Here is a 226,841-nt window from a genome sequence, read left to right on the forward strand (position 1 = left end):
ACTGCGCTCCGTCATAGGCGACCAGCAGCAGATCGACGCCGGCATTGATCGCCTCGACCACGGCCTTGCAGACGTCGTTCTGGTAGATCGCGCCCATGATGAGATCGTCGGTCATCACCACGCCCTGGTAACCCCACGTCCCACGAATGATCCCATCGACGACGCGCTTCGAATGCGAGGCGGCGCGATCGGGATCGACGGCTGTGAGCGTGACGTGGCCGACCATGAGGGCGCTGCGCGAATGCGACAGCACCTCGCGGAACGGGAGCCAGTCGGTTGCCTCCAGCTCCTTCACCGGCGTGTCGAGATTGGCGCTGAAGTGATGCGTGTCGGCGCGCACGCGGCCGATGCCGGGAAAATGCTTGAGCGTGGCGCCGACGCCCGTCTCTTCCAGCCCGCGCACATAGGCGCTCGCGATGGTGCTGACGACGGCGGGATCGCTCGCAATCGCGCGCTGGCCGATCAGCGTGTGAAAATCGAGGCGGTTGCGCCGCGCCGGCGGCTTGAGGTCGAGCACCGGCGCAAGATTGAGGTTGACGCCGACGTGGGCGAGCTCGCGGCCGTGGATGCGGCCGAACTCCTCGGCCTTGGCCTGCTGCTCATCGGAAGCCAGTCCCGTGAGCGTCGCCAGCGCCGGCACTTTCGTCAGCGGCGGCGCAAGATGCCCGACGATGCCGCCCTCCTGATCGGCGGCGACGATCAGCGGCGGCAGGCCGGCTGCGCGCCTGAGATCCTGCAGCGCCGCGATCTCGGCCCGCAGCGTCTCGATGGCACGGCCGCGGATGTTGTGCCGGGTGACATAGACGCCGCCGATCAGGCCCTGCCTGGCGAGACGCGCGACCTCGGGAAAGGAGGAATAGCCGACCATGAAGTGCGGCCCGAGCTGCCGCGCTTCGGCGGCGCCGGCGCCGAGAACGTCATGCTTGCGCAGCTCGAACTTCAGATGCGCGGCGGACATCAAGACAGGCGGCACGCACCAGAGCACGACGAGCGCCTTGCCGGCGAAGGTGCGCCAGTGACCTCCGCGCAGCAGAAGAGCGACGATTGCGATGCTTGCGACGACAAGGGAGATGTTTCCGGCGCCACGCAGCACGAGCAGATAGGGATCGTTCTTGTTCGCGGCGACAAATGCAGCGAGCGGCGCGGCGAGCCAGAGCAGGGCGAGACCGATGCGGTTGAGCAATTGCATGATGCACCAGGTGCGATGGGCGATGAATGTTTCGCACCTAGCAAAGCGAATCGCGCTGCGCGAGAGGCAAAAGCGCGCCTGCACGAAAACTGCAAGAAACTCCTGAAGCCGTGCAGACGATGATCCCGCCGTCTGCACAAGTGCCGTTCAGAATTCGTGATGCCACCATTCACGGAGACTTTCTGGACATGACGAGCCTGGCTTCGACGACGGATATCCAACCGATCAGGCCTTCTGCACTGTCGGCCAAGCTCGCAATGGCGCTGCTGCTGGCCGGGCTCGCCGACTGGCTGTTCTACGGTCAGCGGATCGGGCTGTCGCTGACGCTGTTTGCGGTCGCGACCGCCTGCGTGTCGGTGCTGTTCAATCACGCGGCCGTGGACTGGCGGCGCGCGGCGATCAGCGGCGCGATCCTCGTGCTCGGCCTTGTGCCGGCCATGGAAGAGCTCAACACGCTATCGTTCCTGATCCTCGTCGCGTCGCTGACGATTGCGCTGTTGCTTGCAACCAATCCCGATACGACCGGGCTCACCGACCGCGCCCGCGCGCTGTGCAATTTCCTCCTGCTCGGTCCCTTCAGGTTCTTCCTCGATGCGCCCCAAGCCTTCAACATGTCGGCCTTCACCCGCGGCATCGCGCTCTGGCTGATGCCCGCGGCGCTCAGCACCGTCTTCATCGCATTGTTCGCCGCCGCAAATCCGGTGATCGAGCAATGGGTGTCGCTGCTCAATCCCAAGGTCATGCTCGACTATGTCAACATGTGGCGCGTCCTGTTCTGGACCTTGATGCTGGCTCTGGTCTGGCCGTTCATCCATGTGCGCTGGCGGCGCAGGGCGGTCGTCGCCGCCGCCGTGGCCGAGGGCCCCGTGCCACCGCCGCTGCCGCCCATGGTCTCGGCGGAATTTCTCGGCCCCTCCACCATCCTGCGCTCGCTGATCCTGTTCAACCTGCTGTTCGCGGCACAGTCCATTCTCGACGGCATCTATCTCTGGGGTCACGTGGCGCTGCCCGACAACATGACTTATGCGACCTACGCCCATCGCGGCGCCTATCCGCTGATCGCGACCGCCCTCCTCGCCGCTGCCTTCGTGCTGGTGGCGATGCGTCCGGGCGGGCCGGCCGAGAAATCGAAGGTGATCCGGCCGCTGGTCTATCTCTGGGTCGGACAGAACGTGCTGCTGGTCGTCTCCTCCATCCGCCGGCTCGATCTCTATGTCGACATCTACATGCTGACCTATTGGCGGATTGCAGCGTTCGTCTGGATGGGACTGGTAGCGATCGGCCTGATCCTGATCGTCGCGCGCATCGTGCTCGACAGGTCCAATCAATGGCTGATCGGCGCCAATCTCGCCGCATTGGCGATCGTGCTCTATGGCTGCTCGCTCGTGAACTTCGACGCCTTCATCGCCGACTACAATGTCGTCCACAGCCGGGAAGTTTCGGGAAAAGGCGTGCAGATCGACATCGACTATCTCCTGACGCTCGGGCCGCAGGCGGTGCCAGCCATCGACAAGGCGATCGCGCTACGGCCCGCCGTCAAAGAGGGCTGCCTTGTGTCACGCCGCGACCGCCTTGTAGAACAGCAGCGTCAGGACCTGGCTTGGCGAAGCTGGGGCTTTCGCAACTGGCGACTCCAGCGCAGGCTGGACGCCGAGGCGAAAGCTCAGGCCGGCAGCCAGCCGGCGAGTTGACGAGGACACGGAGAGTTTCTTGGCGCATCGCATTCTCATCGTCGACGACGAAGGCCACATCCGCGAGGTCATCCGCGTCGCCCTGAAGAAGGCCGGCATGGACGTGATCGAGGCCCGCGACGGCAAGGAGGCGCTTCTCCGCTTTGCCGCCGACAGGCCCGATCTCATCGTGCTGGACATCGGCATGCCCGAGTTCGACGGCCTCGACGTCTGCCGCGAGATTCGCAAAGGCTCCGACGTGCCGATCCTGTTCCTGTCGGCGCGCGACGAGGAGATCGACCGTATCCTGGGCCTCGAGATCGGCGGCGACGACTACGTCACGAAGCCGTTCAGCCCGCGCGAGCTGGTGGCGCGGGTCAATGTCATCCTGCGCCGCCTCAGCCCGCGCAACGGCGAGGCCAAGGCCGGGCCCACCGCGCTGACGCAAGGCGGGCTGTTGATCGATCCCGAGCAGCACGTCGCGTCCTTTGCCGGCACGCCGCTGAAGCTGACCGCGATCGAGTTCGGCATCCTGCGCGCATTCCTGACCCGGCCGACGTCGGTATTCAACCGCGAGCAGCTGATGCGGGCCGCCTACCAGCTCAACATCCAGGTTTCCGACCGCACCATCGACAGCCATATCCGCAACATCCGCGCCAAGCTGGCGGCGCTTTCCTGCGACAACGTGATCGAGACCATCCACGGCGTCGGCTTCAAGCTCGGCCGCTGCGAGAAAGAGGCATGAGCGCTGCGCCCGACAAATGGCGTCCGTCGCTCACGCTCGTGATCTTCACGGTGCTGGCGACGGTCGGCATATTGCCGCTGGTCGGCCTGTTCTTCTTCCGACTCTACGACAACCAGCTGATCCGCCAGACCCAGGCCGAGCTGATCGCACAGAGCCGCGTGCTGGCGACGATCTATGCGCAGGAGGTCGCGGCCCGGCTCGACAGCGGCCTCGTGCTCGGCGCCGAGGTGCCGCCGGGCGTGCTGCCCGATCCCGGTGACCAGGTCACGCCGATCCGCCCCGCGCTCGACCTCACCGCGAACGATCTGTTGCGGCGGCGGCCCGACGCATTGCCCGCGCCCGGGCAGGCGCAAGCAGCCTATGTCGAGATCGGGGCCAGGCTGACGCCGATCATCCGCGAGACCCAGAAGGTGACATTGGCCGGCTTTCGCATCCTCGATCCGCAAGGCGTGGTGATTGCCGGGCGGCAGGAGGTCGGGCAGTCGCTCGCCCATATCGAGGAGGTCGCGGACGCCCTGCACGGGCAATACCGCGCGACTTTACGCAACCGCGTGCCGGACAAGCCGCCGCCGCCGATCTATTCCTTCAGCCGCGGCCTCGGCGTGCACGTGTTTTCGGCGATGCCCGTCATCGTCAACAACCGCGTCGCCGGCGTGATCTACACGACGCGCACGCCGAGCAACATTTTCGACCATCTCTATCAGGAGCGGGCCAAGTTCGTGCTGGCCGGCCTTGCCGTCATCCTCGGCACCATCGCGATCGGCCTCGTGTTCTCACGCACCATCACGCTGCCGATGCGCGAGCTGATCGACCGCGCCGCCCGAATCGGCCGCGGCGACCGGGAGGCGTTCCAACCGCTGAAGCATTACGGCACGCGCGAGTTCGCCCAGCTCTCGCACAGCTTCCTCGGCATGGCCGAGCAGCTGGCGCGGCGCTCCGACTATATCGCGACCTTTTCGGCCCATCTCACCCACGAGCTGAAATCGCCGCTGACCTCGATCAAGGGCGCGGCCGAGCTGCTGCAGGATTCGGTTCAGGGCAAGGCCGAGGGCCTGACGCCGGCCGAGCAGAACACCTTCATCGCCAACATCCTGTCGGATACCCAGCGGCTGGAGGCGATGGCGCAGCGGCTGCGGGAGCTCGCCCGCGCCGAGAGCCTGCCGCAGAACGAGCGCACCGAGCTGGCACCCGTGATCGCCGATCTCAGAAGCCGGTTTCCGGCAAGCGCGATCGAGGCCAGCGGCAGCCTCGACCGGGCGATCGGAATGTCCTCGGAGAAGGCGCTGATCGTGCTGTCGCACATCGCCGACAATGCGGTGCGGCACAAGGCCGGCACGATCAGGCTGGAGGCGGTCGACGCACGGACGACCGTGCTTGTGACGGTCAGCAATGACGGCGAGCCGATCTCGGCGCCGAACCGCGACAGGATCTTCGATGCGTTCTTCACCACCCGCCGCGACCAGGGCGGCACCGGGATGGGGCTGGCGATCGCGCGCGCGGTGATGGCGAGCCATGGCGGCTCGATCAGGCTTAAGCCGACCGACGAGGGCGCAGCCTTCGAGCTCCAGTTTCCGGTTGCCTAGATCGCAAAGACCCAGACGGCGACGATGGTGCCGATGGTGGCGAGACCGGCGATAGTCCAGCCGGCGGCGTATTCCAACTCAGGATGACCGGTCGCCCGCATGATCTCAACCGGATCGACGGTATGCTTCTCTGCCATGACAGCCTCGCACGTTTCTTCCCGCGTCATAGATAAGTCGCATCAGACGCCAACAGGTTCCATCACGGAAATGCGAGGCATGACGCAGCTAAGTTTGTTCGCCGACCCGCAGGAAGGCCCGACCGGCCTTCACTACACGGACGATTTTATCGATCATGCCGCCGAGCAGGATCTGATCGGCCGCATCGCAGCATTGCCGCTCCAGCGCTTTCAGTTCGGCGCGTTCGAGGGCAACCGCCGGGTGGCGTCGTTCGGCTATCGCTATGACTACACGCTGCAGCGTCTCGCCGAGGCCGATCCGATCCCGGACTGGGTGCGGCCGGTCGCGCGCCAGGTCGAGGCCTGGGCCGGGCTGCCGGAGGCCGGCGTCCGGCAGGTGCTGTGCACCGAATACGAGGTCGGCGTCGGCATCGGCTGGCATCGCGACAAGCCGCATTTCGACAAGGTGCTCGGCCTGTCGCTGGGCTCGCCGTGCGCTTTCCGTTTCCGCCGCCGCAACGGCGCCAAGTGGGAGCGCCATACGCTCACTGCCCTGCCGCGCTCGCTCTACATGATGGACGGCGAGGCGCGGTCGCAGTGGGAGCACAGCATCCCCCCGGTCGCGGCGCGGCGCTATTCCATCACCTTCCGGACGATGAAGCGGGCCTGACGGACCAGGCCAAAACAAAAGGTGCGAAAACAACCCCATGCAAAGTAGAAAGCCGTTTCAGGCGCGAGCCTCGGCGGCGCTGGACAACGGCCTGACGGATCGGGATAAACGGCGGCTGCGCATCCAAGGTGCCGCGAATTCGCCTCAAGGCCGGCTGACTAATGAGATGAATTGAAAAGACGGGCCAGATCAGCGAGCCGATATGGAGCCCCGCAAGGCCGCCACATCCATGAAGAATTATCTGACATTTTTCCTGTTTCTGACCATGACCACGGCCTTCGCGCACGGACCCGTGCCGGGCCGGCTCCGGCCGCCCTCGGGTCTCGTGCAGGCGGGCCTCACCGATTCCGACACCACCGCAGGCGGCACCGCACGGCTATGCGAGCAGGTCACCTTCTCGCGCGGCCTGCGCTATGGCGAGAGCGAGGCCAATGTGCTCGATGTCGCGACCAGCGCAACCAAGGCCGACACGCCGCGGCCGGTGCTGCTGTTCGTGACGGGAGATACCTTCACCGGCGACCGCGGAGCGCCGGAGCTGTCGCGCCAGATCCAGGACCAGGCGATGTGCTTTGCCGCGCGCAACGGCATGATCGGGGTCCGCGTCGATTATCGCCTGGCGCCCGCGGCGACCTGGCCGGCCGGCGCGACCGATGTGGCCGCGGCGCTGTCCTGGGTTCATGGCAATATCGACCTCTTCAACGGCGATGCCCGCGAGATCGTCGCGGTCGGCTACGGCGCCGGCGCCTTCCACGTCGCGACCATGCTGGCGCATCCCGAGCTGCAGACCGCCGGCGCCGACGTCGCGGGCGTGGTGCTGGTGTCCGGGATCTACCGCGTCGGCAAGGACGCGAGCGACAGCGAGAAGGCCTATCTCGGCGGTGACGCCACCCAGTACGACAAGCGCTCGGTATTCCCCGGCATCCTCAATGTCGACGTGCCGATCGTGCTGGCCTGGGCCGCGGATGATTCCGCCGGCCTCGTGGCGCAGGGCGAGACGCTAAAGAAGACGCTGTGCGGCGCCGGCCATTGCCCGCGCAGCACGCTGCTGCGCAGCCGCGACGGCATCGCGAACGCCTTCGGCCTCGATGGTTCCGGCGACAGCCTCGCGGAGCCGACGCTGCTGCTGGTGCGTCAGCTGGAAGCGCGAGGGTTGCCGTAACGCGTTGCGGCAGCACGCCTGCCGCATTCATCGAAGCGCGACAGCCACACGATTGCCAAACGCTTGACCTAGATCAAGCGGCCTTGGTGGGGATTGAGCCGACCTCGTTGGGGGCCAACCACAAGGCATCGAACATGCGCGTCATCGGCAGGATGCTGTTCGTTTCCGTGATTGCCATCGCATCGCTGGGCGCGATGTCGCGGCAGCAGCACTCGGATCAACCCGCAAGCGATGAGGAAATCCGCATCGGCAATGTTATGCCGTATTCGGGGCCGCTCTCGGAATTCGGCGCGATCGGCCAGGCGGAAGCGGCCTATTTCGACATGGTCAACGCGCGCGGCGGCATCAATGGCCGCAAGATCCGCTTCATCACCCGCGACGACAATTCCGATCCGGCGACCGCGCTGGAGCTGACGCGCAAGCTGGTCGAGAAGGACGGCGTGCACCTGATGTTCGGCTCGTTCGGCACGCCCGGCAATCTCGCCACGCGCTGGTACCTGAACGAGAAGAAGATCCCGCAACTGTTCGTCGCCTCCGGCGACGAAGAGCTGAGCCAGCCGAGCGCGTATCCCTGGACCATGGGCTGGCAGCCGTCGTTCCGGTCGGAGGGGCGCATCTATGCCAACTACATCCAGGCCTCTTACCCGAGGAAGAAGATCGTCGTGCTCTGGCAGAACGACCAGTTCGGGCGCATGCTCTACAAGGGTATCCAGGAAGGCCTCGGCGATCTCAATCGTCACGTCCTGGTCGACATCGCCTTCGACCTTGCCGACGAGCATCTCGACGGGCACGTCTCGATCCTCAAGCGCGCCGGCGCCGACATCTTCGTCTTCCTCGGCGTGCCCTCGACCGCATCCAAGGTGATCAAGCTGGCAGCGTCCCTGAATTGGCGTCCCGTCTTCATCGTCAACGATGCCTCCGCCTCGATCGCCAACGCGATGGCGCCCGCGGGGCTGGAAAACTCTGCCGGCGTGATTTCGGCGGCCTTTTTGAAGGATCCGAGCGATCCCGCCTGGAAGGACGATCCCGGCATGAAGGACTGGTTCGCCTTCATGGACAAATACCATCGGGTCGAAAGCACCAACAACAGTGCGGCCGTCTATGGCTACGCCGCGGCCGAGGCGCTGACGCAGGTGCTGAAGCAATGCGGCGACGATTTTTCACGCGACAACATCATGCGCCAGGCGGCCTCGCTCAGGGACTATCAGCCTTCGGTCGCATTGCCCAACATCAGGATGAACACCTCGCCCAACCGCTACCTGCCGATCAGGCAGATGCGGCTGGTGCAGTTCGACGGGCGGTCGTGGCAGCCGTTTGGGGATGTGATCGAGACGGCGTTCACGGAAGGGGCGGCAAGGTGAGGTCACTTACCCTCCCCTGGAGGGGTCCGGGACGAGCGTAGCTCGCCCGTAGGTCGCTACGCATGTAGCGAAGCGGAATGCGTAGCGGGGTGGGGTGACGGTCTCTCCACATCCGACACCGCCCGAGGGGAGAGATCACCCCACCCCGCTCGCGCTACGCGCGATCGACCCTCCCCTTCCAGGGAGGGTAAGAAGCTCCCCTCACGCCGGCTTGAGCGAGGCCAGCGCGTTCTCCAGCAGCGAGCGCACGCGTGCGGCGTCGCCTGATTTCACCACGGCGGGATCGAGATAGAGCTCGAGGCCCGGCGCGCGTTCGGTGATGATGCCGCTGTTCTCCGCAGCTTTGTCACTCAGTGCATCCACCGAATAGGGGATCACCTCGCGGCTGATGCCCTTCATCGTGATCGCCGGCAGCGCATGCGCGCGGACGATGTCGCTGACGAGGGCGAAGGTCTCGTAGCTCAAGACGATGCCGCCGGGCTCAGCGATCGATTGCAGGCGCGCGGCGAGGTTCGCCTCCGCACCGATGATGGTGTAGTCCATACGGTCGGCGCTCCCGAAATTGCCGACATTGCAATAGCCCGAGTTGATGCCCATGCGCGAGCGGAACGGCTGCTCGATGCCGGACGCCCGCCATTTCGCATTGAGCTCGGCAAGGCGCTGCTGCATGCGCCAGGCCATCTGCAGACAGGCCTGTGCATCGGCGCGATCGCCCTTGGTCTCGGGGTCGCCGAAGAAGATCAGCATGGCATCGCCAATGAACTTGTCGATGGTGCCGCCATATTCGTGGGCGATCGCCGACATTTCCGTGAAATATTCGTTGAGGAGCTGGGTCAGCTGCTCCGGCTGCAGCCGCTCGGCGGTGGCGGTGAAGTTCTGGATGTCGGAGAAGAAGATGGTGAGCTTCTTGCGCTCGGTGTGGATGGTGACGTCCTTCTGGCCCGAGAAGATGCTCTTGTAGACCTGCGGCGGGATGTAGCGCGAGATCTTCATCGACAGCGAGGCCAGGAAGTCGTTGGCGGATTCGAGCTCCTTGTTCATGTTCTTGATGCGGCGCGCCTGACGTCGCTGCAATGACAGGAACGCCAGTCCGCTCCCGGCGGCGATCACGAAATAGGCCAGCAGGAACTTGAACGAGAAGATGTTGGCGGCGATCGGCTGGGCGATGATCACCTCCTGGATGCCGCGGACATCCCCCACCTTCCAGTCCTTCTTCGGGCTCTCGGGGTGGCTGTTGTGGCAGCTGACGCAGGCCGGACCCATCGTGACGGGCGCAACCAGGCGGACCTTGTCGTTGAACAGCGAGGTCTCGGTCTCCACGATCTTCTGCTCGGGATCCCGGCGCAGCGCATCGAGCGCGTCCTTCTCGAACTTGTCGAGCTGGTGCGGAGCGCGGTTCTGGAACGGGAAGTCCGAGACGAAGCGATAGGTGATGTTCTCCTGCTGGGCGCCGATCACCCGGCCGAGCTCCAGCGACAGCGTCGCCGGGATCGGGATCGCGCCGGGCACGGATTCGTAGTTGTGAACGACCTTGGTGCTGCCGTTCGGATTGGCCAGCACGCGGCCGACCACGTTGGAGGCGTAGTAGCTGCGCACGCTCGTGATCACCGAGTTGAGATCGATCGCCTGCCGGCGCAGCGCCGTCTTGCTGAGCTCGGTCAGGTCCAGCCACACCGCGACCGGCAGGGCGAGCAGGAGGAAGACGATCACGGCGCCGGTGAGAATGCCACTCTTGCGCTGTTGTTCGGAGATCTCTTGTTTCACCCTGTGGCTCCGTTCTGTGCGATTTTGTCGCAAATCCTTCCAGAATCCGAGACAATGCATGCGGCGGCACAGAGCCAAGAATTGCCGGCCGGCGCAACCCCATTTTATGGTGGTCGCAGCAAGCGCCTTTTCGTTTGATCACGGATGCTTAAGATCGGCGCCGACCTGCATCCGCTCCGCCGGGAGAGAGCCATGACCGAGACCGTCCGCATCAAGCGCTTCCAGGCACGTCCCGTGATCGTGCCGATGAACCTGCCGCTCCAGACCGCGACCGGGGCGGTCGCCAAGGCACCGCTGGTGCTGATCGACTGCGAGACCGACCACGGCGCGGTGGGTCATTCCTATCTGTTCTCGCTCACGCCCTCGGCCTTGAAGCCGCTGGCGGCGATGGTCACGGAAATGTCGGACCTCGTCGCCGGCGACGAGCTGCTGCCGTTCGAGATCGAGCGCAAGCTGAGCCAGCGCTTCACGCTGCTGGGCCTCGCCGGCCTGCAGCGGCTGGCGCAATCCGGCATCGACATGGCGGCATGGGACGCGCTGGCGCGCTCGCGCGGCCTGCCGCTCGCCCGCCTGCTCGGCGGCACGCCGAAGCCGGTGCGCGCCTACAACTCGAAGGGGCTCGGCATCATGCCGGCAGGCGCCGCGGTGGAGGAAGCCCACAAGCTGCTGGCCGAGGGGTTTCACGCCGCAAAGATCCGCGTCGGCCGACGCGATGCGCGGGAGGATCTCGCCGTCGTGCGCGCGGTGCGCAAGGCCGTCGGCGACGAGGTCACGCTGATGTGCGACTACAACCAGGCGCTGACGGTCACCGAAGCGATCCGCCGCGGTGAGATGCTCGACGACGAGGGCCTCAGCTGGATCGAGGAGCCGATCCGCCACGACGATCATGCCGGCTGCGCCCGCATTGCCGACGCGCTGCAGACGCCGGTCCAGATCGGCGAGAATTTTGACAGCGCGTTTTCCATGCAAGCCGCGCTCTCGGCAGAGGCCTGCGACTACGTGATGCCTGATGTCCAGCGCATCGGCGGCGTCACCGGCTGGCTCCGCGCCGCTTCGCTTGCCCATGCTGCCGGCATCGAGATGTCGTCGCACCTGTTCTCTGAAGTCAGCGCGCATCTGCTCTGCGTGACGCCGACCGCGCATTGGCTGGAATATGTCGACTGGGCCGACGCGGTGCTGGCAACGCGGCTGCAGATCAAGGACGGCTTTGCGCTGCCGAGCGAGGAGCCGGGCAACGGGATCGCGTGGGACGAAGCGGCGGTGAAGAAGTATCTGGTGGAGTGACGGGTCTCTCATCTCGCCATCGCAAGCACACGATCTCGTCCCTCGTTGCGAAAGCATGCGACACGGATTAACGATCCGCCATGACCACTTGGCGCCCACATCCCGGTATCCGCGTCGTCGCGATCGGCCTGCATTGGCGCGGCGGGCGGCTGCTGGCGGCCGAGGTGCGCGACGATGCGGGGCGGATCAAGGGGGTGCGCCCGCTCGGCGGCGAGATCGAGTTCGGCGAGAGCTGGCGCGCGGCCTTGGTGCGGGAATTCAACGAAGAGCTCGGCATCGACGTCGGCATCGTGGGTGAGCCCTTGATGCTGGAGAACATCTTTGTGCACGAGGGATCGACCGGGCACGAGGTGATGTACATCGCAGAGGTCGCGTTTCCGGATGGCGCATTCGCCGGCCGGGAGCGCATCGACTTCCGCGAGGACAATGGAGAGCAGATCGTCGCGCGGTGGTTCGACCTTGCCGATCTCGACCTGGACGGCGGGCCGAAGCTCTATCCGACCGGACTGAAGGACTTGCTGCTGCAGCCTGCGCGTCGTGCATCAACGGAAGAGTGATGCGTGATCCTTGTCGAGACGCCGACGACGTCGGTTGACAAGCATGGCGCTCTCAAGCAAAATTTCGAAAGGTTGATACCGCCGGCCGCTTGCGCCCTTCGGGGTATGGTGAAGTGTATCGGACCGCCGCCCGCTTCCTTTGCTCACGCGAACGGGTCAGTAACGCAAGCCCTGACATTCTCCGTTCATGTTGCAAAGGAACAGAGTATGCGCGATTTCCGCGACGCCAAAGCCATGGCGCAGACGCTCCGAGAATCCCTTAACGCCCGATCGGTCTCCCTCACCGTCAGCGAGAGCCTCGAGCTCATCGCGAGGTTATTCGGGCTGGCCGATTGGAATGTCCTGGCGGCCCGAATCCGTTCTGCGGAGCAGGCCGGCTCGGGCCGCAGCAACGAGGAAAGCACCAAGACCGATGCTGCGGATCAGCTCCGCTCGAGAGCCAAAGAAACTCAGTTGCCGCAGGCGGTGCTGGATCGTTATGCCGGAACATACCAATTCCATAGCGCCGTCTTCACCGTGACGCGTGAACAGGATCATCTGTCCGGACGGCTGAGCGGTCAAAGCTCGGCGCAATATTACGCGGTGGGCGAAACGGAATTCGCCGCGCGGGAGATCGATGTCGAGCTACGGTTTACCCTCGGGCCGGATGGGGTGCCTACCGCCGTGATCCTGCGCCAGCACGGCAACGATCACACCATGCCACGCATCGACATGAGCACGGCGCAAGAGCTCCAACGCGCGATCGAGTCTCGTATGAGCAGCCGGTCCGCCAATCCCGGGACCGCGGCCGCGCTTCGCCGTCTGATCGAGAGCGTCGCATCGGGCCAGCCCAATTACGGCGAGATGAGCGCCGACTTGGCCGAGGCGACACGCAAGCAATTGCCGCGCCTGCAGCCGGGCCTTGCCGAAATGGGTCCGATCACCTCGATCGAATTCCTCGGTGTGAACGCACAAGGACAGGACGTCTATTCCGTCTGGCATCAGGGTGGCGCAGCCTCGCACTGGCACATCGCGCTCGGCAACGACGGCACGATCATCTCGGCCTTCGTCACGCCGGGGCCATGAGCTCGGTCAGGCTACCACACCTCCGCGCCGGGAATTCTCTTCCGCACCGCCATCCGCTGGATCCAGATGCAGCGGCGGACGGACCTGCTGGAGCGGCCGACGGCGGAGATCCCCTCGCCGGCCTGAAGCAGCGGCGCCACGTTCTGGCGCAAGCTGCGGCAGCGCTGGAGCTCGGCTTGCCAGTCGACGATCGCGGCGTCGGCGCGCGGCGCCATCAGCGCCAGCATCGCCATGGCGAGACAGATCGTCCGCATCGCTCCTCTCACTGTGATCCGCCTCCATCCCGGCGGTAGCGGAAATCGCAATGAGAGGCGCCCTGCATGATGGTCTGCGTGCGCGTGAGCCTGACGTCGGGACCGAACCCCTCCGCGGTCGCAAAGTCCGCGGTGCAGATCAGCAGGAAGCCGAGTTCGGGCTCGCCCAGGGCCTTGTAGAACTCGGCATAGGCGCAGCGCGTCACGTCGAACGCGAAGGCGTCCGCCGTCTGTTCGATCACGTCATAAGCGAGCGCATCGTCGCGGGCATAAGTTTTGAAGGCCGACGACACGGCCTTGCCGAGATTGCTCTCGTTCTTGGCCTTCCAGAACGCCTCGCCGAAGCCGCGATAGAGATCGCCGAGCGCCTTGCGCACCAGCGCATTGGCGCGGGCTTCGCCGAGCTCGGCCTGCAACGTCTTGATCAGCGGCACCAGCACCTGCGCCTGGATCTTCGCTTGCTCGATGACGGACACGGTCATGGGCGGCCTCGTGTCGGAGATGTCATTGTAGCCCGGATAGAGTGCAGGGTCATCCGGGACAGCGGCCGGGAAACTGCGGCCGAGATTGCGCGTCGCTGCAACGGGCTAGAAGCTTTCGAGCAAGCCGCACCAGTCCGTCTTCGCTCTTCGAGCTGCGCCGGACACGCTTCGCCGCAATCTTCCAGGCTGTGCCACGCGAAGCCGAAGGCGAAGCGTGGTGGGCACGACAGGGATCGAACCTGTGACCCCTACCATGTCAAGGTAGTGCTCTCCCGCTGAGCTACGTGCCCTAAAGTCCACTTGTGTCGGGTGGGGTCCCTATAACGGCTCAGGGGAGCCGGCGCAAGGACGGAAGGAGGCCGATTCAGGCCGCCAGCATCTTGTTCACTTCGCTGACCAATTCGCGCAGATGCACCGGCTTGGACAGCACCTTGGCGTTCTTGGGGGCGTCCGAATCCGAGTTCAGGGCGACCGCCGCAAAGCCAGTGATGAACATGATCTTGATGTCGGGGTCGAGTTCCGAGGCTCGGCGGGCGAGCTCGATGCCGTCCATTTCCGGCATCACGATATCGGTCAACAGCATCTCGAACGGCTCTTCCCGCAGCCGCTGATAGGCGGCCATGCCGTTGTCGTGGGACGAGACCTGAAAACCGGCGTTTTCCAGCGCCTTGACCAGGAAACGGCGCATGTCGTTGTCGTCTTCGGCGAGCAGGATCTTTGGCATGGCAGGAAACGTCGAATCCCCAGAGGATATCAGCAGAGGTCACTAAGCCCGACAGAGGGTAAATTTGGGGTGAAAATCTTAACCCTGCGCCGGCCCCGCTGCCGGCTCTTTGTGGACCGGAACGAGGTCCAGATCAATCGAGCCGGACCGGCGCGTCCCCATCCCGATGCCTGCACGGTTAAGACGTGTTCCAAGGGGCCATGACATCTTTTCGCTTGGCAGAATGGTTGCGATTCCGGACAATGACGACACATAAGAGCCGCGAGATCGGCCGAATCATTGGACCCGGAGCTTGTCCGGATCGTGCGGCACGAAGGGACGAAGCCTGAGAAGATGACCCGCTTTGACGGCGACATGTCGCCAGCCTTCGAGATCTTCGAGCCTGCCGAATGGCGCGCGCCCGTCATCTTCAACTCGCCGCATTCCGGCTCGACCTATCCTGAAGAATTCCTGGCGGCGTCGCGGATCGACCTGCCCACGCTGCGACGGTCGGAAGATTCGTTCATGGATGAGCTGATCGGCCATCTGAGCGCGCGCGGCTTTCCGACGGTGCGGGTCAACTTTCCCCGCTCCTATGTCGACGTCAACCGCGAGCCCTATGAGCTCGACCCGCGCATGTTCACCGGCCGGCTGCCGAGCTTCGCCAACACCCGTTCGATGCGGGTCGCCGGCGGCCTCGGCACCATTCCCCGCGTGGTCGGCGACGGCCAGGAGATCTACCGCGACCGCCTCCTGGTCGACGATGCGCTGGGGCGGATCGAGACGTTGTACAAGCCCTACCATCGCGCGCTGCGCCGGCTGATCAACAAGGTGCACCAGATGTTCGGCACGGTGGTGCTGGTCGACTGCCACTCGATGCCGTCGGTCGGCGTCAGCAGGGACGAGCCGCGCCGGCCCGACGTCGTGATCGGCGATCGCTACGGCACCAGCTGCACGCCGCTCTTGCCCGATCGCGTCGAGGAGACCATGAGCGGGCTCGGCTATTCGATCGGCCGCAACAAGCCCTATGCCGGCGGCTTCATCACCGAGCATTACGGCAATCCCGCGAGCGGCCTGCACGCCGTGCAGCTCGAGCTCAACCGCGCGATCTACATGGACGAGCGGCGGCGCGAGCGCAGCGCTCGCTTTGCGCAAGTGGCCTCCGACTTCGGCGTTCTCGCCGACGTGCTGGCGACCACGATTCCGTTCGCCGATCTCGGCCCGTTCCAGGCCGCGGCGGAATAGGACGCAGCTTCTTCTCTGAAACGACGAGGCCTTGCGCGCGACTGCGTTTTCGCTTCGCAAGCTTGCGCGCCCCAAATGAAAACGGCGGGGCTCAGAAAAAAGGGCCGCTCGCGAATGACGCAAGCGGCCCAAGTCTAGGGAGGAAACGCCCAAGGAGGGCAGCGGTAACGCGAGGCGCTACCGCACCGCAACAATATGCGACCGCGCCGCACAAAGTGCAAGGGCTTTTGCGCGGTTTCCCATGCAAATCGCACATGGCTCAGTTGCTTCTATGGAAACCCAGATTCAGTTTCTTTGATAAGAGAATTCAATGGGTTGATAGTCATTTGCATACGAACAAGGCAAGGTCGGAACTAAGATTTCAACTCCATGATCGATATTTGGCCAGCAGATGACTGGAATGGGGCAGCCCGCCCCGGCATCCAAAATACCAGGGAGCAACATCAAGACAGCGCTGCACGCGGCAGTCGAATTGAGCTAGGCAGGAGGCAAGCTCTCCAACTTCGCTTCGAGGATTTCGCCTGTGACGGTGATCGACTTCTCCGCCTTCATCGGTCGGCTCGCCACCGCCTCCGGCGAAACCATCCTGCCGTTCTTCCGCACCTCGCTGTCGATCGACGACAAGAGCAAGACCAAGGATTTCGACCCCGTGACGGAGGCCGACCGCGCCGCGGAGGCGGTGATGCGGCGGCTGATCAAGGCCAACTTCCCCCAGCACGGCATCGTCGGCGAGGAATTCGGCAACGAGCGCGAGGACGCCGACTATGTCTGGGTGCTCGACCCCATCGACGGCACCAAATCCTTCATCGGCGGCTTTCCGATTTGGGGCACGCTGATCGCGCTGTTGCACAAGGGCACGCCGGTGTTCGGCATGATGCACCAGCCCTTCATCGGCGAGCGCTTTTCCGGCGACAACGGTTCGGCCAATTATAAAGGGCCGTCGGGCGAGCGCCGGCTCCAGGTCCGCCGCTGCGCCTCGCTGTCGGAGGCCACGACCTACACCACCAGCCCGCTGCTGATGAACGAGAGCGACCGCGCCATCTTCGGCCACATCGAGAAGAGCGCGCGGCTGTCGCGCTATGGCGGCGACTGCTACTCCTATTGCATGCTTGCCGCGGGCCACGTCGACCTCGTGGTCGAGACCGAGCTGAAGCCCTATGACATCGCGGCACTGATTCCGATCGTGACCGGCGCCGGCGGCGTCGTCACCACCTGGGAAGGCAAGCCGGCCCAAGGCGGCGGCCGCATCATCGCCGCCGGCGACGCACGGGTGCACGAGGCAGCGTTGAAGCTTTTGAACCAGTAGCGCGCGGGCGGAGGGCTTGCATCACCGACGCGGGAGCGGAGATGGCGAGGTAGGTGTCTTACCCTCCCCTGGAGGGCAGGGCTATCGCATATGAGATGCCGCTATGGCAGCGTCATGGCCGGGCTTGTCCCGGCCATCCAAGCCTTTCCACGCGGCACAAAGAACGTGGATGCCCGGGACAAGCCCGGGCATGACGACCTCTGCAAAATTCAATTGCGATTGTCCTGACCCTCCAGGGGAGGGTAACAGGTCCTCACACCGCCTCGGCTCGCAAATGCTCCACCAGCAGCTTGGCCGGCCTTGGCAGCGCCTTGAAGCTGCGCGCGCAGATCACGAGACGGCGGTTGGCGAAGGCATCGCGCAGGCGGATCATGGCGAGCGGCATGGTCCTGGCGCAGCGGCGGGCGGCGGCTTCGGGCACCAGCGCCACGCCGACATCGGCCGCGACCATCTGGCAGATCGCGTCGAAGTCGCGCAGGCGCGCGCGGAAATGCGGCCGCATGCCGAGCCGCGCGGCGTGCTTCGAGATGTGCATCTGGAGCGCGGTGGCGCTGGTCAGCCCGACGAAGTCGCAAGCCCCTGCCTCCTGAAAGTCGATCTGGCGGCGGCCGGCGAACGGGCCGCGTTTCGACGTCACCAGCGTCAGGCGATCCTCGCTGAAGGGAAAGCGTTCGATATGGTCGGGCAGCGCGTGCTCGGCGGCGAAGCCGAGATCGGCGGCGCCTGCGGTGATCGCCGCCGCGATATCGGTGCTCTCGCGCTCCTCGATGTCGACGGCGACGTCGCGATGCTGGCGCAGGAAACCGGCGAGCGCTTTCGGCAGATGCTCCGACAGGCCCGACGTGTTGGCGAGGAAATGCACGCTGGCGCGCACGCCGCTGGCAAAGCCGGCGAGATCGCCGCGCATGGCGTCGATCTGATGGATCACGAGCCTGGCATGATCGAGCAGGCTCTCGCCGGCCGCGGTCAACTCGACGCCGCGGCGGCCGCGCTTGAGCAGCGCGACGCCGAGCGCATCCTCGAGCCCTTTGATGCGCGCGCTGGCCGAGGCCAGCGCGAGGTGCGAGCGCTCCGCGCCGCGGGTGATGCTGCGCTGGTCGGCGACCGCGATGAAGAGCTGGAGATCGACCAGGTCGAAGCGCATGCGATGTCTCCTTGAGCCTTCGTTGAAGCCGAAGGCTCTCTCCGTAACCTCCAGATTGTGCGCCGGCGCGGCTTCGGTCAATGTGCTGGCATGATCGACCCGCTGCTCATCCTCATCGCCGCCGTGTTCCTGCTCGCCGGATTCGTCAAGGGCGTGGTCGGGCTCGGCCTGCCGACGGTGTCGATGGGCCTGCTCGCCGTGAGCATGGCGCCGAGCCGCGCCATCGCCATCGTCATCGTTCCCGCCATCGTCACCAACATCTGGCAGACCTTCGTCGGCCCGCATTTGCGCGACATCCTGCGGCGGCTGTGGCCGCTGATGATCGGCACCGTGGTCGGCTGCTGGCTCAATGCCGGCGCGCTGACCGGGCCGCATGCGCGCTACGGCACGATCGTGCTGGGCGCCCTGCTCGTCGTCTACGCCGTGATCGGACTGAACAAGTTCCACTTCCGCGTCGCGCCCGAGAACGAGAAATGGGTCGGCGGCGTGGTCGGCGTCATCACCGGGGTGATTTCGGCCTCAACAGGCGTGCAGGTGATCCCGTCGATGCCGTTCATGCAGGCGATCGGCATGGAGAAGGACGAGCTGGTGCAGGCGCTCGGGGTGTTTTTCACCACCGCGACGCTGGCGCTCGCCTTCAACCTGACCGCGGTCGGATTGCTCACGCCCGCCAATGTCGTGCCGGGCGCGATCGGACTCGCCATGGCCTTTGCCGGCATGTTCATCGGCCAATCGGTGCGGGCGCGGATGCCGGCGGAGGCGTTTCGCCGCTGGTTCCTGATCGCGATGATCCTGCTCGGCCTTTACCTCGCCGGCAGCGCGCTGGCGAAGGAATTCGCTTAAGCGCCTTACGATTTCGGCCCGTAGCCCGGCACCCATTTTTCGTGCTGGGGCAGGTCGTCCTGGATTGTCCACCACGACGCGCGCGACGAGGTGAAAACGTGGAGGCGAGGCCGGACTTCCGGGTCGTCATCGAGCAGGCCAGCGGGAATGCTGACGGTCGGGAGATAGCTCGCCTTGCCCGGCGTCGGGCAGCCGCAGGTCCTGCAACGATAGCGGATACTGCCCGGCGAGGATTCGTAAGATGCCGTCATGTCCTCGCCCGCCACGAAGCGAAACTTGTCGGCATCGACATGCGCGTAGGTGGCGAAGGCCGCGCCGCTCAGCTTGCGGCAATTGACGCAATGGCAGTGCGTCAGCGCGCGCACCTTCTCGATCTCGAACCGCACGGTGCCACACAGACAGCTTCCACGGATCATCGAAACCTCCCGAGCGCAGCCTCGATCGGACCGCTTCTCATTCACTAGAAGGAGCTACCGTGTCTCCAGCATGGCGACGCGGATGCCGAGATAGATGAAGAGGCCGCCGAGCGCGCGGTTGACCCAGGCGATCGCGCCCTTGGACTTGCGCAGCCGGTAGGCGGCTCTGGCGGCGAACGCCGCCAGCACCAGGCACCACAGTGTCCCCGTAAAGATGAAGATCAGGCCGAGCGTCAGGAAGGCGAGCGGCTTGTGCGGGGCATCGGCTGCGACGAATTGCGGCAGAAAGGCGAGGAAGAACAGCGCGACCTTGGGATTGAGCGCGTTGGTGAAGACACCCTGGAGGAAGACCCGCTGCAATGAGCTCCGCGCCGGCTCGTCGATGCTTGCAGCCAGCGCCGGGCGCGACCACAGCATCTGGAGACCGGTCACGACCAGATAGGCTGCGCCGACCAGCTTCAGGATCGAAAAGGCCGTGGACGAGGCCATCAGCAGAGCCGAAAGCCCGATCGCCGCGCCCGCGACATGGACGAAGCAGCCGCAACTGATGCCCAGGGCGGCAGCGGCGCCGCCCCGCCAGCCCATCTGCATGCTGCGGCCGATCACATAGACCGAATCCGGCCCCGGCGTGATGTTGAGCACCACGCCCGAGAGGATGAAAAGCCCGATCTCGTGAATGCCCAGCATGAAGGTCCTCCGCTGCCGTCCTGGCGGTTCTGGTTCCGCTTAGTCGGTTCGCCCGTTCCCGTCCACCGCCGGGATTGCGCAGGATTTACCTCGAATTTGCAATGCGGATCATGCTTCCGCTGCGGCGCATCTGCTCTATAAAGGTGGGGTTCTTGAAATGCGGGATTCGCGGCAACCGCCACGCTGTGGCCGGTCATCTGGTCCCTTGGAGCTTTGAGGATATGGAAAGACGTCTGGCCGCCATCGTCTGCGCCGATGTCGCCGGCTATTCGCGCATGATGGGCAGCGACGAGGCCGGCACCCATGCCGCCTTCAAGGCCCATCGTGCCGCGATCCATCCGATCATCCTCAATCACGGCGGCCGCGTCGTGAAGAACACCGGCGACGGCTTCCTGCTGGAATTCGCCTCGATCGTCGGCGCCGCCGAGGCGGCGATCGCGATGCAGACGCTGATGGCCGAACGCAACCGCCATCTGCCGGCCGACCGCGCCATGCAGTTCCGGCTCGGCATCCACATGGGCGACGTCATCGCCGACGAGGACGAAGTCTTCGGCGACGATGTCAACATCGCCGTCCGCCTGGAATCGGTGGCGAGCCCCGGCGGCTTCGCGATCTCGGCCAAGGCCTACCGGGAGGCGGGCAAGCATCTCGCCGTGCCGCTGACCGATGCCGGCAACCATCGCTTCAAGAACATCAAGGATGCGATCGGGGTCTTTACCTGGACGCCCGAGGGCGCGCCGGCGCTTGCCCCCGAGCTCCGTGAGGCCTCGGCGCTGTCGCAGCAGTACCGCACGGCCATCGTCGGCGTGCTGCCCTTCGCCAATCTCAGCGACGCCCAGGACGAATATTTCTCCGACGGCCTCACCGAGGACCTGATCCACGCGCTGTCGCTGCAATCCTTCTATCGGGTGCTGAGCCGCAACTCGACATTCGCCTTCAAGGGCAAGAACGTGGGCACCCGGCTGATCGCGCGCGAGATCGACGCCACCTATCTGATCCAGGGCTCGGTGCGGCGCGCCGGCGCCAAGATCCGCGTCACCGCCGAGCTGATCGCGCCGGAGACCGGCGAGCAGCTCTGGACCGGCCGCTACGACCGCGACATCGGCGATTTGTTCGCGATGCAGGACGAGATCACCACCAATTTGTCCGCCGCCATCGCCACCGAGATCGTCCGTGCCGAGGCCTCGGCGCCGGCGCGGCTCTCGACCGACGTCACCGCCTGGGACCGCTTCCTCAAGGGGCTGTCGCATTACTATCGGCAAACCAAGGAAGATCTGGCCGTCGCGGTCGACCTATTCCGCGAGGCCATCGGGCTCGATCCCAAGCTGTCGATCGCGCATGCCTATCTCGCCACGATCCAGATCCAGAGCATTCAGTTCGGCTGGGTCAAGGGCACGCGCGAGATGTGGGCCGAGGCGATGAGCCTCGCCGAAACCAGCGTCCGGCTGGATCCGCGCTCCTCCTTTGCGTTCTCGATCCTGACTTGGGCGCACGCGTTGGAGGGTCATCACGAGGCAGCAATGGACGCCGCCAAGCGCGCAGTCGCGCTCAACCCTTACGACAATGGCGCGCGCGGCGTGCTCGGCATCTGCCATTTCATGATCGGCGAGCACCGCGAGGCGATCGAGCTGTTCTCGATGGCCGCGCAACGCGACAACAGCGACCCGCGCTATCAATGGGCGGCGCTGAACGCGTTCAGTCATTACCTTCTGCGCCAATATGACGCGACGCTGTCATGGGCGCGAGAGCAGCTCTACATCAACCCGAATCACATGCAGGCGCTGGCGATCCGCGCTGCGGCGTTGGCGCAGCTCGGGCGAAGCGACGAGGCCAGCGAAGCTGCCCGCGTGCTGATGGCAAATTATCCAACGCTGAATGTCGACAGGCACTTGCGCAACTTCCACTGGAAGCGGCCCGAGGACATCGCTCATTATCGCGAGGGGCTGCTGAAGGCCGGCGTGCCGCTCGGCAAGCTGACGCTGGTGCAGAGCGACGTGAAACGGGCCGCAGAATCCTAAGCGAAAGGGCCGCAGGCCCGACGTGGTTCCGGTGCGACCGCCTGCTCGTTGTTGACACGACAGTGAAATGGGCCACACTCGTCACACGCTGAAGTAGTATATCGTGCTGTCGGTTTGTTGGGACTTTCCGCGCTCTAACAGCGCGCCTGCTTTTTCAAGATTCGCTGCTTTCAGGATTTGGGCCATGCATCACCCCGCTTCGAAGCCGCCCCTCGATCCCTCGATTCCAGTCTCGCCGAACAATCCCTGCCCGTTCCTGCGCGGCCTCGTCGGCGAAGGCTTCGTCGAGGGCGGCACCGTCCCGCTCAACACGCTGTCGCAGACCATCGCCAATGCGACCGGTGAGACGGGGCTGAAGAAGGTCTCGGCCCGCATCCAGGTCCGCGGCGTCGCGATGATCGCCAACGGCGTCAAGCACATTCTGAAGAGCATCTTTTCGGGCGCGCAGCTCGACGCGCTGCGCGGCGGCCCGCTGGACAAGCGCGGCGCCGGCTCGCGCATCCTCGGCGTCGACGGCAAGATCGACGAGGACGAGATCGCGCGGCTCGCGAGCTTCGGCCGGAACTACACCGACCCGAACACCGGCAGCAGCGAGCCCGGCCTCAACGCCGCGGAAATCAAGACCTTCATGCGTGACAACCTCGAGCGCGCCGGCAGCGCCGCTCGCTGGTACTACCCGCTGCTGATGAAGTTCGAATGGCCCATCCTTTTGAAGATCATCGGCAAGGGCAAGCAGGGTGAAGAGCGCTATCTCAGCGTGGCCGACGTGCGCACGCTGTTCGAACAGCGCCAATTCCCCGACCGCATCAATCAGCGGATCGTATCGCAGCCGCTGCTGTCGTCCTGCCAGCTCCGCTTTCGCTGGGCGGTCGCGCTCACGGCGTTCGTCATCGGCCTCGGCCTCGTCGCCCTGGTCGCGGTCGCCGAATTCCCCAACCAGGTTCGTGCCATGCTGCCGCAGAAGGGCGTGCTGGTGAATCTCCTGCCGCCGCCCCTGCCGGCGATGCCCGAAACCAAGGCTGCCTATTGGCTCGAGCAAAACTGGTCGCTCAAGGACCGACATTGGTTCCACCACGCCAGCCAGGGCACCGCGACGTTCCCGGTGCCCTATGAGTGGTTCGTGGCGCTGGAGCAGCCGCAGCTCCACCTGTTCTCCAAACCGGGCCTGATCAAGGACAGCGCCTATCTCGAACGCTTCGGCTTCATCCCGAGCCCGCAGACGATCCAGACCGACACGGCGACGCTGCGCCGCTTCGGCTACGCCAATGTCTACGAGACCACGCAAGCGTCGGACTGGTCGACGCGCTGGACGCCGGCGGAGAACGTTGACGGCCTGCCGGTCGGCTTCGCGCGCATGACCGGCGTGGTCGATCCCGCGACGAGCCGCCGCGAGGACGACATGATCGGACTGACCTGCGCCGCCTGTCATACCGGCCAGATCCATTACCAGGGCATCGACGTCCGTTTCGACGGCGGCCCGGCGATGACCGACCTGAAGAAGCTCGAGCTCGCGACCGGCCTGTCGATCGCCTACACGCTGTACGTCCCGTTCCGCTTCCAGCGTTTCGCCGATCGCGTGCTCGGCCCCGACGCCAGCAAGGCGGACCGCGCCGCGCTCAAGCAGAAGCTGAGCACGATCGGCAGCTTCCTGATCGACTGGGCCAAGACCTACGAGAAAACGATCGAAGGCAAGACGACTTGGGACGGCAAGCAGCAGCAGGACACCGAGGAAGGGTTCGGCCGGCTCGATGCCCTCAACCGCATCGGCAACCAGGTGTTTTCGCAGGACCTCGCAATGAGCGGGGTCAAGGGATTCGAGAAGAACCTGCACGCTCAGGACGCGCCGGTCAGCTATCCCGCGATCTGGACGGTGCCCTGGTTCAAGTTCGCCCAATACGACGCCTCGATCGAGCAGCCGCTGATCCGCAACGCCGGCGAAGCCCTCGGCGTGACGGCGCTGCTCAATTTGTCCGATGCCTATCCGCAGGACAGGCTGTGGCGCTCCTCGGTGAACATCAGGACGCTCGGCTGGATCGAGGACATGCTGAGAGGCCCCGATCCATTCAAGGCGGCTGATGGTCCGAAGTTCGGCGGTCTGCTCGCACCGAAATGGCCCTCGCACATCCTCGGCGATGCTTGGAAGCTGAAGCCCGATCGGGTCGAACGCGGCCGCGCCATCTACGCGGAGATGTGCTCCGGATGCCATCTGCCTGACATCAACACCCCGGCCTTCTGGTCGTCGAAGCGCTGGGAGCCGAGCGGCGACAGCAAGGTGCTGAATGCGGTGACGATCCCGCTCGACGAGATCAAGACCGATCCCGAGCAGTCCCTCGTTCTCAGCAAGCGGACCGTCGACGTGCCCGGCTTTCTGAAAGTCAACACGGCTGACCTGCAGACGTGGTGGCAGTGCGAGATCCCGACCGCCAGCAAATCGCCCAACGAGATGGTCTATGCACTCGGGCTCATGACGGTGGTCGATCTCGTCGCCCGCAAATGGATGGACGACGAGAAGATCCCGGAGGCCGAACGGGCGCAAATGTGGAATATGGCGCGCAAGAACTGTCTCAATCCGGCGCCCGATCCGCGCTATCGCGCGCGGCCCTTGAACGGCATCTGGGCCACTGCGCCTTACCTGCACAACGGCTCGGTGCCTTCGCTGTACTGGCTGCTGAAGCCGCAGAACGAGCGTCCGCAAAAATTCTGCATGGGCCGCCGCGACTACGACCCCGACACCGTCGGTTTCGCAGTCGCCGCCGACGAGCGCTGCAAGACCGGTGAAACGGAGTTCTCCGCGACCGGCTCCGACGGCAAGCCGATCCAGGGCAACAGCGTGCTCGGCCATTCCTTCGAGCGCAAGGACGGTGAGTCGAAGCGCCCCGGCGTCATCGGCCGCATGTTCAAGGACGACGCCGAACGCTACGACCTGATCGAGTATCTGAAGACGCTGTAAAGAATCTTGCTTCGTCATTGCGAGCGCAGCGAAGCAATCCAGGCTGTCGCCGCGGAGATAGCCTGGATTGCTTCGTCGCAAGAGCTCCTCGCAATGACGGAGAATGAGGACGCTCCTCGACTCCGATTCTCATCGTCCTCGTGGAGGCTCCCGATCTCTTCTCACTTGAACAGCGGCGTGCCCGGCACGAAGGCGTCGAAGGCGGCCCAGAACTGCGCGCGGTAGCGGTCCTGCTCCTGGAGGATCTCGTGCTTGGCACCGGCGATCACGAGATGGGAGCCGGCGCGCAAATGATAGGCGAATTCCTCGATCGCCGCGGTCGAGACCACGGTATCGTTGGAGGCCGCCAGCATCAGGATCGGCTGGCGGATCTGGGAGGGGTAGTTCACGCGCTTGAAGGTGTGCATCGCGCGGAAGGCGGTATCGGCCCAGGCGACCGTCGGCGAGGCTAGGCCAAGCGTCGGGTCTTCCTCCAGGATCGCGGCGTTGCGCGCATAGCGGACGGGATCGCTGGTCAAGGGATTGTTGATGAAGGGTTCGAGCCCGGTGAGGCGGTCGCTGCCGCCGGGAACGTAGCGGCCGCCCTGCCCGAGCAGGCGCATCGTCTTGAGCAGCGCACGCACCGGCAGCGAGGTGGTGCGCCCGGGCAGGTCGATCATCGGCGCAGACAGCACCATGCGGTCGAACCAGCGCTTGCCGGCATGGGCCACCCGCAGCAGCACCGTGCCGCCCATGGAATGGGCGAGCGCGAAGAATGGCGGCGGGCAATCCGGCAGCACCACCTGCTGCACGAAGGTCTCGACGTCGATTTCGAAATCGGCGAAGTCGCGCACATAGCCCTTGCGCGGATCGCGCAGGCGGCGCGACGAATGGCCCTGCCCGCGCCAGTCGATCATCGCCACCGCAAAGCCGCGGTCGCGCAGGTCGCGCACGGTCTCGAAATATTTCTCGATCTGCTCGCTGCGCCCGGTGAAGACGCAGACCGTGCCCTTACGGTTCGCCGGCGGCGCCCAGCGCGCAAAGCGCAGCTCGACGCCATCAGGGGTCTTGATGGTGCCGCTGACGACGTTTTCGGGGACCGGATTGGCGGGAATCGAGACCAGCGTCATTGAGCGTGCTTGGGCGGGAAGTGCTGCAAATCAAGGGGCCAAAGCGCCGAAAAGGCGCCTGTCCCGCCCTCTTGAACGCCGTCTCGTTCCACCCATATCACCTTCGTGCAGGCCGCTACCAGTGTTTCGGAACCGGAACATCAGGCTGCACACAGACTAAAGCCCGGCCCGATTGGCGGGCGGGTTACCAACAGTCGCTCAATGGAGGACTTGACCATGCGTAGCTACGATCTCACTCCGTTCTATCGTTCCACCGTCGGCTTCGACCGTCTCTTCAACCTGCTCGACCAGGCCAGCTCCGACGGCAGCCCCGGTTATCCCCCCTACAACATCGAGCGCACCGGCGAGAACGCCTACCGCATCACCGTTGCGGTCTCGGGCTTTGCCAAGGATGAGCTCTCCATCGTCGCCAAGGAAAACACGCTGACGATCAAGGGCGAGAAAGTCGCGAACGAGAACTCGAAATCCGAAGTGCTCTACCGCGGCATCGCCGCGCGTGCCTTCGAGCGCGCCTTCCAGCTTGCCGACTTCGTGCAGGTGAAGGACGCCTCGCTCGAGAACGGGCTGCTTCACGTCGACCTCGTCCGCGAGATTCCCGAGGCCAAGAAGCCGCGCCAGATCGCGATCAACGCCGGCGCCAAGGCGCAGGTGATCGAGAACTCCGCCGCGCAGGCCGCCTGAGCCAGGCGACCAAACCCAGCGACGTCCAGGTTGCGAAAACGCCCCGGTGCCCCGGGGCGTTTTTTTCGTTGCAATGCATCACAGAGCAGTGATGGCGTAACACCGTTGCCTCGCTCTCCGTCCTTTGGGCATCGAACCAAAAACACGGAGAAGATCATGTCACTCTGGCGCAGCCTTTTCGTCGCCGCGAGCCTTTTGGCCGCTCCTCTCAACCTCGCTCATGCCCAGACACCGCAGACGGTCAAAGCGAAGAACGTCGTGTTGGTGCACGGCGCCTGGGCCGACGGCTCGAGCTGGTCGGAGGTGATCCCGATCCTGCAGGCTGCAGGCCTGCATGTGACCGCCGTGCAGAATCCGCTGTCCTCGCTCAGCGACTCCGTCGAGGCGACCAAGCGGGCGCTGGCCGAGCAGGACGGGCCGACGGTGCTGGTCGCGCATTCCTGGGGCGGCACCGTGATCAGCCAGGTCGGCACCGACCCGAAGGTCACCGGCCTCGTCTACGTCGCCGCACGCGCGCCCGATGCGAACGAGGATTTCGTGGCGCTGTCGAAGCAGTTTCCGGCCGGGCCGGCGCGCGCCGGCATCGTCGAGCGCGACGGCTACACCAAGCTCTCGGAAGAGGCCTTCCTGAAGTACTTCGCCAACGGCGTGAAGCCGGCGCAGGCCAAGGAGCTCTACGCCGTGCAATGGCCGACGGCGGCCTCGATCTTCGCCGGCCGCACCACGGAGGCGGCCTGGCGCTCCAAGCCGAGCTGGTACGCGGTGTCGAAGAACGACTACACCATCAACCCCGATTTCGAGCGCTTCCTCGCCAAGCGCATGAACGCCACCACGATCGAGCTCGATGCCGGCCACCTCTCGCTGGTGTCGCATCCGAAGGAGGTGGCGAATCTGATCCTGGATGCGGCGGGGTATCCGCGGAGCTGACACGCGGTCAGTTCACGCAAAAGCGCCCGAGAGATTCTCGGGCGCTTTCCGTTCGCTGACGCTTAGTCCAGCCCCTGCGCAGCCGGCATGTCCTGCGTCGGCAGGATGGTCGGAGCCGGCCGGGCCTGACCGACGGTTGGTGCGATTGCTTGCGGGGCGGCCTCGGCCGGCTTGGCTTGCACCACGGCGGCCTGCTGCGCCGGCTGGGCCTGCACTGCCTGAGCCTGCTGCGCGGTGGGCGCGGCCGGCTTCGCGGCGACCGGCGTCTCAGCGCGCCGCGGGGCGGCCTTCGGCAGCGGCACGGCGCGGCTTGCCACATGCGGGATCGACGCCGGCGGGCGCGGCGGGCCGCCGCGGACCACGGTCGGCGGCAGTGCGGTTTGCGGCCCGTAGGGCGCGACCGCGCGCTCGTCATAGGCGGGCGCCATGCCATAGGCGTCAGGGGCGGGCATGAAGCGGATGATCCGCCCGTCGCGGGCGTCGATCACCAGCCGGCCATCGTCGCCGTTTCTGTCGATCACCGCGATGGTGTAGACGCCGCCGCGCAGGCGCGGAATGCCGAGCGGCGAGAAGCCGTTTTCGCGCAGCACGGCGTAAACCTCGGTCGGCGGCAACAAGGCCAGCGCAGGGCCGCGCTCCTCGTAGCCATAACCGTAGCGCGGCGGCGGGGCGGCTTCCGGCGGCGCATAGGGCCCGTCGAAATCCGAGACCGCGATGACGGCCCCTCTGGCGATACCGCTCGCGGGAACCTGGGCCTGCCCCGCACTGGCACCCAGCGCCAGCACGGCGGCGGCCACACATCCTGTGAAAAACTTCATGATCCAGACGCTCCTGTCAGGCCCTCCGGTGGCCGCCCTCTTTCGCTTCTCGCGGCGTGGCGCGCCTTCCGAAGGGTTGATCCGAAGCTTCATTTGGGATTTCGGCGCCGCCGGGGCCGGATCAGGGCGTGTTTGCCTCAAAACCGGGGCTGCGCAACTTTTGGAAAGCGATCGATTGACTTCTGCGGAATCGGGACTTCCGCGCGCTTGTGTGCTAGACAAAAATTTGGCAAGGTGATGGTTAGGACAGGAAGACTGTCTCATTTTGCTTGCGGTTCCGGCATAGGGATTGCAGCGAGAACTGGTGCTCTCGAGCGCCGGCAAGGTACCAGGCAAAGCCGTTCTCGGGGACGAAGAACGCCTAGGCCTGAATTTAAGAAAATGCGGCTCGCAGAGGACGAGCGGTGGCCCAGGAGCGGGTGCCGCGGGACGCCCAAGGTGCGCCGAAGATGGCGGTGAGGCAGCTTGCCGCATGGAGAGGACAGGAACAATGAACGGGTCGCAATTCGAGCGCGCAAACATCGTGGCAGAAGAGCTGTCGGCGACGGTCGCCTCGAAAACGACCGATCCGATCACCTCACCGATTCAAGAGCACAATTCGCGCCCCGAAGCCGAAGGCCTGTACGATCCCAGCCTGGAAAAGGACTCTTGCGGCGTCGGCTTCATCGCCAACATCAAGGGCAAGAAGTCGCACGAGATCGTCTCGGACGCGCTGAGCATCCTCTGCAACCTCGAGCATCGCGGTGCCGTCGGCGCCGACCCGCGCGCCGGCGACGGCGCCGGCATTCTGGTGCAGATCCCGCACGCCTTCTTCAGCCGTAAGGCCTCCGAACTCGGCTTCAAGTTGCCGGCGCCCGGCGAATACGCCATCGGCGCGTTGTTCATGCCGCGCGACACCGCCTGGCGCAACGTCATCAAGAGCATCGTCGCCGACCAGATCAAGGAAGAGGGCCTGACCCTGCTCGGCTGGCGCGACGTGCCGACCGACAATTCCTCGCTGGGCGTCACCGTGAAGCCGACCGAGCCCGCCTGCATGCAGGTGTTCATCGGCCGCAACGGCACCGCCAAGACCGAGGACGAGTTCGAGCGCCGGCTCTACATCCTGCGCAAGTCGATCTCGCAGGCGATCTACCAGCGCCGCGACCGCGGCCTTGCCGGCTATTACCCGTGCTCGATGTCCTGCCGCACCGTGATCTACAAGGGCATGTTCCTCGCCGACCAGCTCGGCAAGTACTATCCCGATCTGCACGAGGCTGACTTCGAGAGCGCGCTCGCGCTCGTGCACCAGCGCTTCTCGACCAACACCTTCCCGGCCTGGTCGCTGGCGCATCCCTACCGCATGATCGCGCATAACGGCGAGATCAACACGCTGCGCGGCAACGTCAACTGGATGGCGGCACGTCAGGCCTCGGTCAGCTCCGAGCTCTACGGCAAGGACATCAACCGGCTCTGGCCGATCTCCTATGAGGGACAGTCGGACACCGCCTGCTTCGACAACGCGCTCGAATTCCTGGTGCAGGGCGGCTACTCGCTGCCGCACGCCGTGATGATGATGATTCCGGAGGCGTGGGCCGGCAATCCCCTGATGGATGAGAAGCGCCGCGCCTTCTACGAATATCATGCCGCGCTGATGGAGCCGTGGGACGGCCCCGCCGCGATCGCCTTCACCGACGGCCGCCAGATCGGCGCCACGCTCGACCGCAACGGCCTCCGGCCCGCGCGCTATCTCGTCACCAAGGACGACCGCATCGTCATGGCGTCCGAGATGGGTGTGCTGACGATCCCCGAGGACCAGATCATCACCAAGTGGCGGCTGCAGCCGGGCAAGATGCTGCTGGTCGACCTCGAGCAAGGCCGCCTGATCCCGGACGACGAGATCAAGGCTTCGCTCGCCGCCAGCCATCCCTACAAGGAGTGGCTCGAGCGGACCCAGATCGTGCTCGAAGACCTGCCGAAGGTGCCGACGACAGGCGTGCGCTCAAACCTGTCGCTGCTCGACCGCCAGCAGGCGTTCGGCTACAGCCAGGAAGACATCACCATCCTGATGACGCCGATGGCGGCCACGGGCGAAGAAGCCGCAGGCTCGATGGGCAACGACACGCCGATCTCGGCGCTGTCGGACAAGGCCAAGCCGCTGTTCACCTACTTCAAGCAGAACTTCGCGCAGGTCACCAACCCGCCGATCGACCCGATCCGCGAGGAGCTGGTGATGAGCCTGGTCTCGATCATCGGGCCGCGGCCGAACCTGTTCGACCTGCAGGGCATGGCCACGACCAAGCGCCTCGAAGTGCGCCAGCCGATCCTGACCGACGCGGACCTGGAAAAGATCCGCTCGATCTCGGAGGTGGCGGAGTCGCACTTCAAGTCGCGCACGCTGGACACCACCTTCCACGCCGGTCTCGGCGCGGCGGGCATGGACCAGGTGCTCGACGAGCTCTGCGCGCGCGCCGAAAGCGCGGTGCGCGAGGGCGTCAACATCATCATCCTGTCCGACCGCATGGTCGGCACCGACCGCGTGCCGATCCCATCGCTGCTCGCCTGCGCCGCCGTGCATCATCACCTGATCCGCACCGGCCTGCGCACCTCGGTCGGCCTCGTCGTCGAATCCGGCGAGCCGCGCGAAGTGCATCACTTCGCCTGCCTTGCCGGCTACGGCGCCGAAGCGATCAATCCGTACCTCGCGTTCGAGACCATCACCGCGATGAAGGACCGCCTGCCCGGCTCGCTCGACGACTATGAGATCGTCAAGCGCTACATCAAGTCGATCGGCAAGGGCCTGCTCAAGGTGATGTCCAAGATGGGCATCTCGACCTACCAGTCCTATTGCGGCGCGCAGATCTTCGACGCGGTCGGCCTCAAGGCCGACTTCGTCGCCAAGTTCTTCGCCGGCACGCACACCCGCGTCGAGGGCGTCGGCCTTGGGGAGATCGCGGAAGAAGCCGTGCGCCGCCATGCCGACGCGTTCGGCGAGGCGCAGGTCTACAAGACCGCGCTCGATGTCGGCGGCGAATATGCCTATCGCAGCCGCGGCGAGGACCATGCGTGGACCGCGGAGTCTGTGTCGCTGCTGCAGCACGCCGCGCGCGGCAATTCGCAGGAGCGCTACCGCGCCTTCGCCAAGATCCTCAACGAGCAGTCGGAGCGCCTGTTGACGCTGCGCGGCCTGTTCCGGATCAAGAACGCGGAGGAAGAAAAGCGCAAGGCGATCCCGCTCGACCAGGTCGAGCCGGCCAAGGAGATCGTCAAGCGTTTCGCCACCGGTGCGATGAGCTTCGGCTCGATCTCGCGCGAGGCGCACACCACGCTCGCGATCGCCATGAACCGGATCGGCGGCAAGTCGAACACCGGCGAAGGCGGCGAGGAAGCCGACCGCTTCAAGCCGATGCCGAACGGCGATTCCATGCGTTCGGCGATCAAGCAGGTCGCCTCGGGCCGCTTCGGCGTCACCACGGAGTATCTCGTCAACTCCGACATGATGCAGATCAAGATGGCACAGGGCGCCAAGCCCGGCGAAGGCGGCCAGCTGCCCGGCCACAAGGTCGACGCGACCATCGCAAGAGTCCGGCACTCGACGCCGGGCGTCGGCCTGATCTCGCCGCCGCCGCACCACGACATCTACTCGATCGAGGACCTGGCGCAGCTCATCTACGACCTCAAGAACGTCAACCCGACGGGCGACGTCTCGGTCAAGCTCGTCTCGGAGATCGGCGTCGGCACTGTGGCCGCGGGCGTTGCCAAGGCGCGCGCCGACCATGTCACCATCGCGGGCTTCGAGGGCGGCACGGGTGCTTCGCCGCTGACCTCGATCAAGCATGCGGGATCGCCGTGGGAAATCGGGCTCGCCGAAACCCACCAGACCCTGGTGCGCGAGCGGCTGCGCAGCCGCATCGTGGTCCAGGTCGACGGCGGCTTCCGCACCGGCCGTGACGTCGTGATCGGCGCGCTGCTGGGCGCCGACGAGTTCGGCTTCGCCACCGCTCCCTTGATTGCGGCCGGCTGCATCATGATGCGCAAGTGCCACCTCAACACCTGCCCGGTCGGCGTCGCGACCCAGGACCCCGTCCTGCGCAAGCGCTTCACCGGCCAGCCCGAGCACGTGATCAACTACTTCTTCTTCGTCGCCGAGGAAGTCCGCGAGATCATGGCTTCGCTCGGCTTCCGCACCTTCAACGAGATGGTCGGCCAGGTGCAGCTGCTCGACCAGACCAAGCTGGTCGCGCATTGGAAGGCCAAGGGGCTCGACTTCTCCAAGCTCTTCGTCAAGCAGAAGGAAGAGAAGGGCCAGAAGATCTATCACTCCGAGCGCCAGAACCATCATCTGGAGGCGGTGCTCGACCGTACGCTGATCGAGAAGGCGCAAGCAGCGCTCGACCGCGGCGCGCCGGTGAAAATCGAGGCCGCCATCAACAGCACCAACCGCTCCGCAGGCGCGATGCTGTCCGGCGCGGTCGCCAAGATCTACGGCCATGCCGGCCTGCCGCACGACACGATCCATGTCAGCCTCACGGGCACCGCAGGCCAGGCCTTCGGCGCCTGGCTCGCCCACGGCGTCACCTTCGAGCTCGAAGGTGAAGGTAACGACTATGTCGGCAAGGGCCTCTCGGGCGGCAAGATCATCGTCAAGCCGCCGAGGAACTCGGCCATCGTGCCGGAAGAGAGCATCATCGTCGGCAACACCGTGATGTACGGCGCGATCGAGGGCGAGTGCTACTTCCGCGGCATCGCCGGCGAGCGTTTTGCCGTGCGTAACTCGGGCGCGGTCGCCGTGGTCGAGGGCGCGGGCGATCATTGCTGCGAATACATGACCGGCGGCATCGTGGTCGTGCTCGGCAAGACCGGGCGCAACTTCGCGGCCGGCATGTCCGGCGGTATCGCCTACGTGCTCGACGAGGCCGGCGACTTCGACAAGCTGTGCAACCTCAGCATGGTCGAGCTCGAGCCGGTGCTGTCGGAGGAGCTGATCAACGCCGGCACCTATCACCATGCCGGCGACCTCGAGGCGCATGGCCGGGTCGACGTGTTCAGGAACCTGCTCGCCTCCGACGTCGAGCGGCTGCACGTCCTGATCTCGCGCCACGCCAAAGCCACCGGCTCCAAGCGCGCCGCCGACATCCTTGCCAATTGGAAGGACTGGCTGCCCAAATTCCGCAAGGTGATGCCGGTCGAGTACCGGCGCGCGCTGCGCGAGATGGCGGCCAACGCGGACGCCGAGCCGAAAATCGCGATCGGGGCGTAAGGCATTACACCTCGTCATTGCGAGCGAAGCGAAGCAATCCAGAATCTCTCCGCGGAAAAAAGACTGGATTGCTTCGTCGCTTCGCTCCTCGCAATGACGGTGAGGAAACAACAAGACGAATTTAAGCGGCAGGGACTTCGGGTTTAATGGGCAAGATCACGGGTTTTCTGGAAATCGAACGGCACGACCGCAAGTACACCCCGGTCGCCGAGCGCGTGAAGCATTACAAGGAATTCGTCGTTCCGCTCTCCGAGAAGGAGGTGCGCGACCAGGCCGCGCGCTGCATGAATTGCGGCATTCCCTATTGCCACGGCACCGGCTCGGTCGCGCCGGGCACGCCGGGCTGTCCGGTCAACAACCAGATTCCCGACTGGAACGACCTCGTCTACCAGGGCAATTGGGAAGAAGCCTCGCGCAACCTGCATTCGACCAACAATTTCCCGGAGTTCACGGGGCGCATTTGCCCGGCGCCGTGCGAGGCGTCCTGCACGCTCAACATCGACGACAACCCCGTCACCATCAAGACCATCGAATGCGCGATCGTCGATCGCGCCTGGGACAATGGCTGGCTCCAGCCGGAAGTCGCGACTGTGAAGACCGGCAAGAAAGTCGCGGTGATCGGCTCGGGTCCGGCCGGCATGGCCTGTGCGCAGCAGCTGGCGCGCGCCGGCCACGACGTCCACCTCTACGAGAAGTACGCCAAGGCCGGCGGCCTGCTGCGCTACGGCATCCCCGACTTCAAGATGGAGAAGGGCGTCATTGACCGCCGCGTGGCGCAGATGGAAGCCGAAGGCGTCACCTTCCACTACAACAGCCATGTCGGCGCTGAGGGCAACGTCGATCCGCGCGAGATGCTCAACGAGTACGACGCCGTGGCGCTGACCGGCGGTGCGGAAGCCCCGCGCGACCTGCCGATCCCCGGCCGCGAGCTCGCCGGCATCCACTACGCCATGGACTTCCTGCCGCAGCAGAACCGCCGCGTCTCCGAGGAGCCGCTCGGCGGCGTCCAGGAAATCCTGGCCGGCGGCAAACATGTCGTCGTCATCGGCGGCGGCGACACCGGTTCGGACTGCATCGGCACCTCGCTGCGCCAGGGCGCGCTGTCGGTGACCCAACTCGAGATCATGCCCGCTCCCCCTGAGCGCGAGAACAAGGGCCTGACCTGGCCGAACTGGCCGCTGAAGATGCGGACCTCCTCGAGCCAGGCCGAAGGCGCGGTGCGCGAATACGCCGTGCTGACCCAGAAGTTCTCGGGCGAGAACGGCCAGGTCAAGAAGCTGCACTGCGTCCGCGTCGACGACAAGTTCAAGCCGATTGCCGGCACCGAGTTCGAGCTCGATGCCGAGCTGGTCCTGCTCGCGATGGGCTTCGTCCATCCCGTGCACGAGGGCCTGCTCAAGCTGCTCGCGGTCGAGCTCGACCCGCGCGGCAACGTCAAGGCCAACACGTTGGACTACCAGACCTCGCGCCCCAACGTGTTCACCGCCGGCGACATGCGGCGTGGGCAATCGCTCGTCGTGTGGGCGATCCGCGAGGGCCGGCTGTGCGCGCGGTCGATCGATACGTTCCTTATGGGGAAGACGGATTTGCCGCGCTGAGATGTCATTCCGGGGCGCGCGAAGCGCGAGCTATGGTGCGCAATTGCGCACCTGAGAATCCATTCATCACCAACCCAGACGCCCGATGGATTCCGGGCTCGCGCCAAGTGGCGCGCCCCGGAATGACAATTGGAGAGAGCCGTGCCTTTCGGCTTCGTCTCGTGCGACGCGCTAACAAGCGCCTCAATTCTGCAGCCTCACCCCGAGCAGCACCACCGTGCCCTGCGAGCTCGAGCCCGGCTGGCTCGAATTCAGGATGTCGTGGCGCAGCGTGCCCTTGACCCAGATGTTGCGGTTGAGCTTGTAGATCAAATTGCTTTCGAACGAGTAGGTCTTGTCGTTGCGGTTCTGGCCCTGGTAGTCGAGCGTGCCGTAGGTGAACTTGCCGACCGCGGTGAGCCAGCGGCGGAAGTCGTGGTCGACTTGGGCGGAGTAAGTGCGCACCAGGACGCCGGATGAGCCGGGGACCGTGGTCTCCGATATCTGCGTGTCGGTGAAGAACTTTACCGTGGTGAGGCCGCTGGCGCTCCAGATCAGCGAGCCCGTGGTCAGAAACCCTGCGAGCTGGCTGAGGCGCGGATCGGTGTAGCTGCGCGCGGAATAGCCGACCGAGATCTCGCCGGTGAGGATGCGCGAGAACTCGAAGGACGAGCCGACCTTGGCATAGCCGCCGTTGGAATCGCGGAAATAGCCGTTGCGGTCGGAAGCCTGGTCGTGGACGCGGGTATCGCCCTGGATCTCGACGAAGGGTTTTAGGCCGGGCTTGAGGTCGTAGGAGAAGCGGCCGACGCCGCCATATTGGTTGAAGTTGCGGTCGTCGTTGCTGAAGGTCGAGCCGTCGGTGAGCTTGGAATCGGTGTAGGCGGTGCGATCGATGGTGGCGCCGGCCGCGACCTGGAAGCGGTTGAAGGTCTGGTCGAAGCCGAGCGTCGTGCCATAGGCGGCGTAGACCGGATATCTCTGCAGGCCGGCCTGCACGTTGGGGCTGCCGGGATTGTCGGTGGCGAGCCGCAGGCGCAGCTGCGAGGTCAGCTTGAAATCGCGGGTGACGTCGAGCCGGCCATCGACATGGCCGTTGAAATCGGGACGGTTGGCCTCGACCGGCGACGGCGAGGCCAAGCCGTTGATCGTCGCCGGCATGTCGTTGGTGTAGCCCGAGAACGAGCCGCGTAGATCGGCGACCAGCGCGTGGCGCTCCCAATCCGACACCACGAGCAGATCGGGCGCGATGACATAGGCGGGCGAACCGACCGGTCTGTTGAGGCGCGTCGGATTGCTGTCGTAGCCGGCGGAGAGCTCGAGCCCGCCCTTGATCAGGAAGCTGCCGGCGTAATCGCCGACCGCACCGAACGGATCCTCGTCGAGCTTGAGACGACGGCGCAGCGGCTGGCCGGGCACGTTGCCCGCCATCGCCGCCGGCACCGGGACCTTGTGCGCCGTCTCGGACGGCGGGGGCGCGATGCGCGGCGGGCCCAGCGTCGTGGCCGGCGTTGCCGGCGGCGGTGGCGAGCCGGGACCGGCGGCGCGCTTCGGCTTCGGCTGGCCCGGATAGAGCTTGGGCTGCTGGCGCTTGCGGTTGAGCGAGTCGTAGCCGGAGCCGCTCGCGCCGGTGGCGGCCGGCAGGCCGTAGGTCGGGACCTGACCGACACGCGAGCTCGCCGGCGCCTGCTGGCGCTGGCGCGGGTCGGCGTTGGGATCAGGCAGTTTCGGCAAGGCATCGGAGGGCGCCTGGGGTACGCCGGCGGTGCGGCGGGTCGGCAGCGTCTCAGGCGAGGCGAAGGCGCCGCGGTTGGGATTGAACAGGTCGGGCGTGAGCCCCTGGGCCGCCGCCGGGCCGCTTGCGAGGGTGGTCAGCGCGAGGCACGGCAAAGAGGCGCGCAGGAAATGCGCGACCTTGCTCCGGCCCCTGCCTGGAGACGACCCCACGATGGAATTACCCCAACGAAATCAAACACTTTCTCGATCATCCCCGCCGGCTGGCGAGAACCATCGTTAATGGAGTTAAAACAATTATGGTTAATGACCGGTTGAGGGCATCCGGCCGCGCGTCGCCTCGCTGATCGGGGCGTGCTAAGCAGGCGCCAATGGGGAACGCCCCTCCTCCCTGGACCCGACCATGCCGAGCTCGAAACCGCTGATGACCCAATCATCCGGCTCCATTCCCGATAGCGTCGAATCCGCGCTCCGCACGCTGGAGACGGAGAGCGGCGGCATCAATGCGCTCGCTAGCGCGCTGCGCGGCCCGCTGGGCGAGCCGTTCGCCAAGGCGGTCGAGCTGATCCGCAATGCCAAGGGCCGCGTCATCGTCACCGGGCTCGGCAAGTCAGGCCATATGGGCCGCAAGATCGCCGCGACGCTGGCCTCGACCGGCACGCCTTCCTTCTTCGTGCACGCCGCCGAAGCCGGTCATGGCGACCTCGGCATGATCACGCCCGACGACGTCATCCTGGCGCTGTCCTGGTCCGGCGAGCAGCCGGAGATGAAGAACCTCGTGAACTATTCGGCGCGCTTTGCGATCCCGATGATCGCGGTGACCTCGAGCGCGTCGTCCTCGCTCGGCCAGGCCGCCGACCTCGTGATCGAGCTGCCCAAGGCGCGCGAGGCCTGCCCGCACAATCTGGCGCCGACCACCTCGACGCTGATGCAGGCCGCGATCGGCGACGCGCTCGCGATCGCGCTGCTGGAGGGACGCGGCTTCACCGCGCTGGAGTTCGCGCATTTCCACCCCGGCGGCAAGCTGGGCGCGATGCTGAAATTCGTCCGCGACTACATGCGCACGGGCGCTGAGATTCCGCTCAAGCCGCTCGGCACCGAGATGTCGGAAGCCGTGGTCGAGATGTCGGCGAAGGGGCTCGGCTGCGTCTGCATCGTCAACGATGCGGGCGAGGCCGTCGGCATCATCACCGACGGCGATCTGCGCCGCCACATGCGGCCCGATCTGCTGACGGTGACCGTCGACGAGATCATGACGAAGCAACCCAAGACCGTGCCGCCCTCGATGCTCGCGACCGAGATGATCGAGGTGCTGAACACCCGCAAGATCACCTCGCTGCTGGTGACGGAAGCGGGCAAGGTGGTCGGGATCGTGCACCTGCACGATCTGCTGCGCGCGGGCGTGGCGTAGGGCGCCCAGCCCGCTTCACCCGTCATTCCGGGGCGCGCCACTTGGCGCGAACCCGGAATCCATTTCACCCCGAGGTCGCTGCCCGATGGATTCCGGGCTCGCGCTTCGCGCGCCCCGGAATGACGGTGAGGATGAGACGCTCCTCGCAATGACGGCCGCTAGAGCGGCGCCGGAAACCGCGCCGCGTTCTCCTCCAGCGGCAAGCGCAGCCCGTTCGCCAGATACGACACCGTGCGATAGAAGCCGCACAGCAGCATGATCTCCAGGATCTGCGCCTCGTCGTAATGCGTCGACAGCGCGGCGAACTCCTCGTCCGCGAGTGTCGCGCGATGATGCAGCGCGTCGACGGCTGCGATCAGCGCCTGCTCGGCCGGCGACCAAAGGGCCGAATTCGTATCACCCAGCACCGTCGCACGCACCTCCTCCGCGGTGAGCTTCGCCGGCCCGGCGAAGATCGCGACATGCACGCCCCATTCGTATTCGCATCCGTTCAGCGCACAGGTGCGGTCGATGACGATCTCACGCTGGCGCAGCGAGAGCGGCCCCGGATCAAGCAGCCCGCCCGCGCGAAACTTGTCCCAGGCGCGGTCATGGCCCGCCATCACCCGGAACAGCACCAGCGGCGGCGCACCGCGCATGATGCGGTCGAACTGCGCCTGGATGTCCAGGGGATAAGGCGGCGAGAGCGGGGCGATGCGCGGTGAGGCCTGGGACATGAGCGATTTCCATTGCTACATTTACCGTAGCACTACGCTACATTATCCGTAGCATGACGCAAGAGGTGACCATGGCGAAACGGGCGACAACAGCAGAACGCCGCGTCCGCGGCTCGCGCACCGGACGGCCGATCATGGCTTTGCTCGACCTGCTCGGCCGGCGCTGGGCCTTGCGGATCTTGTGGGAGTTGCGCGGAGAGCCCCTCACCTCGCGCGCCCTGCGCAGCGCCTGCGACGAGGCCTCGCCCACGGTGCTGCAGGCCCGGCTGACCGAGCTGCGCGAGGCGGGCTTCGTGGAGCTGGGCGACGGCGGAGGTTACGGACTGACACCGCTGGGCCGGGAATTGTGCGAGACCTTCATGCCACTGCACAGGTTTGCGGAGCGATGGAGAAGGTGAGCATCACTCGTTGCCACGCGCTGGTGTTCCTTCTCCCCTTGTGGGAGAAGGTGGCGCGAAGCGCCGGATGAGGGGTCTCTCTCCACGAACTCAGCTTAGCTATCGCGGAGAGACACCCCTCACCCGTCTCGCCGCTTTGCGGCGAGCCACCCTCTCCCGCAAGGGGAGAGGGGAAAAGTCCTCACGCCGCGGCGACCGTCAGGTTGGCGCCGTCGACCTGTACCACCTTCACCCGCGTGCCGGCCGGCGTATCGGGCCCAGCCACGCGCCATACCGTGTCGCCGATGCGCACGGTGCCGGTGCCGTCGATGATCGGCTTCTCCAGCGTGAACTCGCGGCCGAGCAGGGCTTCGCTGCGCTTGTTGAGGAACGGACTGGCGCTGGCGTCCGGCTTCGGCTTGGCGAGGCGGCGCCAGACCGGCACGGCAGCGGCGGCAAAGATCGCGAACATCACGAGCTGGACCTGCCAGGAGATCGCCGCCGCGAACGAGATCAGGCCGACCAGCAGCGCAGCGAGCCCGAGCCAGAACAGGAAGATGCCGGGCGCCAGCACCTCCAACGCCATCAGGATGAAGCCGAGGATCAGCCAGTTCCAGTTGCCGAGCGATACGAACATGTCGGTCATGACACGACCTCTGTGAATAGTCCCGTTACTGCTGCGGCACGAACGGCGGTGTCGGGCCCGACGACGGTACCGAGCCGCCGCGGCGGGCCGCGGCCACCGCGCTCTCCCCGAACGTGGCCTTCGCAATTTCGCCGATGCCGGCGAGCGAGCCCAGCATGCTCATCGCTTCGACCGGAAGCATGATGACCTTCTGGTTCGGCGAGTCGGCCAGTTGCCCGAATGCCTTGATATACTTGTCGGCGATAAAATAGTTTAGCGCAGCGACATCGCCCTTGGCGATGGCCTCGCTGACCATTTGCGTGGCCTTGGCCTCGGCTTCCGCCGACCGCTCGCGCGCCTCGGCATCGCGGAAGGCGGCCTCGCGGCGGCCTTCCGCCTGGAGGATCTGGCCCTGCTTGGCGCCCTCGGCGCGCAGGATCTCGGACTGGCGTTGGCCTTCGGCCGCGAGAATGTCGGCGCGCTTGACCCGCTCGGCCTTCATCTGCCGCCCCATGGCTTCGACCAGGTCGGCGGGCGGCACGATGTCCTTGATCTCGATGCGGTTGACCTTGACGCCCCAGGGCGAGACCGCGGCGTCGACCACGCGGAGCAGGCGCTCGTTGATTTCGTCGCGGTGCGACAGCACCTGGTCGAGGTCCATCGAGCCCATCACCGAGCGGATGTTGGTCATGGTCAGCACCGTGATCCCCTGGTTCAGGTTGGCGACCTCGTAGCTCGCCTTGGCGGCATCGAACACCTGATAGAAGGCGACGCCGTCCACCGTCACCGTGGCGTTGTCCTTGGTGATCACCTCCTGCTCGGGAATGTCGATCACCTGCTCCATCATGTTGATCTTGCGCCCGACGCGATCGAAATAGGGCACGATCAAATTGAGCCCGGGGCTCAGCGTCTGGGTGTATTTGCCGAACCGCTCGATGGTCCAGTCATAGCCCTGCGGCACCGTCTTCACGCCGGCGACCAGCGTGACGATGACGAGCAAAACCAGAACAATCGCGAAAATGTCGAAGCCGCTCATATCTCCTCCAAGCCGGGACAAGACGTCAGGAAAAAGCCCTTTCCGGCGCTGTCATTGGTCGGGATCACGATCCTACCGGTTCAGCGGTCGCAATTCACGTCGGTATCGGAGCAATTCCACACAAGACACACAGCAAGAGAACGGTCGCGATATGTATTTGCGACAGGCTCTTGAAAGCGCGCGGGCGCAGGCCTAAAGCGCGATGCGATCAGGATGAATCGTCATCGCACTTTAGGTTATTGTTTGAGCATGATCTTTTCGGAAAACCGCTTCACACTTTTCCGGATCATGCTCTAGCAGCGGAAATTAGCGAATTCGGGCGAGGCGTCCGTCACGGACGGGTTCATTCGATCACGTCATTCGCAATTGCAAGCAGGCCCGGGGAAAGCGTGATGCCGAGCGCTCTCGCCGCCTTCAGGTTGATCACCAGCTCGAACTTGGTGGGATTCTGCACCGGCAGGTCGGCCGGCCGTGCGCCCTTCAGGATCCGATCGATATAGTCCGCGGCGCGGCGAAGCTGCTCGACGCTGTCGGTGCTGTAGGACATCAGCCCACCCTCATCGACGAACGTCCGGCTCCAGAATACCGCGGGTACACGCGCCTGTGCGATCGCCGAGAGCAGTTGCGCGCGGTTGGCCATGGTGAAGAAGTCCGGCAGGACCAGGATGGCGCCGTCTTGCCTGGAAGCCAGCGCCCCGATCGAGACGGCGTCATGGACGGGCGCGGGCTCGACCGTCAGGCGCAGCGTCCGTGCGGCGTCCTCGATGGCGCGCAACATCAGTGGCGCGAACGGCGCGGTGGCGGGATTGAAGACGACCGCAGCGCGGGACACCTTCGGCGTGACCTGCGTCAGCATCTCCAGCCATTTGCCGGCGAGCGGACCGTCGTAATCGGTAAAGCCGGTGAGGTTGCCGCCGGGATGCGCGAGGTTTTCGACAAAACCCTGGCTGACGGGATCGGTGACGACGGCGAACACGATCGGGATCGTCGTGGTGCGCCGGCGCAGCTCTTCGACCGAGGGTGTGCCGACCGCAAGCAGGATGTCGGGCTTGAGCGCGATCAGCTCGTCGGCGAACTGCGCGATGCGGGCGCGCTCGCCGCCGCCGTTGCGCCAATCGATCTTGAGATTGTCGCGCTCCTTCCAGCCTTGGCCGGCGAGCGCTTCGACCAGGGCCATGCTGCGCGTCTGGCCGATCGCATCATCAGCAGCCGTGACCGAGAGCACGCCGAGCCGCCGTGTCGCGTTCGGCTGCTGCGCCAGGGCCGGGGCCGGCAGCGCCGCGAGCATCCCAAGAAGCGCCAGGCACCGGCGGCGGTTCATGGGATGCCCATCAGATCCAGCCCTGGAGCTCGCGCAGCACCAGGGTGCGGATCACGTTCATGCCCGGTCCGCTGTCGTTGAGGCAGGGGATCGCGGAAAACTGCTCGCCGCCATTGTGCTTGAAGATCTCCGCGTTCTCCTGCGCGATCTCCTCCAGCGTCTCCAGGCAGTCGGCGGAAAAGCCCGGCGTCACCACTGCGATGCGGCGCACGCCCTCTTTGGCAAGCCGCTCCATGGTCTTGTCGGTATAGGGCTGCAGCCACTCGTCGTTGCCGAAGCGCGACTGGAAGGTCAGCAGCAGCTTGGTCTCGTCCATGCCGAGCCGGCGGCGCAGCGCCTCGGTCGTCGCGATGCAGTGCTGCTGATAGGGATCGCCCTTGTCGACATAGGCTTTCGGCATGCCGTGGAAGGATGCCACGATCAGCTCCGGCTTGAAGGACAGCGTCGCCAGATGGCCCTCGATCGAGGCGGCGAGCGCCTCGATATAGGCTTTGTCGTCATAGTAGGGCGGCGTCACCCGCAGAGTCGGCTGGTTCCGCAGCTGCGCGAGCACGCGGAAGATTTCGTCGCAGACGGTCGCCGAGGTCGAGGCCGAATATTGCGGATAGAGCGGCACGGCCAGGATACGCTCGCAGCCCTTCGCGATCAGCGCGTCGATGCCCGACTTGATCGACGGATTGCCGTAGCGCATCGCCCAATCCACGACGACGTTGTCGCGGTCCGACAAGGCGGCCGCGAGCTTGTCGCTTTGCGAGCGCGTGATGGTTTTCAGCGGCGACTCGTTCCGCTCATTGTTCCAGATCTTCTGGTAGTCGAGCGCCTTGGTGCGCGGACGGCTGCGCAGAATGATCCCGTTCAGCACCAGTTTCCAGATCAGGCCCTGGTCCTCGATGACGCGGGCGTCGCTGAGGAACTCCTTGAGGTAGATCCGCACGCCCGAAGCATCGGCCGTATCGGGCGTTCCGAGATTGATCAGGAGCACGCCGACGCGCGGTAGGGCGGATCGGGTGGCCGGTTTCGCGGTCTCGAGGGGGAGGACGCTGTTCATGACTGGTTGGGTCGCGCGTTGGTCCGAACTTGTCAAGATGAGCCGGGGTTCGCTAGGGTCGCACCCAAGCGGGGGGAGGCAGGATGACACTCGCGGAATGGTGCGTCTTCGGGGCGCTGCTGCTCTATCTGTCGACGATCGTCACGGTCAAATGGATCAGGTTTCGCCGCTTCGACAATTCCCGGCCGCGCGACCCCGCCTTCTATGAGGACGCCCTGTCGCAACGCGCGCTCGGCGCGCACCAGAACGGCATCGAGACGTTTCCGTTCTTTGCGTTCGCGGTGCTGCTCGCCGAATACAGGGAAGCGCCGCAGCGGCTGATCGACGAGCTCGCGGCGCTGTTCCTGATCGTGCGGATTGCCTATGTGCTGACGTATCTCGGCAACCGCCCGACGCTGCGCTCGATCCTCTGGAGCATCGGCTTTGCGATCAATCTCGGCATCTTCTTCATGCCGGCATTGAAGCGGTTTCTGCCGGTGTGAGCGGCTTCACGCCGAAAGATGGCGTTCTCGCGTCGCGATCAGTGCCCGCATTGATGCCGGGATCGTGACCGGACGATGGGTGTTCTGGTCCGTGTAGACCCAGACGATCTCGCCGGTTACCAGCGCCTCAGTGCCGCCCTTCCGGAAGATGGCGAGCTCGAACAGGAGGCTCGAATTGCCGATCCGCGCCACGCGCGCGCCGACGTCGAGCTCCCAGTCGAACCTAACAGGCGCCTTGTACTCGATCAGCGATTTGACGACGTGGAAATCGATGCCGCTCGCCTTTGCATCCGCATATTGGTCGAAGCCGAGCGCGCGGAAATATTCGGTGATGGTAGTGTCGAAATAGGTCAAATAATGCGCGTTGAAGACGACGCCCTGGCCGTCGATCTCGGAATAGCGCACCCGGAACGGATGGAAGAACCAGAAGTGTTCGCGCGACATCTATCGCCTCAAAAACACGTGGTCCGTTCGGCGGCAATGTAGCCGAACAGGAGGCCGACGCCGAACAGCAGGACCAGACTCGCGGCGCCGAACTCGATGCCGCGCATAAACAGCGCGCCACCGCCGTCGCGTCCGGCGCTGAGGCGGGCGGCAATGTCCTTGGCGGAGACGGCAACGACAGCAATGGCCGCCACCGTGATCGCGGTGCCCAACCCCATCAGGAAGGTCGCGGCGATCCCTGCCCAGAACAGGCCCTGCGCCAGCGCGAACACCAGGACCAGGATTGCGCCCGAGCAGGGGCGGATGCCGACGGTCAGGATCGCAGCGAAGCCGCGCCGCCAGCCGCCGGGGCCGGCGAGTTCGCTTGGCGTGGGTCCGTGGGAATGGCCGCAATGCTCGTCGTGGACGTGGTCGTGCCCGTGGTGATGGTGAGCGTGGCCGTGGCCATGGTGTTGATCATGGCCGTGATCGTGGTGATGATGATCATGCGCATCATGATGGTGGTGATCATGGTCGTGCGGCACGCCCGCCATCGCCGGCACCGGCTGGATGGCCTGAAATGCGCGGATGAAGGTGCGGCCCTTGACCCAGACCAGGCGCAGGCCGAACAGCGCGATCAGGGCGTAGCTCGCAATCTCGATCACGCCTTCCGCCTTGCACATCGTCTTGGCCGTCGCATTCAGCAGCCAGGCCGAGATGCCGACGATGAGGATCGCGACCAGCGACTGCATCAGGGCCGAGGCAAAGGACAGCGCGATGCCGCGCCGCGCCGTCTCGCGGTTGGCGACCAGATAGGAGGCGATCACCGCCTTGCCGTGGCCGGGACCGGCGGCGTGGAAGATGCCGTAGGCGAACGAGATGAACAGCAGCGTCCACACCGCCGAGCCATCGGACTTCGCGGCGCGGATCGTCGCCGACATCTGGCGATAGAATTCCGACTGCTTGGCGAGCAGCCAGCCGATGAGGCCGCTTGCTTCAGGCTGGGCCGCCTGCGCCGGTCGCGGCGCACCGAACGGGTTTTGCGCGAGAAGATCATGAAGGGCGGCATCAGTCACGGCCACGACCAGCAGCACAGCGGCAGTGGCGAGCAGCCCACGCGCAAGCGAAGAGAGTTGCGGCTTCAAGGGCAATCCACCGTGATCTTGTTGGCGAACATCATGCCGAAATTCGAGTTCTCACCGTTCAGGAAGGTCTGCTCGTTCAGCTTCTGCGCGCTCGCGGTGCCGTCGTTCGGCCGCTCCAGCTTCATCTGGCACCCCGCGGGCGCACCGACCAGCTTGACCGGACTGTCCTTGGCCATCTGGAAGTCGATGAAGAAGGAGCGGTCGAACACTTCGAGCACCAGCTGCCTGGGCTTGACCGGATTCTTCAGCGGCAAGGTGAAGTGCAGGGTCAGCACCGTGTCCTTGTAGTCGAGGAAATAGTCGACCGGCTCCTGGAACCGCTCCTTCTTCCCGTCGGCCTTGGCGAAGGTGAAGTAGGCGTATTCCTTCAAGGACTCGACGTTGGTCTGCGCCAGGGGCTTCAGCTCCTCGCTTGTGTATGCGCCCTTGGTCTTGCTCTCGAGCCCCTGCACCGCATAGGCCGAGAACATGTCGTCGAAGGTCCAGGCGTGGCGCACGCCGGTGACGCTGCCGTCGGCAGCATAGAGCAATTCGCTGGTGGCGGTGATCCAGACATGCGGATGTGCATTCGCTGCCCCGGCCGCGAGCGTCATCGCGGCGGCGAGCAGGTATCCGAACAGGGCGCGCATGCTCATCAGGCTGCCCTGGCGTCTTCGAGCAGGCCGCGGCGGCGGAGCAGCGCATCCGGCTCCGGCGGGCGGCCGCGGAACGCCTCGTAGGCGGCTTCCGGATCGACCGATCCGCCCGACGAATAGATGTCGTCGTGCAGGCGCTTGGCCACGGCGGGATCGAAGATGTCGCCGGCCTCCTCGAACGCGCCGAAGGCGTCGGCGTCCATCACCTCCGACCACATGTAGCTGTAATAGCCGGCGGCGTAATGGTCGCCGGTGAAGATGTGGCCGAACTGCGTCGGCCGGTGACGCAGCGCGATCTCCTCGGGCATGCCGATCTTCTCCAGCTCGCGTTTCTCGAAGGCGCGGACATCCTGCGCGGCGGCGGCCGGCTGGGTGTGGAATTCCAGGTCGACCAGCGCCGAGGAGACGAACTCGACCGTGGCAAAGCCCTGGTTGAATTTTCGCGCGGCGAGGAAGCGTTGCAGCAGGTCGTCCGGCAGCGGCTCGCCGGTCTGGTAGTGGCGGGCGAACTTCTGCAGCACCTCGGGCCGCTCCTGCCAGTGCTCGTAGAGCTGTGACGGCAGCTCGACGAAGTCGGTGAACACGGAGGTGCCCGACAGCGAGGGATAGGTCACGTTGGAGAGCATGCCGTGCAGGCCGTGGCCGAACTCGTGGAACAGGGTGCGGGCATCGTCGGGCGACAGCAGCGACGGCTCGCCGCCGGCGCCCTTGGCGAAATTGCAGATGTTGAGAACCAGCGGCGCGACGTCGCCGTCGAGCTTCTGCTGGTCGCGCAGCGAGGTCATCCAGGCGCCGGAGCGCTTGGACGGCCGGGCGAAGTAGTCGCCATAGAACAGCGCCTTGTGCTTCCCATCCGGCCCCTTCATCTCCCAGACCCGGACGTCGGGGTGCCAGACCGGAACGTCCCTGCGCTCCTCGAAGGTGACGCCGAACAGGCGCGTGGCGCAGTCGAAGGCGGCGGCGATCATGTTGTCGAGACCGAGATACGGCTTGATCGCGGAATCGTCGAAATTGGCGCGCTGCAGACGCAGCTTCTCGGCGTAGAAGCGCCAGTCCCAAGGGGCGAGCTTGAAATTGCCGCCCTCCTCCGTGATCAGCGCCTGCATCTCGTCGCGGTCGGCAAGCGCGCGGGCGCGGGCCGGCTTCCAGACCCGCTCCAACAGGCCGCGCACCGCGTCCGGCGTCTTGGCCATGGAGTCCTCGAGCCGGTAGGCGGCGTAGGTCGGATAGCCCAGGAGCCCGGCGCTCTCCTCGCGCAGCTTCAGGATCTCGACAATGGTCGCATTGTTGTCATTGGCGTTGCCGTTGTCGCCGCGCGCGATGAAGGCCTTGTAGACCTTCTCGCGGAGGTCACGCCGGGCGGAGCTCTTCAGGAACGTTTCGACCGAGGAGCGCGACAGCGTGACGATGGCCTTGCCTGCCATGCCGCGCTCTTCCGCCGCAGCCTTGGCGCTGGCGACGAAGCTCTCCGGCAGGCCCTGGCGGTCGGACTCCCCGAGCTCCAGGAACCAGTCCTGCTCGTCGCCGAGCAGATGGTGGCTGAAGCCGGTGCCGAGCTGGGCCAGCCGCTCGTTGATCTCGGCCATCCGCACCTTGGCTTCTTCGGAGAGGCCGGCGCCGGCGCGGTGGAAGCGGGTGTAGGTGCGCTCCAAGAGGCGGAGCTGCTCGGGCGTGAGACCGAGACCCGCGCGGTTCTCGTGCAGATGGGCGATGCGGCCGAACAGCACGGCGTTCATCATGATCGGATTCCAGTGCCGCGCCATCCGCAAGGAGACCTCCTTGTCGATCTCCAGGATGGCCGGGTTGGAATGCGCCGAGACGAGGTCGTAGAAGACCGCCGCGACCTTGCTCAGGAGCTTGCCCGAGCGCTCCAGCGCCGTGATGGTATTGGCGAAGTCGGGCGCCGCGGGATCGTTGGTGATCGCCGCGATCTCGGCGGCGTGGTCGGCGAAGGCCTGCTCGAAGGCCGGCAGGAAATGCTCCGGCTTGATCTCGTCGAAGGGCGGGGTCGCGAACGGCGTCACCCAGGCCTTCAGCAGCGGATTGGTCTCGGCGTCCGTAGTTTGGCGGGTTTCTGACATCGCAAGTCCCGGATTTCGTGGCTCGATTGTTGCGGCCAGCTATAGCACGCGTGGGGCTTTTTTGGGCCGTTTGCCCTTGCCCCCGGCCGCCTTTTCGGGGAGATTGCGGCCCTCGAAGCCAGGATCCCCTGAAGCCATGAACGCGCCTTCCTCATCGTCCCGCCAGATCGTCTGGTCCAGCGTCATCACCGTCATCAGCGCCGCCATCCTGATCGGCGCCGAGGTGTTCGGCGCGGCCTTTGCCGGTGGCTGGGCGCTCGCGATCCTGTTCGGGCTCGGCGACCAGGGCGCCCATATCCTGCAGGCCGTGCTGTTCGCACTCGGCGTGCTCGTGATGACCGCCTTCATCCGCGGCGCTCAGCGCATCGAGCCCTTCACCAAGCGCGGCTGACGCGTCTCGCGCGTGGGCAGCACGCGCTGCGCGGCGAAAACTTAACGCGCGTTCATCTTCCGCGTCGCTCGCGCAAAGGTGCGCAAGCAGATGTTAGGCAATCCTGTCCGCAGCCTAAAAAAATTCTTGCGAACCAGAGTCAAAACGCTTATGTGCGGACTTGCCCAATTTCGCACGTGCCTGTGGTCGTGTGTCAGTCGGTAGGTATCCGGACAAGAGGCCGGACAGCCGCCAAGGGGTGAAGAAGCCGAGGGGCTCTTCGGAAGTGCGGAAGTCGAGACTGAAACGTCGAGCGACCGAAGCAAACCCGGAGCGCCCAGCATCTCTCTCAAAGAGATGCCATGTCGAAGGTGACTTCGCTCTTTGCAACCGTGACTGGCAGCCGGAGGCGAACCGGCGCACCCCGCTCTCAACGGGGGACGCGACTTAAAGCAACGACGGATCGGGCTTTTTTGGTCTCTACCGGCAGTCCAACGCCGGCGCGGGCTACTGAAAAGGCTTGTCCTTCATTGCCAGGTGAGCGGGCGGGAAACTCTCCCAACCAATCCACGGCAGCACAGTCTGGTTTGAGTTTTTTGGCCCCAGCGCGCCTCCATCGCGCGATGCGGCCGAAGCACTCTCATCAGACGTCACGTTGATACGGCTCCCGTCGCTGGGACCGTTGGAGAGTGCCATGACCGAACGTATCCAGGAATTCCTGCGCAACCGCCGCAACGAAGGCCTCGACACCGAGCCGTGCCTCGTCGTCGACCTCGAGGTCGTGCGCGACAATTACCAGAGCTTCGCCAAGGCGCTGCCCGACAGCCGCGTGTTCTATGCCGTCAAGGCGAACCCGGCGCCGGAAGTGCTGGCCTTGCTGGCGTCCATGGGCTCCTGCTTCGACACCGCCACGGTCGCCGAGATCGAGATGGCGCTGGCTGCGGGTGCGACGCCCGACCGCATCTCCTTCGGCAACACGATCAAGAAGGAGCGCGACATCGCTCGCGCCTTCGCGCTCGGCATTCGCCTGTTCGCGGTCGATTGCGCCGCCGAGGTCGAGAAGATCGCCCGCGCCGCTCCCGGTGCGAAGGTGTTCTGCCGCATCCTCTATGACTGCGCCGGCGCCGAGTGGCCGCTGTCGCGCAAGTTCGGCTGCGACCCGGAGATGGCGGTCGAGGTGCTCGACCTCGCCAAGCGCCTGGGCCTGGAGCCGTGCGGCATCTCCTTCCATGTCGGCTCGCAGCAGCGCAAGGTGAAGGCGTGGGACCGTGCACTGGCGATGGCCTCGCAGGTGTTCCGCGACTGCGCCGAGCGCGGCATCAACCTGTCCATGGTCAACATGGGCGGCGGCTTCCCGACCAAGTACCTGAAGGACGTGCCGCCGGTCGTCACCTACGGCCGCTCGATCTTCCGCGCGCTGCGCAAGCACTTCGGCAACCAGATTCCGGAGACCATCATCGAGCCGGGCCGCGGCATGGTGGGTAACGCCGGCATCATCGAATCCGAGGTCGTGCTCATCTCGAAGAAGAGCGATGAGGACGAGGTGCGCTGGGTGTACCTGGACATCGGCAAGTTCGGCGGTCTCGCCGAGACCATGGACGAGTCGATTCGCTACGCCATCCGCACCCGTCACGACGGCGCGGACATGACCCCGTGCGTGCTCGCAGGTCCGACCTGCGACAGCGCCGATGTGCTGTACGAGAAGACCCCGTATCCGCTTCCGGTGACGCTCGAGATCGGCGACAAGGTGCTGATCGAAGGCACCGGGGCTTATACGTCGACCTACTCGTCGGTGGCGTTCAACGGCATTCCGCCGCTGCGGACGTACCACATCTGATCCGCCTCTCTTTTCCAGAGGCCTGACGAACCCGGGAGCCGGTCCGCCGGCTCCTCATCCAACATCTCGATTTCTGACGACGTCTTGGACAGGCGTGCTGTGCGCACGCCGGTTCAAGCGGGGACTGACGTGCCATGACTGCTCCTCGGAAGCCGCAAGTTGCCCTCACCTCGAAAGCCGCTCCGTTCGTGATCCGTGCGGAACGTGCTGGAGACGTCGCGACGCGTGAAGCGCTGCTCGATGCTTGCTTTGGCGAGAACCGCCATGGCCGCACCTGCCAGCGCCTGCGCGACGGACGCGCGCCCGCTGCAGGCCTTGCCCTGTCGGCGATGCGCGAGGGCAAGCTCGTGGGAACCGTGCGGCTGTGGCATGTCAGCGCCGGAGGCAGGCCCGCTCTGGTCCTCGGACCGCTGGCGGTCGACCCTGCCTGCCGCGAGCTCGGGATCGGCGCCGCGCTGATGCAACAAGCGCTGGCTGCCGCCCGGGCGCGCGGGCATGGCGCCGTGATCCTGCTCGGCGATGCCCCCTATTACGCCCGCTTCGGCTTCACAGCCGAGAAGACCGCCGAGCTGTCGCTGCCCGGCCCGTTCGAGCGCAACCGCCTGCTGGCGATCGAGTTCACTGATGGCGCGCTCGATGGCGCCGCCGGGATGATCGTCCCGACCGGCGCGGCCCTGCCCAAACGGAGGTCGGTTCGCGCGCCTGAGGCGCACGCGGCCTGAGGGATCGCTCGTGTAGCGACGACCGCAGCCGCATTGAGCGGCAACGCCCTGCCGCGCCTGCGCGAGGCCCGTTCCTTTGGGGTTGCGCAGGCGCCGGAAACGCCCTTTAACCCCGCGAAATACCCCTTCAGTCGAGGCCCATGACCATGTCCCGTCGCCTGATCTCCACCGGCTCCCCGCTCGAGAAGTCCGTCGGCTACAGCCGTGCCGTGATCGACGGCGAGTTCGCCTTCGTCGCGGGAACCACCGGCTATGACTACACCACGATGACGATGCCATCAGATGTCACGAGCCAGTCACGCAACTGCTTCAAGACCATCGCAGCCGCCCTGCAGGAGGGCGGATTCGAGATGGCCGATATCGTCCGTGCGACCTATTACGTGACGGACGCCAGCTATATCGATGCCCACTTCGCCGTCTGCGGCGAGGTCCTCGGCGACACCAGGCCGGCGGCGACCTTGCTGGTCGTCTCTGGTCTGGCGAGGCCCGAGATGAAGGTCGAGATCGAAGTCACCGCCAAGCGCCGCAGCATCTGACAAGCGCCGCAGCGCCTGATCCATCCCTCACTGCCAGCACGTTCCGGAGAACCCATCCCATGAGCCCTCCCTCGCAGATCTACGCGAAGATCACCGGCCCCATCGTCATGGTCGGCTTCGGCTCCATCGGCAAAGGCACGCTGCCCCTGATCGAGCGGCATCTCGACTACGACAAGTCGCGCATCACCGTGCTCGATCCCAAGGACGAGGGCCGCAAGGCGCTTTGCGAGAAGCACAATGTCCGCTTCATCCAGAAAGGGCTGACCAAGGACAATTACCGCGAGGTGCTGACCCCGCTGCTCACCGAGGGCGGCGGCCAGGGGTTCTGCGTCAATCTGTCGGTCGATACCGGCTCGACCGACATCATGGAGCTCTGCAACGAGCTCGGCGCGCTCTACATCGACACCGTCAACGAGCCCTGGCTTGGCTTCTATTTCGATTCCTCGAAGGGTCCGGAAGCGCGCTCCAATTACGCGCTGCGCGAAACGACGCTGGCCGCCAAGAAGGCGCGCCCCGCCGGCTCGACCACAGCCATCTCCTGCTGCGGCGCCAATCCCGGCATGGTCTCCTTCTTCGTCAAGCAGGCGCTGCTCAATGTCGCGGCCGATCTGAAGCTCAATGCGCCCAGGCCGAAGACCAAGGGCGAATGGGCGGATTTGATGCGGCAGGCCGGCATCAAGGGCATCCACATCGCCGAGCGCGACACCCAGCGTTCGAAGAAGCCGAAGGAGCCGGACGTCTTCGTCAACACCTGGTCGGTGGAAGGCTTCCTGTCGGAAGGCATGCAGCCATCCGAGCTCGGCTGGGGCACCCACGAGAAATGGATGCCCGAGAATGCGCACACCCATGAAGCCGGCTGCGGCGCTGCCATCTATCTGATGCAGCCCGGCGCCAACACGCGCGTGCGCACCTGGTGCCCGACCCGCGGCGCCCAGTATGGCTTCCTCGTCACCCACAACGAGTCGATCTCGATCGCCGATTACTTCACCGTGCGCGATGCGTCGGGCAAGGCGATTTACCGGCCGACCTGCCACTATGCCTACCATCCGGCCGACGATGCCGTGCTGTCGCTGCATGAAATGTTCGGCCGCGCCGGGAAGATGCAGGAGAAGCACCACATCCTCGACGAGAACGAGATCGTCGACGGCATCGACGAGCTCGGCGTGCTGCTGTTCGGCCATGACAAGAACGCCTATTGGTTCGGCTCGCAGCTCTCCATCGAAGAGACCCGCGAGCTCGCACCCTACCAGAACGCCACCGGCCTGCAGGTGACCTCCGCCGTGCTCGGCGGCATGGTCTGGGCGCTGGAGAACCCGAACGAAGGCATCGTCGAGGCCGACGAGATGGATTTCGAGCGCCTGCTCGAAATTCAGCTGCCCTATCTCGGCCCGGTGAAGGGTTTTTATACCGACTGGACGCCGCTGACGGATCGTCCGGGACTGTTCCCGGAGGACATCGACACCAGCGATCCCTGGCAGTTCCGGAATATTCTGGTGCGGTGAGGCGGGCTCTCTCCGCCCGTATTCCGGGGCGCGCCACTTGGCGCGAGCCCGGAATCCATCGGGCGGCAGACTCTGGCGCAATTGCGCACTGTAGTTCGCGCTTCGCGCGCCCCGGAATGACCGGAAAAACTACTTCTTCTCCATCGGCGGCGCGATCTTCTCGGCCGGGGCCGGCGGCAGCGCCGGTTTGGCCGCACCAGCCGCGCCCTGAGTCTGCGGCTCCGGCCGTGCGGGCTCGGGGGCCGGCGTCGTCGGCCGATCGCCGCCGGGCTTCGCCTCCGCGGGCACCTTGCTCTGTTCGTCGGACGGGGTGCCCTGGAGCGGGGGCGTCGCCTGCGCCAGCTGCATGCGGCTTTCGGCGCGGATTTGCGCCAGGGACATCACCGACACCGCAACGCCTGCTGCGAACAGCGCACCGGCGATTGTCAGGTTGAGCTTCAGTGTACGTTTGTCATCTCGGCCGGGCATGTCGATCACCGCCTTTGTTCGCGGAATCAACGAAACTGGGGCGCGCCGGTTCCGGAACCTGAAAACGCGCGGAACCCACCCGCACGCGCCAAAACGCCGCGCTACTCCGTCGTGCTGACTTCCCAGGTTGCATGCCGCACGCCCGGCAGATGCTGCAGATCGGTCGCGACCGCGTTCAGATCGTTCGGGTCGACCGCAGTCGCAACCAGCTTGGCGGCGATCTCCAGAATGCCCTCGCTGATCTCGGCGACTTCGATATCGGCCACGGCATATTTCGCCGCTTCGAGCTTGTCGACGAGGCGGTCGCGCATGTCGGGCAAGGCGTCGGCCGCAACCGCGAGCTTGAAATAGTAGGTCGCCTCCAGCGCCTTCTCGTTCAGCGGGATGCGGTTGATGGCGTTGACCAGCGGGCGCAGCATGGTGTTGCCGGCGATGACGAACACGGTCAGCGCGGCCGCCTGTGCGATCATGTCGGCGCCGGCACAGGAGCCGACCGCGGCCGAGGCCCACAGGGTCGCCGCGGTGTTGAGCCCGCGCACGTCCATGCCCTGCTTCATGATGACGCCGGCCCCCAGGAAACCGATGCCGGAGACGACATAGGCGATCACCCGGACCGCGCCGTCGGCGCCGTCCAGCTGCATGGCGAGATCGACGAAGGCGGCAGCGCCCACCGCGACCAGCACGTTGGTGCGCAGCCCCGCGGTGCGCTGACGGTATTGCCGTTCGGCGCCGATCAAGGTGCCCAGCACGAAAGCCGTGATCAGACTGACCAGGGTGTCGCCAAAGTCGGCAAGCTGGAAGGTCGTCAGAAATCGCATGGTTCCCTATACGGCGGGAACCATGACAGATTAAAGCTCGAGCAGACCGCCGTCCCCATTTTCGTCGGCAAAGGCCAGCAGCGTGCCTTTGGCGTTCCAGGCGATCGCGGCCACCGGCGGCGTGCCATTGCGGCGGACCAGGATCTCCGCGCCATCCTCCAGACGGACCATCAGCACGGTGCCATCGCTGTAACCGGCGGCGAGGATGTCGTTCTTGGGATGACAGGCGACCGCGGAGACGCGCGCCTGCAGCGGCGCGAGCATCGCGGGCTCCTTGCCCATCGGACCGTCCTTGCTGCCGAACGGCCAGATGATCACCGTGTCGGCGCCCGACGTCGCCAGCCCCTTGCCGCCGGCGCTCCACGACATCGAGCGGACGCGGCCGGGATAGCCGGTCATGCGCATGTGCCTGTTGTCGGCGAGCCGCCAGCCGTGCAGCGCCGGCTCGTGCATGGCGGTGACCAGGAATTTGTTGTCGGGGCTGAAGGTGACCGCGTGATGCGAGCCGGCCCAGGGCAGGAATTCGGCCGATCCCGCCATGTTCGGAAACCACAGCGTCACGCCGTTGTAATGCGCGATTGCGAGCCGCAGGCCCTTCGGCGCGAAGGCAAGGCCGCCGACGGTCGAGGGCACGTCGATCGACTTCTCCTCGGCCTTGCCGCTCTTGACGGTCGCGGTCTTGCCGGCCGACCAGGCGAACGCGCCGTCGGCGTGCAGCGCCACCGCGTCGATCCAGCGCCGCTTGGGATCGGTGGCGAGCAGCGTCACCTCGCCCTTGGCATCGATCGAGACGACCTTGCCGTCGTCGCCGCCCATGACGAGGCGCTTGCCGTCGGAGGCGGTCGAGAGAATGCCGCCGCTATGCACGGCAACCGTGGTGATCTCGCAATTGGCATCGACGAATGCGACGTTCTCCTCGCCGCCGACGAAGGCGGCGCGATCCTTCAGGAAATGCACCGAGGTCACGGCCATGCCGAGCGCAATCGGCTGGACGCGGTCGGTGACGGAAACGATCGAAGCGGACTCGGGCGCTGGCGTAAACTCTTTCATCACGAGACGATGCAGCTCTCGAAACCCTTGCGGATCGCCTCTTCGGGCAATTCGCGGCCGATGAAGACGAGGCGGCTCTCGCGCGGCTCGCCCTCCTTCCACTTCCGCTGGTGGTTGCCCTCCAGCATCATGTGGACGCCCTGGAAGACGTAGCGATCGTCGTCGTCGTGGAAGGCGAGGATGCCCTTGGAGCGCAGGATCTTGCCGCCCTCGACCTGCACCAGGTTCTGCAGCCAGGGCATGAACACGTTGGGATCTAGCGGCTTGTCGGTCTTGAGCGAGAGCGATTGCATCTCCTCGTCGTGATAGTGCTTCAGGCCGTGGCCGTGATCATGGTGATGGTGATCGTGGCCGTGATGGTGGTGATGATCATGATCGTGGTCATGATCGTCGGCCTCCAGGAAGTCAGGCTCGATGTCGAGGATGCGGTCGAGGTCGAATGCGCCGCGGTCGAGCACGTCGGCCAGCGCCACCGCGCAGCGCTCGGTGCGATGCAGCTTCGCATAGGGATTGATGCCGCGAATGCGGGCCTCGACCTCGGCGAGCTCGCCCTTGTTGACGAGGTCGGTCTTGTTCAGAACGATGACGTCGGCAAAGGCGATCTGGTTCTTGGCCTCGGGTGCGTCCTTGAGCCGGTCGGACAGCCATTTGGCGTCGGCGACCGTCACGACCGCATCGAGCCGGGCGTTCTTCTGCACGTCCTCATCGACGAAGAAAGTCTGCGCGACGGGGGCGGGATCGGCAAGACCGGTGGTCTCGACGATGATGGCGTCGAACTTGCCCTTGCGCTTCATCAGGCCGTCCATGATGCGGACGAGGTCGCCTCGTACGGTGCAGCAGATGCAGCCGTTGTTCATCTCGAACACTTCCTCATCGGCGCCGATGATGAGGTCGTTGTCGATGCCGATCTCGCCGAATTCGTTGACGATGACGGCGTATTTCTTGCCGTGGTTCTCCGACAGGATGCGGTTGAGCAGCGTGGTCTTGCCGGCGCCGAGATAGCCGGTCAGCACGGTCACGGGAATCTTCTGGGAGGTCGCGTCAGACATAACAACTCCGGACTTCAAGGCTTTTTCGCGCGACGCGAGGCGGGGTGGCCCCTGCCCTAATGGTCAAGCGCGCTGGTCAGGGCCTTTATATTGTGCCTGACCATGTCAATGTAAGTGGGTGCAGGGCCCTTTTCGCCGGTCAAACCGTCCGAAACCAGGATGCCACCGACCTTGGCGCCGGTCTCGGCGGCGATCCGCCGGATCAGGCGATCGTCGCTGATATTTTCAAGGAACACGGCCGGGATCCTCGCGGCCTTGATCTGGCCGATGATGGCGGCGATATCTCGCGCGCTCGGCTCGGTCTCCGTGGAGACGCCCCGGGGGGCGATGAACCGGATACCGTATTCGCTGGAGAAATAGCCGAAGGCGTCATGGGTGGAGATCACCTTGCGCCGCTCCGGTGGGATTTTTGCGACAGCGTCGCGGACCTCGCGGTCCAGTGTTTCGAGCTTTTCCAGATAGGCCTTGGCCTGGGCGCGGAAGAACTCTGCATCGTCAGGAGCGGCCGTGGCGAGCGCGCTCGCAATGTCGGTGACGTAGATCTTGGCGTTCGGGATGGATTGCCAAGCGTGGGGATCAGCGGCCGAACCCAATTTCAACGGCGCGATGCCGGCGCTTGCGGTGATCACCTTGGCCTTGCTGCCCGCGGATTGCACGAGGCGCGGCAGCCAGCCCTCCAGCCCGAGCCCGTTGACGATGACGAGCTTCGCCGCCGCGACCCGCTTGGCATCGGCAGGGGCCGGCGTATAGACGTGGACGTCGCTGTCGGGCCCGACCAGCGTCGTCAGGTTGACGCGGTCACCACCGACATTGCGGACGAAATCGCCGAGGATCGAGAAGCTCGCGACGACGTTGAGCCGCTCCGCGGCCCGCAGCGGCGAGGCGATCAGCAACAGTGCAAAGACCAGGATGAGCCGCATCGTCATGCTTCCAGATGCCGGCCGGGAAACAGCTGCCGGACGATGCCGCCGACGCGGCCGAACAGGATGGAGACGATGTAGAGCACCGTCGCTACCAGAATGATCGCGGGACCCGAGGGCACGCGGGTCTGGAATGAGAGCACGAGGCCGGCATAGCCGGAGACCCCGGCAGCAATGACGGCGATGCAGATCATCGCGGTGAGATCGCGCGACCAGAACCTTGCGATGCCCGCAGGCAGGATCATCAGCCCCACCGCCAGCAGCGTGCCCAGCGCCTGAAAGCCGTTGACGAGGTTGATGACGACCAGCGCGAGGAAGGCGAGATGGGCGGGGCCACCGGCGCGGCTCACGGTGCGCAGGAACAGGGGATCGACGCTCTCGATCACCAGCGGGCGGTAGATCACCGCGAGCACCAGCAGCGTCACCGAGGCGTTGAAGGCGACCACCAGCAGGGTCTGATCGTCCATTGCGAGGATGTTGCCGAACAGCACGTGCAGGAGATCGATGTTGGTGCCCTTGATCGAGACGATGGTGACGCCGAGCGCAAGCGAAGCGAGATAGAAGGTCGCGAGCGAGGCGTCCTCCTTCAGCCCGGTCGAGCGTGCGACCACGCCAGCGAGGATCGCGACGGCAAAGCCGGCGACCAGGCCGCCGGCCGTCATCGCGAACAGATTGAGGCCGGAGAGCAGGAAACCAACCGCCGCGCCAGGCAGGATCGCGTGCGCCATGGCGTCGCCGACGAGGCTCATCCGGCGCAGCATCAGGAACACGCCGATCGGCGCCCCCGCCAGCGCCAATGCAATCACCGCGGCGAGCGCGCGCCGCATGAACTCGAATTCGGTGAACGGACCGATCAGCGCGTCATAGAGCATCGGATATCAGGCCGCCCGCGAGCTGATATCATCGGCCGCGCAGGCCGCGGCGCTGTCGTCGAAGGCCTCGCACATCCGCATCGCGACCAGCAGATTTTCCGGCGTCAGCACCTCCGCCGTCGGACCCCACGCGACCGGGCCGCGCGCCAGCACCAGCGTTTCGGTGAAATGATTGCGCACCATCTCCATGTCGTGCAGCGCGGCGAGCACGGTGCGACCCTCGCCATGCCAGCGCCTCACCAGCGCGAGCAGATCGGCGGTGGTCTTGCTGTCGATGGCGTTGAACGGCTCGTCGAGCACGATCAGGCTGGCATCCTGGAGCAGCACACGGGCGAACAGCACGCGCTGCATCTGACCGCCGGAGAGCGTGCCGATCGGGCGGTTCTCGAAACCGCTGAGGCCAACGGCTCCGATTGCCCGGAGAATCTTGTCGCGCGCGGCCTTGCCGATGCCGCCGAACAGGCCTGTGCCACGCCACAGCCCGGTGCCGACGAAATCGAACACCGAAATCGGGAAGCTGCGGTCGATCTCCGCACTTTGCGGCAGATAAGCGATGTCGCGGGCATCGAGCCCGCCGAGATGGATCGTGCCGTCGAGCGGCTTGAGGATGCCGACGATGCCGCGCAACAGCGTCGACTTGCCGGCCCCGTTGGGGCCGATCACCGCGACCAGCGCGCCCGCGGCCACCTCGCCGCTGAGATGATGCACGGCGGGGTGCCGATCATAGCCGAGCGTGACGTTGTGAAAGTGCAACGCTGCCATCGTCACCTCATCGCCAGCAAGACGATGCCCCACAGCACGGCACAGACCGCGAGCGCGGCCGCGAGACGGCCCGCCATGGTCATGCGCAGGATCGACCAAGGCGCGGTCTGGGCCGGATGCGGCGAGGTCGCATCGTGGACATGGGCGTGGGCGTGATCGTGCCCGTGCGAATGTCCATGGCCGTGACCATGGGAATGGCCATGAGCATGGTCGTGCTGGTGGGCGTGGGACGCGGCGGGAGCCATTTGCGGACGTTATATTATAACATTACGCCTGTCCACGGCGGGACTGACATCGCGGCTCAGGGCTTGCCGATCACCATGGCGATGGCGGCTGCCACGAATGGGAACGGCACCGAGACGGCGCAGCGGAACCAGACGAAACGGGCGGGCATGAACGGGATCTCCCACAAGATCACCCGCTGGAAGGCGAACAGCGCCCAGGCGACGACATAGGCAACCACCTGCGGCACCCCGCCCCCCGACTTCAACGCCACGGTGCCGATGGAGAAGCCGACCACGGGACCGCCGGGCGTGGCGGCGCCGGCGACCACGGCGGTGGCAACCCCGAGCCAGCCGCTATCAGGGCCGAGCCAGCCGGTGATCACCTCTTGCGGGATGATGGCCGCGATGTAGCCGGAGCCGATCACGCCAAGCGCAATCCGCGGCACGATGTTGACGAAATCCATTGTGCCCTCGCGCAGCGAGGCCACGAACACCGGACGCCCACGACGAAAGGCGATCAGCCCGACGCCGAGCACCGAGCTCCACAGCAGGATGTCGATCAGAAGCGCTGCGCTCAACTCTCGTCGTCCTTCGCGAGCGGCTTCGGATAGAGCCTGACATAGACGAAGCGGCCGAGGGCGCCGGCGAGCACCGGCAGCGGCAGCGAGATCACGATCCGCCACAGCGTGAAATCGGTGCCCATGATCGGGATTTCCCAGGCGACCGCCCGGCCATAGCCGATCAGCGTCCAGCTCACGACCATGGCGATGGTGGCGCCGAAATCGGCGCCGACCGCGAGCAGCGCGCTCGCCACCGGGTAGGCCGTGAAGGGACCGCCGGGCAGAATCGCGCCGAACGCCGTGCCGATCAAAAGGCCCATCAGGCCGGACTTCGGCCCGAGCGAGCGCGAGACTTTCTCGTGCGGCAGGATTTCCGAGATGAAGGCCCCTAACAGGCAGCCGGCGAGCACGCGCGGCAGGATGCCCGAAAACAAGGAGAGATCGTGGGTAAGGATGTCCAGAACGCCGTCGGTGCCGTCCCGCCGCCAGACCAGTGCCGCACTCACCGCCACCAGAGCTGCGATGATGATGGTCGACCAGCCGATCGGCTTGCGGACCCGGCCCGGCCGCGGCTCGGATTCCGCGTCGCCGGAAGGCGCTGGATGGTTCGGGGAAGGTTCTGACAACGGGCTGGGTCGCTCGAGGGTGATGCCCGTCCTGATTAAGGGCGGTGTTCCCCCGATGCAAACGGTGTGACGACAGACCCATGCGCGCGCCACGCAGGGCAATTCCGCACAGCAAAAAGGCGGTCGCGCCTGCGACCGCCTTTGTTTCTGTCATTCCGGGGCGGCGCGTCAGCGCCGAACCCGGAATCCATCGGGCGTCACCCGAGCAGAAAAATGGATTCCGGGCTCGCGCTTCGCGCGCCCCGGAATGACACCTGTCACGCCTTCTCGAACAGGGACTCCACGTATTCCCAGTTCACGAGGTTCTCGACGAACGCCTTGAGATAGTCGGGACGGCGATTGCGATAGTCGATGTAGTAAGAGTGCTCCCAGACGTCGCAGCCGAGGATCGGTGTGGCGCCGTGCACCAGCGGATTCTCGCCGTTCGGGGTCTTGGAGATCTCGAGCTTGCCGTTCTTGACCTGGAGCCAGCACCAGCCGGAGCCGAACTGGCCGACGCCGGCCGCCTGGAAGTCGGTCTTGAACTTCTCGAAGCCGCCGAGGTCCTCGTTGATCTTCTTCTCGAGCTTGCCCGGCAGCTTGGTGCCGCCGCCATTGGGCTTCATCCAGCTCCAGAAGTGGATGTGGTTGTAGTGCTGGCCGGCGTTGTTGAACACCGCGGGGTTCTTGCCGAACGAGCCCTTGACGATCTCTTCAAGGGACTTGCCTTCCCATTCGGTCCCCTTGAGCGCGTTGTTGCCGTTGGTGACGTAGGCCTGATGATGCTTGTCGTGGTGATATTCCAGCGTCTCCTTCGACATGTACTGGCCGAGGGCGTCATAGGCGTAAGGAAGTGGGGGCAGCGTAAAGGTCATGGCTTCTTGTCCGCAACTGGTGGGGAACGAGTTCTAACGGTCACCCCTTATAGAAGGTTCCGCGGCCATTAAATACCTCAGAATTTGCGAAAAGGCGTGACTTGGCGCGTCCTGCTTGAATGCACAAGTTCGCCGCAATCCGGCCGCCGTGATCAGACCTGCGGTTCGCTGTAAAATATCATTGCCTTTGAGGCGCTTAAGACAGAACAAACGCGCGAAGAAGCGGAGCTGTGGAGGACGAGGCCATGAGCATCGAGATCGACATATTGAACGGCGACGCCTCGTGGCCGAGGGCCGAGCCGCTATTTCAGGCGGTCTGGGCACCGCAGTTGGTCGCAGGCAAGCCCTGGGCTCATGTCAAATGGGCCAATGCCGATCTCCGCGTGCTGGTCGAGACGCCCGAGGATGGTCTCGTGTGCCATGTCGGCATCTACTTCCGCACCATCACCTGGAATGGACAGAAGGTTCATATCGGCGGCATCGGCGGCGTCTCGACGCGCGAGGACCAGCGCGGCCGTGGCTATGCGACCGTGGCGATCGACGCGGCGGTGCATACCATGCGCGCCAACGAGGCGGTTCGGTTCGCCCTACTGGTCTGCGAGCCGCACAATTTCGCGTTCTACGAGGCCCGGAGCTGGCTGCCGTTCAAAGGCGAGGTCTATTGCGAACAGCCGGAAGGGCGGATTCGGTTCACCTACATGGCGCCCTATGTCTTCCACATCGTGCGTGCGCCGACGCTGGGCACCATCGACCTATGCGGCCTGCCGTGGTGAGCCCTGCGTGAGCCAGGGCTGCGCCGGCCGGCTCATTCTCTTATAATATGTCGGTCATCATTTAATTTTCCGCCCGGTGAACATGACGATCGACGCCCCCGCAGATGCCGTCCCGCCGGTTGCGCCGGTCGCCTCCCCCATCGCGAGCCTCCTGACCGCGCCGATCCTGCCGACGCTGCTGCGGCTCGCGATCCCCAACATGATCGCGATGGTCGGCAGCACGCTCGTCGCAGTGGCTGAGACCTCCTATATCGGCCGGCTCGGCACCATCCCGCTCGCCGCGATCGCGCTGGTGTTTCCGTTCGCGATGCTGACGCAGATGATGAGCGCGGGCGCGATGGGCGGCGGCGTCTCGTCCGCAATCAGCCGCGCTCTCGGCGCAGGGGATCGCGACCGCGCCGCGACGCTGGCGCTGCATGCCGCCATCATCGGCCTTTGCGGCGGGCTGTTCTTCACGGTGATGATGCTCGCCTTCGGCCGCTCCTTCTTCGCGCTGCTCGGCGGACGCGAGCGCGTGCTCGAGGAGGCCAGCGGCTATTCGCAGGTGCTGTTCTCCGGCGCGGTCGCGATCTGGCTCGTCAACACGCTGGCCTCGGTGATCCGCGGTACCGGCGACATGCGCCTGCCTTCGATGATTCTGATCGGCGCGAGCGCGCTGCAGATCGTGCTCGGCGGCACGCTGGGGCTCGGCCTGTTCGGAGTGCCGCAATTCGGCATGCCGGGCGTGGCGAGCGGGCAGCTGATCGCGTTCAGCTGCGCGGCGATCTTCTTCATCTGGTATCTGTTGTCGGGGCGCAGCCGGCTGCCGCTGGATGTCCGCGCCTTTCATTTCGAGCGCGCGATGTTCCTGGACATTCTCAAAGTTGGCGCGGTGGCCTGCCTGTCGCCGCTGCAGACCGTGCTCACCATTCTGATCTTCACGAAGATCCTCGCGACCTTCGGCACCGAGATGCTGGCGGGCTACGGTATCGGCTCGCGGCTGGAATTTCTGCTGATCCCGATCACCTTCGCCTTCGGCATCGCCTCGGTGCCGATGGTCGGCATGGCGATCGGCGCCGGGCATGTGAAGCGCGCGCGGCGTGTCGCCTGGACCGCGGCTGCCGCCTCGGGACTCACGGTGGGGCTGATCGGTCTCGTCGTTGCGCTCGCGCCGTCACTGTGGGTCGGGCTCTTCACCCGCGATCCCGGCGTCACCGCCGCAGCGCACAGCTATTTCCACTGGGCCGGTCCGGCCTTCGTGTTCTTCGGCATGGGCGTGTCGCTTTACTTCTCCTCGCAAGGCGCCGCACGCGTCGGCGGGCCCGTGCTCGCCTCGACGGCACGGCTTCTGATCGTCGCGATCGGCGGCATCGGACTGATGACCGCGCAGGCTCCGGCCTGGACCCTGTTCGCGCTGGTCGGGGGCGCCATGGTCGTGTTCGGGCTTTCGACCGCCGCCTCGGTCGCATTCGCGCGCTGGGGCAAATGATCGCAGGCAAATAAGCGCCGGCAGATAAGCTCAGAGATGTGATTCCCTCGGGCGTTGCGCGCGCTCGATTTGCTGCTATGGAGTCGCCTCCATTCCAGGGCTCCTCTCCATGACATTCAGATTCGTCGCTCTCACCGTCATTCTGGCTGCGCTGATCGGTGCGCCTTCCGCCTATGCGCAGAGCGCCGACGGGACCTGGCTCACGCAGGCGGGCGATGCACGCGTCAAGATCAGCAAATGCGGCGGCGGCATCTGCGGCCACATCGTCTGGCTGCGCGAGCCCATGGACAGCGCGACCGGTCAGCCCGCCACCGACAGCAAAAATCCCAATCCCGCGCTCGCCAGGCGCCCGATGATCGGCCTGCCATTGTTCAGCGGCATGGAGCCGACGGGACCGAACAAATGGTCGGGCCAGATCTACAATGCGGACGACGGCAGCACCTATGCGAGCAACATCAGCCTGACTGGCGCGGACGCGCTGCGGGTCGAAGGCTGCGTCGGCGCGCTCTGCGGCGGTGAGACCTGGACGCGCGCGGGGCGCTAACCCGCTGCCATCATCGCCTTCAACGCCGTCGCCGCCGAGGCATAGCCGCCGCGCGCGCCGTCGATGAAATGGACGTGATCGCTGCGCAGCGCCGACGGCGCGAAGCAGGTCATCATCGCAGCGTCCTGCTGGTAGAGGCCGTAGCGCACGATGCCCTCGCGCGCAGCGGCTTTGAGACGATCGTTCAACGCGCGCTCGAGCTGCGGCGTGCAGTCCAGAATCATGCGCAGGCCGTCGTCGTATTTACGGAAGTCCGAGTTCTCGACCACCTGCCGCTTGTAGAGGCTGGGCACGAAACCGCCGATCTTGATGTCGAAGCGCATGATGAAATAGGCGAACAACGTATAGGCGAGTACGCTGGCTCTGCGCGCGAGCAGCGGACCCCCGCGCCTGGTTCGGGCCTCGAATTCCACGCCCTGCGGCGGCCATTTCAGCGGCGGCCCCTGCGGCGGCACCGGCCGGCCGCCCTCCGGGCTGCGCTCGACGAGATGAATGATGTCCTCGATCACCCTGCGGAAGGCCACCTGATCGACGCCGCGCGCCGGCATCACCAGCACCGACAGGATCAGGCCGCGCGCCGCCGGCATCACCTCGAAACGACACGACAGGCCCGAAAGGTCCGGCTGCGTGCCGGCGGGCGCCTCATCGACGGCAAACTCGCCGCGCTTCATCGCGGCGTCGGCCCAGGCGAGCCCGCCGCCCGAAAACATCGCATAGGACAGGTTGGCCGACGGCCCGAACCGGGCGACGCGCACATCGAGGCCGTGTGTGCGAATGACGCTGACCGGCACCAAGGCGACGCGCAGGGTCAGATCGAGGCCTTCGCGCACCCAGGTCGCGGTCGCAGCCAGCGCCTGGCGGGCAAGCTCGACGTCGTCTGGCGCCACCGCGAAGCTGGCGCCGTCGCCGCCGAACACGAAGGGAAATTCCCGCCCCTGCAGCGCATTGGTCACCGCCGCGATCACGGCGGCACCGGCCATGTTCACGGCCTTGTAGCGCTGCGCCGCGATCGCCTTGGTCGAATCGACGATATCGGCAACACCGATGCTCCAGTCGTCCGGCAGCGGCGCATAAAGCGCAGGATCCATCAGGCTGGTGAAGCCTCGGAAGACGGGAATGCCGCCATAGAAGGACTCGCCTGAGCTCATCGGGATTGCCGGACTGTTGGAATGCGAAGCAAGATACGTGGCAGGATCGATCCGGGTTCGCTGGCTCGCGCCCCCTTTCGATCATTGGCCGAAAGTGGCCCGGACAACAAGATGCGGCCGCCTTGCAATGCCTCGGCGGGATCATTGATCGGCATCAAACGGCCATCCGGGGAGAGCGGCTATCGTCGGTCGGCTCCAAGGGGTTGCATGGGAAAATCGAGGTGTCCGACTTCAGCAGCAAGGACTCCACCTCTCCGGTCCGCCGGCGCACGGGTGTCGACCCGATCAGCGCGGTGAAGATGCCGGAAAGATTGACGGAGGCGGTCGATGCCTGGGCTGAAGCTCACCGCCTGACCCGCTCGGATGCGATCTGCAAGCTGATCGAGCTGGGGCTGAAGTTGGCACTCCCCGTCTCCGCGCCCGCGCACCCGGTCGTATCGGACGCGACCAAGATCGAAGAGATCGCAGTGCATGAGATCGAGTTACTGCTCGATCCGGCATTGCCGCCAGACGAACGCGAGCGCCGCATTCGCCGCCTCACCGAAGGGCCGCCGGAATTTTCACAGGAACGATTCGACCTGCCGAAGCAGCGGCCGTGAGCGGCTAGTGCAGCTTCTCGTCCCGACGCTTGCGCAGCTGGGATGCAGGGACGTCGTGGCAGCCGATCAGGCGCACGAATTGCTGCGGATACGCCTCGTGGCCGTGATCGCCGGAATTCTGATGCGACATCGGCGGGCAGCGGACCTCATCCGACTTCACACGCACCGGCTCTTTCAGGGCTCGGCTTGAAGCGGTCATGTCTGAAGTGGCCATCGACTGCTCCCCTTCGTTTAGGGCAGATCGATTGACGTAAACCAATCGATTGCGGGGCATCTTACGACCAAATCCGGCTGGCTGTCATTGCGCACGATCAGCGCAATTGTGGCAGCCGGGTTCCGTCTACGCCGTGTTCCCGGCATCGATGGTGAACACGGTGCCGGTGACGTTGCGGCCGCCTTCGCCCAGGAGGTATTCCACCATGCGCGCGACGTCATCCGTCTCCGGCAGCCGGCGCAGCGCGCTGCGGCCCGCAATGCGCTTGCGGCCTTCCTCAGACAGATTGTGGGTGAGCTCGGTGTCGATGAAGCCCGGCGCGATCGCGTTCACGGTGATGCCGAGCTTGCCGACCTCACGGGCCAGCGAGCGGGTGAAGCCGGTCGCGGCGGCCTTGGTCGCGCCGTAGACGGAGAGGCCGTTATAGCCTGTCGTCGCGATGATCGAGGAGATGTTGATGATGCGGCCGGCGCCGTCGGCCATCATCTGGCGCGCCACATATTTGGTGAGGATGATCGGCGACAGCACGTTGAGCTGCACCAGCGCCTCGATCTCGGAATTGTGCATGGTGGCCAGCAGGCCTTCGGTGCCGAGACCGGCATTGTTGACGAGGCCGTAGATCGGGCCGAATTCGTCGCGCACGAGCTTTGCGAAGGCCGGGATTGCATCGATCACGGCAAGATCGCAGGCACGGAAATGCAGGCGCCCGTCGGCGGCTGCGATGGCCGCCTTGAGCTCTTCGCTTTCGCGCCGCGCCGCCGCGATGACGTTGAAGCCGGCCGCGACAAGGCGCTTGCCGATCGCAAGCCCGATGCCGCGGCTGCCGCCGGTGACGAGAACATTATGCATCGGTGCGCGCCAGTTTTCCGGCCGGGGTGACGTCGAGCGCCTCGACGAAGCGGAGGACCGCCGGCACCTTGTGGGATGCGAGCTGGGCGCGGCACAGATCCAGGATTTGGTCGCGGATCTCTTTCGCGCGCGCCGGATCGGTGCCCTCGGTGAGGATCACGTCCGCGACGACGATGCCGCCGGTGATCGGGCTCTTGCGCGACTTCGCGCGCGACATCCGCACATCCGGATGGCGGTTGATCACCGCCTCGATCTCCTCGGGGTGGACCTTCAGCCCGCCGATATTGATGATGCCGCCGCGCCGGCCGACGAAATAATAGCGGTTGCCGCGCAGCTCGACGATGTCGCCGCTGTCGACAAAGCCGTCGTCGTCGGTGAGCGCGGAGGCGTTGCGGCCGATATAGGCATGAGCCGTGCGCGTCGAGCGGATGCGCAGCGAGCCGTCGACGACTTTCATCTCGACGCCGTTGCGGTTGCCGAGATAGTCGGCCGGAAAGCCTTCCAGCCCGTCATTGACGGCGAACCCGACGCCGGCCTCGGTCGAGGCATAGGCATGGCCGACGGACGCATGGGGGAATGCCGCCTTCAGGCCGTCGAGCACGGCTTGGTCGGCGATCTCGCCGGAGAGACGGACGTAAGCCGGGGCGAACTGGGCGGCCGAGCCGCTCATCAGGAGCTTGCGCCAATGCGAAGGCGTGCCGGAGATATGCGAGACACCGCGCGCCTTCAGCCGCGCGACGTGATCGGCGAGCGCCTCATGGGGATCGGACAGCACCAACGAACCGCCGGAGAGGATGGCACGGAGAAAGATTTGCAGGCCGCCATAGCGGCGGATGTCGTAGAACGTTGCCCAGACCGGTGCAGGTCCGCGCGATGGGCCTTCGGCGACGATCGCGCCGGTCAGCGCTTCCAGCGTATGGCCGGCGATCTTTGGCACCCCCGAGGTGCCCGAGGTGAGCATCAGCCATTCGGTGCCGCGCGCGGTCTTGGCCGGCGCGGCGGCTTGCGGCGGCAATTGCGCGGTGACGACCAGCGGCACGCCGGACGCCGCCCAGAGTTCGGGCTCGTCGGTGACGACGGCATCGATCCCGGCATCCGCGATCAAGGCGCCGAGATGCGCCGGGTTGAGGTCCGGCGGACACAACAGCATGCGGCGGGCGATGCCGTCGAGCTCGATCATGGCAAGGCCGGACCGGAGCTGGTCCGACAGCTTGAGCAGCACGGCACGGCCAGAGAGCTCGTGCAGCCGCCCGCCCAGAACAGTGTGCGACAGGATGCCCGTCAGCGATACGACATCATGCGCATCGGAGATGGTGCGGCCTTTCAGCTCCGCGCCAAGATGGTCGCGAAGTGCAAAGATCTCACGCGGGGACATTTTCGTAGGCCCGCACGAAATCGCCCACCGTGGCGGGGAACGCTGCGTCCTCGGAAATGGTGAAGGGATCGACGCCGGTCTCGTCCTCGAGGCGGGCGACCAGGATGGCGAAGGCGAGCGAGTCGAAGCCCGTCTCATGCAGGGACAGATCGTCCGAGAGGGCGGGAAGCGTGACGTGCTGCTCCTTGGCGATCTGCTGAATCGCTTCAATGACCTTTGACCTTACCGACATGGCTGGCTCGCTTTGTTATCGATCTCGTTGTTGCGGCGGCTCTTGCTGACCGCCTCCCCATCGCGGTCTGTTTACCCGACAGAAGTAAATGGCTTCTTGGACAATTCAGATAAAATTGGACCTATCTCTCGATTTTGGTTGCCCTACAGCCTGATCGTACCGCCCGAGATGGCCGCATATGTCTCCGCGTCCAGCGCGACGTAGACGCCGGATATCGGGTCGAGCATGAACAGCGGATCGGCGACCGCGGCCGGGTCAAATCCCTCGCGGGCGAGCTCGCCCTTCTTCTGCTTGAAGGTCTCGGTGGCGTCGAGCTCGCGCGAGATACGGATGAAGAGCGGGCGGGCGTAGACCGGCAGGCGTTGCGCGAGATGGGCGGGCAGCGCGCTGATGTCAAAGCCCTCGTTCACGACGATCGCGCTCATCCCGGCCCGGCCGTCGGCGCCGGGAATGCTGACGCCATAGGTGGCGGCATCGACGACGCCAATGAAATCGCGCACGGCATCGTTCACCTCGGAGGTCGCGACATTCTCGCCCTTCCAGCGGAACGTGTCGCCGATACGGTCGACGAAATGGAAAAATCCCTTGTCGTCCATCCGCATCAGATCGCCGGTGCGGAACCAGGCATCGCCCTTGACGAAGACGTCACGCAAGACTTTTTTCTCGGTCTCACCGGCATCGGTGTAGCCCTCGAAGCGCCCACCGCCCTCGTCCGCGGTGCCGATGCGGCCGATCGCTTCGCCGGCCTCGCCGCGGCTGCAGGCGATGCAGAAGCCCTCTTCATTGCGCAGCGGCGCGCCGCTATCGGGGTCAAGCTTGACGAGCCTGGCAGGAAAGCGGTGCGCGAGCAGCGCCGGGACGCGGCCGATCGCACCCGGCTGGCCCTCGACGTTGAACAGCGAGAAATTGCCTTCGGTCGCGGCGTAGAATTCGAGGATGCGCGGAATGGCGAAGCGCGCCTGGAAATCCTCCCAGATATCGCCGCGCAGCCCGTTGCCGCAGGCGAGCCGCAGGCGATGCCGATTCTCGTATTCCGAGGGCGCGGCCTTGAGCAGGTAACGGCAGAGCTCGCCGATATATTGAAACAGCGTGCAGTCGTGCCGGACGATGTCGGACCAGAAATGCGAGGCCGAGAATTTCTCGGCGATCACTACCGAACCGCCGGCGGCCAGAATGCTGCACGGCGCGACGATGCCGCCGACCGAATGGAACAGCGGCAGACAATCGTAGAGCCGATCCTGCGGCGTCGCGCCGGTGAGGCCAGCGAACCAAAACCCCCAATTCAGGATGCGGCGGTGGCTGATGCTGGCCGCTTTCGGCAGGCCGGTGGTGCCGGAGGTGTAGATCAGCAGCGCACGGTCGTCGATGGTGACCTCGCCATGCTCCTCCGGCGATAGCGGGCCGTCGTCGAGAACGGCAAGCGCGACGTCGATCGCACGTTCGCTGCGGCTATCGCCATGCGTCCAGACTTTTGCCGCCGTCTTCAGATGAGGTGCCGCGCTGTCCAGCATCCCCGCTAGCTCATGCGCAACGATGACATGCATCGGCTTCGCGACATCAAGGCAGTGCGCGAGCGATTGCCCGACGAGCTTGGTGTTGATCAGTGCGACCACGCCGCCGACGCGGCTGATGCCGAGCCAGGCCGCGATATAATCGATGCCGTTCGGCATGATCAGCGCAACGGTATCGCCCTTGGACAGGCCGAGCGAGCGCGCCCAGCGGGCGTAGCGATTGATCCTCTTCGAGAGGCCTTCGTAATCGAGGCTTGCCTCGTCCGCCACCAGAGCAACGCGGTTAGGCTGGCGCTGCGCCCAATCGTCGACGACGTCGGCGAACAGGCGGCCCGGCAGCGTTTCGATCCGCGCGGTGAGCTCGATCGCCCTCAACCAGATCTTGGAAGCCGACGGTGCGCGCGCGGCTTTCGGCTTCTCGATGACGCCGGTGGTCATATTGTTTACTCTTTCGGGCGGTCTGCGGTTTCCGGCAGTTTAGCCCGCGCGCCCTGACCCAGGCGTTAAGAGACAAGGTAAAACCCGGTTAGGGCGCGATTAACTGTCGGCAGCGCGCAGCCAAGGTCGCACCCGCCGGCAGCGCGCCGACGGGTGTGACCAGGTCGAAAGAGCGATGAATGCAGAATTCCCGGCCTTGGTCCCGTTCGCCTCAGTGCACCTTCTTGGGACGCCGGCGCGGCGGCGGCGATTCGTTGAAGGCGTAATAGGGATTGAGGTCGCAGGTCGCGGCAAGGCCCGACGCCGTGGCGCGGCACTGCTCCAACGAGGTGAACGAGCAGTCGAAATAGTCACTGCCTCCGCCACCAGGGCCGCCACCGACGTAGCGGTGCATGCAGACGGGATAGGCCGGATCGTATCGCTGCGCGCTGGCATCCGCTGCGCCCAGCAGCGTGAAGACCGCGGTAAGAGTGAGGAATGACAAGCGCATGGGAAATCCTCGAACTGGTGACGTCGCTTCATATGACACAACATCTCGCCGTCCGCGACTGTTCCTGAGACCTGATGACGTCAAGGTGAGTGAGACGCGCAGCGCCAGAGGCGTTGCGCGATGAGCGATCTGACAACCTGGCGGTCCGAATGATGCTGCGAGGCAGCGCTAGCCGCCGAGCCCCTGCAACACCAGCCGGTTCAGCCGTGCCGCGAACGCCGCCGGGTCTTCCGGCAATTCGCCGTCCAGGATCTGCGCCTGCTCGAGCAGAAGCAGGCTGATATCGTCGACGACTGTCGAGCCAGCCTGCGCCTTGGTGACCGCGGTGACCAGCGGATGGCGCAAATTGATCTCGAGGATCGGCTTGGTCTTCATGCCGCGGTTCTGCTGCGACAAGATGCGCTCGAGCTCGCGGCTCGGACCCTGGCTGTCGGCGACGAGGCAGGAGGCCGAGCTGGTCAGGCGCGTCGAGACCTTGACGTCGCTGACGCGCTCGCCCAGCGCGGCCTTGATCACCGCGATGGTGGCTGCTTCGTCCGCAGCCGGCTCGTCCTTCTTCGCCTCGTCCTTATCGTCGATACGCGGAATCAAATCGAGATTGAGATCGCCCTGGCTCAGCGACTTCAGCGGCTTGCCTTCGAAATCCGAGGGCATCGAGGTCCAGAACGCGTCGACGGGATCCGACAGCAGCAGCACCTCGATGCCGCGCGCGGTCGCAGCTTCCAGCCGCGGATTGGACTTCAGCCGCTCAATGCTGTCGCCGACGAGATAATAGATCTCGGTCTGGTTCGGTTTGAAATCGGCGATGACCTGCTTCAGCGACCGCTTCTCGCCCGACGTGGTGGTGAAGCGCGACAGTGCGAGCAGCTTTTCGCGCCGCTCGAAATCCTCGTAGATGCCTTCCTTCAGCACCGGGCCGAAGGCGTCCCAGATCTTGGCAAAATTCTCGGGGTCCTTGTCGGCAAGGCTTTCGAGCTCGGACACCACACGCGTCGCCACCGCCTTGCGGATCTGCGCCAGCTGCGGATTGTTCTGGAGCATCTCGCGCGAAATGTTGAGCGGAAGATCCTCGCTGTCGACCACGCCGCGGATGAAGCGCAGGTACCCCGGCAAGAGGTCGGCATCGTCGGTGATGAAGACGCGCCGGACGTAGAGCTTCACGCGGCCCTTGCGGTTCGGCTCGAACAGGTCGAACGGCTTGGTCGAGGGCGCGAACAGCAGCACGGCGTAGGAGTAACGTCCTTCCGCGCGGTAGTGCAGCGTCATCGCGGGATCGTCGAAGGCAGAGGCGATCTGCTGATAGGCCTTCTTGTAATCGTCAGCCGTGAGCTCGGATTTGGAGCGCTGCCACAACGCGCTCGCCGAATTGATCTGTCGCGGCTCGCCGTCTTCGGGCACGAGCTCGATCGGAAACAGGATGTTGTCGGAATAGGCGGTGACGATACGCTCGATCTCGTAGGTCTCGAGATATTTCTTGGAATCGTCCTTCAGGTGCAGGACGATCTCGGTGCCGCGCGTCAGGCGCGCCGCTTCCTCGTCGCTGGCACGGGCGATCTCGAAGCCGGAGCCGCCGGAGGACGTCCAGGTCCACACATCGCTCTCGCCGGCGCGGCGGCTGATCACGACGATCTTCTCGGCGACCATGAAGGCGGAATAGAAACCGACGCCGAACTGGCCGATCAGGCCGAGCCCGTCCTTGGCCTCTTTCAATTTGGACACGAACGCCTTGGTGCCGGAGCGGGCGATGGTGCCGAGATGGTCGATCAGCTCCTGCCGCTCCATGCCGATGCCGTTGTCGGCGATCGTGAGCGTCTTGGCCGTCTTGTTCGGGACGATGCGGATCTTGAGTGCGTCGCCTTCGCCCAGCAGGGCGGGACTGGCGATGGCCTCGTAGCGCAGCTTGTCGCAGGCATCGGAGGCGTTGGAGATGAGCTCGCGGAGGAAGATGTCGGTTTCCGAATAGACGGAGTGCACCATCAGGTGCAGCAGTTCGGAAACTTCGGCCTGGAAAGGCTGCGTATGCACAGCCGTATCTGACGTCGTCATGCGCTTACCCGGTCAAACAAAAGGGAGGGAACCCGGATATAGCGCGAGGCAATGGCGGATCAAGAGGATGTGAAGTCTGGGTCCGCCAAACCACCCCTCGCGGAGAGGGGGTCAGGTCACGCAGCGGCCGGGCTGGAGCAGCCTTGCGACCTCGGTCAGGGAGCTGACCATCGGCTCACAGGCGATCGTCGGCTTGTTGCGAGGCTTCTTCTGGTTCTGGAGCAGCACCGGCGTCTTGGCATTGCCGGTCTCGATCACGGCGGGGACCCGCAGCAGCACCGACGTATCGGCGAGGTCGTTCAGCCGCATCGAGACGGTACGGGTGGGAACGGCTGCCGGTTTGATCTCTGCAAGCCGGTCTGCCTTGGCGGTGCGGTTGACGTTGTGACCCACCGCGACGGTGGAACCGTGGCTGGGGAGGTCGGCGACGGCCTGCCAGCGGTCTGCGAGATCATGCCCGGAGGCCAGTTGCACGGCACCGAGGGTGGCGACGACCGCAATTGCGCTCAAAAAAACCTTTTGAATCTGTGACATGGCTGCCGATCCCTCGCCCCATGGCGGGCACGGGAACAACGCCGCCGCAGGATCGGGGGTTCTCGACAGCTACGATCACTTAACCGTGTGCGAAAAATGCAGCAGACGGCAAAATATTTCGCGCGCCTTGGAACGACTTTCGCGCACAGGAGTCGTCTCAGCAGCCGGCTATTCCCCCCTGCCCCATAAGCCGGCGACGTAGGGCGCGACTGTGGTGATGCCAGTCGCGCCTTACTTTTATCTGGGGCCTACTTTCGCCTTTCCTGCCAGCCACTCCCGGCCCTCGCCATAGAGCTTCTCGACCTCGGGGCCGATCAGGCCCGGCATGTCGCGCTTCACGTTGTAGCCGATCAGCTCCTGCATGTAGGCGAGGTGGCGGTAGCCCTCGGGGAGTGCAGCCAGCGCATCCTGGTCGAGCCGAAGCGTCGCGGCGGGATCGACCGGGTCGATGCGGTCCTTCTCGTAGATGGGCTGGCGGCGGACGATGCCCCATTTGCCGATACCTGATGGGTCGTTCCGCTTCTCCAGGAAATCGTAGAAGCGTCCAGTGCAGACGACGTCGCAGAGCACGTCGTGCACGAGGCCGCGCTGCGAGATGGTCATCTTGGTCTGCGCGATCGCTCGCGCACCCGCAAGATCGATGCTGGTGCCGCCGAGGAAATGCAGGATGCGCACGCCCCTGGCAAAACCCTCCTGGCTGACCCGCATGAAATCCCGGGCCGGCCCCTGAAACCAGGTCGCGGACATCCAGCCTTCTTCGTGCCAAACCGTGGCAAAGCGCTCCCAGTCGCCGGCATCGCGCCACACCGCCCAGTTCTCGACGAGATCGCGGATGGCGAGACGATCGAGGAGTTGCTGGTCCATGGGCACGTCTCCGATTGGCGTGGTCGCACGCGCAGCTGCTACATGAGCTATGGGCGGCGAATTCAGCGCCCGTCAAGCGGGCCGGCGGCATGAAAAAAATCCGGCGTGCCTTGGGCACGCCGGACTTCGCTATTGGGACGGCCGCAGGCGCCTTGTTACGCCGCAGGCGCTTTGGGCGTGCGATTGCGCGAATTGCGCTGGAAGAACAGGGCCTGGCTCGCCACCGCCGATACCATCGCGGGCTGGAACGGCTTTGAGATCAGGAACGCCGGCTCGGGACGCTCGCCGGTGAGGAAGCGCTCCGGATAGGCGGTGATGAACACCACCGGCACCTCAAAGGTGCGCAGGAGCTCGTTGACGGCGTCCAGGCCGGACGAGCCGTCGGCAAGCTGGATATCGGCAAGGATCAGGCCGGGCCGCTTGTTCTTGGCCAGCGCCACCGCATCGGCATGGGTGCGCGCGACGCCGACGACGTTGTGGCCGAGATTCTTCACCAGGCTCTCGAGGTCCATGGCGATGAAGGTCTCGTCCTCGATGATCAGCACGTCGGTGGCGATCTCGGCGGCCATCTCGCGTCCGGCTGCGTCCGCAAGACGGCGCGTCTCGGCAACATCGGTGCCGAGAATGAAGGCGACTTCCTCTTCCGAAAAGCCCTCGAGCGAGAGCAGCAGGAAGGCTTGGCGCGGCAGCGGGGTGATGTTCGACAGCCGCCGTTCCGGCGGCATCGGCAAGGTCGTCACCTCGGCATCGTCGTTGATCGAGACTGAATTCCAGATCTGGGTGAAGAGCCGGAACAGGCCGGCCCGGGGCCCATGGTTCTCGTCGAGCACCGACGGATCGCCCAGCATGGCTTCCAACATGGCGGCGACATAGGCGTCACCGGAGGCCTGGCTGCCTGTCAGAGCCCGCGCGTACCTGCGCAACAACGGCAAGTGTTCAGCAACTACCTGTGAACGGGACATCCCCACTCCATTCGTCTTTGGGCCAACCTTGAGGTCCAATCCTGAGGTCAGGCATCACGCGGGGGGCCCAGGTTCCCCTGCTGGGCTGTCTACGCCTCACGACAACAAAAGTTCCGCCAAGCTGGGAACTTTTTGGCGCAGCTGGAATTGTGCCTATCCAGGGAACGGCTCCCGGTTGAGAAAACTTCTCGATTTTACAGTCACTTAACTCGGGGAAACGTGGAACAGGTCATGAAAGATCTCAAGTCTCAAGCCAGCAGAAGCACGAGCCCCGGCAAGGGAGGCCTGACTCCGGAGATTCAATCCCGGATCGGGCACCAGTTGCGCGCCATGTACGACGATGTCGTGCGACAGGGGGTTCCGGATCGGTTCGCAGAACTGATCAAGAAGCTTGATGCGCCGGGAGCGTCACCCCACGTAGAAAATGAGGGCGGATCCAACGACAACAACAATGGGAGGGATTAATGCCTCTCACGGACTCCCTGCGTAACGACATCTTGGCGGCCGTGCCTAGTCTGCGCGCCTTCGCCATCTCGCTCAGCGGCAATGCGGATCGGGCCGACGATTTGGTCCAGGAGACGCTGCTGCGTGCGCTCGCCAACATCGACTCGTTCCAGCCCGGCTCCAACCTGCCGGCCTGGCTATTCACGATCCTGCGCAATTTGTTCCGGTCGGACTATCGCAAGCGGCGGCGCGAGGTCGAAGATGCCGAGGGCAATTACGCCAAGACGCTGAAGACCCAGCCCTCGCAGAATGCGCACCTCGAATTCGAGGAGTTTCGCACCGCGCTCGACAAGCTTCCGCAGGATCAGCGTGAAGCCTTGATCCTGGTCGGCGCGTCCGGCTTCTCCTATGAGGACGCGGCCTCGATCTGCGGCTGCGCAGTCGGCACCATCAAGAGCCGCGTGAACCGCGCCCGCTCGAAGCTCGCCGCGCTGCTCTATGTCGACGGCGCCGAGGATTTTGGGCCTGACGAGACTGTGCGGGCCGTGATCGGCGGCAGCGGCGGCTGACCGCCGCCGTCAATCGCACCGGAACGAGACGAAGACGGCCGCTTCCACGGCTGTCTTCGCGCGCGATGCGTCCGGCTCACGTCGCGATCACACATCCACGAAGGTTGCGGTCTCGGCCACGCTCGCCCGCGAGGTGCGGTAGCTGTTGACCTTGTGCGCATGGTCCGCATAGCCGAACGAGATGCCGCAGACGACGCGGCGGTCATCGGGCAGATCGAAGTGGCGGCGGATCAGGCCGGAATGCCGCGCCAGCGCGGCCTGCGGAATGGTGCCGAGCCCGAGCGCCTGCGCCGCCAGCACGAAGTTAGAGACATAGGCGCCGCAATCGATCGCACCGTAGATGCCGAGCGGCTCGTTGGTGTGGATGATGGCGACATGCGGTGCGCCGAAGAAATTGTAGTTCTCCAGCGCCTGCTTGGCATAGGCCGCCTTGTCGCCGCGGGCGATGCCGAGCGTGTTGTAGAGCTGGAAGCCGCTCTCGCGGCGGCGATCGAGATAGACCCCGACATATTCGCGCGGTGGCGTGAAGTCGTAGTCATCGCCGAGGCCCTTCGAGGCCTCCGCGTAGATCGCCTTGCGAAAGCGCTCCTTGGCCTCGCCGCTGGCGATGATGACCTGCCAGGGCTGGCTGTTGCACCAGGACGCCGTGCGCTGCGCGGTCGCCAGCACATGCTCGATGGTGGCGCGATCGACCTCCTTGGGGAGAAATGCGCGAACGGAGTAGCGCTCGTTGAGGAGCTCTTCGAGCACCCCGATGCGGTCGTTCTGTCTCACTTGTGCGTCCATCACTCAGCTCGCCCTTTTTTCTTTTGGTTGGGCAGAGGCGCCAAGCGCCGTCCCACCACCATACTTACCTCGACGCACCTGCATATGGTAGGCATGCAATGTTTTGCCCACCCTGCACGAGCGGTGACCGTGACGACTACTTGGTCAGCAGGGCATAGGCGCCGGTCCAGCCCTCCGGCGGCGGATCGATCTGGAAATCCTTGATCCGCGCCTCGTAAAGCCTGAACAGCTTCTCCAGCGTGTCGGCGTCCTCGCTCTTGCGGCCGCGCTCGATGGCATCCAGGGCGCCCTGCCAGTCGCGGCTGCGGTAGCAGCCGAGCATCTCGATGGTGATGTTGCGCAGGCGCTGGAACGCGGCCGAATGCATCACGTCCTCGCGGCCGGCGATGGCGTAGATCACTTCCGGCTCGGTCTTGCCCTTGACCATGATGAAGTCGAGCTCGAGGATCGCGAATTTCTCCTTGGCAGCGAGTGCCGTGCGCGAGCCCACGATGATCGGAAATCCGTATGCCTTCGACTGGCCCTCGAGGCGCGAGGCCAGGTTCACGCTGTCGCCGAGCACCGAATAGTTCTTCTTCAGGTCGGACCCCATGTTGCCGACCACGCCGATGCCGGTGTTGAGACCGATGCCGACATTGAGCGGGATATAGACGTGGCCGCCGTCGGCGGCCTCCTGCTCGCGCTCCTTGTTGACCTCGTCGATCTGCTCGAGCATCTGGATCGCGGCTTCGCAGGCGTTGATCTCGTGCTCGGCGTCGTCGAGCGGCGCGTTCCAGAACGCCATGATGGCGTCGCCCATGTACTTGTCGATATAGCCCTTGCGGTCGATGATGACGTCGGTCAGCGGCGTCAGGAAGCGGTTCATCAGCTCGATCAGCCCCTGCGGATCGTGCTTGTAGCTCTCGGAGATCGTGGTGAAGCCGCGCACGTCGGAGAACATGATCGTCATCTCGCGTTCCTCGCCGCCGAGCACGAGCTTTTCCGGCGACTGCGCCAGCTGCTCGACCAGCACAGGCGACATGTATTGCGCGAATTGCCCGCGGATCTGCACGCGCTGACGCTGCTCGCGCACGAAGCTCGCAAAGATCAGCGTCAGGTAGACTGCGGTCGTCGACAGCAGCGGATAGGTGAAGTCGATGAGATAGCGGTGCTGCGTGTAGGAGAACCAGGACACGCCGATCAGGATGGCCGCGAAGGCCGCGCCCACCAGCACGAGGCGGACGGGGCCGAGATTCGGCGTGAAGATGATGACGAGCAGGCCGATGATCAGCGCCGCGATCAGCTCGACGCCCAGGGCATAGTTCGGCTGCGAGATCACCGCGCGGCTCAGCACGCCCTCCAGCACCTGGGCATGGATCTCGACACCCGGCATGGCCCGGGACACCGGCGTGGTCTTGATGTCGTTCAAGCCGCCCGCGGAAGTGCCGACCAGCACCAGCTTGCCGGCAAACCTCGTGGGCGGCACCGCATTGTCGAGCACGTCGACCGCGGAGACGTAGATCGAAGGATCCCGGCGGGCATAGTGCACCCAGAGCTGACCGTTCTTGTCGGTCGGAACCTCCAAACCCTTGAGGCGGATCGACTTGATGCCCGTCTTATCGGTACGGACCAGCAGGGTCGGCGTGCCCGTGACGACGCGCAGGATCTCGAGGCTGAGCGAGGGCATGATGTTGCCCTGGGCGCGCATGATCATCGGCACGCGGCGGATCAATCCGTCACGCTCGGTCCGGATCGAGAACAGGCCGCGGCCGGCCGCGGCCCTCTCGATGACCGGCACGTTGCGGAGCAAGCCGGGGAATTCGAACAGGAAACGCTCGGCCCCGTCCTCCCCCACCGTTGCAACCCCCGTGAACGGCAGCGACTTGTCGAGCTCGGACAAGACCTCCGGAAGCCCGGTCTCGCCCAGCACGACGTGCGAGCGCTTGATCGCGTCGGCGAGGATCTGATCGTTGCTCGGCAGCTCACGCAGCTTGGCGCGGGTCGCGTCGTCGAGATAGCGCATCTGGCTCGCGACCTGCTCCGGGTTGAGCCGGTCGGGTTCGGAGAAGACCATGTCGAAGCCGATCGCCACCGCGCCGTTGTTGGTGAGGTTCTGGACCATGTCGGCGATGCGCGTGCGCGGCCACGGCCACTGTCCGAGTCTGGTGAGGCTCTTGTCGTCGATATCGACGATGACGACCGGCCGCGCCGCCTTCTCGCGCGGATCGATCAATTGAAACATGTCGAAGGTGCGCAGCCGCAATTCCTGGATCGGCGGCGGATCCCACAGGCGCGCGCCCGCGAACAAGACCAGCAGCGCAAGGCAGATCAGTCGCGCAAGGCCGAACTTCTGCGCAAACCACCGCCGCAGGATTTTGAAACGCTTCATGCCAGTCAGACTTCCTGACCCAGATCATGCCGGGCGCACCGATCATGAAGCGTCGGCGTGCGATTGGCTATTCCCCGAGTGCTGAGGATTATGGATTTTTTGCCGCGGTCGAGGTGCAAACCGGAAGCGCCGCCTGCTTCCACTAGCCGACGTGAGTGCCGAAGATGAAATCGCTGGACTGGAGATTCGCGACGGCGACACCCTTGAGCAGGATCGTCTCGTGGCTATCCAGCGTAAGCAACGTGCCGCCATCCTGCGCGGCGGTCGGGGCAAGGTCGTTCAAGGAGCTGATGCCGCTGAACTGCCGCAGGTCGAGCTTGTCGAGGCCGTACTCGAAATCATTCACGGTGTGCTGAACCGAATCCTGCGACGAGGCCGGTGCGAATACGAACTGATCCTTGGCACTGCCGCCGATCAGCGTATCACTCGACTCGGTCGCGAAAATGACGTCCTTGCCGGCGGTACCTTGCAGGGTCATGCCCTGGCTCTCGGCTCCTTCGACGAAGATGAAGTTCACCGTGTCCGAGCGGCCCGCCGAATCGGCAACGGTCAGCGTGATCTGATCGGTGGCGGGCAGTCCCGCCTCGGGATCAGCGCCGGTCGGCTCGTAGACGATGCCCGCGCCTTGCGCGAGGGCGGTGTTGATCTGCTCGAGCGTGCCGGTCGTCGGATAAACACTTGCGAGGCTGACGTCCGGATTCGCGGTCGACAGCGTGACCGTGAAAGTGTCCGTCGCAGCGCCGGGATCGGCGTCCATGACGACGAGGTCGGTAATGATCTCGTTGCTGTTCTCGGTGATATGCTCGACCTGGAAGCTCTCGGTGTTGATGACCGGGCCCGCACCGTCGTCCGCACCGGTCACGTTCACCTTGAGCGTTGCCGTTTCGGTCGCACCATGGATATCCGTGGTCTGGACCGTGAACGTATCGACATACGATCCGTCCGCCAACGCATTGATCGCAGCATCATTCGGAACGTAGCTGTAGCTGCCGTTGGAATTGACCGTCAGCGAGCCGTAGAGTCCCGCGACCGTCGTGGCCGCCTGGTGATCTGAATTGAGGACGGCATAGGTCAGCGTCGCCGTCTCACCGCTGTCGGCGTCGGTCCCCGCCAGTTGCCCGGTGAGATTGGAGAAGGTGTCGTCGTCAGCGGTGTCCGTGAGCGGGCCGATGTGGAGATCGGACAGCGTCGGTGCGTCGTTCGTGCCGGTGATGTTGATGGTCACGACCGCGCTAGTTCCAAAGCCCTGAGCATCCGACGGAACGATGGTGTATTGCAGCGATAGCGTCTGACCGGCGGCGAGGAAGTCGAAGGCCTGGCCGGCCGAGTTGAATTGCCAGGTAAACTGGGCGTGGGTCGCCGTGCCGTTGAGAATGTCGCCGGACGGCACGGTCAGATAGTTCAGGAGATCGGCATGCGACAGCCCGCCGACGCTGCCCGTTTGCAACACGTTGTCGAGCTTAACCTGCACCGCATCGACCGATACCGTGACGTGATCGGTCGCGTCGACGTCGGAGACCGCCAGCATGCCATGCGAGAGCTGGCCGCCATTGGTCTCCGTCAGATCGGCAAATGCGCCGCCCGGCCCGGAGGTCCCGCTGGCCCAATCCGCATCACCTTCAATGGCGAGGCTCTTGGTTGGGTTGACCGTGTTGGAGGCCGTGCTCCCGCTGCCGTCGCCAAGCGTATAATAGGCGGCCAGATTGGCCTCGTTGCCGGTGAGCGCGGTGAAGTCGTACGACTGGATTTGCGCCTGCGTGAGTGCGGTGGTCCAGACGCTGACATCGGCGATCGAGCCGGTGAAGCCTTGCGTACCGAAGCCCGGAGCGTACCTGCCGCTCGCCGCTCCGATCATCATGTAGGACGGCTCCTGAGCGCCAGCGATCGCGTTGACGCCGCCACTGTGGGAATAGACGGCGTTGCCATCGACATAAAGCGTGAAGATGCCGTCGTCACGCGTCAAGGCGAGGTTATGCCATTGCCCCGCAGTAAGCGCGAAGCCGGTATCCTGGATCTCGACGCCGCCCTCGAGAATCGCGATCTCCAGCTTGCCGCTGATGACAGTGCCCATGAGGCCGAAACCGGTGGTCGAGGTATTGCCATTGTAGAACAAGACCTGGCTGGCGGAGGCAGCGTCTCCGTTCCAGTTCACCCAGCCGTCCAGCGTCACGTCGTCGGTGGCGACGGTCGGTACGTCGCCGACCGCGATGGTCGCACCGTCGAAGTTCATGTAGTCGGACGTCACATAGGAGACGGTCGGCGCATCGTTGGTGCCGGTGATGGTGACGGTGACGTCTTGCGTGACAGTCGCGTTGTGATTGTCCTTGAAGGTGACGGTGTAGACCTGAGTTATGGTCTGCCCTTCCGCCAGCGACTGCAGCACGGGATCGTTGTTGTCGAGCGTGAAGTGCCAGTCGAGCGTCGCGCCGGTGCTGGTGTCGGCGTTGGATTCGGACACCGCTCCGATGGAGAAGGTGCCGATATTCGTGCTGTCGTCCTCGAATCCCGGCAGAGCCGAACTGACGGACGATGACTTGAACTGCACCTGCGCCGTATGGGTGTCGATCAGGTCAACGTCCTGGATCGCCAGCGTACCGCTGGTCGTCAGCGAGGCGCCGTCATCCTCGGTAACCGCACCCGTTGCCGCCTCGGGATCGCTCGTGATCGTCGGCGCGTCGTTGGCGCCGTTGATCGTGACAGTGACGTCCTGGGAGACCTGCGCACCGTGATCGTCAGTAAAGGTGACGGTGTAGACCTGGGTGATGGTCTGGCCATGCGCCAGCGATTGCAGCACCGCATTGTCGTTGTCGAGGCTGAAGTGCCAGCCCAGCGTCGCGCTGTTGTCGGTATCGGTGTTGAACTCCGCGACCTCGCAATCGATCGTGAAGGTGCCGAGCGGCGCATTACCATCGAAGCCCGGCAGATGCGCGTTCGACGTCGCCGACTTGAACGCGGCCTGCGCGGTGTGGGTGTCGATCAGATCGAGATCCTGAATCGCGAGCGTGCCCTCGATCGACAGCGTCGCGCAGGCATCCTCGGTGACGCTGCCCTTTGCAGCGTCTGCATCACTCGTGATGGTCGGCGTGTCATTGGTGCCGGTGATGGTGACCGTGACGTCCCGGGTGACGGTGCCACCGTGATGGTCGCCGACGGTCACGGTGTAGACTTGGGTGATGGTCTGGCCTTCGGCCAGCGACTGCAGCACCGGATCGTTATCGTTGAGCGTGAAGGTCCAACCCACTGATCCGCGCGTGCTGACACCCGGACTCTCGCTCACCGCGGTCAGCGCGAAGGTCCCGATATGCGAGGTGCCGCTGCCGAAGCCGGGCAGATGCGCGTTCGACGTCGTCGACTTCAGGACGTAACTGGCAGTGTGCGTATCCGTGAGATCGGGGTCGTTGAAGGCGACGGTGCCGTTCGCCGTCAGGGTTGCCGCCGTATCCTCTGTCACTTCTCCGGTGGGCGTCGTCGAGTCCTCGACGATCGTCGGCACGTCGTTGGTGCCCTCGACATTGACGTCCGCACCGTCGATGGACACGGTGATCGGCGTGCTGACGACGCCGCCGTGCCCGTCATCGACCTGCACCACATAGTTGAGGATCAGCTTCTCGTCCTCGGCCAGGAAGTCGAAGAGATGGTCGGGAACGCTGTAGGTCCAGGTGGCCGTGCCGTTGTTGCTGTTTCCGGCACCCTGAACCACGGTCAGCGGCACTTTGACGGCAGCGATCGCCGCGAGTTGCTCCGGCGTCAGGGATGCGGTGATATCGTTGCCTTCGGCATCGAGATATTTGAACGGCTCGACGGACGAGAGCGCCGCGCTCACGATCGGCCGGTCCGTCAGATCGACGTCGGTGAAGGTGACCGTGCCCGTGATGATGTCCAGCGCCTCGTTGCCGGTCCCGACCTGTTCGACGACGGTGCCGCCTGACGTCGCAACGGTAGGCTTGTCGTTCGTTCCCGTGATCGTGATGGTGATCGGGATGAACCTGGACTCGGGGTTCACCGTGAAATTGGTGTCGACGCGGACCATGTAGGTCAGCGTCAGGGTTTCGCCGGCCGCGAGGAAGTCGAAAACGTGGTCGGGGATCGTGTAGGTCCAGACCGCCGAGCCGTTGTTGTTGTTGGCGGGGTCGGGGACGACGCTGATCTGGATCTGCGTCGCCGCGATGCCCTGCTTCTGGAGCTCCGAGAGGGAGCCGGTGACGTCGTTCTGGCCCGCAGTTTTGTAGACGTAGTTCGGCGCCTCGGCGAGGCTGATGCTCACCGTCGGCCGGTCGCCGAGGTTCTGATCGACGAACCTGATCACGCCGGAAATCGTGTCGGCGCGCGTGTCGCCGGTCGTGTCCGCACGCTCCGTCAACGCGAACGCCGTCTTCACGTTGCCGCTCGCGTCGAAGCTCTGCGCGATCGGCTGGCCGGGAATGCGTACGATGAGCGGCGTGGAGGTGGTGGGCGTCTCCGATCCCTGCGGATTGAGATTGACGAATGTTGCGGTGGCGCTAGGGCCGGACGACGATTTGAGCAACACCTCATAGCCGAACGGCGTGATCGTATCGGTGTAGTTCGTGGTCAGCTTGGTGTTGGTGTTGTTGTCGGTAAACTTCAGCGTGAACACGTCCGTGATCAGCTTCTGCACCTCCGGCGACATCAGTGCATTGGTGATCGAGACGTTGCCGCCGCTGATCTGGATCATCTGGCCGGCCTGGTTGACCGTCGCGATCGGCAGCAGCGTGACCTTGTCGAACAGGATGTAGGAGCCGGTCGTGCCGTTCGGCTCGACCAGCACCTGGAAGCTCGCCTGCGGCTGCGGATCGCCGCCGCCGGCGGGAACGACGAAGTTGATCTGGGTCAGCACCGCCGTGCCGCGGATGCCCATGGTGGCGACCGGCGTGTCGACCTTCATGTCGCCGCGCTTGGCGGTTTCGCCGGCGACGAAGGTGATGGTGCCCGCGACCAAGCTGAGCAGCGAGGAATTGTTCGACCCGTTGGGGTCGTAGACCATCTCGTTCAGCACCATCCGCGCGTTGGAGGACAGGCCGAACACGGTGCCGTCAATGAAGGTGATGCCGAGCGTCGAGTCGGCGCCGGTCGAGACCACGTCGCCCTTCTCGACGTTGTCGCCATTGTTCAGGATGACCGAGACGCCGTTGCGGATCGCGGTCGCGCTTCCCACGAGCTTGGTGACGTGACCGATGACCTGGCCCGCACCGGCACCGGGCGCGGCCTGGGCAACCTGGACATGGCCGGTGAGGGCGTTGACGACGTCGCCGCTGAGGTGGGCGCCGTCGGGCGAAGCGAGCGCGGCGCGCTTGTCGCCCCTGAAATAATCGTGAACGACGAACTCATGACCGTCGTGGGACAGCACAAGGTCGAGCCCGGCACGCTTGAACTCGCCGTTGAAGATCAGATTGGGGTCGGGAACGACGAACGCGCCGTCGGGCGCGTGACCGTTCGCCTTTGCGGTAAAAGAATCGATATTTGCCCCGACGGGCGAGCGGGAACCCTGGCCGTCCAAAGAAATCGCGCCGTCAAATTGGCCAGCGTAATTCAACCGGGCACCGTAAAAAGGGTTAAAATTTAAGTAAGTATCGACCGCCTAAGCTTGCATAGCATTAGCAAGTCCTTAGCGATACCATCTATTGCTTGTGTGATTTCGCATCACTTGGCCCCGGGAGGCCCCACGGCGTGGCGCCGCGACAGAGGAGTGAAAGTAATTCCTCAAATATTCGTATGTCGAATTCAGCCTGTTTCCACGCATTTCCAGTCATCCAAAGTAACCTGCTGTATAGTTACGAAGCAGATACTTTCATCATCTTTCCTTCGCGAGCTCCCGCAGCATCCTGCGGCAAATACCGAGTTAAATCTGTGACCTATCTAACAGAACCCCATGAAATGGGGGTTGTTAGCCATAGGACCCAGATTCGGCACTGCCACAACCTGTGTCTGCAATTGGCTCCATTTCGCGGCAACGCGACACCTCCCTAGCCGGCGAATCGTAAAATTTTACGCAATTTCGGTAGGCCCATTTCAGCCTGTCACCCGGTTTTGGAACCCCTGCCGGGCGCGTTAAGCAGAACAAAACGGCCCGTCTCGCACTATCTCCGCGAAAGCAACAAAGCCCGGCACGTCGAGATCGAGGGGGATCTCGTGAAGCCTGGGAAGGGGATGTCAGATGGAGACCGCTGCTCGCTCGCGCGCCTGGCGCGCAATCCTTGTCATGTGCGGCTTGATCCTGCTCGGATCGGCCGCCGAGCTTCGCGCCGGCACGCTGCTGTCGCCCGGCGCCGGCGTCCTAGTGCGCAAATCCGCCGAACCGTTCGGCGTGTTCGCCTTCGCCATCTCGTCCGGTAGCCTGCAGCAGAGATGGTCCGTGCTGAAGGACAAGCTCGACGACGACATGGTGCAGCTCGCGCTGTGTGACGGCGACCGGGACAATTGCGCTTCACCGGCAGCGCTCGAGCTGCTCGCCATAGTCGACCACGCCCGCGCCCGCGACGGTCGCGCGCGGCTCGGCGAGGTCAACCGCGCCATCAATCTCGCCATCCATGCCGCCAATGATGGCACCGACGACGTCTGGAGCTCGCCGCTTTCGACCTTCGCGCGCGGGACCGGCGATTGCGAGGACTATGCCATCGCCAAGCTGGCCGCGTTGCGGCTGGCGGGAATTGCCTCTGAGGACCTCCGCATCGTTGTGGTGCGAGACGTCAGGGCCGGCGAGGCGCACGCAATTGCCGCGGCAAAGCTCGACGGGCAATGGCTGATGCTGGACAATCGCCGCATGGCGATGGTCAAGGATGACGCGACGCGGAGCTATCAGCCACTGTTCGTGCTCCACCAGTCGGCCGTGCTGAAATATGTCGACGAGCCGGTGCAGGTCTCGATGGCGGCCGCCGAGGCACGTTGATTGTTCGTAGCTGGATAGAGCGCAGCAAAATCCGGGACTCTTACCACTCGCACCGGCCCCGGATTAATCTTGCACTCCATCCGGGCTACAGACCTTCCACTGCTCGTCCCCACAAACCCATTTCACCGCGCAAGACCAGACGCTAGCATGGCGCCTTCCGTGCGGGGGCGACTTGGAATGCGATTCATCGTGCTGTCTGTGCTTGCGCTGCTGGCATTGCCGGCGGTGCCCGCGTCCGCGCAATCCGACCGCGCGATCGCCGACAGGCTGCCGCTGTTTGCCAGGAACAACTGCCAGCCGATTCGCGACCCCGGCAACCAATTGTTCTGCGGTGATGCCGCGCTTGCCGCCGCCGCCGAGAAGCTGAGCATCGCGATCGAGGAGCGGCTCGCCCGCCTGCCGGATCGCCTGCCCGCTATCGAGGAGAATGCGATCTGGGTCCGCCAACGCAACCTCAGCTGCGGCATCGTCGGCCAGACCGCGATCCGCCCCGACCAATTCGAGACCGTCAAGGCGTGCCTGCTCAAGGTCACCGAGGAGCGCGCCGCGATCGTTCGCGATCCGGATTTCGACTGCCTTGCGGCCAACACTGCTGCGGGCGCGGTGATCTGCGCAGACCCCTCGCTGACGCTTGCCGAAACCGAGCTCAACGGCCAGGTGCTCGGCCTGATCGGCAAATTGGACCCGACTGCGGCACGCTTTGCCTTCGCCGAATATGGACGGTGGACGCGCGAGCGCGACCGCAAATGCAATCTGGTCGGCAAGGAGAACGTGCCGCTGCAGGAGCTGGAATCCGCGGAGGACTGTCTCGCCGACCATTTGAAGCGCAAGACAGATGAAATCCGCGCCGCGAAGGGCGATCCCAAAAAAGTGTTCGGCCGGCAGGTCGCGGCCCGCATTCCCGACGCCGACGCCGTCGATTTCTGCGCCGCGCGGATTCATGCGGCCAATTCCTGCGGCAACTTCCTGCGCATCAACCGCGTCTATGCGCTCGACAGCCAGGTGACCGACCAGGAGGCACAGGTCACGGGCGAAATCGAAATGGCCGTGCTCGCTCCCTTCACCGTGTGCAGCAGGATCGCCTCCATCTGCACCGGCACCTGCTGGGACGCCACGACGGGTCGGCCGCAGCAGGGAGCCGGCAACAAGACGCGCCCAGCAGACGTCTTCAACGTCACGCGCCGGCTGAGGGTCCAGCGAAGCTTCGCCTTCGTCAAAGCCGCCGACGGCTGGCGCTGCCGGGAAGACGAGCTCGCCCCGGTGAATTCGGGCACCGCGGGCGGAGGATCGTAGGGTTCTCTCTTCCTTCTCCCCTTGTGGGAGAAGGTCGCGCGCGCAAGCGCGCGGGATGAGGGGTTCTCTCCGCACGCAAGACCGTGCGTGAAGGATAGAGACCCCTCACCCGGCTCGCCGCTTCGCGGCGATCCACCCTCTCCCACAAGGGGAGAGGGTGCACTGAGCTCGACGCAAGAGAGCCCGCATCAGAACATCAGATTGTCCTTCACCAGCACCCAGCGGCCGCCCTTGACCTGCTGCACCTGGGTGATGGTGTTGGCGAGGTGGTCGGTCTTGGAGAACTTGGTGGGGGGCGAGTTGAAGATGTCGAGGAATTTCTCGCCCGACTCGAGCGCATCGAGCATCTTCTGCCCGGTGAGATCCTTGCCGGCCTTGTTGGCATAGAACGCAAAAGTCATCATGGCATTGTAGCCGATGATGGCTTGCGTGTTGGCGTCGGCGTTGAACATCTTCTTGTAGTTGACGAGCCAATCCTTCACCTTGCCCTTGGCGGTGTCCTCATAAGGAATCTCGAAGCCACTGGCAGCATAGAGACCCTCGACGGCGTCCTTACCCAGCGCAGGAACCTCCATCACGTTCGTGGGGGTGGCCCCGAGGAAGGTGACGTCCCAGCCGAGCTTCTTGGCTTCGGTCATCGCCCCAATGGTCTCGCGCAGCACGGTGCCGAGCACGACGAGGTCGCAGCCATCTGACTTCATCTTGGCGATCTGCGCGCTGAAATCGGAGGCGCCGCGCTTGTAGCTCGTGATCGAGGCCGGCTGCGCCTTCATGGCAGTGAGCTGCTGATTGAAGCCATCGAGCACGTTCTTACCGTACTCGTCGTCCTGATGCATGATGCAGGGCTTCTTGAAGCCCTTCCACTCGATCATGTATTTCACCGCAGCCCGCGTGCTCTCGACATAGGGCAGCAAATTGTTGAACTTCAGGCGCTCCTGCGGCTTGGCCGGATCGAACTTGAAGGTGAATTCGGCCGCCGTCAGCGGGAACAGCTGCAGGACACCGGCATCGAACAGGATGTCTTGCGCGGCGAGCACCGTCGGTGATCCCATCGGCCCCACCATCGCGAAGATCTTGTCGCGCTCGATCAGCTTTTGCGATGCCAGCACGGCCTTCTTCGGATCGTAGCCGCTGTCCTCGACGACCAGCCGGATCTTGCGGCCGTGAATTCCGCCGGCCGCATTGATCTCCTCGGCCGCCATCTTCATGCCGTTCGCGACCGGAACGCCCCACCCCTTGATCGGGCCTGACAGGTCCTGGTGAGTGCCGATGACGATCTCGGTTGCCGAGATGCCCTCGTTGGTGACCTTGGTTTGCGCTGCGGCCGGCAGACAGGTGAGCACCACGGCACCCACAGCAAGGCCGAATGCGCTGAACGATTTCGACATTGACGTCTCCTCTCCTAAAGGCCCGTATTGCACGAAGGGCGGGGCCACAGCTCCTTCGCTTTCTCGAAATGGACCGGCTCGTCACGCCACCGCACGCTCGCGATACATCGCCTCGATCTCGGCGGCGTAGCGCTTGTTCACGAAGCCGCGCTTCAGCTTCATGGTCGGCGTCAGCTCCTCGTCCTCGGGCGTGAGCTGGCGCTCGATCAGGTAGAACCTCTTGATGGTCTCGACGCGGGCAAAATTGCCGTTGACATGCTCGATCTCGCGCCCGATCAGGTCCTGGATCTCCCTCGCCCGGCACAGGCTGGCATAATTGGTGAAGGGGATGTCGTGATCCTGGGCGAACTTCTCAACATTCTCCTGGTCGATCATCACGAGGCAGGTGAGATAGGGCCGCTTGTCGCCGATCACGACCGCGTCGGAGATGTAGGGCGAGAACTTGAGCTGGTTCTCGATCTCGGACGGCGTGATGTTCTTGCCGCCCGAGGTGATGATGATGTCCTTCATCCGGTCGGTGATGCGCACGAAGCCCTCATTGTCGATGGTGCCGACGTCACCGGTGTGCAGCCAGCCGCGGGAATCGATCGTCTCTGCGGTCTTCTCCGGCTGGTTCAGATAGCCCATGAACAGGAAGTCGCCCTTGATCAGGATCTCGCCGGCGGGCGACAGCGCGACCTCGCCCCAGGGCACCGCGGTGCCGACCGAGCCGAGCTTGATCTTGTCCGCGGGCATCATGGTTGCGACCCCGCAATTCTCGGTCTGACCGTAGACCTCGTGCATGTCGATGCCGAGCGCCAGATACCAGCGGATCAGCTCCGGTGCGATCGGGGCTGCGCCGGTGAACGCGATGCGGCAGCGGTCGAGTCCGATCATGCGGCGGATGTTGCGGAACGCGACCAGGTAGGCGATGCGGTTGGCGATGCGCAGCGATAGCGGCGGCGCCCTGCCCTCGAGCCGGCAATCGACCATGCGGTAGCCGATGCCGATGGCGCGGCGATAGACCCATTGCTGCAGCGGCGTTGCATCCTTCAGCGCGATGGTGATGGCGGAATAGAATTTTTCCCAGACGCGCGGCACCGCCAGAAAGGCGGTTGGCTGCACCTCGCGCAGATTGTCAGGCACGGTTTCCGGGCTCTCGGCAAAATTCATCACCGAGCCGAGCGCGACGGAGATGTAATATCCGCCGATACGCTCTGCGACGTGGCAGAGCGGCAGGAAGACCAGCCGGTTCTCGTCCTCTCGCGCAGGTATGAAGTCGTTGGCGTGTCGCATCTGGTGGGTGACGCTGCGATTGGCGTGCATCGCGCCTTTCGGCGGGCCGGTCGTGCCGGACGTATAGACGAGGACCGCGAGATCGTCGGCGCTGCGGCTGTCGATCATCTCCTGCCACAGCGCTTCGCGGCTGACCATGTGGTTGCGGCCGAGCGCGCGAAACTCGTCCAGCGACATCACCATGTCGTCGGAGAAACCGCTGAGGCCCTCCATGTCGAACACGATGATCTTCTGCAAGCTGGGGCACCGCGCGCGGCAGGTGAGAATCTTGTCGAGCTGCTCCTCGTCCTCGGCGAAGATCACCTTCGTGGCGGAATCGTTGACGAGATATTCGACCTGGGACGAAGAATCTGTCGGATAGATTCCGCTGGAGACGCCGCCGGCGCACAATATGCCCATGTCGGCATAAACCCATTCGGGCACGGCATTGGCGATGATGGAGGCGACCTCGCCGGGCATGAAGCCGACGGCGCGGAGCGCGTAGGCGATCTCTTTGGAGATCTCCAGCCATTCTCGCCAGCTCGTCGGCTGCCAGATGCCGAACTTCTTCTCGCGGATCGCCGGCCTGTCGCCCCGCGTCTCGGCGGCGCGCAAGAAGCTCTTCGCGATCGTATCAGCGACCGTCAGCACCGCCGGTCGGGCCATGCGCCTCTCCTCCTTGTCGCCTTCCCTCCGCTGCCTGCCTTGCCGGCCGGTCTTTGCTCAACGTTGGGCAAGCTCATCTTACTGCCAGCTCGTCCTCACCGCCACGTCTTCTTCTTTTTCCAGCGCCGCTCGCCGCGCGCGCCGGCTTCCTTGGCGCCAAGGTAGAATTCCTGGATGTCCTGGGAATGCATCAAGCGGTCGCAGGTATCGTTCATCACGATACGGCCGATCTCCAGCACATAGCCGTAATGGGCGGTTTCCAGCGCCACCTTGGCATTCTGCTCGACCAGCAAGATCGACATGCCCTGCTCCTCGTTGACCCGGCGGATGATGGTGAATATCTCCTTCACCAGCAGCGGCGACAGGCCGAGCGATGGCTCGTCGAGCAAGAGCAGCGTCGGCCGGTTCATCAGCGCGCGCCCGATCGCGAGCATCTGCTGCTCGCCGCCGGAGAGCTGGCCCGCCGGCTGGTTGATGCGCTCCTTCAGGCGCGGGAAATAGCCGTAGACGCGATCCATGTCCTCCGCGACGCGGTCCCGGTCCTTGCGCGGATAGGCACCCATCATCAGGTTCTCGCGCACCGTGAGAAACGGGAACACCTCGCGCCCCTCGGGCACGTGGCTGAGGCCGAGCCGCACGATGCGGTCGGCCTCCATGCGCTGGATCGGCTTGCCCATGAACTCGATCGCGCCCTTCTGCGGATCGAGGATGCCGGAGATGGTCTTCAGCACCGTGGTCTTGCCGGCCCCGTTGGCCCCGAGCAGCGTGACGATGCGCCCGCGCGGCACCTCCAGCGAGATGCCGCGGATCGCCATGATCGGCCCGTAATAGCTCTCGATGTTGGAGAGCTTGAGGATGATATCCTGGGGCGCAGCGGCATCCATCGATCAGGCTCCCAGATACGCGGCAACGACGTCGGGGTGCTGCTGCACTTCAGCGGGCGAGCCCATCGCCAGCACCCTTCCGTAGTTCAGTGCGATGACGCGATCGGAGACCCGGTTGACCAGCGACATGTCGTGCTCGACCATCAGCACCGTGATGCCGAGCTCGGTTCTCATGTCCCGAATCCAGAACGACATATCGCCGGTCTCCTCCACGTTGAGACCCGAGGACGGCTCGTCCAGCAGGATCAGCTTCGGCTCCGAGCACAGCGCGCGCGCCAGCTCGATCACCTTGCGCACGCCGTAAGGCAGGCCCGAGATCAGCTTGTCGCGATAGGGTTCGAGGTCGAGGAATTCGATGACCTGCTCGACCCGGCGGCGGTGAACCTTTTCGTTGGCCCGCACGCTCGGCAGGAACAAGAGCTCCTGCCACAGCTGCGTGGTCGAATGGCGGTGGCGGCCGACCAGAAGGTTCGACAGCACGGTCGCGTTCTCGAACAGCTCGATGTTCTGGAAGGTACGGGCGATGCCGAGCTTGGCGATGTCGTAGGGCGGCTGCTCGGTGATGTCCTGGTTCTCGAAGAAGATACGGCCCGAGGTCGGCCGGTAGATCCGCGAGATCAGGTTGAAGATCGAGCTCTTGCCGGCTCCGTTCGGGCCGATGATCGAGAGGATCTCGCCCTTCTCCACCGCGAACGAGACCGCATCGACCGCCTTGAGGCCGCCGAAATGCAGCGACAGGTTCTCGGCGCGGAAATAGCTCATCGATTGCGCTCCGACTTCACGTAGATCTTCTGCCGCTTGAAGGTGGCGCGCTTGTAGAGAGGAAACAGCTGGAAGAAGAGCTTGATCTTGAGCCAGCGGCCGTAGAGCCCGAGCGGCTCGAACAGCACGAACAGCACGATGATGATGCCGTAGATCGCGCCCTTCAGGCCGTTGAGCGAGGCGAAGGCCGCGACCTTCGCCTCGATATTGCCCGCAGTCGCCGTGCCGGCGCCGAATGTCGCGGCAATGCCAGCGATGATGCCGGGCATGTCGTCCTTGAGATAGGTGAGGAACGGGTCGATCATCACGATGAAGATCGCGCCGAGCACGGCGCCGTGCAGGCTGAAGGTGCCGCCGATCAGGATCACGATGATGAACTCGATCGAGAGCTGAAGCGTGAACATCTCCGGCGAGATGAAGGAGAGCTTGTGCGCGAACAGGACGCCGGCAAAGCCGGTGATCGCGGCCGAGATCGCGAACGACTTCACCTTGTAGAGCGCGACATTGACGCCCATGCTGCGCGCCGCCGTCTCGGAATCGCGGATCGCGACGAAGGCGCGGCCCGTCGGCGAACGCAGCAGATTGAGCGTGCCGACGATGGTCAGCACCAGCACGGCAAGGCAGAGGTAATAGAAGGTCGGGCTGTCGCGCGGCACGGCGACGCCGAGCAGCGACAGCGTCTTGACCCGCATGCCCTCGTTACCGTGGGTAACGCTTTCCCACCGCGCCAGGATCTCCTCCACGATCAGGGCAAACGAGATGGTGGCGATGACGAGATAGATGCCGGTGAGGCGCAGCGCCGGAAAGCCGACGATCGCGCCGATGATGCCGGTCAACAGCCCCGCCGCGAGGAAGTAGACGGGGAACGGCACGTTGTACTTCTGCAAGTACGCCGCCGTGTAGGCGCCGATCGCGAGGAACGCCGCGTGCCCAAGCGAGGCCTGGCCGGTGAAGCCGGTCAGAATCAGCAGTGCCACGCCGACGATCGCATAGATGCAGACGAAGACGAGCTGGCTCATCAGATAGCTGGAGAGCACGTGGGGCGCGATCAGCAGCAGCGCGAGCAGGACGCCGTAGGTGACGACGTAGCCCGAATGCGGGAACAGCTTGATGTCGTCCTCGTAGTCGGTCTTGAACAGGAAGCGCATGGCGTTCAGACCTTCTTGCGGACGTGGAGGCCGAACAGGCCCTCGGGCTTCAGCAGCAGCACGGTGAGCAGCACGATGTAAGGCGCGGCGTCCTTCCAGCCCTCGGGCAGGTAAAAGCCGGCCATGCTCTCGATCACGCCGATCAGGACGCCGCCGACCACCGCGCCCGGGATCGAGCCGAAGCCGCCGAGCACGGCGGCGGGAAACGCCTTCAGGCCGAGCACGAGGCCGACATTGGAGTGGATGAAGGTGATCGGCGCCAGCAGCACGCCGGCACAGGTCGCGACCGCAGCGCTGATCGCCCAGACCACCGCCACCACGCGCTTGACCGGAATGCCCATGTAATAGGCCGCCAGCATGTTCTCGGAGCTGGCGCGCATGGCGGTGCCGAGCGTGGTCTTGTTGAAGAACAGCCAGAGCAGGGTGCACAGGATCATCGTCGCTGCGATCACCGAGAGCTTGTCGTAGGCGAGCACCAGCGAGCCCATGCGCAGCACGCCCTGGCTGAACGGCGTTTCGATCTTCAGGTCGTCGGTGCCCCAGATCATCCCCGCGACCGAACGCAGAAAATAGCCGAGACCGATCGTGACCATGATGATGGAGAACTGGGGATAGCCGAGGATCGGCCGCACGACCACGCGCTCGGCCAGCATGCCGAACAGCGCCATGGCGGCGACCGCACCGGCGAAGCCGATCCAGTAGTTCAGGCCCATCATGCCGATGAAGGTGAAGGCGAAGAAACCGCCCAGCATCATCAGATCGCCCTGGGCAAAATTGACGACTTCGGTGGCCTTGTAGACGAGCACGAAGCCGAGCGCGATCAGGCCGTAGACGCAGCCGAGCGCAACACCGCTGACCAGCTGCTGAACGAAATCCAGCATTGACGCGCGTCCTCCCCGATGCAACCGGCGTTCTTCGAGGCCGCCTTGCCGCATCTTGTGTCCAGTCGCTACGCAGTCGTTTCGCCGCGTTAGCGCCATTTGTCCGGAATCAATTCAGCCTGAACGCCCGCGCGCTGTCAACAAACGGTGACTTGTCGGGATGCCTTGCCTTTAGTCCAATCCGGTTGGCGGAATTTGCGGCAGTGCGATTCACGGTGCCGAAACATCTTCGGGTCATGGTCGCGGGCGATGCAAACCGGATGGTGTGGCCGTCATGAAGCCGGACAACTCGGCCCTGGAAGTCCGAGGGTTAACGAAGCGTTTTGACCGTCTGGCGGTCGACAGCCTCGATCTCACCATTCACGCCGGCGAATTCTACGCGCTGGTCGGCCCCAATGGCGCCGGCAAGACCACCACTTTACGCATGGTTGCGGGCCTGCTCAGGCCCGATGCCGGCGCCGTCTCGATCTTCGGCATCGATGCGCTCCAAGACCCCGTCGCCGCCAAGCAGGTGATGGCCTGGGTCTCCGACGAGCCCATGATCTATGACAAGCTCACCCCGCTCGAATATCTCGAATTCGTCGCCGGCCTCTGGGGCATCGCGCCGTCGATCTCGCAACCGGCCGCCGAGGAACTGCTCGATTCGCTCGGCCTCGAGGCGCACCGCCACGAGCGCTGCGAGGGCTTTTCCAAGGGCATGCGCCAGAAGGTCGCTCTCGCAGGGGCGCTGGTGCACGATCCCCGCCTCATCATTCTCGACGAACCCTTGACGGGGCTCGATGCGGTTTCCGCCCGCCATGTGAAGGGCCTGCTCAGCGCGCGTGTCCGCGCCGGCTGCACCGTCATCATGACCACGCATATCCTCGAAGTCGCCGAGCGCATGGCCGACCGCATCGGCGTGATCGCCTCCGGCCGCCTGGTCGCGGAAGGCACGCTCACCGAGCTGCGCCACCAGAACGGCCATGCCGACACCAGCCTGGAAGACCTCTTCATCGCGCTGGTGACGCTTCAGGAAGCGGCATGAGCTCGGCCACCGCGCTGTCCTGGTTTGCCCGCCACGAGCTGCGGCTCGCCTGGCGCGAATGGCTCGCCATGATGACGGGCGGGCGGCGCAAACGGGCGCGCGCCGCAATCATCGGCCTCATGTGCTTCGCCGCGCTGCTCCACCTGCCGGCCTGGGCGGTGATCGGCCGTTTCGCCGACCTGCAGTTGCCGCTCGACAAATCCTCTCTGATCGTGATTTCGGCGACGATCTTTCTCGCCTGGACCTTGATGCTGTCGCAGGCGATCGAATCCGTGACGCGGGTATTCTACGCCCGCGCCGATCTCGACCTGATCATGTCCTCGCCGGCGCGGCTGGCCAATCTGTTCTCGGTCCGCATCGCCGCGATCGCGCTGACCGTCACCGTGCTGGCGCTGCTGTTCTCGACGCCCTTCATCGACGTTCTGGTGATCGGCGGCGGCGCGCGCTGGCTGGCGGCCTTCGGCGTCGTCATTGCGATGGGCCTGTCCGCGGCGGCGATCGCGATCGCCGTCACCATTCTCCTGTTCCGGTTGATCGGCCCGGCGCGGACGCGCCTGATCGCACAGATCCTCGCCGCCATCATCGGTGCGGGTTTCGTGATCGCGCTTCAGGTCGCCGCGATCATGTCCTACGGCACGCTGTCGCGCTTCACCATCCTGACCTCGGGCAGCGTTGCCGCCTACGCCCCCGACGTCGACAGCATCTGGTGGTGGCCGGCGCGGGCAGCGATGGGCGACAGCGAGGCGCTAGCGCTGCTTCTCGCGCTCGCTCTGGTCATGCTCGGCGGCGTGATGGCGATCTTCTCGCACCGCTTTGCCGACACCGCGATCGATGCGGCGGCCTACGCCACGTCCGGCCGCGTCCGTGCCAAGGAGCGCCCGTTCCGCGGCGGACCGCGCCAGCAGGCGCTGCGTCGCAAGGAATTCATGCTGCTGTGGCGCGATCCATGGCTGATCTCGCAGACCTTGATGCAGCTGCTCTATCTGGTGCCGCCGGCGCTGCTGCTCTGGCGTAATTTCGCCGACAGCTCCGCGGCGCTGACACTGATCACACCCGTCATCGTGATGGCGGCCGGACAGCTCGCCGGCGGACTCGCCTGGCTAACGATCTCGGGCGAGGACGCGCCCGACCTGGTCGCGACCGCGCCCTTGATGCCGTCCGGCATCATCCGTGCCAAGATCGAGGTGGTGCTGATCGCGATTGCCGCAATCTTCGCTCCGCTGCTCGCGGCGCTAGCCTTTGCCTCGCCATCCCAGGCCGCAATCAGCGCGGGTGCGATCATCATCAGCGCGGCCTCGGCGACCGCGATCCAGCTCTGGTTCCGGGTGCAGGCAAGGCGCAGCCAATTCCGGCGCCGTCAGACGTCTTCGAGGCTTGCAACCTTCGCCGAGGCCTTTTCCTCGATCGGCTGGGCCGCCACCGCCGCACTGCTGCTCGCCCTTCCCCTGGCCGGCCTCATCAGCGGCCTGATTACCGCAGGCCTCGTCGCGGTCACCTGGAAGTTCAGCCCGAAGCGCGAGCAATAGGTGCGACACTGACGCGCTGTTGATCGCACCCCATTGGCGATGCTCCGCATTGCACGCTAGACTTCGCTGTGAAGTCATCGGGGACGGATCCATGCGACGACTGGTTTTGGCGGCTATCGCGCTGTTCGGCGCATTCCTGACCCCTGCCCTGGCCCAGCAACCACTGCGCAGCGAATGCCTGGCGATGGCCAACGCGGCGCCGCGGATCATGCCGGTCGTCTTCAGGCAGGCTGCAGCTGCGCCCGAGGTCGAGATCACCTATGCCGGCCATTCCACCTATTTCATCGACACGCCCGCCGGCTTGCGCATCGCCACCGATTATAGCGGCGCCTACCAGGTCGGGCGACTGCCCGATGTCGTCACCATGAACCGGGCGCACAGCACCCATTACACTCTCTTTCCGGACAAGCGCATTCCCCACGTGCTGCATGGCTGGAGCGAGGACGGCAAGCCGGCGATCGTGTCGCAGCGCATCAGCGACACCTTCATCCGCAACGTCACCACCGACATCCGCCGCTATTACGGCGACGATGCCGGCAGCGACATGATCCGCGACGGCAATTCCATCTTCATCTTCGAGGCAGCCGGCCTCTGCATCGGCCATCTCGGCCACCTCCATCACAAGCTCGACGACAGCCATTTCGCCCAGATCGGACGGCTCGACATCGTGATGGTGCCGATCGACGGCACCTATACCATGACGCTCGACGGCATCTCCGAGATCACCAAGCGGCTGCGCGCCTCGGTGGTACTGCCGATGCACCGCTTCGCCACTCCGCTCGACGACTTCATGCGCCGGATCGGCCAGCAATTCGAGATCGACCGGCGCGTCGAGCGCTCCTTCCGGATGTCACGGGATACGCTGCCGACGAAGCCGACGGTGATCATCCTCGACGGGGTCTAACTCAGAACCGGAACGCATCACCCGTCAACGACTTGGTTGCTCCAAGACCCACCTCAGTCGGAGCAATCATGAGCAGACGGTTCCTGGTCATCGGCTCGTTTGCGGCCATCTATCTCCTGTGGGGTTCCACCTATTTCGCCATCACGCTGGGCTTGCAATCGATACCGCCGTTTCTGCTGATGGCAGTTCGATCGTTATGCGGCGGCATGATCTTGCTCGCCTTCAGCGGCAGGCATGTCGCGAATACCCCGGGCCGGACATGGTTGCAGGCAGGCCTTTGCGGGCTGCTTTTCTTCGTCGGCTGCCACGGCGTTCTCGCCTTCGCACAACAATCGGTTCCGTCCGGCGTGGCCGCCATCGTGCTCGCCACGATTCCGTTCTGGATCCTTCTGGCGGACACGCTTTTTCCGGGCGATCAGCACCCGCGGCCGATCGCGCTGCTCGCGCTCATCCCCGGCTTCGTGGGCGTCGGGCTCGTGGCATGGCAAAACGCCCAGCAGGCCGGCATCAGCATGCTTCCGATCGTCTGGCTGCTCGCGGCGGCGCTGTCGTGGTCGATCGGCACCGTGCTGTCGCGCAGCATGTCGCATCAAGCATCCGCGATCGCGCTGTCTGGCATGCAACTGTCGATCGGGGGCGCCGTGTTGTTCGCGATCAGCTGGCTGACGGGCGAGCTGGAGAGTTTTAGACCGAGCGAGGTCTCAATGACGTCCGTTGCAGCAGCTCTTTGGCTGATCGTCTCCGGCAGCGTCATCGGCTTCGCCGCCTACAATTGGCTGCTCGAGAATGTCTCGACCTCCCTGGTCTCGACCTACACATTCGTCAATCCGGTCATCGCGGTGCTGCTCGGCACCCTCGTGCTCGGAGAGCCGTTCTCTCGCATGATGCTCGTGGGCGCGAGTCTCGTCATTGTCGCCGTTGTCGCCATCTGGCGTGCTGAGAGCTCGAGCAATCGGTCGACGCAGGCGGAGGCCGATCGTCCCATGAGACATCTGTCGCTGCGCAAGACCTGACGACCGACGGCAATTTTCTCCAAGTCGCCCGCGGCTCATCCGTGCTGAATCCTCCGCAGCAGGAGAGCAACATGAACGACTTTGCGAGACTTCTTCACGCCAGCGCACCGCATCCCGAGCACGCGGCCGCGCTCCGGCTCTACGGCCGTTTCGTCGGCGACTGGGACGCCGAGATCACCGCCTTTGGACCGGACGGCAGAAGCCACACCGCGCCGGGCGAAATCCATTTCGGCTGGGTGCTGGAAGGCCGTGCGGTGCAGGACGTCTGGATCATTCCCCGGCCGGCGGGCAGCGCAGCCTTTCCGATCGCCGGCAATTGGTACGGCACCACGCTGCGCGTCTACGATCCGGCCATGGATGCGTGGCGGATTTCCTGGTTCGATCCGGGCCGCCGCGTGTTCCGGCAGCAGCTCGGCCGTCCCCGCGGCGAGGACATCGTGCAGGAAGGCACGACCGAATCCGGCGAGCTGACGCGCTGGAGCTTTACTGAGATTACCGCGGACTCCTTCCGTTGGCGTGGGGAGGTCAAGCCGGCCACGGCAGTGGACTGGCGGCTGATGGTCGAAGTAAGAGCAAGACGGCGGACGGGCTGACGAGCATACCGCATTGCTCGTGATGATGGGTGCGGTTGCGCAAGGCGCGCTGCTGCATGCGGAAATGAGGTGCTAGGCTCCCGACACAAAACATCAGGGAGCGAAGGCCGATGGCAGCAAGCGGTGTGCCCGCCAACACGAGCGGGCTGTTCGTCGATCCGCGTGAGGACTGGCTCGCGCTGCATCGGGAGGAGATCATCGATCCCTTGCGGCCGATCGTCGATCCCCATCATCATCTGTGGAATCGCGGGCACCGCTATCTGATCGAGGAGATAGCCGCCGACATCGCCTCCGGTCACAACGTCATCGCCACCGTCTATGTCGACTGCCGTTCGATGTACCGCGCGCATGGACCCGAGGCGTTCCGGCCCGTTGGCGAGGTCGAGTTCGCCAACGGCGTCGCCGCCATGAGTGCGAGCGGCGGCTTCGGCAAGGCCGCGATCTGCGCCTGCATCGTCAGCCATGCCAATCTGCTGCTCGGCGACGCTGCAAAGGGCGTGCTGGAAGCCGAGATCGCCGCAGGCAACGGCCGCTTTCGCGGCATCAGGCATTCCTCAGCCTGGGATGAAGATCCTGTCGTCGCCGGCATGTATGCGAACAGGCCGAAGGGATTGTTGCAGGACCCGACCTTCCGCAAAGGCTTTGCCTGCCTCGCCCCCCTCAAGCTCAGCTTCGATGCCTGGCTGTTCCATCCGCAGATCGGCGAGCTCACGGCGCTGGCGCGCGCCTTCCCCGACACCAGGATTGTGCTCGACCATTGCGGCGGCCCGGTCGGAACCGGCCGCTTCGCGGGCCGGCGCGAGGAGGTGTTTGCGCAATGGCGCGCCTCGATCCGGGAGATCGCGACATGCGAAAATGTGGTGGTGAAGCTCGGTGGTCTCGCGATGTGCCTGCTTGGCTACGACTTCCATTTGCGCGAGAGGCCGCCGACATCCGAGGAGCTTGCCGCGGCCTGGCGGCCCTATGTCGAGACCTGCATCGAGGCGTTCGGCCCGAAGCGCGCGATGTTCGAAAGCAATTTCCCCCCGGACAAGGGCCAGTGCAGCTACCAGGTGATCTTCAACGCCTTCAAGCGTATCACCTCAAAGCTGAGCGAGGCCGACAAGACGGCGTTGTTCTCGCAGACCGCGATCGACGTCTACCGGCTCGAGCTGCCGTCATGATGAAAAGAGGGGCCGGGACTTGATCCCGACCCCTCTTCGTCGTGGCCGCTGGGAAGCGTCCTTGAAACCCTGGTGTCCGCTTAGCCGGCGCCCATCAGCGAGGCCGGACGGCGCTCGCCGGTGGAGGCGAACATCTTCTTCAGCTTGTTGATGACGCGGATCAGGAAACCGATCATCACCGGATTGGTCTTGCGGCAGAAGGCGATCTTCTTGACGTGGCCTTCGACATGCCATTTGGCATGCGCGCCGTCGCGGAAGAAAATGACGTCGCCGGGGCCGTAGCGCTTGGGCGGCATGCCGTCGCTCTCGAGCACGATCGATCCTTCCATGATCATGATCGTCTCGTCGATGTCGTAGTACCAGTTGAAGCGGCCTTCGGTGCAGTGCCAGATGATTGTCTGCGCGGTGCCATCGGCGCTGGTCGACAGCACCCGGGAGCGGGATACCGGATTGCCCTCGATGATCCAGGACGGCTCGATCGGCCGCAGCTCGAGGTCCACATTGCAACTACCGATTTCAATCAATGTGCGCGACATCTGCTTCCCCAGAAGATTTAAATATGAATGGCCGGGTCTCGGCCCGGATTGCTTCGAAAGAAGTTGGGACGCTAGTAGGCTGCTTTTAATTCTTTCTTACATGGCACTCGACAATCAGCCCCGAGTTGCGGGTGCGATACGGTTAACGTCACGATTTCCTCTGCGAATTCGCACATATGAACCTAGCTTGTCCGGGATGCGACAAAGTGCGCGAAGTCTTGGGAAGGAGCCGCACCGATGCCCCTCACGCCGGAGATGCTGACAGCCAACAGCGAGGTCGTCGCCAGGCTCCGCAGTCTCGACGTCTCCTTCGCACCGGACGAGGAGCCCTGGTTCACCATCGACGGCGTCGAAAGCCCGCGGCACATCGGCAGTGACAGCTCCGGCAGCGCGTTCGTGCTGCTGCCGTCGCAGAATGTGCTCTATGTCTCGTCAGAGGGCCGCGCGGGCATCATCGCGGAAAGTTTCGATGCATTGATCCAGCTTGTCGTTGCCCGTCCCTACTGGCGCGACATCCTCAAATTCTCCGGGGGCGGCGACCTTGCAGAGATGCGCCGCGCGGCGGATGCGCTGGAGGCAAGGCTCCAAGACGAGGATGACGTCAGCGAGGCCCGCGAACAGATCCGCGGCGCGCTCGCGCTGGCGGACGCGGACGATCCGATTGGCGCGCTCTACGAGGCGGTGGCGGCGTCCGACGCGATCGTGCGGGCCACCGACGGCAGCCCGTTCACGACGCTGTTCAACCGCTTCAGCATCGACAACAGCCCGACCCTGCGCAACGCGGCGGCGTGAGGGGGAAGACTGACGCGAGGACGTTCACCTCTCCCCAGCGGGGAGAGGTTGACCACGTCCTGGGCTGCCTATTTGGACCAAAATCTAGATTACGACTTCGCCCATTCGCCCTTGCGGAAGACGGGCACCTTGCTGCCGTCGGCCAAGATGCCGTCGATGTCGGTCTCGGCCGAGCCGATCATCCAATCAATATGGATCAGGCTCTGGTTGCCGCCTTGCGCCGCGATCTGCTGCGGCGTGAGCTGGGCACCGTTGACGAAGCATTTCGAATAGCACTGACCGAGCGCGATGTGCGAGGCCGCGTTCTCGTCGAACAGCGTGTTGTAGAACAACAGCCCGCTCTGCGAGATCGGCGAGGAATGCGGCACCAAGGCCACCTCGCCGAGGCGCCGCGCGCCCTCGTCGGTATCGAGCACCTTGTTCAGCACCTCGGCGCCGCGCGAGGCCTTGGCGTCGACGATCTTGCCGTCCTCGAACCGCACCGCGATGTTGTCGATCAGCGTGCCCTGATAGGACAGCGGCTTCGAGCTCACGACGTGGCCGTAGACGCGGCGGCAATGCGGCGTGGTGAAGACCTCTTCGGTCGGGATATTGGCGTTGCAGCTGATGCCGTTCTTGGACAGCGAGGCGCCGCCTTCCCATTCGTGGCCGTCGGCAAGGCCGATGGTGAGATCGGTGCCGGGACCCGAGTACTGAAGCGCGCGGAAACGCTGGCCGTTGAGCCAGTTGGTGCGCTCGCGCAGCACCGCATTGTGGCTCGCCCAATTGCTGATCGCGTCCTCGCGATCGACACGGGACGCGGCGAAAATCGCGTCTGCGAGCTTGCCGACCGCAACGTCCTCGGGATCGTTCGGGAACACCAGCTTCGCCCAGGACGCGCTCGGATAGGCGATGATATTCCAGTTGGTGTCGAAATTGACGATCTTCTCCAGCGCAGGCTGATAGGCCATCGAATTGGCCTTGCTGGCGCGCGCCACCTTGGAAGGATCCTCGCCGGACAGCAACATCGGGTTGTCGCCGACGATGGCAAGCCGTGCAGTGTTGTCGGAGAACGCCTTGGCCATGCCCTCGTAGAGCCAGCCGGCGGCACGATCGAAACTGTTGTCGTGGCCGTGGCGGTAGCGCGCCAGCGTCATCTCCTCGTCCGACAGGATCGGCGTCACGAGGCCGGCGCCGGCCTTGTAGGCATGCACGGCGATCCGCCGCACCAGCGGCAGCGCGATCGCGGGCGCCGTCAGAAGCAGATCCTGTCCCGGCCGCAAGCCCAGGCCCACTTTCACCGCCACCTCGGCCAGCCGGTCGAGCTTCGCCGGATCGATGGGAGTGGAAGGATTGCGTTGATCAGTCATGCCGGGCCCTCTGCCGAAAGTCGCTCACACAATTTAAGTCTAGCATCGCGGGGCACAAGTATGCGAGCGTCTTGCGCCCTTGGAAAGATACGCAGTTTCACGCATTTTGGTTTTCAACGCGTTGCCGATGCCAGCACCCGGTCGACCATGGCGGGCGCAAGGCCGAGGTAATTTTTCGGTGAAGTGAGCGCCTCGATTGTGGCACGATCGATGTGGCTCGATATCCGTGAATCTGCGGATAGCGCGTCAGCAAGGGTCATTCCCTTCTCGTTGGCCTGACGGCAGGCGTCATAGACGACGTCGTGCGCCTCCTGCCGGCCGATCTGCGGGGCGAGGCCCATCATGACCGCTTCGGCCACAATCAGGCCGCGGCTGATGGCAAGATTGTCGTTCATCTTCGCCTCGTCCACGATGAGGCCCGCAAGCGCGAACTTCGCCTGGTGCAGCGCGCCGGCGGCCAGCACGAAGCTTTCGGGAATCGCCATCCATTCCGCGTGCCAGGGGCCGGTGGCACGCTCGAAATCCTGCACCATGGCGTCGAGCATCAGGCCGGCGTGCTGGCGCACCGCCTTGGAGGCCGCAAGCATCAGCTCCGAGGAGATCGGGTTGCGCTTCTGCGGCATGGTCGAGGAGGCGCCGCGCCCCTTGACGAAGGGCTCGTAGACCTCGGCGAACTCGGTCGAGGCCATGATCATGATGTCGAGCGCGATCTTGCCGAGAGAGCCGGTGACGAGAGCAAGGAAGTTCACGGCTTCGGCGAAGCCGTCGCGCGCGACGTGCCAGGTCGAGGCGGGAACGCCGAGCTTCAGCTCGTTGCAGAGCGCCTCCTGCACCTCGAACCCCCTGTCGCCGAGCGAAGCCAGCGTACCGGCCGCGCCGGCGAACTGACCGACCAGCACGCGCGGCTTCAGCTGCGCCAGCCGCTCGGCGTGGCGGTCGAACATCGCGAGCCAGATCGCGCTCTTGTAGCCGAAGGTCACCGGCAGCGCCTGTTGCAGATGGGTGCGGCCCGCCATCGCCGTGTCGCGATGGCGCTTCGACAGATCGGCGAGGATCTTGCGCAGCTCGGCGATGTCACGTTCGACGATCTCGAGCGCGGCGCGCAGTTGCAGCACCACGGCGGTGTCCATAATGTCCTGCGTGGTGGCGCCCCAATGCACGTAGCGGCCCGCCTCGCCGCATTGCTTCACCATTTGATGCACCAAAGGCAGGATCGGGTAGCCGACGACATCGGTCTCCTGCCTGAGCAGATCGAAGTCGAGCGCGCCGATGTCGGTCCGCGCCGCGATCGCTGCGGCCGCCTCGTGTGGGATCACACCGCACTTCGCCTCCGCCTTCGCCAGCGCCACCTCGACCTCGGCATAGCGTGCGACCGTCGCGACGTCCGAGAACACCTCGCGCATCTCAGGCGTACCGAAGGCGTCGCGAAACAGCAGGGAGTCGATCACAGTGCTGGCGGCAGGGAAAGCAGGCATGGGCGATTCTTTATGATTGGTGTTTTGTGTGGGCGACAGCTTACGCAGGCTGCGCAGCTCGGCAATGGACATTCGCAGTTTCGCCACACATTCGTCCTGCCCGGCAAGCGCGCGCCCATTGCCCGTTATCTTGGGTGCCGGAGCGAAGCGGAGGCCTCGGAGGCTGCTTCACAGCCTGCGTCCCGCACCTCAACATGACGGGATGATTGCGGTGGGAGATCTCGGCGGCCCCGACCGCAACATTCTAGTCGCGGATGTATTCCCCCGGAAAACCACATGGCTGCCATCACGCGATTGCGATGAACCAAACGCCCCCTTCGGCAGACACACGATCTTTCGACCCAAATTTCATTTTGTTTGTTTGCCCGATTTCGCAATGAGGCCCGAGTTTTCGACGTGCAGTTTCTGTTCCGGGACCACCTTCTCGATACCGACCGGCGCGAGCTGAGCCGCGAGCAGGTTCCCATTGCCGTGGAGCCGCAGGTTTTCGACCTCGTCGTCCACCTCATGCAGAACCGCGACCGGGTCGTCAGCAAGGACGAGCTGATCGACAAGATCTGGCACGGGCGCAGCGTCTCCGAATCCACCCTGACCAGCCGGATCAACGCGGCGCGCAAGGCGATCGGCGACGATGGCGCGAGCCAGTCGCTGATCCGTACCATCACCCGCAAGGGTTTTCGCTTCGTCGGCGACGTCCAGACACAAATCGGCGCGGTCGCGCCGGAGCCGGTCCGGATCGCCCCGTCCCAGGCCACCTTCGCTCTGCCGGAGCGGCCCGCGATCGCTGTGCTGCCCTTCACCAATATGAGCGGCGAGGTCCAGCAGGATTATTTCTCCGACGGTATCAGCGAGGACATCATCACGGCGCTGTCGAAGCTGCGCTGGTTCTTCGTCATCGCGCGCAACTCCTCCTTCGTCTACAAGGGCCGCGCCGTGCACATCCACGAGGTCGCGCGGGAGCTCGGGGTGCGCTACGTGGTCGAGGGCAGCGTGCGGCGGAGCGGCGAACGGGTGCGCATCTCGGCCCAGCTCAACGACGTCTCGACCGGCAGCCATCTCTGGGCCGAACGCTACGACCGCGAGCTCGCCGACATCTTCGCCGTGCAGGACGAGATCACGGAAGCGATCGTCGCCGCCATCGAGCCGCAGCTCTATGCTGCCGAAAGCTTCCGGGCCCAGCAGAAGCCGCCGGGCAGCCTGGATGCATGGGACCTCGTGATGCGCGCGTTGTCGCATTATTGGCGCATCACCCGCGAGGACAATGCCGCCGCGCAGAAGTTGCTGGAAGAAGCGGTCGCGGTCGATCCCGCCTATGGCAAGGCGCTCGGCCTGCTCGCCACCAGCCATATCTTCGGCGCGCATATGGGCTGGGCCGACATGGCTGCCACCATGCCGGTCGCCGAGCGTGCGGCGCTCGCGGCGGTGGAGGCCGACCGCGAGGATGCCTGGGCCCATCACGGCCTTGCTTACACCTACCTGTTCCGCCGCCGCTTCGACGACGCGCTGGCTGAATTCGAGCTGGCCTTGCGGCTCAATCCGAATTTCGCGATGGCGCATGCCTTCCACGGCGTGACGCTGTGCTATGCCGGACGTTGGCAGGACGGCGATGCCGCCGCCCGCCGCGCGCTGCGGCTGAGCCCGCGCGACCCGCTCGCGGCGATCTATTGCGGGGTTGCGGCCTATGCCCGGTTCGTCGGCCGCGACTACGCGGGCGCCGTGCAGATGGCTCGGGAATCGATGCGCCAGCGCGGGGATTTCGTCGGCGCCCACCGCGTGCTGACGGCCGCCGCCGGCATGCTCGGCGATCCCGCCCTCGCGGCATCCGCCCTGGAAGGCCTGCGCCGCACCCAGCCCGAGGTCTCGCTGGCCTGGATCACGCGCGAGCTGCCGATGCTGCGGGAAGAGGATCGTACGCACTATCTCGAGGGGTTGCGGCGCGCCGGAATGACGTGACGGTCGCTGGCGCGACCGCTCCGCTTGATCCCCGTGTCAGGTGCTAATCGTCGTCAGGCCCGAACAGCCTGATCTGCGGGAAGCCGCTGCGCGACCGCCCCGCGTAATCGCGCGCATCGGAATCCTCGCGGATGTTGCGCGCGACGTCATCCCAATCGGTGCGGTCGCGCAGGCCGCGCGGCTCGCGGGACTCGTAATAATAGCGGCGCTCGGCCCAGCGCTCGCGACGCTCGGCTCGGCGCCGTTCGGACGCGGCGCGCTTCACATCGGAATCCCTTGCCTTGGCATAGGCGTTATTCGGTAAGGACGACGGCTCGGTCGAGGCCTGCTGCTCGGCAGGCCTTGCGGCCTGTGGCGCAGCGGCGGGCTTCGGCGGCTCGACTGCAGCGGCTTGCGAGAGTTGCGGCGCCGGTGCGACATTCGCCTGCGTGGTTGGCGTGTCGGGTTTTGCGGGTTCAGACTTTGCTTCGGCCTGTGCGGGCGCGGCGATCATCGCACCGAAGGCTTGCGAGCCGGTGAGATAGTTCACGCGCTCGGAGGGAGCGTTGGTGCTGACCGGCGTGGGACTTGCCGCGCGCTGCGCCATCTTGCTGGTGTCCGGCCCCTGTTTTGACGCAACCGGATTCATGATGTTGCCGGCGACGATGCCGCCACCGAGACCAATGGCGATGGCCGCGACGATGGTTCCGGCACCGACAAAATAGGCTGTCGAGGCGCGCATTTGTCCACTCCCTCTTTCGGAGCGGGCAACGCGTGGGGATTGCCAGATGTTCCTGATAAGCCGCGGCTCCTCGACGAGGAACCGCGTGCGTCAGATCTGCTGCGCGACCTTCTCAAGCCCGATGAGGCGAGCGAGCTTGCGCACTTCTTCCTTCTGGTCGTCGCGAAGCTGGAACAACAGCGGCATCGCGGCCGACTTCAGCTGCTGCACCTCGTCGCAATTCGGATCGATCTGTGCGCTGGGCGGTGCATTCGGATTCGACAGCCTGTTCGCCTGGATCTTGCGCGCGACGTTGCGCAGCGCGGTCTCGACCGAGGGCCAGTAATATTCCTGAGACGAGGAGAGTTTCAGGCGATCCCTGATGCCTGCGATCTGCACGTCGGACAGCAGCGAGTAGGATTTTTGCGGCTGCGGCTTGGCGACGACTTTCGGCTTGGCCGGAACTTCGACGGCCGGAACCTCGGTCGCGGCGGGCGCCTCGTGCGCGCTCGGCTTCGGCATCGGAAAATCGGAGGGGGTGGCGGCGGCGAAGGCCTGACGCAGCGGCTCGGTCAGGACCGGTGCCTGCGCCAGCTTGTCGGCGGCAACCTGGACCGGCTCAATCGCGGCCGAGGCCAGCGCGAGCGTCGGAACCAGACGGTCGGCCTTGGCGGCGCGGTTGGTTGCGAGCGGCTTGGCTGGGGGCGTCTCGGCGATCATCGCGGCGCTGACGCTGGGAACGCTGTCGCGGCCGAGGATGGCGGTGGTGGCGGCGCCGAGGACGAGGAAACAGGTCAGCGCGACGATGGTGATGGCTTTGGACAAACGTCTCTCCGCGTCCGACTTCAAGTCCACGTGATCACTGCCCGGAAACTGGGCGATAATTAAGGCTGAACCGTGCTATTGCGGCGGCAATCGCGCGGACTAAGGCGACATCGCCCGGAAACCCCCAACGAAATCAGGCTGCTGCCGCAAGGTCATAGGCATCCTGGATGTCGGCGACGATCTCCGAGGCTTCCCAGACCGCGCGCGGCTCGACCGATTGCAGCGTCACCGTCCAATTGCCGCCGCGGCGGGTCCGGGGGATGCTGACGATGTCAAACCGGACGTTGCGGCACAGCGGGTGGCGGGCCAGCGCATGGGCGACGCGGACGCGGATCTCGTCCAGGGTCGCGGCCGTTTTGCCGTTGAGATAATTGAAGTCCATCGCCTGTCCCTCTCGTCCTGATTGGCGGCCACAAGAGGGATTCTTGGCTGGCGATGGTTAATCCGCCGTTAAGTGGGATGGGCCGGAGGCATGCGGGATTAACCCTGCCCGATCCGCTGTGGGAGAGGCGACGACGCTACCGCCCACCCGCTTCCCGATATTCGGTGATCGTCTGCGTAACGAGATCCTCGACCGCGAGCACATCGGTGACACCCGAGGTCGAATGCCCGCCGCTCCAGATATCGCGCCAGCGCTTGGGGCGGCTGTCGCGGGCGGCGACGTCGATATCCTCAGTGATATTGATCGCGCCGCGCGCCGGCAGATTGTCGGGATCGAGCCCGGCGGCCGCGATCGATGGCCTCAGCATGCTGGTCTGCAAGCCCGTGAACGCGGTGGTGAGCAAGATGTCGTCGGCGCTGCTCTCGACCAGCATCTGCTTGTGACGCTCGTCCGCCATGCTCTCACGCGTCGCGATGAACTTCGTGCCCATATAGGCGAGATCGCAGCCGAGCACTTCGGCGGCACGCAGCGCGCGACCGTCGCTAATTCCGCCCGCGAGCACGATGATGCCGTCGTAGAATGCGCGCACCGCACGGACGAAGGCGAACGGGTTGAGCCAGCCGGTCTGGCCGCCAGCACCGGCAGTGAGCAGGACCAGCCCGTCCGCCCCCGCTTCCGCGGCGCGTTCGGCATGGCGGATCGAGGCCACGTCCGCCAGCACCAGCGCGCCGGCGTCGTGCAGCGGCTTCAAGACTGGCGCCGGCGAGCCGACCGACGTAATGACGATCTCCGGCTTGTGCCGCAGCAGCACGGCGAGATCCTGCTCCAGCCGCGCATTGGAGCGGTGGACGATCAAGTTCGGGCAAAGTGGCGCTGCCTTTCGCCCGGTTTGATCTTCATGCTGCCGCAGCCGCAGCTTGATTTCGGTCAGCCATTCATCGAGCTGTTCCGCGCCACGGCAATTCGCGGTGGGAAAGCTGCCGATCACCCCGTTGCGGCAGGCTGCAACCATGAGCTCGACGCCCGATACCAGAAACATCGGCGCCGCGATCAGCGGCAGAGCAAGACGATCGCGGAAGCGTTGCAGTCGATCTGATGGCATGCATGCCTCCCTCGCGCGGGCTTTGTGGTTTCCTCCCGCAGTCTCTGTGCTAGCGTCGTCAGCAACATTGGCACGCCATAAGCCGGTGACAAAGCAACGAGGAAACATATGCCTGATCCGCTCCACGCATCATCCCCGGCTTGTGCGCAGACGCTACGGGCGCTGTCGCGCTATCCCGACCGCATTGCTTTCGCCTGGCCCGAGGGATCGCTGAGCTATCGGGGTGCCATCGACCTGATCGGACGGATCCAGGGCGTGTTCATGCGGCTCGGCTTGGAGCCCGGCGCCCGCGTAGCCTTCCTCACCGCGAACCGCGCCGACAGCTGGTGCGCCGGCGTCGCCGCCCAATTGGCCCGCCTCTGCATCACCTGGCTCCACCCTCTGGGCTCGCTGGAGGACCAGCTGTTTCAGCTCGAGGATTCCGAAGCCGAGATGCTGGTGGTGGATGCGGCCGCCTTCCGCGACCGCGGCGGCGAGCTCGCCGCGAAGGCCGGCCGGCTCAAGGCGGTCTTTAACATGGGACCGGCCGGCTACGGCGTCGATCTGCTGGCGGCGGTCGAGAGTGCGGGGCACGCCAGCGCACAGTGCCTCGCCGGCTCCGACGATCTCGCCACACTGAACTACACCGGCGGCACCACCGGAAAATCCAAGGGCGCGCTGCGCTATCACCGCGAAAATGCCGGCGCCGCCGGCGCGATCCTGGCCGACTTCGAGATTCCCGAGGCTGCGCGCTACCTCACGGTCGCGCCGATCAGCCATGTCGCGGGCACGAAGGTGCTGCCGACCCTGATGCGCGGCGGCACCGTGCACATGCTGAAAGGCTTCGATCCCGAAGCCGTGCTGTCAACGATCGCACGCGAGCGCATCAACTTCACGCTGTTCGTTCCGACCATGATCTATGTGCTGCTCGATCAGCCCGCGCTCGGCAAGACCGACCTCTCCTCGCTCGAGCTCGTGCTCTATGGCGCCTCCGCGATGTCGCCGAGCCGACTGCTGGAGGGCATCGAACGCATCGGCCCTGTGTTCTCGCAGCTCTACGGGCAGACCGAATGCTATCCCGTCTCGGTGCTGCGCAAGGCCGACCACGATCCCCAGCGGCCGGAGCTGTTCCTGTCCTGCGGCTTCCCGATCGCGGCCTGCGAGGTCAAGATCCTCGACGACAACGACCAGGAGGTGAAGACGGGCGAGGCCGGCGAGATCTGCGTGCGCGCGCCGCATGTGATGGCGGAGTACTGGAAGCGGCCCGATATCACCGCCGAGACGCTGAAGAACGGCTGGGTCCACACCGGCGACATCGCACGTCAGGACGAGCGCGGCTACATGTTCATCCTCGACCGCAAGAAGGACATGATCGTCACAGGCGGCTTCAACATCTTCCCCCGCGAGGTCGAGGACGTCCTGTCGCAGCACGCGGACGTGGCGATGGTCGCGGTCGTCGGCATTCCCGACGAGAAATGGGGCGAAGCCGTCACCGCTATCGTCGTCCCGCGTGAAGGGACGAAGCCCGATCCGGACGAGCTGATCAACCTGGTGAAGACGCGAAAAGGCTCGGCGCACGCGCCCAAGCAGATCCAATTCGTCAAGCAATTGCCGATGACCGGGGTCGGCAAGGTCGACAAGAAGGTGCTGCGTGCGGGCTTCTGGAGCGGGCGGGGCCGGATGGTGGGGTAAATACTCCGGAATTCTACGGTGTCGTTGTTGCTTCGGCACCACAGCCCGCAACGGAGTCTGCGACGGCGATGCCCGCGCAATTGCCGGCGAATCAGGGAATCAACTAGACCGCTGACGGGGCTGGGAAGCGGAGAGTGAAATGAGAGTCGCTTCCCTGGAAAGTGCAGTCGCCGCGATCACGTTGATCACGGCCATCATCGTGGTGCTGTGGGGGATCAAGATCTTCTACGGTGTGTGAACTGGCAGGATGCCCTGGTCGAACACGACCTTGCATCCCTTCCGCGGCGGCGGAAGTCTGCCGTTCAATCCCGCGATGCGCGAGATAGCTCTCACACGATCGGTGTCATCGCCCGGCTGATCGCACATAGCGCCTCTCACCGCTTCTCGATCACGAGGCTCTGCACCGCGCGGCCGAAATAGCCCTGGCGGTCGGCGAGGCGTGACATCGCAAGGCCCGCGCCGTCGGGGCCGATCCAGGAATCGCCGTCGAGCAAAATCCACTCGCCGACCGGCTGGCGCGCAAAGCTCACGGTGAGGTCGGCGTTGATGTAGGTCCAGGCGCGGAAATCGAGCGTCGAGGCGGTGCCGTTGGAGAAGTCGGCGGCGACCACGGCGCGCATCGCCTGCGAGACGGCCTCGCCTTCGATCAGCGGATGGTCGACACGAAACCAGATCGCGCCGGCGCCGGCCTGGCCGAAGCGGCCGCGCGCGGCGCGCATCGAGACCGATCGCACGAACGGGCTGGTGGCGGCGTGACCGTCCTCGACCAATGAATCCTCCGGCGACGGCAACGTGACCGGAAGTTCCTCGACCTCGTCGGGCAGCGTCAGCGCCTGGCGCCTGATCTTGAGCACGGTGGCGCCGACCACCTGCACGCCGTCGGCGAGCAGCTTGATCCCGCAGAGCTGGATCTTGCGGCCCTCGCGCAAGATTTCGGTGGCGATCGTGAGCGGCGCCACCGGTACCGGGCGCATCAGATCGATGGTCACGCGCGCGACATCCATCGGCACCGCCGCAGGGATGCGCTCAGCCGCCCATGTCACCAGCGATGCCGGTGCCGAGCCGTGCTGCATGCGCCGGTCCCAGGGGCCGGCTGCATCGGGGCTGGTGACGACGTCGTTGCCGTCGACGCGGTAAATGGGGGGCATGCAGCACTCGATCTGGGTGCGATCACAACGGCGGATCGATCGCTTCGTCGTATTCCTTCTTGAAGCGCGCGATCAGCTCGGCCGCCGGCACGACCTTGTCGATGCTGCCGATGCCCTGGCCGCTTCCCCAGATCTCCTTCCAGGCCTTCGGCTTGGCGCGCTCGCCGGAGGCGTCGGTGCCGAAGTTCATCTTGGAGGGATCGGACGTCGGCAGATTTTCGGGGTCCATGCCCGCCGCCAGGATCGAGGGCTTCAGATAATTGCCGTGCACGCCGGTGAAGAGATTGGAATAGACGATGTCGTCGGCGCTCGAGCCCGCGATCATCTCCTTGTACTTCTCGACCGCATTGGCCTCCTTGGTCGCGATGAAGGCCGAACCGATATAGGCGAAGTCGGCCCCCAGGATGCGCGCGGCGCGGATCGCCTTGCCGTTGCCGATCGCACCCGACAGCGCGATCGGACCGCCGAACCATTTTCGTGTCTCGGCCACGAAGGCCAGCGGCGAGATGGTGCCGGCATGGCCGCCGGCGCCGGCCGCGACCAGGATCAGGCCGTCGGCGCCCTTCTCGATCGCCTTGTGCGCGAATTTCTGGTTGATCACGTCGTGGAAGACGATGCCGCCCCAGCCGTGCACGGCCTGGTTCAGCTCCTCGCGGGCGCCGAGCGAGGAGATGATCATCGGCACCTTGTACTTGGCGCAGAGCTGCATGTCGTGGTCGAGCCGGTTGTTCGACTTGTGCACGATCTGGTTGACCGCGAACGGCGCCGACGGCCTGTCGGGATGAGCGCGGTCATAGGCCGCGAGCTCTTCGGTGATCCGCGCCAGCCATTCGTCCAGCAGCTCCGGCGGCCGCGCATTCAGCGCCGGAAACGAGCCGACCACACCCGCCTTGCACTGCGCGATCACGAGATCGGGCACCGAGATGATGAAGAGCGGCGAGCCGATCACGGGGATCGACAGGCGCCCCTTGAACAAGGCAGGCATGGACATTGCAGTACGATCCTCTCAGCCGGTCAAATTGAAGTTGGGAGCCATACCAACAAGGCAATCTTTCCACTGTCAAGTATTGCGTTTTGGCGCCGCAGCGGAGGCCATTGCCGCAATTCCAAGCAGCGGAATTCCTCACCCGTCATTCCGGGACGAGGCGGAGCGTCCAGCTATGATGCGCGATTGCGCATCAGAGAATCCATCGGGCGTCAGCACGCGTGGCGAAATGGATTCCGGGCTCGCGCTTCGCGCGCCCCGGAATGACAGCGACCGCCTACCCGATCAAATCCGGGTTGATCAGCCGCTCGAACGAGAACATCTCGTCCCACTTCTCCTGCGTCAGCAGCTTGCGTTCGGTCACGACGATCTGGTGCAGCGACTTGCCGGTCTTGTAGCCTTCGCGCGCGATCTCGGCGCATTGCTTGTAGCCGAGCAGCGGCTTCAGCACCGTGACGATGCCGAGCGAGTTCAGCACCATGTTGCGGGTGTGCTCCTCGTTGGCGGTGATGCCGACGACGCAATTCTCGCGCAGGCTGTTGACCGCGCGCTCCATGGTGCGGATCGAGAAGAACAGCGCGAACGAGATCACCGGCTCCATCACGTTGAGCTGGAGCTGGCCGGCGCTTGCCGCCAGCGTCACCGTGGTATCGAGGCCGATGACGAGGAAGCTGGTCTGGTTGACGACTTCGGGAATGACCGGATTGACCTTGCCGGGCATGATCGAGGAGCCCGGCTGAAGCTGCGGCAGGTTGATCTCGTTCAAGCCCGCGCGCGGACCGGAAGCGAGCAGGCGGATGTCGTTGCAGATTTTCGTCAGCTTGCTGGCCGTGCGCTTGAGAACGCCGGAGAGCTGCACATAGGCGCCGGTGTCGGAGGTCGCCTCGACGAGATCGCCGGCGAGGATGAAATCGACGCCTGTGAGCGCGCTGAGGTGCCGGACGGCGAGCTTGGGATAACCGACCGCCGCCGTGACGGAGGTGCCAATCGCGGTGGCGCCGAGATTGATCTCGCGCAGCAGCGCGCGCGCTTCCGAGATGCGGTCGACCTCCTCGCCGATCGTGGTGCCCCAGCCCCGGAATTCCGCGCCGAGCGACATCGGCACCGCGTCCTGCAGATGCGTGCGGCCCATCTTCAGCACCCGCTCGAACTCGCGTCCCTTGGCGAAGAAGGCTTCCTGGAGCTGACGCAACGCCGTCATGTAGCTCTCGAGCCGCAGGATCAGGGCCAGCCGAAAGGCGGTCGGATAGGTGTCGTTGGTGGACTGGCCGTAATTGACGTGATCGTTCGGACTGACGTGCTGGTAGTCGCCCTTGGCAAAGCCGAGCGATTCCAGCGCGAGGTTCGCGATCACCTCGTTGGCGTTCATGTTGGTCGACGTGCCGGCACCGCCCTGGATGAAATCGGTGACGAACTGATCCATCATGTCGCCCGCGATGACGCGGTCGCAGCCGAGGATGATGGCGTCCGCGACCTTGGCGTCGATCGCGCCGAGGTCGCGATTGGCCATCGCGGCGGCCTTCTTGACGTAACCGAGCGCCTTCACGAAGTAAGGCTCCTGGTTCATCGGAATGCCGGTGATGTGGAAGTTCTCCTTACCCCGGATGGTCTGGACGCCGTAATAGATGTCGTCGGCGATCTCACGCTGTCCGAGGAAGTCCTGCTCCGTGCGGCTCATGGGCGCTCCTTGGTTCTCGCGCGCCGGCCTTCAGTTCTGGCACAGCGCGCTGGTCACGAAAGTGTCGGTGCGGCAGTCGTCCGGTTTACGTTGCCGGCCCGGGATCAGGACCTTGGCCGAGCATTTTTCCGCGGAGTCGGCGTTCAGGCTCTTGCCTTCCTTGTAGCCCTTGCCCTGGCAGAGCTGGTCGGCCGCCTGCTTGCAGTCGGGCGCGCCGTTCGCAGAGACCGGGCAGATCACGCGCCCCGACACCATGGTCGAAGGCTTGGCCAGCCGCGACAGGTCGTCCATGGTTTCACTGGGGCTTTTGATCGGCGGCAGGATCGAAGGCAGCTTGTCGAACAGCTTGCCCATTTCGTTGATCAGCCCGGGATTCTCCTCGCGCGCCGGCGGCGCCGAGGGAGCGGGCGTGGATGGCGACGGGCCGGCCTGCGCTCCCTGCTGCTGAAGGCCGAGCGCCGGCGGGGCGGATTGCGGCCGGGCCGTCCCTCCGGCAGCGAGCAGCAGCAGCAGCAGCGCTGTCGACATCAGCGTCCCATGCCGTGCCGCCGGATTGCCGGATCGAACCATCATGACGACAACCGTAGCCGAAGCCGGCGCGGCGGCAAAGCGCCGCGGCTCTAGATCAGCTTGATGGCGATAACGAAGCCGAGCACCAGCACGATCGCGCCGAGCGCGACCCACAATCCGAGATGCCGCTCGATCCTGACCCGGATCCAGTCACCGTAGCGGTTGAGCAGGATCGCGACGACGAAGAAGCGTCCGCCGCGCGCGACGATCGAGCACAGGACGAACAGGAGGATGTTGTAACCGGCAAAGCCCGAGGTGATGGTGACGAGCTTGTAGGGGATCGGCGTCAGTCCTTTGAGCAGGATGATGACCGCACCCCATTCCGCATAGGAGGCGCGGAAGGCGTCAACCTTGTCGGCGAGGCCGTAGACCTGGATCAGCCACTGGCCGACCGAGTCGAACAGCAGCGCGCCGATGGCGTAGCCGACGACGCCGCCGAGCACCGAGGTCACGGTGCAGATCGCGGCATAGAACCAGGCGCGCTGCGGCCGCGCCAGGGACATCGGAATCAGCATCACATCCGGCGGGACCGGAAAGAAGGAGCTTTCGGCGAAGGACACGATGCCCATGATCCAGAGCGCATAGGGCTTGTGGGCGGCGTCGATGCACCAGTCGTACATTCGTTTCAGCATGGCGCCGCGATGAAGCACCATGGGACGGATTTGTCCATCGCCAGTTTTTGAGCGATTTGTGACGTTTCTAGTGGCGCTTGCGCGCGGCACGGCCGTCGAGCGCGACAATAGGCCGCCGCGAGGCTATGCGCGGTGACGCGACTTTGGGCAATTTCGGCGGCGACTTCGGCAGTTTCTCGGCAATTCCGAGCATGTCCTCCCGCCGCGTCATTTCCCGCCAGACGTCCTCGGGGCGCATTCCGGCCGCAGCCCACAGCACGGTGAGATTGTAGAGCAGGTCGGCGCTTTCCCGGATCACGGCCTCGCTATCGCCATTGACCGCATCGATGACGACTTCGATGGCCTCTTCGGCGAGCTTCTTTGCCATTTTTGAGGGCCCACGCTGAAACAGCCCGGCCGTGCGCGATGTTGCCGGATCAAGGTCTCTGGCCGCGAGCACAGCCAGATATAGCCGCTCAAGCGAATCACTCATGGTACGCAAAACTACTCGAAACAAATGGCCGGCGTGTTAACACGCGGCAATGTAAGCAAAAAACAGGCCGCCGCGGCAAGCGCGACGGCCTGTTCGTCGATCAGAATGGCCGATCCGTCAATAGCAGCTGTAGCCGGAATAGCCGTGGGCGCAGGGGTTCTTGTAGCCGCCATAGGTGTAGCGGCGGCCCGAGTCGTAATAATAAGAACCATAGCCGGGGCCGCTGTAATAGGCCGGGCCGCCCTCGTAATAGTAAACCGGACCCGGATCATAGGCGTAGGCATTGCGGCTGGCTGCGATCGCGAGGCCGGTCGCGGCGAGGCCGAACATCGCGGCAGCAGCGGCGCCGCCACCACCGCCATGCCAATGACGACCGCCCGCGTAAGAGGCGGTGGGTGCAGCGGCAGTCAGGGCCACCACGGCGGCCGTGGCCAGAACGGCCTTGCGGCCGACGAACTTCGAAAGGCTGTCAAACATGATCTGGACCCTCCTTGGGACCTCGGATTGTGCCTGACGACAGGCTGATGTCAGTCAAACACTCACCACCTAAGTAGGTTCCCCAACCCCAACACAAGCTGAACGGGGTTGCGTAACGATGCCGCAAGCCCGCTCATCCGCCGTTCATGTTCGCGCGCGCACGTTCGTCGCGGGCCGGCGCTTGCCAAGCGTCACGAAACCATAACATTGCGGGGCCGGCGCGACCGATGTCCGGATTCAAGACGATCGCCCTTCAATACCTTTTGGCCCTTGCAATCGCGTTCACCGCATCGACGGTGCGCGAATGCATTGCGGCCGAGAGCGGCACTCCCTCGACCGCCATCCATTTCACCTTCGACCGTCCTATCGATGCGAGCATGGCGCCATTCTTCCTTGCGGCGAAGGACGGCAGGTTCGGCGCCGAGCATCTCAACGTGTCGTTCAACAGCGCGAGCGGATCGCCAGAGGCGCTCGCACGGCTCGCCAAAGGCGACAGCGAGCTCGCGCTCGTCGACATCAACGAGCTGATACGCTTTCGTGACAAGGACGACGCGGCGCCGGTCAAGGCCGTGTTCGTGCTGTTCGACCGCGCGCCTTACGCGATCGTCGCGCGCAAAAGCCGCGGCATCCGTCTCCTGCCCGACCTCGACGGCAAGACCGTCGGCGTTGCCGACGGCGATCTGTCGATGCGGCTGTGGCCGGCGCTGGCGCAGCAGAACGGCATCAAGGCATCGCACGTCAAATTCCACAAGATCAGTGCCGCGGTGCGCGAGCCGATCCTGTCCGCAGGACAGGTCGATGCCGTCGCCGGCTTCAGCTATCTCTCGGCGGTGAACCTGCGTGATCGCGGCGTACCCGAAGCCGATCTCGTCGTGCTGCGCTATGCGGACTACGGCTGTGAGGCCTACGGCTTTGCCGTGGTCGCCAACACCGCCTTCGCCGCAGCGAAGCCGGATGCCGTGAAAGGCTTCGTCCGCGCCTTGATCGCGGGCATCACCGCGACGGCCAGGGAGCCGGCGCGTGCGGCGGAGGAGGCCGCGAGCCGCATCGAGGACGGCGACCGCAATTTGGAGCTGAAGCGCCTGCATGCGGTCCTTGCCGACAATATCCTGACCGACGAGGTCAAGCGCTACGGCCTCGGCGGCGTCGAGCCGGCGCGCCTGGAACGTTCGATTGATCAGATCGCGCGGGACTTCAAATTCCGCAAACGGCCGACGGCTCGCGACGTCTTCGACGGCCAGTTCCTGCCGCCGCTGGCAGAGCGGCTGATCAACTGAGCAAAACTGAAAGCTTGCGCTGTATCTCGCGGCGGTCCCTGCTTAGAATGTGAGCTCCGTCGTCACCGAGTCCCCGCCCGCATGTCCATCCTCCGACTCTACACCCGCGTTCTCGAGTTGCTCGGCAAGGAGGCGCGGCTGGGCTGGCTGCTCGCGGTCGCCAACCTCCTGCTGGCGGGATCCCAGTTCGCCGAGCCCGTGCTGTTCGGCCGGATCGTCGACGTGCTCTCGGGTAAGACCGTGGCCGGCTCGAGCTCGGCCTGGCCGTTCCTGGTCGCCTGGGTCGCGTTCGGACTGTTCACCATCGTCTGCAGCGCGCTGGTGGCCTTGCAGGCCGACCGGCTCTCGCATCGTCAGCGCCAGGCGGTGCTGACCGACTATTTCGAGCACATCCTGCAGCTGCCCTTGACCTTCCACTCCGGCACCCATTCCGGCCGGCTGATGAAGGTCATGCTCAACGGCACGGACGCGCTGTGGCGGCTGTGGCTCGGCTTTTTCCGCGAGCATTTTGCCGCGATCCTTTCGGTCCTGGTGCTGCTGCCGTTGTCGCTCTACCTGAACTGGCGGCTGGCGATCCTCCTGTTCGTGCTCTGCATCGTTTTCACGGCGCTGACCACCTTCGTGGTGCGCAGGACCTTCGGCATGCAGATGGCGGTCGAGGAGCACTACAGCGAGCTCTCCGCGCGCGCGTCTGATGCGCTCGGCAACGTCGCGCTGGTGCAGAGCTTCGTGCGCGTCGAATCCGAGGTCAAGGGGCTGCGCTCGGTCGCCGACGAGCTGCTGGCCGCGCAGATGCCGGTGTTGTCGTGGTGGGCGCTGGTCACGGTGATCACGCGCGCCTCCACCACCATCACGGTGCTCGCGATCTTCACCCTCGGCATCGCGTTGCACGACCAGGGCCTGACCTCGGTCGGCGAGATCGTGATGTTCGTGAGCTTCGCGACGCTGCTGATCCAGAAGCTCGAGCAGGTGGTCAGCTTCATCAACAACGTGTTCATGGAAGCTCCGCGGCTGCGCGAGTTCTTCAATGTGCTCGACGCCGTGCCCGCGGTGCACGACCGGCCCGACGCAATCGATGCCGGCAGGCTGTCGGGCCTCGTCGAGTTCCACGACGTCACGTTCTCCTATGACGGCAAGCGGCCGGCGATCGAGGACCTCACCTTCACCGCGCTGCCGGGCCAGACCATTGCGCTGGTCGGCCCGACCGGAGCCGGCAAGTCCACCGCGATTGCGCTCCTGCACCGGGCCTTCGATCCGCAATCCGGCGTCATCAAGATCGACGGCATGGACGTGCGCGGCGTCACGTTGACCTCGCTGCGGCGGAACATCGGTGTCGTGTTCCAGGAAGCGCTGCTGTTCAACCGCTCGATCGCGGAGAACTTGCGCGTCGGCAAGCCGGATGCGACCGAGGCCGAGATGCGTAAGGCGGCGGAGCGCGCGCAGGCGCTGGAATTCATCGAACGCAGCGGCGGCTTCGAGACCAATGCCGGCGAGCGCGGCCGCATGCTCTCCGGCGGCGAACGGCAGCGGCTCTCGATCGCCCGCGCCCTGCTGAAGGACCCGCCGATCCTGATCCTGGACGAGGCGACCTCCGCGCTCGACGCGGTCACCGAGGTCAAGGTGAACGCCGCTCTCGACGAAGTGATGAGGGGCCGCACCACCTTCGTGATCGCCCATCGCCTCTCCACCATCCGAAACGCCACGCGGATCCTGGTGTTCGAGAATGGGCGGGTGATCGAAACCGGAACTTTCGATGAACTCGTGGCCAAAGGCGGCCATTTTGCCGAGATGGCCAAGGCCCAGTTCATGGTGCAGGAGAACGCACGGGCCAGCGTGACGGCCGCCGAGGCTGCCGCGACAGCTGTCAAATCCCCCTAGCAAGTCCCGAGAGGACCGTCGAAATTCGGCCTACTTCGTTGCGGAATACCGCGCCGATCCCCCTATTCTCGACGCACCAGCCGGTATAGGTTTGCGACGCCGCAAGCGGCGGCGCTGGATTTCAGAACCGACAATCAGATCACGAGAACCGGCCGTATCAGGCTGATCTCCAAGGACCGGAATCGGATAGTGCACGCCCTTCGCCCGCTGCTTCGCAAATCCCTGTTCAACCTGTTCGCTGCGACGCTCGCCTGTGCCGCGATGCTCGCGCCGCGCACGGCGAGCGCCGAAGCGCTCCTGCTGATCGAGGCCGACAGCGGCAAGGTGCTGCAGGCCGAAAACGCGACCCTTCCCTGGTACCCGGCCTCCGTCACCAAGATCATGACCGCCTATGTGACGCTGAAGGCGGTCAAGGACGGCAGGCTGACGCTCGACACGCTGCTCACGGTGTCGCCGACCGCGGCCTCGCAATCGCCATCGAAGATGGGGTTCCGCCCGGGAACCCAAGTCACCGTCGACAACGCGCTGAAGATGATGATGGTCAAGTCGGCGAACGACATGGCCGTGGTGCTCGCCGAAGGCGTCAGCGGCTCGGTCGACGGCTTCTCCGCGGTGATGAACGACACCGCGAGGAAGCTCGGCATGGCGCAGACGAGCTATGTCAATCCAAACGGCCTGCCCGCCGAAGGCCAGATCACCTCTGCGCGCGACCTCGGCATCTTGGCGCGGTCTTTCCTGCGCGACCTGCCGGAATACGAGTACTACATGCATATCCCGGCGATCCGCTTCGGCAAGCGCGTCACCGGCAATTTCAACAAGCTGATCGGCCGCTATCCCGGCGCCGACGGGTTCAAGACCGGCTTCATCTGCGCCTCCGGCTACAACCTCGTCGCCTCGGCCACGCGCAACGGCCGCCGGCTGATCGCGGTGGTGCTCGGTGCAAACTCCGGCACGGCACGCGCGGTGAAGGCGGCGCAGCTGCTGGAGCGTGGCTTCGCTCCGGACAACCTCACCTGGCTGCGCCCCTCGCTCGGCACGGTCGACAATCTCGTGCCGGTCGATGCCACGCCGCCGAACCTGCGCGACGAGATGTGCGGACCCAACCGCAAGCGGCCGGCCAGCGACGACGACGATGCGCTGATTGCGGCCAGTGGCGGCGCGACCGGATCGGGCTCCGCCACCGGCGGCGCGGCCCAGTTCACCTTCTTCACGGCAGGCCTGCAGCCGCCGCTGATGAAAGCTTCCGAGCTGATGGCCTCGGCTGCGGCTCCGACCGAGCCCGTGCTGGTCTATACCGGCCCGACCCGCACCGGCACCGCCCTGATTGCCGCTGTGGCAGCCGATGCCGACCAGCAGGCCGCGTCCAAGCCGCGCGCCAAGAAGCCGCGCGTCGCCAAGAAGCCAGACGCCGCCGACAAGCCGGCCGATAAGCCCAAGGACACCAAGACCGCGGCGGCCAAGCCGGATGCCAAGCCGACTGACGGCAAGGCGGCCAAGCCGGCCACGCCCCAACCGGCCGCAACCAAGCCGGCTGGCGCCAAGCATGCCGCGACCAAGCCGGATGCGGTGGCGAAGCCCGCCGAGAAGCCTTCGGCCGGCGGCGATCAGGCGGCGAAGCCCGCCAAGCCCAAGGCAGCGACGACCCCCGCCGCGACGAAGCCTCCCGCCGCGGCCAAGCCGGCCAACAACAGTTAACGCCGCTCGGCACTAAACCGCAGCCCCGCTTCGCACCTGCGGCAGCACCGTTTGCGACGATTCCAGTAGCGACGGCCCGACCTTTGCCCTAAGCCACGATGGCTTGCCACCCGTTCCGGCAAGCTGGATACTGGCGACAACGAGGCAAGCCCGAGAACAACGGGCCCTGGTCAATGAGGGGAGTCTTCCATGGAGCGCATCTGGCTCAAGCAATATCCGCCCGGCGTGCCTGCCGATATCGAGCCGACGCAATACGCATCGCTGGTCGACCTGCTGGAGGAGAGCTTCACCAAGTTCGCCGACCGCAAGGCATTCATCTGCATGGACAAGTCGATCAGCTATCGCGACCTCGACCAGATGTCGGTCGCGCTTGCCGCTTACTTGCAGGGCCGCGGGCTGCAGCGCGGCGCGCGTATCGCCATCATGATGCCGAACGTGCTGCAATACCCGGTCGCGACGGCCGCCGTGCTGCGCGCCGGTTTCGCGGTGGTCAACGTCAACCCGCTCTATACGCCGCGCGAGCTCGAGCACCAGCTGAAGGATTCGGGCGCCGAAGCGATCATCGTGCTGGAGAACTTCGCCCACACCGTCGAGCAGGTGATCGCGAGGACGCAGGTGAAGCACGTCATCGTCGCCAGCATGGGCGACCTGCTCGGCTTCAAGGGCGTGATCGTCAACCTCGTCGTCCGCCGGGTCAAAAAGATGGTACCGGCCTGGTCGTTGCCGGGGTCGGTCTCCTTCAACGACGCGCTGTCCGCCGGCCGTGGCATGACGTTCAACAAGCCGAAGCTGTCGCCCGGTGACGTCGCCTTCCTGCAATATACCGGCGGCACCACCGGCGTCTCCAAGGGCGCCACGTTGCTTCATCGCAACATCGTCGCCAACGTCTTGCAGAACGATGCCTGGCTGCAGCCGGCGCTCGCTTCGCCGCCGCATGTCGAGCAGCTCATGATCGTCTGCGCGCTGCCGCTCTATCACATCTTCGCGCTGACGGCCTGTTATCTGCTGGCTGTGCGCGCCGGCGGCTGCAACCTGCTGATCCCGAACCCGCGCGACATACCCGGCTTTATCAAGGAGCTGGCGAAATACCAGGTCAACACCTTCCCGGCCGTGAACACGCTCTACAACGCCTTGATGAACCATCCCGACTTCAAGAAGCTCGACTTCTCCAAGCTGAAGATCTCGAACGGCGGCGGCATGGCGGTGCAGCGCCCCGTTGCCGAGCAATGGAAGAACATCACAGGCTGCAGCATCGCCGAGGGCTACGGCCTGTCGGAGACGTCGCCTGTCCTGACCTGCAATCCGCCCACGGCGACCGAGTTCGCCGGCTCGATCGGCATCCCCGTGCCGTCGACTTACATCTCGATCCGGGACGACGAGGGCAACGAGGTCCCGCTCGGCCAGGCGGGCGAGATCTGCGCCAAGGGCCCGCAGGTGATGTCCGGCTACTGGAACAGGCCGGAAGAGACCGCCAAGGTGATGACCGCGGACGGCTATTTCCGCACCGGCGACATCGGCGTGATGGACGAGAGGGGCTATATCAAGATCGTCGACCGCAAGAAGGACATGATCCTGGTCTCCGGCTTCAACGTCTATCCGAACGAGGTCGAGGAAGTCATCGCGAGCCATCCAGGCGTGCTCGAATGCGCCGTGATCGGCATCCCCGATTCCAAGTCGGGCGAAGCGGTGAAGGCCTTCGTGGTGAAGAAGGACCCGAACCTCACGGCGGATGCCGTGATCAAGTTCTGTCACGACCAGCTCACCGGCTACAAGGTGCCCAAGCACGTCGAATTCCGCAATGACCTGCCGAAGACCAATGTCGGCAAGATCCTGCGTCGGCAGCTTCGCGACGAGAAGAAGGCGGAGGCGGCGTAAGGCGCGCCTCCGTTCATGGCTGACGCCCGCGACATCACGCCATCAGGCGTTCTCGCCTTCTGGCGAGAGGCCGGGCGCCAACGCTGGTACGAGCGCAGCGATGATTTCGATGCGGAGATACGACGCCGCTTTCTCTCGCTGTGGCAGAAGGCAGCCGCCGGCGAGCTTGCCTCATGGGAGACAAGCGACGACGGCGTGCTGGCACTCGTCATCGTGCTCGACCAGTTTCCCCGCAACATGTTTCGCGGCACGCCGCAGGCCTTTGCCAGCGACGCACAGGCGCGCGACGTCGCCCGCCGCGCCATCGCGCGCGGCGTCGATCGCAGGGTCGATCCCCTCCTGCTGGAATTCCTCTATTTGCCCTTCATGCATTCCGAGCACCTGGCCGACCAGTTGCATTGCGTCGCGCTGTTTCGAAACACCGACAATACCGAAAGCCTGAAATACGCGCGCGACCACGCCGATATCATCGCGCGGTTCGGCCGCTTTCCCCACCGCAACCGTCTCCTCGGCCGCGACACCACCGAGGAGGAGCAGGCCTTCCTCGACGGCGGCGGTTTTGCCGGCTGATGACATCACGGTGAACGGCCGCCATCCTCGCCGCTTCCGCCACTGGCAATATTGTGCAGGCCCGCCGCCCGGTCTAAAAAGCGGGACCGATTTTCAGGGAGACTGACGATGGCGATCCAGATTGGCGACAAGCTGCCCGAGGCGAAATTCCGCGTGATGACGGCGGAAGGCCCGCAGGTGAAGACCACCGACGACATCTTCAAGGGCAAGAAGGTGGCGCTGTTCGCGGTCCCCGGCGCCTATACCGGCACCTGCCACAAGATGCATCTGCCGAGCATCTTCCTCAACGCCTATGCCATGAAGGACAAGGGTGTCGACACCATCGCCATCGTCTCCGTCAACGACGCCTTCGTCATGAACGCCTGGAAGCGCGACACCGACCAGCGCGACGAGGCCGTCTTCCTCGCCGACGGCAATGCCGACTTCACCAAGGCGATCGGCATGGAGCTGGACGCCTCCGCCAACGGCCTCGGCATCCGCTCCAAGCGCTATTCGATGCTGATCGAGGACGGCGTGGTCAAGAAGCTGAACCTCGAGGCGATGCCCGGCAAGGTCGAGGTCTCCGGCGGCGATACGCTGCTCGGGCAGCTGTGAGGCGCCACCGGTCTTAGCCACACATGACGCTGTCATGCCCCGCGAAGGCGGGGCATCCAGTACGCCGAGGCTTCTCGGTTGAATCAGAAACGTATCGGAGTACTGGATCGCCCGGTCAAGCCGGGCGATGACAGTGGTGAATGAGGCGACGATGGCGCCCCCTACTCCCTCACCCGCTGCTGCAACCGCGCCATGACGATGCCGTCGCGCGCCAGCTGGTCGGCGCGCTCGTTCTCGGGGTGGCCGGCGTGGCCCTTGACCCAGTGCCAGCGGACCTCGTGCTGCTTCAGCGCTGCGTCGAGGCGCTGCCATAGCTCGACATTCTTCACCGGCTTCTTGTCGGCGGTGCGCCAGCCGTTGCGCTTCCAGCCGAAGATCCAGCCGGTGATGCCCTGCCGGACATACTGGCTGTCGGTGTAGAGGTCGACCGTGCACGGCCGCTTCAGCGCTTCGAGCGCCGAAATCGCCGCCATCAATTCCATCTGGTTGTTGGTGGTGTGCGGCTGGCCGCCGTTCAGCTCTTTCTCCTTGTCGCCGAACTTCAGGATCGCGCCCCAGCCGCCCGGCCCGGGATTTCCGGAGCAGGCGCCGTCGGTATAGATCGTGACATTGGGTAGCTCGCTCACGCCACCAGCCCCGACGGCATCAGCCCATAATCGCGCACGCTCGTCACGCTCTGATGGAAGCGCAGCTTGCGCACATACTCGAGCGGATCCTTCGGCTTGACCAGCGCGCCTGCGGGCACGTTGAGCCAGTCGACCAGCCGCGTCAGCAGGAAGCGGATCGCCGCGCCCCGCGCCAGCAGCGGCAGCGCGGCCTCTTCGGCTTCGCTCAGCTTGCGCACCCGGCCATAGGCGTTGAGGAAGGCACGCGCCTTGGTGACGTTGAAGGAATGATCCGGCTCGAAGCACCAGGCGTTGAGGCAGATCGCGACGTCATAGGCCAGCATGTCGTTGCAGGCGAAGGTGAAGTCGATGATCCCCGAGAGCTTGTCGCCGAGGAAAAAGACGTTGTCGTTGAAAAGGTCGGCGTGGATCACGCCTTCGGGCAGGTTGCTCGGCCAGACGCCGCTCGAGAGATAATCAAGTTCGGCGGCAAGAAAATCGCGCAGACCGGGCTGCACCTCGTCGGCGCGGCTTGAAGCTGCGTCGAACAGCGGCCGCCAGCCGGAAACCGAGAGCGCATTGGTGCGCTTGATCGCAAAATTCGCGCCTGCCAGATGCATCTTCGCCAGCCCCTCGCCGACCCCGGCGCAATGGATCGCGTTCGGCTTGCGCGGCCAGACGCCTTCGAGGAAGGTGATGATCGCTGCGGGCCGGCCTGCCAGCTCGCGCAGCGCCTCGCCGTCTCTTGCCTTCACAGGCAGCGGACAATTGACGCCGTGCTCGGCCAGATGCGTCATCAGCGCGAGAAAGAACGGCAGATCGTTCCTTGCCACGCGCTTTTCGTACAGCGTGAGGATGAACGAGCCTTTGCTTGTGTGCAGCAGGAAGTTGGAATTTTCGACGCCCTCGGCGATGCCCTTGTAGGAGAGCAATTCGCCGAGATCGTATTGCTTCAGGAAATCCGCAAGCTCGTCGGCGGCGACGTCGGTGTAGACCGCCATCAAGGTCTACTCGGCGGCAGCTTCGGGGCGCACCTGACGCGGCAACGGGAAGAACTCGTTCTCTTCCGCGGCCGAGACCGTCTCCACGTGCAGCGTGTAGCGCTCGGCGAAGGCGTCCATGATCTCCTCGACGATCACCTCAGGCGCGGACGCGCCAGCGGTGATGCCAAGGCTCTTGATGTTGCCGAACCTGGTCCAGTCGAGGTCCGCGGCGCGCTGCGCCAGCACCGCGATCTTGCAGCCCTCGCGCTCGGCAACCTCGCGCAGGCGCTGCGAGTTCGACGAGTTGGGAGCACCGACCACGATGAGCGCGTCCACCACCGGCGCCACCTTCTTCACCGCGAGCTGGCGGTTGGTGGTGGCGTAGCAGATGTCTTCCTTGTGCGGCCCGTTGATGTTGGGGAAGCGTTCCTTGAGCAACGCGACGATCTCCGCGGTGTCGTCGATCGACAGTGTGGTCTGCGTCACGAAGGCGAGGTTGTTGGGGTCCTTCGGCGTGATGGTCTTGGCATCCTCGGCGGTCTCGATCAGGGTCACTGCGCCGGGCGGCAGCTGGCCGAGCGTGCCGACTACCTCGGGATGGTGGGAATGGCCGATCAGGAAGATCTCGCGGCCGCGCTTGAAATGGATCGCGGCCTCGCGATGCACCTTGGTCACCAGCGGGCAAGTCGCATCCAGCGAGAACAGGTTGCGGGACTGGGCGTCGGCCGGAACCGATTTCGGTACGCCATGGGCCGAGAACACCACCGGGGCGGTGGTATTCTCGGGGATTTCGGCGAGCTCCTCGACGAAGATGGCGCCCTTCTTCTTCAACCCATCGACGACGTACTTGTTGTGCACAATCTCGTGGCGAACATAGACGGGGGCGCCGTACTTATCGAGCGCCCGTTCCACGGTGTCGATCGCCCGGACCACCCCGGCACAGAAGCCGCGGGGAGAACAAAGCACGATCTTGAGGTCTGGTTTGGCTGACATTGAGCGATCTCGGGACCGAATCACCCGATCGCGTTCTGCCGGGGCGGTCGATGGATGGGAATTTGGCTTAAAACTGTCGGCTTGAACCTTACAGCGGTTCAAAGGGAATTGGGCCCCCTTTCGGGCGGTGTCAAGGCACTATCTATAGCAGAACCATTGCATGGCTACCCCCTCCGGGCTTATATAGCGCGAATTCCCTGTCATCGCTGATGACCACCGGTTTCGCCTCCAGAGGGGTGGGCGAAGCACAAAGGAGATTTGCCATGAGCAACGCACCTCTGATGCCCAAGGCGACCGCCGTTTGGCTGCTCGACAACACCGCGCTGACCTTCGACCAGGTCGCCGATTTCACCAAGATGCATCCCCTCGAGGTGCGTGCCATCGCCGACGGCGACGCCGCCCAGGGCATCAAAGGCATGGATCCCCTCTCCAATGGCCAGCTGACCCGCGAGGAAATCGAGAAGGGCGAAAAGAACCCGGACTACCGGCTCCGCCTCCAGGAGAGCAAGGTGGTGCTGCCGCCCCAGCCCAAGCGCAAGGGCCCGCGTTACACCCCGGTCTCGCGCCGCCATGAGCGCCCGAGCGCCATCCTCTGGCTGCTGCGCAACCATGCGGAGCTCAAGGACGCCCAGATCATGCGCCTGGTCGGCACCACCAAGAGCACGATCGCGAGCGTGCGCGACCGTACCCACTGGAACACCTCGGCGCTGACCCCGATCGACCCGGTCACGCTCGGTCTGTGCTCGCAGATCGAGCTCGATTTCGAGGTGCAGCGCGCGGCGAAGGAGAAGCCGATCGACGCAGCCTATGGCGGCGCCACCCTGCTGCCGGCCTCCGAGACCACCCGCAAGGACGAGTACGAGCCCGCGGAGAAGTCCAGCGACGACCTCAACGTCGACGCCGTGTTCGCCAAGCTGAAGACGCTCGGCGGCAAGAAGCACGAGGATGAGGAGGAGTAATTCCTCCCGTTCATCCACCATCAACGCAAACGCGGCAGGAAAACCTGCCGCGTTTTGTTTGTACGCCCGAGCTGGGCTTCAGGTCAGAACTTGTAGGTCACACCCGCGCCGACAAGCCACGGATCGATATGCGCGGTGCCGGTGACCGGCAGGCCGGAGACGATGGCGCTGTAGTTCGGGCGCAGCCAGAGCTTCTTGACGTCGACATTGAGACCCCAGTGCCGGTCGATCATGTAGTCGAAGCCGAACTGGACGGCGCCGCCCCAGGCGTTGCTGACGTGCAGGTTGGTGGTGGTGGCGACGATCGCGGGCGGACCGGCGATCGCGGAAGGCGCATTGGCCGCGGAATTGTTGAAGAACACGGTGTAGTTCACGCCCGCGCCGACATACGGCTTGAACGCGCCGAACTGGTCGAAGTGATATTGCAGCGTCAGCGTCGGCGGCAGCAGCGTGGTCTTGCCGATCGGCAGATTCGCGAGCGAGCCGGTGCCGCTGATCGAATGCCTGGTCACGCCCAGGATCAATTCGGCAGCGATGTTCTTGGTGAAGAAATAGCTGATGTCGAGCTCGGGGACGACCTGGTCGCTGATCGACAGGCCTGAATTCGGCGACGACAGCGAAGGCACGCCCGCGACATTGACGGTGCTCCCGCCCGCATCCGGCAATACGCCGAGCACCCGCAGGCGGATCATCCACGGATTGAACGCCTCCACCGGCACCGGCGCCTTCTTGTAGACCGGCAGATCTGCCGCCTGCACTGATGCAAAAGTGCCCACGAGCATCGCGCCGAGCGTCGCGACCCGCGCCAAGTTTCTTATCGTTCCATCCATTTTCAATCCCCTTCAACCATGTCGACGCGTCGTTGCGCGACATCAGCGTCAGAGCAGAAAGAGAATGGTGAAGGATTTGATGCCGATCAAACCAGGACTATCGCGACGCGATTTGGCCCCGGCGTTGCAGATGTGTCACGGAAACCGCGAATGCAAAGCGGGTGGCGCGGCAGCATAGTGCCGCAGCTCACATCACGGGCGCACGGGGTTGTTCAGCATGTACTCGCCGAGATCGCGCTGGCGGCGGTCGGCGCGCGCGGTGGCCGCGTTGCGCTGGACGTCGCGGTCCTTGCGGCAGGCTACGTATTCCGGCGAGCCCTGCGCATAGCCGCGGCTCTGGCAGACGGCGTCGTCATCATCGCCGCCCGCCGCCACCGGATTCTGGTAGCGCGCCGAGCAGGCGGAGAGAGCGACGGCGAGAGCTAAGGCGGTCAGCAGGCGTGGCGCGGCGGCAAGTGGCATACGAGGTCCCCTATCGGCCGGCCCTGTTTAGCGCGGAATGCGGAGATTGTAAGTCCCTGGACGCCGTTCCACGCTCGCTGTCGTTCCCCGCACAGGCGGGCGATGACAGTGGAGAGCGGTGAAGCAACGCCCTTCCCGCCCCGGGATGACGCTTCGCCTCACATCCGTCCCTTCAGCGCCTCGCCGATCTCCTCGAGTGCCTTGGGATCCTCGATCGTCGCCGGCATGGTCCAGGATTCTCCGTCGGCGATCTTCTTGATGGTGCCGCGCAGAATCTTTCCGGAGCGCGTCTTGGGCAGGCGGCCGACGGTGATGGCGAGCTTGAACGCGGCGACCGGGCCGAGCTTGTCGCGCACCAGCGCGACGATCTCCTTCTCGATCTCGGCCGGCGGGCGCTTCACGCCCGCTTTCAGCACCAGGAAGCCGCAGGGCACCTCGCCCTTGATCGCGTCCTTGACGCCGAGCACGGCGCATTCGGCGACATCGGGATGCGAGGCCAGGATCTCCTCCATGCCGCCGGTGGAGAGGCGATGCCCGGCGACGTTGATGATGTCGTCGGTGCGGCCCATCACGAAGATATAGCCGTCCTCGTCCTTGTAGCCGGCGTCGGAGGTTTTGTAATAGCCGGGGAATTCGCTCAGGTAAGCCTCCTTGAAGCGCGCGTCCTGATTCCACAGCGTCGGCAGGCAGCCCGGCGGCATCGGCAGCCTGATGACGATCGAGCCCATGGTGTTGGGGCCGACCGGCTTTGCCGCTTCGTCGACGACATCGACCTGATAGCCCGGCATCGGCACCGTCGGCGAGCCGTGCTTCACCGGCAGCATGCCGAGGCCGACCGGATTGCCGGCGATGCACCAGCCGGTCTCGGTCTGCCACCAATGGTCGATCACCGGTACCTTCAGCTGCTGCTCCGCCCATTCCACGGTCGGCGGATCGGCTCGCTCGCCGGCGAGAAACAGGGTACGGAATTTCGAGAGGTCGTACTGCCGGATGAATTTCCCTTCCGGGTCGTCCTTGCGGATGGCGCGGAAGGCCGTCGGCGCGGTGAAGAAGGCCACCGCCTTGTGCTCGGAGATCACGCGCCAGAACGCGCCGGCGTCGGGCGTGCCGACCGGCTTGCCCTCGTACATGATAGTGGTCGCGCCATGCAGCAGCGGGCCGTAGACGATGTAGCTGTGGCCGACCACCCAGCCGATGTCGGAGCCGCACCACCAGACCTCGCCCGGCTTGACGCCATAGAGGTTGAACATCGACCATTTCACCGCGACGAGATGCCCGCCATTGTCGCGCACGACGCCCTTCGGCACGCCTGTTGTGCCCGAGGTATAGAGGATGTAGAGCGGGTCTGTCGCGGCGACAGGCACGCAAGCCGCGCGCTTGCCGTCGTTCAGCGCCTTGCGGCGCAGGCTGGCCCAGTCGTAATCGCGGCTCGGCGTCATCTCGCAGGTGAGCTGCGGACGCTGCAGCACGATGCAGGCCTTCGGCTTGCTGCTGGCAAGCTTGATCGCCTCGTCGAGCAGCGGCTTGTACTGCACGATGCGGCCGGGCTCGATGCCGCAGCTGGCGGACAGGATCAGCTTGGGCTGCGCATCGTCGATGCGGGTGGCAAGCTCCTTCGCGGCAAAGCCGCCGAACACCACCGAGTGCACCGCACCGAGCCGCGCGCAGGCGAGCATCGCGACCACCGCCTCCGGCACCATCGGCATATAGAGGATGACACGATCGCCTTTGGCGACACCGAAATCCTGCATGATTGCGGCGAGCGCCTGGACCTCGTTCAGCAGTTCGGCATAGGTGAACTTGGTGACCGAGCCCGTCAGCGGCGAATCATGGATCAGCGCGACCTGGTCGGCGCGCCCCCGTTCGACGTGGCGGTCGAGGGCGTTGTAGCAGGTGTTGACGACGCCGCCGGCGAACCAGCGGCCGTAGGTTCCTTGCGAGGGATCGAAGATCTTCGTCGCAGGCTCGATCCAGTCGATCTCTTTCGCCGCCTCGGCCCAGAAGCTCTCGGGATCAGCCAGCGAGCGCGCATGGACTTCATGATAGCTGCTTTTGCCCTGGATATTCATTCCCGCGCTCCCGTTCCCTTTATTCACCTGGCTTGAACCTCGTGGCAGGACAGGCGCCCCGCCATGACAAGGATCAATTGCCGGCCTTGTTTGGAGCCATTTTCCCGGGAACGGGCCGCGGTTCAAGCTGAAAAGGATGGGTTTTTTGGCGGAGGGGCGCGGCTGCGGCACGGGCGGTGCGCTCCCTCTCCCCGTTCTTACGGGGAGAGGGTTGGGGTGAGGGGCTGCATCCGCAATCATCGTGCAAATTGGACTCGCAGAGAGTCCCCTCACCCGGAATTTGCTGACGCAAATTCCGGCCTCTCCCCGCAGGCGGGGAGAGGCGAAGAAGAGCCTCTCAGCTCTCCATCGCGTTCAGCCGCTGCAAGCGGTCCTGCATGATCCTCTTCAGATCGTATCCGGGGCGGCGGAAGCTCGCATTGCGCGTCGTGAGGAACTCGCGCTGGGTCTTGCGCAGGTCGCTAGCGGAACGTCCTTTGGAAGCCCTCAGCACGCGTTCATAGGTCTCGGCGATCTGACGGTCGAGCACGCCGAGCTGCGGATCGGCGCAGATCACTTTCTCGACCTCACGCTTGGCGGTGGCGCACTTGAAGGACGGACCGCTATCGTCGGCCGAGCGCGCATGCATTGGGCCCGGCGACGCCGCGCCGAACCTGGCGATCTCGGCAATCATGCTGCGGCGGCCGTTCGCTGCATTCTCGTTGCCGGGATCCAGCTTCAGCGCCGTCTCATAATCGGCAAGCGCCTTCTTGCGCTCGCCCATCTTCTTGTAGAGCACCGCGCGGTTGTTGTAGGTCTTGGCGAAATTCGGATCGAGCTTCAGCGCAGCCTCGTAGTCGCTCAGCGCCGCCCCGAGCTCGCCTTTGAACTGGTAGGAGTCGCCGCGGTTTGTCAGGAAGTTGGCGCGCTGCTCCCGCCGGATCGCCTGGTCGTAATCGGCAATCGCCTTGTCGTACTCGCCCATCGCAGCATAGGTCAGGCCGCGGTTGTCGTAATATTCCGGCACCTTCGGGTCGAGCCTGATCGCCTCGCCGTCGTCGGCGACCGCCTTGTCGAACTGGCCGAGCTTCTTGTAGGCCGCGCCGCGATTGGTGTAGGTGCGCGCGCGGTCGGGATCGAGCCGCAGCGCCTCGTCGAAATTTCTGATCGCCTTCTCGTTGTCGCCACCGAGATAATAGGCCACACCACGGTCGGACCAGGCTTGCGCATCGTCCGGCTTCAGCTTGATCGCCTGGTCGTAATCGGCGAGTGCGCGGTCGAGGCGGCGCTGATTGGTGTAGACGACGCCGCGCAGCTCGTAAGCTTCGGCATCCTGCGGGTCGAGCTCGATCGCCTTGGTCAGATCCGCCGCGGCGCGATTGAGATCGCCGCCGGCCTCGCGCAGGAGATCGCCTCGCACGCGCCAAGCCTTCGCGTTCTTGCCGTCGAGCGCGATGGCGCGGTCGAGATCCCGCAGCGCCTGTGACTGGCCTCCAAGGGTCTGCGCATTGGCTTCGGCGCGGACGACGAGGGCCGCGCTGCGTTCGGCGGCCGAATTGGCGGTCTGGTCGATGATGGCGCTGCACGCGGAGATCAACTCGACCGGGGCGGCCTTGCTTCCCAGCACGCACTCGGTGCTCGCCGCGGCGGGAGCCGCGAGAACGAAACTCATGGCCGCGCCGAGAAAGAGGGCGCGAAGCGAGATTTTGGCAGGCGAAAGCGCTTGCGCGGAGGCGTGAGTGCCGCACATGACATAGGGCTCCGTGACGTCGGGTTCTCACCGTTGTCGCAGCTGGCAAGCGATGGGTTCAAACCGGGCCTGGGAGGGACGGAGCGCTGCCGGCTCTCCCTCGCCCTGCTTGGGCAGGACTATCGCATATGAGATGTGGCTATGGGCACCGGCTGTCTCCACAGCGTCATGGCCGGGCTCGTCCCGGCCATCCACGTCTTTTCACACGGCACAAAGAACGTGGATGCCCGGTACAAGCCCGGGCATGACGACCCCTGCAATATTCAAATGCGATTGCCCTGCCGCTTGCGGGGAAAGGCGAAAATCTCAATATCCATCCACACCGTTCAGCCGCTGCAAGCGCTGCTGCATCGCCTTCTTCAGGTCGTATCCCGGCCGGCCGAAATCGGCATTGCGGCGCGCGATGAACTCGACCTGCTCGCGCTGGAGCGCTTTGGCCTCGGCCGCATTGCGCGCCTCCCGGATCGCACGGGCATTGGAGGCAAAGACCTCGCGATCGAGATCGGCGAGCTCGCGATTGCCGCAGATCGCCCGTTCCACCGCCCGACGCGTTCGCCCGCAATTGAAGCTGGGCTTGCCGGCGACCGCCATCTGCGCGCCGATCCGCTCGATCTCGCGCGCCATCGCCTTGTGATTGGCTTTGGCCTTCTCGTGGTTCGGATCGATCCTGAGCGCTGCGCCGAAATCCTGCACCGCCTTCGGCTTGTCACCCTTCTTCAGCCAGAGTTCGCCGCGCGCATTGAAGACGTCGGCAAGGCCGGGATCGAGCAGAAGAGCACGGCTGTCGTCGGCGATGGCATGGTCCACCTGATTGTGCCGCGCATAGAGCGCACCGCGCGCGATCAGAGCCTTGATCAGATCGGCCTTCGTCGTCTTCTCGTTGTCGATCACTTCGGCGCAGGCCGTGGCGGCCTTGTCCATGTCATCGGCTGCGGCCGCGGCGAGGCAGGGCGCGACATCGACCTGCGTCACAGCCACCGGCCCGCCGCCGGTCGCGGCATCGGCCGGGGCGAACGATAGCGCATAGAGCAGTCCGGCGCCGATCAGCTGAATGAGAAAACGCATGCGTTGCAGTCGAAGCCTTGTCGTCGATGTTAAGCTCTTGCCTTGAAGCCGCACTATCCATCATACGGCCGGATTGGTGCTAGCTTGTGGCGCCGCTGAAATCGGCTTCGGGGATCATCGTGTCGACATTCGAATGGATCATTGTGTTGCTGCTCGGCGCGGTTGGCTTATCGGCGCTGGCGCGGCGGATCAAGGTGCCCTACCCGACCTTTCTCGCCATCGGCGGCGCGCTGATCGCCTTCGTGCCGTCGAGCCCGTCCTGGACGCTGGAGCCCGACCTCGCCCTTGCCCTTTTTGTCGCGCCGGTCCTGCTCGATGCCGCCTTCGACACGTCGCTGCGCGACCTTCGCAAGAACTGGGTTCCGGTCTCGACCCTGGTGGTGGCCGCGGTCGGCCTCACCACGGCCGCCGTGGCCTATGTCGCGCACCGGCTGATGCCCGACATGCCCTGGGCCGCCGCGGTCGCGCTCGGCGCCATCGTGGCGCCGCCGGATGCGGCCGCTGCGGTTGCGATCCTGAGCCAGGTCAAGCTGCCCCACCGCATGGTCAAGGTGCTGGAGGGCGAAAGCCTGCTCAACGATGCCAGCGCGCTGCTGATCTATCGCATCGCCGTCGGCGCGGTCGCCACCGAGCATCTGACCTGGAGCCAGGTCGCCCCGACCATGGCGCTGGCGCTGGTCGGCAGCGTCATCGCGGGTCTGGCCGCAGGCCGCATCATTCCGCTGTTCATGGAGCGGGTGACGGAGGCGCCGAGCGCCATCATCGTGCAGTTCGCCACCACCTTCATGGTCTGGATCGCCGCCGAGCATCTCGGTCTCTCCGGCATCCTCACCATCGTGGTCTACGCCATCACGGTCGCACGCACCGCACCGGCGCGCATCCCGGCGCGGCTGCGGGTGCCGTCCTATGCGGTGTGGGAGACGACCGTGTTCATGCTCAACGTGCTCGCCTTCATGCTGATCGGCATGCAGATGCGGCCGATCTGGACGCGGCTGGATGCGGACGTGCGCTGGGAATATTGCGTGGCCGCCGCCTGGATCCTGCTTACGGTGATCCTGGTACGCCTGTTCTGGGTGACGTTCTATCGCACGAGCCTGCGGGTGCTGATCGCGCAGGGGCTCTATCATCCCAAGGATCCGCAGCAGGTGGCCTCGCCCAAGGGCGGGCTCATCATCTCCTGGTGCGGCATGCGCGGCCTCGTCACGCTCGCCACCGCCTTTGCCCTGCCGGAAAACTTTCCCTATCGTGACTTCATCGTCTTCATCGCGTTTGCGGTGGTGCTGGGATCGCTGGTGATCCAGGGCCTGACGCTGCGGCCGCTGATCCTCGCTTTCAACCTCAAGGACGACGATCCCGTCGGCATCGAGGTCGCCCGCGGCCGCGCCGTGGCCTATCGCGCCGCGCTCGATGCGATCGAGAGCGATCCGTCGGAGGAGGCGGAAATCCTGCGGCTCGAATATCGCGCCATCCTGATGCAGGCCGAGACCGATCCCAACGGCGGCATCAGCAAGGGCGAACTGCCCGCCGATCCCCTGCGCCGCGGCGCTATCGAGGCCGCGCGCAAGGCGATCTTCGACCTGCGCGCCACCGAGGTGATCGGCGACGATGCGTTTCATCGGCTCGAGGAGGAGCTCGATCGCGCAGAATTGAGCGCGGGCGGATGATGTCTCTCCGCTGTCGTCCCGACAAGAGTTTGGGCGCTCTGCAATGTGCGCCGAGTCACACACAGCGTCCCGCAGCTTGAACCAAACCCCGCCTCTCCAGACTCACCCCTGATGACGACCCTGATTGACGACCGTCGTGTACGCGCGCGTGATGCGTCGCCTGCACGATATTTTTATCTCCACATGGCGCTCGCCTGCGCCGCCACTGCCTTTCTCGGCTTCGCACCGACCTATTGGGTGCCGCTCGCTCACCGGACATTGTCCGCAAGCCCGGTGATCCATTTTCACGGACTCTTGTTCTTCACCTGGTCGCTTTATTTCGTGCTCCAGACCTGGCTCGCGGCCTCCGGCCGCGTGGTCAATCACCGCTCGTTCGGCATCGTCGGCGTCTCGCTTGCGACCGCGATGGTCATTTCTGGCTTCTTCGCGTCCGTGACCTCGATGAAGAACGCCGCGGCGCTCGGACAGGCCGATGCAGGCATCGCCTTCTCGATCGTGCCGCTGAGCGGCATCACATTCTTTGCCGTGGTGTTCGCGCTCGCCATCATGAACACGCGCAGGCTCGAGGTTCACAAGCGCCTGATGCTGCTCGCGGCGGTCTCGATCCTCGACGCCGCGATCGCGCGCTGGTTCCTGACCTTCCTCGCACCATCAGGACCGTCCGGCCCGCCGCCGGTGCCCGTGACGATCGCGCCTGCTGTGGTCGCCTCCATTCTGCTTGTCGTCGCCATGGTGCGCGACTGGCGCGCCGAGGGCCGCATGCATCCGGTATACATCACGGGCACGCTCGCGCTTCTGGCGGTGAAGGTGCTCAACTGGCCGGTCAGCGAAACGGCGGCGTGGCACGCATTTGCCGGCGGCATCCTGGCGCTGGCGCAGTAGGCGACCAACACGCCGCTGTCGTCCCGAGCATCAAATCCGTCATGCTGGGAGAGGTTGCACCCGTCACGGTGGAGCCTAGAACCGCGGCAAATCCGGGAACGCCAGCTTGCCCGCGTGGACGTGCATGCGGCCGAGCTCGGCGCAGCGGTGCAGGGTCGGAAATACTTTTCCGGGATTGAGCAGGCCCTGCGCATCGAAGGCGCATTTCAGGCGCTGCTGCTGGTTGAGGTCGATCTCGCTGAACATGTCGGGCATGAGGTCGCGCTTCTCGATGCCGACGCCGTGCTCGCCGGTGAGCACGCCGCCGAACTCGACGCAGGCGCGCAGGATATCGGCGCCGAAGGCTTCGGCGCGCTCGATCTCGCCGGGCTTGTTGGCATCGTAGAGGATCAGGGGGTGCAGATTGCCGTCGCCGGCATGGAACACGTTGGCGCAGCCGAGCTGGTACTTTTCCGAGAGCTCGCGGATGCGCGCCAGCGCCTTCGGCAGCGCGCCGCGCGGGATGGTGCCGTCCATGCAGAGATAATCGGGTGAGATGCGGCCCACGGCGGGGAACGCGGCCTTGCGGCCGGCCCAGAACAGGTTGCGCTCGGCCTCCGAAGTCGAGATCTGGCAGGTGGTCGAGCCGCAGGCGTTCGCAATGGCCTCGACGCGCGTGATCAGCTCGTCGACCTCGATCTTGGGCCCGTCGAGCTCGATGATGAGCAGCGCTTCGACATCGAGCGGGTAGCCGGCATGGACGAAGGCCTCCGCGGCGTGGATCGCGGGCTTGTCCATCATCTCCATGCCGCCGGGGATGATGCCGGCGCCGATGATGCGGGCCACGCATTCGCCGGCCGCCTCGACTTGCGCAAAGCCGACCATCAGCGCGCGCGCCGTTTCCGGCTTCTGCAGGATGCGCACCGTGATCTCCGTGATGACGCCGAGCAGGCCTTCCGAACCGGTGATGACGCCCATCAGGTCATAGCCGGGATTCTCGCAGCCCTTGCCGCCGATGCGCAGGATCTCGCCGCTCATCAGCACGATCTCGCAGCCGAGCACGTTGTTGGTGGTCATGCCGTATTTCAAGCAGTGCACGCCGCCGGAATTTTCCGCCACGTTGCCGCCGATCGAGCAGGCGATCTGCGAGGACGGATCGGGCGCGTAATAGAAGCCGGCATGGGCGACCGCCTGGCTGATTGCGAGGTTGGTGACGCCGGGCTCGGTGACGACGACGCGGTTGTCGAAATCGATCTCGCGGATGCGCTTGAACTTGCCGAGGCCGAGCAGCACGCCGTCCTCGAGGGGCAGCGCGCCACCGGACAGCGAGGTGCCGGAGCCGCGCGGAACCACCTTGATGCCTTGCGCGGCACAATATTTCAGGACGAGCGAGACCTGCTCGGTCGTATCGGGCAGCACCACGACCATCGGCGGCTGCCGATAGGCGGTCAGCCCGTCGGATTCATAGGCTCGCATCTCGGCGAGGCTGTCGATCACGCCCTCGCCCGGCACGATTGCGCGCAAGGCGGCGACGATTTCGCTGCGACGCGCCAGCACGGCCTGGTCGCTTGCGGGCATCATGATGACCATTTTAAGAAGCCTTCGTCCGACGGATGGAATTATCTCGGCAAATCAATCATGTCTTGCGGACTTTGGGTAGGTCCTCCGAAGGTCGCATTGCTTTGTTGCAGCGCAAGTTCTCTCTGGGGCAAGTCTGCTAGCAGGAAACCTGTCAGAGTTTCGCGGCTTGTCCACTTGCACCGGACCTGCCAAAACCACGACCCTCCATCTGACCCGGGAAGAGACGAAGAGCACACTTATGACAAAACTGACTTTCGGCGCGGTGACAATCCTCACCGTCATTGCCACCGCACCCGCCGCGATGGCGCAGGATGTCGCGGCCGGCAAGACATCGTTCAACAAGTGCCTGGCCTGCCACGCGATCGGCGAAGGCGCCAAGAACAAGGTTGGCCCGGAGCTCAACGGCCTCAACGGCCGCAAGTCGGGCGCGGTTGAGGGCTATAGCTACACGGACGCCAACAAGAATTCCGGCATCACCTGGGACGAGGCCACGTTCAAGGAATACATCAAGGATCCCAAGGCCAAGATCCCCGGCACCAAGATGGCGTTCGCCGGCATCAAGAACGAGACCGAGATCAACAATCTCTGGGCCTTCCTTGCCCAATACGACAAGGACGGGAAGATCAAGCAGTAAGCGCGCACGAGGCGGACGCTAGAGCTTCGGTTCTGATCGGACCAGAATCGAAGCTCTGGCTTTCTTGTTCTGACGCGTTTCTTCGCGCGAACCGGTTTCCACTTCGCTCGAAAAATGCTTTAGTCGGCGACCGCCTGCGCCGGGGCGATGTTTCCGATCATCGTCTCGATCTCCGCCTTCACGAGATCCGGCACGGCGTTCTGCACCATGTGGCCGAGATCGGGCAGCACGATCAGCTTTGCATTCGACACCGCCGCGGCGAACGGACGCGCGTGGATATTGGTTCTCACCGTCTTGTCGGGCTCGCCGGCGATGATCGTAACAGGCGCCGTGATCGCGCCATAGCGCGCGACTTGCGCGGCGACCGACTCCTTCAGCGTCACCAGATCATAGGCATTGGCGATGAACTCGCGCGGGCGCAGCAGGAGCGGTGTCGCGGAGTCCTGCACGAAACCATCCGGCATGATCTGCGGCAGGAACACGTTGCGGGCCCCGGCTTCGGTGATGAAATAGCCGAGCGGCAGCGTGATGGTGTAGGCGAGCAGCGGGCCGATCACGGGCGTTGCGATGATCTCGTTGTAGCGCCCGACACCGCCGCGCCAGGGATGCGTGACGGGCGCGAGCATCACGAGACCTGCCACGCGGCGCGGGTGATCGAGCGCGATCCGCGCGCCGAGGGCGCCGCTCCAGGAATGCACCACGAAGACCGCGCGATCGATCCCGAGCTTGCCGAGCGCCTCGTCGATCATGCGCGCCTGAATTTGCGGCGTCGAATCCTGCCGGCTTGCGCGCGTGCTCCAGCCATGGCCGGGGCGGTCGATCAGAATCACGCGATGATCCCGGGCGAGGAGATCGCCGAGCGGCCGCCGCATCGCTTCGAGGTTGGAGCTCGCGCCGTGCAGCATCACGATCGGCGGGGCGGCCTCGCGCGGGCCGATCTCGACGACGTGAAGCGCGGCGCCCTCGACCTCGACCATGCGCCCCTGCGGCGGAAAGGCCCGCTGCACGGCGACGATTCCGGCCTGCGTGAGCAGCGCCAGCAGGACCAGCGCCGTCACGACTGACATCACGATCATGGAGAGAATCCGGGTGATCCTGGGCACGGGGCAGTTACGGGTCTGCTCGGCCGGCAGTTTCGCCACCGGCGGTGCGCGCTTCCACTGAAAATGCAGGGGCTGTGGATATGTGCATAATTGCCGATCGAGAAAACTCAATGAAATCAGGGCTATTCAAAGCCGCACGCAAGCTTCGGACCAGCTTCATGCGGGCGTCATCGCAGCTTCCATATAATCGCCATGGTCGGTTCCGCCATCTAGGCGCGGGTGGGCGCCGATCCTCCCCGCAACATCAGGGGGATGCGGGAAAGACCGGCAGGATTGTCCTGGTTTGAACCGGAGAATTTTCGATGAGCTTCAGATCGAACGATACTGCAATCGACGAAATCGTCGCGAGCTGCAACGGCGACCTGCGCGGTGCGGTGCGGGCGCTGCTCCTGATCAACGAGCATCTCGAGACCGAGCTGGCAAAGGCCTACGCCGCAGCCGCCGACCGCGGCCTGGTCGAGCGCGGCAGCAGCGTGCTGCATTAGGCGCAGCCTAGTTCGCCCCCTCCTCCTGCTTTTCTTCCTCGGGCGTGACCGGGGGACAGACGCGAATCGTCGAGCGCGCAAGCTTGGCATCGGCCCTGGACTTGTAGGGACCGTCGCCGAACCAGATGTCGCCAATGATGACTGGATTGCTGGTCACGATGGCGCATTTGCCGGTGGCACGGTTGCCGACCACCCAGAACAGTCCGTCGGCGAAGCTCACCGTTCCCGACGCGAGCAGCAATGTCGCTGCGACCATCAAACGCTTCATGGCTTTCGCTCCTGCCATGCAGGTAGGCCTGCAACAGGCCTTGCAATAGTCCTTGCAACGTCCCGGCGCGGATCGTGGTTAATCCGCGGCGGCCGCGATCGCTCAAGATATGATCGAGTTATAGCTAGATGTCGCGGCCTTCGACCTTTTCGGTCAGCGCCTTGACCTGGTCGGGGATCTTTTCCAGGTGCGGATTGACGGCGAGCGCCTTGCGGTAGGCCTCGAGCGCGCGCCTCTCGTCCCCGACCTCCTGCATGATCATGCCGAGGCCGGCGAGCGCGCCGAAATGGCGGGGCTCCCGGATCAGCACTTGCTGAATGTCCGCGAGCGAGCGGCCATAATCGTTCTGCATGTAATAGAGCGTCGCACGCCGGTTCCAGGCTTCGATGTAATCGGGCCTGAGCTTGATGATCGAATCCAGGAGCTTGATCGCGACGTCGATCTTCTTCGCATCGACGGCGGTCTTGGCGCGCGACATCAGGAGCGCGGCGGTGTCGCTCGGGGTCTGCAGCCAGATCGCCCAGATCCGCGCCTCGACGTGCTTGGCGCTGGCCTCGTCGGGCGCCGCTTTCAGCGCGCCGAACAGGAAATCGAGATTCTTGCTGCGGTCGACCTTCGGCAGCTTTGACGGCGCCTCCGGCAGCTTCTTCTGCTTGCCGGGCGGCTCGACCTGCTGGGCCAGGGCCGCCGGCGCAAGGCCGGCGGTTCCCAGCACGAGGGCCAGACACAGGGTGCGCGCGAAACGGAATTTCACTGCCATGGTGGAAGTCTAAACGCGCAAAGCCGCCCTTGCAAAGCAAAGGCGGCGTCAAACTCGTGTGAGACCGTGGTCTTGCGGGGCGCGCGAAGGCTCCCGGCAGGGCGTGATCAGCCGCTCAGATCAGCCCTGGCGCGCCTTGAAGCGGCGCTGCACCTTGTTGATCACATAGACCCGGCCCTTGCGGCGGACGAGGCGGTTGGCGCGATGGCGACCGCGCAGCGATTTCAGCGAGTTACGGACCTTCATGGCAGAATCCTGAACGTTCGAAAGGCCGTGTTCGGCACTACCGTTTCGGCACGCGCGAATGTGGCAAAATGAGATTTTTCCCGCTGGCGGACCGACCGCCCGGGACGGGGCGGTTCTTAAGGCATGGCGGGAGGTCATGTCAATGTTAACTCAGGCTCCCAACGAGCAAAACCGTGAAAACAACCCCATGCACAGTAGAAGCGGCCGGATCGGCCCGATCCGGCGCACTGGAGGTCAGGCTCGGCAAAGACTTTTGCCGCCTGCGCTTTCGCCGCCACCAGCGCCTTGCCAAATTCGTTATATCCTATAATCAATTCGGCAACCCGTCGGGAGGACACCCATGCCGAAGCTGAAGCTGCCTGATATCGACAAAGTCGTCGCCATCGACATCCACACCCATGCCGAGGAGCCCTGCGGCACCCATCCCGACGACGGCTATGACGATTTCCAGGCGCAGATGGCGGAGTATTTCAAGTCGCCGCACAAGCATCCGCCGACCGTGCCGGAGACCGCGGCCTATTACCGCTCCAAGAACATCGCTGCGGTGATCTTCCCGGTCGATGCAGAGCGCGAGACCGGCTTCCGCCGCTACAAGAACGAGGAGATGCTGGAGATCGCCTCCGAGCATCTCGACGTGCTCATCCCCTTCGTCTCGATCGACCCGCACAAGGGCAAGCTCGGGGCCCGCGAGGCACGCAAGCTGATCGAGGAATACGGCGTGCGCGGCTTCAAATTCCACCCGACCATGCAGGGCTTCTACGCCAACGACCGCATGGCCTATCCGCTCTATGAGGAGATCAACAATGGCGGCGCGATCGCGCTGTTCCACACCGGCCAGACCGGCGTCGGCTCCGGCATGCCCGGGGGCATGGGCATGCGGCTGAAATATTCCAACCCGATGTACATGGACGACGTCGCGGCCGATTTCCCCGACCTCAAGATCATCCTCGCCCACCCCTCCTTCCCCTGGCAGGAAGAGGCGCTCTCGGTCGCGACCCACAAGCCGAACGTCTACATCGATCTCTCGGGCTGGTCGCCGAAATACTTCCCGCCGATCCTGGTGCGCTACATCAACTCGATTCTGCAGGACAAGATGCTGTTCGGCTCGGACTGGCCGGTGATCACGCCGGACCGCTGGCTGTCCGATTTCGCCAAGATCGAGATCCGCGACGAAATCCGGCCGAAGGTGTTGAAGGCGAACGCGCGCAAGCTGCTGGGGATCTAGACGATCCGCTTCCATGAAACCGGCATGCAACTAGGTTTGGCCACGGGTACATCTCGGCTGGCGTAGCCTAGCGTATCCCTTCCATCTCTGGTCCGGATTCGGACGGCGCGTAGAGTACCTCGAACACGACGCGCGCCGCCTGCTCCGGATCCTCTGGGTACGTCAGAGCGACCGACATCGTACCCACAGTTCTTTCAGGCTGGCGGCCGGGCCGCGGTCCACATCGACCTCACGACGTTGTGTGATTCCACCCGATTCAAGCTTGGGCTGCTCACCAGCGGCGTCGAAGTAGGTGGATGGGACGCGTGATACTCCGGCGATCCAGGACGCAAAAGCAGGTTGGAGGAAACTTTTCGGGTACCCGGGTCGTTCGCTAAGACACGTTGAGCAGCGAATGCCATGTCTCGCCCCACCGTCCTGATCACCGGCAGCAGCGGCTTTCTCGGCCAGGCGATCGCGCGCGGCTTGATGGATCGTTACCAGGTCATCGGCCTCGATGTCAGCCGCCCTAAGAAGCCGTTGTCCGGCATCGAGACAATTGAGATCGACCTCACCTCGGATGCAATCGTGGCGAAGGCGCTGGACCAGGTTCGTGCGCGAACAGGCGGTCGGATCGCCTCGGTCATTCACCTTGCCGCCTATTACGACACGACCGGCGAAGACAACCCGAGATACGATGCCGTGACCGTTCAGGGAACGCGCCGACTGCTGGCGGCCCTTCAGGCATTCGACACGAAGCAGTTCGTCTTCTCGAGCACGCTGCTCGTGCATGCTCCTAGCTCAGCAAAGGGAAGAAAGATCGATGAAGATTCGCCGATCGAACCAGCTTGGGCCTATCCGCAGTCAAAGGCGAAGACCGAGACCCTGATCCTGAACGAGCATGGCAACATCAAGGTCGCGATCCTGAGGCTTGCAGGTGTCTATGACGAGGACTGCCGTGCGGCATTCATCGCGCAGCAGATCGCCCGCATCTTCGAGCGCTTGCCGACCGCTTATCTCTTCACCGGCGACATCACCACTGGCCAGCCCTATCTCCACAAGAACGACCTCGTCGAGGCCGTGGTACGCGTGGTCGATCGACGCAATGATCTTGCTGATGAAACGACACTGCTCATTGGCGAAGAGGAAACGCCGAGTTACGACGAGATGCAGAGGCGGATTGGCCAGCTTGTGCATGGGGAGAGATGGCGGACGATGTCCCTCCCGAAAGAGATGACGAAGCTCGGCACTTGGATGCAGGAGAAGGTTCTCGATCAGGATACCGACATCAAGTCGTGGATGATCGAGAATGCCGACGACCATTATGAGATCGATACTTCGCGAGCGAGGAGCCTATTGGGGTGGAAACCCCGACACAGTCTGACCGCCACGCTGCCCGAAATGATCCGGCGGCTCAAGGTCGACCCGACGGACTGGTACGAGACGAACAAACTTCATCCTGCGACGGTCGCCGCTTCCAAACCTGAGCTCGACCAGGCCGCGGAGAGACTGCGGCAATCGCTGGAGCCTTCGAAAGATGAGGTTGAGGCCGAGACGGAACGGCATCGGGCGCGCACGCTCTGGGCGCCGCTGACCAATGCAGCGATTGGACTGTGGCTCGTCGCCTCGCCTGTCACGCTTGGTCTCTTCGATCCATCCGCGGCGCCAATTCCGCCGGCGCTGGGACATGAGATCGCTTCGCCCGAGACACGTGACGGCAGGCTCGGCATCAGCGAGATCGTGTCCGGCATTCTTGTCGTCGCGTTCGCACTCATCGGCATGCGTCGGCGCTGGCGCTGGTTGCAGTGGCTCACCGCTGCCGTCGGCATATGGGTCATGTTCGCACCTCTCGTGTTCTGGACCACGAGCGCTGGAGCCTACGCCACCGATACGCTTGCTGGCATGCTGATCGTGACGCTCGCGGTGATGGTTCCTCCAACACCGGGCATCAGCCGCCAAGCCCTCGCCGCCGACGATGATCGCCCCCTCGGCTGGACCTACTCGCCATCCACATTCAGCCAGCGCCTCCACATCATTGCTCTGGCCTTTGTCGGCCTGTTCGTCTCGCGCTATCTCGCCGCCTATCAACTCGGTCATATCGACGGGTTGTGGGATCCTTTCTTCGGCCCAGGTGATGCAGCGGTCGCCAATGGCAGCGAGGCGGTGGTGACCTCCTGGGTCTCGAAGGGCTTTCCGGTCGCCGATGCCGGGTTTGGCGCCTTCGCCTACGCGCTAGATGCCCTGGCAGGCGCGATCGGCGACCGTCGCCGCTGGCGCACAATGCCATGGATGGTGATTCTGTTCGGCCTACTGGTTATCCCGCTCGGGCTCGTGAGCGTCAGCTTCATCATTATCCAGCCCCCTTTGATCGGTGCACTGTGTACGCTCTGCATCATCCAGGCCGCGATCACGATAGTGCTCATCCCCTATTCGATAGATGAGGTACTGGCGAGCTGTCAGTATCTTTGGGGCGCGAAGCAGGCGGGCCAGCCGTTCTGGCGCACTTTCTGGCGCGGTGGCCCGGCGCTCTCCGAGAAGCAGGCGCCGACGCCCGATCTCGACCGCCCGTTATCGGCGGTGCTGCGCGATATCGTCACCGGCGGCGTCAATTTTCCCTGGACGCTGGTCGCGAGCTCTTTCCTTGGAATGCTGCTGATGATCACGCCGCTTGCCTTCGGCACGAGCCCGATCCTCTATTTCAGCGACCATATCACCGGCTGCCTTGTCATCCTCGTCGCCGTTACGGCGATGGCGGAGGTGGCGCGTGCCGCGCGGTTCGCCAACGTCGCGCTCGGAGCATGGGTGGCAATCTCCCCCTTTGTCCTCGACGGCGCCACGACAATCGCGACGATAGCCAACGTTGCAACCGGTGTCCTCCTCATCGGGCTGAGCCTGCCACGCGGCACCCGTAGCGCCGCGCATTACGGCGGATGGGACCACGCAATAGTATGACGCAACGGCGGGCTCTGCGTGGGCGCCACCGAAGATGATGCGGGGAGCTTTCTCATGACGCATCTGATCGGACAGCGGCATCACGTATGGCTCGCCGAGTGCTTGATCGCTGCAACAACAGAGGTGCCCTCTCTCCCGCAGGCTTGCGGGAGCGAGTCGGGAGAGGGTGCTTCCGCAATGGGACAATCCCCAAGAGGACAAAGCCCTCACCCGGCGCCATAGCCGATGCGAAGCATCGGCGTCTTAGAGAACGGCGGCCAGAGGCCGCCTATGCCTCTCCGCAAGCGGGAGAGGTGAACGAGCCCCACCGATCAATTCAACCTAAAGCCATTTCGCTCTAAATCGTATCCTCATCGCAGCGCATGAGGGCTTCGATCCCATTGACCAAAGCCCTCGCACTCAGACGAAGGCTTCAGACTTGAGCCAAGCCTCCATCGACAAAGACCTCGCCGCCGGTCATGTAGCTGCTGTCCGAGGACGCCAGGAATGCGGCCACCGCGCCGGTCTCGCTGGGGTCGCCGACGCGCCCGATGGGCGTGGCGCTGCCGAGTGCATCGAACGCTTCCTCGCCCACGACCTCCAGCGCCAGCTCCGTCTTGGTCGGCCCCGGCGACAGCACGTTGACGCGGATGCCCGTGCCGCGCAGGTCCAGCGCCCAGCTGCGCGCCAGATTGCGGATTGCGGCCTTGGTCGCGCTGTAGATGCTGAACTGCGGCGTCCCCATCACGCCCGTGCTCGAGCCGGTCAGGATGATCGACGATCCCCTGCGCATCAACGGCAGGGCTTTCTGCACGGTGAACACCAGCCCCTTCACGTTGACATCGAAGATCTGATCATAGTGCTCGGGCGTGATCTGGCCGAGCGGCGCAAACGCGCCGGTCCCGGCATTGGCGAACAGAACGTCGACATTGCCGCGTTCGGCTTTCACCGTCGCATACAGTCGGTCGAGGTCGGACAGATCGGTGACCGAACCCCTGACGGCACGCGCCGAGGACCCCAGCTGCGCGAGCGCAGCATCGAGCGGCTCCTGCCGTCGCCCGAAGAGATAGACGAATGCGCCTTCATCGACGAACCGTTTGGCGGCTCCGAGCCCGATGCCCGTTCCGCCGCCCGTCACCACCGCCGTCTTGCCTTGTAGTCTGCTCATGATGTGCTCCTTCATTGAGGTTGCACTGAGCTGGCGGCGTACCCACCTATCGACAAGTATGCACCTTTTGGTAAGTGCCCAAAAAATGTCGTCAGATCGTTCAGACCTCATCTCCCCACCGGCGCAAGCCCAAGCAGACGTCCAACGTTGCACGCCGAATCTGCCCGGCTTCACCTGCGGCCTGGATGCGACCTTGCGGGTCGTCTCGGGCAAGTGGAAGCCGCTGATCCTGTACTTCGTCGCCCAGGACGGACCGACCCGTTACGGCGAGCTTCGGCGCGCCATACGCGACGTCAGCGACAAGGTGCTGATCCAGCAGCTCAAGGAGCTGGAGGCCGATGGCCTGGTGAAGCGGACCGACTACAAGGAGGTGCCGCCGCGGGTGGACTATAGCCTCACGCCTCTGGGCCAGAGCCTCGCCGAAGCGCTGGTGCCGCTCTGCACGTGGGGCACCGAGCACATGGCGGAGGTCAGCCGGGTGTTCGCAGAGCGGGCGACCTGGACGCGGCCAGGACGTCAGCCGACCGGCTAGCTCGCGCTACTCGTCGTCCGAAGTCTGCTCCGCCCCTGATAGCAGCGCGTTGCCGCAACTCGACTTGCGTCCGACTTGGGCCAGGAGCGGACATCAGCCGTACTGATGCGATAGTTGTCATCTCGGCTACCAAGTTGGAGGTTGCGGCGCACGTTGAAGGGAGGCCAGAGCGAGCGTTTTCTCGTACTCGTTCAGATGGTGCTCTAGCGGCCACGCCGTAGCCCCGACTATACGAAGTTCTAGCGTATCCCTGTCCACAATGATGGGCGCGTTTCCGACAAGTGCTGCCGAATCGTCACCGATATCTAGAAACTGTTTCGCTTCATAAAAGAATATCCAACCGTAAGGCTTTGCGACTGTAGATTCGCGCACTATGCGAGCCTGCCCCTCGCACGTGAGTTCGACCCATAGCGTTGCCAATGCTGCCGCCTTTTCAAAGTCCAGTCGTCTTCATCTCATGCTCTCGTAGAGAGTCGTCAGTTCGGCCCAAGCGGTGGGCATGATCTCTCCAAATACGCGATAAGACCGCAAGGTGGCGATGTCTGCAATGGGTCACGCCCGGAAGAACTCAGGTCGAGCATATCGGGTCCGCTACACCCCGAGCAGCTGACATCCGACGGAGGTATCGCGTCGACCCCTTCGGGCTAGGAGCAGTCGTATGACTTCCGAACCTGCAAGGCGCGTTAGGCGAAATTGATCAAATCTAGCAGGTAATGCGCGAGTGCCACCGGCCATAGCACACCCGACCGCCGCAGCATTAACATGAGGAAAAGGCCAACAGTAGCCGTAGAAAGGACATTACCAAGGCCGGCCCACCAATGAATTGCGCCGAACAAAACTGACGTCGTGAGAACGGCAAAGATGCCGTCACCCAGATAAGGCCGGAATGCTAGCCGGATGTATCGGCGAAATATGACTTCTTCGCTGATAGCTACCAAGGCTAAGCCAAAAAAAAGATCGAACGCTTTTAGCCATCCGGTCGGGTGCGGATATGCGCCGAGAACGGTTGTAGGGAATGCCGCATTGAGGAAAGATTGCGGCAACTGGACAAAGCGATCTAGCAAGCAAATTCCGACGATCCAAAGGACAATCTCAAAAAGTGAAATTTGACGTCCACCTGTTCGAAATGCAGCGATCCGAGCAGAAGGCACTGCCGCCAAAATGGTGAGAGCAGTGATCCGACCCACATAGTCCCAGAGAAGCCAACTTGCCGCTTGATGTTGATGCAGCCGCATAACTTGCGACGCAACTAGCGCTATAAGGGCGAGGACGAACCACCAAATCAACGGGCGCGTATCGGAGCGATTGCTCTCACGCTCTTTAGGCACGACGAAAGAGTGCTCTTCCATGCTCGATGAGATATTCGCTTTACGTTTTCACGGAGACGAATCCTTCGCTCCACGCGTCCTTGTCGATTTCCATCTCGCTGACTTGGAAATTATCGGGATAGTCGCGAAAGCCCTCAAAGCGCAGCTTGCGCAGTCTTGCTGCATCTGCTTCGGCCGCGCTGCTATAGACCCCGACGAGTTTATCTTCGGTATCATTCTCATCCAGAGCATCTTCGCGCGGATAGCTATGCCAGAGCAGGAAAACTGTGCGCATTTGTGTAAGGGCCATAACCGCGTGATTGCTTACGTCAGTTCGTCCAACCACCGCTGAGCCAATTTCGGCTCACCCGGAGTGTTTGAAAGGCGAGAGCCCATCTGCAGGAACCGCTCGTGGAGCTGGAAGGGTTCAATGCCGCACTTGTGGCGCAGGCGCTCGATTTTGGAGCCTAATTCAAGGAGCTCCTCCCGTGCGGGGTCGCGCAAACCAACTCGTTCGTACGAGCCGAAGAGTCCCCACTGTCCCTTAGCGCACCCCTGTAGTGCCGACAGAAGCAACTCCCTGTACGAAGCTTCAAGGGCCGCGAGCTGTCGTTCATACGAGGGTCTCATCGGCTCGAATAGGTTCTCGGGTCAAAGAATGCAGCGAGAGCGGAGACGACAGCGACAACGGCCAAGAACAGTACCGTGGTAGGATCGATGAACAGATACAAGACTGCCAGTATTCCGGCGACGGTCAGAGCTGGTCCAATGAGCGCAGGGTGCGTCTTAAGCCAGTTGATCACACTGTGGCGGACCTGAGGGACGTAGGCCGTAGCCGCGAGGAGAGCGACAAGTACAACAAGCCATTTCGGCATGGGACGAAGCGCCTTATTTGCCCTGCAACTACAATAGCTAAGCACGTCTGCATGAAGAATAGAGTTCAAATTATAGCGACTACCCCGCAATGTCTGTCTTGGGTCACAAGCTGCCGATCACACCTGCAGTGGCAGACGTCCGCTTTGCTCTGGTAAGCTGACGAATTATACGCACGCCCCAATCGGAGTTCTTGTGACCACAACCCCGGAAGGACAGCCGATGCCCATCAAAGCCGTCGTCTTCGACGCCTATGGCACGCTCTATGACATCCAGTCGGTCGCTGACGTCACTGAGGATGCGTTTCCCGGCTACGGCGAGATCATCACGCAGGTCTGGCGCATCAAGCAGCTTGAATACACCTGGCTGCGCTCGCTGATGCAAGCTTACCAGGATTTTGACGCGGTCACGCGCGACTCGCTCGCCTATACGCTGCGTGTGCTCGGACTCGCCTATGAGAGCGAGGCATTCGAGCGCGTCATCGAGAAATATCTGCATCTCGATCTCTATCCGGATGCGGCCGAAACGCTCGCGGCCCTGAGACCGCGCAAGCTCGCCATCCTCTCCAACGGCAGCCCGGACATGCTCAATGCGCTGGTACGCAATTCCGGGCTCGACCGCCTGCTCGATGCCACCATCAGCGTCGACGCGAAAAAGATCTTCAAGCCGAGCCCACAGGCCTATGAGCTGATCGGCGAGGTGCTCGGCACCGCGCCTGATGAGGTTCTGTTCGTCTCCTCCAATCCCTGGGACGCCGCCGGGGCAAAATCGTTCGGACTGAAGGTTGCCTGGATCGAGCGGGTGACGCCCGAAGCGATGGCGCTGGCTTGCGTCGAGAACGAACTCGTGGCACCGCTCACCATGTTCAAGGCGATCCGCACCCAGATGGACGAGCTCGGCTTTGCGCCGGATCATCGCGTCCGCGCCCTCTCCGAGCTGCCGGGAATCGCTTAGGGGTCGTCGCCCGCTGTAAGATTGGATGAGCTGCCCGGAATGAGCCTGGAATCCGTTCGCGCCTTCTTCGCCGAGAAAGCCCCCGACATTTCCGTCATCGAATCCCCGATCAGCTCCGCGACCGTGGCGCTGGCGGCCGAAGCCTATGGCGTCGAACCCGGAATGATCGCCAAGACGCTGTCGTTGCGGATCGGCGAGCGCGTGATCCTGATCGTCGCGGCCGGCACCTCGCGCATGGACAACAAGAAGGTGAAGGCGCAGTTCGGCGGCAAGCCGAAGATGCTGGGTCTGGAGGAAGTCGCCGACATCACCGGACACGAGGTCGGCGGCGTCTGCCCGTTCGGCCTGAAGTCGCCGCTGCCGATCTATTGCGACATCTCGCTGAAGGCATTCGACGTCGTGGTGCCGGCTGCCGGCTCGACCCATAGCGCGGTGCGCATCACACCGGAGCGGATGGCCGAGCTGACCGCGGCTGAATGGGTCGACGTCTGCGAGCACAGGCCCTGAGCGGCGCTATTCGTCCTCGTCGTAAGGCCGCTGTGGAGGCGGCGGAGCAATGTAGCGTGGTGGCGGTGCGGCCCGGCCGCGCGGAACCTGTTGCTGCGGCGGCATCTGGTTGCTGGACTGGAACACCGCACGGCAGCCGCTCGAAAGCTGTGGCGTATTCTGCTGCAAGCAGGCCACGATGCGGTTCACGTCGGGAATCTGATCGCTGCACAGGCGCCACACATCAGGTGTGCAGGCCATCTGCTGTTCCATCGTGCCGCGGTATTCCTGCGCGGATGCAGCGCTGTGCGCCATGATGCCGCCGACCGCAAGCGCCACACCTAGCGCGATCCGCTCTGTTCGCATGTCCAGATCCTTCCCAAGTCTCTCGAATTCTCTTCAATCAATGAGACGCGAGCTTGTTCTGGACCAACAACAAAATGTGAAAAGCGCGACTGGAACCATGGCAGCTCCCGCTGACGCCTTGGTCCGTGGCGCCCCAGCAACAGGGCAGAAGCAAACCGGCCTCTTGCGCCTTTCGCCATAAGGCATTTCGCCTGACGCCAAGAATCATCACGGCGCTCCCGCTAGCAATGGGCTGCAATGAGGGGAATGTCGATGCCGACTGCAAGACCGGTCTGTGCGCAAAACGTCGCCACGGCCGCAATCTTTCGCCGCAAGCTGCTGGTCACCACCGCGCTGGCGCCCCTCGTGCTGGCCTTCCTGGTCCTGACGTCCAGCCCGGCGCGCGCCGCCTGCACCGTGGCCGGCACCGGCACGATCGGCGCACTCAATTCGGGCGATGTCGCAACCTGCACCGGCCTCGGCAACACCGATCACATCAACGCCACCGGCGGCACCAACGTCACCGTCAATGTCGGCGACGGCACCACGACATCGCTGCTGCCCGGCGCCGGCATACCTGCGATCGTTTTCGACGCCACCATCGCCTCGCATGTCACCGTCAACAATCAGGCGACAGTCTCGACCTCCAGCGGAGCGGTTCTGCTCTCCAACGGATCGACCCACAACAATGTGACGGTCGCCGCCGGTGCGATCGCGGAGGGTACGGGCAACGCCGAAGCAGCCATCGTCATCGACAATTCGAACGACAACCTCCTCAACATTCGCGGGACGGCCGTCGGCACCGGAGGAAACACGACGGGACTGCGGATCAGCGGGACGTCGAGCGGCAATGTCGTCCTCGTCTATGACAGCGGATCGATCGGCGGCGGCCATACCGGCGTGCAATTCATCGCCGGCGGCAATTCGCTCGTCAATGGCGGCACGATCTCCGGCGGCTTCTTCCTCGCCATCCAGGGCTCTTCCGGCAGCGACACCATCTTCAACGCCGGCACCATCTCGGGCGGCGGCAGCGGAGCGATCGAGCTGAATGGCGGCGATGATCAGCTCGGCCTCGCGCCGGGCGCGACGATCACCGGGAATGTTCGCGGCGGGAGCGGTACCGATACGCTGAACTTCGGCAGCATTGGCAGCGCCATGTTCGACCTCGGCAATCTCGGCCCCGGCCTGCAATATGACGAGTTCGAGCAACTGAAGAAGAACGGCAACTCCGTCTGGACGCTGACCGGCACCACCGCCTTCAACGGCGCGACGACAGTGGACGCGGGCGGCCTGGTCGTGAACGGCACATTGCCCTCGGTCGTCACGATCAATGGCGGCTATCTCGGCGGCACCGGCACCGTCGGCGGACTCGTCGTCAACAATGGCGGCATGGTCGCGCCCGGCAATTCGATCGGGACGCTCAACGTCAACGGCAACGTCGCCTTCAATGCCGGCTCGACCTTCCAGGTCGAGATCAACCCCGGCGGCCAGTCCCACAGGATCGCAGCGACCGGGACCGCCACGCTCAACGGCGGTACGGTGCAGATCGTGCCGCTCGGCGCAGGCTTTATCGCCAACACGCAATACACCATCCTCACGGCGGCGGGCGGCGTCAGCGGCACGTTCGCCGCGCTCACGAGCTCTAGCAGCCCGCTAGTCACAGGGCAGCTCAGCTATGACGCCAACAACGTCTACTTCCTGCTGCAGCAGATCGGCGGCTTCGGAACGTTGTCGGGGCTGACGCCGAACCAGGCCGCGGTGGCCGGCGCACTCGACCAGGTACAGCTCGGCGGCGCATCGGGACCGCTGGCCACTGCGATCAACACACTCGCCGCGCTCAATACGCCAGGCATCAAGGCCGGCCTCGACGACCTGGCCGGTCAAATCCACGCCGATGGACGCCGCTTCGTTGCGGATCAGGCCGACATGTTCCAGAGCTTCATGTGGAATGCCGGGACGCAGTCGCGCGGCGAGACCGTTCGGATGACCGCGTCCGCCTACGCGCCGGAGCCCAGGGACCCGATCGGCAAGGCGTTGAACCGCCGCCGCGCGGCGCCGATGCAGAGCGTCTGGTTTGGCGGCTATGGTAATTGGGACAAGGTGGCCGCGAGCGACATTGCCTTCGGAACCAACACGACCATCGCCGGCGCCGCGCTCGGTGCCGACCTCTGGCACATGCCGGGCTTTACGGCAGGCCTCGCGGTCGGCGCATCGACCGGCCAACTGCGAATGACCGGCCGCGCCGACCGTATCGAGGCCAATGCCGGGCATGCCGGCGTCTACGCGCGCGGCGAAGCCGGCGGCTTCAATCTCGCATCGGCGATCAGCTATTCCTTTGCGGCGCTCGACTCCTCGCGCACGATCGCGTTCCTCGGCGAGACGGCAACTGCCGCCTCGCGTGCAAACACCTTTGCCGCTTCGCTGGGCATCTCGCGGCCGTTCCAGACCGGATGGGGTCTTGTCGCCGAGCCCTTTGCCAAGGCTGATTGGTACGCGACACGCCAGGGCAGTTTTTCAGAGGCAGGTGCGCCGGGGGTCAATCAGCTGGTGCGAGGCGGCAGTTTCGACCTCGGCTATGGCACGGCCGGCCTGCGCGGCAGCCAGCGCATGATGATGCCGAATGGCCACGCGGCACAGTTCGGCGCGACCATTGCCGTTCGTCATGAGTTTACCGGCAGCGCGGCAACCACGACGGCGGCGCTGGAGGGCGCACCCGGCATTCCGTTCGCGATCACCGGCGTCGAGCGCGCGCGCACGGTGGCGCTTGCCGGCGCCGAAATCCGGTGGGACCTGACGACCGCGACATCGTTCAAGGCCTCGTACGAGGGCGCGTTCGCGCCGGGATACGACCGTCACACGCTGCGCGGCCTGGTCCGCAGCGAATTCTGAACGGCCCTACTCCACCTTGCCGATCTTCTTCACCGCCGCGATCAGCCGCTTGCTGTCGGTCGCGACGAACTCAGAGAAGGCCGGCGCGTCCTGATAGGCGACGAGGCTGCCCGAGGTCTCGAATGCCTTGAGCACATCAGGGCTCGTCATCACTTGCGTCATCGCCTCGCGCAGGCGGATCGCGATCGGCGCAGGGAGAGCGCTCTGCGCGAACAGCCCGGCCCAGATGTAAAACTCGACATCCTTGTAGCCGAGCTCCTGGAAGGTCGGCACATCAGGGAAGCTCGCGATGCGCTGCGCGCCGCAATTGCCGAGCACGCGCAGCTTGCCATCGTCGACCTGCGGTTTCAGCGTGCCGGGTGCGGCGGCGATCGCCTGCACGGTGCCGCCGAGGATCGCAGTCAGCGCAGGACCTGCGCCGCGGAACGGCACGTGCAGCAGCTTGATGCCGGCGCTGCTCGCGAACATCTCCATGGCCACATGCAGCGTGCCGTACGGCCCGGACGAGCCATAGGCGATCTGGCCCGGCCGCTTCTTCGCATCCTCGACGAAATCCTGCGCGGTTCTCCAGGGCGCCGAGGCCGGCACCGCGAGCAGCGTGGGATCGGCGAGCACGCGCGCGATCGGCATGAACTGCGAGACCTCGTAGGCGACGGGTCGGTCGAACAGCCGGTCGGCCTCGGGGAGCACCGCGAGCGAGGACAGCGTCATCAGCAGCGTGTAACCGTCGGGCTCGGCACGCGCGGCCGCGGCATTGCCGACCGATCCGCCGCCGCCTCCCGCCCGGTTGTCGACGATCACAGGCTTGCCGAGGATCCGCTCCAATGCCGTCGCGACCGGTCGCGCAGCGAGATCGGCCTGTCCGCCGGCCGGGAACGGAACGATCATGGTGATGTTGCGCGAGGGGTAAAGAGCTTGGGCAAAGCTTGATCGAGAGCAAGCGGCCTGTGCTAGGGGCAGCACGGCAGCGGCCTTCAGAAGTTCGCGGCGGTTCATTGGTGGGTACCTCCCCGATTGTTTTCGTGATTGGGAGGGAGCCTAACCGGAATGGATTGTGTTGCGATAGCCGTGCGCTTGCACCCTCCCCGGCGGGGCCTGGAGGGGGCGGCCGGTTGGCCGCATCTCCCCAACTACTGCGACTGCAACAGGGTGGGCAGGCTCTTGTCGAGGACGTTGCCGAGCAGTTGCCGCGTCGACGCGCGCATCACTGGATTGTTGGCGGCTTCCGGCGGTTCTGGCCACTGCGCCCAATCGATACGCAGCGTCGGCGGCCCGGTCATAAAGTTGCTTCCGCTGATCGAGCCTTCGCCGCTCTTCAGAATATCGAAGCTTTGCCCGTCATGAACGTAGATCCGTATGACCGCGTAGATGTCGGCGATGTCGTACAGCGGGCTGACCTTCATGACACCGATGCCGAAGAATCCACCCTGGCGTATTCCCTTGATCACGACGACATAGCGTTTGCATCCGGCCTGACCGGCAACTTGGCGGACGATGGCGCCGGCCTTGTCGCTGCGAACGAACATGCCAAGCCCGGGATCGTAGGAACTGAATGCGGATCTATCGGCAGCGATCCTGCGGACGACAAAACCAGAGCCGACCGCGGCCCTCACACGTTCGACAACGAGGTCATCGAGCCCGAAACCGTCGACCGGAACCTCCTTGTTCTCGTTGCCGAACACGGTCACGCCGATCTTCTTCACGATGAAGCGATCGCCCAGCAGCGATATCACGCCGACGCACGGTCCTGCAGCTTGCGGCGTGGACTGCGAAGCAGGTGCCGGCTTGGGAGGCGCGTTCTTTGCCGGCTTGGCAACCGTCGCCGGCTGGTTGGTTTGCGCCTGCGCGGGGCCGGCCAGGCACAGTGCGAAGAGGAAGAGGCAAATAAGACGAAGCATCATGTAGCGGTCGTCGGGTTGTTGAGAAACGGGAAGCAGGAAACAGAACGCGGCGCGGGTATAGACAACAAAGTTCATGACCGCAACGCGAGGGCCCTAGCGTTTCTTCAACTTGGCAAACTGCCTGGGCAAAAACTCCGTCAGCGGCAATGCCGCAGCCGCACGCAAGAGACCGCGTCGATCCATGATTTGCCCTCGCCTGATTTTCTTGTTTCGCTGCCAGGCTAACGCGCCAGGCGGCAAGAACAAGACGTTTACGAACCGTTAGCCATATCGGGCTCCTTCAGGAACGCATGTCCGGGCCCGCTGTTGCCTTCCCAGGGAGAGTGGATGATGCGGAATCTGGCGACTATCGACGTTGCGCTGGACGAGATGCTGGTGAATCTCGCAGCGATCGTGTTGCGGCTTTCGACGCCCGAATTGACGGGAACGCCGGAAGCGCGGCGCGCGCTGGCGCGATCCGTCCATCAATATGGTGTGTGTGCGGCGCGGTCGAGCGACCCACGCGTTCACGAATTGAAGGCGCAATTGGAGGGGACGCTGAAGCCAAGCCTGCGCGTCGTCGCGATCCATGGCGTGAAGGTGTCGTAGTTCGTCATTGCGAGGAGCTCTTGCGACGAAGCAATCCAGAATCTCTCCGAGGAGACATGCTGGATTGCTTCGCTGCGCTCGCAATGACGGAGAGCGTTGAAGCCGCGCGCGCTCCTACGACGCTTTGCTTTTCCCGCGCGGCCGCCGCTTGCATGTGCCCGGCAGCTTCGCTGCCAGGAAATCGGCGAGCGCTTCGACGCGCGCGGGGCGGGGGCCGCCGGGCGGGGTAACGAGGTGCACGGCGCCTTCGGCCTGCTTCCAGTCCTTCAGGATGACTTCGACCTCGCCCGACGAGATCGCCTCGCCGACGATGAATTCCGGCAGCTCGGCGATGCCGAGCCCCGCGATCAACGCCGGCATCACGGCTTCGCCGTTGTTGACGCGAAGCTGGCCGCCCGGGCGCACGCTGGCCTGCTCGCCGGCCGAATTGGTGTAGTGCCAGGCGTTGGGCGTGGAGAGATAGGCGTAGCTGAAGCATTTGTGCGCGGCGAGATGCATCGGGTGCGTCGGCCGGCCGTGCTTCTTGAGATAGGACGGCGCGGCGACCGTGTAGCGCGGCATGGTGAAGAGCCGCCGCGCGATCAGCGAAGAGTCCGGCAGCCGCGCGATCCGCACCGCCATGTCGAAACCTTCGCCGATCAGGTCGACGGTCGCATCGCTCAAATGCAGATCGACGGAGACTTCCGGATAGGCCTGGAAGAACTCGGGCAGCAGCGGCGCCACCGCCTTGATGCCGAACGTCATGGGGACGGCGAGCCGCACCAGGCCGCGCGGCGCCACCGACTGCGCCAAGGCCTCGTTCTCAGCGGCCTCGCCGTCAGCCAAGAGGCGCGTCGCGCGTTCGGCCAGCTTGTGGCCGGCATCGGTCAGCGCGAGCCGGCGCGAGGTGCGGTTGAACAGCCGCGCGCCGAGCCGCTCCTCCAATCGCGTGACCGCCTTGGACACCGTGGCCTTGGACATCCCAAGCTCGCTCGCAGCCCCCGCAAATGATCGCAGCTCCACGACTTTGGCGAAGATCGCGAGCGCTTCGAAATCTGGAAGTTTTGCCATGGCAGCCGGTCCTGATGGGGCATTTAAGGAAACAATGCGTTTCGACAGTTTCTATTTCTATACCACAGGCGAAGGCTTATCCAACAGGTCAATCCGACATCAAGGAATTGCACAGATGATCGAACTCAGACCTTTCGAAAAGCTCGGCGGCGCCGATCACGGCTGGCTCAAGGCCAAGCATCATTTCTCGTTCGCTGGCCATTACGACCCGAACAACATGGGCCACGGCGCCTTGCGGGTGTGGAATGACGACGAGATCGCGCCGAACACCGGCTTTCCCGCCCATCCCCACGCCAACATGGAGATCATCACCTATGTGCGCGAGGGCGCGATCACCCATCAGGACAGCCTCGGCAACGAGGGCCGCACCGAAGCGGGCGACGTGCAGGTGATGAGCGCCGGCAGCGGCATCCGCCACTCCGAGTACAATCTCGAGCCGACCAGGACGCGGATCTTCCAGATCTGGATCGAGCCGGCGATGCGCGGCGGACAGCCGACCTGGGGCTCGAAGCCGTTTCCGAAGGCAGACCGCTCCGGCAGGCTCGTCACCATCGCGAGCGGCTTTGCGGGCGACACGGACGCACTGCCGATCCGCGCCGATGCCCGGGTGCTCGCCACCACGCTGAAGGCGGGCGAGAGCGCGGAGTATGAGCCGCAGACGTCGCGGCATCTCTACCTGGTGCCGGCGGCAGGCGTTGTCGAGGTCAACGGCGTCCGCGTCAATGCCCGCGACGGCGCCGCGATCCGCGACGAGGCCAAGCTGAAGATCACGGCGCTCGAAGATTCCGAGCTCGTGCTCGTCGACGCGGCGTGACGAACAAGCAACCAATCACCTCACCCAATCCCAACGGAGACCACCATGACCAAAGTTCTCGTCCTCTATTATTCCGCCTATGGCCATATCGAGGCGATGGCCAATGCCGTCGCCGAAGGCGCGCGCGAGGCCGGCGCGACCGTTGACATCAAGCGCGTGCCCGAGCTGGTGCCGGCCGAGGTCGCGAAAGCCTCTTACTACAAGCTCGACCAGGCCGCGCCGGTCGCCAAGATCGAGGACCTCGCCAATTACGACGCGATCATCGTCGGCACCGGCACCCGTTTCGGCCGCATGGCCTCGCAGATGGCGAACTTCCTCGACCAGGCCGGCGGGCTCTGGGCCAAGGGCGCGCTGCACGGCAAGGTCGGCGGTGCCTTCACGGCCACCGCGACCCAGCACGGCGGCCAGGAGACCACGCTGTTCTCGATCATCACCAACCTGCTGCATTTCGGCATGGTCGTGGTCGGCATGAACTACGGCTTTGCCGGCCAGATGAAGCTCGACGAGGTCACGGGCGGTGCGCCCTATGGCGCCACCACGATCACCGGCGGCGACGGCAGCCGCCAGCCCAGCGCCAACGAGCTTGCCGGCGCGCGTTATCAGGGCCGCCAGATCGCGGAGACCGCCAAAAAGCTGCATGGCTGATGCAACCCGGGCGGCATTCTCAGTCGGGGAATGCCGCCCCAATCCGGAATTGGGATACGGTCACCGCTAAATCTGCGTGATGTCGGCGTGAGGCCGAACCGGCTCCGTCGGTAGAGGTGCGGGCGCCGTCGAAAGCCACCAGCCCTCGCCGGCAAACCAGCATGTCTCGTCGGGGACGCCCTCTCTCCGCAACGACTGCACCCCTTCCCAACCTTTCGTGAACGCCTCGCCCAATCGCCCGCCGGCCTCGGCATCCTGCAATCCCGCGCAGCCGATGAATTGGGCGCGGCTGAGGAATTTCGCCGGCCAGATCGCACCGTCATCCGGCCGCGTGATCATCAACATGCCGCCGTACATGCCTTCGGGCGCGAGCGGAAACACCAGCCGCCCGCCGGGCCGCAGCGCATCGAGCCATTCCGCCGCCGGCTGCGCCGCGCCCGCGCAGACATAGATCACGTCGGCCTCCGGCAGATCCGCCGCGATGCCCGAGCGTCCGCGCACGTCCACATGGGCGACGTCCTTCAGATTGTCGCGCGCAAGTCCCACCAGACGTTCATCGATCTCATAGGCGTGAACGCGACCGTCGGGACCGACGAGATGCGCGAGAATTGCGGTGTAATAGCCGCTGCCGGCGCCGATCTGGACCACGGTCTCGCCTTCCTTCACGGCGCAGCCGTTGAGCCAGTAGGCGTGCGCACCGGGCATTCCGATATTGAGACCGCGCGCCGGGTCCAGCGCCAACAGCGCGTTCTGATAGAGGAAGGCGGGATCATCGTCAGGCGTGACCACATAGGGATGACCGCCGAGACAGATCGACCACGGCCCGGGCCCGGCGAACGGCTCGCGCCTGATGGTCCGAAAGGCCTGTTCGAGGCGAGGGTCTGCAGCCTTCGCAGCACCGCAAATCAACTGCGCATAGAATGCACGATATTTTGCCGAACGGTCTTCCATGTCGCCTCCGCGGAATGGAAGCGACGATAACACAACGAGGACGATCATCGGAAGGCTTGCGCAATCGCGGCCTTTGTGACGGCGCCGTGACGTAGCCACGCCTCAACTCCGTTCCATTTTCTTCCTGACGAGGTCCTTGCCGATCGGCCGCACGGGTTCGCTCCGTAGCACCAGCGAGGTCGTCACAGCACCAAAACCGGCGATGCGATCCACGATGGTCTCGAGATCCTCCGGCGCCGGAACGAGCACCTTGAGCACGAAACAGTCATCGCCCGTGACGCGATGGACTTCGATGATGTGAGGGATTTCGCTGAACCGCTTGAGGCAGGTCTTAATGTGCTCGTGCGAGGTGCGCAGGCGCACCAGCGCCATCAGGCCGAGCCCGAGAGCGCGCGGGTTGATGCGGGCGCCATAGCCCTCGATGATGCCGGCTTCCTCGAGCCGCTTGACGCGTTCGGACACGGCCGGCTGGGACAGCCCGACGGAACGGCCGAGCTCGGACAACGGTACGCGCGCATTGGCCTGCAGCGCCTCGAGGATCTTCAAATCCTTGGCATCGATGCTCCCGAAGCGATCCAAACTCAATTCTCCGTTCCACCTTGAGATCATCGGCAGATGGTCGATTTCGCCGATGACTTGCCATGTGATGCAGGACCGCGATCGGTCACACTGCGGTCAACTCAGATATCACGGGACGTTCATGCACGACATCATCACATTGCCCGGGCTCGGCGGCTCCGGAGATACCCACTGGCAGACGCTATGGGAGCGCGCTGACGCGCGCTTCACGCGATTCCAGCCGGCGAGCTGGGACCAGCCGGAGCTCGACGACTGGGAGCAAGCCCTGGAGCACGTGGTCGCGCGCTGCGCCAGGCCGCCCCTCCTGGTCGCACACAGCCTCGCCTGCCTTTTGGTGGCGCACTGGGCCGCGCGCTTCCCTTCCGCGATTGCGGGCGCCTTTCTGGTCGCCGTGCCCGATCCCGATGGCGGCCATTTTCCCGCGGAGGCCGCAGCGTTCAAGCCGGTCCCCGGCGGCGCGTTGCGCTTTCCCGCGCTGATCATCTCGAGCACGAATGATCCATATGGAGCGCTCGAGGTGACACGGCGGCGGGCGCAGGACTGGCAGTCCGGCCTGATCGTGCCGGGCGCGCTCGGCCACATCAATGCCGCGAGCGGGCTCGGCGACTGGCCGCAAGGACGCGCGTTGCTGGATGCTTTCCGGGCGGGCCTTCCGAGGTGATGGCGAAACAGACGGCGCCCGTCAGCGCGCTCCCTTGCCCATCGCCCTCGCCGCGAGGGAGGCGAGCTTCGGATAGCGCCGAAGGCCCTGCGCGGCGTGATCGCGCCAGGCGAAGGGCAGACCGCGCCAGGACAGCGCGACGCTGACATCGGTCAGCGGCACCCTCTCGGCGCCGAGGCGCCGCTTGTAGTCCTGATTGCCGATGCTGAGGTCGAAACGGCGCAGGCCTTGCGCATGCAGCGCCGCCAGGGTGCGCTCGGTGACGAGCAGACCCGGCGAGCAGCTCGACCATTGATCGCCGCCATGGCTGATGCGCAGCAGGACATAGGTCGCGCCATGCTTGACGCCGAGCGCGGTGGCGACAATGCCTTCCTCGCACACCAGTGCCGAGACCATGGCATGACCTCCCGCGAGGCCCCGGCGGACGACCTCGCGATAGAATCGCGCATGTGTCTCGTCGTTGAGAACGAACCGCGAGCCGAGCTTTTGCATGCGTGCCTGCTGCTGGAGATCCATCACGTCCAACAGCTCGTGCGCACGCCCGACATCGGCGGCGATCTCGAACCGCGCACCGGCAAGACGGCTGAAGACCCGCCAGCAGCGCGGCATCTGCAGGCGCTTGATCGCGGCCTGATAGCCGCCATAGTCGTCGCCCATCAACACGAGATTGCCGTTGAGCGAGGAGGATCCGATTCGGCCGAGCGATACCAGCGGGTTCGGCTTGCCGCCGACCTCCGCCGGCATCTTCTTCAGGCGGAGCAGATCGAAACGGTCGGGCAGAGCGCGTAGCGCGCCGATCAGCGCCGTGTTGATCGCGTCCGTCGCGCCCGCATCCAACGCGGCATCGAGCGCCAGGATCGGTGCGTTGTTGTCGGAGACGCCGAGGTCCGCGAACTCGACGATGCGGATGCCGCGCCTGACATGGCTGATCATCGGCACGATTGCGATGTCCTTGCCGGTGGCAGCATCGGAGATCACGGCGATCAGTGGCGCGACGTCGTGAAACGACTCGTACCAGGCGCCGAGCCAGTTAGCATGCTGGAAGGCGGTGCGGTGCCCGGCGCTCAGGCGCGAGGCCGCGTGCCGCCAGTCACGCAGGAAATCGACCGCGATGGCCGACGCGCTGGACGCAAGATCGTCGGGCTGATCAACGCTGAGGAAGGTCATGCGCGGGGCTCGGTCTGCTCGATGCATTGGAACCTCGCCAGGAAGTGCAGGCCGGCCACCGCCAGCGCGAACATGAACCAGATCGGATTCTGTCGTTCGAGCAGGAAGGTCTCGGTGGCACCGTAGTACAGGCCGAACAGCCACACGGTCAGGAACAGCTTGGCCAGTGCGCCACTGCGGCTGTGAGCCTGCGCCGTCTGGAAATTGCGGAGCGGGGCGAGCACGAAGATGAGGATCACCAGCAGCAGCCCCGGCAGACCGATCGTGACCGCGAGATCGAGGTAGCTATTGTGGCTGTGCGCCGCCGATGTCGCCCATTCGGCTCCTTCCGCGGTGGCCCGCGCACTCACGTCGTCCCAGAACGCAGAATAGCCGTGGCCGATGATCGGCTTCTCCGCGACGGCCGCGAGCGCGAAGTCCCAGATCGCGGAGCGTCCGGTGAAGGTGGGATCGAGCGGAAGCAGCCGTGTCATCGCCGCCAGCACCGGACTGACGACACTGCCGACGGTCAACAGGTTCATCGCAACCAGCGGCACGAAGCAGATGAGCCGCTTCAGCCACAGGCTTGGCGTGACATAGACCAGCGAAGCGAGCACGTAGATCGCAAGGCACAGCACCGAGGACGTCTTGCCGCCGGTGAAGATCAGGAAGGTGCCGGCCAGCACGGCGATCACAGGCCCCATCACGAACGAGCCGACGGCGGACAGGTAGATGCCGACATAGACCAGGATGGTCATCACGGCGGAGGCGATATTCTTGTGGCCAAAGCTGCCGCGCCAGTCGCCGGCAAGCTGCGGCTCGGTGACGTCGAGCGCCGTGTGGACCGCATATTGCGGCGCGAGGAAGACGCCGAGATAGCACAGCGCGAGCAGCACGAGCGCGGCGCCGCCCAGGCAAAGGTTGAAGCTGCGCCGCGTCGGCGGCAGCAATGGCAACACGATGGCGAGCGACGTCACGCTGACCGTGAGCACGAATCGCTGCATCGAAACGCCGCGGCTTTCCGAGAACACGATGTTGATCACAAGCCAGACCAGCAGGCAGAGATGCAGCGGCGTCACCAGGCTCTTCAGCGCGAGCGCATCGGTGGCAGCGACACACAGTATAGCTACCGCAGCCAGCAGACCCCAGGCGATATAGGTCAGCGCCATTCGTCCGCCGACGACCATGGTGACGTCGGGATTGCGCAGGTCCGGGAACGGATCGAGTGTCACCAGCACCAGCAGCAGCGCCCCGACCGCGACGAGGCAGCGCGCCACCTGCACGGCATCGAGCCCTGCGAGGCGATCACGCAGGATATGGCCGAACGATCGGGCCCCGACGTCGGTCATGTTGGCGGCACTGCGGTCCATGGCTCAAGACATTCGGTAACGCCAGTGAAGCTTGGGGTCGCGGCTCAACCCTTCCGAGGCTTCGTCAACGGGTCTTGCGGAGGTCTGCGACATCGCGGGCTGCCGCATGATGCTCCGCGCGATCTCGTAATATTGCAGCGCCCGTTGCTCCAGCGTGAGATTGTCCAGGATGTAGCCGCGCGGATCGAACGCGCCCGCGGTGCACCCGGCCCAGAAATTGTCCCAGCCCGTCTCGAAGCCGGCGATGTCGGTGAACTTGACCCCGCAGCGTTCGTCCCAGTACGGCACCGACGACACCGGCGCGAACTGCACGCGATGCGGATAATAGTCGGGGTCGCGCCATGGCCCGCCCGGATCCCAGGCAAACACCGGCACGCCGCAGGACAAGGCCTGCTGATAGGCGATGCCCTGGCTCTCGCTTTGGCACAGGAAGATCATCGCGCGCGAACGCGCGAGCGCCGCCTGAAAATCGGCTTCCTTGTAGCTGCCGTAGCGCAGCTCCGTGAACGAGCGGCCTTCCTTGACGAGCCGGGCGCGCACGGGCTCAATCATCTCCGACGCGTAGCGCTCGCGGTCCCAGTGGACCTTGTCGTAGATCAAGACATCGACGGTCTTTTGCGCTCGAGCCGACGGCGCCCAGAGATTCGTGTCGATGCCGACAGGCCAGGCCTCGGTCTCGGGCCAATATGGCCGGTACATATCGACGTACCAGGGACCGGGCACCACGACCTTCTTCACCGGCAGACGCTTGAATAGATCAGGGTCGTCGAGCGGATGATTGTGGACGGCAGCGCCGAGCAGGATCGGGTTCTTCCATAGGAACTTGTCGAGCAGGAACGTGCGCCCGACGATACAGGCAAGCTCGTGGGGATGTTCCGCGATGTAACCGTAATCGTTGACGCGGTAGCGGATGCCGAGCCGGTCGAGCCCCGCACAGAGATTGAGGAACACGCGCAGCTGGCCACTCATGCGCGGCTCGCCGAGCAACAACCGGCGGGCGATGCGACGCAGATGCCTGTCGCCCGGAAACCAGCGGTCATCCTTGTCCTCGTAAAAGAGGTTCAGGATCATCGTATCGGGGGCGTGTTCGAACGTGTTTGCGGGCACGGGATTCCATCCGCGGCAGTCCGATGCGCATTCTCGCACGAGGCAGTCCGCCGCACTCTTCCAAATTTGCCACAGGCTTAATGCCAGCGGCTTAACGTTATTCTACGAAACCGGCGGCACACGGCCCTTCTCGGCAACGGTTCGAGCGGAATGCGAGTATCATGCGCGCACGCCGGACTTGCAGATCGCCAGCATTACCAGCGCGGCACATGGGGTCCTGGTTAACGGATCATTAAAGGCGAGCCGTAGCTTGATCACCGCTGAAGAGGTTCTCGAACTGCCAGCCGCATCCCGCGCGGCAGCGCCGGCGCGCTTGCCGCTTCAGGTCGGCTCGACCACACCGGTATCGGTCGTCATTCCGGCCAAGAACGTTGCGGCCTATGTCGGCGAAACGCTTGCCAGCGCTCTGGCGCAGCGCGAGGTGACCGAGGTGATCGTCGTGGACGACGGCTCGGACGACGAAACCGTTGCGATCGTCCGCGGCATGCGTGACCCGCGGCTGCACTTGTTCCACAACGATTCCGCGGGCGTATCGGCCGCACGCAATCTCGGCGCAAGACAGGCAAGCGGCGAGTGGTTGCTCTTCCTCGATGCCGACGACCGCCTGCGCCCCGGCGCGGTAGCGGCGCTGCTCGCTGCAGCGCGTAGCGCGCCGCGCGCCGTCCTCGTCTATGGCGATTACAACACCATCGACAGCGAAGGCCGCCAGATCGGCCGGCGCGGCCTCTTGAAGGGGCGCCGGAAGCCGTCCGGAGACGTCCTGACGCGGCTCGCCGCCGGCAATTTCATCGTCAATGGCGGCATCGCGCTCGCACGCGCGGAAGCTTTCCGTGCCATCGGCGGCTTCGATACGTCCCTCAAATATTGCGAGGACTGGCATTGCTGGTGCCGCCTCGCTGCGATCGGGGAGTTCGCGTTCGCGCCAGAGCTGCTGCTCGACTATCGTCTTCACACCACCAACACCATGAACGCCGCGGTCCGGACGCCGAAGGACTTCTTCCCGGCCATCGCGCGGGTGTTCGATGACGGATTGATCCTGGCGAGATTGCCCGAGCACATGACAGCCGGGCTGCGCCTTGCCGCCGAGATTCATCTCGTCACCTACTCGGCGATGCAAGCGGTCCGCTTCGGCAGGTATCGCCAGGCGTTCGCTTATCTCGCGATGATCGGCCGGCAGTCGCTCAAATCGCTGCCACGCTCGGCAATCCGGGTCGCCCTCGCCCGTTTCGGTATCTAATCCTCGCCGCGTCAGGACGCGATCTTCGAGGCCTCGTAAGGCTTCGGCTCGAGGCCGAGGGCCGCCAGGGCGGCGCCAAACGCAACCATCACGGGATGCATCGCGACGACGGCTTTCGACGACGGCAACAAGGCGGCGGCGCGAAGCAGCGACAGCGGCAAGCGGCCCAGCATCTGCGCAAACACCCGCGCCCGCGCTGCTGCGCTCGGGGCGGCTTTGTACTGCACACGATAATTGATCGCGCCGATGCGCAAGCCGCGCTTTGCGATCCAGCCGAGGCTGGTGCGGCTACGCGGCACGGTCTCGGTGATGACGGCCTCCGCCGTCCAGTGGAACAGCATACCGGCGTCACGGCACCGCACGAAGAAATCACAATCGCCGCCGCCAAGAAAATTGAAGCGCAGGTCGAACGCGGGACGGTCGAACCGCTCGAAGGCGGCCCGCGTGATCAGGCAATTGCCGCAGCCGTAGATCAGCGGCACCGCACCGCTGTAGTCGTAGGCGGGACAGAAGGCGGGATGACGCGAAAGCCAGGGCTTGCTGTCGTCGTCGAAGACCGGCAGCACCGGCCCGCCAACCACTTCGGCGCCGGTCGCCTCCGCGGTGCGGACCATCAGTTCGAGCCAGTCGCTTGATGCGATCTCGTCGTCGTCGATCATCAGGAAACGGGTGGCGGCGGGAAACAGCTGCTGCGCCGTCTCGAAGGCAGCATTGATCGCCTGGCAATTTCCCTGTCGCTTCTCGATCAGGCAGACGCCCTGAAGCCTCCCATCGGCCAAGAACTCCGCGGCAACCGGCGCGCTTTCGCGCCGCACCGCATCGTTCTCGACCATGACGACGGCAAAGGAACGCGGGGTGCGCTGGTTCGCGAGCGACTCCAGCGTCAGGCGCAGGTGTTGCGGACGACGGAAGCATGGAACGCAGACGACGATGCCGACCGACAGGTCGATGACGCGAGAGCTCGCCACGATCTCCCGGTTGGGATCGCGCACGGCATCCGCGATCCGGGCCGCAGACAGGTCTGTCGGGATCAATGTCATGAGATCTAGATGTCCGAGATGTATTGAAGAATCCCTGCTTCGATCGCGCGTCCCACGACGGCACATCGCCGCGGGACAGATGCGTTTCAAAATGAACGGCTGCCGCGCGGCACATAGCCACCAAGTTCGCCGCGCGTCGTGCTGCAATTGGCGGTCCATGCGCCGACAACGCTCCAACATGAACAATACCGTAGTTAATGCGCATGCGCATTAACCGGGCCGTAAGCACTGCGACCGGTGAGACGGTGCGGCATCGGATTTGCTCTTCGGGCAGGCGCATTTTTTCCTGTAAATTTGAATAGAACAAGCGCGGTCAGAATCCATGAACAAGCCAGCCCCGATCGATTTCGCGACAGCCACGGCGATCCAATTCCCCGCGGCTGCACCATATGCCGAGGCGCTCCATGATCTCGTTCCGGGCGAAGCCCGCGACAGCCTGCTCGCCGTCCACGACGTGCTGTGCCGCGAGCTGCCGCAGGGCCGCCTCGCGATCTATGAGGCGGGCGGCGGCTCGTGCAGCGTTCTGCCACCGGAATTGCTGAGCCGCAGCAAGGTCACCGTGGTCGACATCGACGAGGACCAGGTCCGCAACAACACCTACGCCGACGAGGCGATCCTCGGCGACGTCCAGACCTACAGCTTCGCCCGCGAGACCTTCGATCTCGTGATCTGCTACAACGTCATCGAGCACTTGCCCCATGTCGACGCCGCGCTCTTGAACTTCCGCGATGCGCTGAGGCGCGGCGGGATGATCCTGATCGGCGCACCGAATCCGCGCTCGCTCTCCGGGGTCGTCACCAAATATTCGCCGCACTGGTTTCACGTCTGGTTCTACCGGCACGTCCGCGGCATCAAGGACGCCGGCCTGCCGGGCGAGCCGCCGTTCCCGACGTTCTTCCATCCGCTGGTGACGCTGCCCCGGCTGGAAGCATTCGCGGCCGCCAACGGCCTCGAGATGATCTATCGTCGTGAGGTCGAGAGTCCGCGCTATCCCGAGATGCGCCGGCGCAAGCCGCTGGTTGCGGCCCTGGTCGACGCCGGCGCCGCGGTGCTCAATGCCGTGCTGCCGCGCGGCACCGACGTCCGCCGCGGCGACTATCACGTCATCCTTCGGAGGATCTGACGGCGATGGCACGTGCGCGGCCCACCAACGGACGAACGACGGCTCGCAGCCATGCTGCGCGCGGTAACGAACCGTTAATTCCTGGAAGCGGCGGGTATCGCGGGCGTCATAGGGACGCGCCGAGGGATGGCATGCGCTTAAACGCTTTGTTTGCCATTTCGGTGAATAGTCCCTCAATGAGTATGGTTAATTTTCCCTGTTGCGTTGATTGGGCACCTATATCCCGGGTGCGTGGCGTAAAGCGAAGAGTAACCCCTCAGCCCGCGGCACTTGGAATGAAAGCTGGGGATCATGCTTGATTATAGCCAGCCGATCGATCGAGCCAGACCGGAGGCCGCGCAACGGAAGCCTCAGGCCGGCTTCAACGTGCTGGAGCTCGCCAATCTGCTCTGGCGGCGGAAGGTCGCGATCGCCGCGGCCGCCCTGCTCGGTGCGGCGCTTGCCGTCACGATCGGCAAGAGCGTGACGCCCCGCTACACCGCCACCGCTCAGCTCTATGTCGACCCGCGCGAGCTTCAGCTCGTCGACCGCGAGCTCACGCCCCGGGCCCAGGACGTCACCGGCATGGCCATGGTGGTGGAGAGTCAGGCGCGCCTGATCACCTCCAACAGCGTGCTGCTCCAGGTGATCCAGCAGGCCGGCCTCGACAAGGATCCGGAATTCGGAGGCGGTGAGGCTGGGAGCCTGATGTCGTCGCTGCTCGGCCTGATCGGCCTGCAACCGCGCGCGCCCTCCGCTGCGGAGAAGAGGGAAGTGGAGCTCGCGGCGCTCGATGCGTTGAACAAGCACATCGCGATCCGCAAAACCGAGAAGAGCTTCATCGTCGACATCGAGGTCTGGTCGACGGATCCCGCCAAGGCGGCGATGCTCGCCAACACGCTGACCAATGCCTATCTCGCCGAGTCCCGCAAGTCGCAGGCTTCGGCGGCACGGCGCGCCACCAACGATCTCTCCAGCCGTCTGAAGGAGCTGCGCGACCGGCTGCGTAACGCCGAGACCGCGCTGGCGACCTACAAAGCCCAGAACAATTTCGTCGGCACCCAGGATGCGCTGATCAGCGATCAGCAGCTCTCCGCCAGCAACCAGCGGCTTTCCGCGGCCCGCGCGGCGACGATGGACGCGCAGGCGCGGCTCGACCAGATCGAGGCGAGCCGCCGCACCGCTGCCGATGCCGGCGCGATTCCGGAGGCGCTGCAATCGCCGACCATTGCGAATTTGCGCGCGCAATATGCCGACGCCCGGAAGAAATATGCGGAGCAGGCCGGTGAGCTCGGCCCGCGCCATCCGGCGCTGCGCCAGACCGAGAAGCAGGTCGAGGACCTCAAGCGCACCATCAACGAGGAGATCGACCGCTTCGCCCAGTCCGCCAAGAACGATCTGACGCGCGCCCGCGACTTCGAGGCCTCGCTCAACCGCGCGCTGGAAGCGCAGAAGCGGCAGAGCGTTCAGCTCAGCCAGGCCGCCGTGCGCCTGCGCGAGCTCGAGCGCGAGGCCGACGCAAGCCGTGACGTCTATCAGTCCTTTCTCAAGCGCTCCCGCGAGACCGAGGAGCAGGAGAGCCTGAACACCTCGGCCGCCCGCGTCATCGGCGAGGCGACTGTGCCGCAGCGGCGCTCGTTCCCGCCGGCCATGAGCCTGTTCGCCATGATCGGCTTCATCTTCGGGGCGATCGCAGCATCGAGCTGGTTCGTCGTTGCAGATTTGCTTTTCGCCGGTGCAGCCGCGCCCGCGACGCCGACACCCGCCCGGCGTGAGCGCTCGCCAGCGCCGCAGGCGTCCCGAGCACCGGAGCTCCCGCGCGCTGCAGAGGTTGCTCAGCCGCGCCAGGCCCCGCGCGCTCCTGAAGCTGCGCCGTCGATGCCGGAGCTCGCCGCGCCCCCGCTGCAGCCTTCCATGGTCGAGCAGCCAATGATCGAGAAGCCGCTGATCGCACGCTTCCAGGAGGCCGACGTCATCCATACGCTCGGCGCCATACTTCCCACCGGCGGCGGCGTCGATCTCACGCGGCTGGGTTGGCCGACGCTGCGCCCCGGCTTTCCCATGACGAGCTTGCTCAACGCCTGGCGCGACATGCGCGCCGCGGTGACGCGGCGCGCCGGCGGCAACGCGATGCCGGTCGTCGCGCTCGTCGGCACCGGCAAGACCAGCGGCCGCAGCGTGGCCGCGCTGAACTTCGCGCTGGCGGCCGCACGCGACGGCGCCCGCGTGCTGATGATCGATGCCGACCATCAGGCGCGCTCGCTCACGAACAGGGTCATCCGTCCCGGCAAGAGCGAGCCGAGCAGGCTCGGCTGGCTCTCGATCGGCAGCAAGGACGCGCGCGAGATCAAGACGGTCAACGGCATCTCGGTGCTGCCGGCCGCCGAAGGCGACGCCGGCAAAGCCGCCGATGCCATCCACAAGGCGATTGTGCAGGCCCATTCCGCGGGCGGCTATGATCTCGTGATCCTCGACGGCCCGGCCATTCCGCTCGCGGCCGGCGGCCGCAAGCTGCTCGAGGACATCGACTCGCTGGTGGCCGTGCTGCCGACCAGCCTCGACGTCAACGACAGCCTGGAAGAGATCCTGGCCGCGCTCGGCCCGGCCGAGCGCAAGCTCGTCGGCGTCGTGCTCGACGAGCTCACCCCTGCAATGCAAACGCGCCAGCGAGGCAGACAATATGCTTGAGCGCCGCGTCAACCTCGACGGACGGGCAGCAACTGCCGAGGTGCCGAGAATCACCGTCGGCGGACTTCGCATGGCCGCGATCGACCTGGAAGAGACCGCCGATTTCATGATCGAGGCGACGAATCCCGACCATCGCATCGGCCGTCCGCTGTTCCTGACCTCGGCCAATGGCGAGGTGCTGGCGCGCTGCTCGACCGAGCCGCAGACCGAGCAGCTGTTCCGTGCCGCCGATTTGATCAACGCCGACGGACAGCCGCTGGTCGCCGCTTCAAAGCTGCAATCCTGGTTCCCGCTGCCGGAGCGCGTCGCAACCACGGACCTGTTCCACGTCGTCGCGCGCAAGGCCGAAGCCGCCGGCCGCACCTTCTACATGTTCGGCGCAAGCGAGGCCGAGAACGCCGCGGCGGTCGCGAACGTCCAGAAAATGTATCCACGTCTCAAAATCGTCGGGCACAGCCACGGCTATCTGCGCGGCGAGGCGCTGCGTGCCAAGGTCGAGGAGATCAACGCCCTGGCACCGGACTATCTGTGGGTCGCGCTCGGTGTGCCCAACGAACAGGCATTCGTGAAGGAATTCACGCCGCATCTGACCAATGTTGGCGTCATCAAGACATCCGGCGGATTGTTCAACTTCTTGTCAGGCAGTCGTTCCCGCGCGCCGCAATGGATGCAGAAGATCGGGCTCGAATGGGCCTGGCGCACCTTGCTCGAGCCGCGCCGTCTGCTCTGGCGTTATTTGACCACCAACCCCCGCGCGCTCTATCTTCTCTTCAGCCGCAACCGGCCCCTCCGTTAAGAGAAGAGCAGAATACGACATGACCGACCGACCGACCGTCCTCGTCACCGGGGGCGCTGGCTATATTGGCTCGCATGCCTGCCGTGCATTGTCCGCCGCCGGCTATCAGCCCGTCGTTTATGACAATCTCTCGACAGGTCATCGCAGCTTCGTATCGGGCCCGCTGGTGACGGGCGATCTGCTCGACGGCGCGGCGCTGGCGCGCGCCTTCGCCGACCACAAGATCACGGCGGTGATGCATTTCGCGGCGGCGAGCCTCGTCGGGGAATCCATGACCGACCCGCAGAAATATTACATCAACAACGTCCAGGGCACGCTGTCGCTGCTGCAGGTGATGCGCAACGCGGGCTGCCATCGCATCGTGTTCTCCTCGACCGGCGCCGTCTACGGCAACGCCGATTCCAAGGCGCTGCCGGAAGACTTTCCTTGCGCGCCGATCAATCCTTACGGCGCGTCGAAATTGATGATCGAGCGCATGCTCGCCGACTACCGCACGGCCTATGGCTTCGGCGCGTTCTGCCTGCGCTATTTCAACGCCAGCGGCGCCGATCCGGCCGGCGGCATCGGCGAGCTGCGCGACAACGAAACCCACCTCATTCCCCGCGCGATGATGGCGCTTCAGGGCCATGTCGAGTTCGCGGTGTTCGGCGACGATTACGACACGCCCGACGGCACCGCGATCCGCGACTACATCCATGTCACGGACCTTGCGGCGGCGCATGTGGCGGCCTTGAGGCTCTTGGAGCAAGGCCATGCCGGCGACAGCTTCAATCTCGGCACCGGCTCCGGCTTTTCCGTGCGCGAGATCCTCGACGCCATCAGGCAGGAGACCGGGCGCGAGGTGCCGCACACGATCAAGCCGCGCCGCGCCGGCGATCCCACCTTTCTGGTCGCCGATCCCTCTGCTGCAAGAAAGGTGCTGAACTTCGTTCCGCGTCACTCCGACCTACCGACGATCGTCCGCACGGCCTGGGCCTGGCACCAGAAGGCGCATCCGTTCAGGCCGCGTTAGGCAATCGCGGCTCCGATCGCTTGCTTGCCGTGCCCTGCAGCGGCTAGAACGACTTGTCGCGGCTGCGCCGGCACATTGCCGACAGCCGCGCGATCCGCATTGCCGACGGCCATGTCGGCCTTTCATGGTTCGGTTCGCTTGCACGAGCCGATTTTTCCGAGCGACGTGACGATCTAGTCAGCGTGTCGACCCCTCGTCGGACGCGATTCCGGGAGCATCGACCACATGCATCAGGCTGCCCGCCTGGAATTCGAGCGCGTGATGGAGGAGTTCGTCCGCTGGCATGTGGTGCCGGAGAACGAGCGTTCGCCCGCGCCCGCCTGGTGGTGGGGGCCCGCGATGGCCGTGGTCGACGACCAGGAGCCGATGAGCGCAACAAGCTGCTGCGCGTTGAACGTGAGCGAAGGGACGAGCTTCGCCGAGGGCGCGCGCGCCATTCTCGCGCTGTTCACCGAGCAGACGTCACTGACCGGTCCCCAGGACTTTCCGAGCAAGGCCGAGGGGGAAGAGCACGAGGTGCGCGAGCTGCACCCGCAGCCGTCAGACGACAGCGCGTTTCAGCCCTGAGGCTGCGTCTTCGTCGGCCGCTTCCGGCTGGAGCGGCGGCGCGACGGGCAGCGCCATGGGCCGCAGCAGCTCGCCCATCTGCCGCGCCGGCAGCGGCTTGGAGATCAGGAAGCCCTGCATCTCGTCGCAGCCATGGGCGCGCAGGAATGCCTCCTGCTCGGCGTTCTCGACGCCTTCGGCGACGACGGTCATGCCGAGGGCCTTGCCCATGCTGATGATCGCCTGCGCGATGGCCTGATCCTCCGAATCCTGCGGCAGGTCGCGCACGAAGGAACGGTCGATCTTGATCGTGTCGATCGGGAAGTGCTTCATCAGCGACATCGACGAATAGCCGGTGCCGAAATCGTCGATGGCGAGACGGATGCCGCGGCTCTGGATGGAGTCGAGCACCTTCAGCGCGCGGCCGACATTGCGCATCATCATGCTCTCGGTGACCTCGAGCTGGAGCAGCACGGGCGACATGCCGGAGGCCGCCAGCGCCTCGTCCACGTCCTGCAACAGATGCTCGTCGGCAAACTGCCGCGGCGACAGGTTGACCGCCATCGACAGCGGCAGCAGGCCGCGGCGCTGCCAGGCCATGGCCTGCGCGCATGCCTCTTTCAGCACCCAGCGGCCGATCGGCACGATCAGCCCGGTTTCCTCCGCAAGCGGAATGAACTGTGCCGGCGAGACGTTGCCGAGATCGGGATGCGTCCAGCGCAGCAGCGCCTCGACGCCCGTGATCTGACCCGTCGCCATGTCCACCTTGGGCTGGTAGTTGAGCGAGAACTGCTCGCGCTCCAGCGCGCGGCGCAGTGCGCTCTCCAGCGACAGCCGCTCGATCGACTGCGTCTTCACCTCGTTGGAGAAGAAGCGATAGCCGTTCTTGCCGTCCTCCTTGGCGAGGTACATCGCCATGTCGGCGTTCTTGGTCAGCGTCTGGGCGTCGGAGCCGTTGGCCGGATACATCGCGATGCCGATCGAGGCGGTGGAATGGCACTCGTGGCCGGCCAGCTGCATGGGCTCGGCGAGCGCGGCAAGCAGCCCGGTGGCGATGCGCTGGACGTCCTCGATCTCGCCGCACTGGTCGAGGATCACCACGAACTCGTCGCCGCCGAGGCGCGCGACCACGTCGCTCGCCCGCAGGGCGCCGCGCAAGCGGTTCGCCACTTCGAGCAGGAGCAGGTCGCCGGCCTCGTGCCCCAGCGAATCGTTGATGACCTTGAAGCGGTCGAGGTCAATGAACAGCACCGCAAATCGGTGATCGTGGCGTTGCGCCGCATCGATCGCCTCGCGCAGCAGGGCGTTGAAGGTCTCGCGGTTCGGCAGATCGGTCAGGCTGTCGTGCGAGGCGAGGTATTCGATGCGCTCGTCGGCCTTGTTCTTCTCGTCGGCGCGATCGAAGTTCTCCATCGCGAAGGAGACGTTGTCGGCGAGGCGCTGCAACAGCTCGACGAATTCGGGCGTGAAGGTCGCCGGTTCGGTCGACATGTAGATCATGACGCCGACCGCCTGGTCGTGCACGATGAGCGGAAACGCGGCGCCCGACCGCGCGCCGTCCGCGCGCACGATGGGGTGGAAGACACGGACGCGGTCGTCGTTGAGATAATCGTTGCTGATGCAGGGCTGGCGCGTGCGGAACGCCGTGCCGCTCATGCCGCGCCCTTCCGGCCGTTCGGGATCGACGGAAAGACGGACATTGCGCGTGGTGCCGGCGGAGGGACCTGCGGCGGCGACGATCTCGAGCTGGTCCGTGCCGGGTCTGGCCAGGGCAATCGTGGTCGAAGTGAACTTGGCGCCGTTCGACGCCGCAAGGCAGACGAGGTCGAACAGCTCGGCCCGCGACTTCGCGCGCATGATCGCCTCGTTGGTCGCGCTCAGCGCCGCGAACATGCGCGTCAGGCGCTCCTTCTGCGCTTCGGTGCGGGCCTTCTCCTCGGCGCGCTCGAAATTGTCGAGTGCGAAGGAGACGTTCTCCGCGAGCCGCCCGAGCAGCTCGACCAGATCGGGCGTGAACGTATTCTCTTCCGGTGCGAGGAAGAGCAGAATGCCGACCGGTTCCCGTCCCGCTCTCAGAAGCGGGAAGCTCGCCGCAGCCCGCGTTCCATCCTCGATGGCCTGCGCGCGCCAATATGCGGAGCGCGGCTCGTTCAGATAATCGTTCATCACACTGGGCCGGCACGTCCGCAGCGAGGTGCCGATGATGCCCTGGCCCTCGGGATGGTCGGCGGAAATGATGCAGGTACGCCCGCTCATGCGCTCCTGCAAGCGTCCCTTGACGGCAACGACGCGGACGAGTTCGCGTGCTTCGTCGATGATGCCGATCGTCGCCGAGGCGAACAGATCGCCGAGCACGGCCGCCTGGCAGGCCGCGTCGAACAACTCCTCGCGCGTCTTGGCGCGCATGATGGCTTCGTTGGTCGCGCTCAGCGCCTCGAACATTCCGCTCAGACGATTGCGCTGCTTGTCCGCCCGCGCCTTCTCATCGGCACGGTCGAAGCTTTCGAGCGCGAAGGCGACGTTGGCCTGAAGCTTGCGCAGCAGCTCGACGAGCTCCGGCGTGAAGGTGCCGCGCTCCGGGGAGTTGAACAGAAAGACGCCCTCGACCCGGTCGCCGTTGAACAGCGGCAAGGCCGCGGAGGATGCGATGCCGGTGCGGCGGGCGCTGGCCTGCCAGGGCGCAATGCGGTCGTCGGCGAGCACGTCGTTGCTGACGGCGGGCTGGCGCGTGCGAAACGCGGTGCCGGTCAAGCCGCGCCCTTCGGGCACCTGGTCGGAGGTGGAGAACGTGAAGTTGCGAACCTGATCCGCATTCGGGCCGTAGCAGGCGACGACGCGCAGCAGCCCGGTCCGATCGTCGACCAGCGCGACGGTGGCTGAGGTGAACTTTGCTCCCGTTGCGGTCGCCTCGCAGACGAGGTCGAACAGCTCAGCCCGCGACCGTGCCCGCAGGATCGCCTCGTTGGTGGCGCTGAGCGCTGCATACATGCGCGCCAGGCACTCTTCTTCGGCGGAGATCCGGGCTTTCTCGGCCTCGCGGCCGAAATTCTCGATCGCGAAGGAGACGTTCTCGGCCATGCGCAGCAGCAGCGCGACGATCTCCTCGTCTTTGGCCCAGGACCGGCTGATGAAGAACAGCAGCACGCCGACGCTCTCGCCGTGCCTGATCAACGGCGCGACCACGCAGGCGGCGACGCCGGTGTTGACGTTGGCCTGCTCCCACGGCGTGCCCCTGGTGCGGCTGGCGAGATCGGCCTCGACAATGGCTTTCTGCGTCCGGAACACCTCGCCCGAGATACCCTTGCCGTAAGGATTGTCCGGATCGACCGAATAGCGTGCCTGGGTGACGAGATCGAGGTTCTGCCCGGTGGCGGCGACAGGCTTCATCCAGTGCGAGTCCGGCTCGCGAAGTAGCACGATGGTCGCCAGCGACTTGCCGCTGTGGACCGAAGCGTCGCACACGAGCTGGTATAGCTCCCGCTCGGTCTTGGCGCGCAGGATAGCTTCGTTGGTGGCGCTGATGGCGCCGAACATGCGGTTGAGGCGCCGCGTCGCCCGCTCGCTGGTCTGCCGCGCGGTCTCACGGGCGAAATTGTCCAACGCGTAGGAAATGTTCGCCGACATGCGCTCGAACAGTGACACCATCTGCTCGTTCAGCGAGTTGGCCTCGCTCCGCGTCACATACAATACGCCGACGCTCTTGCCATTGCAGAGCAGCGGCAGCGCCGCGGCCGCACCGATATGCGCCTTGGCGGCGCCTTCGCGCCACGCCAGCGAGCGCGGATCGTTCAGATAGTCGTTGCTGACGCACAGCTTCTGATCGCGAAACGCCTCGCCGCCGACGCCGGCTCCTTCTGGCGTGCCGGCTTCCGTCGTGATCACGATCGAGCGGAGCCGCGCAACGTCATCGCCACAACCGGCCGCGTAGCGCAGCCTTCGGCCGTCCGGCTCGACCAGGAAAACGGCAACGGCCAGAAAATCCCCGCTCGAAAACCCGGCGTCGCAGACCTTCTGGTACAGCTCCTCCGGCGATCTCGCGTACAGGATCGCTTCATTGATGGCGCTCAACGCCGCAAAGGTGCGCGCGAGTGTCGTCGGCACGATCTCAGCTCCCAGGCATTTCTGCCTATTTATCCCGGGACCTTTATGCGCGGCGATCGCCTAAGTGGTCGTTATTGCGCGGCGCAAACCGTCGATCAAAGTGAACGAGCTGCGAACGAGCGCGACAAAACTGACCGGAATACCGCTGCGACGCCGAACCGCCTACGAATGGCATGTTCAGTTACCACTTTGCAGCCTGTGTTGGTTTACGGGAGGTTGATATCGCGGTGCCGTAGCACCTCCTTCAAAACGGCAGCGCCACGCTGGTCTTGATCTCCTTCAGCACCACGTTGCTGCGGACGTAGCGGATGCCGGGGATGCGGAACATGAACTCGTCGAGGAAGCGGTTGTAGGCCGCCATGTCCTGCACGACGACGCGCAAATGATAATCGGCGTCCCCGGTGGTCGCAAAACACTCCAGCACCTCGCGGCGCTTGGTGACCCTCGCCACGAATTCATCGACGAACTTCGCATCGTGCCGCTCCAGCGAGACGTGGAGGATGGCGGACATCGCAAAGCCCGCCTGCTCGCGCGCGACCAGCGCCGCATAGCCCTGGATGACGCCGCTCTCCTCCAGCGCGCGCACCCGCCGCCAGCAGGCCGAGGTGGACATGCCGACCCCGTCGGCGAGTTGCTGGTTGGTGGCGCGGCCATCTCGCTGGAGATGGGCGAGAATGCGGGTGTCCTGCTCTTCGATCATGGGAGGCTCCAGTTCGAGCAGGTCTACCAGATTGGACGCCTGCATGCAAAATTCTACCGAATTTCCATAACAGAAGGGATTAATAGGTAAGACCTACCAGCGGCCCGGGCATAACTTTCCATCACTGGGCAGGATGCCGCGCGAGGTCCGCCATGGACGCCAATCCGTCACTCGATATGTACGAGCTCTCCGATCGCTATGAGCGCGAGGAGGGCCGCGTCTTCCTCACGGGCACGCAGGCCATCGTCCGCATCGCGCTCGACCAGGCGCGACGAGACCGTGCGGCCGGGCTCAACACCGCCGGCTTCATCTCCGGCTATCGCGGCTCACCGCTCGGTGGCATCGATCTCGAGCTCTGGCGCATCCAGCAGCGGCTCAAGCAGGACCGCATCGAATTCCTTCCCGCCGTGAACGAGGACCTCGCGGCGACAGCTGTACTCGGCTCGCAACAGGTCGAGACGCAAGGCGACCGCGAGGTCGATGGCGTGTTCGGGCTCTGGTACGGCAAGGGCCCGGGCGTCGATCGGTCCGGCGATGCGCTCAAGCACGGCAACGCTTATGGCTCCTCGCCGCATGGCGGCGTGCTGGTGGTCGCCGGCGACGACCATGGCTGCGTCTCCTCCTCGATGCCGCACCAGTCCGACGTCGCCTTCATGAGCTGGTTCATGCCGACGCTGCACCCCTCGGACGTCGGCGAATATCTGGCGTTCGGCGAATATGGCTACGCGCTGAGCCGCTTCTCCGGCATGTGGGTCGGCTTCAAGGCGATCTCCGAGATCGTGGAATCGGGCGCCTCCGTCGCGCTCCGCCCGCCGCGCCTCTTCCGCACGCCAGACTTCACGCCGCCGCCGGGCGGCCTGCACTATCGCTGGCCCGATTTGCCGGGCCCGCAGATCGAGGAACGGCTGGAAGCGAAGAAGCACGCGGTCTACGCCTTTGCCAAGGCCAACCCGATCGACCGGCACATCTACGATATCCCCAGCGCCACCTACGGCATCGTCACCACCGGCAAGGCGCATCTCGACCTGATGGAAGCGCTGCGGCTGATGGGCCTCGATGAAGCGGCCTGTCGCCGCATCGGCATCGACGTCTACAAGGTCGGCATGGTCTGGCCGCTGGCGCTGCACGACGCGATGGAGTTCGTGAGAGGCAAGCGCGAGATCCTGGTGGTCGAGGAGAAGCGCGGCATCATCGAGAGCCAGTTCAAGGAGTATTTTTACGACTATCCCGGCAGCAAGCCCGAGCGCATGGTCGGCAAGCACGACGAAACCGGCGTACGGCTGATCTCCTGGATCGGCGAATTGTCGCCTCGCGCGCTCGCGAACGTGCTCGCGCGCCGGCTCGATCCGATGTTTCCGGGTCTCAATCTCGCCGCGCGCGCGGCCGCCTTGATGCCGGAAGCCGCGCGAACGATCAATGTCAGCGGCGCGACGCGCACGCCCTATTTCTGCTCGGGATGTCCGCACAACACCTCGACCAAAGTGCCGGAAGGATCGAAGGCGCTCGCCGGCATCGGCTGTCACTTCATGGCGAGCTGGATGGACCGCGAGACCTCCTCGCTGATCCAGATGGGCGGCGAGGGCGTGAACTGGGCTGCTTCATCGCGATTTACCGGCCGCAAGCACGTGTTCCAGAATCTCGGCGAAGGCACCTACTATCACTCCGGCTCGATGGCGATCCGGCAGGCGATCGCGGCCAAGGCCAACATCACCTATAAGGTCCTGTTCAACGACGCGGTCGCCATGACCGGCGGCCAGCCGGTCGACGGGCCCGTCAGCGTCCATGCCATCGCCCACAGCGTCCGCGCCGAAGGTGTCGAGCGCATCGCCCTGGTGTCGGACGATCCCGCGCAATTCAGGCCGGCCGACCTGCCATCCGGCGTGACCATCCATCCGCGTGAGGAGATGGATGCCGTGCAGCGCGAGCTGCGCGAGGTTCCCGGCGTCTCGGTGCTGATCTACCAGCAGACCTGCGCCACCGAGAAGCGGCGCCGGCGCAAGCGCGGGCAGATGGCCGATCCCAAGCGCTTCGCCTACATCAACGACCTCGTCTGCGAAGGCTGCGGCGACTGCTCGGTCGAATCCAACTGCCTCAGCGTCGAGCCGAAGGAGACGCCGTTCGGCCGCAAGCGGCAGATCAATCTGTCGGCCTGCAACAAGGATTTTTCCTGCCTCAACGGCTTCTGCCCGAGCTTTGTCACGGTCGAAGGCGGGACGCGGCGGAAGAAGAGCGCGAGCCATATCGACGCGGCCGACCGCGCCGCCACACTACCCCTGCCCGCGCCCGCAACGCTCGAGCGGCCCTACGATCTCTTGGTGACCGGCGTCGGCGGCACCGGCGTGATCACCGTCGGCGCGCTGATCGGCATGGCCGCGCATCTGGAACGCCGCGGCGTTTCGGTGCTCGACTTCACGGGCTTTGCGCAGAAATTCGGGCCTGTGCTGAGCTACATTCGCCTGGCCGCGAGCCCTGAGGCGCTGCACCAGGTCCGCATCGACCAGGGCGCGGCCGATGCGCTGATCGGCTGCGACCTCGTCGTCAGCTCCTCGCCCAAAGCCTCAGGCACATATCGCCGCGGCACCCGTGCCGCCGTCAACACCGCGGAAATGCCGACCGGCGACGTGGTCCGCTTCCGCGACGCCGATCTCGCTGCGCCAAGCCGCCTGCGCGCAATCGGTCAGGTCATCGGCGAGCACAATCTCGACACGTTCAATGCCAATGCGCTGGCCGAACGCCTGCTCGGCGATGCCGTCTACGCCAACATCATCATGCTCGGCTTTGCCTGGCAGCGCGGTCTCGTCCCTGTTTCGCTGCAGGCGCTGCTCCGCGCGATCGAGCTCAACGGCGTCGCGATCGAACGCAACAAGCAGGCCTTTGCCTGGGGCCGGATCGCCGCTGCCGATCCGGATTTTCTGCCGACCTCGGACGAGGCACCTGAAGCCGAGACGCTCGACCAGATCATTGCCCGGCGCGCCGAGTTCCTCACGGCCTATCAGAACGACGCCTACGCGGCGCGCTATCGGGCGATGGTCGGAAAGGTCCGCAATGCCGAGGCCAAGCTGAACAGTGAGGCGCTGACGGAGGCGGTCGCTCGCGGCCTGTTCAAGCTGATGGCCTACAAGGACGAGTACGAGGTGGCGCGGCTCCACATGCGGAGCGGCTTTCTCGACGAGCTGAAGCGTGAATTCGAGGACGGCTTCAGCATCCAGTACCACCTCGCCCCGCCGTTCCTGAAGTCGCGGCGCGATGCACGGGGACGTCCGCGCAAACGCGCCTTCGGTCAGTGGATTCAGGTGCCTCTGGCCATGCTCGCGCGCTTGAAAGCACTGCGCGGAACGCCTTTCGATCCGTTCGGCTACACCGCGGAACGGCGCGCAGAGCGTGAACTGATCGCCTGGTATGAAGGCCTGATCGAGCGGATGCTGGGCGAGCTCGATGCGGCGCATCTGCCAAATCTCGTGGCGATCGCCAAAGGCCCGATGGATATCCGCGGCTATGGCCCGGTGAAGGACATCGCGATTGTGAAGGTGAAGGCCGAAGTCGAGCGGCTGCTCGCCGAACTGGACACGCCATCGCCGGCAAGGATGCACGCCACCGGTTGACGCGGCGCCGCGGACGCTTCAGCCTCTGCTCCTTAAGGGACGCTCTGATGGCCTCCTGCGATCGGGTGATGCATCATGGATTTCGACCAGTTGACACTGACCGAGGCCGCGGCCGGCCTCGCCGCCGGGACATTCACGAGCACCGCACTCACCCGGGAAGCCCTGGCCCGCGCCAAGGCCAACGCCGAACTCAATGTCTTTGTCACCCTGGACGAAGCCGGCGCCTTGAAGGCCGCGGCCGCGTTCGACGCGGCAGGCGACAGGACAAAGCCGCTCGGCGGCGTACCCATCGTGATCAAGGACAATATCGAGGTCGCGGGACTGCCCTGTAGCGCCGGCACACCGGCGCTGAAGGATTACATTCCGAAGGCCGACGCGCCTGTCGTGACAAAGCTGCGCGATGCCGGAGCGATCATCATCGGCAAGACCAGCATGCACGAGCTCGCCTTCGGCATCTCCGGCTACAACACCGCGTTCAAGACCGGCGCCGAGTATGGCGTGCGCAACGCCTATGATCGCACTTTGATCGCCGGCGGCTCCTCGTCAGGCACGGGCGCGGCGATTGGCGCGCGGATCGTCGCCGGCGGGCTCGGCACGGACACCGGCGGGTCGGTGCGGGTGCCTGCCGCCCTGAACGGATGCGCCTCGCTGCGCCCGACGGTCGGCCGCTACCCGCAAGACGGCATCGCGCCGATCTCGCACACCCGCGATACCGCAGGCCCGATGGCTGCGACCATGGCGGATGTCGCGCTGCTCGACCGCGTCATCGCCGGTGGCGATGCGCTTGCGCCGGCGGATCTGACGCAGGTCCGCGTCGGCCTCGCGAGATCGATGCTGGCCAATCTCGATGCCGACACCGAGGCCGCGTTCCAGGAAGCCGTCGCGAAAATGAAGGTGCAAGGCGTCACGGTCGTCGGGATCGAGATGCCGCAACTGGCAGAGCTCGACGCCCAGGTCAGCTTTCCCGTCGCGCTGTACGAGGCCTATGACGATCTGGTCGCCTATCTCAGGCACACCGGCACCGGCCTCTCCATCGCGGCACTGGCGGAGCAGATCGCCAGCGCCGATGTGAAGGGCACCTATGACGGCTTGGTGATCCCGCGCAAGCTGCCTGGTCCCGACGGCACCCTGGTCGACGCCAAGCCGATCTACGACGCCGCGATCGAGATTGCGCGCCCCGCGCTGCAGGCGCTGTACGCCAGGAGCTTTGCCGACAACCGGCTCGATGCGATCGCCTTCCCAACCACGCCGCGCGTCGCCATTCCCTCCAATCCGGAGTCCAGCAGCCTCGAGAATTTCGGCCTGTTCATTCAGAACACGGACCCAGGCAGCAATGCCGGGATTCCCGGCATCCAGATCCCGATCGCGCTCGGCGCCAGCAGCAGATTGCCGATCGGGCTTGAGCTCGATGGCCCCGCCGGCAGCGATCCCCGCCTGCTCGCGATCGGCATGGCGCTCGAGGCTGCGTTCGGGCGCTTGCCGCCACCGGCTCGCTGACGGACTCCCTCCGGAAATGCTGGAAGGTGGCGCCTCGTTCGTTCGGCCGGCTGGACAAGGCGAGGGGAGGTCCGATCCCGTTCATCGTGGTATTTCGATGGGGGTGGGCGTACCTTCCTTATCGCTGTCGAATACGATCAGGACCCGCAGTCCGGCGGAAGTCGCGCCCAACGGCAGTAGTCCCTCCGGCTTTCGCTTTGGATCGAACGGGAGTTCCTTCAATAGCCGCACGGTCTCGGACTCTCCGTCCCAAGAATATATTGCGTAGGCTCCCGGCCCGTCCGCAACAGGACCGGCCAGGATGAGGGTGCGATCGCCGAACGCGGCGAGATCGCGTACACCCCTGTTGTCACCGAGCGGAAGTCGGAACAGCCGGTGAGTCGTGCTTTTTCGATCACCGAACAGCGCGTCTATCTCTACCGAGAGGACGACGGCGCGATTGTCGTTCAAGACGGGGCCCCGGAATCCCGCGAGCAACGTCCGATCGTCCTTGATCGCCACGCCCTCGATGGTCAAGCCGTTCTTCTCCAGCCTGATATCCATGAACTCGAGAAGCGCAGGTTCGGCCGCGATGACCTCTCGCAATTGCCCCGTACGCTCGAGGCCCGACGCATTGCCATCTGCCCCCGTCGTGCGGAACCGAACGATCTGGCTGCTTGCGGCAATCCTGGCCCGAATCTTATCGGCATCTTTCTTGGGGTCGAGCTTGTGGTCCTTGTCCCGCGGATGGCCATGCGAGCCGATGACGTAATACTGCCGTTTGGAGAAGGCGACGCCCTCGCCATCAAGTTCGAGCGCCTTGCCATTGAACGTGTTGTTGATCAACTTCACGGGGCTGCCGGCGACGAGCTTGCCGTCGGTCAATTCGATGAATTGAGCGCCCTGGAGATTGTCGTCGATAACGAGGCACGAACGGGGAAACCCATCAGCGGTCGTGCAGGCGATGCCGCTGACATCCTTCGACTTGCCTCCGTCCTTGCCGATCAGCTTGTTCTTGACCGGCCACGCATCGTCGGCCGTAGCAGGAGAAGGCTGCACGCCACCCGCCATCACGAGGCTGAGCAGCAAAGTCGCAATCCATCCTGTTCTGGCAATGGTCATCGAAGCCTCCCTAGAGCCGCAGTCGGGCCAGACCAAGCCATCCAGCTCCATCACAGGATGATGCCGCCAATCCCTTGCGAAGCTCTCACGCAAGCGAACGTTGACCGGCTTGCCCCCGGTCGATCCGTCAAACATGGAAGAGCAACAGATGGAAGAGGAGAAGCTAGAAAGCCGGCCTGGACGAAACGTCGTATCAAAAAAGGATCGAACCGAATGCCTCGGTCCCAAATACATCATTCATATCTCAGGTTGTATTGTTGCAGACAACTCGGCGTTGTCAACACGCTTTCTGCCGCACGTGGAGCCGGCGGTGAAAGGTCTCATGAATACGGGTTGATCAGCTTCTGCTGCTCGGCGCTGTGGTGCACGAGCAGGTCGATGAAGGTCCTCACTTTCGCCGACAGATGATGACGATGCGGATAGACCGCGTTCATGGAGAGCTCGACCGTCCGATATTCCGGCAACAGGCGCACGAGGCGGCCGGCTTCGAGATCATCCTGAATGAGGAACCCCGCCATCAGGCAGATTGCGGCGCCCTCCAGCGCGACCTCGCGCAGCGCTTCTCCGCTATTGGTGACGAAGCTGCCGGAGACGCGCACCGAGGCCGGCGTGCCCTTACGATCGAGGAAGCGCCATTCGTCGCCGAACGGATAGTTCAAGTGCCGACCACAATTGTGCCCGGTGAGCTCGTCGAGCTTCTGCACCCGGCCGTGCTTCTCGATGTAATCGTGGGAGCAGCACAGCACGTGGCGCCAGGTGGCAAGGCTGCGCACGATCAGGCTTGAATCCGGTGGCTGTGTCATGCGCAGGGCAACGTCATAGCCTTCCTCGATGAGGTCGACCTCGGCCTCGCCCATGCGCAGATCGATCTTGAGCTCCGGATAGGTCGACAGCAGTTTGGCCGCAATCGGCGCGACGAACGGCACCATGTGCGTGGCGACGTGAATGCGCAGCGTGCCGCGCGGCACCGACTGCAATTCGCTCGCGATGTCGTCGGCCTGTTCGATGTCGGCGAGAATCTGGACGCAGCGGTCGTAATAGGCCTTCCCGATCTCGGTCAGATTGACCTTGCGCGTGGTGCGGTGAAGCAGCCGCACCCCGAGCCGGTCTTCCAATGCCTGCACGTGATTGCTCACCATGGTGGTCGACATGTTGAGCTTGCGGGCTGCTGCGGAGAAGCCGCCGGTCTCGACCACCCGGCTGAACACTTCGAGGCTGGTCAATCGATCCATGGCTTTCCTTGACTGGGATGTGCGCCTCAGCAGCAATCGCGCGGCAATCGCGCTGGCGTAGCCGCTCGCCTGACCCGGTAGACATCACGAACCAGGGTGACCGCTCAGATTATCCACCTTGAATGGATAATCCTTCCAGAATCTAGCCGATTATCATCCGGGCCAGCAAGACCGATAGTCTCAGCGAGCCGACAGGAGACTGCAATGTCCGAAATGCCCCGCGCCGAGACCTTCCAGCAAGCCACTGAAATCACGCGCGATTACGCCAAGGCGCCGCCCGCTATGCCAGCCCGGAACAGGGTCCGGCGCGCGGCCTTGGTGCTCGCGCTGCTCGCAGGCACTGCAACCATGGCCTACTACGGACACGATTACTGGACCAACGGCCGCTACCTCGAATCCACCGACGACGCCTATGTGAAGGCGGACTCCACGATCGTCGCGCCGAAGGTCTCCGGCTACATCGCCAAGGTGCTGGTCGGCGACAATGAGAAGGTTCGGGCGGGCCAGCTGCTGGCCAAGATCGACGACCGCGATTTCAAGGCGGCGCTCGATCAGGCGAAAGCCGACGTCGCCGCCGGCGAAGCCTCGGTCCGCAACATCGACGCCCAGCTCGAACTGCAGCAGCCGATCATTGAACAGAGCACCGCCGACGTCGCCGCTGCAGAAGCCAATCTGAAATTCGCGCAGGAGGAGCGCGCCCGCTACGACGACCTCATGAAGTCGGGCTCCGGCACGATCCAGCGCGCGCAGCAGACCGACGCGGCGCTGCGCGCCAGCAGCGCGCAATTGCAGCATGCCAAGTCCGGCCTCGTCGCCGCGCAGCGCAAGGTCGACGTGCTCACCACCCAGCGCGCCCAGGCCACCGCCCAGCTCGAACGCGCCCGCGCGGTCGCGCAGCAGGCGGCGCTGAACCTGTCCTATACCGAGATCACCGCGCCGGTGGACGGCACGGTCGGCGCCCGCAGCTTGCGTGTCGGCCAATACGTGCAGGCCGGCACGCAATTGATGGCGGTGGTGCCGCTCGACGCCGTCTACGTCGTCGCCAATTTCAAGGAGACCCAGCTCACCCATGTGCGGCCGGGCCAGCCGGTCGAGCTGCACGTCGACAGCTTCCGCAACATCAGCCTGCGCGGCCATGTCGACAGCCTGTCGCCGGCGAGCGGGCTCGAATTCGCGCTGCTGCCGCCCGACAACGCCACCGGCAATTTCACAAAGATCGTGCAGCGCGTTCCGGTGAAGATCGTCCTCGACGACCACAGCCTCACCGGCTTGCTGCGGCCCGGCATGTCCGCGGTGCCGACCGTCGACACCAAACAGGCGGTGCTGGCCGAGCGCGAGACGGCCAAGCGCCTTGCCGACAATACGTCCCGCGCGAATGGGGGTTGAAGCCATGGGCACGCTCCAACCGGCCCTCAACGCCACCTCCGCCAATCTTCCCGCCCCCGTAGCATCCGCCGCGCCGGCGGTGTCGACAAAGACCTGGATTGCGGTGATCGGCGCCACGCTCGGCGCCTTTATGGCGGTTCTGAACATCCAGATCGTCAACGCCTCGCTCGCGGACATTCAGGGCGCGATCGGCGCCGGCATCGACGACGGCGGCTGGATCTCGACCTCCTATTTGATCGCCGAGATCGTGGTCATCCCGCTGTCGGGCTGGCTCGCGCAGGTGTTCTCGATCCGCATCTATCTGCTCACCAACGCGATCCTGTTCCTGGTTCTGTCCGCGGCCTGCGCACTGGCGCAGGATCTGTCGCAGATGATCGTGCTGCGCGCTATCCAGGGCTTCACCGGCGGCGTGCTGATCCCGATGGCGTTCACGCTGATCATCATGCTGCTGCCGCGCGCCAAGCAGCCGGTCGGCCTTGCGCTGTTCGCGCTGTCGGCGACTTTCGCGCCGGCGATCGGCCCGACCATCGGCGGCTATCTCACCGAGAATTTCGGCTGGCAATACATCTTCTACGTCAACCTGGTTCCCGGCGCGATCATGGTCGGCATGCTCTGGTACGCGCTCGAGCCCAAGCCGATGAAGCTGGCGCTGCTTCGCGAGGGCGACTGGGCCGGCATCATCACCATGGCGATCGGCCTGTCCGCGCTCCAGACCGTGCTGGAGGAAGGCAACAAGGACGACTGGTTCGGCTCGCCGTTCATCGTCAAGCTCTCGATCATCGCCGCTGTTGCGCTGACGGCATTCCTGATTATCGAACTCACGGTGAAGAAGCCGCTGCTCAATCTGCGTCTGCTCGTGCGTCGCAATTTCGGCTTCGGCATGCTCGCGAACTTCCTGCTCGGCATTGCACTCTACGGCTCCGTGTTCATCCTGCCGCAATATCTGGCGCGTATTCAGGGCTACAATGCCGAGCAGATCGGCATGGTGCTGGCCTGGACCGGGCTGCCGCAACTCGTGCTGATCCCGCTGGTGCCGCGCCTGATGCAGAAGTTCGATGCGCGGATCATCATCGGCGTCGGCTTCGTTCTGTTCGCAGCATCCAACTTCATGAACATCAACATGACCAACGACTATGCCGCCGACCAGCTGCTGTGGCCCAATATCGTGCGCGCCATCGGCCAGGCGCTGGTGATGGCGCCGTTGTCGGCGGTCGCGACCGCAGGCATCGAAGCGGAGAATGCGGGCTCGGCCTCCGGCCTGTTCAACATGATGCGCAATCTCGGCGGCGCCGTCGGCATCGCGCTGCTGCAAACCGTGCTGTCCAAGCGCGAGCAATATCACTCCAACGTGCTGATGCAGTCGGTCTCTGTGTTCGAGGAGGCCACACGAACGCGGCTCGAGCAGCTCACGCAATATTTCGTCAATCACGGCGTTCTCGACCGTGCGGACGCCGCGCATCGCGCCTATGTCGCGATCGGCCATACCGTGCAGAAGCAGGCCTATATCTTCGCCTTCAGCGATACTTTCTACCTGCTCGGAATGGCGCTGATCGTCGCTCTCATCGCCGTATTCTTTCTGAAGAGGCCCGGCCAAGTCTCGGCCGGCGGAGCCCACTGACCCAACCAAAGAAAAGGAGAACGACCATGAAGCCCCGCATGAACTACTACCAGGCCGCGCCCGATACGATCAAAGCGCTGGTGGCGCTTGAGCAGCAGATCCAGTCGACCGGCCTGGAGAAATCGCTGATCGAGCTGGTCAAGATCCGGGCCTCGCAGATCAACGGCTGCGCCTTCTGCATCAACATGCACACCGAGGACGCCCGCAAGCGCGGCGAGACCGAGCAGCGCATCTACCTGCTCAACGCCTGGCGCGAATCCCCGCTCTATTCCGACCGCGAGCGCGCCGCGCTCGCCTGGACCGAAGCGGTGACGCTGATCTCAGAGACGCATGCGCCCGACGAGACTTACGAACAGGTCCGCGCGCAGTTCTCCGAGGAGGAGACGGTGAACCTGACCATGCTGATCGGTGCCATCAATGCCTGGAACAGGATCGCGATCGCATTCCGCGCCGTGCATTCGGTGAAGGTGAAGGCGTCAGTGGCTTAAACCGACGGCAACGGACGGTCTCGTAGGGTGGGCAAAGCGTAAGCGTGCCCACCATTCTTCAGCAAAAACGTGAGAAGGCGTGGGCACGGCGCAAGCGCGCCTTTGCTCACCCTACGACAGCTACCTATGCCGCTTACACCGCCGTCGCCTTGGCGAAGTCCACGTAGATCTCGCGAAGGCGCGTCGCCATCGGGCCGGGCTTGCCGTCGCCGATAGTCTTGCCGTCGATGGCGACCACCGGCTGCACGAAGGAGGATGCGCTGGTGATGAACGCTTCCTTGGCGGCGAGCGCTTCGGCGACCGTGAAGGAACGCTCCTCGACGCGGAGCTGGCGCTCCTCGGCAAGCGCGATCACGGCCTTGCGGGTGCAGCCGGGCAGGATCGCGTTGGAGTTCTGGCGGGTGACGATCACGTCGTCCTTGGTCAGGATGAATGCCGTGGACGAGCCGCCTTCGGTCACATAGCCATCCTGCAGCATCCAGGCTTCGCCGGCGCCGGCTTCCGCCGCGGCCTGCTTTGCCAGCACCTGCGCCAGCAGCGCCACGCTCTTGATGTCGCGGCGCTCCCAGCGGATGTCGGGCACCGTGATGACGTTGATGCCGGTCTTGGCCACCGCGGCATTGATGATGTCCTTCTCCGACGTGAACATCACCAGGCTCGACCTGACGTCAGCCTTGGGGAACGGGAAGTCGCGCCCCTTGTCGGCACCGCGCGTCACCTGGAGATAGACGAGGCCGTTCACGAGCTTGTTGCGCGCGATCAGCTCCTTCTGCAGCTCGGTGATGCGCTCGATGGTCTCCGGCAGCTTCAACTTGATCTCGCCGACGGACCGCTCCAGCCGCGCCAGATGCGAAGCATTGTCGACCAGCTTGCCGTCGAGCACGGCCGAGACCTCGTAGATGCCGTCGGCGAACAGGAAGCCGCGATCGAGCACCGAGATCTTGGCTTCCGAGAGCGGGACGAATGAGCCGTTGACGTAGGCGATCGAGTCCAAGGCAGGTCTCCTGGGAGGAAGGGATTTGGCCACCGGTATAGGAGATTTGGCGGGCTGGATAAACCCACGATCCGTCATTCCGGGGCATTCGCAAGGCGAATGAGCCCGGAATCCATCTCACCGCGGTACTGCCCCGCTTGATGGATCCCGGGCTCGCGCTACGCGCGCCCCGGGATGACGACGGGTTAATGCGACAGAATCTTCGACAAGAACTTCTGCGCGCGGTCGCTGCGGGGTTTGCCGAAGAAATCGTCCTTCGCTGCGTCCTCGACGATCTCGCCGCGGTCCATGAAGATGACGCGGTTGGCGACTTTGCGGGCAAAACCCATCTCGTGGGTGACGACCATCATGGTCATGCCCTCGCGGGCGAGATCGACCATGACGTCGAGCACCTCGCTGACCATTTCCGGATCGAGCGCCGAGGTCGGCTCGTCGAACAGCATCACGATCGGATCCATCGCGAGCGCGCGAGCGATGGCGACGCGCTGCTGCTGGCCGCCGGAGAGCTGCGCCGGGAATTTCTGCGCCTGCTCCTTCAAGCCGACGCGCTCGAGCAGCTGCATGCCCTTGGCCTGCGCCTTGTCATGCCCCCTGCCCAGCACCTTCTCCTGCGCCAGGCAGAGATTGTCGATGATCTTAAGGTGCGGAAACAGCTCGAAATGCTGGAACACCATGCCGACGCGCGAGCGCAGCTTCGGCAGATCGGTCTTGGGATCGTTGACCTTGGTGCCGTCGACCAGGATGTCGCCGCTCTGGAACGGCTCCAGCGCATTGACGCATTTGATCAGCGTCGACTTGCCCGAGCCGGAGGGGCCGCAGACCACGACGACCTCGCCCTTGGTGACATTGGTGGTGCAGTCGGTCAGCACCTGGAAGGTGGGGCTGTACCATTTGTTGACGTGGCTGATTTCGATCATGAGCGGGGAGCCCTAGCGAATGATGGCGATGCGCGCCTGGAGGCGGCGGACGCCGTAGGACGCGATACAGGAGATGGTGAAGTAGACCACGGCGGCGAACAGATACATTTCGACCAGGCGGCCGTCACGCTGCGCCACCTTGCTCGCCGCGCCCAGGAAGTCGGTGATCGACAGGACGTAGACCAGCGAGGTGTCCTGGAACAGCACGATGGTTTGCGTTATCAGCACCGGCAGCATGTTGCGGAAGGCCTGCGGCAGCACGACGTAGCGCATGCTCTGGGCGTAGGTCAGCCCCAGCGCACTCGCCGCGGCCGGCTGGCCGCGCGAGATCGACTGGATGCCGGCGCGCATGATCTCGGAGAAATATGCCGCCTCGAACATGATGAAAGTGACGAGCGAGGACGTGAACGCGCCGACGCTGATCGGACGCGAGGCGCCTGTCACCCACTGCCCGATATAGGGCACCAGGAAGTAGAACCAGAAGATCACCAGCACCAGCGGCAGCGAGCGCATGAAGTCGACATAGATGCCGGCGATGCGGCCCAGAATCTTGAATCCGGACAGGCGCATCAGGGCGAGCGCCGTACCGAAGATGAGGCCGCCGAGAGCTGCGAGGAAGGTCAGCGTCAGTGTGAACGTCATGCCCTCGTAGAACAGATACGGCAGCGCGCGGCGGATGACGTCGAAATCGAGATTGCCGAGCATCGCTTATTTCCCCGTGATGTAGCCGGGGATCGCAACCCAGCGCTCGAGGAAGCGCATCGCGGTCACGACGACGGCGTTGACGAGGAGATAGAGGATGGTCGCGGCGGTGAAGGCCTCGAACACCTGGAACGAGAATTCCTGCATCGAGCGCGCCTGTCCGGTCAGCTCGAGCAGGCCGATGGTGATGGCGACGGCGGTGTTCTTGATGGTGTTGAGGAATTCAGACGTCAGCGGCGGCAGGATGATGCGGAAGGCCATCGGCAGCAGCACGTAGCGATAGCCCTGCACGGTGGTCAGGCCGAGCGCAGTCGCCGCCATCTTCTGCCCGCGCGGCAGCGAGGAGATGCCGGCCTGCAGCTGCACGGCTACGCGCGCCGACATGAAGAAGCCGACCCCGATCGCCGCCGTCCAGAACGGCGCGTTCGGCAATTGCTTCAGCCACAGCCCGGCCGCCCTCGGCAGAATTTCCGGCAGCACGAAAAACCACAGGAAGAGCTGCACCAGAAGCGGCATGTTGCGGAAGAATTCGACGTAGGCGAAGCCGAACCAATTGGCGCCCTTCGACGGCAGCGTGCGCATGACGCCGACGATCGAGCCTGTGATCAGCGCGATCACCCAGGCCAGCGCCGCGGTCTTGAGGGTCAGCGCCAGCCCCGACAGCAGCATGTCGAGGTAGGTGCCGGTCCCCATCGGGTTCGGCTGGAAGAAGATTCCCCAGTTCCAGTTGTAGTTCACGTGTCCCCCGCGCGAACGCGCCCGTCATTGGACGTCTTGAGCGCCTATGCAAATGTCCGGCCACCCCAGTGTCAAGAGTGGCCGGACATGATCCCGATCGAAAGATCGAGGTTTTAGCTTACTTGTAGTCGTCCGGGTTCGGCGAGTCCGTCGGCTTGGCGAACTCGTTCTTCAGCTCGGCCGAGATCGGCGTGTTGAGGTTCAGTCCCTTCGGCGGGATCTTCTGGGTGAACCACTTATCGTAGATCTTCTGGGCCTCGCCGGAGGTGTAGAGCGCAGCCGTGGCCGCATCGACGACCTTCTTGAACGCGGGATCGTCCTTGCGCAGCATGATGCCGTAGGGCTCCGGCTTGGAGAACGCATCCTTGGAGATAACGTAGTCGCCCGGGTTCTTCGAACCGGCGACGAGGCTCGCCAGCAAGATGTCGTCCATGACGAAGGCGACCGCGCGGTCGGTCTCGACCATCAAGAAGGCTTCGGCGTGATCCTTGGCCGGAATGATGTTGGCGCCGAGGCCCTTGGCGGCGTTGGCTTCGGTGAGCTGCTTGATGTTGGTGGTGCCGGCGGTCGAGACCACGGTCTTGCCCTTGAGGTCATCGATCGACTTCAGGCCGCTCGACTTCTTGAAGACATAGCGGCTGGCGGTCAGGTAGTGGGTGTTGGTGAAGGCGACCTGCTTCTGGCGCTCGGCATTGTTGGTGGTCGAGCCGCATTCGAGGTCGATGGTGCCGTTGGCCATCAGCGGGATACGCGTCGCCGAGGTCACCGGGTTGAGCTTGACCTCGAGCTTGTCGAGCTTGAGCTCCTTCTTCACGGCGTCGACGATCTTGTAGCAGATGTCCATCGCGAAGCCGACCGGCTTCTGGTTGTCGTCAAGATAGGAGAACGGGATCGAGGAATCGCGGAAACCGAGCGTGATGGCGCCGGTGTCCTTGATGTTCTTCAGCGTGCCGGTCAGCTCCTGGGCCCCGGCTTGGCTGACGACGAGGGTCGCGGCGAGCGCGAGCCCGATGTGACGGAAATGTTTCACGTTTTTCTTCCCCTTTCGGATGATGCGGCCCGGATGCAAGCACAAATCGGGCCGGATTAGAATGTAACTTTCGGCTGGATTATCGGCTCAGGTTAACGGGCCAGTCGGTGGCTTTGGCAACTCGCCGAGATCCCAGAACAGCCCGGCCATCACCGTCAAGGCCTCTTCGGTCAATGGCAGCAGGATGTGCTCATTGGGCGCATGCTGGGAGCAGCCGGGATAGGAATGCGGCACCCAGATCGTCGGCAGTCCCAGGATCTCGGAAAACACGTCGTTGGGCAGCGAACCGCCGAAATTCGGCAGCACGGCCGGCGCCTTGCCGGTGGTCTCTCGCACCGAATCCGCCGCCCATTTGATCCACGGGCTGTCGAAATCGGTGCGCGATGCAGCAAAACTCTGCGCCGCGCGCACCTCGACCATCGGAAAACCGCGTCCGACCAGATGCGCGCGGACAGCGTCGATCAGCCCTTCAACCTTGGTCCCAACCACGAAACGCAGTTGCAGCACGGCACTGGCCTGGCCGGGGATCGCGTTGGCCGGCTTCTCGATATTGCCTGAGGACATCGCCAGCACTTCCAGCGTGTTCCAGGCGTAGAGCCGTTCAGCAGCCGAAAGCCCCTCCTCGCCCCAATTTTCGGCCAGCGCCGGCTCGTCGGCAGTCGGCACCACCTCGACGTCGGCGAGATAGGAGCGGATCTGGTTGGTCAGCCGCGGCGGCTTCAAGGCATCGAGCTGCAGACGGCCGTGGCCGTCGACCAGGGTAGAGATCGCGTTGACCAGGATGGTCGCGGGGTTGGCGAGCACGCCGCCCCAATTGCCGGAATGGTGGCCGCCGTCGCGCAAGTTCACGTCGAGGTGGATGCGGATGCCTCCACGACAGCCGAGAAACAGCGTCGGCCGATCGGCCGAGAGGCGCGGCCCGTCGGAGGCCATGAACAGGTCGGCCTTGAGCGCGTCGCGATGGAGATCGCAGACCTTGCCGAGATCGGGCGAGCCGATCTCCTCGCCCATCTCGATGATGAACTTGGCGTTGAAGCCGAGCTTACCGCCGCGCGCCTCGCGCACCGCACGCAGCGCGGCCATATTGATGCTGTGCTGCCCCTTGTTGTCGGCGGTGCCGCGGCCATAGAGGCGCGTCCCGGAAGCATTGGTGCGCCAGGGATCCCGGCCATCACGCCACTCGCCTTCCATGCCGTCGACGACATCGCCATGGCCGTAGACCAGCACGGTCGGCGCAGACGCGCTCTCGTGATGCTCGGCGAACAGGAACGGCGCCTTGCCGCTCGGGGATTCGACGATGCGGCTGGAAAAATCGAGCGCGGCGAAAGCCGGCTGCATCTCCTGCTCCAGATAGGCGCGCAGCTCGGGGCCGCGCTGCGGATTCTGGCTCTCGGTCTTGTAGGCGACGCGGCGGTCGAGTTCAGCGAGGAACGCGCCGGACTTGAAATCCTCACGGGCGCGGGCGATGGCGTCGGCTCTGGTCATGCTTGCTTTTCGAGATGTGAGACGAAGGACCTTACCTGAGGCGGGTTGGCCTTCGAAAGTGGCGGGGACTCGGATAGTTCTTGTAGTTCGCTTCTTGTAGGTCTCTTCTCGTGGTCCTCTTGGGATTTCGTTCTTGCTTCCTTGAGACTGGCTTGCCAGGCACAGCTGCGACGCTGACTTTGGCTTTGCCAAGCGCAAGCCTTCTATCTTGGCCCTTGCCAAGGGCCAATTATATGCAAGAACTTCGCCAAGTTGGGGCGCCATCTATCATTCGAAGAGCGCTCAGTACAGGGCGCCGAGGGACCAGCATGGCCAAAGAGATCAGGCTCAACGCCTTTGCGATGAATTGCGTCGCACACCAATCACCGGGCCTGTGGACCCATCCGCGCGACCGTACCGCCGAGTATAACCGCCTGTCCTACTGGATCGATCTCGCCAAGACGCTGGAGCGCGGCCGTTTCGACGGGCTGTTCCTGGCCGACGTGCTTGGCGTCTATGACGTGTATGGCAACAGCCCTGACGCAGCCTTGCGCAATGCAGCGCAGACGCCGTCGAACGAGCCGCTGCTGCTGCTGTCGGCGATGGCGGCGGTGACGCAAAATCTCGGATTCGGCGTCACCAGCAATCTGTCCTTCGAGCCGCCCTATCCGTTCGCACGGCGGATGTCGACGCTCGATCACCTCACCGAGGGGCGGATCGGCTGGAACGTCGTCACCGGCTATCTCGACAGCGCCGCGCGCGGTGCCGGCAAGGACAAGCAGACCGGCCATGACGACCGCTACGACATCGCCGACGAATATATGGAGGTCGTCTACAAGCTCTGGGAAGGCAGCTGGGAAGACGATGCCGTGCTGCGCGACCGCAAGCGCGGCATCTTCACCGACCCGGCAAAAGTTCATCGCGTCAATCATGCGGGCGCGAACTACCGCATCAACAACACCATTCACCTCAGCGAGCCCTCGCCGCAGCGCACGCCCGTGCTGTACCAGGCCGGCACCTCGCCGCGCGGCCGGCAATTCGCGGCCAGGCACGCCGAGTGCGTGTTCATGTCGGGACCGTCAGCCAAGGTGATCGCGCCGCGCGTCTCCGCGATCCGGCAGGAAGCTGCCGCACTCGGCCGCGATCCGGCGGAGATCCTAATGTTCTCGATGATGACGATCATCCTCGGACGGACGGAAGCCGAGGCGAAGGAAAAATACGCCGACTACCGCCGCCACATCAGCCCAGAAGGCGCGCTGGCGCTGATGTCGGGATGGACCGGCGTCGACTTCTCCGGCTACGACCTCGACCAGCAGGTGCGCCACGTCCAGAACGATGCCGGCCGCAGCGCGATGGACAACGTGACCCGCGCCGACCCTGACCGCGTCTGGACCGTGCGCGACGTCATCGAGCATGTCGGCATCGGCGGCGCTGGCCCGGTCGTGGTCGGCACGCCCGAGATGGTCGCAGACAAGATCGAAGCATGGTTCGAGGCGACGGATGTCGACGGCCTCAACGTCGCGTTCGCGATCTCGCCCGGCGATTTCGAGGATATCGCCGACATGCTGGTGCCCGAGCTGACGCGGCGCGGAAGGTACAAGAGCGAGTACGCCAAGGGCACGTTGCGGGAAAAACTGTTCGGCGAGGGCCGCGCGCGCCTCGACGCGCCGCATCCCGCGGCGGAGTATCGCGTGGGGAAGAAGGGGTAGGCGGAAGATCGCGCCACAGCCAGGCTGTCGTCCCCGCGAAGGCGGGGACCCATAACCACAGGAAGTAGTTTGGCGAAGACTCGGGAGCTCGATACGCCTACCAGCCGCAGTCGATAGATCACGCGGTATGGGGTCCCCGCCTTCGCGGGGACGACTGCGGGGCTACACCTTCCCGTCCACCATCACCTCGATCAGCTTGGTTCCCGGCCGATTGAACGCTGACGTCAGCGTTGCCTTCAGTTCGCTGACATCGCTGACCTTGATCGCCTCACAGCCGAGTGCCTTGGCGACGCCGGCGAAATCGACCGGCGGATTGACGAAATCCATGCCGACGTAATTGTCATCGCCGTGGAAGGCGAGCAGGCGCTGCTTGATGATGCGATAGCCGCCATTGTTGGCGATGACGACGTTGAGCGGCAGCTTGTGATGCGCCGCGGTCCAGAGCGACTGGATCGAGTACATCGCGCTGCCATCGCCGGAGAAGCACACCACGGGGCGATCGGGATTGGCAATGCTGGCGCCGACTGAGGCCGGCAGGCCCCAGCCGATGCCGCCGGAGGCGAGCCCGTGATAGCCGTAGCGGTCGCGATGCGGATGCAGGGCCGTGATCTGGCGGCTGGAGGTGAGACCTTCATCGACCAGGATGGCGTTGTCAGGCATCGCCTCGACCATTTGCAGCACGAGGAAGTCCGGATCGATCGGTGTGCGGCCGGCACTCTTGCCGATCTGCTCGACCAGCGCCGCGCGGCGCGCGGTCCAGTTCTTCGGCGCGAGCTCGGCGAGACGCTGCTTGGCGCGGCTCGCGAGGGCCGCGCCGCCCATCTCCTTGAGTACCGGGATCAGCGCGCGCAGTGTTTCCTTCAGATCCGCCTTCAGCGCGATCTCGGCCCCGTAGTTCTTGGCAATCTCCCAATCGATGAGACCGATCTGCACGATGCCGAGGCCCTCAGGCAGCGCGTCGACCTCGCTATAGACCGACATCCGCAGCGGATCGCCGCCGAGCGCGATCAGCAGATCGTACGGCGCGAGCGTATCGCGCGCGGCCTTCTGCACGCGCGCGAGCGTGCCGACGAAGCTCGGGCTTTCGGACAGAAAGTGCGAGCCGTAGGGCGTCGAGGACTGATAGGCCGCAGCGCCGAGCAGCTCGGCCAGTTCAGCCGCCTCCGTCAAAGCATCGCTCTTGACCACCTCGTCCATGGTGACGATCACGGGACGCTCAGCCTTGAGCAGGCGTGCGGCAAAGGCCTTCAGCGCCTCGTCCGACGGTTTCGTGCGCGCATCGATGCGGGTGGAGCGGCCGAGATCGATCCCGGCCTCGCTGTTGAGGATGTCGCCGGGCAGCGAGATGAACACCGGCCCGGTCGGCGGCGTCGTCGCAACCTTCGCGGCACGGCGCACGATGCGCGGCAGGTCCTCCAGCCGTGTCACCTCGACCGCCCATTTCACCAGCGGCTCGGCCATGCGCACCAGCGGACCATAGAGCACCGGCTCCATCAGACCGTGGCCCTGCTCCTGCTGGCCCGCCGTCAGGATCATCGGCGTGCCCGTGAACTGGGCGTTGTAGAGCGAGCCCATGGCGTTGCCGAGGCCGGGCGCGACGTGAACGTTGCAGGCGACGAGCTTGCCCGAAGCGCGGCTGTAGCCGTCGGCGATCGCGACCACCAGGCTCTCCTGCATCGCCATCACATAAGTGAGATCGGGATGGTCCTTCAGCGCATGCATGATCGGCAGTTCGGTGGTTCCAGGGTTGCCGAACAGATGCGTGATGCCCTCGTCCTTGAGCAGCGCGAGAAAGGCGGAGCGGCCGGTGATCTTGTTCTTCATGTTTCCTCCAGGAGCGGACCGTTGCCGCAAGGACCGAAAGCATGATGGCCGAGATGCTGGCAGACGCGCAAGGAAGCGCGGTCATGGCTGCGTTGCGCGGGAGAGGCGCTACATCTCCTCCCGCCCGAGTTCGAACGGGTCGTCCCCGCCAGCGCGCTTCTTCCTTTTCGAGCGCTGCCAGACGACGCCGGGAAAGCCCTTCAGCGGCACCAGGGGCTCGCCGGTATAGGCCCATTCCTGCAGCTCCTCGATGGCGATGTGATAGAGCGGCTGGCGGCCGGTGCGCTCGTTGAACAGGGCGCGCGGGATGTTGACCATGTGCGGCCCGCGCGGGCGCTCGTACATGATCGGCGTGCCGCAATGCGAGCAGAAGCTGCGCGCGATCTTCGTCGCCTTGTCCTCGTAGCGGGTCAGCGCGGTCTTGCCTGAGGTGATGCGGAAGCGCTTCTTCCAGCTTCCGACATAGGTGGCGTAGGCCGCGCCATGGGCGCGGCGGCTGGCAGCGGAATGATCGTGCCAGGCCCAGCGCGCGGGCACGTCGATCTCGAAGGCGACCTTGCCGCAGAGGCATTGGCCGGTGGCGATCCCTGCGGCGGCTGCGGCTTTGGCCATGGACGTCTCTCCGTCGTCATTGCTAGCGCAGCGAAGCAAGCTCGTCATTCCGGGGCGATGCGAAGCATCGAGCCCGGAATCCATCCCACGTCCAGGTATGCGGCCCGATGGATTCCGGGTTCGCGACTTCGTCGCGCCCCGGAATGACAGATCAAGCCGGCGTCAGCTCGTCATACACCGGATAATCCGTGTACCCCTTCTCCTCGCCGCTGTAGAACGTCGCGCGATTATACGGCGTGATCGGGTAGCCGTGCTCGAGACGACGCGGCAGATCAGGATTGGAGATGAAGATGCGGCCGAAGGCGATGATGTCCGCATGTCCGTCGGCGATCGCCGCATTCGCGGTCTCCCCGGTGAAGCCGCCGGCGGTCATCAGCACGCCGCTGTAGAGCGGACGGAACAGCACCATCGCCGATGGCACGTTCTGCCAGTTGACCTCGGCGCGGCCCGAGCCGCTGGAGCGCGGTTCGATGAAATGCAGGTACGCCAAACCCAGCTTCTCGAGCGCCTTCACGACATGGGTATAGAGCGGCATCGGATCGGGCTCGCCGGAATCATTGGCGATGCCGTAGGGCGACAGCCGCACAGCGACACGGTTCGAGCCCCAGACGTCGATCGCGGCCTGCGTGACCTCGAGCAGAAGGCGCGCGCGGTTCTCGATTCCGCCGCCATATTGATCGGTGCGCTGGTTGCTGCGCGATTGCAGGAATTGCTCGAGCAGATAGCCGTTGGCGCCGTGGATCTCGACACCGTCGAAGCCGGCGGCGAGCGCATTCTTGGCACCCTGCCGGAACGCCTCGACGATGCCCTTCACCTCATCAGTCTCCAGCGCGCGCGGCGTCTCGTAGTCGGCGATCTTTCCGTCGGCCGTCATCGCCTTCATGCCTTCGGCCTTGATCGGAATTGCCGAGGCCGAAACCGGCAGCTCGCCGCCGTGGAAGGAGGAATGAGAGACGCGGCCGACATGCCAGAGCTGGAGAAAGATGATGCCGCCCTTGGCGTGCACGGCATCCGTCACCTTGCGCCAGCCCGCGACTTGCGCCTCCGAATAGATGCCGGGTGTCGCCGGATTGCCGCGGCCGTGCGAGAGCACCGGCGAGGCTTCGGCGATGATCAGGCCGCCCTTCGTCGCACGCTGGCCGTAATATTCGGCGTTGAGTGGCCGCGGCGCGAAAGTGTCGCGCTCGGCCCGCATGCGCGTTAGCGGCGCCATCGCGACGCGATGCGCGAGCTGGTAGGGACCGACCTGCAACGGCTTGAACAAGGCTTCGAATTTCATGTGGTCCCCGGATGTCTTTGAAAGGATGCAGATGATTGTGAGGGAGACTGACCGCCTGAAGGCGGTGGTTGTTCTCCCTCTCCCCGTTCTTAGGGGGAGGGGGTTGGGGTGGGGGGCTGCCTCGGCAATCGCGGTGAGAGTTGGACTCGCGGAGAGTCCCCCTCACCCGGAATCCGCGCGTTGCGCGAATTCCGGCCTCTCCCCGCAAGCGGGGAGAGGCGAAGGAGAGCCGGCCTTACGCCGTCTTGATCCAGACGGCCTTCACGTTGAGATATTCCTCGACGTGCTGCTTGCCGGATTCGCGGCCGTAGCCGCTCATCTTGTAGCCGCCGAACGGCACGGCCGGATCCATCGCCTGGTAGCAGTTGACCCACACCGAGCCGGCACGCAAGCGTTTCGCCACCGCATGGGCCTTGCTGACGTCGCGCGTCCACAGACCGGAGCCGAGGCCGAACGTGGTGTTGTTGGCGCGTTTGACCAGCTCGTCCATGTCCTTGAACGCGATTGCGGAGATGACGGGGCCGAAAATCTCCTCCTGCGCGATGCGCATGTTGTCCTCGACACCCGCGAACACCGTCGGCGAGACGAAGAAGCCCTTCGACAGCGCGCCTTCGGTGACACGGCCGCCGCCGGCAAGCGCCCTCGCGCCCTCCTTCTGGCCGACGTCGAGATAGCCGGTGACGCGCTCGAGCTGCTGCTCCGAGACGAGCGGCCCGATCTGCACGTTGGGATCGAGGCCGTTGCCGACCTGCAGCTTCTTGCCGAACTCGGCGACGCGGCCGACGAATTCGTCATAGATCGAGTGCTCGACAAACAGGCGCGTTCCGGCGCTGCAGATCTGCCCTGAATTGGCGAACACCGCCATCGCCGCGCCGGGCACGGCGGCGTCGAGATCGGCATCGGCGAACACGATGTCCGGCGACTTGCCGCCGAGCTCGAGCGAGACGCGCTTGAGATTGCCGGCGGACGCACGGATGATCGACTGGCCCGTGACATGCGAGCCGGTGAAGGCGACCTTGTCGACGTCGTGATGCGAGGCGAGCGACGCCCCCGCGGTCTCGCCATAGCCGGGGACAACGTTGATGACGCCGGGCGGCACGCCCGCTTCCATTGCGAGCTCAGCGATGCGCAGCGAGGTCAGCGGCGCTTCTTCGGCAGGCTTGAGCACCACGGTGCAGCCGGTCGCGATCGCCGGGCCGATCTTCCAGATCGTCGCGGTCAGCGGCCCGTTCCAGGGAATGATGGCGCCGACGACGCCGATCGGCTCCTTCAGCGTGTAGGAGAATATCTCGCCGGGTAGCGAGTTCTCGATGGTCTCGCCGTGGATCGCGGTGGTCTGGCCGGCGTAATAGCGCAGCATGCCGACGGCGCGCAGGCGGTAGGCACGGGTGCGGCTCAGCGGCGCGCCCATGTCGAGCGTGTCGAGCTGCGACAATTCGTCGAAATTCTTCTCGACGAGATCGGCGAGCCTCAGGAGCAGGTTCTGCCGCTCGAACGGCTTGACCTTACTCCACGGGCCTTCGAAAGCGCGACGCGCAGCCGCGACCGCACGATCGATGTCTTCCTTGTCGCCTTCGGCGACGGTTGCGAGCAGCTCGCCGGTGGCGGGATTGCGGGTCTCGAAGCGCTTGCCCGAGGCTGCATCGACCCACTTGCCGTCGATCAGCATCTGCTTGTAGGACCCGTTGGCGAACGGATGGCGCGTGATCGGAATAGCCTGCGACACAGCCATGGCTGCACTCCCTGTCAGTTGAATTGATTGGTTCGATCTGGGCGGGATCGTTCGGCCGAGGATACAGCCGCGCCTGATAGGCGTAAAGGCAGCGCGGAACGAAGACCTCCCATGCCGACTTGTGCAGGGTCGCATCGCTGCCATGCTATAGCTCGGCTGAAGGCTTTCCACGGAGACGCTCGATGTCACATCCCGCCATCGTCAAGGACAATGTTGCCGTGATCACGGGTGGCGCAGCCGGCATCGGATTTGCCGCCGCCGCGGCATTTGCGCGCGCTGGAATGAAGGTATGTATCGCTGACGTCGACGAGACACGCTTGGCAGAAGCTGCAACAAAATTGTCATCCGTAACATCGGCCGCAAACGTCATGACCTCGGCCGTCGATGTCAGCAAGATCGAGAGCGTGACGGAACTCGAGCGCGCCGTCCACGCGCGGTTCGGCGGCACCGATGTCCTCATGAACAATGCCGGCATTCAGCCCGGCAGCACCTTGTTCGACGCGCCGGACAATTGGCAACGCATCATCGCCGTCAACATGTGGGGCATCATCAACGGCTCGCGCATCTTCGCGCCAAACATGATCGCCCGTGGCAGGCGCGGCCTCATCATCAACACCGGTTCCAAGCAGGGCATCACCACGCCGCCCGGCGATCCCGCCTACAACGTCTCCAAGGCCGGCGTGAAGGCCTTCACCGAGGCGCTCCAGCACGAGTTGCGCAACACGAATGACTGTCGCGTCACGGCGCACCTGCTGATCCCGGGCTTCGTCTTCACCGGCCTGACCGCAAAGGGACGCACCGAGAAGCCGGCCGGCGCCTGGACGCCGGAGCAGACGGTCGATTTCATGCTGGCGCGGCTGGAGGCCGGCGACTTCTACATTCTCTGCCCGGACAATGACGTGCCGCGCGCGCTCGACGAGAAGCGCATGCTCTGGGCGGCCGGCGACATCGTCGAGAACCGCCCGCCATTGTCGCGCTGGCATCCGGATTACGCCGATGCGTTCGCGAAGTTTGTGGCGCGAGAGTAGGCCTGCACCGCTCTCTCGCTCGCCCCGGGTCTCGCGGAAAGGCTGGGGTCACGGCCACCTGGCCTTGCCCCACCTTGACTCCCCCAAAATTCGTTATACAACATAACTATTCTGACAAGGACGCAAATGACACAAGGAAACGCCGAGACCGCGAATGCGGGTCCCTCCGGGCTTTTGAGGATCGAGCGGGCGGACCGGGTTCTGACCGTGGGTCTGAACCGGCCGGCCAAGCGCAATGCGCTCAATGACGGCATCATCCTGGAAATCGGCGAGTGTTTTGCGAACCTGCCCGAGGATATCGGCGCGGTCGTCATCCACGGTATTGGCGACCATTTCTCCAGTGGCCTCGACCTCTCCGAGCTGACCGAGCACGACGCCACCGGCGGGCTCCTGCACTCCCAGATGTGGCACCGGGTGTTCGACCGCATCCAGTACAGCCGCGTGCCCGTGATCGCAGCGCTGCGGGGCGCCGTGATCGGCGGCGGGCTGGAGCTTGCCTGCGCGGCCCATATCCGCGTCGCCGAGCCCTCGACCTATTTCGCGCTGCCGGAGGGGCAGCGCGGCATTTTCGTCGGCGGCGGCGGCTCGGTGCGGCTGCCGCGGCTGATCGGCGTTGCCCGGATGATGGACATGATGCTGACGGGACGCGTCTACAGCGCGACCGAGGGCGCGTCCTACGGCTTTGCGCAATATCTGACGGAGGCCGGCAATGGGCTCGGCAAAGCGCTGGAGCTTGCGACCAAGGTGGCGTCCAACGCCCCGCTGACGAATTTTGCCGTGCTCCAGGCGCTGCCGATGATCGCAGAGGCCAATCCGCAGACCGGCCTGTTGATGGAGTCGCTGATGGCCACCGTCGCGCAGAGCGACAAGGAGGCCAAGCGGCGGATCCGCGAATTCCTCGAGCACAAGACCGCGAAGGTGAAGCCCAAATCATGAGCGTAAAGTCATGAGCGCCCAGCCGTCCTCTTCCGGCATGGAGCGCGGCGCGAGCAATTTCCCGCTGCGGCCCATCTCGTTCGGCGATCCCGTCGTCAACATCGAGCGGCGCGACGACGGCACGATTTACCTGCGGCCAAAGCAGCCGCTCGGCGACTATCCGGTCCGCATCACCGACCGCCTGCATCATTGGGCCACGACGACGCCGGACCGCGTCTTCATGGCCGAGCGCGAAGGCGGTCGCGGCTGGCGCAAGATCACCTATGCCGAGCTGCTCACCGCGAGCCGCCACATCGCCTCCGCATTGATCCAGCGCGGCCTGTCGGCCGAGCGGCCGGTCGTCATCCTCTCCGGTAATTCGATCGACCACGCGCTCCTGGCGTTCGGCGCGTTCTATGCCGGCGTTCCGTTCTGCCCGGTGTCGCCGGCCTATTCGCTGGTGTCGAAGGATTACGGCAAGCTGTCCTATCTGATGAAGCTGCTGACGCCGGGCTTCGTCTTCGCTGACGATGCCGACAAGTTCGCCGATGCGCTCGCCGCCAACGTCTCGCTCGGCACCGAGATCGCCGCGTCCTATGGGCACGTGCCGGGCCGCGACGTGACCCTGCTCGCCGACCTGATGGCGACGCCGATCCGTGGCGATCTCGACGACGTTCACGGCAGGATCGGCCCTGACACGATCGCAAAATTCCTGCTGACCTCGGGCTCGACCGGCTATCCCAAGGCCGTCGTCAACACCCAGCGTATGATCTGCGCCAATCAGGTGATGCTGCGCGAGACGCTCGCTTTCCTGAAGGACGAGCCGCCGGTCATCATCGATTGGCTGCCGTGGAATCACACCTTCGGTGGCAATCACAATATCGGCCTGACGCTCTACAACGGCGGCTCGATGTATCTGGACGCCGGCAAGCCGGTGCCTGGGGGCATCGAGGAGACCGTGCGCAATCTCCGGGAAATTTCACCGACGGTCTATTTCAACGTGCCCAAGGGCTACGAATCGCTGCTGCCCTATTTGCGCGACGACCAGGGCCTGCGCGCCAAGTTCTTCGACCGGCTGCATGCGATGTTCTTCTCGGGCGCGGCGCTGTCGCCGTTCGTCTGGGACAGCCTCGACGAGCTCGCGGCGAAGGAGAAGGGCTATCGCGTGCCGATGCTGACCGGTCTCGGCGCGACCGAGACCGCGCCGTTCTTCATGTCGGTCAATCCGCGCACCAGCCGCTCCGGCCATGTCGGCCTGCCCGTCTCCGGCAACGACGCCAAGCTGGTGCCGAACAACGGCAAGCTGGAAGTGCGCGCCAAGGGGCCGAACGTGATGCCCGGCTACTGGCGCCAACCCGACATCACGGCACAATCCTTCGACGAGGAAGGATTTTACAAGATGGGCGATGCGCTCAAGCCCGCCGATCCCGATGATTTCAACGCCGGCTTCGATTTCGACGGCCGCGTCAGCGAGGACTTCAAGCTCGCGAGCGGCACCTGGGTCAGCGTCGGCCCCCTGCGCGCGCGCCTCACCGCGGCCTGCGCGCCCCTGGTGCGCGACGTCGTCATCGCCGGCATCAACCGCGACGAGATCTCCGCGCTGGTCGTGCTCGATCTCGACGGCTGCCGTCTGATCAACCCGACGCTGCCGCCCGACGATCTCGTCGTCGCGACGCGCGACCGCCTGGTGCGCGAGGCGTTCCGCGAGCGCCTGATCCGTTTCCTCGGCCAGGCCACGGGCTCGTCGACACGGATCACGCGCGCGATCCTGATGGACACGCCGCTCTCGATCGACAAGGGCGAAGTTACCGACAAGGGCTCGATCAACCAGCGCGCAGTGCTGGAGCATCGCGGCGAGCTGATCGAGGAGCTCTACGCTGCCAATCCGTCGAACCGTGTGATATCGGTCACCTAGAAAAATATCGCCAAAGGAGAACGCCATGTTGTTGAAGGATCAGGCAGCCATCGTCACCGGCGGAGCATCGGGACTGGGCGCGGCCACCGCGCGAAAACTGGCGGCGCAGGGCGCCAAGGTCGCGGTGTGCGACCTCAACACCAAACTGGCCGAAACGGTCGCCGCGGAGATCAAGGGCGTGGCCGTCACCTGCGACGTCTCCGATGCCGCCTCCGCTGAAGCCGCGATCGCGCAGGCGACCAAGGCCCATGGCCCGGCGCGCGTGCTGGTCAATTGCGCCGGCATCGGCGTCGCCAAGCGCGTCGTCGGGCGCGACGGCCCGATGGCGCTTTCCGATTTCGACAAGGTGATCAAGGTCAACCTGATCGGCACCTTCAACATGCTGCGCCTCGCCGCCACCGAAATGTCCAAGCTGGAGCCGCAGGCGACCGGCGAGCGCGGCGTCATCATCAACACCGCCTCCGTTGCCGCCTATGACGGCCAGATCGGCCAATCCGCCTATTCGGCCTCCAAGGGCGGCATCGTCGGCATGACGCTGCCGATCGCGCGCGAGCTCGCGCAGTTCGGCGTCCGCGTGCTGACGATCGCCCCCGGCCTGTTCCTGACGCCGCTGCTGGCGAACCTGCCGCAGGAGGCCCAGGACTCGCTCGCCGCCGCGATCCCCTTCCCGCGCCGGCTCGGCCAGGCCGACGAGTTCGCCGCGCTCGCGCTGCACATGGTCGAGAATGCCTACCTGAACGGCGAAGTGGTGCGCCTCGACGGTTCGCTGCGCATGGCGCCCAAGTAGATTCGTCGAGCAAGGCCAGCCAGATGTTCGTGAACCGGCGCGAGGTCCAGATCCAGTGGGGCGATTGCGACCCCGCAAACATCGTCTACTACCCGCGCTATTTCGCGATGTTCGACGATTCGACCTCGACCCTGTTCGAGGTCGCCGGTTTCTCCAAGCAGGACCTGGTCCGCAAATACGGCCTGGTGGGCATCCCCATGGTCGACACGCGTGCCAAGTTCTACATCCCCTCGACCTATGGCGACTGGATCACCATCGAGACCAGAATCGAGAGCATCAAGCGCTCGAGCTTCGAGGTGAAGCACAACGTCTACAAGGGCGAGGCGCTCGCGATCGAGGGTTTCGAGACCCGCGTCCTGGTCGGCCGCGATCCCGTTAACCCAGACAAATTGAAATCGGCACCATTCCCGGCGGAAATGGTAGCCAAGTTCACGGGAAGCTAAATCGCCGCATCACCAAAAGAGGGGGCTGAATTACCCCCCGATTTCTGCTTTCAAATAAACACGTCAAGGGAGGAATAGATGAAACGCTTTTATTTGACCGCTGCCATCACTGCGGCTTCGCTGGCCCTGCCGGCATTGCCCGCGCTGGCCCAGACCAGCGAAGTCACCATCGGCATCACCACGACCACGACCGGGCCAGGTGCGGCACTCGGCATTCCCGAGCGCAACGCGCTGGAATTCGTGCCGAAGGAGATCGGCGGCGTGCCGTTGAAGGTGATCGTGCTCGACGACGGCGGCGATCCCACCACCGCCACCACCAACGCCCGCCGCTTCGTCACCGAATCCAAGGCCGACATCATCATGGGCTCGGCGCTGACGCCGCCGACCATCGCGGTCTCCAATGTCGCCAACGAAGCCGGTATCCCCCACTTCGGTCTGGCACCCTTCCCGATCACGCCGGAGCGCATGAAGTGGTCGGTGGCGATGCCGCAGCCGATTCCGATCGTCGGCAAGGTGCTGTATGACCACATGAAGGCCAAGGGCGTGAAGACGCTCGGCTACATCGGCTATTCCGATTCCTACGGCGACCTCTGGTTCAACGATTTGAAGGCGCAGGCCGTGCCGATGGGGATGACGATCGTCGACGAGGAGCGCTTCGCTCGTCCCGACACCTCGGTGACCGGCCAGGTGCTGAAGCTCGTCGCCGCCAATCCGGACGCCATCCTGGTCGGCGCCTCCGGCACCGCGGCCGCGCTGCCGCAGACCGAGCTGCGCGAGCGCGGCTACAAGGGCCTGATCTACCAGACCCACGGCGCGGCCAGCATGGACTTCATCCGCATTGCCGGCAAAGCAGCGGAAGGCGTGCTGATGGCCTCGGGTCCCGTCATGGCCCCCGAGGAACAGCCGGACAGCGCGCTGACCAAGAAGCCGGGCCTCGCGCTGAACTCCGCCTACGAGGCAAAGTACGGCCCCAACAGCCGCAGCCAGTTCGCCGGCCATTCCTTTGATGCGTTCGAGATCCTCAAGCGCGTCATTCCGGCGGCGTTGAAGACGGCCAAGCCCGGCACGCCGGAATTCCGCGAGGCCATCCGCCAGGCGCTGCTGACGGAGAAGGAGCTGGCGGCGAGCCAGGGCGTCTACAACTTCACCGAAAAGGACCGCTACGGCCTCGACGAGCGCTCGCGCATCCTGCTCACGGTGAAGGACGGCAAGTACACGCTGGTGAAGTAGGCGTCGCCAAGATTCGAGACAACGAGAGCCGGCCCGATGGGCCGGCTCTTTTGTTTGGTCAATGGCGTGAGCTGCGGCACCGGCGCAGGTGCGCCCCCTCTCCCGCTTGCGGGAGAGGGTTGGGGAGAGGGTGCCTCCGCGTTGGGACCCTCCGAGACTTACGGAGAAAACCCCCTTGAGGAGAAAACCCTCACCCGGCGCTTCGCGCCGACCTCTCCCGCAAGCGGGAGAGGTTGCACCGAGTCAGCCGATGCACCGCGGCTACGCCGCCTGCCGTAGCGGCGTCCAGGCGAATTCCGGATAATAGTCGTCCATCATGCGGTCGACATAGGCGGTGAGGTTCGGAAATCCCTCGGCCCGCTCGCGCAAGGCGGATTCGAAGAACGGTGAGAGGACGCCGGCGAGCATACCGAACGCAGTGGCATCGACGCCGCAGGGCCTGTTGCCCATCAGGAAGGCTTTGTCGCCGAGCTGCACCGACAGCGCGAACAGCGAACGCACGGCAAGATCGACGTCGTCATCCGGCGCATGGCGGCCGAGGCCAGAGAGCAGATAGTTCTCGGCGACGCGGAATTGAGCGTCCTCGCGCAGCTTCTCGCGATTGTGCTCCGGCGCACCGTCGAAGAAATGCGCGGGCCCCTTGGCGAAATTGACCGGATCGACCCAGCGCGCGCCCACCAGCGCCCAATAGACGTGGTGCTCGATCATGCGCTCGAACGCCCAGGCCTGCGCACGCTCGGCCAAGGTGAGGCCGGCATCGAAATCGAAGCCGTAGCGGCGCTCGATATGGGCCCGGATGAAGGTGGAATCGGCCACCGCCTCGCCGCCATCGTCGATGAAGGGCAGCTGCCCCTTGGGCGAGGCCGGCGGCATCGCCCGCTCTTTCCGATAAGGCAGTCCCGCCATCTTGAGCTGCACCTCGGTCTTGGTGACGAAGGGGCTGATTTCCGGCAGGCCGAAGCCGGCGCCAAAGCCGTAAAGCGTGATCATGCAAGCTCTCCTGAACCTGTCGAACGAGTGGAAGGAACCTAGCGGCCGGCTGCTGCCACCATGGTGGCAGCAGCCGTGATATCTTCTGCGAAGCGGGCCCCGCGCCAGGCGCGGCCCATCAGATGGCGGACCAGCGCATCCGCGGCATGGTTCAGCGAGCGTGTCACCACGCTTGCGAGCGCAAATCGGAGATCAACGGCCATGAGATCGAGCGGAACGAGGCGGCCAAACGCCCAAGCCCGCAACATTTGGCCGTGCCACAGCTGCGCCCGCCACAGTGGACCGGCCTGGCCGAAATGGGTTGGAATGATCATGGACAAATCCTCTTCAGTCGATGTGTTGTCCCGGTATAGAACCCCCCTGCTGCCAACATCCTGTCAGCAGCCGCGCGCCGATTTCTGATCCGTCGTTCGAGAAGAGAACTGTCATGAGACGCGCCGACCGGCTGTTTCAAATCATCCAGGTGCTAAGGCGCACGCGTAAGCCGCTGACGGCAGACGCGATCGCGGCCGAGCTCGAGACTTCGAAGCGCACTATCTATCGCGACATCGCAACCCTGATCGGCCAGCGCGTGCCGATCCGCGGCGAAGCCGGCATGGGTTACATCCTGGAAAAGGGTTTCGACCTGCCGCCCCTGATGCTGACGCCGGACGAGATCGAGGCGGCCGTGCTGGGCGCGCAATGGGTCGCAGGCCACGCCGATTCCGCGCTGGCGCGCGCGGCCGAAGACTTGATGGCCAAGATCGCCGATACCGTCCCGGAGCGCCTGCGCCCCTTCGTACTGGAGCCGGCGAGCCGGGCGCGTCCGAGCTGGAACCGGGAACCGGACCGCCTGGACATGGCGCGCACCCGGACCCAGATCCACGAAGGCAAGAAGATCATGCTGCGCTATCGCGACGAACAGGGCCGCCCCAGCGAGCGCATGATCTGGCCGATCTCGGTCGGCTATCTCGAAGCCGTGCGGCTGCTGGCGGCCTGGTGCGAGCTGCGCGGCGACTTCCGCAGCTTCCGCACCGACCGCGTGGTCGAGGCGACCTATCTCGACGAGAAATATCCGGAACGGCGCGACGTGCTGCGCGCGAGATGGCGGCAGAGCCTGGTCTGGGGTCCGCCGAAGGACACGTGAGAACGATGGACGAGACCGAGCTGTCGAGCTGTTGCCAGGGCTGCGGCGCCTGCTGCGGCTATTCGCAGAACTGGCCGCGCTTCTCGATCGAGAGCGACGAGGAGCTTGCGCTGATCCCGGAGGCGCTCGTCAACGACCGGCAATCGGGCATGCGCTGCGAGGGCGATCGCTGCGCGGCATTGCAAGGCGAGATCGGAAGGATGACGGCCTGCGGCATCTATGACGTGCGGCCGGAGGTGTGCCGCACCTGCATGCCTGGTGACGCCGAATGCGCGATGGCGCGGCGGAAGTTCGGCCTGCCCGTTATCGAGGCCGCTTAGGCGGGGACGGCTTCGCCGATCTCGTCGTCGAGCTCGTCATCGAGCGGTGCGAGCACCGAGAGCGGCTTGGTCGACAGCGTGATCGGCTTGCGCCCACCCGTCAGCGACGTCGAAGCTTTCGCGGTGCCTTCGCGCGACAGCGCGAAGAGCGTCGAGCCGACGCGGCCGCCATTCTCGATCAGGTCGCGCTCGCTGCAGCTCGCTGCGATCGCGACCGCCAGCGAGTGCAAATGGCTACGGCGGTAGCAGAACAGCGCCAGCCTGGCGCGCACGTCAGGGGAAACACTCTCAACCAGCCTCGGCAGGCCACTCTCGCTGGCGCGATACATCTCGCCAAGGAGCTCGTCGCGGACCGGGCAGAAATCGCTTTCAAAGGCGTCGCGGCTTGAAAACATTGCAGTTCTCCCTCGTGTAAGGAAGATGCAGCGCAATTCTCTAACGAAAGGTTAACCACGCTGCCCGGTAGTCACCCGGGGTGGTTGCGCGTCGGCCGCGAATCGGTGGGACGCCTTGGTGGGGTTTTCAAAGTCTTCCGCGGCGTCATGGCCGGGCTTGTCCCGACCCTTCACGGAAAGCCAGGAGGCACGAAGAACGTGGAGGCCCGGGACAAGCCCGGGCATGATGATCCCTCGTGCTGATGGCGATTGCCTCTCCCCGAAAGGCCCAAAGGCGACCTTCAGTTCGCCGCCATGAAGATCGCGAGGCCGAAGCCGGTCAGGTGGTGCAGCGCCTGGTCGACGCCGATCAGGGTCCAGAACCAGGGATGGGCGAGGTCGACGCCGAAATTGGCGGAGACGTATCCCTTGGCGCGGTCGATCGTGATGTGGATCAGGAAGTCGAAGAAGGCCACGAACCAGAATCGCGGCGCCACGATCACGATCAGCGGCAGCGCGACGGCAAGGTGGACCAGGCAGTGCACTAGGAGCGGCAGGGCCCAGCCATGCTTCTGATCCTTGCCGTGCGCCATCCAGGCGGTTTGAAGAACGAAATCGGCGATGACGTGCTTGAAGGTGAGCAGCAACATCCAGCCAATGAGCGCTTCAACCGGAATCGCCGATGACATGGGTGGAAACGACAAAGCTGACGCCCTCATTGACGTGACGAGAAGAATTGGAGCGTTCAGCGCAACTTCTTCTTGGACCGGTCAAATCGCCGGGACGCGCAATTTATGACATCTCCCGCGGCGGAATGCAGCCGGGTGGAACCGGAAAATCGCCAAGTGTGGCTAACCGGTGATAGGATGGCCAATCGCCGCGGACATATCGACTAAGGTTACCTCCGGCTCGAAATTTGCATTCCGCTGCCTTCGCGCTATCATCGGCGATCGGGAATATCGTTCTTTTTTCAGGCGTTTACGAATTACCGGGCCCGCCGCGCTTCCAAGCCACGCGCCGCCGCCAGCCAAACGATAAGGCCAGAGTGCCGCCATGAGTACCGAAGGCCCCATCGCATCGCCGACCATGCCGCCGCCCCGGCGCCCCAAGGTGATCAAGACCAACCAGCAGCAGGTTCTCCTCTACGTCGTGCTGACCCTGCTGCTGTCGTTCGCCACCGTCTGGGCCGGCCGCACGCTGGTGCACAATTCGGAGACGCTGACCTTTGCCGTCGGCGGCCCCAACAGCGATGAGGCGCTGTTCGCGGCCAAGCTCGCCGCCCTCCTGAAGAACAACGCTTCGCGCTTGCGGATCAACATCGTCAACAACGCCGACAATGCCAAGGCGCTCGCGCAGTTCGACCGCAGGCAGGCCGACCTCGCCGTGCTGCGCACCGACGCCAAGGTGCCGCTGCGGGCGCGCACGCTCGCGATCCTCGAGCACGATCTCGTGCTCCTGCTCGGTCCCGGCAACAAGAAGATCAAGTCGCTGGCCGAATTGAAGAAGAAGAAGGTCGCGGTCGTCGCCGAGAACGAAACCTCGCTCGCCTTCGTCCGCAGCATCCTCGACGTCCCCGATGGCCCTGAGGCTGCGAAGATCCAGATGGCGCCGCAGGGCGCGACACTCGACAAGCTGTTCGCCCCGGCAAACGGCTTCAGCGCGGTAATCGCGATCGTCCACGCCTCGAAGGCGGTCCGGGACAAATCCTATGAGCAAGCCGCCAAGCGCGGCGGCTTCACACTGAACACCATCGAAGAAGCCAAGACGCTGGCGCGCAAATTTCCCGGCATTTCCGACGAGACTGTGACAGCCGGCTCGGTGTCGACATCCCCGCAGATTCCCGACGACGATCTCGACACGATCGGTCTCGAATGGCTGCTGGTCGCGCAATCCCGGATGTCCCCAAGCACGGCCGGCGAGCTCGCCCGCATCGTCTACGAGAACAAGGCGGCGCTCGGGCTCGACAACGGCTTTGCCACCAGGATCGAGCCGGCCTCGGTCGAGAAGGACGCCTTCGTGGTCGCGCATCGGGGCGCCGCCGACTACATCAACGACGACACCAAGTCGTTCATGGATAAGTACAGCGACTTGATGTATCTGGCCGCCGCAGCGCTCAGCGTCATCGGCTCGATCTTCGCCGCGATCTACGCCAAGATCACCCGCATCGCGCCGGAGAAGGCCAGCGAGCTCTCGACCGCCATCCTCGACATCGGCGAGCGGATCGAGCACGCCCATTCGCTGGATCAGCTCGAATGTCTCCAGGATGAGCTCGAGACCATCTTGCGCGGTGCCGTCATCGGCCTCAGGGACGGCACGATCAGTTCCGACGGGCTCGACACCTTCAAGCTCGGCTACGAATTCGTCCGTGACGAGATCGGCATGCGCCGCGACTATCTGAAACGTCATGCCGGCGAAGCCGACAAGACGGTACGCGATGCCGGCCCGGCTCCGTCAGACGACAGCAATGTCGTGGTGGTGAAGACCGCCCAGAGCGCCTGACCCCGCCGGATTGAGCAACCCACCCACCACGCTCGTGTCCCGGACATGCCGCAATGCCGAAGGCGTTGCGGCGCTGAGCCGGGACTCAGAAGCCGCAGTTTCCGCTGCTCGATGGGCCCCGGCTCTGCAGCGCATCATCACAGCGCGTCGAAGACGCGCGTAAACGCGCTTGTGGTGCTGCGCTGCGTCCGAGACGAGAGTGAGGCTATGCTCCCGACCGATCGCTGCCGGTCGTCTGGAACCCTGCCCACCCGCAACCGTTGGTTTCCGGTTGCAACCGGAGAACGCGGCATGCGTGCACTCCTCATCATCCTCCTTCTGGCAATGCTGGCGGCGGCCGGCTACTTCGCCTATTCCGCAATGGCGGTCGAAGGTGAGCCGATCCCGACGGAAGGCTATGTGGCACTGGCGCTGGGCGCGGGGTTTTCCGTCATTGTCGGCGTCGGGCTGATGGTGCTGCTGTTCTTCAGCAGCCGCCGCGGCTACGACGAGCCGCCACATTTCAGGTAAGGCACCCCGCCAGGGACGGCGGCGTGGACGGCAGGCCCGCTGCAGCGGCGCGGCAAACGACCGGCGCCGTCGTTGACGGCCTCCGCCCGGGCGGGCACTTTGGCGCCGACAACGGAGACGAGAATGTCGGACACAGCCGACGCAGCATCTAGCCCCCTGCTCGAAATCATCGGCGCCCGCGCCACCATCCGCCTCAACCGGCCGAAACATCTCAACCGGCTGCAGGCGGAGGATCTCGACGAGCTGACGAGACTGTTCGACCGGGTCGAGGCCGATCCCGATATTCGCGTGCTGGTGCTGACCGGAACCGGGCGCGCCTTCTCCGCCGGCTACGATCTCAATTCGGTCGCGGAACGCGCCGTCAGCGCGGGCGAGCAGCAGAGCGCGGGCTCGGCCTTCGAGGCCGTCGTCAACCGGCTCGAGGATCTCGGCGTGCCGACCATCTGCCGGCTCAATGGCGGCGTCTATGGCGGCTCGACCGACCTCGCGCTCGCCTGCGATTTCCGCGTCGGCGTCGATACCGCGGAAATGTTCATGCCGGCGGCGCGCCTTGGGCTGCATTACTACCCGAGCGGCATCAAGCGCTACGTGACCCGCCTCGGCGTCGACAATGCGAAGAAGCTGTTCCTCACCGCGCAGAAGATCGACGCCCCGGAAATGCTGCGCATCGGCTATCTCACCACAATGGTGCCGGTGGAATTCCTGGACGAGGAGGTCGACACGCTCGCTGCGATCCTCGCCGGCAACGCCCCCCAAGCGATGCGCGGCATGAAGCGCGCGATCAACGAGTTCGCCCGCGGCGAGCTCGATGAAGGCGCCGCCGACCGGCGCCACCGCGACAGCATGCGCGGCGACGAGATCAAGGAAGGCATCAAGGCGTTCGCCGACAAGCGGGCACCGCGATTTTGACGCCCTCTCATCCACACGCCGCGGCGGCATGCTGCGCCGCCATCTCCGCATCTGCGGCATTGATGCGCTGGAACGCCGGCCGCGCCGTCATGCGCTCCGCATAGCGGACGAAGACATCCTTCTTCGGCACGATGCCGAACATCATGGTCCAGCTGAACGCGACGCCCCACAATACGTCGGCCGCCGTCATGCGCTCGCCGAGCAGATAGGGCCCGTTCGCCAGCTGGGCCTCGAGCGCACCCAGCATCGTATCGTAATCGGCATAGGGCGATTGCGTGATCGGCGCCGGCTCTCGCTGCATGAACTTGTCGATCAAGGCCGGCTCGAACGACGACCCATAATAGGCGATCCAGCGCAGATAAGGCCCGCGCAGCGGATCGTTCAGGGCGGGGGTCAGCCCCGCTTGCGGGAACAGGTCGGCGAGATAGATGGTGATCGCGACCTGCTCGGTCACCAGCGCCTCGCCGTGGCGAATCGCCGGCACCTTGCCGAGCGGGTTGAGGGCGAGATAGGCGGGCTTGCGCTGATCCCCGGCCTTCATGTTGAGGACATGGAGCTCGTAAGGGGCTCGCAGCTCCTCGAGCAGCACGCGCGTGCCGGTGGCGCGCGTCTGCGGCGAATAGAACAGCGTGATGCGGTTTGGATCGGTCATGGCGGTCTCCATCTGGCCGGCTGGCGATGGCGCCGCTTGTAGCGGACCATACCTGACATCTTGTGTCAGGTATGGTCTAAGGGATCATGCGCGCGAGCCGGATGCTGTCGATCCTCACCACCCTCCAGGCCAGGGGACAGGTCACCGCGCCCGAGCTCGCGCAGGCCTGCGAAGTGTCGGTGCGCACGATCTATCGGGACATCGACGCGCTCGCGGCGTCCGGCGTTCCCGTTTACGCCGACCGCGGCGCGGACGGCGGCTATCGGCTGCTCGACGGCTATCGCGTGCGGCTGAACGGGCTGTCGCAGAGCGAGGCGGGCGCGTTGTTCCTGGCGGGATTGCCAGGCCCGGCCGCCGCACTCGGGCTCGATGCTGCGATGATCGCCGCCCAAAACAAGCTGATGGCGGCACTGCCACCGAATTTGCGTGAGGATGCCGGGCGGATGCAGGAGCGTTTCCACCTGGACGCGCCCGGCTGGTTCGGTGAAGCGGAAGACCCGAAGCACCTGCGCACCATCGCTGGCGCTGTGCTGCGCGGGACGCTGATCAAGATTCGGTACCAGAGCTGGCGATCCGAGAAGCAGCGCCGCGTCGCGCCGCTCGGCCTCGTGCTGAAGGGCGGCAGCTGGTATCTCGCAGGACAAGTCGACGGCAGCGTGCGCACCTATCGCGTCGCACGCGTGCTCGACTGCACAGCCCTCGGCGACCGCTTCGATCGTCCGGCCGGCTTCGACCTCGCCGCCCATTGGCGGGCCGCGACGCTGCGGCTCGAAGCGGAGATGCACCCCAATGTCGCGATCGTCCGCCTGTCGCCGTTCGGCGTGAAGCTGCTCGACGCGCTCAGCCAGCCCTACGTCAAGGCACGCACGCAGCTCGAGGAGACAGCCGATGCAGACGGCTGGCGCATTGCGCGCGTGCCGGTCGGAAAGACATCGTGGCATGCCGCGGCCGAACTACTGCGGCTCGGCCCGGAAGCCGAAGTCCTTGAACCGGCCGATCTCCGCGACAAGATGGCCGAGCTGACGCAGGCGATGGCCGTGCGCTATCGCGCGGCGCAGAAAGCCTCATCGCGGCGCATTCTGCCGCAGCCGACGAAACATTCCTGAAACACGATTCTTCCCGCTTGCCATGAACGCGATCGCGTCTCGTCTCGACGGAAATGCAGGGACGCAACAATGGCCCTAGCGCCGAATGGAGAATGAAGATGTTTCGTAAGCTTGCACTTGGTCTGATCGCCGCCGGCTCGCTCGGCGTTGCCGCTCTCGCCCCCACCGCGGCCTCGGCCGGCGGCTTCCATCACCATCATGGTCATCACCACTGGGGTCCCGGCTGGGGCTTTGGCGGTATCTACCTCAACACCGGCGTCAGCAATTGCTATCAGGAGCGCCTGGTCCGGACCCGTCACGGCCTGCGCGTGCGCGTCGTGAACGTCTGCGCCTACGGGATCTACTGATATCTCGATATCACGACAAAGCTCCGGTCGCATCGCGGCCGGAGTTTTGCGTTGAGCTAGCCGGCCTGCCGCTGCCGGCGAAACCAGGCCCAGGTCTCGCGCGTCGTTCTGATGTAGCCGCGGCCGCGATGGACGATCTCGCCGTCGACGATCGCGTTCAGCTTCGGCAGGGCGTGAAAGGGGATCGAGGGATAAGCGTGGTGCTCGACATGATACGGCATGTTCCACGCGAACCATTTGACGATAGCACCGGTGTAAGTCGTGCGGGTGTTCTGAAAGGCGCTGCGGGTGCGGTCGCAACCGGTATGCTCGGCGTAGAGATAGGGCCGCAGGAAGAACTGCCCGATCACGAGCGGCACGATCCAGACCCAGAGCAGCAGCGCTGAAGAGAACCACAGCGACAGCGCGAGCAGCAGGGCGTAGAGCGCGACATAGGCGCGCGCCTCGGCCACAATGGTGCTGCGCTTGCTCTCGGGAATCCATGGCACGACGACCTTGCCGGTGATCGCGTGGCCGAGCATCAGCCGCAGACGGCCGGCGACCTGGAGCAGGCCGCTATAGGCGAGCGCAAGCTGGGTGTCGGACGTCGGCTTCACGCCAACGATCAGCTCGGGATCCCTTTCCGGGTCCTGCGTGTAGCGATGATGGTCCCAGTGAAACAGATAGTAATATTCGTAAGGCAGCCCGATGATGAACGCCGAGAGATAGCCGACGCCGAGATTGAGGCCCCGGCTCCTGAATGCCGTCTTGTGCGCGGTCTCGTGCACCGCCATGAACAGGAAGGCGACGACATAGCCCTGCACCACTATCAGCGGCAGCGCCCAGAGCGCGCCCCAGCTCGACGAAACCTTCCAGATCAGCACGCCCACCAGCACAATCACGCTGTAATGGCCGAGGCTCTGCACCGCACCTCTGATGTTGGAGCGAACCGACAATTCGCGCAGCGTGGTGGGCGTCAGGGGCTTCAGGCGATGGCCGGCGTCCGGAATGGTTGCGTCGCTCATGGTCGGTTGCGTGCCCTACTTGCGGAGAAGCTCGGCGAGCTCGGCCTTGATGAAGGCCTGTTCGCGGGGATTGTTGATGGGATTGCCGGCGCGATGGCCATGCAGCGACGGGATCGGATGCAGCACCGCGGATCTCGCGTTGACGAGCTTGCCGAGTTCGTCCTCGTTGTCGTGCACGTCGAAATAACGGTCAGTCGCGCCCGGCATCAGCAGCATGTGGGCCTTGATCGCCGCCAGCGCGCGATCGAGATCGCCGGCGAATGCCCCACACCGACTGATGTCGCCACGCTGCCAGATGCCGATCTGCGCCAGAAGATCGTTGGCATCGCGCCGCGCGAAGGTCGCATCCCAGGCGCGGACGAGATAATCCTCGAGTGAAGTGAAGCCGGCCTCGCGCCAGAGCTCGTCGCGGTAGAAGCCGTGCGACATCGCCCAGCCGGCATAGACGCGTCCCATGGCGCGGTAGCCGGCGACGGGTTTTTCGAGGAAACGACCATCGCGGAAGGCGGGATCGGCCGTAAGCGCGGCCTTCACGCTTTCGAGGAAGACGTAGTTGTACGGTGAGCAGCGGGCGCTGCCGCAGACGATCGCGGCGCGCTCGACCATGTCCGGATGCAGCGCCGACCAGTGATAGGCCTGCATGCCGCCCATCGACCAGCCATAGACCAGCGCAAGCTTCGAGATGCCGAAGCGCTCGGTGAGCAGCCGGTGCTGGACCGCGACGGCATCGTGATAGCTCACTTCCGGGAACGGCGCGGGCGTGTTCGAGGGCGACGACGACAGGCCGTTGCCGAACAGGTTCGGGATGATGATGAAGTAGTGCGTGGGATCGAGCACGCCGTCGGGCCCGATCAGCCATTCAATGTCGGTGTGCTGGGCGCTGAACGAGGTCGGATAGAGGATGACGTTGTCTTTGGCCGGGCTCAGCGTGCCGTAGGTCTTGTAGGCGAGCTTCAGCGCGGGAAACACGGACCCGGATTGGAGCGTGACGTCGCCAGCCTCGAAGATGTCGTAGTCGCGCTGCGCCGTCATGCACTCAGCTCCCGCTCACGGAGGCCTTCTCGGCGTCCGCGATGCATCGATCATGCCGGCTTTCGCCGGATGCGTCGCTTTACTTATAGTGTACTATTAGTACAGTTATTCGGCGCCGGCAAGATGAATCCGGTCCGCAACCCGGCTCAGGCGATGGCCGCGAGATAGCGCGCGACCGACGCAGCAAACGCCGCCTTGGCACCGCTGGCGATGTTGCGGCCCCACCAGGCGCCATAGATCCGGTCGAAGGCGAACGGCTCGACGGCTGACGCAATCCGCCGCACCGCGGCGGCGTTGAGCGGCATGTAGTTCGGATAGGAATACATGAAGCTGACGAAGCGCCGGTCCATCGTCACCTGCGCGATATCTCCCGTGAGCAGCGCGCCCTTGCCGTCCACACCACGCGCATAATGCAGCACGGTGGCGCCGGCGAAGTGGCCTCCGGTGCGCAGCAGCAGCACGTCGTCGGAGAGGCGATGGCTTTCGCCGGTCCAGTGCACGATCGCCGGATGAGGCCGCGTGACAAAGGCGCGATCGTCGGCGTGCAGATAGACCGGCACGCCGCCGAACCTGTCGCTCCAGTCGGCGACCGCGCCATAGTAATGCGGATGCGAGATCGCGATGGCCTTGAGACCGCCGAGTGCTGTGATGTGATGGATGGCCTCGTCGGTCGCGAGCGGAATGCAATCCCACATCACGCAGCCGTCGCCGTCAGGCACCAGCAGCGCTCGCTGCCCGATGGCAAAGCTCGGCTCCATGCCGATCCCGGTCAGGCCGAGATCGTCGCGCCCCACCAGTCGGTGCTTGCGCGCGAGCTCCTCGCGCGTGAGGAAGGCTTGACCGTCCCAGCCGACGAACTGGCGCTCGTCCTCGCAGATCGGACAGGCCGCAGGGGGTTTTCCGCTATCCGGGAATTGAGCGCCGCAGGTTGCGCAGGTCCAGAGGGGCATCGCGCTGATCCATCATGATCCAGTCTTGCAAGACATGACGTCGCACTCGCCGGATCGCAAGAGCAACCGGAACCAACGGGTTGAGAGCAGGTTAAGTTCTGGTCCGCCCGGGCACCCGCCCGCCGAGTCCGCATCATGCGAGATCCGATTAGATCGGCAGCATCAAGTTCAGCGTCTCGATGACATCTCGCCCTTCAACGTCTCGCATCTGGCCCCTGTTCGCGCTCAATTTCTTCATGGCCGACATGCAGTCGGGCATCGGGCCGTTCGTCGGGGTCTTCCTTCAGGAACGCGGCTGGGCGACCGGCCTGATCGGCACGGCAATGACGATCGGCAACGTCGCGGGCATGCTGGTCACGACTCCGATCGGCGGCTTCATCGATTCCAGCCGCAACAAGCGGCTGTGGGTGATCATTCCCGGCATCTGCGTTGTCTCGGCGTCCGCAATCATCCTGATCTCGCAAAACTTCTGGGCGGTGACGTTCTCGCAAGTGGCGCAATCGCTGGCGAGCGCCGCAATCGTGCCGGCCGTCACGGGCATCACGCTCGGCATCGCCAAGCAGAAGGGCTTCAATGCGCTCAACGGCCGCAACCAGGCGTACAACCACGCCGGCAACATGGTCGGAGCCGCGCTCTCAGGCTATCTCGGCTACAAGTATGGCTATTTTGCCGTGTTCGCGCTGGCGGCCCTGTTCGGCGCCATCGCGATCGCTTGCGTGCTGATGATTCCAGCCAAGGCGATCGACGATCGCGCCGCGCGCGGCAGCAAGGAGGACGATTCCAAGGCGCCGCCGGATGCGATGACGATGCTGCTGAAGCACAAGGCGTTGCTCGTGCTTGCTCTCGCCCTCGCGCTGTTCCACCTCGGCAATGCCGCGATCGTGCCGCTGTACGGACTTGCCGCGGTCGCCGAGGGACAGGCCAACGGCCCGAGCTTCGTCGCAACCACCGTGGTGATCGCACAGGGCGTGATGATCGTGACCTCGCTGATCGCGATGAAGGCCGCGAGCAAGCGCAATTACTGGCCGGTGATCCTGGTGTCTTTCATGTTCTTGCCGGTCCGCGGCGTGCTCGCCTTCTTCGTCACGGGATGGTGGGGCGTCGTGCCGATGCAGGTGCTCGACGGCATCGGCACCGGACTGCAAACGGTCGCCGTCCCCGGCATGGTCGCGCGCGCGCTCAACGGCACCGGCCGCATCAATCTCGGCCAAGGCGCCGTGATCACCGTGCAGGGCGTCGGCGCGAGCCTCAGCCCGGCTCTCGGCGGCTGGATCGCGCAATGGATCGGCTATGGGCCGACCTTCCTGCTGCTCGGCGGCTTTGGCCTGGCGTCGATCGCGCTGTGGCTGGCCTTCAGTGCGGCGGTGAAGAAATATTGAGCGACAGCGCCGTATGGCAGTCGCGGCGCAACGTGCCCGCCTTCGATCTGCCCAATAAGCAGGCTGCGGCACCTCGTCGCTGGCTCAGCGCGTAGGTGCGAGTGGTTTTTTGCGCAATCTGGCGCTTTTCCAGTTGCCGCATCCCCGGCGCGCCGACGAAAGTGCGGACCGCAATGAATCGGCAATAGGCGTTCCGGCGATCGATGACCCAGCCGCAGCTCTCATTCGATGGCGACCCGAACGGTGCGGCCTATGAACAATGGCGCGAGCAGTTTTGCCGTCAGGTAGCGAACGTCGATTTCGTGCCGGTTGGTGAAGGGCGCGTTCACCGAACCATTGCGCCTGCCATTCTTCCCCGCCTCAGACTCTCGGCCTCGTTCGGCACGCCGATGTCCTTCGTGTCATTGGGAACGAACGACGAGTTGGTGATCACGACGTCGCCCAATTCGGCATTGCGTGGGGCCATGGGGAAACGGCCACTGGAGGTCGCCGCCGGCGACATCACGATCGGCGATCCCTCGATCAAGGGGGCCCAAATCACGCAACTGGCGTATGGTAATTTCCAGACCGCGCTGCTGCCGCGAAAGGCCCTGCTGCGCGCCTGCCCGAATGCCGAGGACCTGATCGCGGGGTCGATCTCCGGCGCCAACCCGATCACATCGATGTTCCTGCGATATTACGATCTCGCGCATGCGCACGCGGACAAGCTCGCGCCGGCGGAGCTCGATGCGGTCTCGCAGCACCTGTTCGACCTCGCCGTCCTGATGCTCGGCGCACGCGGCGATGCCGCCGAAGAGGCTCAATTGCGCGGCCTTGCGGCGGCGCGCTTCGAAGCGCTCAAGTCCGACATCCTGGCGCAGCTGGACAGCCCCGCATTGTCGCTGTCCGACCTTGCAGCCACGCACCGCATCAGCGCGCGCACGATCCAGTTACTGTTCGAGAAGGCCGGCATCACCTATAGCGGCTTCGTGCTGGAGCAACGATTGCTGCGCGCCGAACGACTGCTGCGAAATCCTGCGATGCGCAGCCGCAAGATCATCGAGATCGCGCACCTCGCCGGATTTCACGACGTCTCTTACTTCCATCGCGCGTTTCGCCGCCGTTTCGGAGCGACGCCCGACGACGTCAGGAAGCTGGCTGGCGAGGCCGAATAGGCGAGTTCGCCGCGACGGCGCCGGAACGGCGCCTGCTACGTCCCAAAGCTCTTTTGCACCGCCTTGTCGAGCGTCTCGCCGCCGACGAAGCGCTGGCGCAGCTCGCGCTTGAGCAGCTTGCCGCTCGGATTCTTCGGCAGGGCGTCCACGAAGATCACGCGCTTGGGCACCTTGAAGTGGGCCATATGGCCGGCGCAATGTCTGATGACGGTTTCTTCGTCGAGCTTTGCCCCGGTCTTGACCACGACGATGGCGGTCACCGCCTCGATCCAGCGCGGATCGGGCAGGCCGACGACCGCGACTTCGGAGACCTCCGGGATGCGATAGACCATCTCCTCGACCTCGCGGCTCGCGACGTTCTCGCCGCCGGTCTTGATCATGTCCTTGACGCGGTCGACCACGGTGATGTGGCCTTCCTCGTCGACCGTGGCGAGATCGCCGGAATGAAACCAGCCGCCGGTGAATGCCGCTGCGGTCTTGACCGGATCGTTGTAATAGCCGGAGAGCAGATGCGGCGAGCGATGCACGATCTCGCCGACTTCGCCGACCTTGACGTCCTCCATCGCTGTGTTGACGACGCGCGTCTCGACGTTGAGCACGGGCTTGCCGGCGGAGCCGGCCTTGCGGAGCTGATCCTCCGGCCGCAGCACGGTCGCGAGCGGCGCGATCTCGGTCTGGCCGTAGAAATTCCAGAACTTTACGGCCGGCAGCCGGCGCTGCAATTCGAGCAGCACCTCCACCGGCATGATCGAGGCGCCGTAATAGCCCTTCTGCAACGTCGACAGATCGGTCTTGTCGAAGTTCGGCGAGCGCAGCATCGCGATCCAGATCGTCGGCGGCGCGAAGAACGAGGTGATCCTGTGCGCCTGGATCAGCGCCAGGATGTTGTCGGCCGTCGGCTTGCCCGTGATCACGCCGGAGGCGCCGAGATACACCTGCGGGCCCAGGAACACATCCAGCTGCGCGCAATGATAGAGCGGCAAGGCGTGCAGGAACTTGTCGTCCACGCTCATGCCGCCGTCGATGATGCAGCTGACATACTGCCACATCACGGCTTCATGGGTCAGCATCGCGCCCTTGGGCAGCGATTCCGTGCCCGAGGTGTAGACGATCTGCGCTAGATCGCGGCTGTCGACCGAGGCGTCCAGGAACGAGCCGTCGGGATGCAGGAGATCGTCGAAGGTGGTGAGGTCTGCAGGCGGCGCGGCCGGATCCTCGCCCGGCAGCCAGATCATCTTCTCGACCGCGCAATCCTTCGCGCTCGCCGCGCGTCCCGGCCCGACGAAATCGGGTCCGGTCGCGAGCAGCCTTGCGCCGGAGCTCTTCAGGATGAAATTGATCTCGTCCGGATTGAGCATGAAGTTGATCGGCACCAGCACCGCGCCGATCCGCGCCGCCGCGAAGCGTAGCGCAGCAAAGGCGTGCGAGTTGCGCGAGAGCACGGCGAGGCGGTCGCCCTTGCCAACGCCGAGGCCGAGCAGGCCGCGGCCGAGCCGGTTGCAGATCGCATCCATCTCGGCAAAGCTCCAGCTGACATCGCCGCAGCTCACGGCGAGCTTGCTCGGCTCACGGCCTGCGGAGCGGCGCAGGAGATCGCCGATGGAATGCTCGCGCGCTTTCGAGATGGTGGCTGCAATGTCGCCGGTCATTTCTTCCCCGTGGAATTTCGCTCGGCTCAACGCTCGCGAGCTTTCGTGTTTCGCGGAACGTAGTCGGCGCTGTCAGCGACGTCAAATTGCACGGGGCAGATCAAAACTCGCGAAAACAACCCCATGCACAGTAGACGGGGGCTGCAAGATCAATGGGTTAGGTGTGGAGCCGGATTGGGTGCGGGTCGGGCAGGCTTTCAGGAGCCAAGAGGCCGAGGAATCGTGGTGACTCGCCTGTCCGGCTCGCCCAAGCGAGCCGAGGCGAATTGGCCGCGATCGTTGCCGCCCATTCCGAATGGGGTCTCTCGCGATTTGCTTCGTCGGGCAAAACAGGAGCATAGTGGCATCATCGCAGGAGGTCGGGCGGGCCGGGATGTGGCGGCGCCTTTCGGCGAGCGAGTTGCGCGGTTGAGGCTCGTCAGGCCTTTTTGTTTTCTCCAACGTTGGCCGATGCACAGTCGGAGTTGGCGCGGTCCAGCACTGTCACCGTGGCGCGGTCCAGCACCGTCACCGTAATGCGCGCCGACCAAGCCCGCGATCACGATTATCCATCAGATCGCG

At 64.8% G+C, this 226,841-nt stretch carries 207 protein-coding genes and 1 tRNA gene (1 of these 208 running past the window's edge); 91 read left to right on the forward strand and 117 right to left on the reverse strand.

What is annotated here, in order from left to right; all coding sequences use genetic code 11:
- Positions 1 to 1,189, reverse strand: the 5' portion of a protein-coding gene (locus I6F24_RS13465; RefSeq protein ID WP_225149297.1) for a glycoside hydrolase family 3 N-terminal domain-containing protein. Its footprint begins 155 nt before the window's first position; only the first 1,189 of its 1,344 coding nucleotides appear in the window; the start codon lies at positions 1,187 to 1,189; its stop codon lies off the left edge, out of view.
- 188 nt (positions 1,190 to 1,377) lie between these two features.
- On the opposite strand from I6F24_RS13465, the gene I6F24_RS13470 reads away from it, so the two are divergent.
- From I6F24_RS13470 to I6F24_RS13480, 3 genes are read left to right on the forward strand one after another with little or no spacing between them, the layout of a single operon-like run.
- Positions 1,378 to 2,880, forward strand: a complete 1,503-nt coding sequence (locus I6F24_RS13470) for a DUF4173 domain-containing protein (protein ID WP_225149298.1) — start codon at positions 1,378 to 1,380, stop codon at positions 2,878 to 2,880.
- A 19-nt stretch (positions 2,881 to 2,899) separates the two neighbouring features.
- On the forward strand, positions 2,900 to 3,604 hold the full coding sequence (locus I6F24_RS13475; protein WP_036021446.1) for a response regulator transcription factor: 705 nt from the start codon (positions 2,900 to 2,902) through the stop codon (positions 3,602 to 3,604).
- Positions 3,601 to 5,187, forward strand: coding sequence for an ATP-binding protein (locus tag I6F24_RS13480; RefSeq protein WP_036021443.1), 1,587 nt, complete (start codon positions 3,601 to 3,603; stop codon positions 5,185 to 5,187). The genes I6F24_RS13475 and I6F24_RS13480 overlap by 4 nt, the downstream gene beginning before the upstream one ends.
- Here I6F24_RS13480 and I6F24_RS13485 read toward each other — a convergent pair.
- Complete coding sequence (locus I6F24_RS13485; protein WP_225149299.1) at positions 5,184 to 5,324, reverse strand: hypothetical protein; 141 nt, start codon at positions 5,322 to 5,324, stop codon at positions 5,184 to 5,186. The two genes, I6F24_RS13480 and I6F24_RS13485, sit on opposite strands and share 4 nt — an antisense overlap.
- Before the next feature lie 79 nt (positions 5,325 to 5,403).
- Between I6F24_RS13485 and I6F24_RS13490 the strand changes: the two genes are divergently transcribed.
- From I6F24_RS13490 to I6F24_RS13500, 3 genes are all read left to right on the forward strand, one after another.
- Complete coding sequence (locus I6F24_RS13490; RefSeq protein WP_074447687.1) at positions 5,404 to 5,973, forward strand: alpha-ketoglutarate-dependent dioxygenase AlkB; 570 nt, start codon at positions 5,404 to 5,406, stop codon at positions 5,971 to 5,973.
- Positions 5,974 to 6,202: 229 nt separating this feature from the next.
- Positions 6,203 to 7,132: an alpha/beta hydrolase gene (locus tag I6F24_RS13495; RefSeq protein ID WP_036021440.1), complete on the forward strand. Its 930-nt coding sequence runs from the start codon at positions 6,203 to 6,205 to the stop codon at positions 7,130 to 7,132.
- A gap of 134 nt (positions 7,133 to 7,266) precedes the next feature.
- Complete coding sequence (locus I6F24_RS13500) at positions 7,267 to 8,493, forward strand: ABC transporter substrate-binding protein (protein WP_036021438.1); 1,227 nt, start codon at positions 7,267 to 7,269, stop codon at positions 8,491 to 8,493.
- A 201-nt stretch (positions 8,494 to 8,694) separates the two neighbouring features.
- Here I6F24_RS13500 and I6F24_RS13505 read toward each other — a convergent pair whose 3' ends face one another.
- The gene (locus tag I6F24_RS13505) at positions 8,695 to 10,257 is read right to left on the reverse strand and encodes an adenylate/guanylate cyclase domain-containing protein (RefSeq protein ID WP_035997835.1); all 1,563 of its coding nucleotides are present in this window, start codon (positions 10,255 to 10,257) and stop codon (positions 8,695 to 8,697) included.
- Between the two features lie 192 nt (positions 10,258 to 10,449).
- On the opposite strand from I6F24_RS13505, the gene I6F24_RS13510 reads away from it, so the two are divergent.
- The 3 genes from I6F24_RS13510 to I6F24_RS13520 all read left to right on the forward strand — a co-directional run bounded on the left by I6F24_RS13510 (position 10,450) and on the right by I6F24_RS13520 (position 13,163).
- Positions 10,450 to 11,541, forward strand: coding sequence for an enolase C-terminal domain-like protein (locus I6F24_RS13510; protein WP_036021436.1), 1,092 nt, complete (start codon positions 10,450 to 10,452; stop codon positions 11,539 to 11,541).
- An 80-nt stretch (positions 11,542 to 11,621) separates the two neighbouring features.
- A complete protein-coding gene (locus I6F24_RS13515) occupies positions 11,622 to 12,098 on the forward strand; it encodes an NUDIX hydrolase (RefSeq protein WP_035997832.1) in 477 nt (158 codons plus the stop codon).
- Positions 12,099 to 12,305: 207 nt separating this feature from the next.
- Positions 12,306 to 13,163: a glyoxalase superfamily protein gene (locus tag I6F24_RS13520; RefSeq protein WP_225149300.1), complete on the forward strand. Its 858-nt coding sequence runs from the start codon at positions 12,306 to 12,308 to the stop codon at positions 13,161 to 13,163.
- An 11-nt stretch (positions 13,164 to 13,174) separates the two neighbouring features.
- Here I6F24_RS13520 and I6F24_RS13525 read toward each other — a convergent pair whose 3' ends face one another.
- From I6F24_RS13525 to I6F24_RS13540, 4 genes are all read right to left on the reverse strand, one after another.
- The gene (locus tag I6F24_RS13525; RefSeq protein WP_036021432.1) at positions 13,175 to 13,417 is read right to left on the reverse strand and encodes a hypothetical protein; all 243 of its coding nucleotides are present in this window, start codon (positions 13,415 to 13,417) and stop codon (positions 13,175 to 13,177) included.
- 8 nt (positions 13,418 to 13,425) lie between these two features.
- On the reverse strand, positions 13,426 to 13,899 hold the full coding sequence (locus I6F24_RS13530) for an L-2-amino-thiazoline-4-carboxylic acid hydrolase (protein WP_035997824.1): 474 nt from the start codon (positions 13,897 to 13,899) through the stop codon (positions 13,426 to 13,428).
- 215 nt (positions 13,900 to 14,114) lie between these two features.
- Positions 14,115 to 14,189: transfer RNA gene (locus tag I6F24_RS13535), tRNA-Val, on the reverse strand.
- Positions 14,190 to 14,263: 74 nt separating this feature from the next.
- Positions 14,264 to 14,623 carry a response regulator gene (locus tag I6F24_RS13540; protein ID WP_007597092.1) on the reverse strand — a complete coding sequence of 120 codons (360 nt, stop codon included), beginning with the start codon at positions 14,621 to 14,623 and terminating at the stop codon, positions 14,264 to 14,266.
- Positions 14,624 to 14,956: 333 nt separating this feature from the next.
- On the opposite strand from I6F24_RS13540, the gene I6F24_RS13545 reads away from it, so the two are divergent.
- Positions 14,957 to 15,847, forward strand: coding sequence for an N-formylglutamate amidohydrolase (locus I6F24_RS13545; RefSeq protein ID WP_036021434.1), 891 nt, complete (start codon positions 14,957 to 14,959; stop codon positions 15,845 to 15,847).
- A gap of 523 nt (positions 15,848 to 16,370) precedes the next feature.
- Positions 16,371 to 17,153 (forward strand): histidinol-phosphatase, encoded by a 783-nt coding sequence (gene hisN / locus I6F24_RS13550; protein ID WP_036021430.1) that lies wholly within the window; start codon positions 16,371 to 16,373, stop codon positions 17,151 to 17,153.
- A gap of 253 nt (positions 17,154 to 17,406) precedes the next feature.
- Here the strand turns inward: hisN and I6F24_RS13555 are convergent, their stop codons facing one another.
- The gene (locus I6F24_RS13555; RefSeq protein WP_036021415.1) at positions 17,407 to 18,297 is read right to left on the reverse strand and encodes a LysR substrate-binding domain-containing protein; all 891 of its coding nucleotides are present in this window, start codon (positions 18,295 to 18,297) and stop codon (positions 17,407 to 17,409) included.
- Positions 18,298 to 18,387: 90 nt separating this feature from the next.
- Here I6F24_RS13555 and I6F24_RS13560 point away from each other — a divergent pair, with 90 nt between their 5' ends.
- On the forward strand, positions 18,388 to 19,140 hold the full coding sequence (locus tag I6F24_RS13560) for a sulfite exporter TauE/SafE family protein (RefSeq protein ID WP_036021408.1): 753 nt from the start codon (positions 18,388 to 18,390) through the stop codon (positions 19,138 to 19,140).
- Between the two features lie 5 nt (positions 19,141 to 19,145).
- On the opposite strand, the gene I6F24_RS13565 is transcribed toward I6F24_RS13560, so the two are convergent.
- Both I6F24_RS13565 and I6F24_RS13570 read right to left on the reverse strand, forming a co-directional pair.
- A complete protein-coding gene (locus I6F24_RS13565; protein WP_036021404.1) occupies positions 19,146 to 19,556 on the reverse strand; it encodes a GFA family protein in 411 nt (136 codons plus the stop codon).
- A gap of 54 nt (positions 19,557 to 19,610) precedes the next feature.
- Positions 19,611 to 20,243, reverse strand: a complete 633-nt coding sequence (locus I6F24_RS13570) for a LysE family translocator (protein WP_225149301.1) — start codon at positions 20,241 to 20,243, stop codon at positions 19,611 to 19,613.
- 221 nt (positions 20,244 to 20,464) lie between these two features.
- Here I6F24_RS13570 and I6F24_RS13575 point away from each other — a divergent pair, with 221 nt between their 5' ends.
- Together I6F24_RS13575 and I6F24_RS13580 are read left to right on the forward strand one after the other, a co-directional pair.
- On the forward strand, positions 20,465 to 22,261 hold the full coding sequence (locus I6F24_RS13575; protein WP_036021400.1) for a tetratricopeptide repeat protein: 1,797 nt from the start codon (positions 20,465 to 20,467) through the stop codon (positions 22,259 to 22,261).
- 184 nt (positions 22,262 to 22,445) lie between these two features.
- On the forward strand, positions 22,446 to 25,211 hold the full coding sequence (locus tag I6F24_RS13580) for a di-heme-cytochrome C peroxidase (protein ID WP_225149302.1): 2,766 nt from the start codon (positions 22,446 to 22,448) through the stop codon (positions 25,209 to 25,211).
- A 161-nt stretch (positions 25,212 to 25,372) separates the two neighbouring features.
- Here I6F24_RS13580 and I6F24_RS13585 read toward each other — a convergent pair whose 3' ends face one another.
- Positions 25,373 to 26,320 carry an alpha/beta hydrolase gene (locus I6F24_RS13585; protein ID WP_035997802.1) on the reverse strand — a complete coding sequence of 316 codons (948 nt, stop codon included), beginning with the start codon at positions 26,318 to 26,320 and terminating at the stop codon, positions 25,373 to 25,375.
- Between the two features lie 216 nt (positions 26,321 to 26,536).
- Here I6F24_RS13585 and I6F24_RS13590 point away from each other — a divergent pair, with 216 nt between their 5' ends.
- Together I6F24_RS13590 and I6F24_RS13595 are read left to right on the forward strand one after the other, a co-directional pair.
- Positions 26,537 to 27,001: an Hsp20 family protein gene (locus I6F24_RS13590; protein WP_035997846.1), complete on the forward strand. Its 465-nt coding sequence runs from the start codon at positions 26,537 to 26,539 to the stop codon at positions 26,999 to 27,001.
- 156 nt (positions 27,002 to 27,157) lie between these two features.
- Entirely contained in the window at positions 27,158 to 27,928 is a 771-nt protein-coding gene (locus I6F24_RS13595) for an alpha/beta hydrolase (protein WP_036021395.1), read from the forward strand.
- Between the two features lie 62 nt (positions 27,929 to 27,990).
- Here the strand turns inward: I6F24_RS13595 and I6F24_RS13600 are convergent, their stop codons facing one another.
- Positions 27,991 to 28,746, reverse strand: coding sequence for a hypothetical protein (locus tag I6F24_RS13600; protein WP_036021424.1), 756 nt, complete (start codon positions 28,744 to 28,746; stop codon positions 27,991 to 27,993).
- Between the two features lie 490 nt (positions 28,747 to 29,236).
- Between I6F24_RS13600 and gltB the strand changes: the two genes are divergently transcribed.
- Positions 29,237 to 33,982 (forward strand): glutamate synthase large subunit, encoded by a 4,746-nt coding sequence (gene gltB, locus I6F24_RS13605; protein ID WP_225149303.1) that lies wholly within the window; start codon positions 29,237 to 29,239, stop codon positions 33,980 to 33,982.
- Positions 33,983 to 34,128: 146 nt separating this feature from the next.
- Positions 34,129 to 35,580: a glutamate synthase subunit beta gene (locus tag I6F24_RS13610; RefSeq protein ID WP_225139351.1), complete on the forward strand. Its 1,452-nt coding sequence runs from the start codon at positions 34,129 to 34,131 to the stop codon at positions 35,578 to 35,580.
- A 183-nt stretch (positions 35,581 to 35,763) separates the two neighbouring features.
- Here I6F24_RS13610 and I6F24_RS13615 read toward each other — a convergent pair whose 3' ends face one another.
- A complete protein-coding gene (locus I6F24_RS13615; protein WP_225149304.1) occupies positions 35,764 to 37,506 on the reverse strand; it encodes an outer membrane beta-barrel protein in 1,743 nt (580 codons plus the stop codon).
- 190 nt (positions 37,507 to 37,696) lie between these two features.
- Here I6F24_RS13615 and I6F24_RS13620 point away from each other — a divergent pair, with 190 nt between their 5' ends.
- On the forward strand, positions 37,697 to 38,704 hold the full coding sequence (locus I6F24_RS13620) for a KpsF/GutQ family sugar-phosphate isomerase (RefSeq protein ID WP_036021423.1): 1,008 nt from the start codon (positions 37,697 to 37,699) through the stop codon (positions 38,702 to 38,704).
- A gap of 158 nt (positions 38,705 to 38,862) precedes the next feature.
- Here the strand turns inward: I6F24_RS13620 and I6F24_RS13625 are convergent, their stop codons facing one another.
- Positions 38,863 to 39,420, reverse strand: a complete 558-nt coding sequence (locus I6F24_RS13625) for a carboxymuconolactone decarboxylase family protein (protein WP_109142385.1) — start codon at positions 39,418 to 39,420, stop codon at positions 38,863 to 38,865.
- Between the two features lie 71 nt (positions 39,421 to 39,491).
- On the opposite strand from I6F24_RS13625, the gene I6F24_RS13630 reads away from it, so the two are divergent.
- Entirely contained in the window at positions 39,492 to 39,818 is a 327-nt protein-coding gene (locus I6F24_RS13630) for a helix-turn-helix domain-containing protein (protein ID WP_035997791.1), read from the forward strand.
- A 181-nt stretch (positions 39,819 to 39,999) separates the two neighbouring features.
- Here I6F24_RS13630 and I6F24_RS13635 read toward each other — a convergent pair whose 3' ends face one another.
- From I6F24_RS13635 to hemH, 4 genes are all read right to left on the reverse strand, one after another.
- On the reverse strand, positions 40,000 to 40,443 hold the full coding sequence (locus I6F24_RS13635) for an NfeD family protein (RefSeq protein ID WP_225149305.1): 444 nt from the start codon (positions 40,441 to 40,443) through the stop codon (positions 40,000 to 40,002).
- A 25-nt stretch (positions 40,444 to 40,468) separates the two neighbouring features.
- Positions 40,469 to 41,458, reverse strand: coding sequence for an SPFH domain-containing protein (locus tag I6F24_RS13640; protein WP_057028214.1), 990 nt, complete (start codon positions 41,456 to 41,458; stop codon positions 40,469 to 40,471).
- Positions 41,459 to 41,801: 343 nt separating this feature from the next.
- Positions 41,802 to 42,779 (reverse strand): ABC transporter substrate-binding protein, encoded by a 978-nt coding sequence (locus I6F24_RS13645; RefSeq protein WP_225149306.1) that lies wholly within the window; start codon positions 42,777 to 42,779, stop codon positions 41,802 to 41,804.
- 10 nt (positions 42,780 to 42,789) lie between these two features.
- On the reverse strand, positions 42,790 to 43,827 hold the full coding sequence (gene hemH / locus I6F24_RS13650; RefSeq protein ID WP_225149307.1) for a ferrochelatase: 1,038 nt from the start codon (positions 43,825 to 43,827) through the stop codon (positions 42,790 to 42,792).
- 83 nt (positions 43,828 to 43,910) lie between these two features.
- Between hemH and I6F24_RS13655 the strand changes: the two genes are divergently transcribed.
- Positions 43,911 to 44,309 (forward strand): MAPEG family protein, encoded by a 399-nt coding sequence (locus I6F24_RS13655; RefSeq protein ID WP_035997738.1) that lies wholly within the window; start codon positions 43,911 to 43,913, stop codon positions 44,307 to 44,309.
- 6 nt (positions 44,310 to 44,315) lie between these two features.
- Here I6F24_RS13655 and I6F24_RS13660 read toward each other — a convergent pair whose 3' ends face one another.
- From I6F24_RS13660 to I6F24_RS13675, 4 genes are read right to left on the reverse strand one after another with little or no spacing between them, the layout of a single operon-like run.
- On the reverse strand, positions 44,316 to 44,753 hold the full coding sequence (locus tag I6F24_RS13660; RefSeq protein WP_035997736.1) for a thioesterase family protein: 438 nt from the start codon (positions 44,751 to 44,753) through the stop codon (positions 44,316 to 44,318).
- Between the two features lie 8 nt (positions 44,754 to 44,761).
- Entirely contained in the window at positions 44,762 to 45,877 is a 1,116-nt protein-coding gene (locus tag I6F24_RS13665; RefSeq protein ID WP_225149308.1) for a nickel/cobalt transporter, read from the reverse strand.
- Positions 45,874 to 46,512 carry a DUF1007 family protein gene (locus tag I6F24_RS13670; RefSeq protein WP_036021366.1) on the reverse strand — a complete coding sequence of 213 codons (639 nt, stop codon included), beginning with the start codon at positions 46,510 to 46,512 and terminating at the stop codon, positions 45,874 to 45,876. Before I6F24_RS13670 ends, I6F24_RS13665 begins: the two co-directional genes overlap by 4 nt.
- Positions 46,512 to 48,593, reverse strand: a complete 2,082-nt coding sequence (locus I6F24_RS13675) for a M3 family metallopeptidase (protein WP_225149309.1) — start codon at positions 48,591 to 48,593, stop codon at positions 46,512 to 46,514. The genes I6F24_RS13670 and I6F24_RS13675 overlap by 1 nt, the downstream gene beginning before the upstream one ends.
- A 136-nt stretch (positions 48,594 to 48,729) precedes the next feature.
- Here I6F24_RS13675 and I6F24_RS13680 point away from each other — a divergent pair, with 136 nt between their 5' ends.
- From I6F24_RS13680 to I6F24_RS13700, 5 genes are all read left to right on the forward strand, one after another.
- Positions 48,730 to 48,984, forward strand: coding sequence for a hypothetical protein (locus tag I6F24_RS13680; protein WP_035997726.1), 255 nt, complete (start codon positions 48,730 to 48,732; stop codon positions 48,982 to 48,984).
- A 673-nt stretch (positions 48,985 to 49,657) separates the two neighbouring features.
- The gene (locus I6F24_RS13685) at positions 49,658 to 50,800 is read left to right on the forward strand and encodes a type III PLP-dependent enzyme (RefSeq protein ID WP_035997723.1); all 1,143 of its coding nucleotides are present in this window, start codon (positions 49,658 to 49,660) and stop codon (positions 50,798 to 50,800) included.
- 134 nt (positions 50,801 to 50,934) lie between these two features.
- Positions 50,935 to 51,522, forward strand: coding sequence for an N-acetyltransferase (locus I6F24_RS13690; protein WP_035997718.1), 588 nt, complete (start codon positions 50,935 to 50,937; stop codon positions 51,520 to 51,522).
- A gap of 146 nt (positions 51,523 to 51,668) precedes the next feature.
- Positions 51,669 to 52,058, forward strand: a complete 390-nt coding sequence (locus I6F24_RS13695; RefSeq protein ID WP_225149392.1) for a RidA family protein — start codon at positions 51,669 to 51,671, stop codon at positions 52,056 to 52,058.
- A 59-nt stretch (positions 52,059 to 52,117) separates the two neighbouring features.
- Positions 52,118 to 53,560: a homospermidine synthase gene (locus tag I6F24_RS13700; protein WP_035997714.1), complete on the forward strand. Its 1,443-nt coding sequence runs from the start codon at positions 52,118 to 52,120 to the stop codon at positions 53,558 to 53,560.
- 129 nt (positions 53,561 to 53,689) lie between these two features.
- Here the strand turns inward: I6F24_RS13700 and I6F24_RS13705 are convergent, their stop codons facing one another.
- The 11 genes from I6F24_RS13705 to I6F24_RS13755 form a co-directional block, all read right to left on the reverse strand.
- Positions 53,690 to 54,028 carry a hypothetical protein gene (locus tag I6F24_RS13705; protein ID WP_225139359.1) on the reverse strand — a complete coding sequence of 113 codons (339 nt, stop codon included), beginning with the start codon at positions 54,026 to 54,028 and terminating at the stop codon, positions 53,690 to 53,692.
- A 101-nt stretch (positions 54,029 to 54,129) separates the two neighbouring features.
- Positions 54,130 to 54,846: an MgtC/SapB family protein gene (locus tag I6F24_RS13710; RefSeq protein WP_225139360.1), complete on the reverse strand. Its 717-nt coding sequence runs from the start codon at positions 54,844 to 54,846 to the stop codon at positions 54,130 to 54,132.
- Between the two features lie 30 nt (positions 54,847 to 54,876).
- Positions 54,877 to 55,896, reverse strand: a complete 1,020-nt coding sequence (locus tag I6F24_RS13715) for a WD-repeat family protein (protein WP_036021360.1) — start codon at positions 55,894 to 55,896, stop codon at positions 54,877 to 54,879.
- Positions 55,896 to 56,945 (reverse strand): GTP-binding protein, encoded by a 1,050-nt coding sequence (locus I6F24_RS13720; RefSeq protein WP_036036600.1) that lies wholly within the window; start codon positions 56,943 to 56,945, stop codon positions 55,896 to 55,898. Before I6F24_RS13720 ends, I6F24_RS13715 begins: the two co-directional genes overlap by 1 nt.
- Before the next feature lie 56 nt (positions 56,946 to 57,001).
- A complete protein-coding gene (locus I6F24_RS13725) occupies positions 57,002 to 57,865 on the reverse strand; it encodes a metal ABC transporter substrate-binding protein (protein ID WP_225139461.1) in 864 nt (287 codons plus the stop codon).
- Between the two features lie 2 nt (positions 57,866 to 57,867).
- The gene (locus tag I6F24_RS13730; RefSeq protein WP_225149310.1) at positions 57,868 to 58,737 is read right to left on the reverse strand and encodes a metal ABC transporter permease; all 870 of its coding nucleotides are present in this window, start codon (positions 58,735 to 58,737) and stop codon (positions 57,868 to 57,870) included.
- 6 nt (positions 58,738 to 58,743) lie between these two features.
- Complete coding sequence (locus I6F24_RS13735; protein WP_225149311.1) at positions 58,744 to 59,499, reverse strand: ABC transporter ATP-binding protein; 756 nt, start codon at positions 59,497 to 59,499, stop codon at positions 58,744 to 58,746.
- Positions 59,500 to 59,501: 2 nt separating this feature from the next.
- The gene (locus tag I6F24_RS13740) at positions 59,502 to 59,744 is read right to left on the reverse strand and encodes a hypothetical protein (RefSeq protein WP_035997699.1); all 243 of its coding nucleotides are present in this window, start codon (positions 59,742 to 59,744) and stop codon (positions 59,502 to 59,504) included.
- Between the two features lie 56 nt (positions 59,745 to 59,800).
- Positions 59,801 to 60,301: a hypothetical protein gene (locus I6F24_RS13745; protein ID WP_035997695.1), complete on the reverse strand. Its 501-nt coding sequence runs from the start codon at positions 60,299 to 60,301 to the stop codon at positions 59,801 to 59,803.
- Complete coding sequence (locus I6F24_RS13750; protein ID WP_057028225.1) at positions 60,298 to 60,909, reverse strand: permease; 612 nt, start codon at positions 60,907 to 60,909, stop codon at positions 60,298 to 60,300. The genes I6F24_RS13745 and I6F24_RS13750 overlap by 4 nt, the downstream gene beginning before the upstream one ends.
- A 257-nt stretch (positions 60,910 to 61,166) precedes the next feature.
- The gene (locus I6F24_RS13755; RefSeq protein WP_027573470.1) at positions 61,167 to 61,763 is read right to left on the reverse strand and encodes a superoxide dismutase; all 597 of its coding nucleotides are present in this window, start codon (positions 61,761 to 61,763) and stop codon (positions 61,167 to 61,169) included.
- A gap of 245 nt (positions 61,764 to 62,008) precedes the next feature.
- Between I6F24_RS13755 and I6F24_RS13760 the strand changes: the two genes are divergently transcribed.
- From I6F24_RS13760 to I6F24_RS13770, 3 genes are all read left to right on the forward strand, one after another.
- On the forward strand, positions 62,009 to 62,536 hold the full coding sequence (locus tag I6F24_RS13760; protein WP_225126500.1) for a GNAT family N-acetyltransferase: 528 nt from the start codon (positions 62,009 to 62,011) through the stop codon (positions 62,534 to 62,536).
- Positions 62,537 to 62,618: 82 nt separating this feature from the next.
- Complete coding sequence (locus tag I6F24_RS13765) at positions 62,619 to 64,004, forward strand: MATE family efflux transporter (protein ID WP_035997689.1); 1,386 nt, start codon at positions 62,619 to 62,621, stop codon at positions 64,002 to 64,004.
- Positions 64,005 to 64,113: 109 nt separating this feature from the next.
- Entirely contained in the window at positions 64,114 to 64,548 is a 435-nt protein-coding gene (locus I6F24_RS13770; RefSeq protein WP_035997687.1) for a DUF2147 domain-containing protein, read from the forward strand.
- Here I6F24_RS13770 and I6F24_RS13775 read toward each other — a convergent pair.
- Entirely contained in the window at positions 64,545 to 65,696 is a 1,152-nt protein-coding gene (locus I6F24_RS13775) for a DUF3095 domain-containing protein (RefSeq protein WP_036021328.1), read from the reverse strand. The two genes, I6F24_RS13770 and I6F24_RS13775, sit on opposite strands and share 4 nt — an antisense overlap.
- Before the next feature lie 221 nt (positions 65,697 to 65,917).
- On the opposite strand from I6F24_RS13775, the gene I6F24_RS13780 reads away from it, so the two are divergent.
- Positions 65,918 to 66,295, forward strand: coding sequence for a hypothetical protein (locus tag I6F24_RS13780; protein ID WP_050995834.1), 378 nt, complete (start codon positions 65,918 to 65,920; stop codon positions 66,293 to 66,295).
- A gap of 4 nt (positions 66,296 to 66,299) precedes the next feature.
- Here I6F24_RS13780 and I6F24_RS13785 read toward each other — a convergent pair whose 3' ends face one another.
- The 10 genes from I6F24_RS13785 to I6F24_RS13830 all read right to left on the reverse strand — a co-directional run bounded on the left by I6F24_RS13785 (position 66,300) and on the right by I6F24_RS13830 (position 75,810).
- Entirely contained in the window at positions 66,300 to 66,509 is a 210-nt protein-coding gene (locus I6F24_RS13785; RefSeq protein ID WP_036021325.1) for a hypothetical protein, read from the reverse strand.
- 126 nt (positions 66,510 to 66,635) lie between these two features.
- On the reverse strand, positions 66,636 to 67,358 hold the full coding sequence (locus I6F24_RS13790) for an SDR family NAD(P)-dependent oxidoreductase (protein WP_036021322.1): 723 nt from the start codon (positions 67,356 to 67,358) through the stop codon (positions 66,636 to 66,638).
- On the reverse strand, positions 67,351 to 68,733 hold the full coding sequence (locus I6F24_RS13795; protein ID WP_036021319.1) for a fatty acid--CoA ligase family protein: 1,383 nt from the start codon (positions 68,731 to 68,733) through the stop codon (positions 67,351 to 67,353). The genes I6F24_RS13790 and I6F24_RS13795 overlap by 8 nt, the downstream gene beginning before the upstream one ends.
- Positions 68,720 to 68,965, reverse strand: a complete 246-nt coding sequence (locus tag I6F24_RS13800) for an acyl carrier protein (protein WP_015688794.1) — start codon at positions 68,963 to 68,965, stop codon at positions 68,720 to 68,722. Before I6F24_RS13800 ends, I6F24_RS13795 begins: the two co-directional genes overlap by 14 nt.
- A 143-nt stretch (positions 68,966 to 69,108) precedes the next feature.
- Positions 69,109 to 70,914, reverse strand: coding sequence for a long-chain-acyl-CoA synthetase (locus I6F24_RS13805; protein ID WP_036021317.1), 1,806 nt, complete (start codon positions 70,912 to 70,914; stop codon positions 69,109 to 69,111).
- A 211-nt stretch (positions 70,915 to 71,125) separates the two neighbouring features.
- Positions 71,126 to 71,404 (reverse strand): DUF3551 domain-containing protein, encoded by a 279-nt coding sequence (locus tag I6F24_RS13810; RefSeq protein ID WP_035997672.1) that lies wholly within the window; start codon positions 71,402 to 71,404, stop codon positions 71,126 to 71,128.
- 168 nt (positions 71,405 to 71,572) lie between these two features.
- Complete coding sequence (gene htpG, locus I6F24_RS13815) at positions 71,573 to 73,450, reverse strand: molecular chaperone HtpG (RefSeq protein WP_036021314.1); 1,878 nt, start codon at positions 73,448 to 73,450, stop codon at positions 71,573 to 71,575.
- Positions 73,451 to 73,561: 111 nt separating this feature from the next.
- Entirely contained in the window at positions 73,562 to 73,984 is a 423-nt protein-coding gene (locus I6F24_RS13820) for a hypothetical protein (RefSeq protein ID WP_036021311.1), read from the reverse strand.
- Positions 73,985 to 74,221: 237 nt separating this feature from the next.
- Entirely contained in the window at positions 74,222 to 74,848 is a 627-nt protein-coding gene (locus I6F24_RS13825; RefSeq protein ID WP_036021308.1) for a nuclear transport factor 2 family protein, read from the reverse strand.
- A gap of 155 nt (positions 74,849 to 75,003) precedes the next feature.
- Complete coding sequence (locus I6F24_RS13830) at positions 75,004 to 75,810, reverse strand: response regulator (protein ID WP_035997648.1); 807 nt, start codon at positions 75,808 to 75,810, stop codon at positions 75,004 to 75,006.
- 231 nt (positions 75,811 to 76,041) lie between these two features.
- Here I6F24_RS13830 and I6F24_RS13835 point away from each other — a divergent pair, with 231 nt between their 5' ends.
- Positions 76,042 to 76,275 (forward strand): NepR family anti-sigma factor, encoded by a 234-nt coding sequence (locus tag I6F24_RS13835; RefSeq protein WP_036021339.1) that lies wholly within the window; start codon positions 76,042 to 76,044, stop codon positions 76,273 to 76,275.
- A complete protein-coding gene (locus I6F24_RS13840) occupies positions 76,275 to 76,823 on the forward strand; it encodes a sigma-70 family RNA polymerase sigma factor (RefSeq protein ID WP_018316216.1) in 549 nt (182 codons plus the stop codon). The genes I6F24_RS13835 and I6F24_RS13840 overlap by 1 nt, the downstream gene beginning before the upstream one ends.
- 87 nt (positions 76,824 to 76,910) lie before the next feature.
- Here I6F24_RS13840 and I6F24_RS13845 read toward each other — a convergent pair whose 3' ends face one another.
- The 3 genes from I6F24_RS13845 to I6F24_RS13855 form a co-directional block, all read right to left on the reverse strand.
- On the reverse strand, positions 76,911 to 77,609 hold the full coding sequence (locus tag I6F24_RS13845) for a nitroreductase (RefSeq protein ID WP_035997645.1): 699 nt from the start codon (positions 77,607 to 77,609) through the stop codon (positions 76,911 to 76,913).
- A gap of 136 nt (positions 77,610 to 77,745) precedes the next feature.
- Positions 77,746 to 79,977, reverse strand: a complete 2,232-nt coding sequence (locus tag I6F24_RS13850) for an adenylate/guanylate cyclase domain-containing protein (RefSeq protein ID WP_225149312.1) — start codon at positions 79,975 to 79,977, stop codon at positions 77,746 to 77,748.
- Between the two features lie 142 nt (positions 79,978 to 80,119).
- Positions 80,120 to 85,492, reverse strand: a complete 5,373-nt coding sequence (locus I6F24_RS13855; RefSeq protein ID WP_225149313.1) for a VCBS domain-containing protein — start codon at positions 85,490 to 85,492, stop codon at positions 80,120 to 80,122.
- Positions 85,493 to 86,149: 657 nt separating this feature from the next.
- On the opposite strand from I6F24_RS13855, the gene I6F24_RS13860 reads away from it, so the two are divergent.
- On the forward strand, positions 86,150 to 86,881 hold the full coding sequence (locus tag I6F24_RS13860; protein WP_036021290.1) for a transglutaminase-like cysteine peptidase: 732 nt from the start codon (positions 86,150 to 86,152) through the stop codon (positions 86,879 to 86,881).
- A 177-nt stretch (positions 86,882 to 87,058) separates the two neighbouring features.
- A complete protein-coding gene (locus tag I6F24_RS13865; protein WP_225149314.1) occupies positions 87,059 to 88,174 on the forward strand; it encodes a lysozyme inhibitor LprI family protein in 1,116 nt (371 codons plus the stop codon).
- A 188-nt stretch (positions 88,175 to 88,362) separates the two neighbouring features.
- Here the strand turns inward: I6F24_RS13865 and I6F24_RS13870 are convergent, their stop codons facing one another.
- The 6 genes from I6F24_RS13870 to I6F24_RS13895 form a co-directional block, all read right to left on the reverse strand.
- The gene (locus I6F24_RS13870) at positions 88,363 to 89,562 is read right to left on the reverse strand and encodes an ABC transporter substrate-binding protein (protein WP_035997612.1); all 1,200 of its coding nucleotides are present in this window, start codon (positions 89,560 to 89,562) and stop codon (positions 88,363 to 88,365) included.
- Between the two features lie 81 nt (positions 89,563 to 89,643).
- On the reverse strand, positions 89,644 to 91,482 hold the full coding sequence (locus I6F24_RS13875) for an AMP-dependent synthetase/ligase (protein ID WP_225149315.1): 1,839 nt from the start codon (positions 91,480 to 91,482) through the stop codon (positions 89,644 to 89,646).
- A gap of 95 nt (positions 91,483 to 91,577) precedes the next feature.
- Entirely contained in the window at positions 91,578 to 92,366 is a 789-nt protein-coding gene (locus I6F24_RS13880) for an ABC transporter ATP-binding protein (protein ID WP_225149316.1), read from the reverse strand.
- A 3-nt stretch (positions 92,367 to 92,369) separates the two neighbouring features.
- Complete coding sequence (locus tag I6F24_RS13885) at positions 92,370 to 93,128, reverse strand: ABC transporter ATP-binding protein (RefSeq protein WP_225149317.1); 759 nt, start codon at positions 93,126 to 93,128, stop codon at positions 92,370 to 92,372.
- A complete protein-coding gene (locus I6F24_RS13890) occupies positions 93,125 to 94,276 on the reverse strand; it encodes a branched-chain amino acid ABC transporter permease (RefSeq protein ID WP_225149318.1) in 1,152 nt (383 codons plus the stop codon). The genes I6F24_RS13885 and I6F24_RS13890 overlap by 4 nt, the downstream gene beginning before the upstream one ends.
- 5 nt (positions 94,277 to 94,281) lie before the next feature.
- Positions 94,282 to 95,157, reverse strand: coding sequence for a branched-chain amino acid ABC transporter permease (locus I6F24_RS13895; RefSeq protein ID WP_036021277.1), 876 nt, complete (start codon positions 95,155 to 95,157; stop codon positions 94,282 to 94,284).
- A 274-nt stretch (positions 95,158 to 95,431) separates the two neighbouring features.
- On the opposite strand from I6F24_RS13895, the gene I6F24_RS13900 reads away from it, so the two are divergent.
- The 6 genes from I6F24_RS13900 to I6F24_RS13925 all read left to right on the forward strand — a co-directional run bounded on the left by I6F24_RS13900 (position 95,432) and on the right by I6F24_RS13925 (position 101,380).
- Positions 95,432 to 96,181 (forward strand): ABC transporter ATP-binding protein, encoded by a 750-nt coding sequence (locus tag I6F24_RS13900; RefSeq protein ID WP_057028575.1) that lies wholly within the window; start codon positions 95,432 to 95,434, stop codon positions 96,179 to 96,181.
- Positions 96,178 to 97,707 (forward strand): permease, encoded by a 1,530-nt coding sequence (locus tag I6F24_RS13905; RefSeq protein ID WP_225149319.1) that lies wholly within the window; start codon positions 96,178 to 96,180, stop codon positions 97,705 to 97,707. The genes I6F24_RS13900 and I6F24_RS13905 overlap by 4 nt, the downstream gene beginning before the upstream one ends.
- Before the next feature lie 91 nt (positions 97,708 to 97,798).
- Positions 97,799 to 98,611, forward strand: a complete 813-nt coding sequence (locus I6F24_RS13910) for an MBL fold metallo-hydrolase (protein WP_035997591.1) — start codon at positions 97,799 to 97,801, stop codon at positions 98,609 to 98,611.
- Between the two features lie 68 nt (positions 98,612 to 98,679).
- Positions 98,680 to 99,624 (forward strand): EamA family transporter, encoded by a 945-nt coding sequence (locus I6F24_RS13915; RefSeq protein ID WP_050995832.1) that lies wholly within the window; start codon positions 98,680 to 98,682, stop codon positions 99,622 to 99,624.
- 71 nt (positions 99,625 to 99,695) lie between these two features.
- Positions 99,696 to 100,217 carry a hypothetical protein gene (locus I6F24_RS13920; protein WP_225149320.1) on the forward strand — a complete coding sequence of 174 codons (522 nt, stop codon included), beginning with the start codon at positions 99,696 to 99,698 and terminating at the stop codon, positions 100,215 to 100,217.
- Positions 100,218 to 100,327: 110 nt separating this feature from the next.
- On the forward strand, positions 100,328 to 101,380 hold the full coding sequence (locus I6F24_RS13925; protein ID WP_225149321.1) for an amidohydrolase family protein: 1,053 nt from the start codon (positions 100,328 to 100,330) through the stop codon (positions 101,378 to 101,380).
- Positions 101,381 to 101,460: 80 nt separating this feature from the next.
- Here I6F24_RS13925 and I6F24_RS13930 read toward each other — a convergent pair whose 3' ends face one another.
- A complete protein-coding gene (locus I6F24_RS13930; protein WP_035997581.1) occupies positions 101,461 to 101,916 on the reverse strand; it encodes a cupin domain-containing protein in 456 nt (151 codons plus the stop codon).
- 237 nt (positions 101,917 to 102,153) lie between these two features.
- Here I6F24_RS13930 and I6F24_RS13935 point away from each other — a divergent pair, with 237 nt between their 5' ends.
- Entirely contained in the window at positions 102,154 to 102,708 is a 555-nt protein-coding gene (locus I6F24_RS13935; protein WP_225149322.1) for a hypothetical protein, read from the forward strand.
- Between the two features lie 89 nt (positions 102,709 to 102,797).
- Here I6F24_RS13935 and I6F24_RS13940 read toward each other — a convergent pair whose 3' ends face one another.
- Positions 102,798 to 104,057 carry an aminopeptidase gene (locus tag I6F24_RS13940; protein WP_035997576.1) on the reverse strand — a complete coding sequence of 420 codons (1,260 nt, stop codon included), beginning with the start codon at positions 104,055 to 104,057 and terminating at the stop codon, positions 102,798 to 102,800.
- 113 nt (positions 104,058 to 104,170) lie between these two features.
- Positions 104,171 to 105,532 (reverse strand): 3-carboxy-cis,cis-muconate cycloisomerase, encoded by a 1,362-nt coding sequence (gene pcaB / locus I6F24_RS13945; RefSeq protein WP_074447728.1) that lies wholly within the window; start codon positions 105,530 to 105,532, stop codon positions 104,171 to 104,173.
- A gap of 396 nt (positions 105,533 to 105,928) precedes the next feature.
- Here pcaB and I6F24_RS13950 point away from each other — a divergent pair, with 396 nt between their 5' ends.
- Positions 105,929 to 107,485, forward strand: coding sequence for a winged helix-turn-helix domain-containing protein (locus I6F24_RS13950; RefSeq protein WP_109142357.1), 1,557 nt, complete (start codon positions 105,929 to 105,931; stop codon positions 107,483 to 107,485).
- Positions 107,486 to 107,528: 43 nt separating this feature from the next.
- Here the strand turns inward: I6F24_RS13950 and I6F24_RS13955 are convergent, their stop codons facing one another.
- From I6F24_RS13955 to I6F24_RS13970, 4 genes are all read right to left on the reverse strand, one after another.
- A complete protein-coding gene (locus I6F24_RS13955) occupies positions 107,529 to 108,206 on the reverse strand; it encodes a hypothetical protein (RefSeq protein WP_225149323.1) in 678 nt (225 codons plus the stop codon).
- A gap of 90 nt (positions 108,207 to 108,296) precedes the next feature.
- Positions 108,297 to 109,010, reverse strand: a complete 714-nt coding sequence (locus I6F24_RS13960) for a hypothetical protein (RefSeq protein ID WP_192893067.1) — start codon at positions 109,008 to 109,010, stop codon at positions 108,297 to 108,299.
- A gap of 133 nt (positions 109,011 to 109,143) precedes the next feature.
- Positions 109,144 to 109,392: a hypothetical protein gene (locus tag I6F24_RS13965; protein WP_035997560.1), complete on the reverse strand. Its 249-nt coding sequence runs from the start codon at positions 109,390 to 109,392 to the stop codon at positions 109,144 to 109,146.
- A 136-nt stretch (positions 109,393 to 109,528) separates the two neighbouring features.
- On the reverse strand, positions 109,529 to 110,494 hold the full coding sequence (locus I6F24_RS13970; RefSeq protein WP_225149324.1) for a nitronate monooxygenase: 966 nt from the start codon (positions 110,492 to 110,494) through the stop codon (positions 109,529 to 109,531).
- 108 nt (positions 110,495 to 110,602) lie between these two features.
- On the opposite strand from I6F24_RS13970, the gene I6F24_RS13975 reads away from it, so the two are divergent.
- Positions 110,603 to 112,165 (forward strand): AMP-binding protein, encoded by a 1,563-nt coding sequence (locus tag I6F24_RS13975; protein WP_225149325.1) that lies wholly within the window; start codon positions 110,603 to 110,605, stop codon positions 112,163 to 112,165.
- A gap of 374 nt (positions 112,166 to 112,539) precedes the next feature.
- On the opposite strand, the gene I6F24_RS13980 is transcribed toward I6F24_RS13975, so the two are convergent.
- From I6F24_RS13980 to I6F24_RS14010, 7 genes are all read right to left on the reverse strand, one after another.
- Positions 112,540 to 113,313 (reverse strand): thioesterase family protein, encoded by a 774-nt coding sequence (locus I6F24_RS13980; protein WP_035997551.1) that lies wholly within the window; start codon positions 113,311 to 113,313, stop codon positions 112,540 to 112,542.
- Between the two features lie 22 nt (positions 113,314 to 113,335).
- On the reverse strand, positions 113,336 to 114,304 hold the full coding sequence (locus I6F24_RS13985; protein WP_225111599.1) for a nitronate monooxygenase family protein: 969 nt from the start codon (positions 114,302 to 114,304) through the stop codon (positions 113,336 to 113,338).
- A gap of 271 nt (positions 114,305 to 114,575) precedes the next feature.
- Positions 114,576 to 115,976 carry an aspartate ammonia-lyase gene (locus I6F24_RS13990; RefSeq protein WP_035997546.1) on the reverse strand — a complete coding sequence of 467 codons (1,401 nt, stop codon included), beginning with the start codon at positions 115,974 to 115,976 and terminating at the stop codon, positions 114,576 to 114,578.
- 30 nt (positions 115,977 to 116,006) lie between these two features.
- Positions 116,007 to 116,549 (reverse strand): hypothetical protein, encoded by a 543-nt coding sequence (locus I6F24_RS13995; protein ID WP_036021240.1) that lies wholly within the window; start codon positions 116,547 to 116,549, stop codon positions 116,007 to 116,009.
- A gap of 47 nt (positions 116,550 to 116,596) precedes the next feature.
- On the reverse strand, positions 116,597 to 117,199 hold the full coding sequence (locus I6F24_RS14000) for a YqaA family protein (RefSeq protein ID WP_081492862.1): 603 nt from the start codon (positions 117,197 to 117,199) through the stop codon (positions 116,597 to 116,599).
- A gap of 46 nt (positions 117,200 to 117,245) precedes the next feature.
- Positions 117,246 to 117,650 carry a phosphoribosyl-ATP diphosphatase gene (hisE, locus tag I6F24_RS14005; protein ID WP_225149326.1) on the reverse strand — a complete coding sequence of 135 codons (405 nt, stop codon included), beginning with the start codon at positions 117,648 to 117,650 and terminating at the stop codon, positions 117,246 to 117,248.
- A 117-nt stretch (positions 117,651 to 117,767) separates the two neighbouring features.
- Complete coding sequence (locus tag I6F24_RS14010) at positions 117,768 to 118,127, reverse strand: hypothetical protein (protein ID WP_074447683.1); 360 nt, start codon at positions 118,125 to 118,127, stop codon at positions 117,768 to 117,770.
- Between the two features lie 227 nt (positions 118,128 to 118,354).
- Between I6F24_RS14010 and I6F24_RS14015 the strand changes: the two genes are divergently transcribed.
- From I6F24_RS14015 to I6F24_RS14040, 6 genes are all read left to right on the forward strand, one after another.
- The gene (locus I6F24_RS14015; RefSeq protein WP_036021232.1) at positions 118,355 to 119,404 is read left to right on the forward strand and encodes an ABC transporter substrate-binding protein; all 1,050 of its coding nucleotides are present in this window, start codon (positions 118,355 to 118,357) and stop codon (positions 119,402 to 119,404) included.
- 81 nt (positions 119,405 to 119,485) lie between these two features.
- Positions 119,486 to 121,282 carry a glucan ABC transporter ATP-binding protein/ permease gene (locus tag I6F24_RS14020; protein WP_036021230.1) on the forward strand — a complete coding sequence of 599 codons (1,797 nt, stop codon included), beginning with the start codon at positions 119,486 to 119,488 and terminating at the stop codon, positions 121,280 to 121,282.
- A gap of 189 nt (positions 121,283 to 121,471) precedes the next feature.
- Positions 121,472 to 122,977: a D-alanyl-D-alanine carboxypeptidase family protein gene (locus I6F24_RS14025; protein ID WP_074447682.1), complete on the forward strand. Its 1,506-nt coding sequence runs from the start codon at positions 121,472 to 121,474 to the stop codon at positions 122,975 to 122,977.
- 189 nt (positions 122,978 to 123,166) lie between these two features.
- The gene (locus I6F24_RS14030) at positions 123,167 to 124,852 is read left to right on the forward strand and encodes a long-chain fatty acid--CoA ligase (RefSeq protein WP_225149327.1); all 1,686 of its coding nucleotides are present in this window, start codon (positions 123,167 to 123,169) and stop codon (positions 124,850 to 124,852) included.
- Between the two features lie 15 nt (positions 124,853 to 124,867).
- Positions 124,868 to 125,422 (forward strand): DUF924 family protein, encoded by a 555-nt coding sequence (locus I6F24_RS14035; protein WP_036021216.1) that lies wholly within the window; start codon positions 124,868 to 124,870, stop codon positions 125,420 to 125,422.
- Positions 125,423 to 125,530: 108 nt separating this feature from the next.
- Positions 125,531 to 126,016, forward strand: coding sequence for a peroxiredoxin (locus I6F24_RS14040; RefSeq protein WP_028180275.1), 486 nt, complete (start codon positions 125,531 to 125,533; stop codon positions 126,014 to 126,016).
- A gap of 161 nt (positions 126,017 to 126,177) precedes the next feature.
- Here I6F24_RS14040 and rnhA read toward each other — a convergent pair whose 3' ends face one another.
- Genes rnhA through ispH form a run of 3 tightly spaced genes read right to left on the reverse strand, consistent with a single transcriptional unit; the run spans position 126,178 to position 128,597 of the window.
- Positions 126,178 to 126,642 carry a ribonuclease HI gene (gene rnhA, locus I6F24_RS14045; protein ID WP_035997507.1) on the reverse strand — a complete coding sequence of 155 codons (465 nt, stop codon included), beginning with the start codon at positions 126,640 to 126,642 and terminating at the stop codon, positions 126,178 to 126,180.
- Positions 126,639 to 127,622 (reverse strand): homoserine kinase, encoded by a 984-nt coding sequence (locus I6F24_RS14050; protein WP_225149328.1) that lies wholly within the window; start codon positions 127,620 to 127,622, stop codon positions 126,639 to 126,641. Before I6F24_RS14050 ends, rnhA begins: the two co-directional genes overlap by 4 nt.
- Positions 127,623 to 127,628: 6 nt before the next feature.
- Positions 127,629 to 128,597 carry a 4-hydroxy-3-methylbut-2-enyl diphosphate reductase gene (ispH, locus tag I6F24_RS14055; protein ID WP_036021214.1) on the reverse strand — a complete coding sequence of 323 codons (969 nt, stop codon included), beginning with the start codon at positions 128,595 to 128,597 and terminating at the stop codon, positions 127,629 to 127,631.
- Between the two features lie 263 nt (positions 128,598 to 128,860).
- Between ispH and I6F24_RS14060 the strand changes: the two genes are divergently transcribed.
- Positions 128,861 to 129,556, forward strand: coding sequence for a cell cycle transcriptional regulator TrcR (locus I6F24_RS14060; protein ID WP_035997500.1), 696 nt, complete (start codon positions 128,861 to 128,863; stop codon positions 129,554 to 129,556).
- A gap of 83 nt (positions 129,557 to 129,639) precedes the next feature.
- Here the strand turns inward: I6F24_RS14060 and I6F24_RS14065 are convergent, their stop codons facing one another.
- The 5 genes from I6F24_RS14065 to I6F24_RS14085 all read right to left on the reverse strand — a co-directional run bounded on the left by I6F24_RS14065 (position 129,640) and on the right by I6F24_RS14085 (position 135,711).
- Positions 129,640 to 130,386 (reverse strand): OmpW family outer membrane protein, encoded by a 747-nt coding sequence (locus tag I6F24_RS14065; RefSeq protein ID WP_225126527.1) that lies wholly within the window; start codon positions 130,384 to 130,386, stop codon positions 129,640 to 129,642.
- A 192-nt stretch (positions 130,387 to 130,578) separates the two neighbouring features.
- On the reverse strand, positions 130,579 to 130,848 hold the full coding sequence (locus tag I6F24_RS14070) for a hypothetical protein (RefSeq protein ID WP_225126530.1): 270 nt from the start codon (positions 130,846 to 130,848) through the stop codon (positions 130,579 to 130,581).
- A 158-nt stretch (positions 130,849 to 131,006) separates the two neighbouring features.
- Positions 131,007 to 132,917, reverse strand: coding sequence for a propionyl-CoA synthetase (locus I6F24_RS14075; protein WP_225149329.1), 1,911 nt, complete (start codon positions 132,915 to 132,917; stop codon positions 131,007 to 131,009).
- A 337-nt stretch (positions 132,918 to 133,254) separates the two neighbouring features.
- Positions 133,255 to 134,646, reverse strand: a complete 1,392-nt coding sequence (locus I6F24_RS14080) for a tetratricopeptide repeat protein (RefSeq protein ID WP_225149330.1) — start codon at positions 134,644 to 134,646, stop codon at positions 133,255 to 133,257.
- Positions 134,647 to 134,952: 306 nt separating this feature from the next.
- Complete coding sequence (locus I6F24_RS14085; RefSeq protein WP_225149331.1) at positions 134,953 to 135,711, reverse strand: tetratricopeptide repeat protein; 759 nt, start codon at positions 135,709 to 135,711, stop codon at positions 134,953 to 134,955.
- Positions 135,712 to 135,797: 86 nt separating this feature from the next.
- Between I6F24_RS14085 and I6F24_RS14090 the strand changes: the two genes are divergently transcribed.
- Positions 135,798 to 137,375, forward strand: coding sequence for a sodium:proton antiporter (locus tag I6F24_RS14090; protein ID WP_225149332.1), 1,578 nt, complete (start codon positions 135,798 to 135,800; stop codon positions 137,373 to 137,375).
- A 111-nt stretch (positions 137,376 to 137,486) separates the two neighbouring features.
- Complete coding sequence (locus tag I6F24_RS14095) at positions 137,487 to 138,257, forward strand: hypothetical protein (protein WP_225149333.1); 771 nt, start codon at positions 137,487 to 137,489, stop codon at positions 138,255 to 138,257.
- 75 nt (positions 138,258 to 138,332) lie between these two features.
- Here the strand turns inward: I6F24_RS14095 and I6F24_RS14100 are convergent, their stop codons facing one another.
- Complete coding sequence (locus tag I6F24_RS14100) at positions 138,333 to 139,826, reverse strand: FAD-linked oxidase C-terminal domain-containing protein (RefSeq protein ID WP_225149334.1); 1,494 nt, start codon at positions 139,824 to 139,826, stop codon at positions 138,333 to 138,335.
- Between the two features lie 229 nt (positions 139,827 to 140,055).
- Here I6F24_RS14100 and cycA point away from each other — a divergent pair, with 229 nt between their 5' ends.
- A complete protein-coding gene (gene cycA / locus I6F24_RS14105) occupies positions 140,056 to 140,451 on the forward strand; it encodes a cytochrome c-550 CycA (RefSeq protein ID WP_035997470.1) in 396 nt (131 codons plus the stop codon).
- A 119-nt stretch (positions 140,452 to 140,570) separates the two neighbouring features.
- On the opposite strand, the gene I6F24_RS14110 is transcribed toward cycA, so the two are convergent.
- Positions 140,571 to 141,527 (reverse strand): alpha/beta hydrolase, encoded by a 957-nt coding sequence (locus I6F24_RS14110; RefSeq protein WP_036021165.1) that lies wholly within the window; start codon positions 141,525 to 141,527, stop codon positions 140,571 to 140,573.
- A 329-nt stretch (positions 141,528 to 141,856) separates the two neighbouring features.
- Between I6F24_RS14110 and I6F24_RS14115 the strand changes: the two genes are divergently transcribed.
- Entirely contained in the window at positions 141,857 to 142,039 is a 183-nt protein-coding gene (locus tag I6F24_RS14115) for a hypothetical protein (RefSeq protein WP_028180446.1), read from the forward strand.
- A 7-nt stretch (positions 142,040 to 142,046) separates the two neighbouring features.
- Here the strand turns inward: I6F24_RS14115 and I6F24_RS14120 are convergent, their stop codons facing one another.
- The 3 genes from I6F24_RS14120 to ykgO form a co-directional block, all read right to left on the reverse strand.
- Positions 142,047 to 142,307 (reverse strand): hypothetical protein, encoded by a 261-nt coding sequence (locus I6F24_RS14120; RefSeq protein ID WP_225149335.1) that lies wholly within the window; start codon positions 142,305 to 142,307, stop codon positions 142,047 to 142,049.
- A gap of 124 nt (positions 142,308 to 142,431) precedes the next feature.
- The gene (locus I6F24_RS14125) at positions 142,432 to 143,067 is read right to left on the reverse strand and encodes a tetratricopeptide repeat protein (RefSeq protein ID WP_225149336.1); all 636 of its coding nucleotides are present in this window, start codon (positions 143,065 to 143,067) and stop codon (positions 142,432 to 142,434) included.
- A gap of 120 nt (positions 143,068 to 143,187) precedes the next feature.
- Positions 143,188 to 143,313, reverse strand: coding sequence for a type B 50S ribosomal protein L36 (gene ykgO / locus I6F24_RS14130; RefSeq protein ID WP_006611362.1), 126 nt, complete (start codon positions 143,311 to 143,313; stop codon positions 143,188 to 143,190).
- A 340-nt stretch (positions 143,314 to 143,653) separates the two neighbouring features.
- Between ykgO and I6F24_RS14135 the strand changes: the two genes are divergently transcribed.
- Entirely contained in the window at positions 143,654 to 144,538 is an 885-nt protein-coding gene (locus tag I6F24_RS14135) for an amidohydrolase family protein (RefSeq protein ID WP_036021159.1), read from the forward strand.
- 399 nt (positions 144,539 to 144,937) lie between these two features.
- Positions 144,938 to 147,469 (forward strand): NAD-dependent epimerase/dehydratase family protein, encoded by a 2,532-nt coding sequence (locus tag I6F24_RS14140; RefSeq protein ID WP_225149337.1) that lies wholly within the window; start codon positions 144,938 to 144,940, stop codon positions 147,467 to 147,469.
- Positions 147,470 to 147,881: 412 nt separating this feature from the next.
- Here the strand turns inward: I6F24_RS14140 and I6F24_RS14145 are convergent, their stop codons facing one another.
- A complete protein-coding gene (locus tag I6F24_RS14145) occupies positions 147,882 to 148,616 on the reverse strand; it encodes an SDR family oxidoreductase (protein ID WP_225126554.1) in 735 nt (244 codons plus the stop codon).
- A gap of 160 nt (positions 148,617 to 148,776) precedes the next feature.
- Between I6F24_RS14145 and I6F24_RS14150 the strand changes: the two genes are divergently transcribed.
- Positions 148,777 to 149,148: a helix-turn-helix domain-containing protein gene (locus I6F24_RS14150; protein ID WP_036021178.1), complete on the forward strand. Its 372-nt coding sequence runs from the start codon at positions 148,777 to 148,779 to the stop codon at positions 149,146 to 149,148.
- Positions 149,149 to 149,274: 126 nt separating this feature from the next.
- Here I6F24_RS14150 and I6F24_RS14155 read toward each other — a convergent pair whose 3' ends face one another.
- From I6F24_RS14155 to I6F24_RS14165, 3 genes are all read right to left on the reverse strand, one after another.
- The gene (locus I6F24_RS14155) at positions 149,275 to 149,568 is read right to left on the reverse strand and encodes a YrhB domain-containing protein (RefSeq protein ID WP_225149338.1); all 294 of its coding nucleotides are present in this window, start codon (positions 149,566 to 149,568) and stop codon (positions 149,275 to 149,277) included.
- 263 nt (positions 149,569 to 149,831) lie between these two features.
- A complete protein-coding gene (locus I6F24_RS14160; RefSeq protein ID WP_036021153.1) occupies positions 149,832 to 150,497 on the reverse strand; it encodes a CPBP family intramembrane glutamic endopeptidase in 666 nt (221 codons plus the stop codon).
- A 19-nt stretch (positions 150,498 to 150,516) separates the two neighbouring features.
- Complete coding sequence (locus I6F24_RS14165) at positions 150,517 to 150,750, reverse strand: hypothetical protein (RefSeq protein ID WP_035997430.1); 234 nt, start codon at positions 150,748 to 150,750, stop codon at positions 150,517 to 150,519.
- 800 nt (positions 150,751 to 151,550) lie between these two features.
- On the opposite strand from I6F24_RS14165, the gene I6F24_RS14170 reads away from it, so the two are divergent.
- Positions 151,551 to 152,282 (forward strand): haloacid dehalogenase type II, encoded by a 732-nt coding sequence (locus I6F24_RS14170; protein ID WP_225126556.1) that lies wholly within the window; start codon positions 151,551 to 151,553, stop codon positions 152,280 to 152,282.
- 39 nt (positions 152,283 to 152,321) lie between these two features.
- Positions 152,322 to 152,789, forward strand: a complete 468-nt coding sequence (locus I6F24_RS14175; RefSeq protein WP_035997420.1) for a YbaK/EbsC family protein — start codon at positions 152,322 to 152,324, stop codon at positions 152,787 to 152,789.
- Positions 152,790 to 152,795: 6 nt separating this feature from the next.
- Here the strand turns inward: I6F24_RS14175 and I6F24_RS14180 are convergent, their stop codons facing one another.
- On the reverse strand, positions 152,796 to 153,134 hold the full coding sequence (locus I6F24_RS14180; protein ID WP_035997417.1) for a hypothetical protein: 339 nt from the start codon (positions 153,132 to 153,134) through the stop codon (positions 152,796 to 152,798).
- A gap of 252 nt (positions 153,135 to 153,386) precedes the next feature.
- Between I6F24_RS14180 and I6F24_RS14185 the strand changes: the two genes are divergently transcribed.
- The gene (locus I6F24_RS14185) at positions 153,387 to 156,002 is read left to right on the forward strand and encodes an autotransporter outer membrane beta-barrel domain-containing protein (protein WP_225149340.1); all 2,616 of its coding nucleotides are present in this window, start codon (positions 153,387 to 153,389) and stop codon (positions 156,000 to 156,002) included.
- A 6-nt stretch (positions 156,003 to 156,008) separates the two neighbouring features.
- Here I6F24_RS14185 and I6F24_RS14190 read toward each other — a convergent pair whose 3' ends face one another.
- Positions 156,009 to 156,998: a tripartite tricarboxylate transporter substrate binding protein gene (locus I6F24_RS14190; RefSeq protein ID WP_225126560.1), complete on the reverse strand. Its 990-nt coding sequence runs from the start codon at positions 156,996 to 156,998 to the stop codon at positions 156,009 to 156,011.
- A gap of 134 nt (positions 156,999 to 157,132) precedes the next feature.
- On the reverse strand, positions 157,133 to 157,978 hold the full coding sequence (locus tag I6F24_RS14195; protein ID WP_146207665.1) for a hypothetical protein: 846 nt from the start codon (positions 157,976 to 157,978) through the stop codon (positions 157,133 to 157,135).
- 255 nt (positions 157,979 to 158,233) lie between these two features.
- On the opposite strand from I6F24_RS14195, the gene I6F24_RS14200 reads away from it, so the two are divergent.
- Positions 158,234 to 158,491, forward strand: a complete 258-nt coding sequence (locus tag I6F24_RS14200) for a hypothetical protein (protein ID WP_036021169.1) — start codon at positions 158,234 to 158,236, stop codon at positions 158,489 to 158,491.
- 114 nt (positions 158,492 to 158,605) lie between these two features.
- Here the strand turns inward: I6F24_RS14200 and I6F24_RS14205 are convergent, their stop codons facing one another.
- Positions 158,606 to 159,541, reverse strand: a complete 936-nt coding sequence (locus I6F24_RS14205; protein ID WP_035997402.1) for a LysR family transcriptional regulator — start codon at positions 159,539 to 159,541, stop codon at positions 158,606 to 158,608.
- 115 nt (positions 159,542 to 159,656) lie between these two features.
- Between I6F24_RS14205 and I6F24_RS14210 the strand changes: the two genes are divergently transcribed.
- The gene (locus I6F24_RS14210) at positions 159,657 to 160,355 is read left to right on the forward strand and encodes a pirin family protein (RefSeq protein WP_225126563.1); all 699 of its coding nucleotides are present in this window, start codon (positions 159,657 to 159,659) and stop codon (positions 160,353 to 160,355) included.
- A 45-nt stretch (positions 160,356 to 160,400) separates the two neighbouring features.
- The gene (wrbA, locus tag I6F24_RS14215) at positions 160,401 to 161,000 is read left to right on the forward strand and encodes an NAD(P)H:quinone oxidoreductase (RefSeq protein ID WP_057028278.1); all 600 of its coding nucleotides are present in this window, start codon (positions 160,401 to 160,403) and stop codon (positions 160,998 to 161,000) included.
- 66 nt (positions 161,001 to 161,066) lie between these two features.
- On the opposite strand, the gene I6F24_RS14220 is transcribed toward wrbA, so the two are convergent.
- Both I6F24_RS14220 and I6F24_RS14225 read right to left on the reverse strand, forming a co-directional pair.
- On the reverse strand, positions 161,067 to 161,951 hold the full coding sequence (locus I6F24_RS14220) for a class I SAM-dependent methyltransferase (protein ID WP_225126564.1): 885 nt from the start codon (positions 161,949 to 161,951) through the stop codon (positions 161,067 to 161,069).
- Positions 161,952 to 162,053: 102 nt separating this feature from the next.
- Entirely contained in the window at positions 162,054 to 162,530 is a 477-nt protein-coding gene (locus I6F24_RS14225; RefSeq protein WP_036021132.1) for an Lrp/AsnC family transcriptional regulator, read from the reverse strand.
- A gap of 121 nt (positions 162,531 to 162,651) precedes the next feature.
- On the opposite strand from I6F24_RS14225, the gene I6F24_RS14230 reads away from it, so the two are divergent.
- Positions 162,652 to 163,191, forward strand: coding sequence for an alpha/beta hydrolase (locus I6F24_RS14230; protein WP_225126565.1), 540 nt, complete (start codon positions 162,652 to 162,654; stop codon positions 163,189 to 163,191).
- A 21-nt stretch (positions 163,192 to 163,212) separates the two neighbouring features.
- On the opposite strand, the gene I6F24_RS14235 is transcribed toward I6F24_RS14230, so the two are convergent.
- Genes I6F24_RS14235 through I6F24_RS14245 form a run of 3 tightly spaced genes read right to left on the reverse strand, consistent with a single transcriptional unit; the run spans position 163,213 to position 166,814 of the window.
- A complete protein-coding gene (locus I6F24_RS14235; RefSeq protein WP_225126566.1) occupies positions 163,213 to 164,358 on the reverse strand; it encodes a GNAT family N-acetyltransferase in 1,146 nt (381 codons plus the stop codon).
- Positions 164,355 to 165,707: an O-antigen ligase gene (locus I6F24_RS14240; protein WP_225126567.1), complete on the reverse strand. Its 1,353-nt coding sequence runs from the start codon at positions 165,705 to 165,707 to the stop codon at positions 164,355 to 164,357. Before I6F24_RS14240 ends, I6F24_RS14235 begins: the two co-directional genes overlap by 4 nt.
- A gap of 3 nt (positions 165,708 to 165,710) precedes the next feature.
- Positions 165,711 to 166,814, reverse strand: a complete 1,104-nt coding sequence (locus I6F24_RS14245) for a glycosyltransferase family 1 protein (protein ID WP_225126568.1) — start codon at positions 166,812 to 166,814, stop codon at positions 165,711 to 165,713.
- A 250-nt stretch (positions 166,815 to 167,064) separates the two neighbouring features.
- Here I6F24_RS14245 and I6F24_RS14250 point away from each other — a divergent pair, with 250 nt between their 5' ends.
- The gene (locus tag I6F24_RS14250; RefSeq protein ID WP_225126569.1) at positions 167,065 to 168,051 is read left to right on the forward strand and encodes a glycosyltransferase; all 987 of its coding nucleotides are present in this window, start codon (positions 167,065 to 167,067) and stop codon (positions 168,049 to 168,051) included.
- Between the two features lie 11 nt (positions 168,052 to 168,062).
- Here I6F24_RS14250 and I6F24_RS14255 read toward each other — a convergent pair whose 3' ends face one another.
- On the reverse strand, positions 168,063 to 169,091 hold the full coding sequence (locus I6F24_RS14255; RefSeq protein ID WP_035997377.1) for a glycosyltransferase: 1,029 nt from the start codon (positions 169,089 to 169,091) through the stop codon (positions 168,063 to 168,065).
- Positions 169,092 to 169,413: 322 nt separating this feature from the next.
- Here I6F24_RS14255 and I6F24_RS14260 point away from each other — a divergent pair, with 322 nt between their 5' ends.
- The 5 genes from I6F24_RS14260 (at position 169,414) to I6F24_RS14280 (ending at position 175,256) form a co-directional block, all read left to right on the forward strand.
- A complete protein-coding gene (locus tag I6F24_RS14260) occupies positions 169,414 to 170,214 on the forward strand; it encodes a class I SAM-dependent methyltransferase (protein WP_036021083.1) in 801 nt (266 codons plus the stop codon).
- Between the two features lie 291 nt (positions 170,215 to 170,505).
- Positions 170,506 to 172,881, forward strand: coding sequence for a Wzz/FepE/Etk N-terminal domain-containing protein (locus I6F24_RS14265; RefSeq protein ID WP_036021080.1), 2,376 nt, complete (start codon positions 170,506 to 170,508; stop codon positions 172,879 to 172,881).
- Entirely contained in the window at positions 172,874 to 173,677 is an 804-nt protein-coding gene (locus tag I6F24_RS14270; protein WP_036021077.1) for a WecB/TagA/CpsF family glycosyltransferase, read from the forward strand. The genes I6F24_RS14265 and I6F24_RS14270 overlap by 8 nt, the downstream gene beginning before the upstream one ends.
- 19 nt (positions 173,678 to 173,696) lie before the next feature.
- The gene (galE, locus tag I6F24_RS14275; RefSeq protein ID WP_225149341.1) at positions 173,697 to 174,689 is read left to right on the forward strand and encodes a UDP-glucose 4-epimerase GalE; all 993 of its coding nucleotides are present in this window, start codon (positions 173,697 to 173,699) and stop codon (positions 174,687 to 174,689) included.
- Between the two features lie 225 nt (positions 174,690 to 174,914).
- On the forward strand, positions 174,915 to 175,256 hold the full coding sequence (locus I6F24_RS14280; protein WP_035997356.1) for a hypothetical protein: 342 nt from the start codon (positions 174,915 to 174,917) through the stop codon (positions 175,254 to 175,256).
- Here I6F24_RS14280 and I6F24_RS14285 read toward each other — a convergent pair.
- On the reverse strand, positions 175,230 to 179,336 hold the full coding sequence (locus tag I6F24_RS14285) for a GAF domain-containing protein (RefSeq protein WP_225149342.1): 4,107 nt from the start codon (positions 179,334 to 179,336) through the stop codon (positions 175,230 to 175,232). The two genes, I6F24_RS14280 and I6F24_RS14285, sit on opposite strands and share 27 nt — an antisense overlap.
- 244 nt (positions 179,337 to 179,580) lie before the next feature.
- Positions 179,581 to 180,036: an Lrp/AsnC family transcriptional regulator gene (locus I6F24_RS14290; RefSeq protein ID WP_225126576.1), complete on the reverse strand. Its 456-nt coding sequence runs from the start codon at positions 180,034 to 180,036 to the stop codon at positions 179,581 to 179,583.
- Positions 180,037 to 180,188: 152 nt separating this feature from the next.
- On the opposite strand from I6F24_RS14290, the gene I6F24_RS14295 reads away from it, so the two are divergent.
- Together I6F24_RS14295 and iaaH are read left to right on the forward strand one after the other, a co-directional pair.
- Positions 180,189 to 183,638: an indolepyruvate ferredoxin oxidoreductase family protein gene (locus tag I6F24_RS14295; RefSeq protein ID WP_225149343.1), complete on the forward strand. Its 3,450-nt coding sequence runs from the start codon at positions 180,189 to 180,191 to the stop codon at positions 183,636 to 183,638.
- A gap of 75 nt (positions 183,639 to 183,713) precedes the next feature.
- Positions 183,714 to 185,135, forward strand: coding sequence for an indoleacetamide hydrolase (iaaH, locus tag I6F24_RS14300; RefSeq protein WP_225149344.1), 1,422 nt, complete (start codon positions 183,714 to 183,716; stop codon positions 185,133 to 185,135).
- An 81-nt stretch (positions 185,136 to 185,216) separates the two neighbouring features.
- On the opposite strand, the gene I6F24_RS14305 is transcribed toward iaaH, so the two are convergent.
- Positions 185,217 to 186,236, reverse strand: a complete 1,020-nt coding sequence (locus I6F24_RS14305; RefSeq protein ID WP_225149345.1) for a DUF3616 domain-containing protein — start codon at positions 186,234 to 186,236, stop codon at positions 185,217 to 185,219.
- Between the two features lie 320 nt (positions 186,237 to 186,556).
- The gene (locus I6F24_RS14310; protein WP_035997299.1) at positions 186,557 to 187,468 is read right to left on the reverse strand and encodes a LysR family transcriptional regulator; all 912 of its coding nucleotides are present in this window, start codon (positions 187,466 to 187,468) and stop codon (positions 186,557 to 186,559) included.
- Between the two features lie 204 nt (positions 187,469 to 187,672).
- Here I6F24_RS14310 and I6F24_RS14315 point away from each other — a divergent pair, with 204 nt between their 5' ends.
- From I6F24_RS14315 to I6F24_RS14325, 3 genes are read left to right on the forward strand one after another with little or no spacing between them, the layout of a single operon-like run.
- Entirely contained in the window at positions 187,673 to 188,854 is a 1,182-nt protein-coding gene (locus tag I6F24_RS14315) for an HlyD family secretion protein (protein ID WP_225149346.1), read from the forward strand.
- Positions 188,855 to 188,858: 4 nt separating this feature from the next.
- Entirely contained in the window at positions 188,859 to 190,472 is a 1,614-nt protein-coding gene (locus tag I6F24_RS14320; RefSeq protein WP_225149347.1) for an MDR family MFS transporter, read from the forward strand.
- A gap of 26 nt (positions 190,473 to 190,498) precedes the next feature.
- On the forward strand, positions 190,499 to 190,960 hold the full coding sequence (locus I6F24_RS14325) for a carboxymuconolactone decarboxylase family protein (RefSeq protein ID WP_036021059.1): 462 nt from the start codon (positions 190,499 to 190,501) through the stop codon (positions 190,958 to 190,960).
- 133 nt (positions 190,961 to 191,093) lie between these two features.
- On the opposite strand, the gene I6F24_RS14330 is transcribed toward I6F24_RS14325, so the two are convergent.
- The 6 genes from I6F24_RS14330 to I6F24_RS14355 all read right to left on the reverse strand — a co-directional run bounded on the left by I6F24_RS14330 (position 191,094) and on the right by I6F24_RS14355 (position 196,826).
- On the reverse strand, positions 191,094 to 191,954 hold the full coding sequence (locus I6F24_RS14330) for a D-amino-acid transaminase (protein WP_036021055.1): 861 nt from the start codon (positions 191,952 to 191,954) through the stop codon (positions 191,094 to 191,096).
- 185 nt (positions 191,955 to 192,139) lie between these two features.
- The gene (locus tag I6F24_RS14335) at positions 192,140 to 192,871 is read right to left on the reverse strand and encodes an amino acid ABC transporter ATP-binding protein (RefSeq protein WP_035997285.1); all 732 of its coding nucleotides are present in this window, start codon (positions 192,869 to 192,871) and stop codon (positions 192,140 to 192,142) included.
- A gap of 12 nt (positions 192,872 to 192,883) precedes the next feature.
- Positions 192,884 to 193,576 carry an ABC transporter permease subunit gene (locus I6F24_RS14340; protein WP_036021052.1) on the reverse strand — a complete coding sequence of 231 codons (693 nt, stop codon included), beginning with the start codon at positions 193,574 to 193,576 and terminating at the stop codon, positions 192,884 to 192,886.
- Positions 193,577 to 193,579: 3 nt separating this feature from the next.
- Positions 193,580 to 194,311 carry an amino acid ABC transporter permease gene (locus I6F24_RS14345; RefSeq protein ID WP_035997279.1) on the reverse strand — a complete coding sequence of 244 codons (732 nt, stop codon included), beginning with the start codon at positions 194,309 to 194,311 and terminating at the stop codon, positions 193,580 to 193,582.
- Positions 194,312 to 194,429: 118 nt separating this feature from the next.
- On the reverse strand, positions 194,430 to 195,341 hold the full coding sequence (locus I6F24_RS14350) for an amino acid ABC transporter substrate-binding protein (RefSeq protein WP_036021110.1): 912 nt from the start codon (positions 195,339 to 195,341) through the stop codon (positions 194,430 to 194,432).
- An 87-nt stretch (positions 195,342 to 195,428) separates the two neighbouring features.
- Positions 195,429 to 196,826 carry a M20 family metallopeptidase gene (locus I6F24_RS14355; RefSeq protein WP_036021049.1) on the reverse strand — a complete coding sequence of 466 codons (1,398 nt, stop codon included), beginning with the start codon at positions 196,824 to 196,826 and terminating at the stop codon, positions 195,429 to 195,431.
- 308 nt (positions 196,827 to 197,134) lie between these two features.
- On the opposite strand from I6F24_RS14355, the gene I6F24_RS14360 reads away from it, so the two are divergent.
- The gene (locus tag I6F24_RS14360; RefSeq protein WP_036021046.1) at positions 197,135 to 198,514 is read left to right on the forward strand and encodes an LLM class flavin-dependent oxidoreductase; all 1,380 of its coding nucleotides are present in this window, start codon (positions 197,135 to 197,137) and stop codon (positions 198,512 to 198,514) included.
- Positions 198,515 to 198,676: 162 nt separating this feature from the next.
- Here I6F24_RS14360 and I6F24_RS14365 read toward each other — a convergent pair whose 3' ends face one another.
- From I6F24_RS14365 to I6F24_RS14380, 4 genes are all read right to left on the reverse strand, one after another.
- Positions 198,677 to 200,338 carry a thiamine pyrophosphate-binding protein gene (locus I6F24_RS14365; RefSeq protein ID WP_036021044.1) on the reverse strand — a complete coding sequence of 554 codons (1,662 nt, stop codon included), beginning with the start codon at positions 200,336 to 200,338 and terminating at the stop codon, positions 198,677 to 198,679.
- 108 nt (positions 200,339 to 200,446) lie between these two features.
- Positions 200,447 to 200,950 carry a GFA family protein gene (locus I6F24_RS14370; RefSeq protein WP_036021041.1) on the reverse strand — a complete coding sequence of 168 codons (504 nt, stop codon included), beginning with the start codon at positions 200,948 to 200,950 and terminating at the stop codon, positions 200,447 to 200,449.
- 151 nt (positions 200,951 to 201,101) lie between these two features.
- Complete coding sequence (locus I6F24_RS14375) at positions 201,102 to 202,229, reverse strand: alkene reductase (RefSeq protein WP_036021039.1); 1,128 nt, start codon at positions 202,227 to 202,229, stop codon at positions 201,102 to 201,104.
- Between the two features lie 235 nt (positions 202,230 to 202,464).
- Positions 202,465 to 203,961 (reverse strand): aldehyde dehydrogenase family protein, encoded by a 1,497-nt coding sequence (locus I6F24_RS14380; RefSeq protein ID WP_225149348.1) that lies wholly within the window; start codon positions 203,959 to 203,961, stop codon positions 202,465 to 202,467.
- A gap of 182 nt (positions 203,962 to 204,143) precedes the next feature.
- Here I6F24_RS14380 and I6F24_RS14385 point away from each other — a divergent pair, with 182 nt between their 5' ends.
- From I6F24_RS14385 to I6F24_RS14410, 6 genes are all read left to right on the forward strand, one after another.
- Positions 204,144 to 204,989, forward strand: a complete 846-nt coding sequence (locus tag I6F24_RS14385; RefSeq protein ID WP_225146284.1) for an SDR family NAD(P)-dependent oxidoreductase — start codon at positions 204,144 to 204,146, stop codon at positions 204,987 to 204,989.
- Positions 204,990 to 205,115: 126 nt separating this feature from the next.
- Positions 205,116 to 205,925 carry a crotonase/enoyl-CoA hydratase family protein gene (locus I6F24_RS14390; RefSeq protein ID WP_035997250.1) on the forward strand — a complete coding sequence of 270 codons (810 nt, stop codon included), beginning with the start codon at positions 205,116 to 205,118 and terminating at the stop codon, positions 205,923 to 205,925.
- 10 nt (positions 205,926 to 205,935) lie between these two features.
- Complete coding sequence (locus I6F24_RS14395) at positions 205,936 to 207,819, forward strand: feruloyl-CoA synthase (RefSeq protein WP_225149349.1); 1,884 nt, start codon at positions 205,936 to 205,938, stop codon at positions 207,817 to 207,819.
- 25 nt (positions 207,820 to 207,844) lie between these two features.
- A complete protein-coding gene (locus I6F24_RS14400) occupies positions 207,845 to 208,606 on the forward strand; it encodes an SDR family NAD(P)-dependent oxidoreductase (protein WP_036036313.1) in 762 nt (253 codons plus the stop codon).
- Between the two features lie 23 nt (positions 208,607 to 208,629).
- Complete coding sequence (locus tag I6F24_RS14405) at positions 208,630 to 209,049, forward strand: thioesterase family protein (protein WP_024340606.1); 420 nt, start codon at positions 208,630 to 208,632, stop codon at positions 209,047 to 209,049.
- 78 nt (positions 209,050 to 209,127) lie between these two features.
- Positions 209,128 to 210,279, forward strand: coding sequence for an ABC transporter substrate-binding protein (locus tag I6F24_RS14410; protein WP_225149350.1), 1,152 nt, complete (start codon positions 209,128 to 209,130; stop codon positions 210,277 to 210,279).
- Positions 210,280 to 210,540: 261 nt separating this feature from the next.
- Here the strand turns inward: I6F24_RS14410 and I6F24_RS14415 are convergent, their stop codons facing one another.
- The gene (locus I6F24_RS14415; RefSeq protein WP_036021027.1) at positions 210,541 to 211,269 is read right to left on the reverse strand and encodes a glutathione S-transferase family protein; all 729 of its coding nucleotides are present in this window, start codon (positions 211,267 to 211,269) and stop codon (positions 210,541 to 210,543) included.
- Between the two features lie 38 nt (positions 211,270 to 211,307).
- Positions 211,308 to 211,583: a hypothetical protein gene (locus tag I6F24_RS14420; protein ID WP_035997233.1), complete on the reverse strand. Its 276-nt coding sequence runs from the start codon at positions 211,581 to 211,583 to the stop codon at positions 211,308 to 211,310.
- A gap of 113 nt (positions 211,584 to 211,696) precedes the next feature.
- On the opposite strand from I6F24_RS14420, the gene I6F24_RS14425 reads away from it, so the two are divergent.
- Together I6F24_RS14425 and I6F24_RS14430 are read left to right on the forward strand one after the other, a co-directional pair.
- Positions 211,697 to 212,395 (forward strand): YafY family protein, encoded by a 699-nt coding sequence (locus I6F24_RS14425; RefSeq protein WP_025033709.1) that lies wholly within the window; start codon positions 211,697 to 211,699, stop codon positions 212,393 to 212,395.
- Between the two features lie 5 nt (positions 212,396 to 212,400).
- Positions 212,401 to 212,715, forward strand: coding sequence for a YkgJ family cysteine cluster protein (locus tag I6F24_RS14430; RefSeq protein WP_035997229.1), 315 nt, complete (start codon positions 212,401 to 212,403; stop codon positions 212,713 to 212,715).
- Here I6F24_RS14430 and I6F24_RS14435 read toward each other — a convergent pair.
- Positions 212,712 to 213,110 carry a hypothetical protein gene (locus I6F24_RS14435; RefSeq protein WP_035997226.1) on the reverse strand — a complete coding sequence of 133 codons (399 nt, stop codon included), beginning with the start codon at positions 213,108 to 213,110 and terminating at the stop codon, positions 212,712 to 212,714. The two genes, I6F24_RS14430 and I6F24_RS14435, sit on opposite strands and share 4 nt — an antisense overlap.
- A gap of 281 nt (positions 213,111 to 213,391) precedes the next feature.
- A complete protein-coding gene (locus tag I6F24_RS14440) occupies positions 213,392 to 213,739 on the reverse strand; it encodes a DUF3307 domain-containing protein (protein WP_050995827.1) in 348 nt (115 codons plus the stop codon).
- 403 nt (positions 213,740 to 214,142) lie between these two features.
- Here I6F24_RS14440 and I6F24_RS14445 point away from each other — a divergent pair, with 403 nt between their 5' ends.
- The 3 genes from I6F24_RS14445 (at position 214,143) to I6F24_RS14455 (ending at position 217,007) form a co-directional block, all read left to right on the forward strand.
- Complete coding sequence (locus I6F24_RS14445) at positions 214,143 to 215,588, forward strand: TAXI family TRAP transporter solute-binding subunit (protein WP_225149351.1); 1,446 nt, start codon at positions 214,143 to 214,145, stop codon at positions 215,586 to 215,588.
- Between the two features lie 291 nt (positions 215,589 to 215,879).
- A complete protein-coding gene (locus I6F24_RS14450) occupies positions 215,880 to 216,098 on the forward strand; it encodes a hypothetical protein (protein WP_035997220.1) in 219 nt (72 codons plus the stop codon).
- Positions 216,099 to 216,221: 123 nt separating this feature from the next.
- Positions 216,222 to 217,007, forward strand: a complete 786-nt coding sequence (locus I6F24_RS14455; RefSeq protein ID WP_036036286.1) for an enoyl-CoA hydratase/isomerase family protein — start codon at positions 216,222 to 216,224, stop codon at positions 217,005 to 217,007.
- Between the two features lie 7 nt (positions 217,008 to 217,014).
- Here I6F24_RS14455 and I6F24_RS14460 read toward each other — a convergent pair whose 3' ends face one another.
- Positions 217,015 to 217,659, reverse strand: coding sequence for a glutathione S-transferase family protein (locus I6F24_RS14460; RefSeq protein ID WP_225149352.1), 645 nt, complete (start codon positions 217,657 to 217,659; stop codon positions 217,015 to 217,017).
- 86 nt (positions 217,660 to 217,745) lie between these two features.
- Between I6F24_RS14460 and I6F24_RS14465 the strand changes: the two genes are divergently transcribed.
- On the forward strand, positions 217,746 to 218,765 hold the full coding sequence (locus I6F24_RS14465; protein ID WP_225149353.1) for a YafY family protein: 1,020 nt from the start codon (positions 217,746 to 217,748) through the stop codon (positions 218,763 to 218,765).
- A 98-nt stretch (positions 218,766 to 218,863) separates the two neighbouring features.
- Positions 218,864 to 219,112 carry a hypothetical protein gene (locus I6F24_RS14470; protein WP_028138614.1) on the forward strand — a complete coding sequence of 83 codons (249 nt, stop codon included), beginning with the start codon at positions 218,864 to 218,866 and terminating at the stop codon, positions 219,110 to 219,112.
- A 56-nt stretch (positions 219,113 to 219,168) separates the two neighbouring features.
- Here I6F24_RS14470 and I6F24_RS14475 read toward each other — a convergent pair whose 3' ends face one another.
- From I6F24_RS14475 to I6F24_RS14485, 3 genes are all read right to left on the reverse strand, one after another.
- Positions 219,169 to 220,116 (reverse strand): fatty acid desaturase, encoded by a 948-nt coding sequence (locus tag I6F24_RS14475; protein WP_225149354.1) that lies wholly within the window; start codon positions 220,114 to 220,116, stop codon positions 219,169 to 219,171.
- A gap of 15 nt (positions 220,117 to 220,131) precedes the next feature.
- Positions 220,132 to 221,148: an alpha/beta fold hydrolase gene (locus I6F24_RS14480; RefSeq protein ID WP_225111539.1), complete on the reverse strand. Its 1,017-nt coding sequence runs from the start codon at positions 221,146 to 221,148 to the stop codon at positions 220,132 to 220,134.
- A 146-nt stretch (positions 221,149 to 221,294) separates the two neighbouring features.
- Entirely contained in the window at positions 221,295 to 222,098 is an 804-nt protein-coding gene (locus I6F24_RS14485) for an MBL fold metallo-hydrolase (protein WP_225149355.1), read from the reverse strand.
- A 179-nt stretch (positions 222,099 to 222,277) separates the two neighbouring features.
- Between I6F24_RS14485 and I6F24_RS14490 the strand changes: the two genes are divergently transcribed.
- Entirely contained in the window at positions 222,278 to 223,477 is a 1,200-nt protein-coding gene (locus I6F24_RS14490; protein WP_036021013.1) for an MFS transporter, read from the forward strand.
- Between the two features lie 203 nt (positions 223,478 to 223,680).
- The gene (locus I6F24_RS14495) at positions 223,681 to 224,631 is read left to right on the forward strand and encodes an AraC family transcriptional regulator (protein ID WP_036021010.1); all 951 of its coding nucleotides are present in this window, start codon (positions 223,681 to 223,683) and stop codon (positions 224,629 to 224,631) included.
- A 35-nt stretch (positions 224,632 to 224,666) separates the two neighbouring features.
- On the opposite strand, the gene I6F24_RS14500 is transcribed toward I6F24_RS14495, so the two are convergent.
- On the reverse strand, positions 224,667 to 226,280 hold the full coding sequence (locus I6F24_RS14500; RefSeq protein ID WP_225149356.1) for an acyl-CoA synthetase: 1,614 nt from the start codon (positions 226,278 to 226,280) through the stop codon (positions 224,667 to 224,669).
- Between the last annotated feature and the right edge of the window lie 561 nt (positions 226,281 to 226,841).

The sequence above is a fragment of the Bradyrhizobium sp. BRP23 genome (assembly GCF_020194135.1).
Lineage (GTDB): Bacteria > Pseudomonadota > Alphaproteobacteria > Rhizobiales > Xanthobacteraceae > Bradyrhizobium > Bradyrhizobium yuanmingense.

Bases quoted from the DNA above. Each gene is read 5' to 3' on its own strand.
- I6F24_RS13470 (WP_225149298.1), top strand. From the start codon at position 1,378: ATGACGAGCCTGGCTTCGACGACGGATATCCAACCGATCAGGCCTTCT.
- I6F24_RS13480 (WP_036021443.1), top strand. From the start codon at position 3,601: ATGAGCGCTGCGCCCGACAAATGGCGTCCGTCGCTCACGCTCGTGATC.
- I6F24_RS13485 (WP_225149299.1), bottom strand. From the start codon at position 5,324: ATGGCAGAGAAGCATACCGTCGATCCGGTTGAGATCATGCGGGCGACC.
- I6F24_RS13490 (WP_074447687.1), top strand. From the start codon at position 5,404: ATGACGCAGCTAAGTTTGTTCGCCGACCCGCAGGAAGGCCCGACCGGC.
- I6F24_RS13495 (WP_036021440.1), top strand. From the start codon at position 6,203: ATGAAGAATTATCTGACATTTTTCCTGTTTCTGACCATGACCACGGCC.
- I6F24_RS13500 (WP_036021438.1), top strand. From the start codon at position 7,267: ATGCGCGTCATCGGCAGGATGCTGTTCGTTTCCGTGATTGCCATCGCA.
- I6F24_RS13510 (WP_036021436.1), top strand. From the start codon at position 10,450: ATGACCGAGACCGTCCGCATCAAGCGCTTCCAGGCACGTCCCGTGATC.
- I6F24_RS13515 (WP_035997832.1), top strand. From the start codon at position 11,622: ATGACCACTTGGCGCCCACATCCCGGTATCCGCGTCGTCGCGATCGGC.
- I6F24_RS13520 (WP_225149300.1), top strand. From the start codon at position 12,306: ATGCGCGATTTCCGCGACGCCAAAGCCATGGCGCAGACGCTCCGAGAA.
- I6F24_RS13525 (WP_036021432.1), bottom strand. From the start codon at position 13,417: ATGCGGACGATCTGTCTCGCCATGGCGATGCTGGCGCTGATGGCGCCG.
- I6F24_RS13530 (WP_035997824.1), bottom strand. From the start codon at position 13,899: ATGACCGTGTCCGTCATCGAGCAAGCGAAGATCCAGGCGCAGGTGCTG.
- I6F24_RS13540 (WP_007597092.1), bottom strand. From the start codon at position 14,623: ATGCCAAAGATCCTGCTCGCCGAAGACGACAACGACATGCGCCGTTTC.
- I6F24_RS13545 (WP_036021434.1), top strand. From the start codon at position 14,957: ATGACCCGCTTTGACGGCGACATGTCGCCAGCCTTCGAGATCTTCGAG.
- I6F24_RS13555 (WP_036021415.1), bottom strand. From the start codon at position 18,297: ATGCGCTTCGACCTGGTCGATCTCCAGCTCTTCATCGCGGTCGCCGAC.
- I6F24_RS13560 (WP_036021408.1), top strand. From the start codon at position 18,388: ATGATCGACCCGCTGCTCATCCTCATCGCCGCCGTGTTCCTGCTCGCC.
- I6F24_RS13565 (WP_036021404.1), bottom strand. From the start codon at position 19,556: ATGATCCGTGGAAGCTGTCTGTGTGGCACCGTGCGGTTCGAGATCGAG.
- I6F24_RS13570 (WP_225149301.1), bottom strand. From the start codon at position 20,243: ATGCTGGGCATTCACGAGATCGGGCTTTTCATCCTCTCGGGCGTGGTG.
- I6F24_RS13575 (WP_036021400.1), top strand. From the start codon at position 20,465: ATGGAAAGACGTCTGGCCGCCATCGTCTGCGCCGATGTCGCCGGCTAT.
- I6F24_RS13580 (WP_225149302.1), top strand. From the start codon at position 22,446: ATGCATCACCCCGCTTCGAAGCCGCCCCTCGATCCCTCGATTCCAGTC.
- I6F24_RS13585 (WP_035997802.1), bottom strand. From the start codon at position 26,320: ATGACGCTGGTCTCGATTCCCGCCAATCCGGTCCCCGAAAACGTCGTC.
- I6F24_RS13590 (WP_035997846.1), top strand. From the start codon at position 26,537: ATGCGTAGCTACGATCTCACTCCGTTCTATCGTTCCACCGTCGGCTTC.
- I6F24_RS13595 (WP_036021395.1), top strand. From the start codon at position 27,158: ATGTCACTCTGGCGCAGCCTTTTCGTCGCCGCGAGCCTTTTGGCCGCT.
- I6F24_RS13600 (WP_036021424.1), bottom strand. From the start codon at position 28,746: ATGAAGTTTTTCACAGGATGTGTGGCCGCCGCCGTGCTGGCGCTGGGT.
- gltB (WP_225149303.1), top strand. From the start codon at position 29,237: ATGAACGGGTCGCAATTCGAGCGCGCAAACATCGTGGCAGAAGAGCTG.
- I6F24_RS13610 (WP_225139351.1), top strand. From the start codon at position 34,129: ATGGGCAAGATCACGGGTTTTCTGGAAATCGAACGGCACGACCGCAAG.
- I6F24_RS13620 (WP_036021423.1), top strand. From the start codon at position 37,697: ATGCCGAGCTCGAAACCGCTGATGACCCAATCATCCGGCTCCATTCCC.
- I6F24_RS13625 (WP_109142385.1), bottom strand. From the start codon at position 39,420: ATGTCCCAGGCCTCACCGCGCATCGCCCCGCTCTCGCCGCCTTATCCC.
- I6F24_RS13630 (WP_035997791.1), top strand. From the start codon at position 39,492: ATGGCGAAACGGGCGACAACAGCAGAACGCCGCGTCCGCGGCTCGCGC.
- I6F24_RS13635 (WP_225149305.1), bottom strand. From the start codon at position 40,443: ATGACCGACATGTTCGTATCGCTCGGCAACTGGAACTGGCTGATCCTC.
- I6F24_RS13640 (WP_057028214.1), bottom strand. From the start codon at position 41,458: ATGAGCGGCTTCGACATTTTCGCGATTGTTCTGGTTTTGCTCGTCATC.
- I6F24_RS13645 (WP_225149306.1), bottom strand. From the start codon at position 42,779: ATGAACCGCCGCCGGTGCCTGGCGCTTCTTGGGATGCTCGCGGCGCTG.
- hemH (WP_225149307.1), bottom strand. From the start codon at position 43,827: ATGAACAGCGTCCTCCCCCTCGAGACCGCGAAACCGGCCACCCGATCC.
- I6F24_RS13655 (WP_035997738.1), top strand. From the start codon at position 43,911: ATGACACTCGCGGAATGGTGCGTCTTCGGGGCGCTGCTGCTCTATCTG.
- I6F24_RS13660 (WP_035997736.1), bottom strand. From the start codon at position 44,753: ATGTCGCGCGAACACTTCTGGTTCTTCCATCCGTTCCGGGTGCGCTAT.
- I6F24_RS13670 (WP_036021366.1), bottom strand. From the start codon at position 46,512: ATGAGCATGCGCGCCCTGTTCGGATACCTGCTCGCCGCCGCGATGACG.
- I6F24_RS13675 (WP_225149309.1), bottom strand. From the start codon at position 48,593: ATGTCAGAAACCCGCCAAACTACGGACGCCGAGACCAATCCGCTGCTG.
- I6F24_RS13680 (WP_035997726.1), top strand. From the start codon at position 48,730: ATGAACGCGCCTTCCTCATCGTCCCGCCAGATCGTCTGGTCCAGCGTC.
- I6F24_RS13685 (WP_035997723.1), top strand. From the start codon at position 49,658: ATGACCGAACGTATCCAGGAATTCCTGCGCAACCGCCGCAACGAAGGC.
- I6F24_RS13690 (WP_035997718.1), top strand. From the start codon at position 50,935: ATGACTGCTCCTCGGAAGCCGCAAGTTGCCCTCACCTCGAAAGCCGCT.
- I6F24_RS13695 (WP_225149392.1), top strand. From the start codon at position 51,669: ATGTCCCGTCGCCTGATCTCCACCGGCTCCCCGCTCGAGAAGTCCGTC.
- I6F24_RS13700 (WP_035997714.1), top strand. From the start codon at position 52,118: ATGAGCCCTCCCTCGCAGATCTACGCGAAGATCACCGGCCCCATCGTC.
- I6F24_RS13705 (WP_225139359.1), bottom strand. From the start codon at position 54,028: ATGCCCGGCCGAGATGACAAACGTACACTGAAGCTCAACCTGACAATC.
- I6F24_RS13710 (WP_225139360.1), bottom strand. From the start codon at position 54,846: ATGCGATTTCTGACGACCTTCCAGCTTGCCGACTTTGGCGACACCCTG.
- I6F24_RS13715 (WP_036021360.1), bottom strand. From the start codon at position 55,896: ATGAAAGAGTTTACGCCAGCGCCCGAGTCCGCTTCGATCGTTTCCGTC.
- I6F24_RS13720 (WP_036036600.1), bottom strand. From the start codon at position 56,945: ATGTCTGACGCGACCTCCCAGAAGATTCCCGTGACCGTGCTGACCGGC.
- I6F24_RS13725 (WP_225139461.1), bottom strand. From the start codon at position 57,865: ATGCGGCTCATCCTGGTCTTTGCACTGTTGCTGATCGCCTCGCCGCTG.
- I6F24_RS13730 (WP_225149310.1), bottom strand. From the start codon at position 58,737: ATGCTCTATGACGCGCTGATCGGTCCGTTCACCGAATTCGAGTTCATG.
- I6F24_RS13735 (WP_225149311.1), bottom strand. From the start codon at position 59,499: ATGGCAGCGTTGCACTTTCACAACGTCACGCTCGGCTATGATCGGCAC.
- I6F24_RS13740 (WP_035997699.1), bottom strand. From the start codon at position 59,744: ATGGCTCCCGCCGCGTCCCACGCCCACCAGCACGACCATGCTCATGGC.
- I6F24_RS13755 (WP_027573470.1), bottom strand. From the start codon at position 61,763: ATGACCTTTACGCTGCCCCCACTTCCTTACGCCTATGACGCCCTCGGC.
- I6F24_RS13760 (WP_225126500.1), top strand. From the start codon at position 62,009: ATGAGCATCGAGATCGACATATTGAACGGCGACGCCTCGTGGCCGAGG.
- I6F24_RS13765 (WP_035997689.1), top strand. From the start codon at position 62,619: ATGACGATCGACGCCCCCGCAGATGCCGTCCCGCCGGTTGCGCCGGTC.
- I6F24_RS13770 (WP_035997687.1), top strand. From the start codon at position 64,114: ATGACATTCAGATTCGTCGCTCTCACCGTCATTCTGGCTGCGCTGATC.
- I6F24_RS13775 (WP_036021328.1), bottom strand. From the start codon at position 65,696: ATGAGCTCAGGCGAGTCCTTCTATGGCGGCATTCCCGTCTTCCGAGGC.
- I6F24_RS13785 (WP_036021325.1), bottom strand. From the start codon at position 66,509: ATGGCCACTTCAGACATGACCGCTTCAAGCCGAGCCCTGAAAGAGCCG.
- I6F24_RS13790 (WP_036021322.1), bottom strand. From the start codon at position 67,358: ATGCATAATGTTCTCGTCACCGGCGGCAGCCGCGGCATCGGGCTTGCG.
- I6F24_RS13795 (WP_036021319.1), bottom strand. From the start codon at position 68,733: ATGTCCCCGCGTGAGATCTTTGCACTTCGCGACCATCTTGGCGCGGAG.
- I6F24_RS13800 (WP_015688794.1), bottom strand. From the start codon at position 68,965: ATGTCGGTAAGGTCAAAGGTCATTGAAGCGATTCAGCAGATCGCCAAG.
- I6F24_RS13805 (WP_036021317.1), bottom strand. From the start codon at position 70,914: ATGACCACCGGCGTCATCGAGAAGCCGAAAGCCGCGCGCGCACCGTCG.
- I6F24_RS13810 (WP_035997672.1), bottom strand. From the start codon at position 71,404: ATGCGCTTGTCATTCCTCACTCTTACCGCGGTCTTCACGCTGCTGGGC.
- htpG (WP_036021314.1), bottom strand. From the start codon at position 73,450: ATGACGACGTCAGATACGGCTGTGCATACGCAGCCTTTCCAGGCCGAA.
- I6F24_RS13820 (WP_036021311.1), bottom strand. From the start codon at position 73,984: ATGTCACAGATTCAAAAGGTTTTTTTGAGCGCAATTGCGGTCGTCGCC.
- I6F24_RS13825 (WP_036021308.1), bottom strand. From the start codon at position 74,848: ATGGACCAGCAACTCCTCGATCGTCTCGCCATCCGCGATCTCGTCGAG.
- I6F24_RS13830 (WP_035997648.1), bottom strand. From the start codon at position 75,810: ATGTCCCGTTCACAGGTAGTTGCTGAACACTTGCCGTTGTTGCGCAGG.
- I6F24_RS13835 (WP_036021339.1), top strand. From the start codon at position 76,042: ATGAAAGATCTCAAGTCTCAAGCCAGCAGAAGCACGAGCCCCGGCAAG.
- I6F24_RS13840 (WP_018316216.1), top strand. From the start codon at position 76,275: ATGCCTCTCACGGACTCCCTGCGTAACGACATCTTGGCGGCCGTGCCT.
- I6F24_RS13845 (WP_035997645.1), bottom strand. From the start codon at position 77,609: ATGGACGCACAAGTGAGACAGAACGACCGCATCGGGGTGCTCGAAGAG.
- I6F24_RS13850 (WP_225149312.1), bottom strand. From the start codon at position 79,977: ATGAAGCGTTTCAAAATCCTGCGGCGGTGGTTTGCGCAGAAGTTCGGC.
- I6F24_RS13860 (WP_036021290.1), top strand. From the start codon at position 86,150: ATGGAGACCGCTGCTCGCTCGCGCGCCTGGCGCGCAATCCTTGTCATG.
- I6F24_RS13865 (WP_225149314.1), top strand. From the start codon at position 87,059: ATGCGATTCATCGTGCTGTCTGTGCTTGCGCTGCTGGCATTGCCGGCG.
- I6F24_RS13870 (WP_035997612.1), bottom strand. From the start codon at position 89,562: ATGTCGAAATCGTTCAGCGCATTCGGCCTTGCTGTGGGTGCCGTGGTG.
- I6F24_RS13875 (WP_225149315.1), bottom strand. From the start codon at position 91,482: ATGGCCCGACCGGCGGTGCTGACGGTCGCTGATACGATCGCGAAGAGC.
- I6F24_RS13880 (WP_225149316.1), bottom strand. From the start codon at position 92,366: ATGGATGCCGCTGCGCCCCAGGATATCATCCTCAAGCTCTCCAACATC.
- I6F24_RS13885 (WP_225149317.1), bottom strand. From the start codon at position 93,128: ATGAGCTATTTCCGCGCCGAGAACCTGTCGCTGCATTTCGGCGGCCTC.
- I6F24_RS13890 (WP_225149318.1), bottom strand. From the start codon at position 94,276: ATGCGCTTCCTGTTCAAGACCGACTACGAGGACGACATCAAGCTGTTC.
- I6F24_RS13895 (WP_036021277.1), bottom strand. From the start codon at position 95,157: ATGCTGGATTTCGTTCAGCAGCTGGTCAGCGGTGTTGCGCTCGGCTGC.
- I6F24_RS13900 (WP_057028575.1), top strand. From the start codon at position 95,432: ATGAAGCCGGACAACTCGGCCCTGGAAGTCCGAGGGTTAACGAAGCGT.
- I6F24_RS13905 (WP_225149319.1), top strand. From the start codon at position 96,178: ATGAGCTCGGCCACCGCGCTGTCCTGGTTTGCCCGCCACGAGCTGCGG.
- I6F24_RS13910 (WP_035997591.1), top strand. From the start codon at position 97,799: ATGCGACGACTGGTTTTGGCGGCTATCGCGCTGTTCGGCGCATTCCTG.
- I6F24_RS13915 (WP_050995832.1), top strand. From the start codon at position 98,680: ATGAGCAGACGGTTCCTGGTCATCGGCTCGTTTGCGGCCATCTATCTC.
- I6F24_RS13920 (WP_225149320.1), top strand. From the start codon at position 99,696: ATGAACGACTTTGCGAGACTTCTTCACGCCAGCGCACCGCATCCCGAG.
- I6F24_RS13925 (WP_225149321.1), top strand. From the start codon at position 100,328: ATGGCAGCAAGCGGTGTGCCCGCCAACACGAGCGGGCTGTTCGTCGAT.
- I6F24_RS13930 (WP_035997581.1), bottom strand. From the start codon at position 101,916: ATGTCGCGCACATTGATTGAAATCGGTAGTTGCAATGTGGACCTCGAG.
- I6F24_RS13935 (WP_225149322.1), top strand. From the start codon at position 102,154: ATGCCCCTCACGCCGGAGATGCTGACAGCCAACAGCGAGGTCGTCGCC.
- I6F24_RS13940 (WP_035997576.1), bottom strand. From the start codon at position 104,057: ATGACTGATCAACGCAATCCTTCCACTCCCATCGATCCGGCGAAGCTC.
- pcaB (WP_074447728.1), bottom strand. From the start codon at position 105,532: ATGCCTGCTTTCCCTGCCGCCAGCACTGTGATCGACTCCCTGCTGTTT.
- I6F24_RS13955 (WP_225149323.1), bottom strand. From the start codon at position 108,206: ATGCGCGCCTCGACAGCCTATTTTGTCGGTGCCGGAACCATCGTCGCG.
- I6F24_RS13965 (WP_035997560.1), bottom strand. From the start codon at position 109,392: ATGGACTTCAATTATCTCAACGGCAAAACGGCCGCGACCCTGGACGAG.
- I6F24_RS13970 (WP_225149324.1), bottom strand. From the start codon at position 110,494: ATGCCATCAGATCGACTGCAACGCTTCCGCGATCGTCTTGCTCTGCCG.
- I6F24_RS13975 (WP_225149325.1), top strand. From the start codon at position 110,603: ATGCCTGATCCGCTCCACGCATCATCCCCGGCTTGTGCGCAGACGCTA.
- I6F24_RS13980 (WP_035997551.1), bottom strand. From the start codon at position 113,313: ATGCCCCCCATTTACCGCGTCGACGGCAACGACGTCGTCACCAGCCCC.
- I6F24_RS13985 (WP_225111599.1), bottom strand. From the start codon at position 114,304: ATGTCCATGCCTGCCTTGTTCAAGGGGCGCCTGTCGATCCCCGTGATC.
- I6F24_RS13990 (WP_035997546.1), bottom strand. From the start codon at position 115,976: ATGAGCCGCACGGAGCAGGACTTCCTCGGACAGCGTGAGATCGCCGAC.
- I6F24_RS13995 (WP_036021240.1), bottom strand. From the start codon at position 116,549: ATGATGGTTCGATCCGGCAATCCGGCGGCACGGCATGGGACGCTGATG.
- I6F24_RS14000 (WP_081492862.1), bottom strand. From the start codon at position 117,199: ATGGTGCTTCATCGCGGCGCCATGCTGAAACGAATGTACGACTGGTGC.
- hisE (WP_225149326.1), bottom strand. From the start codon at position 117,650: ATGAGTGATTCGCTTGAGCGGCTATATCTGGCTGTGCTCGCGGCCAGA.
- I6F24_RS14010 (WP_074447683.1), bottom strand. From the start codon at position 118,127: ATGTTTGACAGCCTTTCGAAGTTCGTCGGCCGCAAGGCCGTTCTGGCC.
- I6F24_RS14015 (WP_036021232.1), top strand. From the start codon at position 118,355: ATGTCCGGATTCAAGACGATCGCCCTTCAATACCTTTTGGCCCTTGCA.
- I6F24_RS14020 (WP_036021230.1), top strand. From the start codon at position 119,486: ATGTCCATCCTCCGACTCTACACCCGCGTTCTCGAGTTGCTCGGCAAG.
- I6F24_RS14030 (WP_225149327.1), top strand. From the start codon at position 123,167: ATGGAGCGCATCTGGCTCAAGCAATATCCGCCCGGCGTGCCTGCCGAT.
- I6F24_RS14035 (WP_036021216.1), top strand. From the start codon at position 124,868: ATGGCTGACGCCCGCGACATCACGCCATCAGGCGTTCTCGCCTTCTGG.
- I6F24_RS14040 (WP_028180275.1), top strand. From the start codon at position 125,531: ATGGCGATCCAGATTGGCGACAAGCTGCCCGAGGCGAAATTCCGCGTG.
- I6F24_RS14050 (WP_225149328.1), bottom strand. From the start codon at position 127,622: ATGGCGGTCTACACCGACGTCGCCGCCGACGAGCTTGCGGATTTCCTG.
- ispH (WP_036021214.1), bottom strand. From the start codon at position 128,597: ATGTCAGCCAAACCAGACCTCAAGATCGTGCTTTGTTCTCCCCGCGGC.
- I6F24_RS14060 (WP_035997500.1), top strand. From the start codon at position 128,861: ATGAGCAACGCACCTCTGATGCCCAAGGCGACCGCCGTTTGGCTGCTC.
- I6F24_RS14065 (WP_225126527.1), bottom strand. From the start codon at position 130,386: ATGGATGGAACGATAAGAAACTTGGCGCGGGTCGCGACGCTCGGCGCG.
- I6F24_RS14070 (WP_225126530.1), bottom strand. From the start codon at position 130,848: ATGCCACTTGCCGCCGCGCCACGCCTGCTGACCGCCTTAGCTCTCGCC.
- I6F24_RS14075 (WP_225149329.1), bottom strand. From the start codon at position 132,917: ATGAATATCCAGGGCAAAAGCAGCTATCATGAAGTCCATGCGCGCTCG.
- I6F24_RS14080 (WP_225149330.1), bottom strand. From the start codon at position 134,646: ATGTGCGGCACTCACGCCTCCGCGCAAGCGCTTTCGCCTGCCAAAATC.
- I6F24_RS14085 (WP_225149331.1), bottom strand. From the start codon at position 135,711: ATGCGTTTTCTCATTCAGCTGATCGGCGCCGGACTGCTCTATGCGCTA.
- I6F24_RS14095 (WP_225149333.1), top strand. From the start codon at position 137,487: ATGACGACCCTGATTGACGACCGTCGTGTACGCGCGCGTGATGCGTCG.
- I6F24_RS14100 (WP_225149334.1), bottom strand. From the start codon at position 139,826: ATGGTCATCATGATGCCCGCAAGCGACCAGGCCGTGCTGGCGCGTCGC.
- cycA (WP_035997470.1), top strand. From the start codon at position 140,056: ATGACAAAACTGACTTTCGGCGCGGTGACAATCCTCACCGTCATTGCC.
- I6F24_RS14110 (WP_036021165.1), bottom strand. From the start codon at position 141,527: ATGATCGTGATGTCAGTCGTGACGGCGCTGGTCCTGCTGGCGCTGCTC.
- I6F24_RS14115 (WP_028180446.1), top strand. From the start codon at position 141,857: ATGAGCTTCAGATCGAACGATACTGCAATCGACGAAATCGTCGCGAGC.
- I6F24_RS14120 (WP_225149335.1), bottom strand. From the start codon at position 142,307: ATGAAGCGTTTGATGGTCGCAGCGACATTGCTGCTCGCGTCGGGAACG.
- I6F24_RS14125 (WP_225149336.1), bottom strand. From the start codon at position 143,067: ATGGCAGTGAAATTCCGTTTCGCGCGCACCCTGTGTCTGGCCCTCGTG.
- ykgO (WP_006611362.1), bottom strand. From the start codon at position 143,313: ATGAAGGTCCGTAACTCGCTGAAATCGCTGCGCGGTCGCCATCGCGCC.
- I6F24_RS14135 (WP_036021159.1), top strand. From the start codon at position 143,654: ATGCCGAAGCTGAAGCTGCCTGATATCGACAAAGTCGTCGCCATCGAC.
- I6F24_RS14140 (WP_225149337.1), top strand. From the start codon at position 144,938: ATGTCTCGCCCCACCGTCCTGATCACCGGCAGCAGCGGCTTTCTCGGC.
- I6F24_RS14145 (WP_225126554.1), bottom strand. From the start codon at position 148,616: ATGAGCAGACTACAAGGCAAGACGGCGGTGGTGACGGGCGGCGGAACG.
- I6F24_RS14160 (WP_036021153.1), bottom strand. From the start codon at position 150,497: ATGGAAGAGCACTCTTTCGTCGTGCCTAAAGAGCGTGAGAGCAATCGC.
- I6F24_RS14165 (WP_035997430.1), bottom strand. From the start codon at position 150,750: ATGCGCACAGTTTTCCTGCTCTGGCATAGCTATCCGCGCGAAGATGCT.
- I6F24_RS14170 (WP_225126556.1), top strand. From the start codon at position 151,551: ATGCCCATCAAAGCCGTCGTCTTCGACGCCTATGGCACGCTCTATGAC.
- I6F24_RS14175 (WP_035997420.1), top strand. From the start codon at position 152,322: ATGAGCCTGGAATCCGTTCGCGCCTTCTTCGCCGAGAAAGCCCCCGAC.
- I6F24_RS14180 (WP_035997417.1), bottom strand. From the start codon at position 153,134: ATGCGAACAGAGCGGATCGCGCTAGGTGTGGCGCTTGCGGTCGGCGGC.
- I6F24_RS14185 (WP_225149340.1), top strand. From the start codon at position 153,387: ATGCCGACTGCAAGACCGGTCTGTGCGCAAAACGTCGCCACGGCCGCA.
- I6F24_RS14190 (WP_225126560.1), bottom strand. From the start codon at position 156,998: ATGAACCGCCGCGAACTTCTGAAGGCCGCTGCCGTGCTGCCCCTAGCA.
- I6F24_RS14195 (WP_146207665.1), bottom strand. From the start codon at position 157,978: ATGAACTTTGTTGTCTATACCCGCGCCGCGTTCTGTTTCCTGCTTCCC.
- I6F24_RS14200 (WP_036021169.1), top strand. From the start codon at position 158,234: ATGCGGAATCTGGCGACTATCGACGTTGCGCTGGACGAGATGCTGGTG.
- I6F24_RS14205 (WP_035997402.1), bottom strand. From the start codon at position 159,541: ATGGCAAAACTTCCAGATTTCGAAGCGCTCGCGATCTTCGCCAAAGTC.
- I6F24_RS14210 (WP_225126563.1), top strand. From the start codon at position 159,657: ATGATCGAACTCAGACCTTTCGAAAAGCTCGGCGGCGCCGATCACGGC.
- wrbA (WP_057028278.1), top strand. From the start codon at position 160,401: ATGACCAAAGTTCTCGTCCTCTATTATTCCGCCTATGGCCATATCGAG.
- I6F24_RS14220 (WP_225126564.1), bottom strand. From the start codon at position 161,951: ATGGAAGACCGTTCGGCAAAATATCGTGCATTCTATGCGCAGTTGATT.
- I6F24_RS14230 (WP_225126565.1), top strand. From the start codon at position 162,652: ATGCACGACATCATCACATTGCCCGGGCTCGGCGGCTCCGGAGATACC.
- I6F24_RS14235 (WP_225126566.1), bottom strand. From the start codon at position 164,358: ATGACCTTCCTCAGCGTTGATCAGCCCGACGATCTTGCGTCCAGCGCG.
- I6F24_RS14240 (WP_225126567.1), bottom strand. From the start codon at position 165,707: ATGGACCGCAGTGCCGCCAACATGACCGACGTCGGGGCCCGATCGTTC.
- I6F24_RS14255 (WP_035997377.1), bottom strand. From the start codon at position 169,091: ATGACATTGATCCCGACAGACCTGTCTGCGGCCCGGATCGCGGATGCC.
- I6F24_RS14260 (WP_036021083.1), top strand. From the start codon at position 169,414: ATGAACAAGCCAGCCCCGATCGATTTCGCGACAGCCACGGCGATCCAA.
- I6F24_RS14265 (WP_036021080.1), top strand. From the start codon at position 170,506: ATGCTTGATTATAGCCAGCCGATCGATCGAGCCAGACCGGAGGCCGCG.
- I6F24_RS14270 (WP_036021077.1), top strand. From the start codon at position 172,874: ATGCTTGAGCGCCGCGTCAACCTCGACGGACGGGCAGCAACTGCCGAG.
- galE (WP_225149341.1), top strand. From the start codon at position 173,697: ATGACCGACCGACCGACCGTCCTCGTCACCGGGGGCGCTGGCTATATT.
- I6F24_RS14280 (WP_035997356.1), top strand. From the start codon at position 174,915: ATGCATCAGGCTGCCCGCCTGGAATTCGAGCGCGTGATGGAGGAGTTC.
- I6F24_RS14290 (WP_225126576.1), bottom strand. From the start codon at position 180,036: ATGATCGAAGAGCAGGACACCCGCATTCTCGCCCATCTCCAGCGAGAT.
- I6F24_RS14295 (WP_225149343.1), top strand. From the start codon at position 180,189: ATGGACGCCAATCCGTCACTCGATATGTACGAGCTCTCCGATCGCTAT.
- iaaH (WP_225149344.1), top strand. From the start codon at position 183,714: ATGGATTTCGACCAGTTGACACTGACCGAGGCCGCGGCCGGCCTCGCC.
- I6F24_RS14305 (WP_225149345.1), bottom strand. From the start codon at position 186,236: ATGACCATTGCCAGAACAGGATGGATTGCGACTTTGCTGCTCAGCCTC.
- I6F24_RS14310 (WP_035997299.1), bottom strand. From the start codon at position 187,468: ATGGATCGATTGACCAGCCTCGAAGTGTTCAGCCGGGTGGTCGAGACC.
- I6F24_RS14315 (WP_225149346.1), top strand. From the start codon at position 187,673: ATGTCCGAAATGCCCCGCGCCGAGACCTTCCAGCAAGCCACTGAAATC.
- I6F24_RS14320 (WP_225149347.1), top strand. From the start codon at position 188,859: ATGGGCACGCTCCAACCGGCCCTCAACGCCACCTCCGCCAATCTTCCC.
- I6F24_RS14325 (WP_036021059.1), top strand. From the start codon at position 190,499: ATGAAGCCCCGCATGAACTACTACCAGGCCGCGCCCGATACGATCAAA.
- I6F24_RS14335 (WP_035997285.1), bottom strand. From the start codon at position 192,871: ATGATCGAAATCAGCCACGTCAACAAATGGTACAGCCCCACCTTCCAG.
- I6F24_RS14340 (WP_036021052.1), bottom strand. From the start codon at position 193,576: ATGCTCGGCAATCTCGATTTCGACGTCATCCGCCGCGCGCTGCCGTAT.
- I6F24_RS14355 (WP_036021049.1), bottom strand. From the start codon at position 196,826: ATGACCAGAGCCGACGCCATCGCCCGCGCCCGTGAGGATTTCAAGTCC.
- I6F24_RS14360 (WP_036021046.1), top strand. From the start codon at position 197,135: ATGGCCAAAGAGATCAGGCTCAACGCCTTTGCGATGAATTGCGTCGCA.
- I6F24_RS14365 (WP_036021044.1), bottom strand. From the start codon at position 200,338: ATGAAGAACAAGATCACCGGCCGCTCCGCCTTTCTCGCGCTGCTCAAG.
- I6F24_RS14370 (WP_036021041.1), bottom strand. From the start codon at position 200,950: ATGGCCAAAGCCGCAGCCGCCGCAGGGATCGCCACCGGCCAATGCCTC.
- I6F24_RS14375 (WP_036021039.1), bottom strand. From the start codon at position 202,229: ATGAAATTCGAAGCCTTGTTCAAGCCGTTGCAGGTCGGTCCCTACCAG.
- I6F24_RS14380 (WP_225149348.1), bottom strand. From the start codon at position 203,961: ATGGCTGTGTCGCAGGCTATTCCGATCACGCGCCATCCGTTCGCCAAC.
- I6F24_RS14385 (WP_225146284.1), top strand. From the start codon at position 204,144: ATGTCACATCCCGCCATCGTCAAGGACAATGTTGCCGTGATCACGGGT.
- I6F24_RS14390 (WP_035997250.1), top strand. From the start codon at position 205,116: ATGACACAAGGAAACGCCGAGACCGCGAATGCGGGTCCCTCCGGGCTT.
- I6F24_RS14395 (WP_225149349.1), top strand. From the start codon at position 205,936: ATGAGCGCCCAGCCGTCCTCTTCCGGCATGGAGCGCGGCGCGAGCAAT.
- I6F24_RS14400 (WP_036036313.1), top strand. From the start codon at position 207,845: ATGTTGTTGAAGGATCAGGCAGCCATCGTCACCGGCGGAGCATCGGGA.
- I6F24_RS14405 (WP_024340606.1), top strand. From the start codon at position 208,630: ATGTTCGTGAACCGGCGCGAGGTCCAGATCCAGTGGGGCGATTGCGAC.
- I6F24_RS14410 (WP_225149350.1), top strand. From the start codon at position 209,128: ATGAAACGCTTTTATTTGACCGCTGCCATCACTGCGGCTTCGCTGGCC.
- I6F24_RS14415 (WP_036021027.1), bottom strand. From the start codon at position 211,269: ATGATCACGCTTTACGGCTTTGGCGCCGGCTTCGGCCTGCCGGAAATC.
- I6F24_RS14420 (WP_035997233.1), bottom strand. From the start codon at position 211,583: ATGATCATTCCAACCCATTTCGGCCAGGCCGGTCCACTGTGGCGGGCG.
- I6F24_RS14425 (WP_025033709.1), top strand. From the start codon at position 211,697: ATGAGACGCGCCGACCGGCTGTTTCAAATCATCCAGGTGCTAAGGCGC.
- I6F24_RS14430 (WP_035997229.1), top strand. From the start codon at position 212,401: ATGGACGAGACCGAGCTGTCGAGCTGTTGCCAGGGCTGCGGCGCCTGC.
- I6F24_RS14435 (WP_035997226.1), bottom strand. From the start codon at position 213,110: ATGTTTTCAAGCCGCGACGCCTTTGAAAGCGATTTCTGCCCGGTCCGC.
- I6F24_RS14440 (WP_050995827.1), bottom strand. From the start codon at position 213,739: ATGTTGCTGCTCACCTTCAAGCACGTCATCGCCGATTTCGTTCTTCAA.
- I6F24_RS14445 (WP_225149351.1), top strand. From the start codon at position 214,143: ATGAGTACCGAAGGCCCCATCGCATCGCCGACCATGCCGCCGCCCCGG.
- I6F24_RS14450 (WP_035997220.1), top strand. From the start codon at position 215,880: ATGCGTGCACTCCTCATCATCCTCCTTCTGGCAATGCTGGCGGCGGCC.
- I6F24_RS14455 (WP_036036286.1), top strand. From the start codon at position 216,222: ATGTCGGACACAGCCGACGCAGCATCTAGCCCCCTGCTCGAAATCATC.
- I6F24_RS14460 (WP_225149352.1), bottom strand. From the start codon at position 217,659: ATGACCGATCCAAACCGCATCACGCTGTTCTATTCGCCGCAGACGCGC.
- I6F24_RS14465 (WP_225149353.1), top strand. From the start codon at position 217,746: ATGCGCGCGAGCCGGATGCTGTCGATCCTCACCACCCTCCAGGCCAGG.
- I6F24_RS14470 (WP_028138614.1), top strand. From the start codon at position 218,864: ATGTTTCGTAAGCTTGCACTTGGTCTGATCGCCGCCGGCTCGCTCGGC.
- I6F24_RS14475 (WP_225149354.1), bottom strand. From the start codon at position 220,116: ATGAGCGACGCAACCATTCCGGACGCCGGCCATCGCCTGAAGCCCCTG.
- I6F24_RS14480 (WP_225111539.1), bottom strand. From the start codon at position 221,148: ATGACGGCGCAGCGCGACTACGACATCTTCGAGGCTGGCGACGTCACG.
- I6F24_RS14485 (WP_225149355.1), bottom strand. From the start codon at position 222,098: ATGCCCCTCTGGACCTGCGCAACCTGCGGCGCTCAATTCCCGGATAGC.
- I6F24_RS14490 (WP_036021013.1), top strand. From the start codon at position 222,278: ATGACATCTCGCCCTTCAACGTCTCGCATCTGGCCCCTGTTCGCGCTC.
- I6F24_RS14495 (WP_036021010.1), top strand. From the start codon at position 223,681: ATGACCCAGCCGCAGCTCTCATTCGATGGCGACCCGAACGGTGCGGCC.
- I6F24_RS14500 (WP_225149356.1), bottom strand. From the start codon at position 226,280: ATGACCGGCGACATTGCAGCCACCATCTCGAAAGCGCGCGAGCATTCC.